The sequence below is a fragment of the Sphingobacteriales bacterium genome (assembly GCA_016700115.1).
Classification (GTDB): Bacteria; Bacteroidota; Bacteroidia; order Chitinophagales; family UBA2359; genus UBA2359.
In genome coordinates this window covers 1,211,098-1,441,783 of sequence record CP064999.1, presented here as the reverse complement: position 1 = coordinate 1,441,783, position 230,686 = coordinate 1,211,098, and the positions used below count along the sequence as shown (strand labels likewise).

General features: G+C 41.6%; 171 protein-coding genes and 4 pseudogenes (2 of these 175 running past the window's edge). 86 read left to right on the top strand and 89 right to left on the bottom strand.

From position 1 onward, the window contains the following. From IPM47_04990 to IPM47_04955, 8 genes are all read left to right on the top strand, one after another. Positions 1-46 carry the 3' end of a transposase gene (locus tag IPM47_04990; protein ID QQS30307.1) on the top strand. The gene continues 458 nt to the left of window position 1, outside the view, so the window shows 46 of its 504 coding nt (coding positions 459-504); the start codon falls outside the window, past its left edge; the stop codon is at positions 44-46. Between the two features lie 2 nt (positions 47-48). Then, complete coding sequence (locus tag IPM47_04985) at positions 49-591, top strand: hypothetical protein (GenBank protein ID QQS30306.1); 543 nt, start codon at positions 49-51, stop codon at positions 589-591. An 83-nt stretch (positions 592-674) separates the two neighbouring features. Further along, positions 675-1,097 (top strand): nuclear transport factor 2 family protein, encoded by a 423-nt coding sequence (locus IPM47_04980; protein QQS30305.1) that lies wholly within the window; start codon positions 675-677, stop codon positions 1,095-1,097. Between the two features lie 105 nt (positions 1,098-1,202). Beyond that, positions 1,203-1,604, top strand: a complete 402-nt coding sequence (locus IPM47_04975; GenBank protein QQS30304.1) for a nuclear transport factor 2 family protein — start codon at positions 1,203-1,205, stop codon at positions 1,602-1,604. 169 nt (positions 1,605-1,773) lie between these two features. Then, positions 1,774-3,861, top strand: coding sequence for a VWA domain-containing protein (locus tag IPM47_04970; protein QQS30303.1), 2,088 nt, complete (start codon positions 1,774-1,776; stop codon positions 3,859-3,861). A gap of 605 nt (positions 3,862-4,466) precedes the next feature. Further along, positions 4,467-7,463: a T9SS type A sorting domain-containing protein gene (locus IPM47_04965; GenBank protein ID QQS30302.1), complete on the top strand. Its 2,997-nt coding sequence runs from the start codon at positions 4,467-4,469 to the stop codon at positions 7,461-7,463. A gap of 92 nt (positions 7,464-7,555) precedes the next feature. Further along, the gene (locus IPM47_04960; protein ID QQS30301.1) at positions 7,556-8,842 is read left to right on the top strand and encodes a hypothetical protein; all 1,287 of its coding nucleotides are present in this window, start codon (positions 7,556-7,558) and stop codon (positions 8,840-8,842) included. Further along, the gene (locus tag IPM47_04955) at positions 8,754-9,131 is read left to right on the top strand and encodes a T9SS type A sorting domain-containing protein (GenBank protein ID QQS30300.1); all 378 of its coding nucleotides are present in this window, start codon (positions 8,754-8,756) and stop codon (positions 9,129-9,131) included. Before IPM47_04960 ends, IPM47_04955 begins: the two co-directional genes overlap by 89 nt. A 55-nt stretch (positions 9,132-9,186) precedes the next feature. Here the strand turns inward: IPM47_04955 and IPM47_04950 are convergent, their stop codons facing one another. Both IPM47_04950 and IPM47_04945 read right to left on the bottom strand, forming a co-directional pair. Further along, the gene (locus tag IPM47_04950) at positions 9,187-10,080 is read right to left on the bottom strand and encodes an IS3 family transposase (GenBank protein QQS30299.1); all 894 of its coding nucleotides are present in this window, start codon (positions 10,078-10,080) and stop codon (positions 9,187-9,189) included. After that, complete coding sequence (locus tag IPM47_04945; GenBank protein QQS30298.1) at positions 10,077-10,511, bottom strand: transposase; 435 nt, start codon at positions 10,509-10,511, stop codon at positions 10,077-10,079. The genes IPM47_04950 and IPM47_04945 overlap by 4 nt, the downstream gene beginning before the upstream one ends. A gap of 606 nt (positions 10,512-11,117) precedes the next feature. On the opposite strand from IPM47_04945, the gene IPM47_04940 reads away from it, so the two are divergent. The 4 genes from IPM47_04940 (at position 11,118) to IPM47_04925 (ending at position 15,793) form a co-directional block, all read left to right on the top strand. Next, positions 11,118-11,603: a hypothetical protein gene (locus tag IPM47_04940; protein QQS30297.1), complete on the top strand. Its 486-nt coding sequence runs from the start codon at positions 11,118-11,120 to the stop codon at positions 11,601-11,603. After that, a complete protein-coding gene (locus IPM47_04935; protein QQS30296.1) occupies positions 11,534-12,154 on the top strand; it encodes a hypothetical protein in 621 nt (206 codons plus the stop codon). Before IPM47_04940 ends, IPM47_04935 begins: the two co-directional genes overlap by 70 nt. Continuing rightward, positions 12,111-14,114 carry a T9SS type A sorting domain-containing protein gene (locus IPM47_04930; protein QQS30295.1) on the top strand — a complete coding sequence of 668 codons (2,004 nt, stop codon included), beginning with the start codon at positions 12,111-12,113 and terminating at the stop codon, positions 14,112-14,114. The genes IPM47_04935 and IPM47_04930 overlap by 44 nt, the downstream gene beginning before the upstream one ends. A 92-nt stretch (positions 14,115-14,206) precedes the next feature. Next, positions 14,207-15,793: a T9SS type A sorting domain-containing protein gene (locus IPM47_04925; GenBank protein ID QQS30294.1), complete on the top strand. Its 1,587-nt coding sequence runs from the start codon at positions 14,207-14,209 to the stop codon at positions 15,791-15,793. Between the two features lie 205 nt (positions 15,794-15,998). Here IPM47_04925 and IPM47_04920 read toward each other — a convergent pair whose 3' ends face one another. Next, positions 15,999-22,235 (bottom strand): lamin tail domain-containing protein, encoded by a 6,237-nt coding sequence (locus IPM47_04920; protein QQS30293.1) that lies wholly within the window; start codon positions 22,233-22,235, stop codon positions 15,999-16,001. Positions 22,236-22,587: 352 nt separating this feature from the next. Here IPM47_04920 and gldF point away from each other — a divergent pair, with 352 nt between their 5' ends. The 4 genes from gldF (at position 22,588) to IPM47_04900 (ending at position 27,962) form a co-directional block, all read left to right on the top strand. Next, a complete protein-coding gene (gene gldF / locus IPM47_04915; protein QQS30292.1) occupies positions 22,588-23,319 on the top strand; it encodes a gliding motility-associated ABC transporter permease subunit GldF in 732 nt (243 codons plus the stop codon). Between the two features lie 42 nt (positions 23,320-23,361). Next, positions 23,362-25,077 carry a gliding motility-associated ABC transporter substrate-binding protein GldG gene (gldG, locus tag IPM47_04910; protein ID QQS30291.1) on the top strand — a complete coding sequence of 572 codons (1,716 nt, stop codon included), beginning with the start codon at positions 23,362-23,364 and terminating at the stop codon, positions 25,075-25,077. 300 nt (positions 25,078-25,377) lie between these two features. Next, the gene (locus tag IPM47_04905; GenBank protein ID QQS30290.1) at positions 25,378-26,799 is read left to right on the top strand and encodes an AAA family ATPase; all 1,422 of its coding nucleotides are present in this window, start codon (positions 25,378-25,380) and stop codon (positions 26,797-26,799) included. Positions 26,800-26,966: 167 nt separating this feature from the next. Beyond that, positions 26,967-27,962 (top strand): NAD-dependent epimerase/dehydratase family protein, encoded by a 996-nt coding sequence (locus IPM47_04900; GenBank protein QQS30289.1) that lies wholly within the window; start codon positions 26,967-26,969, stop codon positions 27,960-27,962. A 73-nt stretch (positions 27,963-28,035) separates the two neighbouring features. On the opposite strand, the gene IPM47_04895 is transcribed toward IPM47_04900, so the two are convergent. Together IPM47_04895 and IPM47_04890 are read right to left on the bottom strand one after the other, a co-directional pair. Then, on the bottom strand, positions 28,036-29,583 hold the full coding sequence (locus tag IPM47_04895) for a T9SS type A sorting domain-containing protein (protein QQS30288.1): 1,548 nt from the start codon (positions 29,581-29,583) through the stop codon (positions 28,036-28,038). A 92-nt stretch (positions 29,584-29,675) separates the two neighbouring features. After that, positions 29,676-32,843: a T9SS type A sorting domain-containing protein gene (locus IPM47_04890; GenBank protein ID QQS30287.1), complete on the bottom strand. Its 3,168-nt coding sequence runs from the start codon at positions 32,841-32,843 to the stop codon at positions 29,676-29,678. A 262-nt stretch (positions 32,844-33,105) separates the two neighbouring features. Here IPM47_04890 and IPM47_04885 point away from each other — a divergent pair, with 262 nt between their 5' ends. Beyond that, positions 33,106-34,992 carry a hypothetical protein gene (locus tag IPM47_04885; protein QQS30286.1) on the top strand — a complete coding sequence of 629 codons (1,887 nt, stop codon included), beginning with the start codon at positions 33,106-33,108 and terminating at the stop codon, positions 34,990-34,992. A 51-nt stretch (positions 34,993-35,043) separates the two neighbouring features. Here the strand turns inward: IPM47_04885 and IPM47_04880 are convergent, their stop codons facing one another. Continuing rightward, on the bottom strand, positions 35,044-35,547 hold the full coding sequence (locus IPM47_04880) for a cytidine deaminase (protein ID QQS30285.1): 504 nt from the start codon (positions 35,545-35,547) through the stop codon (positions 35,044-35,046). A 128-nt stretch (positions 35,548-35,675) separates the two neighbouring features. Continuing rightward, complete coding sequence (locus IPM47_04875; GenBank protein ID QQS30284.1) at positions 35,676-36,077, bottom strand: heavy-metal-associated domain-containing protein; 402 nt, start codon at positions 36,075-36,077, stop codon at positions 35,676-35,678. A gap of 24 nt (positions 36,078-36,101) precedes the next feature. Here IPM47_04875 and IPM47_04870 point away from each other — a divergent pair, with 24 nt between their 5' ends. Further along, positions 36,102-36,893, top strand: a complete 792-nt coding sequence (locus tag IPM47_04870; protein ID QQS30283.1) for a TIGR00159 family protein — start codon at positions 36,102-36,104, stop codon at positions 36,891-36,893. 26 nt (positions 36,894-36,919) lie between these two features. On the opposite strand, the gene IPM47_04865 is transcribed toward IPM47_04870, so the two are convergent. Both IPM47_04865 and IPM47_04860 read right to left on the bottom strand, forming a co-directional pair. After that, positions 36,920-37,807, bottom strand: coding sequence for a R2-like ligand-binding oxidase (locus IPM47_04865; GenBank protein ID QQS30282.1), 888 nt, complete (start codon positions 37,805-37,807; stop codon positions 36,920-36,922). A 68-nt stretch (positions 37,808-37,875) separates the two neighbouring features. Further along, entirely contained in the window at positions 37,876-38,502 is a 627-nt protein-coding gene (locus IPM47_04860; protein ID QQS30281.1) for an START domain-containing protein, read from the bottom strand. A gap of 191 nt (positions 38,503-38,693) precedes the next feature. Here IPM47_04860 and IPM47_04855 point away from each other — a divergent pair, with 191 nt between their 5' ends. Beyond that, entirely contained in the window at positions 38,694-40,877 is a 2,184-nt protein-coding gene (locus tag IPM47_04855) for a hypothetical protein (GenBank protein ID QQS30280.1), read from the top strand. 150 nt (positions 40,878-41,027) lie between these two features. After that, positions 41,028-41,885: an Rpn family recombination-promoting nuclease/putative transposase gene (locus IPM47_04850; GenBank protein ID QQS30279.1), complete on the top strand. Its 858-nt coding sequence runs from the start codon at positions 41,028-41,030 to the stop codon at positions 41,883-41,885. 53 nt (positions 41,886-41,938) lie between these two features. Here the strand turns inward: IPM47_04850 and IPM47_04845 are convergent, their stop codons facing one another. The 3 genes from IPM47_04845 to IPM47_04835 form a co-directional block, all read right to left on the bottom strand. Then, on the bottom strand, positions 41,939-42,274 hold the full coding sequence (locus IPM47_04845; protein ID QQS30278.1) for a VOC family protein: 336 nt from the start codon (positions 42,272-42,274) through the stop codon (positions 41,939-41,941). A gap of 314 nt (positions 42,275-42,588) precedes the next feature. Beyond that, a complete protein-coding gene (locus IPM47_04840) occupies positions 42,589-43,173 on the bottom strand; it encodes a transposase (GenBank protein QQS30277.1) in 585 nt (194 codons plus the stop codon). Continuing rightward, positions 43,174-43,710, bottom strand: a complete 537-nt coding sequence (locus tag IPM47_04835; GenBank protein QQS30276.1) for a transposase — start codon at positions 43,708-43,710, stop codon at positions 43,174-43,176. A gap of 703 nt (positions 43,711-44,413) precedes the next feature. Here IPM47_04835 and IPM47_04830 point away from each other — a divergent pair. Further along, positions 44,414-44,590 carry a hypothetical protein gene (locus tag IPM47_04830; GenBank protein ID QQS30275.1) on the top strand — a complete coding sequence of 59 codons (177 nt, stop codon included), beginning with the start codon at positions 44,414-44,416 and terminating at the stop codon, positions 44,588-44,590. Here IPM47_04830 and IPM47_04825 read toward each other — a convergent pair. Both IPM47_04825 and IPM47_04820 read right to left on the bottom strand, forming a co-directional pair. Next, on the bottom strand, positions 44,587-45,183 hold the full coding sequence (locus IPM47_04825; GenBank protein ID QQS30274.1) for a mobile mystery protein B: 597 nt from the start codon (positions 45,181-45,183) through the stop codon (positions 44,587-44,589). The genes IPM47_04830 and IPM47_04825 overlap by 4 nt on opposite strands. Continuing rightward, a complete protein-coding gene (locus IPM47_04820; protein QQS30273.1) occupies positions 45,174-45,632 on the bottom strand; it encodes a mobile mystery protein A in 459 nt (152 codons plus the stop codon). The genes IPM47_04825 and IPM47_04820 overlap by 10 nt, the downstream gene beginning before the upstream one ends. Before the next feature lie 440 nt (positions 45,633-46,072). On the opposite strand from IPM47_04820, the gene IPM47_04815 reads away from it, so the two are divergent. After that, positions 46,073-47,275: an acetyl-CoA C-acyltransferase gene (locus tag IPM47_04815; protein ID QQS31385.1), complete on the top strand. Its 1,203-nt coding sequence runs from the start codon at positions 46,073-46,075 to the stop codon at positions 47,273-47,275. A gap of 63 nt (positions 47,276-47,338) precedes the next feature. On the opposite strand, the pseudogene IPM47_04810 reads toward IPM47_04815, so the two are convergent. Continuing rightward, positions 47,339-47,407: pseudogene (locus IPM47_04810) on the bottom strand (hypothetical protein). 69 nt (positions 47,408-47,476) lie between these two features. Between IPM47_04810 and IPM47_04805 the strand changes: the two are divergent. The 5 genes from IPM47_04805 (at position 47,477) to IPM47_04785 (ending at position 57,076) form a co-directional block, all read left to right on the top strand. After that, positions 47,477-49,009: a hypothetical protein gene (locus tag IPM47_04805; protein QQS30272.1), complete on the top strand. Its 1,533-nt coding sequence runs from the start codon at positions 47,477-47,479 to the stop codon at positions 49,007-49,009. A gap of 71 nt (positions 49,010-49,080) precedes the next feature. Then, positions 49,081-49,248: a hypothetical protein gene (locus IPM47_04800; GenBank protein ID QQS30271.1), complete on the top strand. Its 168-nt coding sequence runs from the start codon at positions 49,081-49,083 to the stop codon at positions 49,246-49,248. Positions 49,249-50,008: 760 nt separating this feature from the next. Next, the gene (locus IPM47_04795) at positions 50,009-51,307 is read left to right on the top strand and encodes a hypothetical protein (protein ID QQS30270.1); all 1,299 of its coding nucleotides are present in this window, start codon (positions 50,009-50,011) and stop codon (positions 51,305-51,307) included. An 18-nt stretch (positions 51,308-51,325) separates the two neighbouring features. Beyond that, positions 51,326-51,994, top strand: a complete 669-nt coding sequence (locus IPM47_04790) for an OmpA family protein (protein ID QQS30269.1) — start codon at positions 51,326-51,328, stop codon at positions 51,992-51,994. A 24-nt stretch (positions 51,995-52,018) separates the two neighbouring features. After that, complete coding sequence (locus IPM47_04785; GenBank protein ID QQS30268.1) at positions 52,019-57,076, top strand: hypothetical protein; 5,058 nt, start codon at positions 52,019-52,021, stop codon at positions 57,074-57,076. Between the two features lie 402 nt (positions 57,077-57,478). On the opposite strand, the gene recG is transcribed toward IPM47_04785, so the two are convergent. The 4 genes from recG to IPM47_04765 form a co-directional block, all read right to left on the bottom strand. Continuing rightward, positions 57,479-59,602 carry an ATP-dependent DNA helicase RecG gene (gene recG, locus IPM47_04780; GenBank protein ID QQS31384.1) on the bottom strand — a complete coding sequence of 708 codons (2,124 nt, stop codon included), beginning with the start codon at positions 59,600-59,602 and terminating at the stop codon, positions 57,479-57,481. Between the two features lie 123 nt (positions 59,603-59,725). Next, positions 59,726-61,828, bottom strand: a complete 2,103-nt coding sequence (gene metG / locus IPM47_04775) for a methionine--tRNA ligase (protein QQS30267.1) — start codon at positions 61,826-61,828, stop codon at positions 59,726-59,728. 390 nt (positions 61,829-62,218) lie between these two features. Then, the gene (locus IPM47_04770; protein QQS30266.1) at positions 62,219-63,619 is read right to left on the bottom strand and encodes a flotillin family protein; all 1,401 of its coding nucleotides are present in this window, start codon (positions 63,617-63,619) and stop codon (positions 62,219-62,221) included. A gap of 27 nt (positions 63,620-63,646) precedes the next feature. Then, a complete protein-coding gene (locus IPM47_04765; GenBank protein QQS30265.1) occupies positions 63,647-64,222 on the bottom strand; it encodes an NfeD family protein in 576 nt (191 codons plus the stop codon). 259 nt (positions 64,223-64,481) lie between these two features. Between IPM47_04765 and IPM47_04760 the strand changes: the two genes are divergently transcribed. From IPM47_04760 to IPM47_04750, 3 genes are all read left to right on the top strand, one after another. Beyond that, positions 64,482-66,521 carry a caspase family protein gene (locus IPM47_04760; GenBank protein ID QQS30264.1) on the top strand — a complete coding sequence of 680 codons (2,040 nt, stop codon included), beginning with the start codon at positions 64,482-64,484 and terminating at the stop codon, positions 66,519-66,521. 331 nt (positions 66,522-66,852) lie between these two features. Beyond that, on the top strand, positions 66,853-70,335 hold the full coding sequence (locus tag IPM47_04755; protein ID QQS30263.1) for a T9SS type A sorting domain-containing protein: 3,483 nt from the start codon (positions 66,853-66,855) through the stop codon (positions 70,333-70,335). A 76-nt stretch (positions 70,336-70,411) separates the two neighbouring features. Further along, positions 70,412-72,145, top strand: coding sequence for a PKD domain-containing protein (locus tag IPM47_04750; protein ID QQS30262.1), 1,734 nt, complete (start codon positions 70,412-70,414; stop codon positions 72,143-72,145). Between the two features lie 440 nt (positions 72,146-72,585). Here the strand turns inward: IPM47_04750 and IPM47_04745 are convergent, their stop codons facing one another. The 3 genes and pseudogenes from IPM47_04745 to IPM47_04735 all read right to left on the bottom strand — a co-directional run bounded on the left by IPM47_04745 (position 72,586) and on the right by IPM47_04735 (position 74,269). Continuing rightward, positions 72,586-73,203, bottom strand: coding sequence for an IS1634 family transposase (locus IPM47_04745; protein QQS30261.1), 618 nt, complete (start codon positions 73,201-73,203; stop codon positions 72,586-72,588). Next, positions 73,185-73,685: pseudogene (locus IPM47_04740) on the bottom strand (IS1634 family transposase). The gene IPM47_04745 and the pseudogene IPM47_04740 overlap by 19 nt, the downstream one beginning before the upstream one ends. Beyond that, complete coding sequence (locus IPM47_04735; protein QQS30260.1) at positions 73,664-74,269, bottom strand: hypothetical protein; 606 nt, start codon at positions 74,267-74,269, stop codon at positions 73,664-73,666. Before IPM47_04735 ends, IPM47_04740 begins: the two are co-directional and overlap by 22 nt. A 222-nt stretch (positions 74,270-74,491) precedes the next feature. Here IPM47_04735 and IPM47_04730 point away from each other — a divergent pair, with 222 nt between their 5' ends. Together IPM47_04730 and IPM47_04725 are read left to right on the top strand one after the other, a co-directional pair. Next, a complete protein-coding gene (locus IPM47_04730) occupies positions 74,492-75,184 on the top strand; it encodes a T9SS type A sorting domain-containing protein (GenBank protein ID QQS30259.1) in 693 nt (230 codons plus the stop codon). A gap of 140 nt (positions 75,185-75,324) precedes the next feature. Further along, entirely contained in the window at positions 75,325-77,085 is a 1,761-nt protein-coding gene (locus tag IPM47_04725) for a T9SS type A sorting domain-containing protein (GenBank protein ID QQS30258.1), read from the top strand. A 494-nt stretch (positions 77,086-77,579) separates the two neighbouring features. Here IPM47_04725 and IPM47_04720 read toward each other — a convergent pair whose 3' ends face one another. Continuing rightward, positions 77,580-78,746, bottom strand: a complete 1,167-nt coding sequence (locus IPM47_04720; GenBank protein QQS30257.1) for a YcaQ family DNA glycosylase — start codon at positions 78,744-78,746, stop codon at positions 77,580-77,582. Between the two features lie 93 nt (positions 78,747-78,839). Further along, positions 78,840-79,469: an MOSC domain-containing protein gene (locus IPM47_04715; GenBank protein QQS30256.1), complete on the bottom strand. Its 630-nt coding sequence runs from the start codon at positions 79,467-79,469 to the stop codon at positions 78,840-78,842. A 148-nt stretch (positions 79,470-79,617) separates the two neighbouring features. Between IPM47_04715 and IPM47_04710 the strand changes: the two genes are divergently transcribed. Next, positions 79,618-80,904, top strand: a complete 1,287-nt coding sequence (locus IPM47_04710) for an insulinase family protein (protein QQS30255.1) — start codon at positions 79,618-79,620, stop codon at positions 80,902-80,904. A 114-nt stretch (positions 80,905-81,018) separates the two neighbouring features. Here IPM47_04710 and IPM47_04705 read toward each other — a convergent pair whose 3' ends face one another. From IPM47_04705 to IPM47_04695, 3 genes are all read right to left on the bottom strand, one after another. After that, on the bottom strand, positions 81,019-81,552 hold the full coding sequence (locus IPM47_04705) for a hypothetical protein (GenBank protein QQS30254.1): 534 nt from the start codon (positions 81,550-81,552) through the stop codon (positions 81,019-81,021). Between the two features lie 679 nt (positions 81,553-82,231). Beyond that, positions 82,232-82,765, bottom strand: coding sequence for a hypothetical protein (locus tag IPM47_04700; protein QQS30253.1), 534 nt, complete (start codon positions 82,763-82,765; stop codon positions 82,232-82,234). Positions 82,766-83,429: 664 nt separating this feature from the next. Next, positions 83,430-83,654: a hypothetical protein gene (locus tag IPM47_04695; protein ID QQS30252.1), complete on the bottom strand. Its 225-nt coding sequence runs from the start codon at positions 83,652-83,654 to the stop codon at positions 83,430-83,432. 307 nt (positions 83,655-83,961) lie between these two features. On the opposite strand from IPM47_04695, the gene IPM47_04690 reads away from it, so the two are divergent. From IPM47_04690 to IPM47_04675, 4 genes are all read left to right on the top strand, one after another. Then, positions 83,962-88,803 (top strand): T9SS type A sorting domain-containing protein, encoded by a 4,842-nt coding sequence (locus tag IPM47_04690; GenBank protein QQS30251.1) that lies wholly within the window; start codon positions 83,962-83,964, stop codon positions 88,801-88,803. 124 nt (positions 88,804-88,927) lie between these two features. Further along, on the top strand, positions 88,928-90,991 hold the full coding sequence (locus IPM47_04685; protein ID QQS30250.1) for a PKD domain-containing protein: 2,064 nt from the start codon (positions 88,928-88,930) through the stop codon (positions 90,989-90,991). A 90-nt stretch (positions 90,992-91,081) separates the two neighbouring features. Then, positions 91,082-91,534, top strand: a complete 453-nt coding sequence (locus IPM47_04680; GenBank protein QQS30249.1) for a T9SS type A sorting domain-containing protein — start codon at positions 91,082-91,084, stop codon at positions 91,532-91,534. A gap of 72 nt (positions 91,535-91,606) precedes the next feature. Then, positions 91,607-93,742: a PKD domain-containing protein gene (locus IPM47_04675; protein ID QQS30248.1), complete on the top strand. Its 2,136-nt coding sequence runs from the start codon at positions 91,607-91,609 to the stop codon at positions 93,740-93,742. Positions 93,743-93,844: 102 nt separating this feature from the next. On the opposite strand, the gene IPM47_04670 is transcribed toward IPM47_04675, so the two are convergent. The 4 genes from IPM47_04670 to IPM47_04655 form a co-directional block, all read right to left on the bottom strand. Beyond that, positions 93,845-94,378 (bottom strand): hypothetical protein, encoded by a 534-nt coding sequence (locus IPM47_04670; GenBank protein ID QQS30247.1) that lies wholly within the window; start codon positions 94,376-94,378, stop codon positions 93,845-93,847. Between the two features lie 243 nt (positions 94,379-94,621). Next, on the bottom strand, positions 94,622-95,674 hold the full coding sequence (locus IPM47_04665; GenBank protein ID QQS30246.1) for a nucleotidyltransferase family protein: 1,053 nt from the start codon (positions 95,672-95,674) through the stop codon (positions 94,622-94,624). Positions 95,675-95,751: 77 nt separating this feature from the next. Then, positions 95,752-97,254: a glycerol kinase GlpK gene (glpK, locus tag IPM47_04660; GenBank protein ID QQS30245.1), complete on the bottom strand. Its 1,503-nt coding sequence runs from the start codon at positions 97,252-97,254 to the stop codon at positions 95,752-95,754. A 60-nt stretch (positions 97,255-97,314) separates the two neighbouring features. Continuing rightward, positions 97,315-98,499: a formimidoylglutamase gene (locus tag IPM47_04655; GenBank protein ID QQS30244.1), complete on the bottom strand. Its 1,185-nt coding sequence runs from the start codon at positions 98,497-98,499 to the stop codon at positions 97,315-97,317. 351 nt (positions 98,500-98,850) lie between these two features. Here IPM47_04655 and IPM47_04650 point away from each other — a divergent pair, with 351 nt between their 5' ends. Beyond that, positions 98,851-99,267, top strand: coding sequence for a hypothetical protein (locus IPM47_04650; protein QQS30243.1), 417 nt, complete (start codon positions 98,851-98,853; stop codon positions 99,265-99,267). Positions 99,268-99,339: 72 nt separating this feature from the next. On the opposite strand, the gene IPM47_04645 is transcribed toward IPM47_04650, so the two are convergent. Continuing rightward, positions 99,340-100,383: an endonuclease/exonuclease/phosphatase family protein gene (locus IPM47_04645; protein QQS30242.1), complete on the bottom strand. Its 1,044-nt coding sequence runs from the start codon at positions 100,381-100,383 to the stop codon at positions 99,340-99,342. A gap of 199 nt (positions 100,384-100,582) precedes the next feature. On the opposite strand from IPM47_04645, the gene IPM47_04640 reads away from it, so the two are divergent. The 4 genes from IPM47_04640 to IPM47_04625 all read left to right on the top strand — a co-directional run bounded on the left by IPM47_04640 (position 100,583) and on the right by IPM47_04625 (position 106,604). Continuing rightward, on the top strand, positions 100,583-101,740 hold the full coding sequence (locus IPM47_04640; protein QQS30241.1) for a DUF547 domain-containing protein: 1,158 nt from the start codon (positions 100,583-100,585) through the stop codon (positions 101,738-101,740). Positions 101,741-101,854: 114 nt separating this feature from the next. After that, the gene (locus tag IPM47_04635; protein QQS31383.1) at positions 101,855-103,378 is read left to right on the top strand and encodes a DUF853 family protein; all 1,524 of its coding nucleotides are present in this window, start codon (positions 101,855-101,857) and stop codon (positions 103,376-103,378) included. A gap of 49 nt (positions 103,379-103,427) precedes the next feature. After that, entirely contained in the window at positions 103,428-104,711 is a 1,284-nt protein-coding gene (locus IPM47_04630) for an insulinase family protein (GenBank protein QQS30240.1), read from the top strand. A 93-nt stretch (positions 104,712-104,804) separates the two neighbouring features. Then, positions 104,805-106,604, top strand: a complete 1,800-nt coding sequence (locus IPM47_04625; protein ID QQS30239.1) for a gliding motility-associated C-terminal domain-containing protein — start codon at positions 104,805-104,807, stop codon at positions 106,602-106,604. Between the two features lie 484 nt (positions 106,605-107,088). Here the strand turns inward: IPM47_04625 and IPM47_04620 are convergent, their stop codons facing one another. From IPM47_04620 to IPM47_04570, 11 genes and pseudogenes are all read right to left on the bottom strand, one after another. Beyond that, positions 107,089-110,361, bottom strand: coding sequence for a type I restriction endonuclease subunit R (locus IPM47_04620; protein QQS30238.1), 3,273 nt, complete (start codon positions 110,359-110,361; stop codon positions 107,089-107,091). 2 nt (positions 110,362-110,363) lie between these two features. Beyond that, positions 110,364-111,332 carry a virulence protein RhuM/Fic/DOC family protein gene (locus tag IPM47_04615; GenBank protein ID QQS30237.1) on the bottom strand — a complete coding sequence of 323 codons (969 nt, stop codon included), beginning with the start codon at positions 111,330-111,332 and terminating at the stop codon, positions 110,364-110,366. After that, complete coding sequence (locus tag IPM47_04610) at positions 111,317-111,700, bottom strand: virulence RhuM family protein (GenBank protein QQS30236.1); 384 nt, start codon at positions 111,698-111,700, stop codon at positions 111,317-111,319. The genes IPM47_04615 and IPM47_04610 overlap by 16 nt, the downstream gene beginning before the upstream one ends. 32 nt (positions 111,701-111,732) lie before the next feature. After that, on the bottom strand, positions 111,733-112,944 hold the full coding sequence (locus tag IPM47_04605) for a restriction endonuclease subunit S (protein QQS30235.1): 1,212 nt from the start codon (positions 112,942-112,944) through the stop codon (positions 111,733-111,735). After that, the gene (locus tag IPM47_04600) at positions 112,944-113,138 is read right to left on the bottom strand and encodes a hypothetical protein (GenBank protein ID QQS30234.1); all 195 of its coding nucleotides are present in this window, start codon (positions 113,136-113,138) and stop codon (positions 112,944-112,946) included. Before IPM47_04600 ends, IPM47_04605 begins: the two co-directional genes overlap by 1 nt. A gap of 374 nt (positions 113,139-113,512) precedes the next feature. After that, the gene (locus tag IPM47_04595) at positions 113,513-113,767 is read right to left on the bottom strand and encodes a hypothetical protein (GenBank protein QQS30233.1); all 255 of its coding nucleotides are present in this window, start codon (positions 113,765-113,767) and stop codon (positions 113,513-113,515) included. 31 nt (positions 113,768-113,798) lie between these two features. Beyond that, on the bottom strand, positions 113,799-114,089 hold the full coding sequence (locus IPM47_04590; protein ID QQS30232.1) for a hypothetical protein: 291 nt from the start codon (positions 114,087-114,089) through the stop codon (positions 113,799-113,801). Between the two features lie 354 nt (positions 114,090-114,443). Next, positions 114,444-114,713, bottom strand: a complete 270-nt coding sequence (locus IPM47_04585) for a hypothetical protein (protein ID QQS30231.1) — start codon at positions 114,711-114,713, stop codon at positions 114,444-114,446. A gap of 478 nt (positions 114,714-115,191) precedes the next feature. Further along, positions 115,192-115,665, bottom strand: a pseudogene (gene tnpA, locus IPM47_04580) (IS200/IS605 family transposase). A gap of 4 nt (positions 115,666-115,669) precedes the next feature. After that, on the bottom strand, positions 115,670-117,517 hold the full coding sequence (locus IPM47_04575; GenBank protein QQS30230.1) for an N-6 DNA methylase: 1,848 nt from the start codon (positions 117,515-117,517) through the stop codon (positions 115,670-115,672). A 318-nt stretch (positions 117,518-117,835) separates the two neighbouring features. Continuing rightward, complete coding sequence (locus IPM47_04570; GenBank protein ID QQS30229.1) at positions 117,836-118,159, bottom strand: divalent-cation tolerance protein CutA; 324 nt, start codon at positions 118,157-118,159, stop codon at positions 117,836-117,838. 241 nt (positions 118,160-118,400) lie between these two features. On the opposite strand from IPM47_04570, the gene IPM47_04565 reads away from it, so the two are divergent. Beyond that, complete coding sequence (locus IPM47_04565) at positions 118,401-119,279, top strand: T9SS type A sorting domain-containing protein (protein QQS30228.1); 879 nt, start codon at positions 118,401-118,403, stop codon at positions 119,277-119,279. A 118-nt stretch (positions 119,280-119,397) separates the two neighbouring features. On the opposite strand, the gene IPM47_04560 is transcribed toward IPM47_04565, so the two are convergent. Further along, complete coding sequence (locus IPM47_04560) at positions 119,398-120,831, bottom strand: DASH family cryptochrome (protein ID QQS30227.1); 1,434 nt, start codon at positions 120,829-120,831, stop codon at positions 119,398-119,400. A 962-nt stretch (positions 120,832-121,793) separates the two neighbouring features. On the opposite strand from IPM47_04560, the gene IPM47_04555 reads away from it, so the two are divergent. Then, positions 121,794-122,435: a DNA alkylation repair protein gene (locus IPM47_04555; protein ID QQS30226.1), complete on the top strand. Its 642-nt coding sequence runs from the start codon at positions 121,794-121,796 to the stop codon at positions 122,433-122,435. A 176-nt stretch (positions 122,436-122,611) separates the two neighbouring features. Here IPM47_04555 and IPM47_04550 read toward each other — a convergent pair whose 3' ends face one another. After that, positions 122,612-123,127 (bottom strand): hypothetical protein, encoded by a 516-nt coding sequence (locus tag IPM47_04550; protein ID QQS30225.1) that lies wholly within the window; start codon positions 123,125-123,127, stop codon positions 122,612-122,614. Positions 123,128-123,289: 162 nt separating this feature from the next. Between IPM47_04550 and IPM47_04545 the strand changes: the two genes are divergently transcribed. From IPM47_04545 to IPM47_04515, 7 genes are all read left to right on the top strand, one after another. Beyond that, positions 123,290-126,781 (top strand): lamin tail domain-containing protein, encoded by a 3,492-nt coding sequence (locus IPM47_04545; GenBank protein ID QQS30224.1) that lies wholly within the window; start codon positions 123,290-123,292, stop codon positions 126,779-126,781. Between the two features lie 115 nt (positions 126,782-126,896). Next, the gene (locus tag IPM47_04540) at positions 126,897-128,114 is read left to right on the top strand and encodes an aspartate aminotransferase family protein (protein QQS30223.1); all 1,218 of its coding nucleotides are present in this window, start codon (positions 126,897-126,899) and stop codon (positions 128,112-128,114) included. Between the two features lie 140 nt (positions 128,115-128,254). Next, on the top strand, positions 128,255-129,622 hold the full coding sequence (locus tag IPM47_04535; protein ID QQS30222.1) for a glucosaminidase domain-containing protein: 1,368 nt from the start codon (positions 128,255-128,257) through the stop codon (positions 129,620-129,622). A 57-nt stretch (positions 129,623-129,679) separates the two neighbouring features. Further along, entirely contained in the window at positions 129,680-130,555 is an 876-nt protein-coding gene (locus tag IPM47_04530) for a glucosaminidase domain-containing protein (GenBank protein ID QQS30221.1), read from the top strand. Positions 130,556-130,693: 138 nt separating this feature from the next. Further along, positions 130,694-131,230: a hypoxanthine phosphoribosyltransferase gene (locus IPM47_04525; protein QQS30220.1), complete on the top strand. Its 537-nt coding sequence runs from the start codon at positions 130,694-130,696 to the stop codon at positions 131,228-131,230. A gap of 133 nt (positions 131,231-131,363) precedes the next feature. Then, positions 131,364-132,440 (top strand): HindVP family restriction endonuclease, encoded by a 1,077-nt coding sequence (locus IPM47_04520; GenBank protein QQS30219.1) that lies wholly within the window; start codon positions 131,364-131,366, stop codon positions 132,438-132,440. Beyond that, positions 132,440-133,384: a DNA cytosine methyltransferase gene (locus tag IPM47_04515; protein ID QQS30218.1), complete on the top strand. Its 945-nt coding sequence runs from the start codon at positions 132,440-132,442 to the stop codon at positions 133,382-133,384. Before IPM47_04520 ends, IPM47_04515 begins: the two co-directional genes overlap by 1 nt. A 34-nt stretch (positions 133,385-133,418) precedes the next feature. Here IPM47_04515 and IPM47_04510 read toward each other — a convergent pair whose 3' ends face one another. Continuing rightward, positions 133,419-135,947 carry a hypothetical protein gene (locus IPM47_04510; GenBank protein QQS30217.1) on the bottom strand — a complete coding sequence of 843 codons (2,529 nt, stop codon included), beginning with the start codon at positions 135,945-135,947 and terminating at the stop codon, positions 133,419-133,421. 554 nt (positions 135,948-136,501) lie between these two features. On the opposite strand from IPM47_04510, the gene IPM47_04505 reads away from it, so the two are divergent. Continuing rightward, entirely contained in the window at positions 136,502-136,963 is a 462-nt protein-coding gene (locus tag IPM47_04505) for an Hsp20/alpha crystallin family protein (GenBank protein QQS30216.1), read from the top strand. A gap of 273 nt (positions 136,964-137,236) precedes the next feature. Here the strand turns inward: IPM47_04505 and IPM47_04500 are convergent, their stop codons facing one another. Both IPM47_04500 and IPM47_04495 read right to left on the bottom strand, forming a co-directional pair. Next, positions 137,237-137,716, bottom strand: a complete 480-nt coding sequence (locus IPM47_04500; GenBank protein ID QQS30215.1) for a hypothetical protein — start codon at positions 137,714-137,716, stop codon at positions 137,237-137,239. A gap of 149 nt (positions 137,717-137,865) precedes the next feature. Further along, on the bottom strand, positions 137,866-139,413 hold the full coding sequence (locus IPM47_04495; GenBank protein ID QQS30214.1) for a YifB family Mg chelatase-like AAA ATPase: 1,548 nt from the start codon (positions 139,411-139,413) through the stop codon (positions 137,866-137,868). 543 nt (positions 139,414-139,956) lie between these two features. On the opposite strand from IPM47_04495, the gene IPM47_04490 reads away from it, so the two are divergent. Beyond that, complete coding sequence (locus IPM47_04490; GenBank protein QQS30213.1) at positions 139,957-140,148, top strand: hypothetical protein; 192 nt, start codon at positions 139,957-139,959, stop codon at positions 140,146-140,148. Positions 140,149-140,551: 403 nt separating this feature from the next. Here IPM47_04490 and IPM47_04485 read toward each other — a convergent pair whose 3' ends face one another. The 9 genes from IPM47_04485 to IPM47_04445 form a co-directional block, all read right to left on the bottom strand. Then, on the bottom strand, positions 140,552-140,788 hold the full coding sequence (locus IPM47_04485; GenBank protein QQS30212.1) for a hypothetical protein: 237 nt from the start codon (positions 140,786-140,788) through the stop codon (positions 140,552-140,554). A 172-nt stretch (positions 140,789-140,960) separates the two neighbouring features. Further along, on the bottom strand, positions 140,961-141,896 hold the full coding sequence (gene rsgA / locus IPM47_04480) for a ribosome small subunit-dependent GTPase A (GenBank protein QQS31382.1): 936 nt from the start codon (positions 141,894-141,896) through the stop codon (positions 140,961-140,963). A gap of 164 nt (positions 141,897-142,060) precedes the next feature. Further along, entirely contained in the window at positions 142,061-142,255 is a 195-nt protein-coding gene (locus IPM47_04475; GenBank protein ID QQS31381.1) for a YHS domain-containing protein, read from the bottom strand. Positions 142,256-142,630: 375 nt separating this feature from the next. Further along, entirely contained in the window at positions 142,631-143,029 is a 399-nt protein-coding gene (locus IPM47_04470) for a hypothetical protein (protein ID QQS30211.1), read from the bottom strand. Positions 143,030-143,362: 333 nt separating this feature from the next. Continuing rightward, positions 143,363-144,268 carry a class I SAM-dependent methyltransferase gene (locus tag IPM47_04465; GenBank protein QQS30210.1) on the bottom strand — a complete coding sequence of 302 codons (906 nt, stop codon included), beginning with the start codon at positions 144,266-144,268 and terminating at the stop codon, positions 143,363-143,365. Positions 144,269-144,482: 214 nt separating this feature from the next. Continuing rightward, a complete protein-coding gene (locus IPM47_04460) occupies positions 144,483-144,782 on the bottom strand; it encodes a DUF1905 domain-containing protein (GenBank protein ID QQS30209.1) in 300 nt (99 codons plus the stop codon). Positions 144,783-144,840: 58 nt separating this feature from the next. After that, positions 144,841-145,287, bottom strand: coding sequence for an NAD(+)--rifampin ADP-ribosyltransferase (arr, locus tag IPM47_04455; protein QQS30208.1), 447 nt, complete (start codon positions 145,285-145,287; stop codon positions 144,841-144,843). Positions 145,288-146,392: 1,105 nt separating this feature from the next. Continuing rightward, positions 146,393-146,821 (bottom strand): IS110 family transposase, encoded by a 429-nt coding sequence (locus tag IPM47_04450; protein ID QQS30207.1) that lies wholly within the window; start codon positions 146,819-146,821, stop codon positions 146,393-146,395. A 252-nt stretch (positions 146,822-147,073) separates the two neighbouring features. Next, a complete protein-coding gene (locus IPM47_04445) occupies positions 147,074-147,493 on the bottom strand; it encodes a transposase (protein ID QQS30206.1) in 420 nt (139 codons plus the stop codon). A gap of 669 nt (positions 147,494-148,162) precedes the next feature. Here IPM47_04445 and IPM47_04440 point away from each other — a divergent pair. The 6 genes from IPM47_04440 to ligA all read left to right on the top strand — a co-directional run bounded on the left by IPM47_04440 (position 148,163) and on the right by ligA (position 155,184). Then, positions 148,163-148,924 carry a hypothetical protein gene (locus IPM47_04440; protein QQS30205.1) on the top strand — a complete coding sequence of 254 codons (762 nt, stop codon included), beginning with the start codon at positions 148,163-148,165 and terminating at the stop codon, positions 148,922-148,924. Beyond that, positions 148,924-149,274: a type II toxin-antitoxin system PemK/MazF family toxin gene (locus IPM47_04435; protein ID QQS30204.1), complete on the top strand. Its 351-nt coding sequence runs from the start codon at positions 148,924-148,926 to the stop codon at positions 149,272-149,274. The genes IPM47_04440 and IPM47_04435 overlap by 1 nt, the downstream gene beginning before the upstream one ends. Before the next feature lie 382 nt (positions 149,275-149,656). After that, positions 149,657-150,442 carry a DUF4625 domain-containing protein gene (locus IPM47_04430; GenBank protein QQS30203.1) on the top strand — a complete coding sequence of 262 codons (786 nt, stop codon included), beginning with the start codon at positions 149,657-149,659 and terminating at the stop codon, positions 150,440-150,442. Positions 150,443-150,636: 194 nt separating this feature from the next. Beyond that, positions 150,637-151,188 carry a hypothetical protein gene (locus tag IPM47_04425; protein QQS30202.1) on the top strand — a complete coding sequence of 184 codons (552 nt, stop codon included), beginning with the start codon at positions 150,637-150,639 and terminating at the stop codon, positions 151,186-151,188. A 114-nt stretch (positions 151,189-151,302) separates the two neighbouring features. Continuing rightward, positions 151,303-152,865, top strand: a complete 1,563-nt coding sequence (locus tag IPM47_04420; GenBank protein ID QQS30201.1) for a methylmalonyl-CoA mutase — start codon at positions 151,303-151,305, stop codon at positions 152,863-152,865. 180 nt (positions 152,866-153,045) lie between these two features. Next, positions 153,046-155,184 carry an NAD-dependent DNA ligase LigA gene (gene ligA / locus IPM47_04415; protein ID QQS30200.1) on the top strand — a complete coding sequence of 713 codons (2,139 nt, stop codon included), beginning with the start codon at positions 153,046-153,048 and terminating at the stop codon, positions 155,182-155,184. Positions 155,185-155,201: 17 nt separating this feature from the next. Here ligA and IPM47_04410 read toward each other — a convergent pair whose 3' ends face one another. From IPM47_04410 to IPM47_04390, 5 genes are all read right to left on the bottom strand, one after another. Further along, positions 155,202-155,639 carry an SRPBCC family protein gene (locus tag IPM47_04410; GenBank protein ID QQS30199.1) on the bottom strand — a complete coding sequence of 146 codons (438 nt, stop codon included), beginning with the start codon at positions 155,637-155,639 and terminating at the stop codon, positions 155,202-155,204. A gap of 297 nt (positions 155,640-155,936) precedes the next feature. After that, entirely contained in the window at positions 155,937-156,569 is a 633-nt protein-coding gene (locus IPM47_04405; protein ID QQS30198.1) for a class I SAM-dependent methyltransferase, read from the bottom strand. A gap of 340 nt (positions 156,570-156,909) precedes the next feature. Further along, the gene (locus tag IPM47_04400; GenBank protein QQS30197.1) at positions 156,910-160,995 is read right to left on the bottom strand and encodes a T9SS type A sorting domain-containing protein; all 4,086 of its coding nucleotides are present in this window, start codon (positions 160,993-160,995) and stop codon (positions 156,910-156,912) included. A 1,494-nt stretch (positions 160,996-162,489) separates the two neighbouring features. Then, a complete protein-coding gene (locus IPM47_04395) occupies positions 162,490-164,706 on the bottom strand; it encodes a fibronectin type III domain-containing protein (protein ID QQS30196.1) in 2,217 nt (738 codons plus the stop codon). A gap of 240 nt (positions 164,707-164,946) precedes the next feature. After that, the gene (locus tag IPM47_04390; GenBank protein QQS30195.1) at positions 164,947-165,567 is read right to left on the bottom strand and encodes a protein-L-isoaspartate(D-aspartate) O-methyltransferase; all 621 of its coding nucleotides are present in this window, start codon (positions 165,565-165,567) and stop codon (positions 164,947-164,949) included. 607 nt (positions 165,568-166,174) lie between these two features. Here IPM47_04390 and IPM47_04385 point away from each other — a divergent pair. Then, the gene (locus tag IPM47_04385; GenBank protein ID QQS30194.1) at positions 166,175-167,797 is read left to right on the top strand and encodes a redoxin domain-containing protein; all 1,623 of its coding nucleotides are present in this window, start codon (positions 166,175-166,177) and stop codon (positions 167,795-167,797) included. Between the two features lie 154 nt (positions 167,798-167,951). Here IPM47_04385 and IPM47_04380 read toward each other — a convergent pair whose 3' ends face one another. Beyond that, positions 167,952-169,040: a DUF4837 family protein gene (locus IPM47_04380; GenBank protein QQS30193.1), complete on the bottom strand. Its 1,089-nt coding sequence runs from the start codon at positions 169,038-169,040 to the stop codon at positions 167,952-167,954. Between the two features lie 213 nt (positions 169,041-169,253). Here IPM47_04380 and ypdA point away from each other — a divergent pair, with 213 nt between their 5' ends. The 4 genes from ypdA to IPM47_04360 all read left to right on the top strand — a co-directional run bounded on the left by ypdA (position 169,254) and on the right by IPM47_04360 (position 174,282). Beyond that, positions 169,254-170,237 carry a YpdA family putative bacillithiol disulfide reductase gene (ypdA, locus tag IPM47_04375; protein ID QQS30192.1) on the top strand — a complete coding sequence of 328 codons (984 nt, stop codon included), beginning with the start codon at positions 169,254-169,256 and terminating at the stop codon, positions 170,235-170,237. A gap of 114 nt (positions 170,238-170,351) precedes the next feature. Continuing rightward, complete coding sequence (locus IPM47_04370) at positions 170,352-171,329, top strand: c-type cytochrome (GenBank protein ID QQS31380.1); 978 nt, start codon at positions 170,352-170,354, stop codon at positions 171,327-171,329. A 138-nt stretch (positions 171,330-171,467) separates the two neighbouring features. Beyond that, on the top strand, positions 171,468-172,943 hold the full coding sequence (locus IPM47_04365; protein QQS30191.1) for a polysaccharide biosynthesis protein: 1,476 nt from the start codon (positions 171,468-171,470) through the stop codon (positions 172,941-172,943). A 121-nt stretch (positions 172,944-173,064) separates the two neighbouring features. Further along, positions 173,065-174,282, top strand: a complete 1,218-nt coding sequence (locus IPM47_04360; GenBank protein ID QQS30190.1) for a porin — start codon at positions 173,065-173,067, stop codon at positions 174,280-174,282. Positions 174,283-174,329: 47 nt separating this feature from the next. Here the strand turns inward: IPM47_04360 and IPM47_04355 are convergent, their stop codons facing one another. The 7 genes from IPM47_04355 to IPM47_04325 all read right to left on the bottom strand — a co-directional run bounded on the left by IPM47_04355 (position 174,330) and on the right by IPM47_04325 (position 183,159). Next, a complete protein-coding gene (locus IPM47_04355) occupies positions 174,330-175,085 on the bottom strand; it encodes an ABC transporter permease (protein QQS31379.1) in 756 nt (251 codons plus the stop codon). A 29-nt stretch (positions 175,086-175,114) separates the two neighbouring features. Then, on the bottom strand, positions 175,115-176,023 hold the full coding sequence (locus IPM47_04350; GenBank protein ID QQS30189.1) for an ABC transporter ATP-binding protein: 909 nt from the start codon (positions 176,021-176,023) through the stop codon (positions 175,115-175,117). Between the two features lie 262 nt (positions 176,024-176,285). After that, positions 176,286-179,237 (bottom strand): T9SS type A sorting domain-containing protein, encoded by a 2,952-nt coding sequence (locus tag IPM47_04345; GenBank protein ID QQS30188.1) that lies wholly within the window; start codon positions 179,235-179,237, stop codon positions 176,286-176,288. Positions 179,238-179,464: 227 nt separating this feature from the next. Further along, entirely contained in the window at positions 179,465-180,406 is a 942-nt protein-coding gene (locus IPM47_04340; GenBank protein QQS30187.1) for a hypothetical protein, read from the bottom strand. Between the two features lie 34 nt (positions 180,407-180,440). Further along, positions 180,441-181,550 carry a tetratricopeptide repeat protein gene (locus IPM47_04335; protein ID QQS30186.1) on the bottom strand — a complete coding sequence of 370 codons (1,110 nt, stop codon included), beginning with the start codon at positions 181,548-181,550 and terminating at the stop codon, positions 180,441-180,443. Between the two features lie 59 nt (positions 181,551-181,609). Then, positions 181,610-181,906, bottom strand: coding sequence for a DUF721 domain-containing protein (locus IPM47_04330; GenBank protein QQS30185.1), 297 nt, complete (start codon positions 181,904-181,906; stop codon positions 181,610-181,612). 128 nt (positions 181,907-182,034) lie between these two features. Beyond that, a complete protein-coding gene (locus IPM47_04325) occupies positions 182,035-183,159 on the bottom strand; it encodes a DNA replication/repair protein RecF (protein ID QQS30184.1) in 1,125 nt (374 codons plus the stop codon). 133 nt (positions 183,160-183,292) lie between these two features. On the opposite strand from IPM47_04325, the gene IPM47_04320 reads away from it, so the two are divergent. Beyond that, complete coding sequence (locus IPM47_04320) at positions 183,293-185,650, top strand: TonB-dependent receptor (GenBank protein QQS30183.1); 2,358 nt, start codon at positions 183,293-183,295, stop codon at positions 185,648-185,650. A gap of 159 nt (positions 185,651-185,809) precedes the next feature. Here IPM47_04320 and IPM47_04315 read toward each other — a convergent pair whose 3' ends face one another. From IPM47_04315 to IPM47_04260, 12 genes are all read right to left on the bottom strand, one after another. After that, positions 185,810-186,499: a TrkA family potassium uptake protein gene (locus tag IPM47_04315; GenBank protein QQS30182.1), complete on the bottom strand. Its 690-nt coding sequence runs from the start codon at positions 186,497-186,499 to the stop codon at positions 185,810-185,812. A gap of 15 nt (positions 186,500-186,514) precedes the next feature. Further along, on the bottom strand, positions 186,515-188,410 hold the full coding sequence (locus tag IPM47_04310) for an ATPase (protein QQS30181.1): 1,896 nt from the start codon (positions 188,408-188,410) through the stop codon (positions 186,515-186,517). Between the two features lie 191 nt (positions 188,411-188,601). Further along, on the bottom strand, positions 188,602-189,078 hold the full coding sequence (locus IPM47_04305) for a DUF5606 domain-containing protein (protein ID QQS30180.1): 477 nt from the start codon (positions 189,076-189,078) through the stop codon (positions 188,602-188,604). A gap of 624 nt (positions 189,079-189,702) precedes the next feature. Further along, positions 189,703-191,274 (bottom strand): T9SS type A sorting domain-containing protein, encoded by a 1,572-nt coding sequence (locus IPM47_04300; GenBank protein QQS30179.1) that lies wholly within the window; start codon positions 191,272-191,274, stop codon positions 189,703-189,705. A gap of 79 nt (positions 191,275-191,353) precedes the next feature. Further along, entirely contained in the window at positions 191,354-192,178 is an 825-nt protein-coding gene (locus tag IPM47_04295; protein QQS30178.1) for a T9SS type A sorting domain-containing protein, read from the bottom strand. A 176-nt stretch (positions 192,179-192,354) separates the two neighbouring features. Then, positions 192,355-193,902 carry a T9SS type A sorting domain-containing protein gene (locus tag IPM47_04290; GenBank protein QQS30177.1) on the bottom strand — a complete coding sequence of 516 codons (1,548 nt, stop codon included), beginning with the start codon at positions 193,900-193,902 and terminating at the stop codon, positions 192,355-192,357. Positions 193,903-193,969: 67 nt separating this feature from the next. Continuing rightward, on the bottom strand, positions 193,970-194,566 hold the full coding sequence (locus tag IPM47_04285; GenBank protein ID QQS30176.1) for a T9SS type A sorting domain-containing protein: 597 nt from the start codon (positions 194,564-194,566) through the stop codon (positions 193,970-193,972). A 129-nt stretch (positions 194,567-194,695) separates the two neighbouring features. Then, positions 194,696-196,228, bottom strand: coding sequence for a T9SS type A sorting domain-containing protein (locus IPM47_04280; protein ID QQS30175.1), 1,533 nt, complete (start codon positions 196,226-196,228; stop codon positions 194,696-194,698). A gap of 72 nt (positions 196,229-196,300) precedes the next feature. Beyond that, positions 196,301-197,809, bottom strand: a complete 1,509-nt coding sequence (locus tag IPM47_04275) for a T9SS type A sorting domain-containing protein (GenBank protein QQS30174.1) — start codon at positions 197,807-197,809, stop codon at positions 196,301-196,303. 150 nt (positions 197,810-197,959) lie between these two features. Then, complete coding sequence (locus IPM47_04270) at positions 197,960-198,127, bottom strand: T9SS type A sorting domain-containing protein (GenBank protein QQS30173.1); 168 nt, start codon at positions 198,125-198,127, stop codon at positions 197,960-197,962. Then, a complete protein-coding gene (locus IPM47_04265; GenBank protein ID QQS30172.1) occupies positions 198,115-199,491 on the bottom strand; it encodes a hypothetical protein in 1,377 nt (458 codons plus the stop codon). The genes IPM47_04270 and IPM47_04265 overlap by 13 nt, the downstream gene beginning before the upstream one ends. A gap of 68 nt (positions 199,492-199,559) precedes the next feature. Then, a complete protein-coding gene (locus IPM47_04260; GenBank protein QQS30171.1) occupies positions 199,560-204,650 on the bottom strand; it encodes a T9SS type A sorting domain-containing protein in 5,091 nt (1,696 codons plus the stop codon). Positions 204,651-204,944: 294 nt separating this feature from the next. Between IPM47_04260 and sulP the strand changes: the two genes are divergently transcribed. Continuing rightward, positions 204,945-206,615 carry a sulfate permease gene (gene sulP, locus IPM47_04255; GenBank protein ID QQS30170.1) on the top strand — a complete coding sequence of 557 codons (1,671 nt, stop codon included), beginning with the start codon at positions 204,945-204,947 and terminating at the stop codon, positions 206,613-206,615. Here sulP and IPM47_04250 read toward each other — a convergent pair. Beyond that, a complete protein-coding gene (locus IPM47_04250) occupies positions 206,596-207,789 on the bottom strand; it encodes a sulfotransferase (protein ID QQS30169.1) in 1,194 nt (397 codons plus the stop codon). The genes sulP and IPM47_04250 overlap by 20 nt on opposite strands. A 205-nt stretch (positions 207,790-207,994) precedes the next feature. On the opposite strand from IPM47_04250, the gene recQ reads away from it, so the two are divergent. Continuing rightward, positions 207,995-209,851 carry a DNA helicase RecQ gene (gene recQ, locus IPM47_04245; GenBank protein QQS30168.1) on the top strand — a complete coding sequence of 619 codons (1,857 nt, stop codon included), beginning with the start codon at positions 207,995-207,997 and terminating at the stop codon, positions 209,849-209,851. 129 nt (positions 209,852-209,980) lie between these two features. Next, positions 209,981-210,763, top strand: coding sequence for an enoyl-CoA hydratase/isomerase family protein (locus IPM47_04240; GenBank protein ID QQS30167.1), 783 nt, complete (start codon positions 209,981-209,983; stop codon positions 210,761-210,763). A gap of 840 nt (positions 210,764-211,603) precedes the next feature. On the opposite strand, the gene IPM47_04235 is transcribed toward IPM47_04240, so the two are convergent. From IPM47_04235 to IPM47_04220, 4 genes are all read right to left on the bottom strand, one after another. Beyond that, the gene (locus tag IPM47_04235; GenBank protein ID QQS30166.1) at positions 211,604-212,296 is read right to left on the bottom strand and encodes a hypothetical protein; all 693 of its coding nucleotides are present in this window, start codon (positions 212,294-212,296) and stop codon (positions 211,604-211,606) included. A 157-nt stretch (positions 212,297-212,453) separates the two neighbouring features. Beyond that, on the bottom strand, positions 212,454-213,437 hold the full coding sequence (locus IPM47_04230; GenBank protein QQS30165.1) for a class I SAM-dependent methyltransferase: 984 nt from the start codon (positions 213,435-213,437) through the stop codon (positions 212,454-212,456). A gap of 60 nt (positions 213,438-213,497) precedes the next feature. Further along, positions 213,498-213,992, bottom strand: coding sequence for a hypothetical protein (locus tag IPM47_04225; GenBank protein QQS30164.1), 495 nt, complete (start codon positions 213,990-213,992; stop codon positions 213,498-213,500). 36 nt (positions 213,993-214,028) lie between these two features. Next, positions 214,029-214,460 carry a transcriptional repressor gene (locus tag IPM47_04220; GenBank protein ID QQS30163.1) on the bottom strand — a complete coding sequence of 144 codons (432 nt, stop codon included), beginning with the start codon at positions 214,458-214,460 and terminating at the stop codon, positions 214,029-214,031. 105 nt (positions 214,461-214,565) lie between these two features. Here IPM47_04220 and IPM47_04215 point away from each other — a divergent pair, with 105 nt between their 5' ends. Both IPM47_04215 and IPM47_04210 read left to right on the top strand, forming a co-directional pair. Continuing rightward, on the top strand, positions 214,566-214,949 hold the full coding sequence (locus IPM47_04215) for a MerC domain-containing protein (GenBank protein ID QQS30162.1): 384 nt from the start codon (positions 214,566-214,568) through the stop codon (positions 214,947-214,949). Between the two features lie 68 nt (positions 214,950-215,017). Further along, positions 215,018-215,788 (top strand): SDR family oxidoreductase, encoded by a 771-nt coding sequence (locus IPM47_04210; GenBank protein ID QQS30161.1) that lies wholly within the window; start codon positions 215,018-215,020, stop codon positions 215,786-215,788. A 210-nt stretch (positions 215,789-215,998) separates the two neighbouring features. Here IPM47_04210 and IPM47_04205 read toward each other — a convergent pair whose 3' ends face one another. Both IPM47_04205 and IPM47_04200 read right to left on the bottom strand, forming a co-directional pair. Then, positions 215,999-216,226 (bottom strand): ISAs1 family transposase, encoded by a 228-nt coding sequence (locus tag IPM47_04205; protein ID QQS30160.1) that lies wholly within the window; start codon positions 216,224-216,226, stop codon positions 215,999-216,001. A gap of 53 nt (positions 216,227-216,279) precedes the next feature. Further along, on the bottom strand, positions 216,280-217,059 hold the full coding sequence (locus tag IPM47_04200) for an ISAs1 family transposase (GenBank protein QQS30159.1): 780 nt from the start codon (positions 217,057-217,059) through the stop codon (positions 216,280-216,282). Positions 217,060-217,325: 266 nt separating this feature from the next. Here IPM47_04200 and IPM47_04195 point away from each other — a divergent pair. The 16 genes and pseudogenes from IPM47_04195 to tatA all read left to right on the top strand — a co-directional run. Then, positions 217,326-217,460, top strand: a pseudogene (locus IPM47_04195) (restriction endonuclease subunit S). A gap of 30 nt (positions 217,461-217,490) precedes the next feature. Beyond that, positions 217,491-217,877, top strand: a complete 387-nt coding sequence (locus IPM47_04190) for a restriction endonuclease subunit S (GenBank protein QQS30158.1) — start codon at positions 217,491-217,493, stop codon at positions 217,875-217,877. After that, positions 217,874-218,089, top strand: coding sequence for a hypothetical protein (locus IPM47_04185; GenBank protein ID QQS30157.1), 216 nt, complete (start codon positions 217,874-217,876; stop codon positions 218,087-218,089). The genes IPM47_04190 and IPM47_04185 overlap by 4 nt, the downstream gene beginning before the upstream one ends. Before the next feature lie 58 nt (positions 218,090-218,147). After that, on the top strand, positions 218,148-218,723 hold the full coding sequence (locus tag IPM47_04180; GenBank protein QQS30156.1) for a four helix bundle protein: 576 nt from the start codon (positions 218,148-218,150) through the stop codon (positions 218,721-218,723). A gap of 74 nt (positions 218,724-218,797) precedes the next feature. Continuing rightward, entirely contained in the window at positions 218,798-221,284 is a 2,487-nt protein-coding gene (locus IPM47_04175; GenBank protein ID QQS30155.1) for a DEAD/DEAH box helicase family protein, read from the top strand. Between the two features lie 236 nt (positions 221,285-221,520). After that, the gene (locus tag IPM47_04170) at positions 221,521-222,312 is read left to right on the top strand and encodes a PhzF family phenazine biosynthesis protein (GenBank protein QQS30154.1); all 792 of its coding nucleotides are present in this window, start codon (positions 221,521-221,523) and stop codon (positions 222,310-222,312) included. A gap of 836 nt (positions 222,313-223,148) precedes the next feature. Continuing rightward, the gene (locus tag IPM47_04165; protein QQS30153.1) at positions 223,149-224,015 is read left to right on the top strand and encodes an NmrA/HSCARG family protein; all 867 of its coding nucleotides are present in this window, start codon (positions 223,149-223,151) and stop codon (positions 224,013-224,015) included. Between the two features lie 330 nt (positions 224,016-224,345). Next, the gene (locus IPM47_04160) at positions 224,346-224,639 is read left to right on the top strand and encodes a hypothetical protein (GenBank protein QQS30152.1); all 294 of its coding nucleotides are present in this window, start codon (positions 224,346-224,348) and stop codon (positions 224,637-224,639) included. A 728-nt stretch (positions 224,640-225,367) separates the two neighbouring features. Then, positions 225,368-225,994, top strand: coding sequence for a fibronectin type III domain-containing protein (locus tag IPM47_04155; GenBank protein QQS30151.1), 627 nt, complete (start codon positions 225,368-225,370; stop codon positions 225,992-225,994). A 107-nt stretch (positions 225,995-226,101) separates the two neighbouring features. Next, complete coding sequence (locus IPM47_04150; protein QQS30150.1) at positions 226,102-226,395, top strand: hypothetical protein; 294 nt, start codon at positions 226,102-226,104, stop codon at positions 226,393-226,395. Between the two features lie 257 nt (positions 226,396-226,652). Beyond that, entirely contained in the window at positions 226,653-227,468 is an 816-nt protein-coding gene (locus IPM47_04145) for an alpha/beta hydrolase (GenBank protein QQS30149.1), read from the top strand. A gap of 249 nt (positions 227,469-227,717) precedes the next feature. Continuing rightward, a complete protein-coding gene (locus IPM47_04140) occupies positions 227,718-228,221 on the top strand; it encodes a hypothetical protein (protein ID QQS30148.1) in 504 nt (167 codons plus the stop codon). 169 nt (positions 228,222-228,390) lie between these two features. Further along, on the top strand, positions 228,391-228,948 hold the full coding sequence (locus IPM47_04135) for a dihydrofolate reductase (GenBank protein QQS30147.1): 558 nt from the start codon (positions 228,391-228,393) through the stop codon (positions 228,946-228,948). A gap of 143 nt (positions 228,949-229,091) precedes the next feature. After that, positions 229,092-229,592 (top strand): DUF1648 domain-containing protein, encoded by a 501-nt coding sequence (locus tag IPM47_04130; protein ID QQS30146.1) that lies wholly within the window; start codon positions 229,092-229,094, stop codon positions 229,590-229,592. Positions 229,593-229,700: 108 nt separating this feature from the next. After that, positions 229,701-230,342, top strand: a complete 642-nt coding sequence (locus IPM47_04125; GenBank protein QQS30145.1) for an MBL fold metallo-hydrolase — start codon at positions 229,701-229,703, stop codon at positions 230,340-230,342. Positions 230,343-230,510: 168 nt separating this feature from the next. After that, positions 230,511-230,686 carry the 5' portion of a twin-arginine translocase TatA/TatE family subunit gene (tatA, locus tag IPM47_04120; GenBank protein ID QQS30144.1) on the top strand. 67 nt of this gene lie beyond the right edge of the window, so 176 of the gene's 243 nt are visible here — the first part of the coding sequence; the start codon lies at positions 230,511-230,513; its stop codon lies beyond the right edge, outside the window.

Below are 230,686 nucleotides of genomic sequence, written 5' to 3'. Positions count from 1 at the left end.
AGCCCCAAAACATCGGGGAAGACCCAAAAATACGGAGAAAAAGTAGATTTGAACAACCTTGATAACCAAGAACTGAAAGACACCAAAACCGAAAATGGTCTCCTTACTCAGATATGGCAACTGCCCTGTTACAACAAATCCTTAAGCAAAAACCTGTTAAATGTGGGGATAGTAAAAATAACCAATTTGAAAACCCAAAAAGTAGCCTTCTCTAAATTTTGCACCACCGACCCTAACCTCGACTGGCAAACTATGATAGATTATTATAGTTTGCGTTTTCAGATTGAGTTTGACTTTCGGGATGCCAAACAATTTTTCGGACTATCCGATTTCAAAAACTACACCTCGAAAAATCTGACCAATTTTGTTAATCTATGCTTTACCGCTACCTTGACGGCTAAAATTTTGCAGGCACAATATCAGGTTAAATACAATAACCCTAACTTTAGCATTTTAGACCTCAAAATACTCTGTAATACGCGTTTTACGGTCAAAACAGTTATTAAATTGGTACGAAAATCGCCCGATTCAATTTTTAATACTCAATTCGCAGACGGGTTTATGCCAACAGATTTGGTCAATGTCGCTTAAATATCTATAATATAGAAGAAAAAACACGACCGTCTTATCTTATATTTGTGGCAGCCTTGTTGAATTTTCAAAAACATAATTTTATGAATAATTCAATTGAACAACTGGTTTACGACATTCACGAATCATTTTCTAACAACGACTTTGAAAAAACGGTTTCTATGGTTGCCGATGATGCGGTAATAGAAGTATATTCTTTGGGTGCCACTTTTAGAGGCAAAAATGAATTTATACAGTTTATGCAGGGTTTTAAAGGGGCATTTCCCGACATGCGTATTCATCACAAGAATGTATTTTCAAATGGCAATAATGTTGTTGTGGAATTTAACGCTACGGCTACACATACCGGCAATTTGCATACTCCGAACGGCATTATTCCGTCTACGGGAAAATCTATAAATCTGACAGTTTGCGAAGTGCAAGTTTGGGAAAATGGCAAAGTCAAATCTATTCACAATTATCAGGACTCAGGATCGCTTATGCTTCAATTGGGAGTAATGGGTTAGTCTATGGTAATTTATAGGCAAAATCAATCAGCGACAAATGAGTTCCGATTGTAAAATCAGCAGTTCTACTTTTTAATTTTAAATACCTTCTAAATCAAATTAGCGATGTCCGACAACCTTAAAACCGTACAAGAAATTTATGCTTGTTTTATGCAAGGCGATGTACCCGGTATTCTTGAAAAATTAGCAGACGATGTTACATTTTATAATGGTGCTGACCCTAAAGTAGCTCCATTTGGAGGCACTTTTCATGGTAAGGATGGCGTTGTTCAATTCTTTCAGGGACTTGGAGCTACCAGCCAGACTACATTTTTCGAGGCGAGCAATTACAGAGAAGAAAACGGTAAAGTTTTGAATGCTGTTCAACACGACGGAATTATTACCTCAACCGGCAAACCCTTTAGTGTAAAGGCTCTTTTTACATGGTCATTTAATGAAAAAGGGGAAGCAATTGACTGGAAGGGTACAGGCGATTTTTCGAGCATTAACAATGCTTTTTTGAATTAGTTTTTAACAAGTAAAGTAAAAGAGGCTGTCCAAAATCTTTGGGCGGCCTTTTTTATTTATATTTTTTGCTATTTACCCAATATCAGGCAACCGCTTTGGAAACAGATACGTTAAGAGAATTATAAAGATAATTTGAAAAATCTGTTAATTACTCTTAAATGTCAAAAACATGAAAAAGCTATCTTTAATTATTGCCATGTTAATCAACAACATGGCCCTTTGGGCAAATGGTGTTTGTGTAGTTGATGCCGATTCTGCAAAATATTTGCATTTGATAAGTTCAAATGTACAGGTTGAAGTGTATAACCAAATTGCCATTACAGTGGCAACACAGGAGTTCAGAAATGAATTTTTAAACGACGAAAATTTCGTATTTGCATTTCCGGTTCCCGAAAACGCAAGTGCTACAGGATTGCGTTGGTTTAGCAATGGAGAATGGAACGAAGCCAATTTTAGTGCCGAACCCCAGGACACTATTTTGCCGGGATCGGGAGGCGGAAGCACTAATACCAATCTAAACAATTATCTCGGTATTCAACCGCTTTACTTCCATATAAACAATGCAATTGAACCCGATTCTACCATCATTATTGAATTAACCTATGTAGAGTTGCTGCCATATAAATTCGGGATTGTTAAGTATTTTTATCCGAACGATTACCTGCTTATTCAAAATACTCCGTTAGTGGAGCAAAGTTTCAATTTAACGCTCAGTTCCGGAAGGGTTATCGAAAACCTCATCACCACTTCTCATGAAGCAGAAGCCAATGTGGCATTTACCGACTACACCGGAACGGTAACGGTGATGCTCTACGAACAACCCGCCGACCGGGATTATGAACAGCAATACACGCTTAGTGCCACCGATTTGGGAGTGGTGGGTTTTAGCAATTATTTTCCAGAAACGTTAGGTTGCGACGCTTATGGGCTAGGGTACTGTGCCTTTATTGCAGAACCCGATGGGTCTGCCGTTTCACCCATTATCAACAAAGTATTTACACTCATTATTGACCGGTCGGGGAGTATGAACGGTACAAAAATGGAACAGGCAAAAAATGCGGCTTCGTTTATTGTCCAAAACCTGAATGAAGGCGACCGGTTTAATGTGATAGATTTTGACAATCAAATTACCAGCCTTTTTACCACACACCAATATTTTAATCCCGGCACCATGGCAAGTGCCCTAAACTATATTGCCAACTTATATGCAGATGGTTCAACCAATATTTCCGGTGCTTTTGAAACTGCCATACCGCAATTTGGCGCTGCAACTGCCGATACCTACAATGTGATTATATTTCTTACCGATGGCGAAGCAACCGCAGGCATTACCAATACACCGGGGATTTTAAATGCCGTAAACGACCTGATAAGCATCACCGAAACCGATATAAGTATTTTTTCATTCGGTATCGGAGGTTACGTGAATGAACAATTGCTTACCCTGCTTGCCAATCAAAACAACGGGATAGCTACATTTCTCAAGAATGATGAACTGGAAGAGGTGATTACCAATTTTTACCTCACCATACAAAATCCGGTGCTGCTTAATACCAACATGACCATTAGCCCCGATTTGGTAAGTGAAACATATCCAATACCACTGCCCAACCTGTTTAAAGGCATACAAATGCTGGTAGTCGGGCGTTACAATACTCCGGGAACGGTCAATGTAAATCTGAGCGGAAATGCTTTTGGAACACCTGTAAGCTACGATTACCCGCTAACCCTATCCGAAAACAATACTCTGCAAATGCAGTTTTTGCCCAAATTATGGGCAAAACAAAAAATTGCCTACCTGATGCAACAGTATTACAGCTCAACAGGAGCCATCGCTGAACTAATCCACGACCAAATTGTGGAATTGAGTACCTGCTATGGTGTAATTTCACCTTTCACCAGTTTTTCAGATAATACAGGGGGTACCACAGATATCGCTCAGGAATGGCTGACTGAGAACCAGACAAGCAATACTGTAAACATAAACGGCATTTACCCCAACCCGGCTACCGACAAAGTACAGATAAAAATCATCTGCAAACAACTACTCATAGAAAAAGCCACCCTTACTATCTACAATGTGCTGGGACAAGTCGTTGCGACCTATACTATTTTCCTTAATGGTAAAGGCGAATATTTAGTTGATTGGAACTTACAAAATAATGAAGGTCAAAGAGTGCTGAACGGATATTACTTTGCCGTAATCAATACAAGCAGTGGCAGCGCTTCCGGAAAATTTACTGTTTTGGGTCAATAGTAATTTGATACACCAAATCTTTCGGGGCTTTTGACAAACAGACATTTTTTGTCTTGTTTGAGATACTTTTACCGGATTAGAGAATTTCAGCGGTACAAGTATCGCTGCTGCCGCGTGCATGAATAGCCCGGGAAGTGAAGTTGACTGAACTGCAAAAATAAACCCTCACCCCTTTTTTGTCTTTGCAAAAAAAGAAAAGTGTCATAGTTTTCAATGCAACCGGATTTGAAAGAGTTTTATCCGGTCGAACAAACCAAAGCCCATCTGTTAGACGGTTGTTTACTGAATGAAATTTGAGGAGTAAGTTCTCTGCGCATTTTCAGAAAGCTTTTTTTTTCCCGTTTCAAAAAGAAGAACTATGCAAACTTATTTTTAAAAAAATTACCATAAAAGATACAAGGGTATTCATAAAAAGTTAGCTTTGTACATGTATATATGAAAAGCGACTATAAATAGGGGACAATGAACAGAAAAGTATTTATTAAATTCTAAGCCACCATATAACAATTACCTATTTTTTACAAACTATAAATCAACGAAACTATGAAAAAGAAAGAGTTTTACTTAGATTCCTGCCCCCCCGCAAACGGGCAATCAGATTATTTATGTTTATTTTAACCATGCTGTTTCAAATGCCGGTACAATCGCAAATGCATAAGGAGTGTGGGGGAGTAATAAATGATTTGCCTGAACCTTTGAGTACCTGTGTTTCATCAAATTTAGAGTATTGGCTTGAAAACCATGTAACTAAAGAAATAGCTATGAGGTTTATAATTGTCAGACGTTCTGACGGGTCAGGGAATTTTCAGGAAGATGATGAATTACATCAGGAATACCTGAACGGGCTGGAAGCAGGGATAAACAGTTATTATTCAGATTTTAAACCTAAAGATGCTTCTACCGGTTGTAATGTGTACAATGATGGTGAAAGTTATATTCGGTTCAAACTTTCGGGAATTACTTATTTGGACGAAGACGCAGCATATAATTTATTTGCTCCGCCACCTGCGACAAACTCCTCTGTGCTATTCTACTCATTATTTCAAAACTATGGTGTCAATAAGACTAAAGAAATCAATATATTTTTTGTAGAAGCACTATACAGCAGCAATGCAGGCGCAATAGCAAACACACCAGGTTTTGGCAGTAGTAGCGGTGGTGGACAACTGCCTTTTGTATTTATGTTTAGGACTTTTACTAAAATTGAGTTAGAATTTAAACCTAATAATTATCCAATTGAATGGATGATTAATGAATGGACTTTGTCGCACGAATTAGGACATTGTTTAAACTTGCCAGATTTAGAAGAAAATTTGGGTTCTCCTACAAATGGCACCTGCGACAGATTTATGGTTACGCAATGGGGCAACCCAGCTACAGCCCACAATACCATAACTATAAATGAGTTAGGTCACTGCCACAAGTCATTAACCGAAAGAACTGTTAGCAGCTATGTGCGAAATTGTCCATATTCAATTGATTACCCGATAGAGGTTACAAGTAATGAAACATGGAACTGCTATATGAGAGTGTATAGTGATATTATGGTTATGCCGGGTGCAAGTCTTACCCTCAAGAACCTTTTATTAATGCCTAAAGATGCCCGGATATCGGTAATGCCCGGCGCAAAACTGATAGTTGACGGTGGCACGGTAAGCAACGGTTGTGATAATGAGCGATGGCAAGGCATTCAAATACTTGGCAATCCCGACGAACCACACCCCGCCGAACCGTTCAACCCACTGACCGATTTTGCACCCGCACATGGAATAGCATACCTATATAACAATGCCAAAATAGAAAACGCCAGAATAGGTGTGGCAACCGCTATGCTGAACAATCAGGACGGGATTATTGCCAACACTGGTGGTATTATTTGGGCAGAAGGCAATACCTTATTTAAAAACAATCAGGTCGGAGTGCTGATTGCAAACCCAAACAATGCCCTTTTGCGCATTAGCCACATACAAAATTGCCGCTTTGAAATCACAGACGACTATATAGCAGGTACCGGCATATACGGACAACCGGTAGGTATAGCAAGCAGAAGCGGTAAGCTGTACTCGCCCATAAAAAATAATGTCTTTATCAATTTGCAAAGTATAGTTGAAACAAAACAGCGGGGCATCGGAATTTTTAATACCGGAACAGGTATGCGGGTAGGCGAAACCGGTTCCGGCAATCGATTTGAAAATCTGTATAAAGGAATAGACTATTATGCCGGACCCTCGTTAACCTCTGTAATCAGTGTACAGAACAATGATTTTTTAGCCACCAATAAAGCACTTACTTTAAATGGCGGTATTTTTGCCCAAATAGAGAACAACCATTTTGATGTAACCCACTTTGGCAATAACATAGATGGAGGTTATGGCATTTTTACAGAACGTGCCAGCGGTTATTATATCGGCAATAATTCGTTTACCTGCTCCGATGCTTCTCCAAATCTAAACGTTGCCCTTGAACTGCGCAGAGATATTGACTATGCTGCCGGCACTGTAACAGAAAACTCCTTTAGCGGTACATTTGCCGTAGCCAATATTTTTTCGGGAAAAAACCCTAATCTCATCATTGATTGCAACCAATACAACTACCCGATAAATATGGATTGGTTAATTATTAAGTTTAACCCAACAGATTACCTGAACGACCAAGGAATTTGCGAGGAATTTGAACCTAAATTAGCCCGCCGGAACAGTTTTAAGCCCAACCCAAATGGTATTGATTACCTTAACATATACAATGCTACCAATGCCGACTTTACATACAGAGCACAAAGTGCAGTATTTGCCCCTACTGTAAATGTTGAAATACCGGGTGGCGTAGATGTGTTTGAGTGTTTTGAAAATGAACAACAGAGTCATTGTGCTTTTGACGACCCCTGTAACCCTGATTGTTGGCAGGAGTTGCTCAGTCAGACCAACGACCCTGAGGAGCAAAAGCACCTCTATACCGGCTTAATACAAGAACGCCTTTACCTCCAACAAACCGCACAAGCCAAAACCGACCTGGAAGAACTGCAACGCGCAGAAACCGATAAAATATTGGTTGCCACCTACACCGATGAAGCCGACAGCATTAACGCCATGCTAAAACTTGCCGATATACCCTTAGACAATATCGAAAACATAGAATTTGTAAACCTTTATTTGCAAATACTAAACGGCATTCAACCGCCGGCAGGACCGGGTAAGACCATGAGCGAACAGGAAACCCTGTTGCGCAGCCTGGCAAATAACGAGCGCAGCACACAAAATACACTGGCACAGAGCCTTATTGCGGCCCACTATGCCGAAACTTTTGATAAAACGCCACTCGCGCCTCCCAAAGCTAAAAACAGCCCAAAAGCCGAAGAAACAAGCATGTACGTGTACCCCAACCCTGCCAATACCCAAGTTCAGATATACATCACGCTGCCCGAAATATTTAGTAGTGCAAAATTATATGTACTGGATTTACAGGGCAGAATAATAGACCAACTGCCGGTTGTCCAGCCAAATATTACCTTGCAAATCGCAGATTATCCCAATGGTTTTTACTTACTACACCTTAAAACTACAAGCGGCGCACTATATACTCAAAAATTAGCCGTTATACGGTAAACCAACCAACCATCCCTTGTTTGCCTGAATTGAATACTATTCAGGCAAACAAGGCTTTTTGTATTTGCTGCAACCCTCAAAAACAAATTGTAATGAAAAAAATAATTGTTTCACTAATAGCCTTTCTTTGTTATTACTCCACATTGCTTACCCAAACTATTTATTTCAACCAAACTTATTATGAAGATAGTATCAGTATGGGGTCCGTTGCCGTTAAACCGATATCAGATGGATATTTAGTTGTTGGCGATTTTAACGCTTCCGGTGGGTACTCCGCCACTTATTTACGCAAAATCAATTTATATGGAGAAACCGAATGGACACAGATTTTAGATGGGTCAGTGCAGTATAGTGCTATACTGTTTGGTAACTCTATGATAAGAACAGGTAAAAATGAAAATATAGTAGTATTTACAAAAGGAGAAAGTGCTGCTAACAGAGATTTTGCCTTAGTAAAGTTTGACGATATGGGTATGATACTACAATCCCATTTTTATAGTCGCCCCGATTATTTAGAGGGTAATGCTCAAATAATAGCCTCTCAGGATGGAGGTTATTTAATTGCGGGATGGACATCTAATCAGGTAACGGGTACCGGAAGTAAGTTTTTTATGATGAAACTCGATGCCGATTTTAATTGGGTTTGGGATGTTGCTTATGGCACATGGGCAACTTTTCTGTATGCCGAACAAACGCAAGACGGGGGCTATGTTTTATCGGGCTACCGCTATAGCAACAGCACGGGCTATGATATGTATGTGGTCAAAACAGACAGCATCGGCACGCTGCAATGGCAAAAAACCTTTGGCACCAATGACGATGATGGCGGATGCAAGGTATTTCAACTGGCAAACAGCAACCTCATGTTAATGGGGTTAATAAAAAGCACCCTCCCTGATAAAAAAGGGCTGTACCTTGCCAATCTTTCTGCCGCTGACGGTGCAATCATTGGGCAACCTAAAACACACTTGAAAAACAACTCTTATAGTCCGTCATCTGCCCATTATTACTATCCTGAAACGGGATTAATAATTGCCGTACCTATTGCTTATGGCCCTCCGCCAATATGGGAGGTAGCCATCACAGCTATTTCTGAGGAGGGCGATATACTTTGGGAAGCACCTATTTCGTCTGACACAAATATCGATGATGATTACATCCGTGATATAGAACCCACTCCCGATGGTGGTTTTGTTTTGGCAGGTTTCAATTCTAATTCTCCCACTAAGAGCTGGGTATTAAAAGTGGACAGTCTTGGCAACACCTGCGGTACAGCACCATGCAGCAGACGTGGAATATCCAATAGGTATAAACCCCATTCAGACCGGTGTACGGCAGTATGTGCAGGCACAGGTATTTCCAAACCCTGTACCCAATAACGGTACCGCCCAAATTACCTATTCCCTCCCCCCGCAGTTGTCCTTTGGCGTGGTAGAATTGTATGATTTACAAGGGCAAAAGGTGCGGTATCAGGTATTACCTGCCGGTGGCTCGTCCCTAACCCCTTCACCCCAAACCCAATCACCCCTAAATCCCCTGAAGGGGACTTTTACGCAGATCCTCGATTTATCGGGGTTGCCTTCGGGGATGTACGTGTGGCGGTTGGCATTTCCGGGCGGATATGAGCGGCATGAGAGTACAGGGAAGATTTTGGTAAGTGAAAAGTGAAAAACTAAAAGTGAAAAGTTGTGCCTTCCTAAAATAGGTTGACCTTTTTAGTAAATTATAAAGCAAATGTTAGAGATAATTGATTTGTTATTTGTTCGTTTTTCTTAGTTGTGTAAATACTTAGGTTTGGTCTTTGGCTGCTTGGCTCTGTTAATAAATAGGTTTCAAATTGATTGGGAGTCATTCTATTTGGCAGGCTTTGGTGCTTTCGGTTCTGGTTGTAAATATGGACTGCTTTTTTTACCCCTTCGGTTAGTTCTTTGAACGTTTTGATGTTGTAGTGTTTTAAGTAATCATTTTTAATCGTCCCGTTCATCCTTTCAATGTGGGCGTTTTCATACACATTCAGACACATGCTAATGGAAATATTGTGATTAGACAGTAATTCTGTGTAAGCATCACTGGCATATTGTGAACCTTTGTCGGAGTGGTGAATGAGTTGGTTTCGGTAGTTGTCTATGCCTCTGTGGGTGAGTGCCATTCGCAAAGCAAGAATATTGTTTTCTGCCCTCATGTTGTCGGCAATGTTGTATCCGATGATTTTTCGGGAGTAAACATCCATAATAAACACCAGGTAGAAAAACTGTTCTGCTAAGCTGTAATAAGTGATATCGGACGACCAAAGCTGGTTGACATCTGTAAACTCCTTGCCTGCCAATAGGTTCTTAAAACGATGACATTTTACGCTGTAAGTGGTTCTAATGGGGTTAGAACGCTCTTCAAGCATATACCCGTACCGCTTTCCCATATCTATAAAAGCATCTCTGCCTATCCCATCAGGCTGATAGGTTTCATAAATATTGCGTAAACCGATGGACGGATGTAACTCTCGTAACTCTTCAATAAGACCCAGGTAAAAGGGTATTTTACCGGCTTGCCGACGCTCATAAGCTAAAGCTTGTGCGTGCGCTTGTTTACTGATACCATTCAGAGTGTATAGGTCTGTCATTTGGTGGTTGTGTGTTTGGGGGTGCTTGCGGAACCATTCAATGACTGATGTTCGCACTTTTTTTTTAAATCTATGCTATAATCCTTGTTAGCAAAGTCTATTACCTTATTCAGATAATCTATTTCCAACTGTTTTTGACCAACTACACGCTCTAATTCTGCTACGCGCTGGTTTAAAAAAATGTTCTTGGATGCTTCACTTTCCATTTGTATCACTACTTTTGTTTGCTTTTCATAATGTACTGAGTAAAGATAACGCCATTTGTAAATAGAAGTACGGCTAACGCCATAAAGCGTAATAATTTGTCCAATAGTAATGACTTTCTTATCTAATTCTTCAATTAGCTTTCGTTTTAAGGCTTCGCTAAATGTGCGGTTAATGGCTGATACTTCTAAGCCTGAATTTTCCTGATTCGTTTTTTTCGTGTCCATGTATAGTTGATTTTGAGGTCAACCTATTTCAGGCAAGCACAAGTGGCTACTTTGGTGGTTCTGATACTTTTACCGGATTAGAGAATTTCAGCGGTACAATTATCGCTGCTGCCGCGCGCATGAATAGCCCGGGAAATGAAGTTGACTGAACTGCAAAAATAAACCCTCCCCCCTTTTTTGTCTTTGCAAAAAAAGAAAAGTGTCATAGTTTTCAATGCAACTGGATTTGAAAGAGTTTTATCCGGTCGAACAAACCAAAGCCCATCTGTTAGACGGTTGTTTACTGAATGAAATTTGAGGAGTAAGTTCTCTGCGCATTTTCAGAAAGCTTTTTTTTTCCCGTTTCAAAAAGAAGAACTATGCAAACTTATTTTTAAAAAAATTACCATAAAAGATACAAGGGTATTCATAAAAAGTTAGCTTTGTACATGTATATATGAAAAGCGACTATAAATAGGGGACAATGAACAGAAAAGTATTTATTAAATTCTAAGCCACCATATAACAATTACCTATTTTTTACAAACTATAAATCAACGAAACTATGAAAAAGAAAGAGTTTTACTTAGATTCCTGCCCCCCCGCAAACGGGCAATCAGATTATTTATGTTTATTTTAACCATGCTGTTTCAAATGCCGGTACAATCGCAAATGCATGAGGATTGTGGGGGAGTAATAAATGATTTGCCTGAACCTTTGAGTACCTGTGTTTCATCAAATTTAGAGTATTGGCTTGAAAACCATGTAACTAAAGAAATAGCTATGAGGTTTATAATTGTCAGACGTTCTGACGGGTCAGGGAATTTTCAGGAAGATGATGAATTACATCAGGAATACCTGAACGGGCTGGAAGCAGGGATAAACAGTTATTATTCAGATTTTAAACCTAAAGATGCTTCTACCGGTTGTAATGTGTACAATGATGGTGAAAGTTATATTCGGTTCAAACTTTCGGGAATTACTTATTTGGACGAAGACGCACATATAATTTATTTGCTCCGCCACCTGCGACAAACTCCTCTGTGCTATTCTACTCATTATTTCAAAACTATGGTGTCAATAAGACTAAAGAAATCAATATATTTTTTGTAGAAGCACTATACAGCAGCAATGCAGGCGCAATAGCAAACACACCAGGTTTTGGCAGTAGTAGCGGTGGTGGACAACTGCCTTTTGTATTTATGTTTAGGACTTTTACTAAAATTGAGTTAGAATTTAAACCTAATAATTATCCAATTGAATGGATGATTAATGAATGGACTTTGTCGCACGAATTAGGGCATTGTTTAAACTTGCCAGATTTAGAAGAAAATTTGGGTTCTCCTACAAATGGCACCTGCGACAGATTTATGGTTACGCAATGGGGCAACCCAGCTACAGCCCACAATACCATAACTATAAATGAGTTAGGTCACTGCCACAAGTCATTAACCGAAAGAACTGTTAGCAGCTATGTGCGAAATTGTCCATATTCAATTGATTACCCGATAGAGGTTACAAGTAATGAAACATGGAACTGCTATATGAGAGTGTATAGTGATATTATGGTTATGCCGGGTGCAAGCCTTACCCTCAAGAACCTTTTATTAATGCCTAAAGATGCCCTGGATATCGGTAATGCCCGGCGCAAAACTGATAGTTGACGGTGGCACGGTAAGCAACGGTTGTGATAATGAGCGATGGCAAGGCATTCAAATACTTGGCAATCCCGACGAACCACACCCCGCCGAACCGTTCAACCCACTGACCGATTTTGCACCCGCACATGGAATAGCATACCTATATAACAATGCCAAAATAGAAAACGCCAGAATAGGTGTGGCAACCGCTATGCTGAACAATCAGGACGGGATTATTGCCAACACTGGTGGTATTATTTGGGCAGAAGGCAATACCTTATTTAAAAACAATCAGGTCGGAGTGCTGATTGCAAACCCAAACAATGCCCTTTTGCGCATTAGCCACATACAAAATTGCCGCTTTGAAATCACAGACGACTATATAGCAGGTACCGGCATATACGGACAACCGGTAGGTATAGCAAGCAGAAGCGGTAAGCTGTACTCGCCCATAAAAAATAATGTCTTTATCAATTTGCAAAGTATAGTTGAAACAAAACAGCGGGGCATCGGAATTTTTAATACCGGAACAGGTATGCGGGTAGGCGAAACCGGTTCCGGCAATCGATTTGAAAATCTGTATAAAGGAATAGACTATTATGCCGGACCCTCGTTAACCTCTGTAATCAGTGTACAGAACAATGATTTTTTAGCCACCAATAAAGCACTTACTTTAAATGGCGGTATTTTTGCCCAAATAGAGAACAACCATTTTGATGTAACCCACTTTGGCAATAACATAGATGGAGGTTATGGCATTTTTACAGAACGTGCCAGCGGTTATTATATCGGCAATAATTCGTTTACCTGCTCCGATGCTTCTCCAAATCTAAACGTTGCCCTTGAACTGCGCAGAGATATTGACTATGCTGCCGGCACTGTAACAGAAAACTCCTTTAGCGGTACATTTGCCGTAGCCAATATTTTTTCGGGAAAAAACCCTAATCTCATCATTGATTGCAACCAATACAACTACCCGATAAATATGGATTGGTTGATTATTAAATTTAACCCAACAGATTACCTGAACGACCAAGGAATTTGCGAGGAATTTGAACCTAAATTAGCCCGCCGGAACAGCTTTAAGCCCAACCCAAATGGTATTGATTACCTTAACATATACAATGCTACCAATGCCGACTTTACATACAGAGCACAAAGTGCAGTATTTGCCCCTACTTTAAATGTTGAAATACCGGGTGGCGTAGATGTGTTTGAGTGTTTCCCATCAATTCAACAAAGTCATTGTGCTTTTGACGACCCCTGTAACCCGGAATGTTGGCAGCAGTTACTCAGTCAGACCAACGACCCTGAAGAGCAAATGCGCCTCTATACCGGCTTAATACAAGAACGCCTTCACCTCCAACAAACCGCCCAAGCCAAAACCGACCTGGAAGAACTGCAACGCATCGAAACCGATAAAATGTTGGTCGCCACTTATACAGATGAAGCCGATAGCATTAACGCCATGCTAAAACTTGCCGATATACCCTTAGACAATACCGAAAACATAGAATTTGTAAACCTTTATTTGCAAATACTAAACGGCATTCAACCGCCGGCAGGACCGGGTAAGACCATGAGCGAACAGGAAACCCTGTTGCGCAGCCTGGCAAATAACGAGATCAGCGCACAAAATACACTGGCACAGAGCCTTATTGCGGCCCACTATGCCGAAACTTTTGATAAAACGCCACTCGCGCCTCCCAAAGCTAAAAACAGCCCAAAAGCCGAAGAAACAAGCATGTACTTGTACCCCAACCCTGCCAACACCCAAGTTCAGATATACATCACGCTGCCCGAAATATTTAGGAATGCAAAATTATATGTACTGGATTTACAGGGCAGAATAATAGACCAACTGCCGGTTGTCCAGCCAAATATTACCTTGCAAATCGCAGATTATCCCAATGGTTTTTACTTACTACACCTTAAAACTACAAGCGGCGCACTATATACTCAAAAATTAGCCGTTATACGGTAAACCAACCAACCATCCCTTGTTTGCCTGAATTGAATACTATTCAGGCAAACAAGGCTTTTTGTATTTGCTGCAACCCTCAAAAACAAATTGTAATGAAAAAAATAATTGTTTCACTAATAGCCTTTCTTTGTTATTACTCCGCATTGCATACCCAAACTGTTTATTTCAACCAAACTTATTATGAAGATAGTATCAGTATGGGGTCCGTTGCCGTTAAACCGATATCAGATGGATATTTAGTTGTTGGCGATTTTAATGCTTCCGGTGGATACTCCGCCACTTATTTACGCAAAATCAATTTGATTGGAGATTCGGAATGGACAGAGATATTGGACGGGGATGTTCAATATAGCGCAATCTTCTTTGGCAACAGCTTTGTCGCCACATTCGACGGCAATTACTTTGTGGGTGCAGAAAGGAGTAACCCGAGTGCGTTATCAGATTTTTTATTAATAAAAATAACCGCCGAGGGCGATATTTTATGGAAAAAACAATATGAAACGCCAACATCAGTTGAAACAGGAACGCATTTGTTAATACATCAAAACAACGGGTGTTTAATTGCGGGAATCAGACAACAATATTTCAATGACAATACGACCTATGGCCCGAGTCAATTTTACATTCTCAAAGTTGATTCAACAGGAAATCAGTTGTGGGACGCTACTTACGGCATGTGGGCGACCTTACTGTATGCTGAACAAACGCAAGACGGGGGCTATGTTTTATCGGGCTACCGCTATAGCAACAGCACGGGCTATGATATGTATGTGGTCAAAACAGACAGCATCGGCACGCTGCAATGGCAAAAAACCTTTGGCACCAATGACGATGATGGCGGATGCAAGGTATTTCAACTGGCAAACGGCAACCTCATGTTAATGGGGTTAATAAAAAGTACCCTCCCTGATAAAAAAGGGCTGTACCTTGCCAATCTTTCTGCCGCTAATGGCACAATCATAGGGCAACCTAAAACACACTTGAAAAACAACTCTTATAGTCCGTCATCTGCCCATTATTACTATCCTGAAACGGGATTAATAATTGCCGTACCTATTGCTTATGGCCCTCCGCCAATATGGGAGGTAGCCATCACAGCTATTTCTGAGGAGGGCGATATACTTTGGGAAGCACCTATTTCGTCTGACACAAATACCGATGATGATTACATCCGTGATATAGAACCCACTCCCGATGGTGGTTTTGTTTTGGCAGGTTTCAATTCTAATTCTCCCACTAAGAGCTGGGTATTAAAAGTGGACAGTCTTGGCAACACCTGCGGTACAGCACCATGCAGCAGCGTGGAATATCCAATAGGTATAAACCCCATTCAGACCGGTGTACGGCAGTATGTGCAGGCACAGGTATTTCCAAACCCTGTACCCAATAACGGTACCGCCCAAATTACCTATTCCCTCCCCCCGCAGTTGTCCTTTGGCGTGGTAGAATTGTATGATTTACAAGGGCAAAAGGTGCGGTATCAGGTATTACCTGCCGGTGGCTCGTCCCTAACCCCTTCACCCCAAACCCAATCACCCCTAAATCCCCTGAAGGGGACTTTTACGCAGATCCTCGATTTATCGGGGTTGCCTTCGGGGATGTACGTGTGGCGGTTGGCTTTGCCGGGCGGATATGAGCGGCATGAGAGTACAGGGAAGATTTTGGTAAGTGAAAAGTGAAAAGTGGCTACTTTGGTGGTTCTGATACTTTTACCGGATTAGAGAATTTCAGCGGTACAAGTATCGCTGCTGCCGCGCGCATGAATAGCCCGGGAAATGAAGTTGACTGAACTGCAAAAATAAACCCGCACCCCTTTTTTGTCTTAGCAAAAAAAGAGTGCGGGTTTATAAAGGTAAAAGGTTCTGTGGTCTTTTACCTATCCGGCTATTTACTTACCATGACACGGGCATGTTGAACGTCTCCTGAATCGCCAACAAGTTGAATTATATAGATGCCGGCAGGAAGCGTAGAAGCATTAAACACCGTAGTAATCGGAGTATTTGCTTCGACATAGCTGTCAAAAAGATTTGCTACCTGCATACCGGCAATATTATACACATTAACCGACACCTTGCCCGATTTGGGGGTCATAAACGCCACTGTGGTTTGGGTGGTAAAGGGGTTGGGATAGGCTTCCAAAACAGAGGTTGATTCAGTTTTACCGCGTCCACGGGTTTGGTTGGGCACCCAATACCAGCCAATTGTCTGATTGCCCGCAGCATCGGTTACCGTAACGATATACCAACCGGAGGGAACGCCCAATAGGTCTTGCGTGGTTGCCCCGTTGCTCCATAAATATCCATAAGGGGTTACTCCTCCGCCTACTGAAATATCAATAGCTCCGTTACTTGTTCCATTGTCGGGGGTGATGCTGTAATTAATGATGGCCAGCACATTCACATCGGGATTGGGATTGATAGTACTGATGTCTATTACTGCCGCACAACCTTCACCATCGGTAACAGTAACTGCCCAGGTTGCGTTATCTGCGGCAACCACAGTAATTGTATTGTTCAGGATACTGTATTGCACATACCCGCCGGTTGACCATTGATAACTGTAAACCGGTATGCCGTCGAGTGTAATGGTATATACATCGAAGAAAGTCGGGTTTATACCACCGCCCTGATTATTGCTTTCAACAGTATATGACAAGTTGCATTCGGCATAAAAACAGAGGTTGTTATTGCTGACAATATTGGCTCCGGGTGCCACATAGTTCACTGCTGCGGGGTCGGTACAGGCTTCAAACAAACAACTTCCGTCATCGGTAGCTGCAAAGGGGTTATAGTTGATGGCAAGCGCGTTGGTACAACCGCTCACCCCGCAACCACCCTGATTGCAATTAAAGGGTACTGCTATCGAAGTCTGACAGTTTGCCGGTGCGCCGGGTAAATTTGCGGTAAAGGTAACACTGCCTGCCGTACAGTTAAGGGCGGTATAGGACGAAGAAGTGCCTGAATTGGTAATAACCGCGCCTGTTGACGGATTTGTATAAGTTATCGTGGAATTACAAGAAGTCGAAACCGTTGCTGTGCAACCCCCTGATTGGGTCATATTGATGGAAATATTCGGATAGACGCTAACGATAAATGTGGCAGAGGAGGCGCTGCATCCGGGAACACCGTCTAACCGTGCTTTTAGAAAATAGGTCATCGGCAAACAGGAAATGTTTACAGGCAGCGTTCCGTTAAATGGGGTTGTTCCTGCTCCATAAGGATCAAAAACGGCAACGGTATGATATACCCAAGTGACAAAACCACCGGTATAATCGTTGTCAATCACTCCTCCAGCATTGTATTCCAACTGCTGTCCCGAACAAACGGCATTGGTACTTACGCTTTGCGTTCCGTCTAAGGCTGAACAGATCAGAATACAAGTTGGCACTGTATAGGTATAGGTGGCAGTACAGGTGCCATCCGAACCATCGGTTACAGTGATGTTTCCTGTACCGCCGGTAAGCCCCTGAATTACGGCAGTTTGGCCAACCCCGGGCATATAAGCGAACGAATAATTGGAGCCGTTTACATGAACCACATAATTCACGCCTACCGGATTGTTTGCACTAAACTGCACCGTCAAGTCGTAGATGCCGTTGCCGGTACATTCAGTAGAAGCGCTGACATCGGTAATGGTGCATGGTTGGGTGCAGTCGGGAATGGTATAGGTGGCCACCTCGCTGCATTGGCTGTACACGGCATCGGTAATGGTTACCGAAGTGGTGGTTATTCCGTTGCCTTCGGGCAATCCGGTGATGGTAAAGGTTTGGTTGCTGCTGCCGCTGTAAAAACGGGTATGATCTGTTCCGTTTACGGTTACGATATAGGTTTCACCAACCGGGTCAATGACCGTAAAGGTTACAATCAGGTCGTAGAAAAACTGGTTGGTACAGTTAGTAGAAATCTGAATATTGCTGATGGCGCAGGTAATGTCCTGCCAGGTATTGAGCACATTGGAAGTATTGCTGGGGTAGCAGTCGTATAAGACATCCACCGAAGAACTGAAGCTTGTAATGCCATCAAAAGTCTGATAGGGGCATAACAATCCGAGGTTCTTCTTCACCAAAGTTTGGTCTGCAGTTCCTCCGGTACAAACAGCCCCGGCCCATTCTGTACCCGGGTCGGTGCCTATAGTTCCGATAACATCGGTATTTTGTCCGGAAACCTCATTATAGAGCACAATGGCATCATCGCCGTTAAAATTAAGATTGGCAGAGGTTTGGTTGGGTATCAACCCGTCTAACAAGGCATCTACATGGCAAATCAGGAAATAGCTGTTGTTGGCTAAGGTGCCCGAAAGAGCGATAATGGTCGGGTTAACCGCACTTCCGTTAAAATATTGTCTGATTTCGTAATTGCTTAAATCAACGGTTGCGCCTGTGCCGTTATAAATTTCCACACATTTATTAAAACTTGAGCCTTCGACGTAGGCAGAGAACACTAAATCGGGGCAAGGTTGCTCCCCATCATCGTCATCATTGATGGTCACTGTGATGGAGGGGATAGCACCTATGCCGGCACTGTTTCCTCCCGAAGGATTTTGCAGGGTGAAAATCAGGGTTTCGGGATTTTCAACATCCAAATCGTTGGTAATAGTAAGGGTTACACATTGGTTATTGCTGCTTCCTGCCGGGAAGATAACGGTTTGAGTAGAATAAGTAGTGATATCGGTTCCGTTTCCGGCATCTCCTCCTGTAAGGGCTATATCAACAGAGGTACTGTTTAGGGCATCGGGCTGAACAATGCCGACACAGAGGCTATAAGTGCCCGCTGCTTCGCTGACTGCCGAGCCATTTTGTAAAAAGCTCACCAAAGTAGGCGGTTGAGTATAGCTGTAGAGGTTCGATGCGTTGTTATTTGGATAACAGTCATACAATGCATCAATAGCCGGGCCAAAGGGGGTAGCACCGTTAAAGGTGCCGTAAGTACAAGGCCCTCCGATATTTTTCTTCACCAAGGTTTGGTCGGCAGTTCCGCCTGTACAGATGGTTCCGTTCCATTCTGTACCCGGATCGGTGCCAATTGTTCCCAGTACATCTACATTGGTGCCGAGATAGTTCAGGGCTACGGCATCATCTCCGTTGAAGTTGATCAGGGTAGAAGTTGCATCCGGGGTTAACCCAGCCAACGCTCCGGCAATATCCGCATCGGGATGACAAACTAAATAGTAATCGCCGGCTGCCAGTGTGCCTGTCAATCCGTAAATGTTGCCGGCAACAGACGCGCCGTTGATATAGGTATTGATGCTGTAATCTGCTAAATTTACGGCTGCTCCTGTTCCATTGTAAATTTCGACGCATTTGTTAAAGCCCGACCCTTCTATATAGCCGGACAATACCAAATTGGGGCAGGTGCCGGGCAAACAGCTCGGAACTGTATAGCCTGAAGTTGCAACACAAGTTCCGCTTCCGTTGTCGGTTACTGCAACATTTCCTGTTCCGCCCGAAAGGTTGGGTATAGTCAGGGTTTGTGCGCTTCCTCCGGCATAAACTCCTGGATAATCGGTTCCACTTACATTAACAATAAACCCTGTGCCTACGGGGTTGGCAACATTAAAGTTGACAGTTAGCTGGTAAACATCATTGCCCGTACAGGCAGGTGTGGCAATAACTTCAGTTATACTACATGTAGGTGTACAGTTGGGAATGAGGTAAGAAGTTGTAAAGGTACAGGCAGGATTGGAGGCATCGGTTATTTGTAGAGCAATAGGGGTGATTCCGTTCCCATCAGGCAGATTTTGCAAAACAACACTTTGGGCAGTGCCTCCTGAATAAAGATTGCCGTTAAAAGGGGTTGCACCTACCAAAATATTATAGGCAAATCCGGAAGGGTTGGTTACATTAAAGTTGATGGTGAGGTCGTACTGACCTATTCCGTCACAAACAGGTGTGGCTATTATGTTTGAAATGGTGCAGGAAACCACACAGGTAGGTAAAACCACCGGCACAGAGGAAGCCCCGGCACAGGCAGTGTTGGCGGCATCTACTACATTGATATTGATGGTGCTGCCCAAACTGTTGGGAATGGTTACCGCTATCGGAGAAGAGCTGCCCGAAGCCAGAATACTGTTATCGGCAGTATTAATGACATTGAAGTTGCCACTGCTGTTGGCAGGGGTAAAAGTAACATTAAAAGTTGCGTCATTACCACTGCAAACAGGGGAAGATGCAGCCACATTGGTGATTTCACAAGGAGGACTGAGAACTATATTGTCCAATCCCATTTCATCGCGGGCACCGGAGCCACCAACATCATTACCTGTCCATCGCAGATACAGCACGTTGTTGTTCGGAAGACTCAGACCGGTCAAAATAGTTGTTCGGGGAACTGTTGCTACAGCAGGAGTGCCATCGGGTGCTTCGGTGGTGGTATAATTCAAAGCGGCAACTGGGGTAAAGATTATTCCATCGGTAGAATAAGAGAAGTTGAACGAACTGGAGCGCGGAGAATCGTTGAGCACAACGATATCATAAGCCACGTTGACTGAATTGAGCGTGTTGCCGGTAAAATTACAAACCGCCAAAGTAATGCGTCCGTTTGAGTTAAAATCTGACCCCGTTGGTTGTATCCAAAGTGCCTGATTAGTGCCGCCTCCATAATTCAGAGCATAAATTCCACCACTTGTTACGCCTCCGGTAGTTACACCACGGGCATAGTCTCCGGTAGTGTTTACCCCGCCAAAGTTGTAGGCATCGCTAAATCCGCTAAAGTTCCAGATAGCCGAGCCAAGTTGACCGGCAATGGGAACATTGGTAAATCCTGTTCCGGCAAATCCGGTAAAGTTGATGGTTAAAGGTGTTCCGGTATAGTCTTCACAGGGGTCGGCAGGTGTGCAGTCGGGATAATTGACCACCACCGGAGTTCCTGAACAAGATGAATTACCGGCATCTTCCACATTAACGGTAACGCTGCCGCCCAAGGAATTGGGAATGGTTACAGCAATGGGAGAGGAGCTGCCCGAAGCGAGAATACTGTTGTTGGCAGTATTGATTACATTAAACACTCCGCTGCTTCCGTCAGCCGTAAAGCTGACGTTAAAGGTTGCATTAGCTCCGCTGCAAATGGCTGTGGTAGCCGATACGCCGCTGATGGTGCAAACTGCGGCCGGAACGGATAGGCTGATATTATCCAATCCATATTCGTCTCTCGCTCCCGAACCGCTCACATCCTGACCTCTCCAACGCAGAAAAAACATGGCTCCGTTCGGAATATTTAATCCGGTTAAAAGGGTGCTTCGCGGAACTGTTACAACAGAAGGTGAGGCATCAGCATCGAGAGGCGTTGTATAATCCAATGCACTGACTTGGGTAAACGTGCTTCCATCGGTCGAATACCAAAAATTAAAACTGTTCGATCGCGGTGCATCGTTTCTGACAACGATATCGTAACTCAAATTTAGATCGGTTATCGCACTTCCGCTGTTGTTGCAAACCTGCAGATTGATATTGGCATTTACCCCGTTGAACACAGTTCCTGTGGGCTGTATCCAAAGGGCTTGGTTGGTGCCTCCGCCATAATTCAGCGCATATATTCCACCTGTAGTAACGCCGCCGTTGGTCGCGCCTCTTGCGTAGTTGCCGGTGGTGTTGGCATTGCCGGGTTTGTAAAAATCAACAAACCCGCTAAAAGTCCAAACTTTAGAATTGAGTTGAGCGGCTGTGGGCGGATTGTTGAAACCTGCACCCGTAAAACCGGTGAATTGAACACTTAAAGGAGTTCCGGTAAAAGATTCGCAATACGTATTATCTCCCAAAGCACCTCCTCTTATCCATGCACGGATTAAGGCAATATCGGCAGCACTGACCGAGCAGGGATTGGAAGCAGGCATATTGCTGCTTCCGCAGGTTAACGGCATAGTGCAGTCTATTTTGATAACATAAGGGCTTCCGTTTTCATCAAATGGGCGTACGGCAGGGGGGCATTGAGACCCGCCGGTTAGAACGCCTAAATAACTGGTTTGGCTAAAATCGCTCGAAGGAAAAGAAGCAGTATGGCAACCATCACAACCGTATGTGGTGATGAACGATTGTACATTAGGATTGAAAAAATAGGGCTGTGCTTCTGTTCTGACTGAAACGAATAAAATGAAAACAAAGAGAAAAATGCGTAGTTTGATTTTCATATCAAGTGGGTTTATATTAAATATCCGGGATAATAATTTCAGATGTCTGATTGTAATTTAGTTCGGCAAAATTAACACCTTATCATCAATCAGAACAATTTAAACGTTATCAAATGGTTAAAACAGAAGACAATGGCAGATTTTGGCAACTAATTATCAGGTAGCGATTTAAAGTTTGCTAACCATTGCCTTATGTCAAGTCAATTTGAACAGCGAATAGTTGGATTAAGAAACCAAAGCCTAAAGGTCGTTTTGACAGAGTTCGACAAATGGTAAAGATAGTTTCTTTATCTTTATCCCCGAATAAACCAAATAAATTTATTTTATAAAAACCCTCATATAGCACGCTGCTATGCTCACCTTGTTTGTCAAAGAAATCAATACTTTTTTCAGTTCCCTTATTGGCTATCTGGCATTGGTGGTATTTTTGCTCACTACCGGATTGTTTTTATGGGTTTTCCCCGATTCAAACCTTCCGGATTATGGATATGCCACACTCGAACCTTTGTTTTTTACCGCACCCTGGATTTTTATGTTTTTAATACCCGCCATCACCATGCGGTCGTTTTCTGAAGAGTTTAAAAGCGGTACTTATGAAATTTTGGCGACCCGTCCGGTTACCGATATGCAGATTATTCTGGGTAAATATCTGGCAGCTTTGTTTTTGGTCTTGTTTGCCTTGTTGCCTACTTTAGTTTACTATTACACCATTTACCGGCTTGGGTTGCCTCCCGGCAATATTGATTCAGGTGCTACCTGGGGGTCTTATATCGGTCTGTTGCTTTTGGGTGCGGCTTTTGCAGCAATCGGAGTTTTTGCATCTTCTCTCAGCAGCAATCAGATAGTTGCATTTTTGTTAGCGGTATTCCTGTGTTTTTTGTTCTACCAAAGTTTTGATTATTTGAGCAAACTCAATGTGTTTTATGCCAAAATTGACGATATAGTAGAACAAATCGGAATCAATGCACACTATCAGTCGCTTAGCCGGGGAGTCATTGATTTTCGCGATGTTGTCTATTTTGGTTCGTTTATCACCTTGTTCTTAATTCTGACCCGGTTGGTGGTCGAAAGCCGGAAATGGTAATCCCCCAACAGCAGATCCATTCACCTTGCCTCAACGACAGATATGTCTAAAAATAAAAAATTTCAATCCTTTATTCAGTTCGGTGTTTTAGCGGCAATTCTGCTGCTGCTCAATATTGTTGCCGCCTATTTTTATTTCCGGGTTGATTTGACCACCGAAAAACGGTTTACATTGACTCCTGCTACCAAAAAAATGTTGCGAAACATTGATGATGTGGTCTATGTAAAAGTTTTTTTGCAGGGAGAGTTTCCTTCAGGATTCAAACGATTGAGAAATGCCACTTTGGACATGCTTCAGGAGTTCAGATCGTATTCCGGCAATATGGTGGAATTTGATTTTGTTGACCCATTTGAAGGCATAACCGATGTAAAACAGCGGGAAGAAATTTTCAACCAGTTATCTGAAAAAGGCCTTGAACCGCGCAGGCTTATTGAAAACAAAGACGAATATTCTGAAAAAATCATTTTCCCGGGGGCGATGTTGTTTTACAAAGGTCGCGAATTGCCCGCCAACCTGTTGCAGCAGCAACTCAACACCGGCGCAGAAGAAACCCTGAACAATTCCATTGCTCTGTTAGAATATAACTTGGCCAATACCATTCAAAAACTGCAACGCAACACCAAACCAAGTATCGCTTTTTTGGAAGGGCATGGCGAATTGCCGCTTGACGAGGTTCGGGACGTGATGGTTTCTTTGTCGAACTACTATCAGTTGCAGCGTTTGGACATTACCAAAAACCTCTACATTCCTCCAAAATTCTGGGCAGTAGTGATTGCCAAGCCAACCAAAAAGTTTGAAGAGGTACATAAGTTTAAAATTGACCAGTACATCATGAACGGAGGTAAAGTATTGTGGTTGGTCGAAAACCTGAACACCTCCTTAGATAGCCTGCAAACCAACAACGGCTCGTTTATAGCCCTCGATTATGGACTGAACTTAGAAGACCAGTTGTTCAAATATGGAGTGCGGGTCAACTTCGACTTAGTTCAAGACCTGCAATGTTCCAAAATACCGCTTGCCGTTGGCAGGGATGCTTTTGGCAATGCCTCTCAGTTGGAACTATTTCCATGGACGTATTTTCCGGTTATTACCGAAACCAACAACCTGCATCCGGTTACTAAAAATATGAGTGCCGTCATGATGCAATTTGCCGGCACCATTGACACCATTGATACCCGTAAAAGCGAACTGACAAAAACGGTTTTAATGAGTACCTCGCCTTATAGCCGTGCCAATGTTACGCCGGTTCAGGTGGATGTGAATACGGTGCGAACCAAGCCCAACCCTGAAGAATTTAATGCCGGCAACAAACCCGTAGCCGTGGCCATCGAGGGCAAGTTCCCTTCGTTGTTTAAAAACAGGCTCGACCCGGCTACTCTTGCTATGATTGATACCCTGCCCGATGTTTCGTACCGCGAAGAAAGCGACTACAACAAAATGATTGTAATTTCTGACGGAGATATTATCCGAAACGACTTTGATGAAAAACGAGGGCAAACAAGTCCTTTGGGCTATTATAAATACACCGGAGAAACCTTTGCCAACAAAGACCTGATTATCAATGCCATAGAATGGCTGAACGATGAAAACGGCATTATCAGCGCACGAAACAAAGATATTAAACTCCGTTTACTCGACAAACCGCGGGTTAAAGAAAGCAAATTGCAATGGCAAGTATTGAATTTAGTGTTACCCTTGCTCATCGTCGTCTTATTTGGATTGGGATATAGCCTTTTGCGTAAATGGAAGTATGAGTAGTAGGCTTGAAATATATTTTTCGGAATTTTGATTCGCCTTACCTTGAATAAATTATTACTATTTTTGTAACCTAAAATATATATGACAACCCTATAATCTAGTAATTGGGTTGTTATTCTTAAATGTTTTATTTGCTTAAATGAGTTGAAAAAGGTTTTGAAGGATGCATTAAACAGAAAACCAATTGATTGAATTCAAAATGCAGTTTATTTAAAGCACTCCAAATCTTTATATGGTAATTTTATATTTAACTAATAAGGAATATTCAATCTGAACTTTAAACAAAAAATATCATCAAAAATGGAAACAGAAGTTAAAATTGGAAGGGCGAAAATTATAGTTGAAGTTCCCGAAGGCACAAAAAGTGCTACTTATGAATGTATAGGAATACATCAAGACGGCGACTATGAAACGTTAGATGATTTTGATTATTATTTAGATGAAACTTCAGAGTTTGCTGAAGATTTTGCATTTGCATTAGTTGCTATTGGTTTAGACAATAGAAACAGAACAACTGTGCAAAAGATTTTTTTTGTTAATATTTTGGAATCCAAAACACTAGAATTAAATGAAAAGCTAACAGCGAATGAAATTGGAAATTGGAAGATAAAACTTCCAAACGCTTGGTATGAATATGATGAATATGATGAAGATGATGAAGATGCAGGTTTTATTAATTATACTGTTGAGAATTTAGATTTTGAAGATGAAGATGAAGACATTAAGATTTATGATTCTAAAAGCGCTTTTAGACATTGGCATAAATATACTAAGGAAAATAATCTTGTTCGCAGAATTTACGAAGCTTATAAATTCTGCAAAAGGGCTAAAGATTTTAAAAGATGGAGGGAAATTGAAGAACAAGTTATACCAGGAACAGTAACTTTTATTGCAGATACAATAGTACCAAAAATTCAATCTTCAGCATTTGATGAGTTAATCAAATTGATTGGAATAAATTCTGTTAAAGAAGAAATTAAATCGCTAATAAATTTTGTTAAATTTAGGAAAGCTCGTTTAGATGCTGGACATTTAGTAAGCCCATCTACATTACACTTAGTTTTTACAGGAAATCCTGGTACGGGCAAAACAACGGTTGCCAGACTTATTAGTAGAATATATAAAGATATTGGATTGCTCACCAAAGGACATTTGATAGAGGTAACAAGGGGCGATTTAGTTGGCCAATTTGTAGGACAAACTGCTCCTCAAACTAAGAAAAAATTTGAAGAAGCGTTAGGAGGTGTTCTGTTTATTGACGAAGCATACTCTCTTTATTATCCTGGAGTAGAACAGGATTTTGGTCTTGAAGTTATAAATACTTTAGTTGCATTAATGGAAAATTATAGGGAGCAGATTGTAGTAATTGTAGCAGGTTATCCGGATAAGATGAAAGTATTTTTGGAATCTAATCCCGGTTTAGAATCTCGGTTACCCACAAAAATTCATTTTGTAGATTATACGAAAGAAGAACTACATAAGGTTTTTTTAAAGATGTGTACAGATAAAGGATACCAAATTAGTAGCGGTGCTGCATCTAAACTACTATTTTACATTGAAAAACAAGATTATTCGAATAACAATGCAAGAGGGATAAGAAATCTTTTTGATATAGTTGAAAAAAATTTAGGAAATCGAGTTATGAATGATCCTAAGTCAAAGCCAACAAGAGAAGAACTTAATACAATCACTGAAATTGATATTCCAGATCCTGAAAGTTAGTGTTTTGAATTAGAAAAGTATTTTTTTTCATAGTTTGAATTACTGAAAAAACTATATTTCGAGATTAAAAAGTCAAGAAAAATAACGCGTTTCATCAATTACTTTAAATAATCAAGCTTTTTATTGAGGTGTAGAAGTATTGCAATTAAACTTGTCTCTAACAACTTATGAACCACTCACCCACCATTCTTGTAACCGGAGGCACCGGTTTTGTCGGCAGTCATTTATTGAAATTGCTTGTTCACCGGGGTTTTGCTGTTCGTGCCACGAAAAGGGCAGACAACAACCTGTATTGGGTGAGTGATATTGCCGGAAAAATTGACTGGGTAGATTGTGATATTTTAGATGCACAAGGGCTTTACGATGCCATGTCGGGAGTTAAATCAGTCTATCATTGTGCGGCAATCGTAACTTTTAGCCCTTCCAAAAGGGAAGAACTTCGCAAGGTGAATGTGGAAGGAACCGCCAATGTGGTGAATATGGCTTTGGAACGGGGTGTTGAAAAACTGTTGCATGTCAGTTCTATTGCTGCACTGGGGCGCAAACTGAACCAACCGCATGTGGATGAAACAACACAATGGGAAGAAAGCCCCATCAACACGCAATATGCCATCAGCAAATATTATGCAGAGCGCGAAGTGTGGCGGGGTATTGCAGAAGGGCTTAACGCAGTGATTGTCAATCCTTCGGTTATCATAGGGGAGGGGGAATGGTCAACCGGATCCTGTCGTTTGTTTACTCAGGTTTGGGAAGGGCTGAAGTTTTACCCCAAAGGCGGAACAGGATTTGTGGATGTAACAGATTTGGTGAATCTGATGGTTGAACTGATGAACAGCCCCGTTCATGGGGAGCGGTTTATTGTAAATGCTGACAACCTCAGCTATCTCGACTTTTTTGCGATGGTTGCCCGTTATCTCAATAAACCCGAACCAACCCGCCCGATTACTCCCCTGATGGCCGAAATCGGATGGCGATTAGAAGCCTTGAAAGGGTTTTTCACCCAAACTTCTCCCCTTGTAACTAAAGAAACAGCCCGGATGTCGCAACACCGATACTATTACCAAAACGGCAAACTTTTAGCAGCCATTCCTTATTCATACACTCCCGTAGAAGAATCTGTATCAAGAATATGTAAGGAATTTTTGGCCATTCATAGTTCATAAAAGGGCAAGTCTCTAAAACCAACCTTTTATGTTGGACAGAAACAACGTTACCGAAGGCACAGACCATTCACCACTAATCATTAACAATTATCTTCCCGCTTGCCTCGTACCGCTCATACCCTCCGGGAAACGACAACCGCCATACGTACATGCCCGAAGGCAACCCCGATAAATCGAGGGTCTGCGTAAAAGTCCCCTTCAGGGGATTTAGGGGTAGGGACGAACTACCCGCCGGCAACACCTGATAACGCACTTTTTGCCCCTGCAAATCGTACAACTCCACTACCCCGAAAGGCAACTGCGGGGGAAGGGAGTAGTATATGGTGGTACTGCCACGGGCAGGGTTGGGGTGTAGCGTGACGCTGGATGTTGTTGGAGTATTTGGAGGCGAAGTGCTAACAGTATATACAACGCTATCACAAGGTGCCGCTCCACAACTCTGACCAAGACTATCTGTTTTTAGCACCCAACTGCTTGCGGGAGAAGCATAGTTGAAACCTGTCAAAACATACCCCCCATCGGATGTGGGTTCTATATCTCTGATGTAATCTTCTGTGGGTGATAAACCACTGCTGATAGGGGTTTCCCATAGTATATCGCCGTCAGTTGAAATGGCGGTAATGGCTACCTCCCATAAGGGAAGCGGGTAAAAGCCGGTGGTAACAACTCTTATAATACCTGTTTCGGGAGAATAGTTAAACATGTGTGGAGTATAATAATTATTTTTCAGGTGCGTTTTGGCTTGCCCAACGATTGCTCCGTTAGTAGCATTTAGTTTGGCTATATAGAATCCATTTTTATCGGGAATGTTGCTTTTTATCAATCCCATTAATATTAAGTTACTATCCGCTAATTGAAATACATAACACCCACCGTCATTTTCGTTAGTACCATAAGTTCTTTGCCATTGCATTGTGCCAAAGCTGTCTGTTTTAACAACATACATATCGTAGCCTGTACTATTGCTGTACCTGTAGCCTGATAAAACATATCCCCCGTCTTGCGTTTGTTCGGCATACAGGAGAACTGCATTAGTACCGTATGATGAATCCCACAACAAATTGCCAATTGAATCTACTTTCACTATATAAAATTGACTTGGTCCGAAAGTTGTATTGTTATTGTAGTACTCTTGTTTACCGCCCACAATCAAACAAGTATTATCACTTTGCACCAATACTTGTGTGCCGGTTTCTACTGAAGTGGGAGTTCCATACTGCTTTTTCCAATAAACATTGCCATATTGGTCCAACTTCATTAACACAAAATCGGACAACGTATCTGTTGTTCCTCTTTCTGCTCCTATGAAATAATTACCATCATTAGAAACGACAAAGCTATTCCCAAAAAAGATAGCACTGTTCTGCACTGCTCCATTCAATATTTCTAACCACTCAGTTTCTCCATATAAATTGATTTTGCGTAGATAAGTGGCGGAGTAATTATTAGGAGCATTAAATCCTCCCACAACCAAATAACCATCTGCAACAGGCTTTACTGCCACAGATAGCATACTGGTGGTATCGGTATAAAAGACCCTGTTAAAATAAACCTGTTGAGCGTTTATATCAAGGTAAAAACAACAAACGGTGAGTATTAATGATGTAATTATATTTTTCATTAGTATTTCGCTTTTGAGAGTGTTACGAAAACATAAAAGACCTGTTTACCAAAACAAACATAATGTTTAGGCAAACAAGTCTTAAGCAAACTTTAGTGGATGACCGCTAATTTCTGGGTATAAACTTTGCCACTTGTTGTTTTAACGTATAGCAAGTAAAAACCGTTAGGGTAGTTTGTTGTTTGGAGCGTAAATATTGTGTGGTTTACTGTCAATTGGTCTATTAGTCTGCCCTGCATATCAGAAACATATAGTTTTGTGCCACTAAGCATTTCGGGAATGTATAGGGCAACCTGTACTTCGTTTTTGGCGGGGTTAGGATATAACTGTATGCCGTAAGCCGCGGTATTGGTATTTAATTTTGTTTGCGGTGGCTCTGATGGTTTTTTATCAAAAGGTTCAGCGTAATAGAATGCCTGCAGGTTCTGTGCCAAAACATTCTGTGTGCAGTTGGAATTATTTGCCATACTACGAATTAGGCTTTCTTGCGGCTCCATGGTTTTGCCCGGGCCGGCCGGAGGTTGTATTCCGCTTAGTATTTCCAAATACAGCGTTACAAACTCAATATTTTCGGTTGTTGTTAGTGGAATTTCGGCAAGCTTGAGCATTGAATTTATACTGTCGGCTTCATCAACATAGGTTGCTGCAAGCATTTTGGTAGCCTCAATCTTAAGGAGGTTTTCCAAATCGCTTTTTGCCTCGGCAATTTGTTGTAAACTCAATTGTTCCTGCATTAAAGCTGTAAAATAGCGCATTTGCTCATCGGTATCAGTGGTTTGGTTGAGTAGTTGCCGCAAACAGTCTGGGTTGCAGGGATTATCATAAGCACAATGAGTGGGTTGTAGAGACGGGAAACACTCATCTGCATCTACTTCACCGGGGAGTTCTATATTGGTACCTGGTACAAATAGCGGGCTTTGTGCTCTGTAAGTAAAGTTGGTGTTGCCGGCATTGTATATATTAACGTATATTGTACCGTTTGCATCAGGTTTAAAGCTGTTGCGGCGGGCTAATTCGGGAGCAATTTCGTTGCAAATTCCCTGATTGTTGAGATAGTCGTCGGAGATAATGGGAATGATAAGCCAATCATAATTTATGGGGTAGTTATATTGGTTGCAATCTATAGTGAGATTGGGGTTTTTGCCCGAAAATATATTTGCTGCGGCAAATGTGCCCTCAAAATTGTTATCAGAAACCTTGCCTGCGGCAAAATTAATATCTCTGCGCAGTTCAAGGGCAATGTTTAGATTTGGAGAATCATCGGAGCAGGTAAACAAATTATTGCCGATATAAAAACCGCTTGCACGCTCTGTAAAAATGCCATAACCTGCATCAATGTTATTGCCAAAGTGGGTTACATCAAAATGGTTGTTCTCTATTTGGGCAAAAATGCCTCCGTTTAAAGTAACCTCTTTGTTTGTATGTATAAATTCATTGCTATTTATGCTAATGACAGAAATCAATGAAGGTCCGGCGTAATAGTCAATTCCTTTATACAGATTTTCAAAACGATTGCCGGCACCGGGTTCTCCTATCCGCATACCTGTACTGGCATTATATATACCAATACCTCGTTCTTTTGTTTCAATCGTGCTTTGTAAATTGATAAAAACATTGTTTTTTATGACCGCAGAAAGTTTGCCGCCTCTGCTTACTATGCCTACCGGTCGTCCGTTTCCGTATATGCCGATACTACCTTCTATATAGTCGTCTGTAGTTTCAAAACGGCAATTTTGCATGCGGCTGATGCGCAAAAGGGCATTGTTCGGGTTTGCAATCAGGGTTCCCACTTGGTTGTTTTTAAACAAGGTATTGCCCTCTGCCCATACGATACCGCCTGTATTGGCAATTATCTTGTCCTCATTGTCCAACATAGCAGTTGCTACGCCTATTCTGGCGTTTTCTATTTTGGTGTTGTTGTATAGGTATGCAATCCCATGCGATAGTGCTGTACCAGTCTGCGGGTTGAATGGCTCGGCGGGGTGCGGTTCGTCGGGGTTGCCCAAGACTTGAATGCCTTTCCAGTGAGTGTTTAAGCAAATGTCATTTGATAAAGTAGAATTTGAAACTAATAGTTTCCCTCCAGGCATGACAAGAAGGCCGGCATCATCACCCTCAAATACAACGTTTGTGTTCTGTATAGTTAATGTGCTTCCTGCGAGAATATTAATTGTTTCAAACACTCTCGTAGGGGTGTTCCAAACTATATCCCAATTATCATCAACAAGCAGGTTTTGCTGCGGGGAGTTCGTTAATCTTGCCTGTAAGTCAGGATTATACAAAATGTGCATCTTCATCCGTATTTCTTGCCCTAATGTAAAACCTTCATAACAAGAGATAGGGGAATAAGCCATTATGTTTGTAGTTGAAGGACTATAATAGTTGCCCTCTGCATCTTGAATTGGTACTGTGCTACCATCGCAAAAAGTTACAGGCTCGAGCCAATTACAGGTTACAAGATCTACATTAAACCCTAAGAATGGATCTGCCGGTGTGTCGCAAACATAATCTCCACAGTCACAACAGTTTGGCTCAACAACATCGGGTTGACAATATAAGGAAGAAATAGGTTGGTTAACTAATTCCGGACATCCATAAGGTTCAGCTATAGAGCCATGAAAAGTATGAAACAAACCCAAACAATGCCCCATTTCATGAGAGAGCGCACTCGATAAGCCTACATCAACATTGTCCATAGAAGTTGTTCCTCCAACAACAAAAGCTGTCCCAGGAACACCATTTGCCAATCCGCCCTTAAAATTGCTGCTTTCTGGCAATAAATATATGTCCAGCCCGTCAGTATGAGTATTTTGTAAGAAAATCGGATACAGTCCAAGTACAAGTATCCAAACATTAGATTCATCGCAAGGCAACAATTCCGGAATATTGAAAAATATGTTGTTATCCAGATATTCTATGCAGGACAAATCGAATTGAATATTGTGAGGGCTAAAGTCTTCGTTCAGCTTTTCTACTGCGCTTTTTACATCTTTAACAGACCTCCCTCCCGTGCCGTCGTTATTTCTTATAATATGAACATAAATACGAAAAGTATAGGCAGATTGCTGGATGCTCGCAGGTGGTGTAGAAGTACTTATTGTTTCCAAATAATTGGATAATGATGGTGTAGTATAACAATATCCACTCTCTTGCGCTCTTATAAATAAATTGGGCAAAATCAATAACAAAATGAGGAATCGGATTGAATTAAAACAATTTCGTCGGCAGGTCGGACTCATTAAAGTTAGTGTCTTTTTCATAATAAAGCAATGTTTGTGGTAAAAAATAAAAATATTTTACACCTTACAAAACTACTTCAACATTTTGAGAAAAACTATACCTGCACAAAAAAGCATTGTCGTTTATATGGCCGCATGTTTCTTTTTACACTTTATTTGCGATTTCATAACATGGCCAATTCTTACCGGCCTTCAAATGCAAGTTTAAAAATGGGAAAGGTGTCGGTAAGGTTAAAATCCACTGAGGCCAACCTATCTTTGTGCCGGAAGTAAACAAGAAACTATGTACGTATATTACCTTGCGCGAAAAGTCAGCCTTAATGAGTGGCAAGCTTTAGGTTTGAGCCTTCAACCTGACTGGGTGATATACGAAGACGAAACTTTTATCCCCGAAGGGCTTCAGCCTTTGAAAAGCTCCCTCTCTCCTGCCCTGACTAACCAATCTGCCGCTATCCATCAACAATGCCTTAAGGACGTTGCTGCATTAGCTTATACGATCACCAACAACGGGCAAACCTTGATCGAAAATTTGTCTTTTGAACAAACCGAACATTGGTTTTACCTCCGCATGTCGTTGTTTTACCGCTACCAAAGTGTGGTTGTAGCAGCCGAAAGGGTGAAAAATGCGCTCTTTAAGGTGATACCCGAACAAATACAAGTCGAAAACTTGCATGTTTTTCATGTTCACACTTCCCTGCCTTCACTGCTTCCCGGTTTACCGGTTCAAAACCATTTACCGGCAAAACCTGCTACCCAAAAGACTTCTTCAGGGCAAATATTGCATTACCTGATCCTGTTTTTAATTCGTGCAATTTTGGGTTTTTGGCAATTAAGGCTCTTGATTTCCCGAACACCCAAAAACATATTGGTAACAGACCCCGAACTGCTTCAGGAGATGGCTTCCATTAATTCGCCCGATTCAACCATCCTAACCGATACTTATTTTAGCTACCTGTTGGAAACCGTTAAAAACCGTTCCGATTTTTTAATCCTCTCTGAAATTCAACCGCCAAGGTTAGAAAATGCACGTCTGCGCCAATTTTCCCGAAAACTAATCTTTCCTGCATACCGCGGTAAAACGTTGAACTTTGATGTATTTACCTTTCTAACATTGCTAAATCCACTGACCTATATTCAACTCTACCGGGTTTATCGAAAGCTGAAAGCAATACAACCTCACCTCGGTTTAAGTCCGGCAAACCAATGTTTGTACCGGTTATTACCGGGTGCTTATCCGCTAATATTGCAGGGGGTTTTCCGGCACAGAGCAGCCCGTTTGTTTGCCCGTCTTGCAAAGGTTAGTGCGATTTGCTCACCAAACGAACATGCCGTTAACAACAAACCCATTATGAACGAGGTAAAAAAAAACGGTGCAACAACTATTGGCATACAACACGGCACGCTTTCGGTTTTTTACCAATGCCATCATCCGTCCGACAGGGGCTATCAACATCTTCCGCATCATACCATTTTTTGGGGTGAAGAATATCTTCGACAAGTCAGGAATATCAACCCGGACTATCATTCCGAAAACTCCGTATGCCTTGGTCAATTGAGAACCGATGCCATTGCTTCGCTTGCGCAAACAGCAAAAAAAAGCAGGATACATCCTCAATTAGAGGATGACCGCCCTTTAATTCTTTACCTTTCCCAACCTTTGGTAGGCACTGAACAGCCTTTGCGCCAAACACTTGCCACCGATTTTTTACTCCTCAAACAACATTATCCCGATTTTCAGTTTGCCATCAAACCCCACCCTTTGGAAACCGATCATCGCTTTTTTTATCAGATTGCCCAACAAACCGGACACCAACCCTTGTTGCTGCTCACACAGGAACTTTATCTGCTTTTGGCTGTGGCCGATATTGTCATTACCTATCACAGCACGGCAGGTGCCGAAGCGGTTTATTTCAAAAAACCGCTTTTAGTGGCCGACTATCATCACAACGATGCTGCCGGATATATCAAAGAAGGAGTGGGCTTGGGGTTTCATAATGGCGGGGAGCTGACCGCGCTTTTGGGTGATGTAATACATCAGCGCCGTAAAATAGATCCTGAAAAACAGGAGCAGTTTATCGCCAATCGCGCCTATAAAATAGACGGGAAAACCGCAGAAAGATATTTGAGTTTTATTCTTTCGGTACAGCCTGTGGAAAACGGAAAGGTTTAAATAAAACAAACCGGTCAAAGCCGGTTGATTGGATTTTGGTAAAGGGGGCAATTATTCTAATGTGCCGAATTTGCTCAGCACATCTCCGCTGAACAACAAGGGGAGGAGGGTTTTTACGGAAGGAATAACCAACACTTTTTCGTGTTTACCCAACAGGTAAACCTTGATGTTTTGCCCTGTTTTTTGCTCATATTCAGCAGCTACCTGCCGGCAGGCTCCGCAAGGTGCAACCACCTGATCAAAATCGGTATGGGAATAATTTACCGTAACTGCAAGGGCTTTAACCGGCACTTCGGGATGGGTTGCCGAAGCATAAAACAAAGCCACCCGCTCGGCGCATAAACCGCTGGGATAGGCTGCATTTTCCTGATTATTGCCCGAAATCATCACCCCGTTCTCCAGCAAAACGGCAGCGCCTACCTGAAATTTTGAGTAGGGAGCATAGGCCTGAAAACAGGCTTGTTGTGCTAATCTGAACAGGGTTATCTCTTCCTGATCAAATGCGCTGTATTGTTCGTGTAGTACATATACCGCATTAAAGGTGATTTTTTTCATGTTAAAGAAGTAGGAGTGTTCTAATCTTGTGGAGTTATTCTTGAGTATATTCCGGATTTTGCGAAAACCGACCTTAAAAACCGATAGAAGATTTGGGATTTAATAGTCAGACAAAAACTATGGACAAATCATACCAGTTCCACCGCTTTGTAATGCGTTTCATTAATGGCACTGATGATGGATTCTTTACTGACAATATCGGCATCAAACTCTACCGTAGCGGTACTTGAAGGGATATCGGTTTCGGTTTTTAGGATTCCGTTTAACGTATTTATGCTATTGCTGACATAGTTGGTACAGTGCTTGCAGGTCATTGTATCAACTTTAATTATTACTTTTTGAGGACTCATATTGCGGGATGTGGTAAAATAATGAATAGGATGGCTCAAAATTAGTATTTTAGCGGCGGTTTGCCAAACGGCGGCTAATTGTTTAGAGAGTTGGTTTTGCGCTGTTTTTTTAGCTGAACAGGAATGATGTGGTTTTTTTCTTTGTGTTTTATACAACATTGTTACCTTATCAAGGTTCATTTATTCATCTAAAGTTGATTTTGCTTGCAAACTAATCCGGGCATCGGTTTTTTGGAATTCCATATCTGGGATTTGATTGACATTGTGTTGGTGGGCTTGCTCATCTTCCGGCTGTACAAACTGCTCAGGGGCACTTTGGCATTCAATATTCTGATTGGGGTCTTATTGATTTACCTGATGTCGGCAATCGTAGGTTTGCTGGAAATGAAAATGCTGACCAATATTTTGGGGCAGTTTGTCGAAGCCGGTTTTATTTTGTTGGTCATTTTGTTTCAACAGGAAATCCGCCGGTTCTTGTTTTACCTTGGTCGGGGCAGTGGAATCGGAAAAAACAAAGTTTGGCTATGGTTTTTAAACCGTGATGCCCCAACTCAAAAACAAGAGCTAAAAGAAGAGGTGATGCGGGCAATCAACAATATGTCGAACACCAAAACAGGGGGGCTGTTGGTATTTACCGATGCTTCAGAGAAAAATTTCTTTTCCGACACCGGGGTAACCATTAACGGGGAAATCAGCAGTAAACTGATTGAAAGCATATTTGACAAAGGCAGCCCCCTTCACGATGGGGCGATGGTGATTGCCGAAAACAGAATTTTGGCCGCCGGATGTGTGTTGCCGGTTTCTGAAAATCCCGATTTGCCCACACGAGTCGGTATGAGACATCGCGCCGCTACGGGCATTACCGAAAAAATTGACGCTTTTGTGGTGGTTATTTCTGAACAAACCGGACGTATTTCGGCGGCTCAAAAAGGAAAACTGACAATGAACATCACCCAAAACGCACTGTCTGAAATTTTGGAACAGGCATTGATATAATAGCTCCTGTATGGGAGAATGTTGACCTAAAGTTCCGAAATGGAGATGTTACAAATCTCTTCCAGCGTTTGTGATTTTGCTTTTTCGATCCGATCCATTCGTTTTTGGAACTGATCCATGGCATAGTCTAAAAACATTTCCAATTTTAAGCCAAAAGGCAATACTTCATAAACGCCGATGCCTTCCATAATTACTCCAATGGCCGGTTCGAGCAGTTCGTTCATGCGGTCTTCGATGGCTTTCCATACCGTTTCGCCATGTTCGGCCGTCAGTCTTGAAAGCAGAAAAACCCCGTAGGCAATATGACGGGATTCATCTTGTTTCAGTTTTCCGACAAAATCGAGCATCCCCGGAAAAATATTCATGTTTTTCAATACCGAATAGTAGGCATGGTAACCTGTTTCGGCTAAAACCCCTTCGACAATCATGTTGTAGGTAACAGAAGCCCTGGCCTGAGCAATGGGGGAGCTGTCATATTGCAAAGCACTCATCACCTGCGGCAATTCCTGCGAAAAAATGGTATGATAACTCGGTGTATAATAACGGCTTAAATCTCCGGCATCGGGACAAACTTTGGAAAAAAAGCGGTTAAACCCATCTACATGTTTGGCTTCTTCCCACAAAAACGAGGTCAGAAACATTTCCTCTTCCAACCTTCCTTCTTTTGCAATGACCATGATAAGGGGTAACAAATCGAGCGTAACAGCTTCTTCACCTGCCTGAAACAGGGTTGTCAACCTCAACACCACATCTTTTTCAAGGTCATCCAAATGTTTCCAGTCTTCTGCGTCCTGATCAAAAACGAGGTCGTTGGGATTCCATATCCCGTAGCGTTTTGCTTTTTGCCATAACCGCATGGCAGGAAGACGGTGGTTTAATCTTTTTTCGCCGGTTGTAATAAAAGATGTTCGCATAATATTTGATTTTGTATGTCAGATTTGTTCTAACCGGTTCGTTTTCAACAATCACGGCAGACGGGCTTTTAATTTTTTCCGTTTAAAAGCGATTTCATTTTAGCCAGGGTGTTAAACGGAACGTCAATGACCGAAGAATTGGCCAACCATGCGGGAATACTTCCTCCGGCACTGGGTTTGCCTTCGTAAACTATTTGGGTGCTTTTGGCATCTTTGGGGGTCAGTTTCCAATAACCCTTAAAACTTGGAACCCGTACCCTTCCGCTTTTAGCCGGTATATAGTCGGGAGCTGCGGCTAATTCTATCAAAATGACCCCCGTTGTTTGTTTGGTAATTTTTGTTTTAATCACACTGTCCCTGTCATTTACCGGCCAAGGGGCATCAGTAACGTTGTACTGGTATAATTCGGTGTCTGAAATGCGTTTGAGCACTTTGTTTTCAATACAACTCGGCATCCAGGAAGCGTAGTTTTCAAAATTGCTGAGCAGGGTAAACACATCATTTACAGAGGCTGAAATGGTGGTTTCTCCTCTGTATTCTTTCATTTCGCCGCTGTTTTTTCGGGTAAACACTTTTATCCCGTTTTGTTCTTTGGCAATTTCCCAGTCGTTTTGGGGCAAAACTGTAAATGCAAGGGCAAAACTGCTGACGATTAACAATAAAACAAGGGAGCGAAACGAAACAGATGGATTCATGAGAAAATACAAAAGGTTTAGGATGAGAGAAGTGATAAAGACAAGGTAAGTAGATAGTATTTTTTGGATAATAGTTTAATCCGGTACGTAAAAGTAAAGCGATTTGTTAAAACAGACAAATATAATTGTTTAGTATTTCGGATAATTGGCTTAAAATTGTTCCGGAATTTTAGTATTAAAACGAACTCATTATGAAAAAGTTATCCATACTGCTTGTTTTGTTATCGGGATTTCAGGTTTTTGCTCAAATCATACCCATCAACAGGCAGGTGGACTGGACCATATCAGGGCTTGATTTTATGTTGCCCAATCCGCAAACCATAGTCAATGTGATTGAACTCGGCGCAACCGGAAACGGAACAACCAACGATTCTCCTGCCATTGCCGCTGCCATCGCTTCTTTGTCCGGTGCGCCGGGGGTGGTTTATTTTCCGGCAGGAAATTACCGTTTATTGTCAACCATTTCTTTGCCCTCCGGTGTGGTGTTGCGGGGTGAAAGTGCGCAAACTTCGAGGCTTTTATTTGACCAGTCCAGTTCAGGGGTCAATGGAATCAACATTGGCGGTTCGGCTTCCGGCAGTTTTGTGGCCATTTCTTCGGGCTATACCAAAGGCTCTGTTGCAATTACTGTCGAAAACGCGGCTTCTTTTACTGTTGGAGGCTATGCCGAACTGGTTCAGGACAACAATCCGGCATGGGATACAGCACCGGCATCATGGGCGGACAACTCAAAAGGTCAAATCGTCAGAATTTCGGGAATAGAAGGGAATGTATTGAATTTGGCGTATGCGCTGAGGATAGATTATGATGCCGGATTTGCTCCCCGAATCAGACCGATCACTCCTGCTTCCAATATCGGGATTGAATGTTTGTACTTAGAGCGGGTTGCCGACAGCGGAACCGGTGCCGGATACAATATCAGTTTTAATTTTTCGGCAAATTGCTGGGTAAAAGGGGTACATAGCAACAAAAGTGTAGGCGCTCATATTTCTATCACCGCAAGTACCGATATCGAAGTATCGGGGTCTTATTTTCACCATGCCTTTACCTACGACGGCAGCGGAACCCGGGGTTATGGGGTGATGCTCAACCATCATAGCGGGCAATGTCTGATTGAAAACAACGTGTTTGAACATTTGCGCCATGCCATGTCCATCAAACAGGGGGCAAACGGAAATGTGTTAGCCTACAACTATGCCTTTGACGGGTACAGAAGCGAGTTCCCCAACAATTTTGCCGCCGATATTTCTTTGCATGGCCATTATGCTTTTGCCAATTTGTTTGAAGGTAATATTTGTGAACTGTTTTGGATTGACGATTATTGGGGTCCATCCGGCCCATACAATACCATGTTTAGAAACCGGTTTACCACCTATGGGATTTATATGTCCTCATCAGGCTCGAATATGCAGCATTTTGTGGGCAACGAAGTAACAAGCACCGCCCTTCTTCAGGGTTTTTATACCATCACCGGCAGCAATCATATTCAACACGGCAACAACATCAAAGGAACGGCAACCCCTTCGGGCACCGGAACGGTGAATGATATTTCTTATTACCTGACTCAGGCTCCTGAATATTGGAACATTGCCGGTACCTGGCCTACAATTGGGTATCCCAACGCCCTCAACAGTGGAACCAATCCGGCAAAAACCCGTTTTTTGGCCGGTGAACTGACCGTTTGCCCTGTCCATATTCCTCCTGTCAGGGTGCAGGCTCAGGTGTTGCTTCAGGGAGCCTATATTACCGAAGGCCAAATGCACAACACCCTTCGCACCAACAATCTGTTGCCTTTGCAACAACCTTTTAACCGCCCGCCCTGGAACTATGCCGGCGAAGAGAGTGTCATTTCTGCAAGCGAAATCCCCGCCAACACCACCGATTGGGTTTTGCTGGAAGTGCGGAATCCTTCCAACCCCTATCAGGTCATAGAGCGCCGCGCCGCATGGCTGCTCCAAAACGGAACGATCGCCGATTTGGACAACGAACCCGATGGAGTCGTATTTTATACCCTGACCCAAAACGCCCCTTATTATATTTCTGTCCGAACCCGCAATCATCTGCCGGTTATGAGTGCCAATCCGGTCAACCTGCCCAATCTTGTGCCCCACGATTTCACCAACCCCGCACAGGTAAAAATGGGCAGTTCCCAACTTGTTTTTATGGGCAATTCCGATTATGCTTTATTTGCAGCCGATATCAATGCCAACGCCATCATCAACGTTCACGACTACGACCAGTATGCGGTTCAGGTCAGTACAACCCCTCCTGTTTATGACCCGGCCGATTGTAATTTAGATGGGAACATCAATCTTCAGGATTTTACCCTGTTCCGTCAAAATGCAGGCATCATAGGCGTTTCGGAAATGCGGTAAGGTGAATATTGAATTGGCATAGCTTTAAGAAAAGACTCCTTATGGACTACATGCTTCTGCCAACTTGCACCCCAAAAAAAACAAATGAAAAAATCAGACAACAATCAAAGGAAAAACTCAGCAAATTTGGGTTCAAACTAAAAATGCAGGATGAAATTTGTAGATGTCAAAAATGATATAGCCTTCAGAAAGATGTTCGGCAACGAGAAAAAGACCAACATTCTGATTTCGTTTCTAAATGCCGTTCTGAAATTGGAAGGCGACCAAAGAATAGAAGAGGTAACGATCATCAACCCGTATCTTTTGCCGAGGGTAGCAGGAGAAAATGCATCCGTCATAGCTATAAGGGCAAAAGATAAAAAAGTGAGACAGTTTGTGATTGAGATGCAAATGGCTGATGTTGACGGGTTCGACAAAAGGGTACAATACTACGCATCCAAAGACTATTCGACGCAAATTGACCGAGGTGAACAATATCCACTGTTGAAACCGACCTATTTTATAGGGATATTGGACTTTGATTTTTTTGAAAGTGCCGAATATTTGTCCAACCATTTAATTTTGAACGAAAAGACCTATGAACACAAATTGAAAGATATTCAGTTCACGTTTATCGAGTTGAGGAAATTTGATAAAAAGGCAGATGAAATGGAAACACTGACAGATAAGTGGATATTTTTTATCAAGAATGCAGAGAAACTGGAGGTTATTCCGGAGAATACAGATGACGAAGGTCTGGTAGAAGCGTATAAAGATGCGGATAAACATAGTTGGAAGAAAGAGGAACTGATAGCGTATGACAACGCTTCGATTGCCGAACAGGATGAACGGGGGAGATTGATAGCAGCAGAAAAGAAGGGCAAGACAGAGGGTAAGTTAGAAGAAAAGGAAGGAGTGGTAGAAAGATGTCTTGAAGAAAACATGTCGCCCGAATTTATATCAAAGATTGTAAATCTGCCGGTTTCGGAGGTCAAACAAATGATAGAGAAAATTAAGAAAAGAAAGTGAGCAATGAACCAATTACAGAACAGCATGATGCTGAACAAAAATACAGGCAATGTTTACCCTTGATTTCTAATCTGCCAAATATTAAACCTCAACCCAAAAGGGTCTTCCACATAACAATCCCTGCCAATCCCTTCCCAACGTATGATTTTACAGCCATTATTCAGCAAATATTCCTTTGCTTGTTCCAAATCTTCCACAAACAACTCCATGACCAAACCCGAAACCTGTTCGTCTTTTTGGATAAACATCCGCAAAGAGTTTGCATCTATTCCGAAAAAATCCGGCTCGTCTGTTCTGTTTTTAAAACCAAGTACATTGGTATAAAACTCAACCGCTTCGTTTGGTTGGGTTGTCTGAACTGCAATATTGGTACTCATGATAAATTTCATATCCTTGAAATTTTACGTTTCCGGTTTTACCTGTTCCTTTTATTCGCTCTGCAAGTTTTTAACCCGAACCCACCTCCAAATAGTAGGTTTTATCGCAATAAACTGGGAATGTTCGAAAAAGTGTGTCAAAAGCGATTATTTTTGAAAATCAAGAGTGGATTTAACATGTTAAATTTAAGAGTACTTTAGTTATATAGTTTTCCACATTTCAATAGCCTACTACTCAAACCCTTCTTTTTTTTGAGTAGTAAAGGCTGTTGGAATGTGGGAAACAACGCTGTTTTCAATTCCTTTACTTCCTACTCATCGGTTAGTTAAACATCCACATGCTTTGTAAAACGGTCTTCGAAGCGGGTACGCAATTCGTGTGATACTGAGGTCCAATTTGTAACTTTAGTTTTCCACCCGCCTCTCCCATATATCAGGATGAGATAAATTTGTTTGACTAAAGCCTTGTCGTTTACCCATGAACCTTTGCTTTTCGTTACTTTGCGTATTTGCCGGTGCAAACCTTCCACAGGATTAGTCGTATAAATCATTCGGCGGATATTTGCTCCGAAATCCATAAACACCATTAAATTTGCCCATTCTTGTTCCCAAGCCCTTGCGATACCGGGATATTTCTTTCCCCAGGTTTGCTCAAAACCTGCTAAGGCTGCTCTCGCTTCGGGTTCGCCGGCAGCATTGTATATCTTTTTAAGGTCTGCACTGACTTGCTTAATATCTTTTCTGGCAACAAATTTAGTGCTGCTGCGGAGCATATGGACAATACAGCGTTGGACGAAGGATTGAGGAAAAACCGAAAGTATGGCCTCATCTAAACCGCTAAGCCCGTCTATACAAAAGAATAGCACATCTTCAACACCTCGTTTTTTAAGTCTTCCAGAATCAGACCCCACTCAGAAGCCCCCTCTGTATTGCGAACGTAAATGCCCAATACATCGATTTCCCTCTGCGTCTATTCCATAGACCGAATAAACAGCTCTCTTAGCTGACCGACCACTTTCCCGACTTGTGTAATAAATGCCGTCTAAATAGACCACCACATAAAAGGGTAATAAGGCGCGCTGCTGCCACGATGACACCTCCACATGTACCTGGTCTGTTATCTCTGTTATCCACGATACCCCAAACTCTACACCGTATAGCTCCATAAGTTGCAGCTGAATATCCCGATAACTGTTCCCATAAGCATACATCATCAGAACCTGTTGCTCTAAGCCTGTACCCAACTCACGCTCCCATTTCCCTACAATAATCGGACTGAACTCGCCACGCCTGTCCCGAGGAGGCGAAATCTGCACTGCCCCTAACTCCGTGTTTAAGGTCTTCGAAGTATAGCCGTTCCTGCGATTGCTAACACCCTGCGAACGGTCGGTCTTGATGTGGTTGTCTATCTCGCCTGATAAAGCTGCATTCACCAAACGCTGTACCATACCCGTTAATACGCCTTCTTTGCCTAATAACCGATCCCCAGACGTGAGGCGTTTTATCGCTTCTTTTCAAATGACGGATAATCAAAGTCTTCCAATGGGGAAGCTGATCTACTTTCTCTCTTGTCCTTTTTCATAATTAAAATTTTTATTTCTGTAATTTGTGTTGACACACTTTTTTGAACATTCCCCCAAGGTTTTTTGCAAATGACCATTGACAATGGCTATTCATATTCAACCCTTCAGGTTTTTCACTTTTCACATATTCCCGTAGGTTTCACATACGGCTAATCAAATTTAACCCCTTCAGGGTTTTTTGCAAATGACAATTGACAATTAACCATTGACAATTAACAATGGCTATTCATATTCAACCCTTCAGGTTTTTCACTTTTCACTTTTCACATATTCCCGTAGGTTTCACATACGGCTAATCAAATTTAACCCCTTCAGGGTTTTTTGCAAATGACAATTGACAATTAACCATTGACAGTTAACAATGGCTATTCATATTCAACCCTTCAGGTTTTTCACTTTTCACTTTTAGTTTTTCACTTTTCATTTACCAAAATCTTCCCTGTACTCTCATACCGATCAAACCCGCCCGGAAATGCCAACCGCCATAGATACCTGTATGCCGGGAGGTAACCCATTCATCCAAGCATAAAGTAGCGTGAAAAAAGAGGAATATCAAACAAAACTTTTTATGGAAAATCAAATACAGAGGTTATGTTGGCGGATGTTAACCGGGGTAGAAAAGGAGAGCCTATTAAAAAAAGAAGACAAAAACATGGACAAAAAAACAACTTCAGCCAAGGCATTGATCGAAAATGTGATACTGCGTTCCTTAGAGCTAAACCCGATGGAATTGAATTTTAGTTAAGACCTTGCAAAATTTATCAATGGTTTAATGTCTCCGCTGTCGGCTGCTTTAATGGCACTGAGGTAATTGCTGCGTTGGTCGCCCTGCTTAACCAAATTGCCGGCACCCCATGTATAATGCGGCTGTTTGTAAATCTTCTCAATCACAATATCAGCCATCAGGCGGCTATGCCTGCCGTTGCCGTTAGGAAAACAATGTATGCTTACCAAACGGTGCTTAAAGCGTATGGTAATTTCATCGGGACTGTAAATTCCGTTGGCATACCAAAACTTTACATCATCAAGCAATGTCCATAGCGCAGCAGGAATTTGCCATTTGTCAACTCCAATATTTTTATTCGTTTTGCGAAACTCGCCTGCCCATGCCCATAAGTTGCCAAACATACGCTTATGCACTGCTTCCAAAAATTCTTCGGTGAACACATTTTCTGCTTTGAAAGAACGATTGAGTGACCACAATACTGCTTGTTCAATATTTTGCTGTTCAAACTCGTCCAACTCGCCGCGTGTAGCAATGGTGGGGATTAGCAACCCTTCTTTTTCGTCTTCATCCAACGGTGTTTGCCCGTATATGTACTCTAAATCTAATCCCATAAAGTTTTAGGCATTTCGTTTTTAAGGGTTGTTGCCATTTCCCGAATTGCTTTTTCAATGCGTTGCTTTGTATTTTCCTGGTCTTCCAGTTTCATAGTGTTGCTGGTACGCAAAACAATTTGTATTGCCAGTTCTTTTGCCTTGCGGTCTATCAGTTCTTCCAAACTGCCATCAACCGGAACAAAACCATATACCAACTGCATATCCAAAGCCTTAGCCGCTTCCCGAAGGGATTTGATGGTAATGGAGCCGTTTTTTTCTCTGCGTTCAACATCCTGCACACTTTGTTTGGTAATGGAAAGGCGGTTGCCCAACTGCTGCATACTCATTCCAAGTGCAGTACGGATAGCTTTTATCCACCCTGTAGGCGGTGGGGCTACCTTTTGCAGGCTTGCATAAGCCCGCATTTTACTGTTAAGTTGCTGTATCTGTAATGACTTTTTGCCCATGATAGTAAAGTTATGCTTTGACTAAACGAGGGCAAATGTACGGATATAATCTGACAAACAATAATAAAAAGTAAGCCTTTGGACTGACTTTATTTTTCTTTCCCACCCCTGTTCCAACTTATCACATTTTAGAATTTCAACAATAAAGAGTGATGGTTTTTACTTATACAGGCCATTCATATTGAGCAAGCATGTTTTTTCAGTCTATATGGCAGTGTTCAAATCCTTGTAAAAAGTGCAAAAATCCGATGTATGGCAGACTTGCAGGTTGTTGTTGCCAGACTAAAAACGGTTTGTTATCTTGAAGTTTTGCCTTCAGTTCTTTCTCAAAACAGCTAAAAACAGAATGACATTTTGCCGCCATCTGTAAACTTCATATCCCCTGAATGCCTAAAACAGTGTATCTTGGCCACATATTTCCATCAAACCGGACTTTTACCATGTTCGATGCCTATGTGATTGATGCAGTGCGCACTCCGATTGGAAGTTATGGAGGAGTACTCAGCAGTGTTCGCCCTGACGATTTGGCGGCAACTGTGATAAAAGCTCTGTTGCAGCGAAACCCCGCTATACGACCGGCAGATATTGAAGATGTGATTTTGGGTGCGGCCAATCAGGCGGGCGAAGATAACCGCAATGTGGCCAGAATGGCGCTGCTTTTGGCCGGTTTGCCCATAGAAACCGGCGGTGTTACGGTCAACCGTCTTTGCGCTTCGGGATTGCAGGCAATTATGGATGCAACAAGAGCAGCCAAATTGGGAGAAGGGTTGGCCTTTATTGCAGGAGGCTCGGAAAGCATGAGCCGCGCGCCTTTTGTGATGCCAAAGTCCGATACTCCTTTTAGCAGGCAAGCCCATATTTACGACACCACGATGGGATGGAGGTTTATAAACCCCGAACTTTCGAGATTGTACCATCCTTATACAATGGGCGAAACCGCCGAAAATGTGGCCAAGGCATGGAACATCAGCAGATTGGAACAAGACGAATTTGCCTTAGCTTCTCAGGAAAAATACTGGAAAGCTTTTGCCGAAGGGAAGTTTACCTCCGAAATAGTGCCCGTGGAAGTACAGCTAAACAAGAAAGTTCCCCCTTCATATATCGCCACCGATGAACATCCCCGCCAAACATCTGCCGAAAAGCTGGCAAAACTCCCTCCTGCTTTTATCAAAGACGGAACGGTAACGGCAGGCAACTCATCGGGCATTAACGACGGTGCTGCTGCGTTGCTCATTGTGAATGAAGCGATGGTCAAACAACATCAATTGACCCCCTTAGCAAGGGTTGTCAGCATGGCTGTGGCAGGAGTACATCCCCAATATATGGGCATAGGGCCGGTTCCGGCAACCAACAAAGCCCTTCAACGAGCCGGGCTAACCATATCTGATATTGACCTGATAGAACTGAACGAGGCATTCGCAGCGCAAGCCATTGCCTGTATGCGCGACCTGAATCTGAACCCCGGCCTTGTCAATGTGAATGGCGGAGCAATCGCCCTGGGGCATCCCCTCGGATGTTCGGGAGCCAGGATTAGTGCAACCCTATTGCATGAACTTCAAAGGCGGCCAAATGCCCGATATGGTTTGGCGACTATGTGTATCGGGGTGGGCCAGGGTGCCGCCGTTATCTACGAAAAATGCTAAAACCCCATTTTACAGGCTGTTTTGTAACTCGGTTCAACAATTATCTGCTATCTTTGCAAACCTTTAAGGGGTAAGTTTTTTCAACAAACATGCACAAATCTTACAACCTGCCGGATTAACCTTGAAACCATGCGATCAGTTTTTTAAATTTATAGTCTGAATATCCGGCAAAAACGATTTTACAGACCTAACTTTTTTCAAATGATTAAGGATAAAATAGCCTTTTGGGGCGCAAACGAAAATGATGCAGAATGTTTGGTGATTGTCCGTCTTCGGCTTGCCGATGATATTATAGATGTATGGACACTTCCCAAAGAAACCATCACAGACGAGTTTGAGAAAAAGGCATTGGAAAACACGGATCAGATTGATTTGACACAACTGCCCGAAAACCACACCTATATCGAACGCTCGGTGATGGAAGAAAACCTGCTGCCGGACGAGGTTAAAACCCGGAACACCGATTTGGTCAAACTTGCCGAAACCCAATGGCGGGTAAGGGTTTTGTCGAACAAATTATCCCAGAAACTGACCAAGGAAATTGACGGGCTTGTAGAACAGGTAAAATCTCTGACCGAATACGACAACGAAATGTGGCAACTCACCAAAGCCTTTTGGGACAAGGTGAACAACTATTTTCAGGAAAAAGACCTGACCCGCGAACATACAGGGTGGTTGCGCGACAAGATAAACGAGGCGTTTGATATATTGAAATCCCTGCGCAAAGAAGCCAACCACGAGGCCAGACAAGCCGTCGAAACCATACAAGCCCGGATTCAGAAAATCATGGAATCTGTTTCACCGAACCAAAACCTGAATGTCATTTTTGATAAACTAAAGGGATTGCAGGATGAATCCAACCGGCTAAGACTTGCCGGAGCTTTACGCGAACAACTGAGGGTGCTGTTTAATGATGCCTTTACCTTAGTGAAAGAAGAAAGGCAAAAAGGCAACCTCCGCCGGATTGAACACCGGATTAGAGGGGTGAAAGATATTATTGCGAGAAGCGAAAAAACAATCAGAGACGACAGAAACGACCTACAGTTTCAGCATAACCGCCTCAAAACTACCGATGGCAAATTAGAAGCGCAACTTCGGGAAGCCAAAATTAAAATGATTACCACCCAATTAGAGGCGAATGAAGCTAAACTGAAAGAAATGCAGGAGGTGTTGAACGACCTGAACAGACAATTGCAGCAGGAACAGAAAAAATTGGAGAAAGTCCAACCAAAAGAAAAAGAAAAGCCGGAACCGGTAAAACAACCCGAAGGCAACAAACATCACCAAAAAAACAAAAAGCCGGTAAAGCAAAACAAAGACGAGAGCAAAGAAGCCGTTTCTTCGTCAGAAAATCCGGTTGTGCCGGTGCTTGAAGACTTTGAAAATGAGGAAAACGCGAACAGCATGCCTGCCCCTGACATAGCAACAACTCAGGAATCGGGCAACGAAGAAACCATTGCCGGAGATAATGCCGAACAGGTATCTGAAGAAACAACTACCGTTGAAGACAAAACAGAAACTCAGGATATTTCCGAAAATTCCGAATCGGAAACACCCCCTTCTGACGGAACCCCTGCCCATCACAGCGTTTCCGATAACCATCATCATTTTTACAGCCCTATCGAGGAAAGTGATATGGAGTTGTTTGAGGAACAAAAAGAGGTTACTCCCAAAAACTCCGAAGAATTTTCGGACGGTGAAGGTTTGTACAATTTTGATAAAGAAGGGGAATAGTTTTAAATTAACGGGTGGGAAATATCCCCTGTACCCACACTCATCGCAAAAAAACAAACGGCAGGATTACAATGCCGGATAAATTTTTTGAAACTGCCGGTTTTGTAAAATTACCCGGCGGTTTACTTTTTCTGCTGCTATCAGGCAAGAAGGCGAGCTATTCAGGTCAGGTTTTAAGAACAAACAGACTGTTGGTTGTCGGCAATATGAAGCCAATGACCGACCTGCCATATATCTGAATTGGAAGTGTTGTTATTTCCAAAAAGTATTTATCCGGGTATTTTGTGTTGTTTAGGGTTAGGTATAACAGGGTAATTTGCATTAACCGGATTTTTGGTTACCGTCTGTTTGCCCGCCTTTAACTTGCGAACGTGATGAACAAAAAGTTGCCTGATTACCCCATTTAAACGCTGTTCGGGGCAAAAAACAAGGGGTGCAATGGTTTATTGCAGGGGTACATTGGTTCATTGCAGAGGTGCAATCAGTCAATGCAGAGGCGCAATAGTTCTTTGCAGGGGCGATATGGTTCAATGCAAGGGCACAACGTCTCTAAACATAGTCGCAATGGTTCAATGCCGAGGCACAACGGTTCATTGCAGGGATGCAATGGTTCATTGCAGGGATGCAACGGTTCAATTCAGGGGCGATTTGGTTCAATGCAAGGGTGCGATGGTTCATTGCAGAGGTTAGATGGTTTGATGCAGAGGAACAATAGTTCAATGTCAGTAGGTGATTTTAACACTTCCTAAGGAAAATCTAAAAATCACTTCAATTTACAATAAAAACAAAACACTAATACCATTTTACACTTAATCATAATTCAGGTTAATTTAATCAAAAATTGCTTTATGTTTAGTTTTTCTAAATTGTGCATACTTAAGTATTGAGGCTTGTGCCATTTTATTTTTATAGTAACAAAATAAAGTTAAGTACTTTTTGTTATCTTGTGAGATTTTTTTAACTTAAAGTTGATAGATACAACTAAATTAAATTTTTGGCATGGATTTAATCACTTTGTTTTTGTCTCCTATTGTTATAATTATATGTTTTGCTGTACCTTATTATTTAGTCTTCAAAAGGCATTCGATAAGGAGTACTCTTGTTAGTTATATTCCCACTTTTTGTACTTCAACAGGCGTGTTCTTTTCATTCGGGGTCTTATGGTGGGTACTGAAAGATTTTAAACTCGGCGGAGATCTATCGGAAATTGTACGTCAATTGTCAAACAAATTTTTATTTTCTCTTATAGGCATTTTGGCGAGTATTATTTGGAGTTCCATAATTAAATACCGGATTACTTTGGAAGAGCAGATAGAATTGAATGAAGAGTATATGAAAAAAAATCCACAACAACTTTTGTGGGATATGGTAGAATTACAAGAAAATAATAATGAGCTAATACATGATGTCAAAGAAAGATTAATTTCCGACAATGGATTATTACGCAACTTTAGTCATGATGTAAATGAAGCGTTAATGTCTGTTCGTCATACAATAAAGGAAACAACTTTCGAACAACTGCAAAAATTAAAAGACCTATTAGGGGTAATGACTACTGCCGGAGAATATATGCGGGAGCAATTGGGAGAAATGATTAATGATTTGAAAGTAAGTCTTGAAGCATATATTAAAATTATGGGTGATCAAACTCTAAGTCTAACCAAAGAGCAAGCTAAGACAATAAATGATGAGTTTGTAAAGCTAACAACTACTTTGAGAGTGTATATGACAGAAGAATTAACAAAATCTAAAGAACTGGTAGAAGCAGTTGTCAAAACATTTGGAGACAGCATTAAAGATAATACTATTGCAGCACTGGAACTCCAAGAAAAGATAGCTACAGAATTTAAAACTACTTCTGAAAACCAAATAAACAATTTAAAAAATAGCTACACCAATTTAGAAAATACATTAGGCATTATAGATGCTAATATTCAGGAAAAAATAGGGGAAATCCTGAAAAACAATACAGAAAATCTGAGTAAAACATTTGAAAAAATAGCGGAATTACAACAACGTGCCCAAACAGCATTAGAAGAAAGCAGTCAAAAATTTAAAGATGCTGTTGACCAATATAGCAATGCTAGTCATAGCAATTCAGCAATAACAGAACAGCTACAAAAGCAATTTACCTTATTAGAAGAATTGCTTGAAAATACCCGTCAGTTGTATGATAATTGGAGATTGCAGGAAGATGAAATGAAGCAAATGCAAGACCGCACAAATGCCATTGCCAATATGACCGATAAAATAGACCGTCTGTTACACACCCTTCAACAATCTGCCAACCACCAATGATAAAAACCCTACTACAACATGTTTACCCGCAACCAACCCGATGAACACAATGTTTGGATAAGTTTTGCCGATTTGTTTTCGGGGTTTATGGTCATATTCATTGTCGTGTCTTTAGCCCTGTTTCAGCGAGACACGGAATTGGAACAAGCGAAATATCACGAATTGGCAACTGTATTTAAAAACAAGTTAGAATCATCAAGCATTCGAAGTATGGTCAGCGTAGCCGACAATGCTACCATACGTTTTGCCACTGATAATGTAAAAAGTGCTTTGTTTTTAGACGGTGATGCCAATCCCCAACCCAAAATATTAAAAGCTATAGATGTGTTTATTCCAATCTTTTATGGCGAGTTACAAAAATTTTATAAAGAAAGCAAACAAAAAGATGCTAAATTTGAAATCAGCGAAGTACGAATAGAGGGTCATACAAACCAAGTTGGTAGTTATCTTTTTAACCTAAATCTATCTAGTAATCGAGCTTTGGAGGTGCAGAAATATATAATAAATAAGTTAGAAAATGATGGTAATTTTAGTAAAAGTTTTGTGCAATTTATTAAGATGAATTCTATATCCTGTGGATATTCTTTTTCACGTATGTTAGACAGTAAAGGTAACTTAACACAATCAAAGCCAGATACAGTCAAATCGAAGCGAGTAGAGTTTCGAATCCTTCTGCGCAAAAAGTAATTATTCTAATAAATATACTTTTTTATGAAAGTACGCAATATTGAACAATATCTGAAATCTTATATCTCATATCTACCGGATAAATTAGGATCTGCGGAAGATAAGTGGTTAAAAGAGCTATACGGAGTAGAGGCTAATGTCGATCAATTAGTGGGCACAATTTCTAATTTTGCAATAAAAACCAATGCACAGATTTTCTTTGAATTTTTGCAAAATGCTGATGATTCAGAAGCCGATAGAATATATTTTGTTTTTGATAAAGACCAAATGGCAGTTATCAACAATGGCAGGCCTTTTTATACCGATACCTTTGGTAGCAAAGAACGCAAAGGGCAGCTGCTAAATTTTCTTGCCAAAAACAAAAGCGAAAAATACGAGGACCCTGAAAGTATAGGCAAGTATGGCCAAGGTTCAAAACTGATGTATGACCTTTTAATACCCTTGGAAAAAATACAAAAAGAGGAAATAAAGACAACTGAAAAAGAGTTACAAATTGCCATTATTGACGAAAACAAAGCGCCCATTTTATTTTCATGGTCCGATTTAAACAAATGGGAAGTATTTAAAAATTGGGGAGGCGAAAAAATAAGCTTTACCGAAGATTGCAATAGCAATGCTCCCTTATTAACCAAAACTATTTTCACTTACTATCCGGCAACTTTGGAAGAAAGTAGAAGTACTATTGCTGGCAACAATATTGTGTTGTTTTCAAAGAAAGAACTACAAAACTGTGTAACTTTTTTGAATGAACGAGGGAAACATTTTAACGGCTTTAGTTTTCAGAACGGCACTTTATTATATCTACCTTTAGGTCAAGGCCATGCCAAATCACTTAATCAACTCTTAGAAGAGGGCAACCTACAAATCGGTATTGCTTCTTCTTTGGCGTTTTTGAAAAATTTAAAACGAGTTTTTATTAATGGCAAACAGATTGAAAAGCCAGATTTTTTAGAAGCAAACGGGCTGCCCTTTGTAAAAAGAGATGGACGAGATTGCCTCACCCGCCTTTTATACCTCAACAACCCACTTAACAACCAACAACAACTTTACAACTTTTACCAATTCTTCCCTATTACAAAAACTAATTTCGGGCTAAAGTTTATTATCCATTCGGCTGCCTACGAAATTGATTCTGCACGTCAAGATATTCAGTTAGACCGTCCTCAAAGCAAAAAAGCACTACTAGAAATCAGCAAAGGTATTCAAGAATACATTGTAAATCTTCGCAAAAACAACCAAAGAGATGAACTACTTTCCTTTACCAAATGCTTATTGGCAACAGTTACGTCTAATTTGCCGAAAGGTAACGAAATACGCATACTCTTTTTTGAAAACCTGATACAAACACTTAACTGCAACTTACTCACGAGTAAAGGATATGCTGACAAATCTGACGACACGCGTATAAATGATACTCCTTTTACAGTATCACCCAAAAAATTAGGAATTACCGATTGGGATTGGTTAGACCCCTCATTGGAAGATTACTATGATTTAGTTGAAGAGCATTTGAAAGTTAAACGCATTTCTATACTAAAATTACTCAACAAAGCCGAACGCAATAGATTAGAAAAATGGTTACTTTCCCTGTCTGATAAGGAATATGTTAGTTTGTTAAAGGAAATACAAAAAAAAGCTAAAGAATATCCCAAGATTCAAAACCTTCCCTTTATTCGTTGTACTGATAATAGTATATTAACACCTGATGAAATTTTAAATCACGAAACTATCGTTTTTCTGTACCCGCCTTTTGTAAAGCTGGCTTTAGTATTAGACCAAGCTGGCATTGTGCATGGCGGTGCTGAGCTATTCCACGCCACTCATTTACACCAACTTTTTCAATTACTTGATAAATACTATGAATGGTTTTTGGGCGATATTCTTTCTTTACCCGACAAAAATTTTACCCGAAATAGCAAGCACCAAATCCTCAAAACTTTATTGTACATACAGGAAGCCAAGCCTCATTTGCGCACAAAATTAGTGTTGTTTGAAAATTGTTCCGAACAGAAAAGACCTTTATCCAAACTAATCAAAAACAGTGCCGGTATTGCCCCAAGCGGTATTCTGGAAAATTACAGCCTCAAAGCCTCCGAAGATATACCCGAGTTAGACAGCCTTCTAATGCAACCCCACGAAATATGGCAGAACCTGTTGCAAGACTGGAACGTGCAGGTGTTGCCTCGTTTCACCCAATGTTATGAAAAAGTTATAACCGATTTGAACAAACTGCATCAAACTGCAAAAGCACGAAATGCCAATGAAACCTCTATACCCAATGATTACTCATGGATTCGTTGCCAAGACAGGCAAATCCATCCGATGGGGGAGGTATATTTTAATCCGTTAATGTCTCGGCTTACAGAATCTGAATTTGCTGATTTGAGCGATTTTATTCAGATCTGTACCGATTTACAGGTTTGCCAATTTACTGATATAACCCTGCTTGCCGGCATCGGGTTTGCCGAATTGCTACACATAAAAAATGCTGACATAATTGACCATTGGACGGTAAACAGTTTTACTGTTTCACTCACTCAACTCAAGATATTGGACAAAATCCAATCTGGCAGTAGCTTCCTAAGTGCTTTCATTTTACAGCCCAATCCCGATGAAGAATATACCATCAGCTCGCGAGGAAAAAACAAACAATACCACTCACAAAATCAGCCGTTGAACAGCTATCTCCACAAACAATTAGGTGGAAACATTACTCCCAAATACTACCTGTTGCCAAAAGAATTACTTCCAATTTATGAGCACGATGACCAACTGCTTCGTGAAGATGACAATTTTGCCAGAGACCTAATCAATACTTATGGAGCGCCTCATGATTTTATTGAAGTAATTATAAAAAGGAGCCATGATATTCAGGAATTATACCTGAGCAGGTTAGAAAACATAGAAATATCCTCATCCCAAACCACCATACCTGTACTCACTGCAAAAGTTATTTCCCATTTCTCGCAGGATAATTGGGTAGAGCAGTTCAGAGAAAAAATACGTATTGATGGGAAACCCTTATCGCACTATATCTATAATAACAATGTGTACGTAGAACATGCTCAAGGACAAAGCGCACAGTTTAAACTTTCGCTTTTGTTGCCGGAATATCAGGAGGAGGGTGAAACTGTGGAAAAAGTTAAAAAAATGTTGAGTACTGCTGGAGTAGGCTACGATCGTTACAATAAGCTATTCGAAACCAGAAAATTTCCGATAAACCAAATAGCTAACCAACTTAAAACTGTTATAACCTATACAAACAGCGAACAAGTTTGTTTTATTTGGGCTTACACACAGAGCTTAAGTGGACAGCTAAGCCAAGATGCATATAAACCCTCCATCGAAAAATTTTCTCATCTCAATGAAATAATGGTATTGAGCAATGTTTTTGAGAAAAAACTGTCATTTTATCCAGATTATCCATTGCCTAATACATGGTTCAATCCCCGCCTTTGCATTGAAACTCCAGATACAGCACTATTGTTAGAAATCGAAAAAGTACCTGATAATATAAGAACATGGCTTAAAGAAGGAAAAATTGACGATAAAAGCAACTTTTTAATACAAGCAGGTTTGCATACTGCTTCATCTGTTATACTAACCATACGCCGACATTTGCGCGATAATGACCACACTGATGAAACTCATTTAAATCAACTTAAAGCAATCTCCTATTTTGCCGATAATACCCTGCTTTGGTCAAGCCGACAAGATTGGCACAACAACATAGAGCGAAACAGCTATCGTTATTACACCCTACAAAAACTTCTTGCCGACTATATTACAAGGAAGGGAAATGATTACCAATTGGCTATGTATCTCGATAAGCCAGATAGTCTTTCAATACTTACAATCTACCTCCGAAATACAAGCAAAAACCCTGCTTATATAGACGAAAAACTTGTTGACCACCCCGAAAAGATATGGATAGAAGCCCTTGACAAGGCCCGAAAGCAATATGCTATAATTGATGCCACCTACTACAGTTATACCAACAACATAAAAGTCCATTTAGGCACTAAGCTTACTCTAAACACCAGTTTTGCCGAAAAGGAAGCAGAAAAAAATGAGTGGGAAAACCACCATTACCAAAAGTGGAAAGAAGAAGATGCCAAAGACTACCATATATACATTAGCACCAACGAAATACCATTTACCTACATCTTGCAAGCTGGCAGTTCCATTTTATACGAGCAGGTACACAACAAAGGGAATGCCCAACGATTAAACGGTAAAGACCTGTACAATATTTATATCTATCCACATCAAGAAGATGTTGTGAAATTTTTAATGGACAAAGAAACCGATTTATTCCCCAATGATGGAAATGTATTGGTTAAATTAGTACGCAGGTTTTACAAACCCCAAGATGAAACTAACTCCCCTAATCCTGTTATTGTTACAGGTAGCGGTGAAACTTCTACTATACCTAGTATAGGTATTGGCACCAATATAGGAAAAGGAGATATTGATGTTCCACCAAACATGGATAAAAAAACTGCACAAAGCTTATTGGAAAATATCAAATCCGATGAAATGCTGAAAAAAATATATGAAAACCTGGATGAAATCATGAAATACTTAGAAAAAGAAGACCGTTCAACCCCTAATGGTTTAATTGGGTATATTGGAGAAATGTTGGTATATACCTATTTAAAAAATCAATATCCAGGGGCTAAGGTAGAATATACAGCAAAAAGTACTCCTGAATATGATATTTTATTCGACTATACTGAGCGAACATTCTATTTTGATGTTAAAACCACTATTAAATCTATAAAAGAAGGAGCAGATACCGTTCCGTTTTATGTAAAAACGTCTCAACTCAACTACATTAATAATAACCCCAATATCCATTACTACATTATTCGCATCAGTCTGTTAGATTTGGGTTTGAAGCATTGGTATGATGAATGGAAACCTACCTGGAAAGAAAAACTGATCATGTTAGAAACAGAAATTGAGGAAAAAGCCATTAAGCATTTTACAGAGGTGAGTAATGCAAAAAAGTTTAGGCAACACAAGCTTTCATTCAGACTCCTACCTTCCGTTGTAGAAACCTTACTTGATAAATTTTGAATAATTGCTTTAATTATAGGCACTTTTTTAATATGAAAATTTTAGAAATTCTTATAGTACCAATTAATAATAATAATAAAGCTCGGAAATAATGTTGTTGGAAATTGACCACCCTACTGAATGCAGCTAATACGGATTTTCAGTTTTTAATGGCTATGTCAAAAATAAAATGAATGACGGCAAAGGTCTGCTGAAAGTGCTTGAACTGTCTTGGCACTTTGACATAGACTTATAACATTCTGAAAATTCTTTCCAACCCATTGTTGACAAGGTGGTTAGATAAGAAAGGATGCTGGTTACGTATATGCCGGTTCAGGATTCCCGTACCCGCCAAACACGCTTAAACAAAGGAAAATCAGGTACTGAGGAATTTGGTTACCCTGTCATTCAAACCGGTACTTTTTAAGAAATTTTACTCCACCGGCTTCGTGTATTTTTGCTTTGCGCTTCTAAATACTGTTTTAGAGGTCTGTGTTCCGGGAAGTTCAGGTTGGGGTCTTTTTGAATGAGTTGTGTGGCAGCATCTCTTGCAGCCTGAAGAATTTTAGAGTCACGAACAATATCGGCTAATTTCAGATTGAGAATACCGCTTTGCTGAGTACCTTCTATGTCGCCGGGGCCGCGAAGTTTTAAATCCACTTCAGCAATTTTAAACCCGTCCGATGTTTCGACCATGGTATTCATACGCACTTTACCTTCCTTGGTCATTTTATGTCCGGTTACCAAAATGCAATAAGATTGGCTTCCGCCCCTTCCTACCCGTCCGCGCAACTGGTGGAGCTGAGAAAGCCCGAATCTTTCGGCACTTTCGATGATCATGACCGAGGCATTGGGAATATCAACCCCGACTTCGATAACAGTGGTGGCAACCATGATATGGGTAATTCCCTGTTTGAAGCGCTGCATCTCGTATTCTTTGTCTTGCGCACTCATTTTTCCGTGAACAATGCTCAGTTGATAGTCCGGCATCGGGAAAGCGCGGCTGATGCTTTCATATCCGTCCATAAGGTCTTTGTAATCGAGGGCTTCCGATTCGTGAATGAGGGGATAGACAACATACACCTGCCTTCCTTCGGCAATTTGTTTGCGCATAAACTCAAAGATTTCCAGCCGGTGTTTGTCTGTGGCATGACGGGTAATGATGGGTTTGCGGCCGGGCGGCAGTTCGTCTATGACGGAAACATCGAGGTCGCCATAAACGGTCATTGCCAGTGTTCGGGGAATCGGGGTAGCGGTCATGACCAAGATATGCGGATATTTGTCTTGTGCTTTTTCCCAAAGGCTTGCTCGCTGAGCGACTCCAAACCGGTGTTGTTCGTCAATGATGACCAAACCGAGATTTTGAAAAACTACGGTGTTTTCAATCAGGGCATGAGTACCGATTAGAATATGTATCCTCCCAAGTTCAAGGTTTTCGAGCAGGGTGCGGCGTTGTTTCCCTTTTACCGAGCCGGTCAGCAATTCAATGTTAACGTCTGTGTCTTTTAACAAAGCGGTCATGTTGTTAAAGTGCTGCTGTGCCAAAATTTCGGTGGGGGCCATCATGCAGGCCTGAAACCCGTTGTCCATGGCAATTAAAGCGGTCAGAAGAGCTACCACCGTTTTACCGCTGCCCACATCTCCCTGTACCAACCGGTTCATCTGATGACCGGTAAGGGTGTCTTTCCGGATTTCCTTGACCACCCGTTTTTGAGCGCCGGTTAATTCAAAGGGCAGGTATTGGTGGTAAAATGTGTTGAAATAATGCCCGATTTCGGAAAAAACAAACCCCTGGGACACTGTTTTGCGGTTGTTTTTACGCTGAAGCAGCCTTGATTGAATAAAAAAGAACTCGTCGAAAATCAAACGGAGGCGCGCCTGAGCAACCTGATTGGTTTCAGATGGCAGATGTATGTTTTTCAGCGCATCGAATCGGCCGGCGAGCCGGTATTGATCAAGGATAAAAGGCGGTAAAATTTCGGGCACATCGAAAAGGTGGAGTTTTTCAAACAGCACCTGCATTAGTTTATAAATCCCCCGGCTGGTCAGTCCGTTTTTTTTCATTTTTTCGGAACTGTTATACACCGGTTCCAGGCGGCTGTCAAAGTCTGCCTCTTCATCAGCAGCCTGCATTTCAGGATGCACGATGCTGATTCTGCCATACTTAAACACAGGTTTTCCAAAAACCAAATAGGCTTTCTCTTCTTTTAGAGCAGCGCGTTGGTAAGAGACGTTTTGAAACCATACCAGTTCGATGCTGCCGGTTCCGTCATTAAACAAGGCGGTTAGTCGCTTGGCACGTTGGTCGCCGGTAGTTTGAAGGTTGGTCAGTACCCCTCTCAACTGAACGGTGGTTTGTTCGGGGGTGATATTGGCTATGGTATGTAGCTCGGTTTTGTCAATATAGCGGAAGGGATAATATTCCAGCAGGTCGCCAAAGGTAAATATTTCCGCCTCTTTGCGCAACACATCTCCCCGTTTAGGGCCAACGCCTTTCAGGTACTCAATTGGGGTGTCCAATATATGATGTTGCCGGTTGTCGCTCATGGTGTCTGATACAGGTTGGTAATCATTTACCTGATTTTTGGAATTAGTTTTCAATGACTAATCGCCTACTTTCACTTTATGGTTATACACATTTATTTACCAATCCACCCCAATAACGTTTTGCTAATTTACCGTACTTCCGTTTATGGCAGTTTCCGCCGGTGAAACAAAAATCAGTTTTCCCCCACTATCAGCCATCAAAATCATGCCGTTGCTTTCAATTCCGCGCAGTTTTCGGGGGGCGAGGTTTGCCAATAAGAGAATTTGCCGCCCTACTACTTCATCAGGTTGATAATGTTCGGCAATTCCTGATACTACTGTTCGCTCTTCAAATCCGAGGTCGAGGGTTAGTTTCAGCAGTTTATCGGCTTTGGGCACTTTTTCTGCAGACTTCACCGTCGCAATTCGAAAATCTAATCTGGCAAAGTCATCGTATTGAATCAGGTCTTTCAAAGGCACCACATTTCCCGTTTCTGTTTCTCCGGCAGTGGTTGTTTCCTGATGCTCTGTGCCGGAACCTTGTTGAACCCCGTTCTTAGCACGGGCTAACCGGTCTGTCTGGGTTTGAATGGCGGCATCTTCTATTTTTTCAAACAACAGTTCGGGCGGGTTTACTGTTTTTCCGGCCGACACGCGGTAAGTGCCCTGCAAAACAGCCTGTTTGTCTGCCTCATTCAGGTTTATCAGGCGGCAGATTTTGGCGGCGGTAAATGGTAAAAATGGCTCGCAAAACACTCCCAGCCAGGCAATTAAAGTCAGGCAGGTTTCCAAAACGGCAGCCGTTTGTTCAGGATGTATTTTGTATAGTTTCCAGGGTTCGGTGTCGGTTAAAAACTTGTTTCCGGTGCGGGCCATATCCAACACCACGTTGAGGGCGTTGCGGAACTCATATTGGTGAATATAGGTGTGCAGTTGTCCGGGGGCATGTTGCAAAACCTGATACACCTCTGCGGACTGAGCATGTATGGCCTGTTTGGCTTCCTGAGAAATCTGGGGTAAAATACCGTTGTAATATTTATGAATCAGTACCAGAACACGGTTGACTAAATTTCCGAGTATTGCTACCAGTTCATTGTTATTTCTTGCCTGAAAATCTGACCAGCTAAAATCGCTGTCTTTTTGCTCGGGCATGTTGGCGGTCAGCACAAAACGCAGCACATCTTCCTTATCCGGAAAATCGTGGAGATATTCGTGAAGCCAAACGGCATAGTTGCGCGAGGTGGACATTTTTTCACCTTCCAGATTCATAAACTGATTGGCCGGTATGTTCAGAGGAAGGGTATAATTGCCTAAGGCATGTAAAATAATCGGAAAGATGATGCAGTGAAACACAATATTATCTTTCCCGATAAAATGGACTAATTTGGTTTGGTCGTCCTGCCAGTAAGTTTGCCACTTTTCGGGCAACAGGGCTTTGGTGGCAGAAATATAACCGATAGGGGCATCTAACCAAACATACAGCACCTTGCCGTCTGCATCCGGCAGAGGAACAGGCACACCCCAATCCAGATCGCGGGTCATGGCGCGCTCCTGAAGTCCTTGCTCAATCCATGAGCGGCATTGGCCTATAACGTGTTTTTTCCAGGGTTCTTTAAGTTGGATGTCTTCGATCCAGTTTTTTACCCAGGTTTCATACCGGTTCATGGGCAGGTTCCAATGAGTGGTTGGTTTCAGAACCGGAGGTTTGCCGCTAAGGGTCGAACGGGGTTCAATCAGCTCGGTAGGGCTGAGGCTGCTGCCGCATTTTTCGCATTGGTCGCCATAGGCATTGGGGTTATAGCATTTAGGACAAGTTCCAACGATATAACGGTCGGCTAAAAACTGCTGAAATTCTTCGTCGAAATATTGTTCGGCACTGACTTCGGTAAACACCCCCTGGTCGAACAGTTGTTTAAAAACTGCCTGCGAGGTTTGGTGATGCAGCGGGTCGGAGGTGCGGTGGTAAATGTCAAAAGAGATGCCGATTTGCTCAAAAGCCTTTTTGTTGATTTCGTGATATTTGTCAATAATCTGGCGCGGGGTAATTCCTTCCTGTTTGGCGCGGATGGTAATTGCTGCGCCATGCTCGTCCGAGCCGCAAACAAACACAATATCTTCACCGGTCAGCCGGAGGTATCGAACATAAATATCGGCAGGAATATAGGCACCTGTAAGATGTCCGATATGAAGAGGCCCGTTGGCATAGGGCAGGGCAGCAGTAACTAAGTAGCGTTTTGTGGCAGTCATGGAGTCTTTTTTAGGGGCAGTTGGTAACAGGGGCTTCAGGTTAAAAGCATCAGTTTCAGACTTAACAGTTTAACACACCAATGGCGAACACAGTTACTGTCTGCTAAATATGAAAGCACAAATATACATCCTTTGAGGTGAGTTTAGGTATTAAGGTTTAAGTTTAGGGATTACAGGAGGGGGGAGAGCAATGCTTCTGTTAACAGCAATATTCCCAATGTTGCCGTACTTTGTCAAAATCTGTTAGCCCTTCCTTAAATGTTGAAGCTGGTTAAATAACTGACTGCAAAGTAAAAACACAGCATTGACCAACATCGGGCAGTGCTGTGTTTTATGTTTGACAATAACAGTAGAAACTACAACTCTTGTTAAAACTGAAAAGACGATGGCTTACTTTTCCGTTTCCTTTTTGCCGGTTTCCGCACTTTCACCGAGATAAGTAGGCAGGTTCATGCCGGCCATTTTGAACAAATCTTGTAAAGGGGGGATGGATTTATAAAGTCCCGACACAAATTTGGAAGTCGCATTGCCGTCAGATTCTCCGCCGCCGTTATCCCAAACGGTAACTTTGTCTATCTTAATGTTTTTAATGGCCTCCACCTGAGTTTTGACCAGTTCGGGCAGTTTGTCGGTAATCATCATCAGCACGGCATCCTGTGAATTGTTTCCTGCTGCTTCAATTATTTTGGCAAACCCCTCGGCTTGTTTGCTCAAAATTTCATACAAACCTAAAGCTTCGGCGCGTCTTTTTGCCAGAATACCATCGGCTTCACCCTGTGCAAGACGGCGGATTTGTTCGGCATGAGCTTCTGCTTCTATTTGAATTTTTTGTTTGTCAATATCCGCCTGAACCAATTCGTTGGCGCTCAAAGTGGTTTTTTCTAATTCGATACGGGCTAACTCTGCTTTTTGTTGGGCAATATAGGTCGCTTCAAGGGCTTCTGCCGCCTGCACATTCTCGGCAATACTGGCTCTGCGCTGAGCTTCCGCTTCCCTTTCCCGCCTCTCGGCCTCCGAGTTGGCAATGGCAATTTTTGTCAGGTTTTGCCCTTTAATCATTTCTGCATTGGCTTCTGCCTCCCCCACCTTAGCCTTTGATTCGGCATCTGCCACTTTTACCCGTTCATCCTGTTTGGCGTTGGCTTCCCCAATAGCGCCATCCCTGTTTTTTTCTGCCACTATTTTTTTGGCTTCATTAATGGCCTGAGCGGCAGCTTCACGCCCCAGGGCCGTGATATAACCCGATTCGTCTTTAATGTCGGTAACATTAACATTGATCAGGTCGAGCCCTATTTTTTTCAACTCTATCCCCACGTTGGAAAAAACGTAAGAAACAAATTTGTCGCGGTCGGCATTGATTTCTTCAATCTGCATGGTAGCAATCACCAAACGCATTTGCCCGACAATAATATCATGAGCCAAAGACCTGACAGTATCCATGTTCAGATGCAGCAGGCGGTCGGCGGCGTTTTCCATCACTCCGGTTTCTTTAGAGACCCCCACCGTAAAACGGGAAGGCACATCTACCCGTATGTTTTGCTTGCTCAGGGCACTTTTCAAGTCAACATCTATGGAAAGGGGGGTAAGGTCTAAAAAGGCATAATCCTGAAAAACCGGAATGATAAATGCCGCCCCTCCATGGATACAACGGGATGCATGGTTGCCTCCGGTTTTTCCGTAAATCACCAGAATTTTGTCGGATGGACAGCGTTTGTAGCGTGAAATCAGAAAACTCAAAACGCCAAACAGTAGTAGGGCGGTGATACCAAAAATTGAAAAAAGTGCTTCCATAATGTGGATATTTGATGTATAAATAGATTATTCTTCGAGAGACAGCAGCGGCTCAACCACCACCACATTGTCCGATTTAATGTCAATAATCCTGATTTTTTGGCCGGTTGCAATGGGATGGAGTTCCGCGCTTACTGCATCCAACTCTTTAAAACTCCCTTCGATAGTGATATGGATTTTACCCATTCCCTTCATATCGGCCGGAATTGTGAGGTAAACATCGGCCACTTGCCCCAAGGTGGCGTAGGGGTCGAATACACTGCCCTTATGCTGCATTTTCAAAAACAGAAAAAAAAGATAGGCTACCGAAAACATGGCTACCCCGCCGGCAATAAGTGAGGAAAGTATGACCACCGGAAGCGAATAACCCTCGTTGAGCAGGACAATGCCCGTCCAACCGAATAATGTGGCAAAGGCCAGCAGGCTGCGCAAAGAAAAAATACCAAATTCGGCGGTCAGTTCAAAGTCTGTGGTGATATCATCAGCGCCAAAATCGTGTCCAAGAAAATTAAGTGCCAGTTGAATCACAAACAAGACAGTACCAATTATTGATACAGTCCAGAAAAACTGCATCTGAAAATCTAAGGCATTCCACCATTCCATGGGTTACGGGTTTGGTTAAAAATATTGATCAGCCAATTTAGTTGTTCTTCTTTTTTTGTAACTCATTATCGGGATAAAAAATTCATTTTTTTTAAAAAGAAAGACAAATTACGCCGGTTTTATACTGAATTTACCTTTTATATTTTTTTGGCAATTTAATACCCGTATCAATTGAACAATAAAATGCTAACTTTACCCATTACCGAAAGCCCCCGTTTCTATCTTTCACGGCTTTGTCTTTTCTTAATTAATTACAGCTATGGCTAAAACCATCTATGCCTTATTGGTCGGCATCAATCAGTATCAAACATCTTCTGCGCTGTCCGGTTGTGTGAATGATGCCAACAATATAAAAACTTTTCTTGAAGAAGCATCTGCCCGCACAAGGGCAACGCTGAAAGTAAAAATGCTGACAGATTCACAGGCTACAAAAAATGCAATTGTCAACGCCTTTTTACAACATTTAGGGCAGGCAGGGGAAGGCGATGTCGCCCTGTTTTATTTTTCAGGACATGGTACTCTGGAAGGAGCTCATGCTGCTTTTAAGCAAACAGAAACAGATGAGGCCATCGAAACATTAGTTTGCCATGACTTTTTTAACGTGAATGGTTTGGCCGATAAAGAGTTGCGGTATCTGATTAAGAAGATTTCGGGACAAAAACCGCATGTAGTAGTGATTACCGATTGTTGTCATTCGGGTGATATTACCCGTGGAAACCGCGCAATGGTGAAGCAATTGCCGAACCAATCGAAATCGGGTCAACGTTTTGGTCAGCGAAAATGGCATGAGTATATCTTTGCCAATGAAATAACCGAAGCACAGGCACTTGCTGCGTCATCATTAGATAAGGTGTTGCCACAGGGCGATCATATTCATTTTGCTGCTTGTGAAGCCAATCAGTTGGCTTTTGCCTTTGAAGAAGGCAGTGTTTTTACCGGCAAACTGATCGAGGTGCTGCAACAATCTTCCGGCAATATCACCTATCAGGATTTGTATAACCGGCTGATGTCTGTTTCAGATGTTTGGTATCAGGATGCCGACGGAAATTCTGTACGGCAAATTCCGCAAATTTATGCGGTGGAACAGAACAAGCAAACCCCGTTGAACCAGTCTCCTGCTGTTTTGTATCAGCGTTTTTTGGGCGGATTGGTAGAAGGAGAACCTGTTCAGGGCAGTGTCAATTATCACCCTTACAAGACTGTTTGGCAATTAGGGCTTGGGGCTATTCACGGAATCCTGACCTTTGGCCTCGATAAGGTAAAAGTGGATATTCTCGATGCAGAAAGTAAAACAGTGCTCGCATCGGCACAAATTTCTGAAGTATTTGCCAGTCATTCCAACCTTAAATTTGAAAGCAGCTCCGGATTGGATAAATCCAAAACCTACCCGGCCGTTGTCAGAAACCTGTTTTCCGTACCTTTGCTTTTTACCATGTCCGGTGAAAATTCGGGAGTGCAACAACTTGCCCAATACTATAACAAGCATAAACAAGGACTGCATCACGCCAACGTTTTTGCAACCAACCGCGGAAATATCCTGAATGCTTACCGGATTATTGCTAAAAACAACCAATATGAGTTGGTTTACAATGCCCATAAACTACCCGTTGCCCGGCAGGTTGAAGGTTTTAACGAGGCATCGGCACATGCGGTTTTCAGCTATTTAAAGCATATTGCCCGATGGAATTATATCAAGGGTTTTCAAAACGACGCTCCCTCAGCGTTTATTTCTCCTAAAGACATCACCCTCAAAGTTTATTTCAAAACCTCTTCGGGAAACGAACAGCCGGTTGTTTTCGATCCCAAAAACAGGGGTGTCGTTAACTACGCCCAGGTGCCTCCCAAAGAAAGCCTGACCAAACTGCCTTCGGGTGCCTTAAAAATTGCCCTGACCAATCCTTCGTCTTTTAAGGTGTTTTTTTGTTCTTTGGTTTATCTGGGGCAACTGTTCGATGTGTTTACCGATACTTTGTCGGAAACCTCCGTTACGTTATTTCCGGGAGCTACGGTTTATGCTTCCGTACCCCTGCCCGGTGGCGGACGTACAGAATGGATAAACTTTGTGCAGGATGCCTTTATCAAGCACTATAATTACCCAAATGCCATGCTCGGATTTTTATTGGTGGTGAGTGATAAGTCCGTTTCACTCAAAAGTTTCGATCAGGATGCTCTTCCGCCACCTGTAACCGAAACAAGAGAATCTGCCCTGTTGCCTGTACAAGAAAGAGAAGCTCCCCAACCGCCAAAGTGGGCAAGTGCTTTTTATGAAATAAAAATCCCCAACCCATATTCCGTCTGAGACCGTTGACAAGCATTATTGGGGGGTACAATATATCCCCGACAGATCCGGTTTCAGGCAACCCAGGTAAATTATTTTTCGTTAACAAAAACAGGCATTTGATGTTAAAAAAAACTTTTTTCAAAAAAAATGAAAAAAAGTGCGATTTTAAGCTGATTTTTTTCTGTGAAAAGGAATAATATAAGTAAGGCACCAGATAAACTCTTTCCTGAGAGAAAGATAAACTTAAGATGATGCAGAATTTTAAACCAAAACTTTTATTTTTGTATGAAAACAAACCAAAACCCGTTTTTCCGCTTTGTAGCGATTGTTTGCATTAGTTTAATTTTTAATGGGGGGGGGGGTAAACCACCTCTTAGCCCAAGGCACATGGCCGGATGACTATTGTACTCCGGCAGCTAATTGTATGTTGCTTTGCAATCCGGAGTTAGTTATTCCGCCTTCATGTATTGTTGCAGCCAGTATAAATGATTATGATTGTTTGTCTTGGGAGCAAATGAAATTTGCAACTACCCCCCCTACTACTTGTTACAACTTTCCGGGATGGAGAAATATTTATGGTTCTCCCGATTTTAGTGATGTGAATGATACTCCAACGGACGATACACAGATAAGAATGTGGGCAACCGATAACGAAGTGGACGAACCGGCAGAATGTTGCCAACGGGGTGAAGGCATTATGGCAGAGGTAGATTTACAGAGCGGAACGCCATATATAATGAGCTATTTAAGGAGAATATTGTTGTATTGTGATCCGGGAGGTGGTGATTTTGTTGGTGACGGATCTGAGTTTTTAATGCCACCGGGAGAATGTGTAGGAACTTATGCCGGATATTCAGGACCCTTTACCAACGAATTGGATAATATGTACATCAAACTTACTAATTGGGACGAAATTACGTGGAACACCGATCATTACTTACAGCCAGACCCTGCGAACTTTGAAAACGTGCTACATGAAACCAGTATAACCATCACCAACTGGCAAAAAGTATTCCAATGCTTCACTCCCGAAAAAACTTGGAACACACTATACATTTACCCGCAACAAGACGACTGCCACGAATTGATTTTTGCTTATATTGACCAAGTTCACCTGATAGAAGATGACTTTATGGATATAAATACAGAAATAAATGCTTCCTGCGAACAGGCTGAAAACGGAATTGCTATAGGGTGGCATTGCGACCTTATGACCGATTTGCAGTTTACTTGGGAATATTCGACCAATTACGGCTTTACATGGCTACCAATGTCTGAAACTCAACCCGAAATAACCGTTTACCCAGTTCAACCAACCTGGTACAGGCTTATCCGTTCATTGGCAAACAACCCCAACTATGCCGTTTTTGAACACGAAACCAGCAGTAATTGTATTGATGATTTTGTTATAATTAAAATAAATGCTCCAGCAGATTGTTGCCCCGAACCACCGGAGCCGCCGCTTGAAATCACGGAAATATTGTCTCAAGAAGATTTTCAATGCTGTTTGCATGAAACCGCGTTTCGCATAGACCAGAATTCATCGGGGCTATCACTCGTTTATGACAATATGGCCTATACCGTAACCGTTTCGGGCACATGGACAGATGCAAGCAATGAATTGAAAACAGTTTTTGGTGGTACTGCCGTTCCATTTTTGGTCAATACCGATATCATTATTCCGAGAGGCATCCATATTGTTATGGGATTTACCGGCTCAAGCGGTACCGGATTAAATATAAACTTCGGCCCTCGCGGAAGAATAATCGTAGAGCAAGGTGCTGTTTTGACCTTCAATAAAGGGGTTGAGTTGAAACCTGTTTGCAGCATGTGGCAGGGCATCAGGGTTTTGGGACCCGGAAAGACTGTTTTACGGGCGATTATGCCCGATGCGTTGCCCAATTACGGTAAATTGGAAGGGTATATTTGTGATGACCTGAAATTGCAAAGTGCCCTGATCGGCATTGCCGGCATGTTTGTGCCCATGATAGATATTGCCAATATAGCCGATGAACTACAAACCCATCCTTATCTGTTATGCGACGATCCTTTTGATACAAACTGCCCAACGCTTACGCCGTTATTGTTGAAACCAAGCACCAATTCCGCATCGGCTGTCAATACTGCCGGAGGGGTTATTCAGTTAGACGAGGGTTATATATTCGAATGTTTTCAGGGTGTTAATTTGAGTTGGTATGTAAACACAAACACCCCCATTCCCTCAGCCGTTACCTACATAAATACGGTTAAGTTTTGGGGAGCACCTTTAGTTTTATATCCCTTCAATGTTCTCTCGGGTACAACATTTTTCGATTCCGAAGCAGGTATTTATGGCGAAGACTACCATCGCTTAGTCTTGAACGGAAACAATTTTACCACTTCCAAGTTTGGCGCAAGGGGTTTTGAAATATCAAGTTGGGTTTTTAACAACAATGATTTTTCCGACTGTGCGGTCGGCATGTCGTCTGCCGGCACCTTTACTTTTACCCTGTTGTCCACTTTCTTAAATTCAAATACGTTTACCAATTGTGTCTTTGCCGCCCAAACACTCGGCAACCGTCTTGTAACCAGTCAAAACACCATCACGGGCTTTGGATACAGCTCGCCTTCCTATGGCATAGCCTCCGTGCAGTCACGCTTCAATATCTATAACGACGACATCAGTCATGTAACGGCAGGTTTGGTCATTATGAACAGTGACCACGAAACAAATATCGCCCACGAAAACATTTTTACCGACAATTTTCTCGGCGCCTGGATGATTGGCGACAACGATGGCACTTATATCTATTGCAACCAATTTTATGAACAATATGTTGCCATATATCTGATTGATGATAGCACTACCCCGGTTGCAGGTGAACTAGACGATCAGGGGGAGTGTTATTTTTTGCCACCATTAGTTGATGAACCCGCTGACAACCTCTTTATCAACTCTACTTTGGTAGATATCCGCTCGGTGATAAACGACAATTTCGATTATGTACACCGGCCAATATCCCCACTAACTCCCAGTGTCAGCAATGCCGCAGGCGGGGTGGTAACTTTGGTGCCGTGTTGGAGTGCCGGTGAAACCGTAGATTGTGAAACCTGGCAGGAAATACCCAAAGAAGAGATAGCCGAAATGACAGACGAAAAACAGGCAGACCGTTTGTTGGTACAAAAATTCTGGCATTATATGGCCGAAACCTCCGATACTGCTGAAGCCATGTCGCTGTTGGAAAGTGTTAACACTCAAACTGCAAAACGCATGAAAATTGCACTGTCTATGCAGCAAGGGCAGTATAGCAAAGCAGACAGTATATGTAACACTCTGCCACAGACGGGATTGGACAATCAATATTTCCGTGAGTTATTGTCTTTGCAGATAGCGTTGGCACAAACCAACCGAAGCTACACCCAATTCAGCCCTGAAGAAGATGCCCTGTTAAGTCAGATTGCTCAAAGTCAGACTACCTCGGCAATGAGTGCCAAAGTACTACGCTATTTAGCTTACGGCGAAGACATATTGGTAGAACTGCCCCCGCTGCCCGAAGACCTGACGGAAGGAATGCCCATACAGTTTAAAACCAGAGAGGCAAATTCCAGTTTAATTAGCATTGCACCTAATCCCGCCGCCACACAATTACAGATACAGTATCGTCTGCCAGACAAAACATTGGCAGATTTAGAAATATACAACACAACGGGCAAACGTGTCTATCGCCAAGCAGTATCTCAAACCGGCAACCTGCAACTCAGTATTGAGGACTGGACAAACGGCATCTACTTCTACCGCTTAGTGCAAAACGGACACCTGCTTTCTACCGGTAAAATATTAGTATCCAAGTAATATTTGTTAATCCTCCATCGTATTGGCGGCTAATATTAATATTAGCCGCCAATACGATGGTAAAATCTACTGTAAAATGAAACAATTAATCATAATAATATGTCTATGTCTGTATGGATGTATTAGGCTGACAGCACAGGAAAAGTATTTCGAAAAATCTATCGGTTGGGGTTATGGACAGAGTTCAAACAAAGTATATTATATTAATGATACGCTATTGGTTTTAGGTTGTGGCGGAGCATTGACGACTACATCATTAGAAAAAACATTTTTACTCTTTACCGATCAATATGCCGAAAACCAAACACTGTTGACTTATGGCGAAGATTTTGGCACTTTTGGGGTGTTAGATTTGATTACTACGCCATTTGGTTATGCCTTTTGCGGGTGGATGAACAACGAACCTTATGAAACGCTTCCTTGGGATATATACAGCTACCCATACATTATAGAGGTTAATCATGCCGGCGAGGTAATAAATCACTTTCAGTTGCCCGATCCTCCTTATGAGGGAAATGGCTACACTTTGTTATATTACCCCGAAACCAATACCTATTATTTGGGTGGTAATGCCTTTACAACAGCAGCCGAACCTTACCGATTGGTCATTACCAAAATAACAGATGGTGAAATAGTTTGGCGCAGATATTACGACAACTTTTCCAATCGAAATTATATATTGGACTTGCTTCCCACTGCCGACGGTGGGTGTTATGCGACAGGTTGTGTAAATTTGATACCCAATACTTTGAATGCGGATATGTTGTTTATGTGTATTGACCCTGAAGGGAATATCGTTAATCTCAACACATATTTTGCAGGTCAAAAAGCTGGTGCCGGTACATTTACATTTACAAATGATTCTTGCATTATGCTTGCCGGTGTAACCGGCAAGTATGCAAGGCTTTTAAAAATAAGTAAAGCAGGAGAAAACTTATGGACAAGGCAGTATTTCCCTGATTATCAACAAAGTGTATTTGACAAAATATATCAATTGGGAGAAAATTATATCATGATAGGAAGTGCTAAAAGACAAACGAGTGATAAAATAGAAGCCTTACTTATGAAGGTAAGAGGTTCGGATGGCGAACCGTTATGGGTGCGCTATTTTGACGCAGAACCCAATAACGATTTTTTTTACGATTTTAACCCTGCTCCCGATGGAGGTTTTCTGTGCGTGGGCCGCACCGAGCCGGTCGGTGCTGCCAATGTGTTGGTTGTCAAAACCAACTGTATGGGGCTGCTCAGTCTTCCGCAGGCAGATTTTACATTCGTGCAAGATACCACCCCGCCGGCATTGTTCACCTTCTTCAATCAAAGCCAATACGTTTATCCCGACAGCATAGACGGCGGGCATTTTATCTGGGAATTTGGCGACGGGGCTGTCAGCAACTCAACCCACCCCACTCACATCTATCCCGAAGAAGGCCACTACCTCGTTACCCTCACCGCCATAGTTTGTTCCGATACCAGTGTTACCCAACAGCTTGTATATGCACGTTCGGGGAGTGGTATTGCGGTGGGGCTGCCGCCCAACCCCCTGAAGGGTGAGAACTTCATCCAAGTTTACCCCAACCCCGCACAAAACACGCTGACCTTTGCCCTACCCGAAGGGTCAAAGTCCCCTTCAGGGGATTTAGGGGTAAAACTCCTCTCCCTCACCGGTCAAACCGTGCTTCAAACTACTCTCGGTGCTGGGGAAACGCATAAAACCATTTCAATAGCCCATTTGCAAGAGGGGGTGTATTTGTATTCCGTTGAGCAATTGGGGAGCGTGTTGGCGCGGGGGAAGGTGGCGGTGGTTAGGTAGTGAAAAGTGAAAAACTAAAAGTGAAAAGTGAAAAACCCTGAAAGGTGGTAGTGTTTAAAATCCTTATAGGTTTGGCAAACCTATAAGGATTGACAAATACAGGCAATCAGCAAAAACATAGGATGATTCAGAAACATCCTATGTTTAAAGAGTTTCAGGCAACCCAGGTAAATTATTTTTCGTTAAGAAAAGCAGGCATCTGATGCTCAAAAAAACTTTTTTTCAAAAAAAATGAAAAAAAGTGCGATTTTAAGCTGATTTTTTTCTGTGAAAAGGAATAAAATAAGTAAAGCAACCCAAAACCCTGTCTTAGCCGATTGATAAAACTAAGAAGATGCGATTATTTTTCCTGACTTTGACAGTTAAATTTCACAAACCATTGATAATCAGCGAGTTAAGTTTTCTCAAAATGGCATAGTTGCCACTACAAAACGGGTTATTTAGTTCGCTGGAGTTAAGTCTTTGAACGGAGGGATACGAAATGCCGAAAGGATTTTGTTGGTTAATGCTGTGTCAGCACCTTTCAGCAAGTACTTTTTATCATCAATTGTTAGTTCAGACAATTGCATTTGATTGAGTTCTTCTTTAATACTGCATGGACTTAAGTTGATGTTTGCAAACTTTAGGGTTAGTTCCACCGTCCGTTCGAGCATGAATGCTAAAAAACAGGTCATGAAATGTCCTTTTATCCTTTTGGGTGTCCAATGAAAAATTGGTCGAGTGGATAGGGTGGTCTTCAATACCCGGAAACTTTCTTCTATTTTCCATAATTGATGGTAGTTTGCCAAGACTTCTTCGTTCGTCATATCCGTTTTACTATACTGTATGCCGTAGTAACCATCCCATTTTGCATCTTCATCTATTCGTTCTTGGTCTATTTCAGCAGCTTTTGTATTGGTACTCTCCGCCATTTTCAGGAATCGGTTAGCCCCCTTTTTGTTTTGCAAGTCCGCTCCGTTGTCTAATTTGACTTTTGCTTTTTGTATTTGTCTTTCCCTGTCTCTTGCGTCTTTGGCTGCCCTTTTGGCACTCCAAGTAATTAGGAGTTTATCTTGCAATTTTGTTTCTTTTTATTGGCATCGCTGTAGGTTGTTTCGTAATCCAACACTTTCCAGCTAAATGTTACTTCACCCGTATCCTCGCACACAGTCTTTGTCTCCATATCATTAGTTGCCAAAATCTTTTGTACCAACTTTTGGGGCATCGATTTTAAGCGGGCACTAACAATGTAGTCATAGCCCGCTTGACGTATTAAATTAAAATTTTCTTTCGAGTTGAGACCTTTGTCGGCTACTACAATGACTTTTCTTATATTAAACTGCTTTTCTAACATTTTCAGCGCATCTACCATCGTCTGACCATCAAAAGTATTACCCGGAAAAAGATCGTAGCCTATCGGTCTGCCTGTGCTATCTATAAATAAGCCCATCACCACTTGTACTTCATTAAACTTTCCAGCTTTGCTAAACCCAAATTCGCGTAAAGCATCTGCTCTGTTTGTCTCAAAGTGATAATTCGTTACATCATAAAAGCAACTTCGATGGGCTTAGCATAAACGCCTTTTTTATGGTAAAACAGTTGTGTCTCAATTGCCTGCTTTTTATCACACAAAAAATCTAAACTTCGGTAAATTTCTTGCAACCCAATTATGTTTCCTAGCCCATAAAACAATTTCTGATCTTTAAATGCTTGATGTTTTGATTTGCTTTTCAACAGACGATGAATCACACAATAGAAAATCACCTCTTCTATATCGAACTTTATCCTTGTTCCCTTAGCACATTTTTTGATAATTTCTCCGATGCCAAGTTGCTCCCATACTTTTTTATAGACCAAATGACCATAACAGAAGCGTGCAGTTTCCTGCAAATTCTCTGCCCCAATGCAAGGCGTGTTATTCAATGACAGCAATTTCTGCCCAACTGATAGTAGGAATCCTGAATCACGCAACTGGTCAAGGCGACCAAAGTTGGCAATTACCTTGTGCTTGGTAGTCTTTCCTTCACGAAAAGATTCCACTAACTGAATATACGTATGGTTTTTAGATTTAGTGGCTTTTACAAACATACCGCAAATGTAAGCATATTGTCTTAAAAACAATAGCCTAAGAAAAAAAGTTGCCACTACAATTGCGGTTTCTTATTTCTTATTATCATTGATTATTAACGGGTTATCTCATTTAACTGTCAAAGTCAGGAGAAAAGCAGGCATCTGATGCTCAAAAAAACTTTTTTTCAAAAAAAATGAAAAAAAGTGCGATTTTAAGCTGATTTTTTTCTGTGAAAAGGAATAAAATAAGTAAAGCAACCCAAAACCCTGTCTTAGCCGATTGATAAAACTAAGAAGATGCGATTATTTTTTACCACCACCCAAACTTTATTTTACATGACCGAAACCTCCGATACTGCTGAAGCCATGTCGCTGTTGGAAAGTGTTAACACTCAAACTGCAAAACGCATGAAAATTGCACTGTCTATGCAGCAAGGGCAGTATAGCAAAGCAGACAGTATATGTAACACCCTGCCGCAGACGGGATTGGACAATCAACATTTCCGCCAATTGTTGACTTTGCAGATAGAAATGTCACAAAACAACCGCAGCTACACACAATTCAGCCCCGAAGAAGATGCCCTCTTGAGCCAGATTGCCCAAAGTCAGACCACCTCAGCAATGAGTGCCAAAGTGCTGCGCTATTTAGCTTATGGCGAAGAGATAATAGTTGAACTGCCCCCGTTGCCCGAAGACCTGACGGAAGGGATGCCGATTCAGTTTAAAACCGGTGTTTTTGATGCTCCAAACATCAGCATTACGCCCAATCCGGCATCAGAGTATCTACAAATTAACGCTAACCTGCCTTCAAGAACGACCGCCGACATTAACATATATGATGCCTTGGGCAAATTAACATTCAGCCTTTCAGTTACAGAAAGCGGTAAAACATTCGTACCCATGAGCGATTGGCCAAACGGGCTATATTTTTGTCGGGTTACCAGTAACGGAGCAATAATAAGCAGCAGTAAAATTTTGGTCGTAAAGTAATATTATTGTATCTAACCTGCCATGTTTAAATTCGAGCTTGGCAGGTTAGATAATTCTATTTTCTTATTCTTCTTTTTTCTTAAAGAAGTAGGTCAAAAATCATTCTCAAACTTTAGTGTTCATCAAAAACTAATACAATCATGTTTCGTATAATAATTATATTTTTGTTCGCACAAATTGTACACGCACAGGAAAAGTATTTCATCAAATCGTTAGGTATTGATGCCTTTAATTCTTCTGCATTAAAAACATATTACACGACAGACAGCACGTTAATTATCGGGGGAGCCACTCAATTAACTACCGAATCCCATATTAAGTCATTTCTGTTTTTTTCAGATAGCGAAGTAAGCAGTTTTGATAAACTAAATTACGGTTTAGAATTTGGAATATTTATCTTACAAGGATTAGTAATTACACCATTTGGCTATGCATTTAGCGGTCAAATAAATAATGATCCTTATGGCACTTATCCTCCTACCGGTTATCCCTTTTTAATGGAAGTCAACCACGCAGGAGAGGTGTTAAACCTCTACCAATTTCCCGATCCTCCAATTTTGTCAAATGGCAGAGCACTTTTATATTATCCAGAATCGAACACTTACTATTTTGGTGGCGAGTCAGCAACCACCGCCTCCGACCCCTACCGTTTAATGATGACCAAAATAACCGATGGTGAAATGGTTTGGCGCAGGTATTATGACAATTTTACCAACAAAAATAAGATTACGGACTTACAGCCAGCCTCAGACGGAGGATGTTTTCTAGTTGGAATGGTAAATCATGGAAATATAATGAGTTCTGAAGGAGATGTGCTGTTTATGCGTATAAACAACGATGGCGATATTCTTCACAGCACAATTAATGATTGGGGAGGGAAAAAAGCACTAGCCAATCGTTTTAACAGCTTCAACGAAAATAATTTTATAATAGCCGGTACAAGTTATATGGATTATTATAGTGGTCGAGTACTTTTGTTAAGAGTTGACACGCTTGGAAATACTATTTGGGACAGACATTATCAACTTGGCAATGGTTTTAATGAAGCTTCTGCTGTTTTTCAAGTGGGTGAAAATATTGTATGTTCAGGAAGCAGCAAACGTGACGGAGCAAAAATTGAAGCCTTTCTGATGAAAGTGCGCGGCTCGGACGGCGAGCCGTTATGGGTGCGCTATTTTGACGCAGAACCCAATAACGATTATTTTTACAATTTCACCCCTGCCCCCGATGGAGGCTTTCTGTGCGTGGGCCGCACCGAGCCGGTCGGTTCCGCCAATATGTTGGTCGTTAAAACCAACTGTATGGGGCTGCTCAGTCTTCCGCAGGCAGATTTTACATTCGTGCAAGATACCACCCCGCCGGCATTGTTCACCTTCTTCAATCAAAGCCAATATGTTTATCCCGACAGCATAGACGGCGGGCATTATATCTGGGAATTTGGCGACGGGGCTGTCAGCAACTCAACCCACCCCACTCACATCTATCCCGAAGAAGGCCACTACCTCGTTACCCTCACCGCCATAGTTTGTTCCGATACCAGTGTTACCCAACAGCTTGTATATGCACGTTCGGGGAGCGGTATTGCGGTAGGCATCCCCGATAGCTCTTGGGAGGGGTCAGGGGGTTCTTCCATCCTCGTCTATCCCAATCCCGCACAAAACACCCTTACCTTTGCCCTACCCGAAGGCTTAACTCCCCCTTCAGGGGGCTGGGGGGTAGAGGGGGATTTAGGGGTAAGCATCTACAACCTCACCGGTCAAATGGTATTGCAAACCACCCTTGCGGCGGGTGAAACAAACAAAACCATTTCGGTAGCACACCTTCCGGTTGGGATGTATCTCTATGTGGCCGAGCAGGCGGGCAGTGTGTTGGCGCGGGGGAAGGTGGCGGTGGTTAGATAGTGAAAAGTGAAAAACTAAAAGTGAAAAGCAAAAAAGTGAAAAACTAAAAGTGAAAAGTGAAAAACCTGAAAGAGTTAATATGAATAGCCATTGTTAATTGTTAATTGTTAATTGTTAATTGTTAATTGTTAATTGTTAATTGTTAATTGTTAATTGTTAATTGTTAATTGTTAATTGTTAATTGTTAATTGTTAATTGTTAATTGTTAATTGTTAATTGTTAATTGTTAATTGTTAATTGTTAATTGTTAATTGTTAATTGTTAATTGTTAATTGTTAATTGTTAATTGTTAATTGTTAATTGTTAATTGTTAATTGTTAATTGTTAATTGTTAATTGTTAATTGTTAATTGTTAATTGTTAATTGTTAATTGTTAATTGTTAATTGTTAATTGCAAGAAACATGAATAGCCGTATGTGAAACCTGCGGAAATGAGTGAAAAACCTATTTTGAAGTTGAGGGTCGGACTTAAATCTAAACAAACTCTGAGGTATTTATTCAAATATGACTTCTTTGCAAGCATTAAATCGGGCGAACTCGTGGAGTTTTACTTTTAGTCGGGGCATCCATTCTGTTTCAGATGGTGCGCCGGATTCGGTAAACCATTTTTTGACAAACAGCGTACCAGACTTCCTGTCAGCTTTTGAGTCGAGTCTTCCTATAAATGAATCTCCCCAAAGTACAGGAAGGACAAAATAACCAAACTTTCGTTTCGGCTCCGGCACATAGCACTCAATCTGATAGTCGAACCCAAACCAACGCAGGAGGCGTTTGCGCTGAATTACTAAATTGTCAAATGGTGAAAGCAGGTGTAATTGCGGAAATGATGGCACAGGTGCCGGATTGTTCAACACGCTTTCCAATACCTCCGGAACTGCATAAAAACGTTCTTTTTCAAAACCGGTTACGGCAACTTCTTTGATTTTGCCGGATTCTACAGCTTGCTGCAGCACTTGTTGAACTGTTTTTTTCCATTTCGGACGCAGATAGTATATTTCCGCCTCGGTGCATATTCCATGTGCCTTTAAAGCGGTTTGGACAAGATACTGTCCATATTCAAGGGGTGAGGGGCGACTTGTGTTGATTCCGGCAGGCAAAACCCGCTCACTAAGGTCATATACTTTTTGAAACCCTTGCCTCCGGCTAACCATTAACCGTCCTTCCATAAACAATTGCTCAAGGGCGCGTTTGGCAGATTTCCACTCATACCAGGTTTGGCCGTTTCGGCCTTCATCCCCTTCAAAGTCTTTACTTTGCAGTTCGCCCTCTGCCGTAATACGGTCTAACACAAACCGATTCATGCGCTTGTCCTGTTCAAACCAATGCGATTGCCCGCTTGCATAATGTTCTTTGATTAACAACGAAAACCGGAAATCGCGCATAGGCAGGTAAGATGCCGCATGACTCCAATATTCAAAAATGGTCTTGTCTGTTGCCTGCAATTCATGTAAATGCTCTTCTGAATAACAGCCGGGAAGCCTTGACCAAAGTGTATGATGATGTGCTCTCGCAACCACCGAAATAGTGTCAATCTGCACATAGCCCAATTGTTCTATAACGCTTAAAACGGCTGATTTACCCAATCCGTCCAAAGATTGGTACAGCAGTTGGGACACTAACACTAACTTCCTCGCTTCATCCGGCAATAAACTGACTGCCATATTTCTAAAAAATTATTACGGAACTTAATAATCAACTCCCAGATGCATGAAGTCCCCTCTATTTTATGAAAAAAGTAAAGGCTGAAAAAAAATTTAGAACCGGCCAAACACATCCTTCAGTGTGTCCGGTATTACCGGATTTTCCAAAATCAGACTTAATTTCTGGCGGTCTTCCCCCTTTGAGGTTAAACATTCTACCACATCTGTGATGGTGATTGCAGAGTCTGGTGCTTTAATCAGTTCAATGGCATTGCCCGGTGCAATAGCTCCTTCTTGCAGTACCTTAAAATATACTCCATGCCTTTTGTGTTCAAAAAATTTCGTTACCATGTCGGGCACTCCAAATCGGATACTGAGTTTAAAACATGGAATACGCGGCTGAACAGCTTGTAAAATAGCACTTCCGATTTGATAGACACTTCCAATAAAAACATCGCTGTCATACAATCCTTGTGTGGTCAGGTTTTCACCAAACAAACCCGCCTCCCACTCATGTCGTTGTAGGTGTTGCTGCCAATGGGAGTAATAATCCAGGTCATAAGAGTAAACGGCTTTATCGGCACCGCCGTGGTGTTTCAGATCGGCTTGTTCATCATTTTTAAAACCATTGAAAGTAACCATCTGAGCCCCGCTTACCGGAGTTTTAAAGATCCCGGTTCGCACTGCTTTCCCTTCCCATATTGTTGATTGAGTCCGACCTATATTAACAGAAATCACTTTCATCCAAACAATCCTGCAATTTTTAGGGTTACAAACAAGCCCGAAATGTAAGTAAAAAACCGGTGGACTTTATCTGTACCGAGCTTTACCCCTCATATTAAGTCAATCTTCTTATATTTGCGGTTCTTTTTTTTAATACAGGGATGTCAATATGATTAGTTTTCAGAGGTTTACACTATCCAACGGTTTGCGCGTACTGATTCATGAAGACCCGACCACTCCTTTGGCAGTCGTCAATATTTTGTATGATGTGGGGTCAAGAGATGAAACACCCGACAAAACGGGATTTGCCCACCTGTTTGAGCATCTGATGTTTGGCGGTTCGGCCAATGTGCCGCATTACGACAAAGTAATTCACCATGCGGGAGGCGAGTGCAATGCATTTACCAGCCCCGATATGACAAATTACTACGTACAGTTGCCAGCTGCAAATATCGAAACTGCCTTTTGGATCGAATCTGACCGCATGATGCAGCTCAATTTCAGTCAGGCTTCGTTAGATGTTCAGAAAAGTGTGGTAGTCGAAGAATTTAAAGAAACGAGCCTCAACCAACCTTATGGTGATGTATGGCATAAGCTCCGCGCCTTGAGTTACAAAAGGCATCCTTACCAATGGCCGGTCATAGGTTTGATTCCCGAACATATTGAACAGGCTGAATTAGCCGATGTCGAAGCATTCTTCTACCGGTATTACCGCCCCAACAATGCCATTTTGTGTATAGCAGGAGGCATTGAGGCCCAAACTATCCTGCCTTTAATAGAAAAATGGTTTGGTGATATTCCCGCCGGTGTTCCCAACAACCGGAATCTGCCCAAAGAACTTCCCCAAACCGAAAAACGAACCCTTCATGTCAATGCGGATGTTCCGTTAGATGCTTTGTATATGAGTTTTCATGTCTGCAACCGCACTCATCCCGATTTTCCTGCTACAGATGTTGTCAATGACCTGCTTTCAACCGGCTCATCTGCAAGATTATACCGCGCTTTGGTCAAAGAACAACAACTTTGCAACTCTATAAGCACTCATTGTTACGGAGAGTTTGACGAAGGTGCTTTGATTATAGAAGCCAAATTGAACAAAGGAATCAAGCTTGAACAAACAGAAGCTGCCATTTGGATTGAATTGGAAACGCTGATTAACCAACCTGTTCCGTCTGAAGAACTACAAAAAGTAGTAAACCGCGTGGAATCTTCCATCATTTTCTCAGAAACCAACCTGTGGATGAAGGCATTTACCTTGGCCTTTTATGAGGTTTTGGGAGATGCTAATGGAATCAACCAGGAAATTGAAAAGTACGATAAAATAACTGCAGGTGAAGTTCAGCGGCTGTCGCGTCAGATTTTTACACCGCAAAACTGCTCGGTTTTATATTATCATGCCCTTCAACAGCAGGAAGCAGATACCGAACCCTCCTCACTACATTCTGAATTAGTTTGAGTGGCGCTTTGTCTGCCTGAACTAAATTGTTTTACCGGAATAACGCTAACACAAAAACAGCCCCCGACAAAAACTGTCGGAGGCTGTTAGTAAAAAGGTTTGTTGAGAGTTTGATTATCCTACGGGGATGAAGTTCCACAAACTGATGGTGATGAAGCTTTTACCGTTTCCGTAAGTGCCATAGAGCAGGTAAGTGTCTTTTCCGCCAACGCCGGGTGCGCCTTTAATTACGCCCATAATGTTGATGTTAAACACGGTAGCACCTCTTTTCAACGTAGCCTCGCCGGCACAGCCTGTACCTTTAAGGGTCAGTTCTACCTGATCTTGTTGGTCGAACAAATCATCGGCGTAGTCGGCTTGCGTGTGGTAGCGGTTCGTTGCTGCGCTTTTGAGCGATTTGCAAGCGGCGTTGGTTTTTGCCATGCTGCCTGTTGCCCAGGTGCTTACCGGCATAATTTTGTTGTCGGCTGTTTCATTGGAGGCGATGGTAAAGTGAACAACGGTGTAGTTTTGAACCACATAGTTTACCACTTGTTCGGGAGTAAGGCTCGGAGAAGCAAGGATGGTTTGTGCGTTAGCGTGGTTGGTTGCAAAAAAACTGCCGATAACGGCGATAGCGACTGCTGCGAAATTCATTAACTTTTTCATGGTGTTTTGGTTTGGTTTTTTGTTTTTAAAAAATTTTATGTTTTGATTTTGTTTTTGGTTTGGTTTTTTCTTGGCTTTCTTTCGGTTTTCGTAGGTTGGTACATCCGGGGGGAATTTTACGATTTACGATTTATGATTGGTTGTTGAGCTTGTCGAAACAACGATTTACGATTGGCTTTTTCGGTTTTCGTAGGTTGGTACATCGGGGCGGAATTTCGTAACCGTGGGTTGGAAGTTTTTTTGAAAAAAGATTTTGAACGGTGGTTTTTGAGGGGTAATAGATATCACTTTACGCCCCCCTCTTTTATGCTTTCATAAATTCAAATTTCCGTAGTCGTTCCTTTAGAAAAGAGTGGCTAAATCTGTTTTATACCGGTAGCAACGGAACTTGTTCCGTTATTAACATCAGACGGAACAAGTTCCGTCACTACCTGTTTTTCAAACCACATTCAAGGGTTAAATTGAACTCTTACAGAAAACATTGAAAATTTAGTCTTTAACTCTTTTAGTTAATTTTCTAATCTATAAATTCTGCAAACTGAAGTTAAGGATGCACATCGTAGGATAGATTGTGGAAATCCTCGGTAGAAAGTGTTTCGATGGAACCTCTCCAAACCAAAAACAGCCCCCGACAAAAACTGTCGGAGGCTGTTAGTAAAAAGGTTTGTTGAGAGTTTGATTATCCTACGGGGATGAAGTTCCACAAACTGATGGTGATGAAGCTTTTACCGTTTCCGTAAGTGCCATAGAGCAGGTAAGTGTCTTTTCCGCCAACGCCGGGTGCGCCTTTAATTACGCCCATAATGTTGATGTTGAACACGGTGGCACCTCTTTTCAACGTAGCCTCGCCGGCACAGCCTGTACCTTTAAGGGTCAGTTCTACCTGATCTTGTTGGTCGAACAAATCATCGGTGTAGTCGGCTTGCGTGTGGTAGCGGTTGGTGGGTGCGCTTTTCAAAGATTTACAAGCGGCGTTGGTTTTGGTCATGCTTCCGGTTGCCCAAGTGCTGACGGGCATGATTTTGGCATCGGCGGTTTCGTTGGTGGCGATTGAAAACGACACGTTGTTGTAGTTTTGAACCACATAGTTCACCACTTGTTCGGGAGATAGGCTCGGAGTGGCAAGGATAGTTTGTGCCTGAGCGTTAGACGTTGCAAAAAAACTGCTCAAAAGAGCGATTGCGACTGCTGCGAAATTCATTAACTTTTTCATGGTGTTTGTTTTGTTTTTTGGTTTTTGTTAAATTTTATGTTTTGATTTAGTTTTTGGTTTTTGTTTGCTTTCGGTTTTCGTAGGTTGGTACATCGGGGGGAATTTTACGATTTACGATTTACGATTGGTTGTTGAGCTTGTCGAAACAACGATTTACGATTTGTTTTTTCGGTTTTCGTAGGTTGGTACATTGGGGCGGAATTTCGTAACCGTGGGTTGGAAGTTTTTTTGAAAAAAGATTTTGAACGGTGGTTTTTGAGGGGTAATAGATATCACTTTACGCCCCCCTCTTTTATGCTTTTATAAATTCAAATTTCCGTAGTCGTTCCTTTAGAAAAGAGTGGCTAAATCTGTTTTATACCGGTAGCAAGGGAACTTGTTCCGTTATTAACATCAGACGGAACAAGTTCCGTCACTACCTGTTTTTCAAACCACATTCAAGGGTTAAATTGAACTCTTACAGAAAACATTGAAAATTTAGTCTTTAACTCTTTTAGTCAATTTTCTAATCTATAAATTCTGCAAACTGAAGTTAAGGATGCACATCGTAGGATAGATTGTGGAAATCCTCGGTAGAAAGTGTTTCGATGGAACCTCTCCATAACAAAACAGCCCCCGACAAAAACTGTCGAAGGCTGTTGGTAATTTGGTTAGCAGGGGGAGATTATCCTACGGGGATGAAGTTCCACAAACTGATGGTGATGAAGCTTTTACCATTTCCGTAAGTGCCGTAGAGCAGGTAAGTGTCTTTTCCGCCAACGCCGGGTGCACCTTTAATTACGCCCATAATATTGATGTTAAACACGGTAGCGCCTCTTTTCAACGTAGCCTCGCCGGCACAGCCTGTTCCTTTAAGGGTCAGTTCTACCTGATCTTGTTGGTCGAACAAATCATCGGTGTAGTCGGCTTGGGTGTGGTAGGAAATTTTTTTTGTTCGTAACCCTCTCTCCTCAATAGACAGGGAGATAATGTAACTCCCTGAAAATCAATACATTTTCACACCAAACCCGCTAAAAAACAACTGAAAATCGCTGAAATTTTCAAGAAACCCGGTTTTATTTCTATTTTTTTCATTACAAGTAATAAAGCTGTTTTGTATATTGCCAACACAAGGGATACAACAACTATGGGACACTTTTTTCATCATCTAAAAGCTAACTGATTTTTAATTTAAAATTCAAAAAAAATGAAAAAAAATGTTCAATTTCAGAACAGCTTTCTTTGCAAAACTATGGTCTTGTTTGTTTTGCTTTCCCTATATATATGGGGGGGGGGGTAATGTGTTAATGGGGCAAACACCGATTGAATTTTGCGGGGTGATTGTAAAGCCGCCTTTAGAAAATGGACAAGTAGCCCGATTTTACGACCGGTTCGGTAATGAATATACTGAATATGGTTTCCCATATCCGGGAGATGGTTCGGGTGCGTACAAACTAACGTGCATAGATAGTTATTTTAACCTAGTCTTTATAGGCACTTGGACACCTAACGAGGAAGCAACTATCTGTCGGGTATTTTTTGATTTGTCGGCAGCGATAGACAACCCTTCAGGGGAATCTATAAATCTGTTGATAGAAAAAACACCTTTAAATAATGGTATATTGGGTACAGGATCTCCAGTATGGGAAGCAGAATGTGGAATTGCTGACAGCAGGATAATAGAACGACTCAACAATATTTTTGTGGATGAATATCCTGAAGGGTATTTGGGATTGATGCAGATACATGAACCCGACCAATGGCAATGGCATACATATCCAGAGGATGATACGGGAGACCCTAATTTAGGTATTAATCCCAACAATTACGATTTGTATTCAGTTGCCCTGCACGAAGCCTTACATATTTTGGGCTTTGGTTCGCGTATTAGTACAACCGGTGCAGCCATGAATGGATTTTACTCGCAATGGGACAGATTTCTTTATTCCGTAGTCGAGGATTCTCGACTTATCTACCATGCACCAATAACCGAATGTTGCAACGCTTATGAGTTTAATGATATTGACTTTGACTATATGCCCAATGATTTTGCTTATGGGTGTCCATTAGAACTTGCCTTTCGCAATGACGATCAGGTTATTTTAGCGCCAGTGAATGTGGCTAATTATTCCAATTTTTCGGGAGGTTCAGGCGAAAATATTTTCCTTAATAAGTTGTCTCACTTGGATAATTCTTGTGCAGATGAAATTGGTATAACCGGCACAATGAACTATGTTATGCACCCTGCAATCAGTGCTGGAGAAATAAGAAGAACACTTACCGATGCAGAACTCCACATCCTTTGTGCATTGGGCTACCATATTATAGACCTACCTGGTGTAGAAAACTGCGATCAACCCTGTGAGGTTTTCACCAACCCTGATACCTACCAAATCTATTTAGAAGGCGAAGATGCCAACAATCCTCTTGTTATACCTATATCCAGCTTACTTGCCAACGATGTCGTACCTGTAGGCGCTCCTTTTAGCTTTGACTTTGATTGTATGTATATTGGCAGCCTTGACATTGATGTTTCAAACTTTCCGATCTCTATAGAAATTGAAGCATTCGAACCCGGCATCTATAAGTTTTGCTATACAGTTGAAAATTGCAACGGAATCTGTCAGATAGAAGAAGTGACTGTGTTGGTTAATAATAGTCCGGTAGAAATTCAATGTTACGATCCATACTGCAATATTATTTGCTTTGGCGATTTTGAGGACTTTGAAACTTTTCCTGATAATGATGATAACTCTTCAAACTATTATCCTGGACTTGGTGTTGACAATTTTGTTTTTTCTGATTTATTTAGTGGTAATACCCCAGATGTTAAAATTGCCAACACTGATAATAATGTCTTAGGTATAGGCTGGATTGACTGTACAGGTTGTCATAAAGAATCTGCAAGCATTCCACTTTCTGACCCTATACCTGATCAGTGCACAGTAACGGTCAGTTTTAATGCATTTGCATTTCAGCAAACCATCTCTGCTTCTGGTCTTACTGCTGCCCCAACATTATTAATTACTGCCCTTACAGATTATCCATGCCCTGCTTTCCCTTATGAAAGTATAAATTGTATAACGCCGACATCATCAATTTGTACGCCACCTGTTTATCATTTCAATATGACCACAGAACCTTGTGGTATAGAACTTCAAGATCCCATTGTAACAAGTTCTCCACTTAGTTCTATAATCAACCCAACGCTCAGTACACTAGATTTCACCCAAACGCCATTTTATACTTTTACATGGACAAATAATACCGGTTTTGATATTACAACTTTACTGCTTACCGGAAACAATTCTGTTGGTAATTTTGTAGATGGAAACATTCAGACTCAATACCTTGTTATTGACAACCTCGAAGCCTATTTAGAATGTAAGGGTAAAGTGAACATTGCTGCTGACGATCCCGATGAAATTTGCCGAGGCACTTCGGTGAGTATTCCATATACCCTCTGCTTCGAAAATTCCGACATTGGGAGTGTCGTCAATACCACAATTCAAACCAATGTGTCCGCAATTCCCGGAATATCTGTCATACCGGGCGGCTTATTCACCGAAACAGGAACAGCAGAAGTTACCCTTTCTTATGACGATCCATGCATTACGATTGACCTCAACCTATTAGTGGGTATAGCTTTTACCGACGGACAACAGGTTACTATTACTGCGGAACTTACCAATGTTGATGCTTCCACCAATCAACTTTACTGTACTTTTCCAAACAGCGAGGGATTGGAGGTTGTTCTAACCATTATAGACTGCGGCCCCATAGATCCTCCTTATGATTGCCTTGATATGACCAACTTCTTCACCGTAAACACCGGTAATCCCGAAGTATATACCCTGAGCGAGTATGGTGAAGATAGAATCAGTTATGCACCTTCCTCTTCTCAAACATGGGAACCCGGTTCACACCCCTTTGTCAGTATTACCGGCTCTTTGCCTGTTATTTCCTTTAATGTGGACTTGGTAATTCCGCAAGGAATAGACCTGACAATTGACGGTATGCAACTCTTATTTGCCCCGGATAAACGAATTTTAGTACAACCCGGTGCCACTTTAGCTCTCAAGAATACCATTATTGACGGAGTGTGTGAAGTGATGTGGACAGGAATACAGGTAGAAGGACCAGGCATGGACATTCAACCCAATTCTAACAATGCGGGTAAATTATCTATGGAACAGTCTCACGTGAAAAATGCCGTATTAGGTGTTGTCAATATGAACTTAGCCCCGCTCAACAATGCCGAAATGGCCGATATTTCGCCACCCAATAACCCTTATTTTAACATTTCTTCGCTGGTATTGCCTTCATTATTTGAAGATGTTCCCGCCAAATCTACATCAGGTGGCTTGCTCAACATAATTTCCTCCAGCTTTACCGGTTGTTTCCAAGGCATCAATGTCAGTTGGAACAATTTGTTGCCTTATACTTTTCAGGATAATGAGTTTCTCTACCCATCCTCAACGCTTTGGTTCCCTTTTAATGCCATCACCACACAACCCGAAGCAGGTATCTATGCCCATTGGTGCGACAGGGTGGGCATCATCAATTGTTTTTTCGAAAAACAGAAGTATGGAGTAAGGGCTAATTTTATAAACAGTTTGGTAGTCTCCGGAAGCAAATTTGAAAACGATGTAGTGGGTATTTCTTCCAGACACTATAAGGACTTAATGTCCCAGTACAGCACTATTTCAGACAACGAGTTTACCGACTGCCAACTCTCAGTACAAGTGGATGGTAATGAGTTTTGCAGAATAACGGACAACATCGTAAACGAAACCGGCAACAGCATCCTCGCTTTTGCAGATCTTACCGCCGGATTTTACTTCCGAGGATCTAATGTATATTGTGTAAACAACTTTTTGCACCGCACCCATTTTGGCATTATTCTCAACCAAAGCGATGTTACTGGCACACTAATAGCCGGTAATTTGGTAAACAACACCATGGAAGCTATCATTACAGAGGGTGACAACTCACAGGCACAACTATGGTGCAACCACCTTTTAGATTACCTCCTGCACGGATTAGATCATCGGGCATTCTCCTCTTCCAATGGCATCTTGCCACAACAAGGATTGTGTGATGATTTTGACCAAATCCCAGCCGCCAACACCTTTATGGCTGCCGCAGGCATGGGCGTTTCGGATGTAAGACTTGGTCCCGAACTTTTCGGTGGGTTTGGTGTAGAAACCCTCATATATTACGATGTAGATGCTACTACGCTCTCAGTAACAGACCTCTCCTCTTTAGGTGGTTTTTCAGCGTTTGATTGTAACCCCATTGACTTAAATCCTTATTGTTCAAACCAAGGATATACTCCCTTTGAAGATGTAAGCGAATATGTAGGATTGGAAATTATGGACGACCGCGACCTTGCGCAAGAAATTTTGCGCCTATTGGCAGATAGCAGCTATACCGAAGCCATAGATTTGTTGCGCCGGCATAATACAAGTCTTATAGCCCAACGCCGCCTTATCCCTTATTATATAGGCGTTGATAGCCTTGTCATAGCTCAGAACCTGCTTGACCAGATTAGTGCTGATAAAGAGGAAGACATCCGATTTACTGAGCTAAACCAACTGCTTTTAGACCTGCGTGCCGATAACAGAACTATTTTTGAAATCTCTCAGGCAGAAGAAGACCTACTTTTAGACATAGCCGAAAGCGGGACAAAGACAAGCTATAAGGCACAAGCAATTTTATATGCTGCTCGAGGTACAGATTTTCCGGTGGTGCTTCCTGCCTTGGCAAGCGGGGGCGATAACTGGTATAGTTCCTTTAAAAGTGTAAATAGCAAAATATCGCCACTTTATCCCAACCCATCAAACTATACTGCAACCATTAGTTATGAATTGCAAACAGGAGAAGAGGCAATATTTTCTTTTTATAGTCCTTTAGGGCAGATTTTGGAAACTACTGTATTTACTCATAGTGGTAATTATCTGTTGGATATTCATAAATACACCTCAGGCTTGTATTTTTATACGGTTAGTATTAATGGAAAACCGGTTGTTAATAACAAGTTTATAGTCATTAAATAACATCTTTAAATTAATGCCACGCAATTAAAAATTGCGTGGCATTTCATAAACTAAAATGCAAATTTTAATTTTTCTTGTTTTATGCTTATTGAATGTTTTCATAGCAAATTCACAGCCCTATTTTATGCAAAATTATTCATGGGTAGATGTGCAACAAGCTAAAAAAATATTACAAAGAGACTCTGTTTATGTTTTAGGCGGTTCATTCAGAAGCCTATCTACAGAATTAGTAGTTTCTTTCACTGCTAATGTTAATATTGACGGAACGAACTGGAATAGAACAGACTATATAGGATCCTTTTTTGAAAGCAATGTGCAGGATTTAATAGCCTATAACAACAACAACAATTACTTTTTGGTAAATGCTGCAAAAAATCTAAATACCGAAACCGGATTTAGTTTGTTTTTCCTGTTAAATGAAAATTTGGAGATTAGTAATAGCATCTCGAATGAGGAATGGCAATTACAACAGAATCAAACCTATTGTGCATCAGTAACTTACGATAGTTTGATATTAGTAGGTGGCTGGATTGAAAAGCTAGATTCAGACGGCTTTAACTTATATTTTAATAAAATTAGTTTAGCAACAGGCATGCCTCTAATTGACACCATCTATACCTACTTCAACACTCAATACACCTTAAACTGGATACAAGATATAGCAACAACCCTCGATGGAGGTGCTTACTTACTGGCTACTGTAAATTATAATGTCAGTGGTACTGGTGATATTGCCCTCATAAAAATAGATTCGCTTGGTAACTGGCAGTGGCATCAGGTGTATAACCTCAACATCTCTTCATTGCTTTCTCGTGATGTGGCAGGTAGTATAATCACTACTCAAGATGGAGGATTAGTCTTTTCGGGAAAACAATCAAGTAACTCACAGGCTTTTGGTGAAATATTTAAACTTACACCACAATTTACGACACAGTGGCATAATCAAGTTAATTTTCATAAAGGAGAGCCTATTGGACTAGTAGAAATAACAGACCAAAGCATTGTAATTGGAGGTTGGAGTATGAATCCGAATAACCAAAAGGCACAAGGAGAGATTACAAAATTAGACGAAGACGGAAATACACTCTGGCGGCGGGTATATGGCGGCAATAAAAACAACTATTTTTACGACCTCATCGTCCAAAACCACGATTACAGCGGCAAAAGTGGCTATGTCTTATGTGGCAGAACCGAGAGCGATTTACCCCCCGGCAGAGCAGATGCATGGTTGGTACGCTTAAACTGCATGGGTTTGCTAACAGAGCCAAAGGCTGATTTTTTGGCGCTGCCATACCCGTCCATGCCCCATGTCATAGCCTTTGCCAATCAAAGCCAGTATGTCTATCCAGACAGTATAGACGGGGGGCATTATATCTTGGATTGGGGCGACGGCAGCCCGCCCCTGCTTTGCGGGCAGGGCTACGAACCTTGCAGCGGCAGCCTGCCCACTCATACTTATCAGTCCGCCGGGCTGTTCCCCGTTACCCTCCAAGCCGTTGTTTGCAACGATACTTCAACTCTCACCCGTGCCGCGTGCATAGATTTCGAGCCAAATCCGCAGGCGGCTTTCGGTCACGAAATATTAAATTACACCGTGTTGTTCACCAATCTGAGCCAAAACACTTACTTCTCCCAAGGAGGCTACTGCATCTGGGATTTCGGAGACGGCAGCCCGCCGGTTTCCGAAGAACACCCAGTTCACACCTACCCCGACAACGGCAACTTTACCGTTACCTTAACAGTTGTCGTGTGTCAGGACACTTCGGTTTATACCGAAACCATTGCCATAGCAAAACCGGTGGGCATCCCTGAAAATTCCCCTCCTTCGGAGGGGCAAGGGGTGGTAGTATATCCCAACCCCGCCACAAACACCATAACCTTCGCCCTACCCGAAGGGTCAAAGTTCCCTTCAGGGGATTTAGGGGTCTTAGAGATATCTCTCTTCTCCCCAACCGGTCAACAAGTTTTACACACAACCATTCCGGCAGGACAGACAAGTCATAGCCTTTCGGTTGCTCATTTGCCGGTGGGGGTGTATTTTTATGTTGTGAGTGGTGCGGATGGTGTCGTCAGTGGGGACACTGACAACGGCAATAACGGCGACAATGGCAATAACGGGGGCACTGACAAGGGCGGATATGGCGGCGGTGCAGTGTTGGCGCGGGGGAAGGTGGCGGTGGTGCGGTAGTTTTGATTTGGAGTTTAAACCTTATAGTTTTGGCAAATACAGGCAATTATCAAAACAATTATCTTTGTCCAAACCATATTGCAGAAAATTATGGACTCTCAAAGAAACCGCACCATATTTGCAATAACAAATTCCGAAGAAGAACAATTGTTGGAAATAGCCGGAAGCGGGACAAAGACAAGTTATAAGGCACAAGCAATTTTATATGCCGCACGGGGAACAGATTTTCCGGTAGTGTTGCCTGCCCTTGCAAGCGGAGGCGATAACTGGTATAGCTCGTTTAAAGGCGGACAGGACAGGATATCTGCCCTTTATCCAAATCCAACTCAAAACAATGTAAGTTTTAGTCATCATTTGCAAACAGGAGAAACAGGAACACTTCAAATCTTTTCTTTAATGGGCAAAGAAATGGGTAACTATGTTTTTATAGGCGAATCCAGTCAAAATGTTGATATAAGCAATTTTCAAACCGGCTTATATTTCTGTGTTTTTAGCGTAAATGGTACGGTTTTCCGCAACAGCAAACTATCTGTGATTAAGTAGTTAGTATTGTATAACATTTATAGCCGGAGTTATTTTAGCTCCGGCTTTAAAATTAATTTCACTAAAATGAGAATGTCATTGTTAATATGGTTAATTGTTCTTCCATTATTTTCCTACGCACAGCCCGCTAAGTATTTTAGCAAAGGCGTAAGTTGGTTGGATATTCATAATGCGTGGAGCATTAAACAAAAAGAAGATGGTGGATATGCGTTTTCATGTGAAGTAAGAAATAATACGACTAATAAATGGAAACCATATTTATTAGAAACAGATTCCGAAGGCAATCTTGTTTCTATATTAAGTGTAGCGCCGGACAGTTTACAGGGGAAATTTACAGATTTAGAAATTTTCCAAGGCAGTTATATTGCTATTGGTTCTTTAGCTGTTGATGAATACACGCCTTGGCATTTAAACATATCAATAATTCAGAGCAATAGTAATTTTGAAAATATTATGTTTGGAGGTGGAGGGAGTAGCAATAATGGTATAACATCTGCCTTAAGTACGAATGGCATATTATATGTTGGGGGATATCACAACGAAATTAGCTCACCAGGAAAGCGATTACAATTAGTTAAACTATACCCCACCACAGCCGAAGTCATGTTAGATACAGTTTACTATTACTTTAACACTACTAATAAATCTAACTGGATACAAGATATAGCCGCCACACCCGACGGATGTGCCTATCTTCTTGCCACTATCAACTATGCTGGTGACACTGGCGATATTGCCCTTATCAAAATAGACTCTCTTGGCAACTGGCAATGGCATCAGGTATATAATCCCACTACTTCTTCATGGATGTCTCGTGATGTGGCAGGAAATATCATTTCCACTTCCGATGGCGGCATCATGTTTAGCTATGTGGCAGACAAACCCGATATTTCCACGCGCATAAGCTACACGCACAAACTCAACGCCCAGTTTCAAACCGAATGGATAAAAGATCAATACTTTAGAGGTGGGATAGGTCCTTCCTTAATTCAATTGTCTGACAGCAGCTTTTTTTTGGCTAATGGTTTCTATTTGAACAATGGTTTATACAATTTAGATGCCGAAATAGTTAAGTTAGATAAAGAGGGCAATTTACTATGGCGACGGCAATTTGGCGGAAATGGCGATGATTATGTTTATGATGCCATAGTCCAAAACCACGACCAAAGTGGTAAAAGCGGTTATGTGCTTTGTGGAAGAACAGAAAGTAGCGCACCTTCAGGGGGGGCAGACGCCTGGTTGGTGCGCTTAAACTGCATGGGTTTGCTTACAGAGCCAAAGGCTGATTTTTTAGCGTTACCTTATCTATCTATGCCCCATGTCATAGCCTTTGCCAATCAAAGTCAATATGTTTATCCAGACAGTATAGACGGGGGGCATTATATTTTAGATTGGGGAGACGGCAGCCCACCCTTGCTTTGTGGTCAGGGCTACGAACCTTGCAGCGGCAGCCTGCCCACTCATACTTATCAGTCCGCCGGGCTATTCCCGGTTACCCTACAAGCCATAGTTTGCAACGATACTTCAACTCTCACCCGTGCCGCGTGCATAGATTTCGAGCCAAATCCGCAGGCAGCTTTCGGTCACGAAATATTAAATTACACCGTGTTGTTCACCAACCTGAGCCAAAACACATACTTCTCCCAAGGAGGCTACTGCATCTGGGATTTCGGAGACGGCAGCCCGCCGGTTTCCGAAGAACACCCAGTTCACACCTACCCCGACAACGGCAACTTTACCGTTACCTTAACAGTTATCGTGTGTCAGGACACTTCGGTTTATACCGAAACAATAGCGATAGCAAAACCGGTGGGCATCCCTGAAAATTCCCCTCCTTCGGAGGGGCAAGGGGTGGTAGTATATCCCAACCCCGCCACAAACACCATAACCTTTGCCCTACCCGAAGGGTCAAAGTTCCCTTCAGGGGATTTAGGGGTCTTAGAGATATCTCTCTTCTCCCCAACCGGTCAACAAGTTTTACACACAACCATTCCGGCAGGACAGACAAGTCATAGCCTTTCGGTTGCTCATTTGCCGGTGGGGGTGTATTTTTATGTTGTGAGTGGTGCGGATGGTGTCGTCAGTGGGGACACTGACAACGGCGACAACGGCAATAACGGCGGCAATGGCAATAACGGGGGCACTGACAAGGGCGGATATGGCGGCGGTGCAGTTTTGGCGCGGGGGAAGGTGGCGGTGGTGCGGTAGAGAGAAATGCTTATTGTTACCATCAACACCTCACCCCAAATCAAAAACAGCCCCCGACAAAAACTGTCGGGGGCTGTTGGTATTTTGGTTAGCGGGGGGAGATTATCCTACCGGAACATAGTTCCACAAACTGATGGTGATGAAGCTTCTGCCGTTTCCGTAAGTACCATAGAGCAGGTAAGTGTCTTTTCCGTTTGCTCCGGGAGTGCCTTTAATTACGCCCATTATGGTGATGTTGAACACAGTGGCTCCTCTTTTCAACGTAGCCTCGCCGGCACAGCCTGTTCCTTTAAGGGTCAGTTCTACCTGATCTTGTTGGTCGAACAAATCATCGGTGTAGTCGGCTTGCGTGTGGTAGCGGTTGGTGGGTGCGCTTTTCAATGATTTACAAGCGGCGTTGGTTTTGGTCATGCTTCCGGTTGCCCAAGTGCTGACGGGGATAATTTTGGCATCGGCGGTTTCGTTGGTGGCGATTGAAAACGACACGTTGTTGTAGTTTTGAACCACATAGTTCACCACTTGTTCGGGAGTAAGGCTCGGAGTGGCAAGGATAGTTTGTGCCTGAGCGTTAGACGTTGCAAAGAAACTGCTCAAAAGAGCGATAGCGACTGCTGCGAAATTCATTAACTTTCTCATGGTGATTGTTTTGTTTTTTGGTTTTGTTAAATTTAAAGAGTTGATATTGTTTTTGGTTTTTGTTTGCTTTCGGTTTTCGTAGGTTGGTACATTGGGGCGGAATTTCGTAACCGTGGTTTGGAGGTTTTTTTCAACTTTTTTTTAAAACCCCTGTGATTTTGCCGGGAAATACCCCTTTCCAAAAAGCAAAACAGCCCCCGAAAAACAATCAGAGGCTGTTGGAATATAAGAAAAGAATTTAAGCTAAAACCGGATATGTTTTATATCCTCCTGAGCTTTTTTGTAATCGGCGGGATTTCCAATATCTAACCAATATCCCAAAATCGGATAATACCCCACTTGTTTTCCTTCCAGAATTAAAGTTTCGATCAGGTCGGTGGCGTTGTAATATTGGTTATGAGGAATATAAGCCAACATACTTTGTTTAAGGAGGTAAATTCCTGCGTTGGATTGGTAGGTGTAAACAGGTTTTTCTTTAAAAGAAAGGATTCTGTTTTGGGTTGGGTCTGTTTCTAAAACGGCATAAGGGATACTCACTTCATACGGAATAGAAGCAACCAGCATATCGGCATCTAAGCGGACAAATTCGGCGAAAAAATCTTCCAGATCAATATTGGTCAGCAGGTCGGAATTCATAATTAAAAGATAAGGATTTTCAAACCGGTTGACTAAACCGGCTGCTCCTAAAGTGCCGAGTGGTTTCATTTCCTCTACATACCGGATATTCATACCGAAGCTGATGCCGTTTCCAAAATAGCTGCTGATTTGTTCTCCAAGATAATTGAGGGTGAGATGAACGTTATGAATACCGTACAAACTGAGCCGTTTAATATTGTATTCCAGAATTGGTTTGCCATTGACCGGGAGCATTGGTTTGGGAATTAAATCGGTCAAAGGGCTTAAACGCTGCCCCCGTCCTCCTGCCATGATGACGGCATCAATTGGCAAAACCGAGCGTTTCCTGTTCAGGTCATATACCCGGACGATATGGTCTTGATCGTCTAACATCGGAACGAGTTGGATTCGTTTTTCTTTGAACTCGCGGATGGTTTGCAGAGTAAAACTGTTTTGGCGCAAAAACCGGAATTGCCTGAACATAAAATCGGAAACAGGGTTGCTGATAGACATATCCTTCAACAACCCCCGCCGGATATCTCCATCTGTCAAAGTGCCAACCATTTGCTGATGTTCATTGACAACAAACAGAGTCAGACAGTCGGGCAGTCGGTTCAATTGTTCGAGTGCCTGTTTAATGGATTGGTGGCTATAGATAAGGTTGTCTGAAAATTCTGTCACAGGTAAGGTTTTTTTGAAAAGAACACTAAAAAAAGGGGTTGAATATTCTTCAGAATTACAAAAAGTAACCGCGTCCTTTATTCCTCATTTTCCCAGTTTTTGCAACGTGAAACGGCTTTTTGCCAGCCTTTATAGAGTTTTTGCCGCGTTTCCGGAGCCATATTTGGATGAAAACGCGCATTGCTTTGCCATTGAAGTGAGATTTGAGGGATGGTGAATAAACCGATACTAAGCCCTGCAAGATAGGCAACTCCCAGAGCTGTGGTTTCGATGATTGCGGGGCGTTCAACGGGGACATTGAGTATATCGGACTGAAACTGCATGAGCAGTTGATTGGCCGAAGCGCCGCCGTCCACTCTGAGCGTTTTCAAAAGCAATCCGGAATCTGCTTCCATAGCTTGTAAGACATCGGCGGTCTGATAGGCCATCGATTCCAAGGTTGCCCTGATAAGGTGTGCCTTTTTAACACCTCTGGTTAATCCGAAAATTGCACCGCGGGCATACATATCCCAATACGGAGCACCTAATCCGGCAAATGCCGGAACTACGTAAACACCACCATTATCATTTACTTTGCGGGCAAAATATTCTGAGTCAGCGGCATCCTCTATCAGTTTTAGCCCGTCCCGCAACCATTGAATAGCTGCACCGGCAATAAATACACTCCCTTCCAAGGCATAGGTAACTTCATCGTTCAATCCCCAGGCAATGGTGGTCAGCAAACCGGATTTTGATTTTATTCGTTGGGTTCCGGTATTCATCAGCATAAAGCACCCGGTTCCGTAAGTGTTTTTGGCCATACCGGTCTGAAAACAAGCTTGTCCAAATAAGGCAGCTTGCTGGTCGCCGGCAACACCGCAAACCGGGATAGATACTCCGTTAAAGAATTCGGGAAGGGTTGAACCGAAACTTCCACTTGAATTTCTAACTTCCGGCAACATTCCGGCAGGGATATTGAGTTCAGAACAAAGTTGCTGATCCCATTTTAATGTATTAATGTTAAACAGCATTGTTCTGGAAGCATTGCTAAAATCGGTGGCGTGAACCGTTCCTCCGGTGAGTTTGTAAATCAGCCAGGTATCAATGGTTCCGAAAAGCAGATGCCCTTCTTCGGCCAGCTCGCGGGCGTTGGGAACATTGTCCAAAATCCACTTGATTTTAGTGCCGGAAAAATAGGCATCAATCACCAGTCCTGTGCTTTGTTCAACATAACCGGAAAGCCCTTTTTGTTTAAGTTCGTCGCAGATACCGGCTGTCCGTCTGTCCTGCCAAACTATTGCATGATATAAGGGCTGCCCATTCCGGCGATCCCAAACTATCGTAGTTTCCCGTTGATTGGTGATGCCTATTGCGGCAACCTGACGCGGGTGAATACTGCTTTTGTTCAGCACTTGCTGTGCTACGGAAAGTTGGTCGTTCCAAATTTCGAGTGGATGATGTTCGACCCAACCTGCACGGGGATAGATTTGGGTGAGTTCTTTTTGAGATACTGCCACAACTTGCCCCTGATCGTTAAAAAGTATGGCTCTTGAACTGGTTGTGCCTTGGTCTAATGCGAGGATGTATTTACTATCTGCCATGATAGGTTGGTTTGAATGATATACATAGTACAATTAGTTCAAAAAGGTTTTGTAACTTTCTTATTCATTTAACCGCAAAAACGCCCTCATCCATCGGTCGGGGATCTGGTCATTACAAGCGGTTTCATAGTCTGTATAAGAGCAAGGCGTTAAATGATAACGAGGTCGGCCGTCTTCAAATGATGGGGCAGGCACTTTCATCCACCACCGTCCGCTTTTTTTACTTTTGTAAAAAGTGATTTCATGGTCGCTGTCCCTAAAGTTGACAATGTATTTCAGATACCCTTTTTTGTCGGAAAGCGGCTGTTCAAATTTGCGGTTCATTACCCCTTCGGTAAAATACCAGATTAAATGAGCTATCAGTTGAGCCGTTTGTTTGTTAGAGTCATAAGTGGGGTCATACTGGTAAATTCCGAAAGAAGTAACATGATCGCTCAATCCGGCATATCTGGCAATCCGGCAGGCCTCTTCGCCAAACAAACCGTTGGAAGAAAGGGCAACAGCCCCCGGAGCATCTGATTGTCTGATGGCAGAAAGGTCTAAAGAAATCATTTGGGCATGTCGGACCAAAGGCTCTACTTCTTCAATATTTTCTCTGATTTCACCAAGGCTGTAACATTCAAAATGCAGCTTTTCAAGTGTGTTGACCATTTCCGGGTCAGTCAGATAGCGTTGGTACCCTACGAGGATAAAATCGGATAAATTGAGTTTCTGTGTCAGTAGTGGATATAGAAAGTTATGGGGAGCCGGAAGTTCCTCTATGCTTTCGAGGGGGGAAAAGAGATCAATTTTCTCGTCAAATATTACGACTGAAGTTTCAGATTCTGTTTCGGCTTCGGTATGTCCCCAAAACTGAGCAAGGCTAATATCGTGAGTTCCTCCAATCAACACCGGAATAATTCCTTCCTGCAACAACTGAGCGACAACTTTGCGAACTGCAAAATAGGTGTCAGAAAGGGTATAACCGGCAGCGATATTGCCCAAATCAGCAACGGCAAAAGAAGGCTCCCAATTATAAAGTTGATATAGTTCCTGCCGGATGACGTTGGGGGCTAAATTGCAATGATTCAGCCCGTTGCTTCGGTCTTCTTCAACCCCGAAGATGGCGATTTTGACCTCACTAAGGTCGGGAAATCCGTTGTTTTTTGTATAAATCTGAAGTTTTTTACCCCATTGGTTGGCAGTGAGGTGCGATTGAACAATTGTTTCATATCCCTTAACCGGACTAAGGTAATCTTGTAACATAAATGGTAATCCGTAATGCTTAAATTGATTTTACTGAAAAATTTGCCCGAATGGTCTGCTTAATCAACTGCGCAAGATACAACATAAGCGGTAAAAGCAAACAAAACTGACAAAATGAACCCAATCAAATAGGTTTTAAAATATTTGTACCTGTTTTTCATTTGTCAAGATTATCTACAAGGCTTAATGTGCAAGGGTTTCAAACATTTTTATCTATTCAAGACTATGTAAAATGCCTTCGTCAAGTTAATTTCCTTTTTGTGCGCATTTCGTATTCTTAACATATCCTTGTGCAAGAAATTCAAAGTTCACCGAGCACCAAATTTGTTGAAAATCTTTAAACAAATAAATATGTTCCACTTCAAGCCATTATGCATGATTTTGTTGCTGACTGCTTTTATGGTATTCTTATTGCCTGCAAATAGTCATGGCAATATGAACTACGAAGTTAAACCCGAATCAACAAAATCTTTATGCAATGAAGACTTCAGCCTGATTTTGATTGGGGTTGTTTTTGACGAAACTTATAGGTGGCCTGTTTCCAATTTAACGATTCAATTGGTGGATGTTTTTGAAGAACGGTCAGAAACCTGCACAAGTAAGCTGAACGGGCAGTTTCATTTCTATTTGCATCCGGACAGGGTTTATAAGATAAATATTTTGGATTCTAACAACAGCGTCATCAGCTCAACAGACTTTTCGACTATCAATCGTCTTGAACCGGAATTGATGAGGGTATTTCTTACTTTGCCTTCAGGTAAACAGTAGAAAGTAAATTCCGTTAGGATGTAGAAAGCTTATTGGAAATTTATCTCTTTTTTAAGCAGCAAAAAATTCAAATTACTTTAACTGTACCCGCATATAAACCGGATGATGATCTGAAAATTCAAATTTTTGGCCGATAGTGCTTGCAGCAATCAGTTCGATATTGGGTGAAATCAAAAAGAAATCCAGGAGTTGGGTAGCAGTTTGACCTTCTTTGTAAGGCATATTCATTTTCCTGTTGGTTGGATTGGAATCGTCAAATATCCATTGCCATCCGGAGGGTAAAAAATCATCGGGCACATTGATTGCCGGATCTTTCAACAAAGTATCCTGATTGGAATAGCCCGGTGGGCCTTGATTCCAATCTCCTCCTACTACTACGTAATTTCCTTTTTCGTATTCTTTAAGAATGATTTTTTTCAATTCCTGCATTTGATGTTTCTTTACCTTTCCATCCGTATCATAGGCCGATTTATGGGTATTGATAACCACCAGCTCTTTGTTTTCGTTTACCCCGAAACGTTGAATTAAAAAGCAACGCTTCACAAAAAACATGGAAACCGGCCATGGATATTCTGAAGGCAGTGCAAACCGGCTGCTTTCCTTTGGCATATAGCGGCTGAAAGTGGTCAATCCGCTCAAAACTTTACCATAATGTTTGGTAAATGGATAAGGAATATAGGCTGCATTGTAATTGGTTGCAAAAGTGTAATTATAATCTTTGAGGCCTTCTGCAAAATATTCCACCTGATTTTTGTAATAACTTCGTCTCGATTTCTGATCAACTTCCTGAAGCAAAAAGAAATCTACATGTTGCATTTTTATCAACAGGTTTTTTATTCCTTCCAGATTTTTTTCGACCGATGTTTTTGGAGCAACTACCGTTTTTCCGCCATCGTGAAACAAGTCGGATTCTTTCCCCAAACCTGCATACCCGATATTCCAGATAAGAAAAGAAAAAATTTGCCCGTTGTTGTTTGTCGGCGAACCGCTAACTCCCTGTGGATTGACCGGCTCTATTCCGGCAGGACGATAATCGGACAAGGCGGCACCAACTAAAATTGCACCGATAATTGATGCCAGAATTGCCACAATTGCAATAATCAGCTGAAATGCCATGATTAGCAAGGATTTGGGAAAATGCGCCAATTTCTTCACCATAATTCTTTTTTAAAAACCAAAAAACGGTAAAATGCGAAGTAAAACATTTTATCGTTTTTGACTTAATTGCGCCTTTTAATTCAGTCAGCGCTTTTTTGTGTTACTTTTGAGATCCCCTTGCCTTGATTATATGGATTTTTAGCCTTCAATACAATACATGAATACAAAAGTAATGCTTTTTCTCATATACTATACTGTTTCACTAACTGTTTTTCATTCGTGCAAACCCAATAGCCCGCGTAGCAGCGATGTTAATTCCATTTTTCAAACCAATAATGAAAATAGTAGCGGAAAAAAATCAAACGATTTTATAGATTCTCTGTTAAGCATTGATACCTTAGACATTGCAATTCCACAGCCAGACAGCCAAAGAAATTCTGATACTAACGGGGGTGAAAAAAAAGAATTTAATCCTTTGTCAAAACACTCAAAAAAAGAATCTTCCGGTTCGGGAATACCACAAACACATCAAGCTCAAAACAAAAAGGGTATGCCCGTTTCCGATAGTCCACAAGATAAACTCAAAAATAATGCCACTGATTCCGGCAATCAACATGGAAAAGGCTCAACAGAAACCACTTTGCCAACTGCAGAAAAAACATCTGCACCGGACAGACCCATGTACCCGCATACGCCCAAACCTCCGACCAACTCTGAGCAGTTTAATCTTTTTTTCATTTCTGCTTCTAATTTTCTGCAACGGTATGTCAACAATGGGTTGGTGAACTACCGGAAAATTAAAAACGACAAAACAGAACTAAATGCCCTGGTCAGAAAAATTTCATTCACTGATTTGAGCGATAAAACCGATACAGAGCAACAAGCTTTTTACATCAATGCGTATAATATTCTGGTTATTAAATCGGTTGTGGACCATAATATTCCATCTTCTGCACATGAAGTATCCGGTTTTTTTGATGAATTCAGACATCAGGTGGCACATAAAAGTCTGACCTTAAATCAATTGGAAAAAAAGGAATTGTTTGGTCTGAAAAAGGATCCACGAATTCATTTTGCTTTGGTCAGAGGAGACAGAGGCGGTCCGCTTTTGCCCGGGTTTGCATTTACCCCTCAGCAGTTAAATGCACAACTGACTCAACAAACCCGCGATATGGTGAACGATTATCGGTTTGTAAAAGTAAATACAACGTCCAAAACAGCAACATTGTCGGAAATTTTTAGGGAGTTTCAAGATTCCTTTACTACCAATAGCAAAACTATAACCGGATTTATTAACCAATACCGGAACGCTCCCATTCCCGATGGATTCCGGATAGAATATGTCAATTACGACCGAAGTTTGAACCACCAATGAGTTTCTATAACTCTTGAAACTGCTATACTATCTATTTGATTCGTTCAACTTCATGATTTTTATGTTATTTTTGTGCCTGTTTATCAATTGCTCACCCTCTTTTCCTGTAACGACATGACAAACGACAGAACATCATTTAAACAACAAATAGAAACGGGCTATAGCTTTAAGTCCGATTCCATTATACTCGGAACTGCAATTTTGGACGAAATCCCGTTAGAGCAAACGCATATTAAAGTACCCCTCCGTTCACTCAACCGTCATGGGTTGATTGCCGGTGCTACCGGAACAGGAAAAACCAAGACTATTCAAGGACTTACCGAAAGTCTTTCGGATAAAGGTGTTTCTGTTTTGGTGATGGACGTAAAAGGCGACCTGAGCGGATTGGCTGCTCCGGGCGTTTCAAATGCCAAAGTCGAAGACCGGCACCAAAAGATAGGCATTCCGTTTCAACCAAAAGCGTTTCCGGTCGAGTTGCTCAGTATTTCCGGTGAAAAAGGGGTTCGTTTGCGGGCTACTGTTTCAGAATTTGGCCCGGTTTTATTTTCTAAAATTCTGGAATTGAATGACACTCAACAAGGGATTGTTGCGGTGTTGTTTAAGTTTTGTGATGATAACCAACTGCCGTTGCTTGACCTGAAAGATTTTAAAAAAGCACTAAATTATGCACTCAACGAAGGCAAATCTATCATTGAAGAACATTATGGGCTGATGAGCATTACCTCTGCCGGGGCAATATTGCGAAAGGTGGTTGAGTTGGAAGAGCAAGGGGCAGATCTGTTTTTTGGTGAGCCGTCATTTGATGTGGAAGATTTGGTGAGGGTAGATCAAAACGGACGCGGTGTAATCTCTGTATTGCGGGTAGTTGACCTTCAAAGCAAACCCAAGTTGTTTTCTACTTTTATGCTTTGCTTGTTGGCAGAAATTTATGCAGTGTTTCCCGAAGAAGGCGATCCGGAACAACCTAAGTTAGTGTTGTTTATAGACGAGGCACACCTGATTTTTAACGAGGCATCAAAAGCCCTGCTCAATCAGATTGAAACCATCATCAAGCTCATCCGTTCAAAGGGAATAGGTGTATTTTTTTGTACTCAAAATCCGACCGATATTCCCGATGTGGTACTCAGCCAATTGGGGATGAAAGTGCAACATGCCTTGCGTGCTTTTACCGCAAAAGACCGGAAAATGATTAAGCTAACTGCCGAAAACTATCCCCTTTCCGACTTTTATAAAACAGATGAACTGCTCACTTCGCTTGGGATTGGAGAAGCTGCTATCACGGTTTTGGACGAAAAGGGCCGCCCCACTCCTTTGTCGGCCACCCTTTTGCTTGCGCCACGATCTCGAATGGACATTCTTTCGCCGCAGGAAATAGATCAACTGATCGCCCGGTCTTACCTGATTAAGAAATACAACCAGACCGTTGATCGCGAAAGTGCGTATGAAATTCTAACGGAAAAACTTCAGGCGGCCGCTAAAACACAAACCACGAAAACCACAACGACCACCCGGAACCGCGAAAAAGGGTTACTTGAAACCATTACTTCTAATCCAATGGCCAAGCAAGTTTCAAACACATTGGTACGCGAAATTACCCGTGGTTTGCTCGGAGTTTTAGGTATTAAAACCAGAAGATAACCTGTTTGCCTGTGGATTTTCTAAAATTTATAATTACACAACACGATACATGTATTCCGTTAACCGAAGCATTCCCCCTGCCCTGCAGCCAATTACAGAATTATACCTGCATCAGCCCGAACCCCTACATTTAGACAATCAAATACCGGCTTTTTTGTTTAACACCGAAATACAGGATGTTGCCTACATCAAATTAGTATTTGAAGCCGGTAAATGGCAGGAACCCCAACAATTGGTTGCCAAGTTTACCAACGACATGCTCGAAGAAGGGACGGAAAACCATACCTCCAGACAGTTGGCTGAAAAAATAGAGTTTTACGGGGCGAACCTTTCTTTTCAAACCGGCTATAATCATGCCGAAGTCAACCTCTCCTGTCTTACCAAACACCTGCCCGGATTATTGCCTTTGTTGCAGGAAATTCTAACCGTAGCCAATTTTCCACAGGAAGAATTAGATACAGAAATCCGAAAAGCCAAACAACGCCTGGAAATTAACCGCCAAAAAAACGAATATCTGGCCGATGAACGCTTAAAGACCGTCCTGTTCGGGCCGGAGCATCCTTACGGCTATCCTTCTTCCGAAGCAGCCATAGATGCCATACATCCGGAAATTCTAAGCCGCTTTTACCGAACTCACTACACGCCTGAAAACTGTAAAGCATATATCGGAGGTAAATTTTCAGAAGAGCATCTTCATCTCATCAACCAGTATATTGGAAGCCGGCATTGGAAAAACGAAGCCGCTCAAACTGCCAAAGTTGTTTCGTTGCCTGAGTATCAACCGGTTGTTCAATATATCAGCAAGCCTAATTCCATGCAGGCAGCCATTCGGATCGGCAAACACTTAGTCAATAAAAACCATCCCGATTATCAGCAACTGCTGTTGGTCAACACCCTGTTTGGCGGCTATTTCGGATCAAGACTGATGAGCAATATCCGGGAAGACAAAGGATATACCTATGGAATTTACTCGGCCTTGATTTCAATGCCCAATGCCGGTGTTCTGACTATTGGAACTGAGGTGAACCAAAACGTTTGGGAACAAGCTGTACAGGAAATATTTTACGAAATTGACCGTTTAAAAAACGAACCCGTTTCAGAACAGGAACTTTTTACCGTAAAAAACTACATGTTAGGACAACTATTGTCGCAAATCAGCGGCACTTATAGCCAGCTATCTACTATTCAGGGACTTTTTATGTATGGACTCGGCACTGACTATTACAAACAATTGGTACAGACCATACAATCCATGACCCCATCAGACATTATGCAGATTGCCGGAAAATATTATCAGACCGGTGATTTTTCGCAGGTTGTGGTTGGCGATTAAAAAATAAGATGTCTTTTATCCTACATTTCATACCATACGAAATGATTTTACGCCATTTCAGATATAACTTTCAGCAGATAACCCCCCAAACCGATGAATCAAATTAAAGCCGCCTCTATTCTATTTTGGTGTATATTGGCAATGTATCTGTCAATCCCTGCTTACTTACAAGCACAACCCACCCCAACGCTGAATTGTGTCAATGTTCAATTGAGCGGTAATATATTGTTGACCTGGACACCCGGAACAGTCGGAGTTAACTGTGGAGCTACGTTTAGTTCGTACAATATCTATGTATCTAATTCGGCTTCGGGACCTTTTACTTTGCTCGATTCAGTAAACGACCCACTTCAAACTACTTATACCGATGTGGCATCCAATCCGGTTACGACTCTGTTTTACTATATAGAAACCCAATGCGGGGTTGCGGTATCTTCTCCTTCACAAATTGTGGACACTCAACCCCCGATTGCTCCTTTCATCACGGTTGTCAGTGTATTGGACGGCAATACTGCTCAACTGAACTGGCTTCCAAGCGTTTCGCCCGAAACGGTTGGCTATATAATTTACCGTGCCGATGTCAATGGCAACTTTATTCCGATTGACACTATTTTTAACCCGGCTGCCTCTTTTTATCAGGATGTGATCGCCCAAACCGACAGCCAACCCGAATCGTATAAGATTGCAGCATTCGATGCCTGTTCTAACGTTACCCCAGGTGCAGATAACGGCATCCCTCACACAACTGTTCACCTGACTGCATCCGGAACTCCATGCACCAATGAAGTAACCATTAACTGGACCAAATACGAAGGATGGGGCAATGAGTTGACCGGTTATTCCATTATTCTGGTAGATGAAAACAATGTCGCTATTTCAACTATTGCCGAAGTTGATACGGTAACTACCTCGTTTGACTATGTATTTCCCAACAACGAAACCGATGCTTGTTTTAGAATAGTCGCACATCACAGCAACAATATTGACATTTCTAATTCAAACTTTATCTGTACCAATATTGAGATTCCCCAATCAGCCGATTTTATTTGTTTGGTCAATGCAACGGTTGGACCTAATGACTCAATTTTGATGACCTGGAACATTGATACATCAATACCCCTAAACCAAATCAAAATCAGACGCACACTTGGTGACAGTACGGCCTTAAGTTTCTATAACGACTACCCTTTGCCGGATCCGGTAACAAGCGTTATGACTTATGCCGATGCAAATACAGAACCCCACCGGTTTTCCTATACCTATCAGATTGAGCAGGTCAATAATTGCAACCAAAGCGTTTATTCGGGTATCGTTAAAACCATCCGGTTGCGCGGACGCGATCAGTTTAACCTGAGCAACGGGTTAGACTGGACCCCTTTTTACCTCACCAATGCCACCTTGCTCAATTACAATATTTATCGCAGCATCATCGGTCAAAACGACTTCTCGCTGCTGGCAACCGTTAATCCCGATGTGCTGGAACACGAAGACCCATTGACCAACGCCGAAGACATTCCGGGATTTTGTTATTATATAGAAGCGGTTTACCAAATTGCTTGTCCTGACGGATTTGCCGATGTGTTGAGCAGTTTGTCAAATGTTATCTGTATCAACCAAACTCCCCGTATTTTTGTGCCCAATGCCTTTGCGCCCAATGGCATCAACAATATCTTTAAGCCTGTTATTCTTTACCCCAACGAAGACGATTATCTGATGCAGATTATGAACCGCTGGGGTGAAATTATGTTTACCACCACCAACACCGAAGAGGGCTGGGACGGTTATTTCAAAGGGCAGTTAGCCCCTCAAGGCATTTACACCTATTATATCCGGATGAAAACCCCGATTGGCCTCACTCTGGAACGAAAGGGAACCTTGATGTTGGTCAGGTAGTGGGTATGCATTTCTCAGTCAGTTCTTCTGTATGTGGAAATTCTTATGATGAAGCCAATACGGATTGTAATATAAAAATAGTCTATTCAAGAAAAGGTTGTTAATGTTTTTAGAACTGAAACAGCCTTGTTATCCTTATCCTGTAAGGACTATATATAGGCAGTAGTAGGTACAAAACGCAACTCGCTGCCATCATTCTGTAGAAATGTAACTTAGAGCTGTAAAGGAATTAGCTCTGCCTATATTTCATACCTACGGTGTTGCGCTAATCATAAAACGCCTGATATTAGGGTTCTACAGCACAATTTGATTGCATTAATTTGAATTTGCAATCCGTAAAACTCCTACTAATCCAATGAGAATAATTCTTTTCGGTGGAAACCACTCCGTATTTCTTTAGAAATATAAACTCCCCTCTTGAATTCTTGCAAACATTCAAAAGGAAGATCAAAATGATGGAAATTCAAATCTTGTTTCGCATGATTTATGCTACAAATGCTCTTTGATCCCCACTCGCTGCCAGAATGTAAAAATGCTCAAATACTGCATCGCATTTGGTGGCGTAAATAGCACGATCGTAGGTTTCGGGTAGATGAATGTCTAATATATTCTTAATAGCTACCTGCACTTGCAATTTCGTCTGTGTGTCTTTATGCCAGTCGTTGATTAATACTTTTGGTCTTTCTTCTTTTAAACGGTGCAAGAGGTTTTTGGCAGCCAATTTTACTTTCTGTTCTTCGTCTTTGGTGAGTTTTTCTTTTTTCAGCAAGTCAAACAGTTCCAGTTCTTCTTCAGTCAGTCCTTCTCGGGTGGCTCGTAATTCTTCTTCTTTCATCTTCTCCACAAAAGCCATCAAGTCGTCAAAGTAGTTTTCGTTGGTGGAGTTACCCGAATTGTAGCGGTCAATGATTTCTTGCAATTTCTCTGCAAAGCTTCTGCGGGTTACGTTTCTGTCCATCATCATTTGCAATTTGTCCTGAATGAAAGCCCGCAAGTCGGCAATTTCAATGTTTTTGTAAGGAGCTTGTTTGTATTCTTCTTTCAGTTTGTCAACATCTAATTTGCTCAGGTCAATTTGCTTCCACGCTTTGATAAAGAATTCCTTTTTCTCAGCTGCTGTATTAAGTTCACTAACTTCTTTATTGATTTCTTCTTCCTGTGCAATGATACTTTCATCAAGTAGTTGACTTATTCTTCGTTTGGCACTGTCTAAGTTACCACGGTCGGCTTTGCCGTCAATGACCTGTCGTAAGTAGTGAACAATTGCTGCCAACGGAAACTCGCTTCTTCGTCCTACAATCTCAGGTTTGCAGGCTTCGTATAGAGCATCAATGGTGTTGTCGTAAACGATAAATTGCTTTTTTTGTTCATCGGTTGCAAGAATGCGGTCGGCATATTCTTCAAACAAACTCAGTTTGCTGAATGTCTCTTTCGACCGGGTGATTTTATGCAAATCAACGTTGATGGTTTTACAATATTCTTCACATTCTGCAATGGCATCTTTTAGCAATACAAAAAGTTGTTCAATATCTCTTGCCGGTGAGATTTCGTCTTGGTCTTTGCCTGTACCTATGCTACCGCCACCATACGAAGCAAATGCTTTTTTCAGATTGCGGAACACATTGTAGTAATCCACCACCAACCCGTTTTTCTTTGACTTATCGTTAATGGTAAAATCAGTTACACGGTTTGCCCTGGCTATGGTTTGCATCAGGGTGTGGTCTTTCATTGGTTTGTCTAAATACAAGGTGGAAACCGTTGGAGCATCAAAACCCGTTAGCCACATACTGCACACAAAAACCAACTGCAAAGGGTCTTTCGGATTTTTGAATTTGTCTTCCATTTCCTGACCGTTCTCGTCCACTTGCTTCATTCGCTTGCGGTGCGGTCGTATGTCTAACTCTTCTTTTTCAAACTTTTCTTCTTCGCCTGCTTCTTCACTTACTATCACCCCCATATCTGTTTTCCGCATCCAGTCTAAAATGCGTTTCAGTTCGGCTTTTTCTTCCTGGTCTTTGGCTTCGTTGATTTGCTTTTGCAGTTCCCTTTTTTCTTCTTCCCACAGGTGTTTCACCTTGTTATACATTTTCACGGCTGTGAATTTGTCAATGGTGATGACCATTCCTTTGCCCAAATAACCCCTGCGTGGAAAATGATACACAATGTCTTTGGCGATGATTTCCAAACGGCTGTCCCGCTTCAGCACACTCATTTCCTGTGCAAACTCTCTTTCTAATTTGACCTGATTTTCTGCCGACAGATTTTCGTCTGAAACGATTTCAGCCAAGTCATCGTCTATATCATCATTTTGCAAAAGCACCTGCGGCACACGCTTGTGATAGAAAAGCGGAACAGTGGCTTCGTCTTCAATACTTTGTTTGAAGTTGTATTCCGAAACGGTATCGCCAAACCAGTTTTTGGTGAGTTCTCGGCTGCCCAAAAGTGGTGTTCCTGTAAATGCGATGTATTGGGCATTTGGCAAACCAGTCCGCATATTCTCCGCTAAATCTTTGTATTGGGTGCGGTGTGCTTCGTCCACAATCACGATAATGTCGTTGCGGTCGGATAGCAAAGGATATTGTTTGCCTTTGTCGTAACGGAATTTTTGAATGAGGGTAAAAATGTATCGGGTGTTGGTTTGCAGCATATTCCGCAAATCTTCGCTGTTGCTTGGCCGGCACTTGGTGTCTTTGCTGAAAGCACCTGCACCTAAAAAGTTGCGATAAATCTGTCCGTCTAAATCTTCCCGGTCGGTTACGATTAAGAAAGTGTAATTGCCTGTAAACTGGCGGAAGATTTTACGGGTAAAGAAAATCATACTAAAACTCTTACCGCTGCCTTGTGTGTGCCAGAAAACACCCAGTTTGCCTTTATTCTCTTTATCCGTTCCTGCTGCATCGTGTTGTAAACGCAAACCGAAATTTTCAATAGCGTTGTTTACTCCCAGAAACTGGTGGTTCTTGGCGGCAATTTTTACGGTATCGTTATAGTAGAAAATGAAATTCTCCATGTAATCCAGCAGGCGTTTCTTTTCGCACAAGCCCAACACAGCATAATCCAAACTCACCCCGTATTGCCTTATCCGTTGTTTGTCGGGAACTTGTTTTTCGCTTTCGTATCTCAACCAATTAAAGAAAAACTCATAGCCCGAATTAAATGCTCCTATTTTGGTTTCAATGCCGTTGCTAAGCATACACAGGGCATTGTAGCGAAACAGCAACGGAATTTGCTTTTTGTATCGGGTCAGGTTGTCGTCATACGCATTGCGAACGGGCACATTGCTGTTTTTCAGTTCTATGAATAACAATGGCAAGCCGTTGATGAACACAATCAAATCGGGGCGAAGACGCAAATCGCCTTTTATCCAAAGCTGTGAAGTAACCAGATAATCGTTTTTGCTTTCGTCTTTAAAGTCAATCACCTTAACTCGTTCGGGTTCTGTTCTACCTGTGGCAGTGGTGATGTTTACTTCCACACCCTCTTTCAGTAAGGCGTAAATCTCCCGGTTGGCATGGGTGTCGCTTTTATCAAAACGGGTATTGCAAAGGTCTTTAAAAGCTTCTTCAATAATTTCTTCACTCAGGTGCGGGTTCAGTTCTTTCAGTTTGCGTTTGAGCAAAGGTTTTATTACCACATCGGTTTCGCTTTCACGCCCGGTTGTGTCCATATCAAAGCAGTTCAGATGTCTGTACCCCAAGTTGTTTACAAACACACTGATAATTGCTTTTTCTATTTGGTCTTCGGTGATAATGGCCATACTTAATTGATGAGGTTTATAATCAGCTTTACCATCAGTTCTTTCTCTTCCGGTTTGCTTTGAGCTACCAACAGGGCGATTGCCGTAAGCCCGTTGTCATTGATTTTCAGCTCGCCCGTTTTTTTGAAACGGTGCTTGTTTTTCTCTAAAAACCAGACAAACAAAAATGCTCCGATGCGTTTATTACCATCACTGAAAGAGTGGTTTTTGATGACAAAATACAGCAAGTGTGCTGCCTGTTCTTCAATACTGGCATACAGGTATTGCCCACCAAAGGTTTGCACAATACTTTGCAGCGAGCTTTTAAAACCATCGTCTTTTTCATTGCCAAACAGTTCGGAGGCTTCATTTTTGGCGATCAGTTGCTTTTTCAGTTCGGCAATGGCTGCCTTGGCTTCGTCATACTGTAGTTCGTAAGTGATGTTTTCATTGAGTTTGCCGGTTTGCAGGTTGTGGCTGTCGTATTGGTTAAGCAAGACAAAACTTTTGGTGTAATGGCTCAGAATTTCCAGCAGCCCTTTAGCTTCCTGCAATTGCAGGTTTTCGGCTTTGCCCGATTGCTCAATTAACTCCACCATCTTACCCAACTCTTCCAACCGCTTTTGGTTGAGGGCATAGCCCTGCACCAAATAATCTTTCAACCGTTGGGTAGCCCATTGGCGGAATTGGGTGCCTCGCTTGGAGTTCACCCTATACCCTACGGACAGAATGGCATCGAGGTTGTAAACCATTTGCTTACGCTTTATGAGCCGTTTCCCTTCTTTTTGAACTTGTAAATATTCCTTACAAGTTGCCTCTTCGCTAATCTCACCTTCTGAAAATATTTTTTTTAAGTGAAGGGTAATGTTCTGCGGAGTAGTTTGAAACAGTTCTGCCATTTGCCTTTGCGTTGCCCAAACAGTTTCACTATCCAGCAGTATGCTAACTTCTATTCCTTCAGCAGAGGTGTATATTGCTATTTGATTTTCCATAATGCTGATTTTGAATAAGTTAGCGAATAATTACAAAACCTGCCATTAGCCCACTGGCGGAATTGAGTGCCACGTTTGGAGTTCACCCGATAGCCAACAGACAATAGGGCATCTAAATTATAATGCAGCACCTCACGGGTTACCTTTCTTTTTCCTTCTTGCCGAACTTGTGCAAATTTTGCACAAGTTGAAGTTTCCGACAACTCACCCGTTGAATAAATATTTTGCAGATGCTTCAAAATGGAAGATCGGTCTGTTTGAAACAATTCTGCCAGTTGGTATTGATTCAGCCAAAAAGTTTCCCCTTCAAACTGCACTTCTACCTGTGTTTGATTATCTGGGGTTTGGTATATGATGATTTCGTTCATTTCTAATCCGGTTAATCATTTAATCACAAAAATCATAGTTCAGACACCTCCAACTTCCCACTTATCAACCTCGGCAACAACCTATCTCTGATTTGGCGGAGTTGGGTGTTTTGTTGAATGAGAACTAATAATTGTTTGTCAATCGGCTCAACAATATCATTGAATTTTTTAGCCAAATCTCCAACATCAAAAATTTTGAACTTTTTCAATTCATCCTTGCCAACTGAATTGAAGATTGAACCGTTTCCGATTAAATCTTCTTTTGAAAATTCATTTTGCAAAAGATAGAATAAATAACTGTTCAAGCCCTTTTTATGTCTTAATGCTGCTAAACCACGACCGATGATTAATTTTCTGTCTGCAATGTTCAATCTTCCTACTGGTGCTCTAACACTAAACAAAACATCACCTTCATTAGCAATTCTTCCATTTACTGAACAAAAGATTTTGTGCTCAGGAAAACGCAATCCGTAATTTCCTACACCTTGATGAAACGGCAATCCATTACCATCTTCATTATAAAATTCAGATTTTGGAGATTGCCCCATTTTAAAATCCACCATATCTGATATTGCAATTGTCTTCCAATTCTCCGGCACTCCCTTCTTAAACTTCGCCTGCTTATACCCCGGGAAACGCATTCTTACAAACCATTCTTTGTAAAGTTCACGGGCGGTTTGCTCCAATAGTTTGATGCGTTGGTTGTTTACTTCTATCAAATCATCATAAGCCGAAAGGATGGACGCTATGCGTTGTTGGGTGGGGAGTGGGGGGAGTGGGATTTTGCATTTATAAATTCGTTCAGGTGCTGTATGTTTTACTGTGGTGCCTGATGCAGAGCCTCTTACTTGTCCTCTAAAAAACTCAAAATTGAAACAGTAGTAAAGAAACTTTTTATCCAGTTCATCAATGTCTATTATCTCGATTTTCCCCAAACGCTGATTATGAAGAAATTTATTTGATAAAGGAACGATAAATGCACCACCAAGAATTATTGCCTCTTGTGTTAAGTCAGTCATTACAGTAACTAAATCTCCTTTTTCAAAAAGAAATGATTTCGGGAACTCACCGTTATAATATTTTTCTTTTGGCTCATCAAGTTTAAAACCTCCATCTGGATAAATATTACCAGGTGTTAGAAGTATGTAATCACCACTTGACGCAAAATATTCTCCTTTAAAAGCAAACCCGTGCTTAATTTTAATCTTTCCCTCTAAACTTGAAAAATTGAATAGTTTGTTCATTATTCTATCGCCAATAAGTTTTGGTTAATCAATACTTCCAACTCCTTTGCCTTGCTATTCCAGCCCGTTAGAGCTTGAATATGGGTAGAAAAAATAGGCGATGAATAATTTTGTCCCGTATGGGACAAAACCGAAACGCAACCATCATTTCCTACCGATATGTTGTGCCTAACGGTACTATAACGTATTTTCATTTTTTACAACATATTGATTTTTTAATCGCTGTTTAACCCGTTAGGGTTTCAATATTGGTAGAACCGAAAACGTGTTCCATATTTTGTCCCGGACGGGACAACATAAAACGTTGCTTTTTTTCTACCGATATGTTGTGCCTAACGGCACGATTACGCATTTTCATTTTTATAACCCATTGCTTTTTTAATCGCAGTTTAACCCGTTAGGGTTTCAATATTGGTAGAACCGAAAACGTGTTCCATATTTTGTCCCGGACGGGACAACATAAAACGTTGCTTTTTTTCTACCGATATGTTGTGCCTAACGGCACTATTACGCATTTTCATTTTTATAACCCATTGCTTTTTTAATCGCAGTTTAACCCGTTAGGGTTTCAATATTGGTAGAACCGAAAACGTGTTCCATATTTTGTCCCGGACGGGACAACACAAAACGTTGCCTTTTTTTCTACCGATATGTTGTGCCTAACGGCACGATTTACGATGTTGCCATTCCAGCCCGTTAGAGCTTGAATATGGGTAGAAATAATGAGGGATGAAATATTTTGTCCCGTATGGAACAAAACCGAAACACAACCATCATTTCCTACCGATATGTTGTGCCTAACGGCACTATAACGTATTTTCATTTTTACAACATATTGCTTTTTTAATCGCTGTTTAACCCGTTAGGGTTTCAATATTGGTAGAACCGAAAACATATTCCATATTTTGTCCCGGACGGGACAACATAAAACGTTGCTTTTTTTCTACCGATATGTTGTGCCTAACGGCACGATTTACGATGTTGCCAATCCGGTTTACCTTGTTGCTAATCCAGCCCGTTAGGGCTTTAATATGGGTAGAAAAAATAGGCGATGAATAATTTTGTTCCGTATGGAACAAAACCGAAACACAAACAACATTATCTACCGATATTTTATGCCTAACGGCACTATAACGTATTTTCATTTTTACAACATATTGCTTTTTTATTCGCTGTTTAACCCGTTAGGGTTTCAATATTGGTAGAACTGAAAACATATTCCATATTTTGTCCCGTCCAGGACAACACAAAACGTTGCCTTTTTTTCTACCGATATGTTGTGCCTAACGGCACGATTTACGATGTTGCCAATCCGGTTTACCTTGTTGCTAATCCAGCAAGTTAGGGCTAGAATATGGGTAGAAAAAATAGGCGATGAATAATTTTGTTCCGTATGGAACAAAACCGAAACACAACCATCATTTCCTACCGATATGTTGTGCCTAACGGCACTATAACGTATTTTCATTTTTACAACATATTGCTTTTTTAATCGCTGTTTAACCCGTTAGGGTTTCAATATTGGTAGAACCGAAAACATATTCCATATTTTGTCCCGGACGGGACAACATAAAACGTTGCTTTTTTTCTACCGATATGTTGTGCCTAACGGCATGGTTTACCATGTTGCCATTCCAGCCCGTTAGGGCTTGAATATGGGTTGAAAAAATAGGCGATGAATAATTTTGTCCCGTATGGGACAAAACCGAAACACAAACAACATTATCTACCGATATGTTGTGCCTAACGGCACTATAACGTATTTTCATTTTTACAACATATTGATTTTTTATTCGCTGTTTAACCCGTCAGGGTTTCAATATTGGTAGAACTGAAAACGTGTTCCATATTTTGTCCCGTATGGGACCAAACCGAAACGCAAACAACATTATCTACCGATATGTTGTGCCTAACGGCACTATAACGTATTTTCATTTTTACAACATATTGATTTTTTATTCGCTGTTTAACCCGTCAGGGTTTCAATATTGGTAGAACCGAAAACGTGTTCCATATTTTGTCCCGGACGGGACAACATAAAACGTTGCTTTTTTTCTACCGATATGTTGTGCCTAACGGCACTATAACGTATTTTCATTTTTACAACATATTGATTTTTTATTCGCTGTTTAACCCGTTAGGGTTTCAATATTGGTAGAACCGAAAACATATTCCATATTTTGTCCCGGACGGGACAACATAAAACGTTGCTTTTTTTCTACCGATATTTTATGCCTAACGGCATAACTATTTTATATCATAATCAACAGGTTTAAAAATATACGCCTCGTTAAAATCAACTTCAAATTTTCGCAGCATATCCAAATATTCATCTGTAAACGATTTTTTCTTATGATGTTCCTCTTGGTTATGTATATATTCCTTTACCCGATCAACTTGCGATTTGCTATAAGAAAATGCGCCATAACCTTACTGCCATAAAAATTTACCTTTTACAAACCCTTTGGTATTTATCCATCGTGAGGAATCGCCTTTTATATCCTGCATCAAATCAGATAATGATTGTGTTGGTCTGAAACCAAAAAGTATATGAACGTGATCGGGCATGCCATTAATAGCTAAGAGTTTGTGATTGTGGTTTTGAATGATACCAGTAATGTAACTGTATAATTCATCTTTCCATTCTTTACCTATTATACAATTTCTGTTTTGTACTGCAAAAACAGATTGAATATGGATTTGTGTGTAGGTATTAGCCATTCCCTTATAGTGACTTTAAATTTTGGTTAATCAAATCTTCCAACTCCTTTGCCTTGCTGTTTAATCCATTCAAGACAACGTGCCTTTCTTTCATTTCGGCTAAAAACTCTTCTTCGGTTAGCCCGTCTTCTTCAATCACTACACCCACATATCTGCCCGGGTTTAGGCTGTAGTCCTGCTCTTCAATTTCTTTAAGGGTAGCGGCTTTGCATAATCCCGTTACATCTTCATACACCCCATTGGGGAAGCGTTCGTTCAGCCAGTTTATTTGTGCTAAGTAATATTGCTGTTTGTCGTGTAGTGCTTTGTATTGTTTTTCGGCTTCTTCTAATTGTTTTTCCCAACGCTTCAATTCTTTTTCTTCGGTGGGCTTTGCCGTTTGTATTTTATCAACTTCCTGCTGTTGTGCTTTGGCTTGTTTCTCAAAATCATTGGCTTGCTGTTGGTATTTTGCCAATAGCTGTTTCAGGCGTTTGGTTTCGCCACGGTAAAGCCGCACAATGGTGGCAATGTTTTGTATGTGTTCATCGGTAAACTCCCGTAGCGAACGTGTTACCTGCTTAAATATGTTACGGGCATCAATAAATAATATTTTACCTGCCTTCCCCTCTCCTGAAGGAGAGGGGGCAGGGGGTGAGGTCTTATTTTTGTCAAAAAACCACAAAGTAGCAGGCAGCGTAACGGTGTAAAACATATTCTTGGGCAAAGTAAGCATACAGTCAATCACACCGCTTTTAATCAAAGTTTGGCGTATTTCGGCTTCACTGTTGCGGGCATCGCTGGCACTGTTTGCCATTACCAAAGCGGCTCTGCCGGTGTCTTTCAGCGAAGTAGCAAACAGGTTTATCCAAAGGTAGTTGGCATTGGGCACGCTGTTTACGGCTGCTTGTTTTTTGGCGTTGGGTTTTGTTTTGTTTTTCGGTATGCCGTATTCGTTAAAACGTTGGTCGTCTTTCACACGGTCATAGTTCACATCGTCCACGTTAAAGGGCGGATTAGCCATCACGTAGTCAAACTTGCCGTAGCTGTCAAACGGATTTTCGTAATAGGCATTGGCTTGCACCACCTGCCCGCGCAGTCCGTTTACGGCTAAGTTCATTCGTGCCAGTTTTACAGTTTCACTGTCTTTCTCGCTGCCATACACCATCAGGTCTTTGGTATCGTCATCGTGCAGTTCGGCTCTGCGTTTGTCCACAAATTCGCTGCTCTGCACAAACATACCGCCACTGCCGCAGGCAGGGTCGTATATGGTTCCCTTGTAAGGTTCAATCACTTCTACCATCAGCTTCACCACACTGGTAGGCGTGTAGAAAGCCCCACCGCCTTGTCCTTCGGCAAGGGCAAACTCACCCAAAAAGTATTCATACACTTTGCCGAACACATCGCCTGTGGCATCTTCGGGAATGTCTTTAAATGTTTTCAGTAAACTCTTGGGCAGGCTGCGGTCGTCTTTGGTGTATAGTTTAAAGTATTCGTCTTTGGGCAGGCTGTCTTTCAGTTCGGGTTTATGATACTCAATCAGTTCCATTGCCTTTTTAATGGCTTTGGCAATGTCGTCTTTCTCTGGAAGGTTCAGCAAATAGTCATACTCTGCTTCGGGGGGCAAATAAAAACCACATTTCAGGATGGCAATTTCCTGTTCCTGCATTTGATTACGGCTGTCTTTTTGTGCTTCTAATTCGGCTTTTATTTCCGCTTTCACTTTGTTGTACCGGATAGAAGCAAAACGAAGAAAAATCAGTCCCAAAATAGGCGTTGAATATTCACTGGCTTTCAGTCCGCTGTCTGCACGGAGCTTGTCGGCCGCTTTCCACAAATTATCTTCAAGTTCTTTAAGTTGTTCTGCTGTCATTTATAAATTAAGTATTCGGTTCGTATAATTGGTTTTTTAAATGCCGCTTTGTTCAAATTGTTGGCAAAAGTGCTGTTTATCCTTGGGTGTTGGTGCAAAATATCAACTCTGACATGCCGGTTGCAGGTTATCAGTTTACCCTGACTTTTAATATCGGTTTGTATAAGATTAAACGTAATAACAAAGGTGCTTACAAAGGTAGCATAAAAAGATTTAGTTTTTTTAATAAGTGCTAAGACAATAACACAGAGGCTTGTTATTGGTTAATCAGAACTCGATTTAGAGGGGTGGTAGAATTTATAATTCACCACAGTTAACTCATAACCCTCCGTCAATCTGCGTTTCTTTATAAATCCAACGCTCATATTCGGGGTTGGCTTCTACCTCAAACTTCATGATACAGGGCGTTTGATAGCTGTGAGTTTTCAATACCTCTTCCTTCACGATTTCCCAAAATTCGGAGCGGGTTTTTACCAAAGCCACAAACTCGGCATCTTCCACAAGTGCCCCCTGCCAATGATATGTGCTTTGAACGGGAAAAATATTGGCACAGGCAATCAGCCGTTTTTCCAATAACCTGCCGGCGATATTTTTAGCTTCCTGTTCACCGGCAGCGGTGATATAAACAACGATAAATGACATGAGATCAAAGTTGAAAAAAACACATTGTATTTATTTTTTAAAAAATGGCATAAAAAGTGTGGTACTTTTCAAAATAAAGGCACTTTTTTATTGCAACAGCGTACAAAATAACATAACTAAATGTTAACGACAATTTTAAAAATTATTTTTTGGACTTTAAGGCCTTTGAATTAATCAAAAAACCCTACTTTTGTTTGCTAATTTTTAAATTTCTTAAATCATCTAAATAAAACAGCACAAAATGAAGAAACTGTTACTTACACTCACCGTTTCCGCTTTTATGGGTATGAGCATCTATGCTCAAACTCCTAATTGCGCTGCAGAAATCATTGGCGGAGCGCCCAATCCTGAACAACCTACCATTTGCGTTCTTCAGAACGGAAGCCAAACCGATTGTTTACTCATTACCAACTGGAACGATCCGGGAACATTTGCAAACCGGAAAATAGTGGTTACTTTTCCTACCTTAGTAGATGGAGTTTTAGTTGATATTATTCAAGGTGTCAGCGATGACGGAACTTATGATTTTGGTGATGATGGCACCGGAAACCCATATCCCGCAGGAACCTACAAATTTACCGCCTTTGCATTTAATCAGTCTGAACTTGATGCACTTGCAGCAACTATTAATCCTTTATTGCCCATTTTGACGTATCCTACTATCCCCACTCCTGCCGACCTGGCAGTAGTTTTTGATGTATTGAGCGGAGTTTTGGGTCCTATTTCTATCGAAGATGTTGAGAGCGCGATTTGCGACTTTTTACCCAGCATCCTTCCTACGGCTACTTTGCCTTATTCAGTGTCTGATTCTCCTTATGACATTGCTGTAGTAGCTTCAGGTTGTGTTTGTGGCGTAGGTATCGAAAATCCTGTTTATGACAACAGTTTCAGTGTAAGCGTTTCACCCGTTCCGGCTAACAACTTTGTGGAATTGAGCGTGCAAACCATTACGCCCCAAACCGAAGTTTCAGTTTATGATGTAACCGGTAAATTGGTAACCAACTTTACCACTTCCGACAAAAATATTCCTTTGGACATCACCGCATACAGAGCAGGTATGTACATTGTTTCTGTTTCTAACGGAACAACCACCCAAAACACCAAATTTGTAAAACAGTAATTTGTTCGTTGCCGTTTAAAAAAAGGAACAGCATTTTAGTTGTTAATTGCAAATTGGAAAAGCGGAATAAACACCCCTTTGATGCGGGTAGTTTATTCCGCTTTTTTTATAACAGATTTTAGCGTTGATCCCATTTTCCGGTATCAATACAAGGTGCGGGATAGTTTTTACCAATTATAACGCCAACATAACGTTGTTCTGCTTCATTCAACAGATACGGCTCGTGAATACGGGTTGAAGGCAGTTTTTTCAGTTCCGGACACCAACGTTTGACATACAAACCCTGTGGGTCGTATCTTTTTGCCTGAGACAAGATATTGAAATACCGGTTTTCGCGGGGGTCGTTTCCAATTCCAGCCACATAGTTCCAATTGCCGTAATTGCTGCATACATCATAATCAATGAGACGAGACTCAAAATAGGCGGCCCCCATTTGCCAGTTGATGTTCATATCCCGAACTAAAAAACTAGCAGTGTTTTGCCTTCCGCGGTTGCTCATAAATCCTGTAGCGTTCAACTCCCGCATATTGGCATCAATAAACGGAATTCCGGTCTTACCCTGTGCCCAAAGATTAAACCGATCCCAATCCCTGTTTCCGGTTGCTGTTTTTTGTCTGATACCGGTAGTTTTAAAAAGGAGGTTGCCATATTTCATGGCGATAAACCGGAAATAGTCCCTCCACATCAGTTCAAAAATCAGCCAATAGGTGGATTTGTTTTTAACTATATCCTGCTCATATCGTTTTACTTCCTCGAAAATCAGTCTGGGAGAAAGGCAACCTAAGGCTAACCAAGGGGAGAGTTTGGTCGAGTAGTCGCCTCCTATGAGTTCATTTCTGGATTCTTCGTAAGTTTTTAACAAGTCTTTTTCCCAAAGGTAATATTTGAGCCGGAGCAGCGCTTGTGTTTCTCCGCCTGCAAAAGACAGAACCGCCCTTGAATCAGCAACTGGTTCTGAAAGGAGAAAGTCTTTCAGTTCAGGAATTTCTCCGGCAGAAAGATTCGGAGGCAGCTCAATTTGACCGGGAGTATTAAACAAAGGGCGCACCGTCAGGTTGGTTTCGGCAAACTGACGGAATTGGGTGAACACATCGGGAAGTCTGTCTAACGATTGGGTAGCTGTCAAATCATCGAAATGAAACAACGTACTGCCCCAAAAAAACTCCAACGGCACATTAATAGTAGCAAGATGATGATCGAGGGCATCTTCAACACGGCTTTCTTCGTCGGTAACTTCCTGATTGCAATAAACCGCCTTGACCCGGTGATATTTAGCCAAAGCAAAAAGAATCTCTTCGGGTTTGCCCCAACGCACCAACAAATCTGCACCGGCATCCCTCAACAAATGTCGAAGGTCTTTCAGGCTTTCCAGTAAAAATTTTATCCGGTGAACTCCGGTTTTTGCAAATCCATATTTGGTGGTTTCAAAATGACGGGGGTCTAAACAATAGACCGGAATGATTTGATCGGCATCCTGAACAGCCTGAAACAGCACTTCGTTGTCATGTAACCGCAAATCATTTCTAAACCAAACAATAATGATTTGTTTCATGCCTGAATAACAAGCAGCCATTGCAAAGTGTTGTTGGCTATCAGTTTTAATGATTGATGCCCGAAATTTTAGTAGGGTTCATCCGATTTCCATAGGGTTCACATACGGCTTACTTTTCACTTATATCCGTAGGTTTCACATACGGTTATTCACATTCAACCCCTTCGGGGTTGTCGTACTTTTCACTTTTAGTTTTTCACTTTTCACTTATTTTCACATACGGTTATTCACATTCTACCCCTTCGGGGTTGTCGTACTTTTCACTTTTAGTTTTTCACTTTTCACTTATTTTCACATACGGTTATTCACATTCAATCCCTTCGGGGTTGTCGTACTTTTCACTTTTAGTTTTTCACTTTTCACTTATTTTCACATACGGTTATTCACATTCAATCCCTTCGGGGTTGTCGTACTTTTCACTTTTAGTTTTTCACATTTCACTTATTTTCACATACGATTATTCATTTTCAACCCCTTCGGGGTTGTCGTACTTTTCACTTTTAGTTTTTCACTTTTCACTTATTTTCACATACGGTTATTCAATTTCAACCCCTTTGGGGTTGTGGTACTTTTCACTTTTAGTTTTTCACTTTTCACTTATTTTCACATACGGTTATTCACATTCAACGCCTTCGGGATTAGGGCCTGTTGGTCACAGATTTAAATCCTTTTTCTGTTAGTTCGTAAAGTTATAAAATCAAAGGGTTTTGACAAAAAAACCGACAGTGTAGAATATGAATAACCCTGTATGAAATGCCGGCGATTTCAAATAAATACATATCCTCTTTACTGGGGTTTAAAATGCATGTTACATTTACCCAATTTGCTATTTTTGTAAAAAAGAGCAACAATTAGACGACCCGCAGTAATCAACAATCTTAAAGCTATCTAACAATAAGGCAGTTGAAGGGTTATTTAAAGTAAAGGGTTTTTATTTCGCATCAACAAACCAAAAGAGGTACATGAAACTATCTTCAAAAGCAGAAACTATTTTAGATCAGATCAATCATAAAACCAAACTTGGCGACTTGCGGAAAATCGCTAAAGAAATCAAAAAAGATCACGCTCTGGCTATGGAACTTTGGTCAACAGGGAGGTTTTTGTCCATGCAATTGGCAATATTGATAATGGATCTTAAACTACTTTCACCGGAAGTAATTGATCATCTGGTTAAGGATATGCAAGTACATCTGTTTGAGGAACGAAATCAGCTAATGGACTGGTTAATGGCCAACCAACTTACCAAAGACAAGAAAACAATTGCACTGATTGAATCATGGAAAAACAGTCCTTATGCGCTTCAAAGAAGGACGTTTTGGTATTACCAGGGGCGTTTGAGATGGGTAGGTCAACCCCCACCTCCTAATACCGTAGAATTACTGACTACAATAGAAGTATCCATTGCCAATGAAGAAGCAGAAGTTCAGTGGGCAATGAATTTCACCGCAGGATGGATTGGAGTTTTTGACAAACAATATCGAAAGCGGTGTATCGCTATTGGGGAAAAAACAGGACTTTATAAAGGCGAAATGGTATCAAAAGGGTGTACTCCCAATTATTTGCCGGAGTTCATTGAGATAGAAAGCAATAAAAGAAATCTGTAATTTGGGTTTTTGAAAAGAATAATTTTACCCGGGTATGATTAAATGCCGATTAAACAGCCCTCATGATGCCCTGCCTTTAACAACAGATGCTATTACCTGTGGCAACACAAACCTAAGGGTGATACTGGGAAATCCCTACCCTGACATCAACACTTGCCAAATTTGAGGAGGTAAAATCAGGAAACCAAAGCAGTTTGATGTTTTTGTAACTCTTCGGCTAAACTGAAGTCATCGGGGGTAATGATGATTGGAGATCCGCTTGTAAGTTTTACCATGATTACATTTTTCCGCTGCGTGGCATACCACCACATCTTTCCGGTTTTGGACACCCAGAACAAACCAAAGTAGCCCAGAAAACCGCCCGAACCAAACAGGCGGACAGCATAGTTAAACCGTTCTAAGGGAGGTGTTGATACTTCAGAGATTTGTTGAAGCGGAATAACCACCGGAGCCAACAAACGGTCAATGGTGAGGGAATCATTGTCTAACAAATAAGCCCGTGGAGCTAAGGTATAAGTGATTCCAAAAATAAGGATCAACAAGCCTACAATCAGCAGGGTTCCCCAGGATTCTGAGCTTTCCGAATTCATGATATAAACTAAAGAACTCAAAAAGGCGAAGCCGGAAACAACTAAAATGGCTATTGTTACAATTTTGACTAAGCTATCCATCGAGGCTTTGTAAGTTTTCATCTCTTTTTTATTTTGGTAGGTTGTTAAATATTTGTGAGTGTCTTTTTGTTTGATCTTTATATGTATAACAACTTGTTTGGGCTTTTAAACTCCCTGCAATAACGGAAATTTACTTACCTTGCTTGCAAAAATCTGCACATTTTACAAAGGTTTGTCAAAAATATGGGCCAGTTGTACCGCATCCTGTTTGTTTGTTTGTTGTGGGTGAATTTTTTTGTCCTGTATGCTCAATCGGTTTCAGACTGTAGTTTACTGACTTCCGGTACTTATCAGCTTTGCGACAACTTTGCCGATGGCGATTTTTCAGAAAACCCACCATGGAATGGCGACCTGGCAGATTTTACCATAGATGCCCAACAGTTGCGAACCAATGCCTCAACCCCTTCTCCTGTTCAACTTACTTCTCCGATGGCCCTCAATATGTCAGAAAGCGAGGTACAATGGGAGTTTTATGCCCGGCTTCGTTTCAATACTTCTTCAAACAATTATGCCGATATTTATCTGAGTTCAAATACCGATGACCTGAAATCAGGTGCTAACGGTTATTTTGTCCGTATCGGTGGAACACCGGACGAAGTGAGCCTTTGGCGAAAAGATGGCACTGCTCCCGCAGTATTGCTCATTGATGGCATTGATGGACTGACCGTTACTACCAACAATCTTTTGCGGATTAAAGTTACCCGTGCTGTTTCGGGGCTATGGACTCTGCAACGCGATTTCGGGCTTACCGGACTCTATCTGACCGAAGGAACCGCTACCGACCTAACCTATACCTTCGGCACGCAATTCGGGTTTTTGGTCAATTATACCGCCTCGAATAGCGCCAACTTTTATTTTGACGATATTTATATCGGAAACCCGATTATTGATAACACCCCCCCGGCCATCAATGAGGTTTTTGCAGCGTCAGATACTACGGTAACCCTCGTTTTTTCAGAAAATGTGCTGCCGGCTTCTGCCCAAAATCTGAACAATTATTTGCTCAACGGAAGCAGCAATCCGGCTTCGGCAACTCTTGTTTCGGGTTATTTGGTCGTACTTACCTTTGCCAATCCTTTTGTTTCGGGGCAAAACAATGTGCTTCAGGTTACAGGGATTCAGGATTTTTCCGGCAATACGCTGCTTAGTGCAGAGGCAGCTTTTATTTACTACGGGATTCAACCCGGAGATGTGCTGATCAATGAAATTTTTGCCGACCCAACACCTCAGGTAGGATTACCGGATGCTGAGTTTGTAGAACTTTTCAACAATACGGATTTCGACATCAACCTGACCGGATGGGGATTTACCAAAACCTTTCCTTCCATCGAATTTGTTTTCCCTTCTGTAACCCTGCCTGCAAATGGCTATTTGATTGTTTGTTCAGGTTCAAATTCGACTCTTTACTCCCCTTTTGGCCTGACAACCGGATTGTTCAGCAGCAGCACGTACCTGACCAACTCCGGCAGCAACCTCAGCCTGATTAGTCCGCAAGGAATTTTGATTGATCAGGTCAGCTATTCAGATGCCTGGTATGGCAACACCCTTAAAAAAGAAGGAGGGTGGTCTTTAGAGCGGATAGATCCGGCAAACCCCTGTAACGGCAGCAACAACTGGACAGCATCCCTGCATCCTTCGGGAGGAACCCCCGGAGTACTCAACAGTGTTACAGGCGTTTTAACCGATACCTCCCCTCCTCAAATAACCTCGTATGCTTTAGTCAACAACAGTGCAATAGAACTCGTTTTTTCTGAACCCCTGACAGGCGATGAATGGTCAAACCCTGTAAACTATTCGCTTGGCGGCGGCATCAATATAGTTACTGTGTTGGAAGATATTCAGTCTGTTACCTTACTGTTCAGTACCGGTATAGTGGAAGGACTGTTATATACCTTGACAATTGGTCAGATTCAGGATTGTTCGGGAAATATTGCTCAAAACCTGCAAATTCAGTTCGGACTTGGACAGGAGGCTTTTCCTTTTGACGTGCTGATCAATGAAATTTATGCCGATACAGATCCTCCCTTGCAATATCAAAATCCCAGCCTGACCCTGCCAAAAGTGCGTTTTGTAGAGCTGTTTAACCGGAGCGACAAAGTTATAGATCTGGCTCAATGGCAGTTTAGCGATGCCACTGCTTCGGCAACCTTAACTCCTTATTTGCTGCTGCCCGGAGCTTTTGTAGTGCTATGTTCTTCTACCCAAACAGCCGAACTGCTGGCCATGGGAGTGCCTGTGTTGGGAGTAAGCAGTTTTCCTACCCTCAATGTTACGGGCGACAACCTGTTATTGACCAACAACAACGGGGTTACTATTCATGGAGTCAATTATTTGAAAAGCTGGTATCGCGATGCGGTCAAAGCTGAGGGAGGTTATACGCTCGAACTCATTGACCCCGGAAATCCGTGTGAAGAAGCTGCCAACTGGAAAGCCTCCGATGCAATTTCGGGAGGAACACCCGGAGCTGAAAACTCGGTTTTTGGAAATAACCCCGACACGTCAATGCCCGATTTGTTGCGAGCCGAAGCAATATCCCCTACGGTGGTGTTGCTCTATTTTAACGAAACCCTTGACATTCAAAGCGCTGCCGATGTATTGCAATATACCGTCAATAACGGAATAGGAAATCCGGTTTCGGCGGTTGTGCCGCTCAACGATTTTAAATCGGTTGCAATTACCCTTCCCTCCCCCTTGCAGGAAAACATCCTTTATACCATAAGCATTGGTACGGGGTTAACCGATTGTGCCGGCAACGGCATTGCAGCGCTTTTTAATCAGGCGGATTTTGGTCTTGCGAGAACCGCAAACCCCGGCGATATCGTGATCAATGAAATCTTGTTTAATCCGGTTACCGGTGGTTCTGATTACGTAGAACTGTATAATCCCACCAACGACATCATCAGCCTCAACAACTTGTATATTGCCAATACACAGACCGGTGTGCCCGATACACTTACCGGTCATGAATTGATCAGCACAGAATCCTATTCTCTTTTGCCCGGTGGATTTGTGGCATTGACTCCCGATATAGAAAACATTTTTCAGGTCTATGGAAACTGTGGCAACCCGCTTCATGTTTCAAAATTCATACAAATACCCCTGCCTGCAATGCCCGACAACGAAGGAACGGTTGCCATCACCGATTTGCTTTCAACAGTTGTGATTGATCGTGTAGATTATCTGGATGACTGGCACAACGAAATTATAGATAAGAAAGACGGAGTGGCCTTAGAAAGGGTGAGCTACAATGCCCCTTCAAACGGTCCTGACAACTGGCAATCGGCTGCTGCTTCCTTTTGTTACGGAACGCCTTCTTATGTCAATTCTCAGACCGCCAACCCCGACTATAACGACCTGTCCTTTACAATCTCTCCGCCCTCTTTTTCGCCAGACGATGACGGTAACGATGATTTTACCCTCATCACCTATCAATTGTCCGACCCCGGTTATACGGCAAATATCACCATTTTTAATGAGCGCGGCCAGGAAATCCGCCGGTTGGCTAAAAACGAGATTTTGGGCATTCAGGGTTTTTACAAATGGAACGGCATGACCGAAAACGCCGAAAAAGCCCCCCTGGGAATTTATGTCATATTTATAGAGCTTTTTAATCTGGATGGAGACGTTCAGAAAATTAAAAAAACCTGTGTTGTTGGAGGCAGGTTGAAAAATTAAACCCTTTTGTACATCTTGCAAAACAAAAGGAGGGCAATTACTTCTGTATTGAACCCGCTGATTGATTTCCCGCACCCAACCCGAATGTTTTTCTCAACTTTGCCTGAAACGTAAAATGGCGCTCACACAAAGACAATTGTTTTTACAACATATCGCCCAAACAAGCGATGCACCCCTGATGCTCGAAATTTGCCGTGCAGAAGGTATATACCTTTACAGCCCTTCGGGCAAACAGTATGCTGACCTGATTGCAGGAATTAGTGTGAGCAATCTGGGACATTGTCATCCCGAAGTGGTCGCCGCTGTTCAGCTACAAGCAGCAACCTATATGCACCTGATGGTTTATGGTGAATATATCACTGCGCCCCAAACCGAACTTGCTTCGTTACTGACCAAACACCTGCCTTCTGAACTTGGCAGTGTTTATTTTGTCAATTCAGGTGCCGAAGCCACCGAAGGCGCTTTGAAGTTGGCCAAACGCTATACCGGACGAACCGGATTGGTCGCCTTTAAAAATTCCTACCACGGCAGCACCCATGGTGCTTTGAGCATAATTGGCAGCGAATATTTTAAACAAAACTACCGCCCTCTTTTGCCCGATGTTTGTCATTTGGATTATAACAACTTTGAACAACTGGCTCAAATCAACCATCATACTGCCTGTGTGGTTGCAGAACCGGTTCAGGCGGAAGCAGGAGTGATTGTTCCTAAAACCGGTTTTCTGAAAGCACTAAGAGACCGTTGTTCTCAGGTTGGAGCATTGCTGGTGTTTGACGAAATTCAAACCGGCTACGGACGAACCGGAACGCTGTTCGCTTTTGAACAATCGGAAGTAGTGCCCGATATTTTGCTGTTGGCCAAAGGAATGGGCGGAGGAATGCCGCTTGGTGCTTTTATAGCTTCACATAATATCATGTCCGTACTGACCAATAACCCCGTTTTAGGACATATCACCACCTTTGGGGGACATCCTGTTTCCTGTGCCGCAAGTTTGGCCACCCTTCGGGTTTTGCTGCGCGAGAACTATATACAGGAAGTCAAACAAAAGGAGCAGTTGTTCCGTCAACAATTGATACATCCCGCCATCAAATCGGTGCGAAGTGCCGGATTGCTGATTGCTGTTGAGTTTGTGGATTTTAGTTTTACCAAACAAGTCATAGACCGGTGTATTCAAAAAGGAGTCATCACCGATTGGTTTTTGTTTGCCGATAACTGCCTTCGCATTGCCCCCCCTTTGACCATAACCCCTCAACAAATAGCAGATGCCTGCCGGATAATCTGTGAATGCGCCGAAGAAGTGGGAAACAACGGGGTTCCTTTTGCAGGAAAATAACGCTTCGTGCATTGCCGCATCTTCGAAGCTAATAGCTGAGTTTCATAGTCAAGGGTTAAAAATTACGCTCAATTAAAAAATATTGGGAACAGTTTTTGCGTGCTTGCAAAGTGCCGGACAAGTCAATCTAAAACACCACTATGAGCAGACACTTTACCATTTTTATCGCCCTTTTATTTTTAACGACTGCCTGTTTAGAAGCCTTTGAGCTTACAGATGCCGCTAACCATACCAGAGCGTTAAACTATCTGGATGAGTTTAAAGATTTAGCTGTTGAAGAAATGCACCGAACCGGAATTCCGGCAAGCATTAAACTGGCGCAGGGCATGTTTGAGTCCGGTTTTGGGCAAAGTATTCTGGCAAGGGAAGCCAACAACCATTTTGGAATCAAATGTAAAACCGAATGGACAGGAGATACTATTTTATATACAGACGACTCGCCGAATGAGTGTTTCAGAAAATATCCCAACGCTTCCGAATCTTATAAAGACCATTCCGAGTTTTTACTGACCCGCGACCGCTATGCCTTTTTATTTTTATTGCCTGCCGGAGATTATTTGGGATGGGCAGAGGGGTTAAAAAAAGCAGGGTATGCCACCGACCCTAAGTATAAGGAAAAAATAGTGCGGTTAATCAAGACCTATAAGTTGTTTGCTTTCGATGTTCTGATGCCCGAACCGGTTATTACCGAAAAAACGGCGGACCTGCAAATCATTACCACTCCCGAATTTTCCTCATCAGAAGGAAACCAAAAGGAAAAAGCAGAAACAAACCTGTCGGACAGGAAAAACAGCAAACAACAACCTTCCAAACAGGTCTGTGAACTAAGGTTTCTAACAGACAATCATCAAAATAAACTATATTCGGATGGAGTAGGAAGGCAGTTGAATCCCTCGTTTAATCCTGAGTTATATGCCGCTCAAAACAGAAAACAGATGGTTACGGATTATACCGGAATTGCATCAACTCCGGCTACCTCTGCGGCAGCATCAACACAGACTAATCTTGTTGACCCTTTAGGGCATGGAACCGTTAAGGTATCCGAAAATGAGATGGGGCAGCATTCCCAAACCGGATTAACAGAACAGAACATTCAACCCGTGGTTGCAAAAGCTAACCGTCCGGTTTCCAAACAAAAGGAGTTTATCAAAAACGGAATCAAGGCTGTTTGCTTTCCATATTCTGTCTTTCCCGACCAAATTGCACAAACCTATCATTACCCAATTTCAGCCATTCTCGACTTTAACGATTTAGAGAAGAACACTTTAATTCCTGCTAAAACCAATATCTTTTTGGCATCGAAACACGAACAAAGCCGGAAAAAGACGAAATACCATATTGTCGCAGATAAACAAACGATGTGGGAAATTGCACAACTATACGGGATAAAATTAGCGGCACTATACCAAATCAACAAAATGCCGGAAACCATGCAGCCCGAAGCCGGCCGGAAAATTTACCTGAGAACATCTCCGGTCAGAATAGCCCCCAAAACCTTTAAAAAATAGCCCGGTGTTAAACGCAATCGGCGGCAGCTATAAGAAATGAACCCACAAAAAACAACAATGAAACGAGGGCTAATTGCCTGTTGTTTGATTGCGCTGGTACTCGCAACCGGCTATTCCATCAAAGTACGACAGTCTGAGACCGGAAAAACCGAAGCAATGTTGGCAGTTCAATACATCGAACGATACAAAGATATTGCAATGTCAGAAATGAGGAGAACCAAGATACCTGCAAGCATCATTCTTGCACAGGGAATCATCGAATCCAAATCGGGTAAAAGCTATCTTGCGGTAAAAGCCCAAAACCATTTCGGAATAAAATGCCATAAAGGATGGACAGGCAGGCAGGTCTTTGCAAGCGACGACGAAGAACGGGACTGTTTCAGAAAATACAATAGCGTGAAAGATTCTTTTACCGACCACTCTGATTTTTTGATAAATCATAGGAGATATGACGATTTGTTCAGGTTAAACAGTACGGACTATGTGCTTTGGTCAAAAGGGTTGCAGGAGGCAGGATATGCCACCGAGCCGACTTATGCCCGTCAATTGATTCATACGATAGAAACCCATCATTTAGACAGGTTCGACCGGCAGGCAAATTTACCGGAAGGCGATTGTGCCGAAAATTTTGTCCTGACCCCGATGAGTTTTAACGGAATGAAAACGGTTTTCTTCAATTGTAAAATAACTCCCGAACAAATTGCGCAGATTTGTGGGGCAGAACTGGAAAAAATCATCAGGCTGAACGGATTTAACAAGAAAGATACCATTCCGCCCCGAACCATAGTCTATCTCCCGTCAGACCAATACCCAAGCTCCGGAATCAAGAAACAGGAAGCCGGTAAAAAAGAGGAAATAAACTTTCTCCACACGGTAGCTCGAATGTATGGGTTGGCTTTTGAGCACCGGAATCCCGCAAACGAATCGGAATAGCCCCCTGTTTCAGATTAACTGCGGTTACAGGTTAACTCCGGTATCCTTTTTAGACAAAGCAGACCGGTTGCCTTTGTACGGTTGCTCTAAAGATGACATCTTTTGTTTAACTTTGCCGTAAATAAAACGGCTAATTGCATGATCACCATCCACGACAAAAACTTTGAACTGTTTATTTCGAGGCAACAAATTCAGGATGCCGTTAATTCGGTTGCCCGGGCAATTGACCGCGATTTTGAAGGGCAGACCCCTTTACTGATCCCCATGTTAAACGGCGCTTTTATTTTTGCTGCCGATTTAATGCGCGCCCTGACAATAGATAGCGAGGTGGCTTTTATCAAGGCAAGTTCTTATCAGGGCACCAATTCGAGCGGCAATGTACTGTTCGATTTTCCGATAAACAGCAATGGTCTGCACAATCGTTCCATAATTATTGTCGAAGACATCATTGACACCGGACATACTATTGCGCAACTGCTGCCGCAATTGGCGAAGTACCGGCCAGTTTCTGTCAAAGTGGCCTGCTTGCTACACAAACCCGAAGCCTTGCTGCATCCTGACCTGCCGATTGATTATTGCGGAATAAACATCGAAAACAAGTTCGTGGTTGGTTATGGTTTGGACTACGATGGTTTAGGGAGAAACTATCCCGATATTTACCAGCTCGCGCAATAGAAATAGTGTCTGCAGGTTTTGGTTGCAAGGATATAAACCGACACAACCGACTGAAAATCGTTTACAAATTTGACTTATTTACAGACAACCCAACAAACTATTTTGTCCTATTTGAATTCTATAGGTTAACAGAATGACAAAGCAAAAACCCGGACTTTTCGGAGTAAAATATTCAAACAGGGACTTTACCCAAGCCGAAACTTGGGGGAAAAACCAGTTTAACTCATCATTTCCTGTGGGTTTGACAAATTTCCTTGCCTCAAGGAATTTAGAAAATGTATATTTCTATCTTGATAAGGAATTAAAAGTTAAGCACAAAAAAATCTCTGCAAAAGAACTCTATGGAATAGAACCAAGTTCAGACGATTTATTTTTCTCATTTGAAAGCCCTTACACTCCATATCAACAATTAGTTATTGGCTCGTTACCAAGAGTTGATTTAGTTACTCAACTAAGAAGTAACGGACAATGTTTACGACCGATTGAAGTGAAATTAACCGCACTTCCTGACAATTCAACTTGTGTACTTAGTGAAGAATACTACGGTTGTGAAATTGTTATAAGACCAGACACAATTGTTTACTTAGCTTGTAGTATCGCTGCAAACTTTAAAGACAACAAAAAGCAGCTTTCCACGCTTATTGGCAGTCAGTTTGACGAAATCACTGATTGGACTGATGGGGTTTCTGTATGGTCTTATATTTCAGAAATGATTGCTGTTATTGACCGAATTGTATTATCGGTTTTAGAAAAGCAAGAACCATTAATAATGCAACCAATATGGAAAACTAATGGAAAATCCCCAAAACTTGCCGACAACTGTTTAGATGTTTTCATGTGGTCTAACTTTGCATTCACTCAACTATTTGTTGATGTTGCAAGGGGTGAACTATCCGAAGGAGTAAACAGAATCACCCGACATGTAAGAACTATTATTTGGCTTTTCAAAATGCTTTATGACTTTTCCAAACAGGGTCAAATCAATCACCATAAAATCATAGACGAACTTTCTTACAATACGAAGAACGATAAGGCCTTTGCAGTTAGTGGAAGAATTACACATAGGTATATGACTTGTGCCGAACTGACAAAACCGAGAATAGAAAAGAAGGAAATCAGGAAAATAATTCTTGGTGGTGGGCAGAACTTATTAAGTCCTGAAAGAAGATTTGATGCGATTATTTACAACTCACCAGAACTATTCACCTAATGGAAACAGTAGATTTATTTTCGGGTTGTGGCGGTTTGTCGCTTGGTTTTCAAAATGCAGGTTTTGAAATCTTGGCGGCTTTTGACAAATGGGAGCCGGCAGTAAAAGTATATAGAGATAATTTCAATCACCCAATTTACGATATTGATTTAGGGAGCATAGAAGGACTTGAATTTGTAAAAAGCCTTAATCCAAAAATGATTATTGGCGGACCTCCTTGCCAGGATTTTTCAAGTGCAGGAAAACGAGATGAAACTTTGGGGAGGGCAGACTTAACAATATCTTACGCTAATATTGTAGTGGCTGCAAAACCTGAATGGTTTGTTATGGAGAATGTTGAACGAATTATCAAAAGCCGTATTCTAAAAGAAGCGATACAAATTTTCAAGAAAGCAGGATACGGAATTTCATATCAAGTTTTGGATGCAAGTTTTTGTGGAGTTCCGCAATCAAGAAAGCGTTTCTTCTTGGTTGGGCACAAACATTCTCCTGACAATTTTCTAACTCCATACTTCAACAAAAATTTGTCAAACAAACAAATGACTTTGTTTGACTTTTTTGGTAATTCATTAGGCATTGAATATTACTACCGACACCCAAGAAGCTATGTAAGACGTGGTATTTTCAGTATTTACGAACCAAGCCCGACTATTCGTGGAGTTAATAGACCAATTCCAAAAGGTTACTCAAAACACGAAGGCGACCCTGTTGAAATTTCAGACAAAGTAAGACCGTTAACTACCAAAGAGAGAAGTTTAATTCAAACATTTCCGGAATACTTCATTCTTAACGGCAGTAAGACAGACCTTGAACAAATTATAGGAAATGCAGTCCCTGTAAAACTTGGCGAATATGTTGCCAACTGTATTAAGGAGTATATTAACGACAGACAAGAGAACAAACAAATTAAGGTTGGACAGCTTGAACTATCTTATGAAGAATGAAAGAAGCCTGACACACAACAGCAGTTTCCCGGACTTAAAACTCTCCAATTCCCGGACATGTGCGGGAGATGTACCGGTAAAAAGCGGTATTCTGATACTTGTCGCTCAGCAATTTAAGATGGGTTTTGTCTTTAAAATCTCCTTCGTGAAGGGTTGATAGCGGTTCTTGTTTGGACAAGGCCGACAAGTAAGCGGATTGTGCCGCCAATTCCTGATTTTTGGTCATCTTCATCACCTTTTCGTAATAACTGATGGCAACCTCTCTGGTTCCGTATTCGGCGATAAACTGTTTTTCGGCTTCATAAATTTTTTCGGCAATTCCCGGAATATTGACCGGATAATATCCGGGCGTATAGTCGAAATAATAATTAAGAGTAGATACTAAAGAACCCTCCCAAATAGCACCGTTATATCCCCAAAATGGGGTGTTGAAAAAACCACCTGCTATTTCATAGTAATACAAATCGGCAGACTGAGGCGCTTCAACAGCTTTTCTTTCCAATTGAACGATTCTGTCTGCAAATTCCATTTTATTGCACGAAAAGATGGTGTCTGCTTCGTTTTGCAACTCACTTTCTTCCATTTCGTGGTTTTCATTTGACCAATCGTAGATACGGTTTAAGATAGAGCTGCTGTCCGTTTTTAAATCGCAGAAAAAGTGGTTATAGTTTTCATAATAATAATCGTCCTCGTCCGGTTTTTTCTCCCAATATGTTTTTGGGATTTCTTTATAAATTTTCAGTGCTTCTTCAAAATGCAATTTTCGCATTAACTTAGTAGCTTTCACATCCTTTAAAAAAGGAACTGAAAATCGGCTGTTGTTAAGCAAAAAGGATTCAAACGGAGTTTTTTGTGGTTGATTTACCAAACTCAAAAGAGAATCCAAACCGGCATCGGTCGAATAAAAATCGAGTACGGCATTGGCTGTGGATGTTTCTTTGGCTTTATCAAAACAAAGAACGGCAAGGGCAGTATTTCCGTTTTGCAAATAAGTCGTGGCAAGTTTGGTGAGTACTCTCGAAAAAATACCGTAATTATCGTATTCGTATTCAGGTTGCGGCAACCCCTGAAGTGCATAGACAAACAGACTTTCCAGTTCCGGATCAAGGGTACCGGATTCTTCCAAACGGGCAAGCGCATAAACCAGGTTTGCCTGCTGCTGAATTTTTTTATTTGCACCGGTTACTTTGTCTAACAACTGATAACATTGCCGGTAGTTTTTTTGGAGATAAGACATATAGGCGGCAACGGTATGCCATAAATCAGAATTGGGAACTTGATGTTTTTTTAAAAAAGTCAGTGCAAATTCTTTCAATTCTTCGGAATAACCGGAAGCTGCCGAATCGTCTTCTGAATTTGTTTTTTCGGAAATCCCGAACATCGCTCTGATGGATTGCCAAATTTTTTTAAAAAAGGATTTTACCTTTTGCCAAAAAGAAACCGAAGTTTCGGATTCGGAAAAATCTGTTTCAAAAAGCTCTTCTCCAAACGGCATGGGTTCTGTCAATTTTGGAGTGAGCCAATATCTTTCAATCAAATTAACCTGTCTGATTAATTCTATTTCTGCCAAAACAGAATTTGGAGCAATAGCGCAAATTTCTTTTAACGGGTCTAAATCAAAAGTGGTGTTTTGTAAAGCACGCAGCAGCCATAAATTGGCTTTTTCGTCCGGGGTTTTTCCCAAATCCAGCATTTGCTGCCAAATATCTTCATTTCCGTAGGTAAAATTGCGGATAGCTAACTCGCGACTCTGTGGAAAAAGCTCAAAAACTTTCGAAAATTGATACATCGCATCGGCAGCATATCCCGTATGTAGCAAAGCTCCTGCTTTCAGGGCTAATGCCCATCCGGCAATCAGGCTGTTTGAAACCGAATTATCTTGTTTGGAAGTCTGTAAAGGGGTAATCTGCCGGTCATAATGCTCAATACAATCCGTGTATTTGCCGCTATAATGCAGAAGCCGGACTATCTGAAAGGCATAACGCAGCTTTAAAAAAGAAGAATAGGTCGAATCGTATGCTTTTAACCCTTTTTTAACGAGATTTTCCATTTGAGCGGCATCTCTTTCGGGTTCGCTCCAATATCCAAGACCGGATTGTACCTGCGGTTCGCAGCGTTTGGCAAATATCAGATACTGAAGTGTTTCGAGGTCTTTGCGTTGATAGAGCAACGACAGAAACTTGTTTTTTGTGATTTCGCGGTTTGGGGGTAAATTTTTCACAAATACCGGCAACACCTCATTTTCAAGGGTTTCCGCTTTGGTATTGTAAATAACTTCCGTTAAAGCGGCAATGTCCGCTTCTCCGTTAAAATAACGCTGCCATTCCAACAAATTAACCTTGTACCGGATTTCTGACGGGGCATAATACTCGTCAGGCATATAATAAGAAGCGTCTAAATAACAAGCTCTATAGGTAGAATCTGTAAATAGATCAGGATTGAAAAAAGTGATGCTCGTTCTGTTTGGTTCCGGTGTATATGCGCAGGGATAAATTTGTTGGGTTGAGTAGGTTATGAAAAAAGTTAAAAGAAATATAAGGTATGTTAAGTGCCTAAAATTCATAATTTGTGGGAGTTTAATAACGAAGGAAACCCTTCTGTCAAAGAACAGACTGTCATTCTACTGCACAGACTTTGCTAAAGTCTATCCGTATTGCTCCAAATAATGCGTTCTTATGTTCTTTTCAAACTCTCGCTTTGTTCAAAGAACTTACAGTTTACCAAAGCGTTCAAATCAACCACAAAAGTAAGCAAAAAAGGCAGTCTTTAATATTTTTCATCCGTAAGGCAATTTTTTTTTTAAACTTTTTAAACTAACCCGAAACTTTTTGGTCTGAGCATCATTGTTACCCTAAAAAACCATAGCCTTCCTTCCGTATTTAGCCATGTTTTAAACAACAAACAAACCAAATAATAGCCCGACTTTTCAAGTCGGGCTTTTTTTTATTGCCAAATATTACAAAAAACCAGACATTTTGTCGGCAGCCAATCCCGAATATTGTAAAAATGTCAGCCAATCAGGTCAATCTTGACTGAAAAAATGGGGAAAAAGGCAGTGGCATTGATTTTGAAAGGAATAGAGTAACACCGTTATTTAACCATTAAAATTAAATCACCATGACAGTAGTAAAATGGAACCCTTTTGGAAAATCATCAATCCCTACTTTGTTCGACAAATTGACGGATGATTTTTTTAACTTAGACAATTTGTTTGATTCCCGTATGACTTCCTTGTCCGGCAACACAGGAAGTGTAAATGTCGCAGAAACTGCCAATGCTTTTGAAATTGAAGTAGCCGTACCGGGTACCGATAAAAGTAACTTTAAAGTAAAGGTAGAAGGAAATCAACTGACCATCATTGCCGAAAAGAAAACGGAATCTAAAACTGAAGATCCAGAAAGAAAATATTTGCGCAGGGAATTTGGTTACAGTTCTTTTCAGCGAACTTTTACCTTGCCCGAAAATATTGATGTCAACAATATCGCAGCAACCCACAACAATGGAATTTTAGTGGTAACCCTTCCAAAAGTTAAAGCAGAGCAAGTTAATTCCAATGTTAAATCAATTGATATTTCATAATTTCCCTTTTTTATTGTATCTTTCAAACAGCCGGTAAGCCTTTTAAATAAGCAATATCCGGTGTTTTTAAACGGAATTTAATTGATTGAAAATTAAAAATGCGCTTGTAAAAAAACAAGCGCATTTTTTTTGCTACCAACCTTCTATTTTAAAAGTATGTTCAAAAAACCGGTTTAGACTAAACTTGTGAGCTGAAATTTAATTTCTTTTTCTTTAAGTAAAAGCAAAAAACTGCCGGTTAATATTTCTTTTTAAAATCCTTTTTAAAAACTCTTAATTGACCGTAACAGAGACCGATCTGACAGCAACAGGAGTACTGTCACCATCACTACAGGGACGTGATTCTATACGGGCAATAATAAAATAATTTCCATCCGAAACACCAAAAGGAATTTCTATTTGATCATAGGATACTGTAGTTTGATTTCCACTGACCGACAAACCGTTGGAGGCAACAAAAGCAGTGAGCTCCGTATCGCCGCTGCTAAAGGTATTGTCTGACGAGAGGTAAAAACTGGTCAGACTTTTGATGGTAAAATCGTCCAGATTCAACCCCTCTGTAATGGCTACGGTGCCTGTTAAAGTAGCTCCTGCAGCAAATGTTTTTGGGGTAACATTAAAACTGTTCATCGTCAGCGTACAACTATCATCCGGAGTGGTTGTTTCTTCGCAGCCGTTAAAAGTAAGGAGGAAGGCAAAAAACAGTGCAACAGAACCGATTTTGAAGAATGTGTGGAAAGGATTGCTTTTCATTGATAGTAAATTAAAATTTTTTTAAGAATAAGGGCTAAGACCCATCGAAACGAAACAGGTTTAGCTGAGGGCACAAACTTAGCGCAAAAGAAAAGATATTAGGTAGGTCTGCCGGATAATTGTCGGGATTTTGCGCGGCAAACGCGGAATTATCCCGCCCAGTTTTCGCGGTCTAAGCTTCTGAACTGAATGGCTTCGGCGAGATGCTCAATTTTTATATCTTCGCTGCCGGCGAGGTCGGCAATGGTTCTGGCTACTTTTAAAATCCGGTCATAAGCTCTGGCTGAAAGATTGAGCCGTTCCATGGCTGTTTTGAGCAGTTTTTGACCCGGACTGCCAATTGCGCAAACTTCTCTGACCATGCGCGAGCTCATCTGCGCATTGCAAAAAATATCGGTTTCGCCCTCAAACCTTTTTTTCTGAATTTCCCGCGCAGCAATCACCCGCTCCCTGATTAACTCGCTGGATTCGTCGGTTGTCATACTGCTCAACTCATCAAAAGGCACCGGGGTAACTTCTACATGCAGGTCTATGCGGTCCAAAAGAGGACCTGAAATTTTATTGAGATATTTTTGAACCAATCCGGGCGCACAAACACATTCTTTTTCGGGATGGTTAAAATATCCGCAGGGGCAGGGATTCATGGAAGCTACCAACATAAAACTTGCCGGATATTCTACGGTAAATTTTGCCCGCGAAACGGTAACCCTCCGCTCTTCCATGGGTTGACGCATTACCTCTAAAACAGACCTTTTAAATTCGGGCAATTCATCTAAAAACAACACGCCGTTATGGGCTAAAGAAATCTGTCCGGGTTGAGGAATGGTTCCTCCTCCAACCAACGCCACATCGCTGATAGAGTGGTGGGGAGACTGAAAAGGGCGAACATTAATCAGGGAGGCATTGCTTTTCAGTTTTCCGGCAACTGAATGTATTTTGGTGGTTTCGAGTGCTTCGCGCAGGGTAAGCGGAGGAAGTATTCCGGGCAGGCGCTTTGCCAACATGGTTTTACCGGCTCCCGGAGGTCCGATTAAAATAACATTATGACCGCCCGAAGCTGCTATTTCGAGGGCGCGTTTAATATTCTTTTGCCCCTTGACATCCGAAAAATCCAACTGCGAATGGGTTTGGTTGCTGTAAAACTCTTCCCGGGTGTTGATTACCGTAGGGGTCAATTCTCTTTGCCCTCTTAAAAACTCCACCACTTCTGTAATATTGGCTACTCCGTAAACGTTCAGATTTTTTACAATGGCTGCTTCGCGTGCATTTTCTTTTGGCAAAATAAAGCCTTTAAATTGCTGGTTCATCGCTTCGATGGCAATGGGCAACACCCCTTTGATAGGGCGCAGACTACCATCGAGCGACAATTCGCCCATTATGATATAGTCTTCTATGTTTTTGGTTTCTAAAAGTGCCCCGCTTGCCGACAAAATGCCAATGGCCAAAGTCAGGTCATAGGCAGACCCTTCTTTGCGAATATCTGCCGGTGCCATGTTGATGACCACTTTTTGGCGGGGCATCGGGTAATCGTTGTTTTTAAGGGCTGCTTCAATTCGAAACTGCCCTTCTTTGACGGCTGCGTCCGGTAAGCCTACCAAAAAATAGCTGATTTGCCCCCCTCCAACGTTTACCTCTACCTCTATGATTGTGGCATCAACTCCAAGTACCGCACCGCCATGCGCTTTGGCTAAACCCATAACTGTTTAATTATTGGCAAGCACCTGTCCGGTTTTTGACGGACTTAGTTTTGATGCCTTGTTTCCTTAAATGTTTTGGCAAATTTACAAATTGCCTTCAAAACAACAAATAGCTATTCTAAGGACTTATAATTTGTTAAAGATCGCCTGAAGGAGATACCTAAATTTCTGAAAAACATGGCAAGTTTCCCTTCAACATCAACCTTTATGTAGCGGGTAAATTCGCGGTCATTAAAAAAAATAAGGGGTTACTTCTGTTGCAAAATCAAACTGCCTTACTCAATCCATTTTAAAGCACAAACCACTCAATTATGGCAGTTTTTTTTAACAAACAAAATAGATGAATTTAAGCATTTTCGGAATACTTAACCGCTTTGCTTTGAGTGGTACTTTAGCTTAAATCAGGGGGCAATTAAAAAACAACCCTTTCATCCAAAATTGCCTACCCTTGCTTCAAAAATAAGGAGGTGTAGTCGTAAAACTGCGACCGTAGTCTTGTTTTTTGCCACCTAAATCACTTTTTGTCAAAAACATTCCCTGAAATTGGGTAAAATTATTTCAATTTCAAACAATAAAAAAGCGGTTTTAAACTATAAAATGATGATTTTAAAGGTGAAAATCTCAATTGTAATCCCTAAAATTATAATTTTAACTTTGAAAATTATAGTTGAAAAGGACGGAAATTCAATTTTAAAGAAAAAAATTGCAATTGAAAAAATTAAAACTGCAATTTAAATCAAAAAGAAAACAAGAAATGCCCCAATTCTTACTTCAATAATGTTTTCTAAATCAATTAAATTGTTTGCAATTACAATAAATATGTTTCCAATTGCAATAAAATTCACACTTTATTTCACTATTTTAAGATATAAACGAGTTTCCGGCAGTTTTAATAATTCTTTTTTTGAGCAAATTCTTGCACAATAGTTGGTTAAATCGAAAGGGGAATGTAAAAAAGTGTTAGGGGCGGTGGGGAAGCTAAAAAAACTCCGGACGTTCTAAAATTGAGGAGTGCTTCAAGAAACCGGATTACAAAACGAGCTAATTAAATACCGGATATGTTCACATCAGCGATGTTTTAGTGCGGTTAACCCATGAAAAAACAGGGTTTATTCGCAAAAAGGCACCCATCTTAAAATTACCAATGAAGTTTGTAGTTGTGCCCGCAGTTTTGGCAGGTTTCATCATTGCCAACATATTCCTGACAATTGCACCACTTAACCGAACAAGCACCCCAACCGTTTTGAGGCGTGTTTATGTGCAGTTCAATTCCATTCAGGTTGATTGCTTTTTTTGCATTCAGTTTCTTCCTTCCGGCATTCAGGGCTTTTGCTGAAGGCTGTGTTTTTTGAGGGGTAACTTTAGTTTTCAACATGGTTGTTTCTTTTGCGTTAAATGTAAAAATCAGTCATACAAATATACTGCAAATCTTAATCTTAATGTTTGAAAAAAGCTAAATTTTACCTTGAATTTTTCCGGCAGAGTTTGGCGATAATCATTGCGATATTTGGCAGATAAAAAATATGAAGAACCTGGCTGCTTTTGGGTCAATCGCGTTCCCAATAGTTTATAGATTCTATGTCGGCTAAAATACGCAGATAGCTGTTGTAGCGGGTTTCGGAAATTTCACCATTGTCGAAAGCTTGTTTTACAGCACAGTTTCGCTCGTTGCGGTGAAGACAGTTGGCAAATTTACAGTCGGTCATTAACTCGCGCATTTCGCGGTAATAATGCCCTACTTCATTGGGTTCGAGATGAACCACGCCAAATTCTTTGATTCCGGGCGTATCAATGATGAACCCGCCAAAGGGCAGTTTGTGCATGGTTGCAAATGTGGTGGTGTGCATTCCTTTGCCGGAAAAGGAAGAAATTTCTTGAGTACTCAAATCTAAATGAGGAGCAATCGCATTGATTAATGTGGATTTGCCAACTCCTGAATGTCCGGCAATCAGACTTTTTTTGTCCTTCATCAACAAGGTTACTTCATCTATTCCATATCCGGTAACAGCAGAGACGGTATGACAAGGATAACCCAAAGGAACATAAGTTTCCATGGCTTCAGCGCATAAGTCCAAATCTTTGTCAGTATAGGTGTCGAATTTGTTGAACAGCAATACCGTTGGAATCTCGTACATTTCGGCGGTTATTAAAAACCGGTCAATAAACCCGAACGAGGTGCGCGGTTCGGAAAAAGTAACCATCAGCAACGCCTGATCAATATTGGCGGCGATGATGTGTTTTTGCCATTTTTTTCGCGGCGATTGCCGGATAATATAGTTGTTGCGCGGCAGTATTTCGGTGATGATTCCAGTTTTCAATCCTTCTTCATGCTCAACGTCCACAATATCCCCAACCGCAACCGGATTGGTGCTGCCTATATCGTCCTGCCTGAATTTTCCCTTAATCCTGCACTCCAATTCTTCCCGGTCGGCGAGCAGCACTTTGTACCAACTTCCTGTTGATTGTAAAACTATTCCCTGCATAAATCGTTTTTGCGTGATGTGAAAGTTATCCAAAATTGATAAAATTTTGATAACAATGCCTCTTTTAAGTTTTTCATGCCTTTAAAAGTTCCAACGGGCATAAAAAAAAGCGCAGACTACCTGCTTTGGCAGTCTGCGCTTTGACAAAATTCAAATAAAAATTTTTAGTTGATGACATATTTTTCGGGATGCGCCTTGAACTCCTCTTTACATTCTTTTGCGCAAAAAGGGTAAACTTTTCCGTTGACCATTGCGGTATCGGCAATTGTTTTTAACGACATGCCACAAACAACATCTTTGGCTACTGCCAGCAATTCTTTGGGAACATCTATGCCTTTGTCGTTTTCACCTCCGCCCATATTTCCGGAAGTTCCCTGACCGTTACCACTACACGAAACAAAAAACCATCCTGCTATGCTTACGATTAACAATACTTTTTTCATGGTTGTGATTTTTACAATAAAAATAATGTTCCTGCAAAGGTATGGATTTTTTCCTACAAACGGTGACGAGGTGAGATGGAAGCTGCTTCATTGTTATATTGTCATAAAACTTCGACTGAAAAATTCCGTGAAACATTCTTGTTTCATTCGTTTGTAACAAAAGTAGGAGTAGGGTCACTGTGCCAAATTCTATATTTATATAGAATGGGAAATCATGCGTTCAACCTGAAATCAATTATAAAGTAAGTTTAAGTTTTTCGACAGTTTTATAGGAGATCGGAGCTTTGCTGTTTAAGCCCTGAAAAATGGAAACAGCGTTTTCCACCCCTTTTTATATTTTACCAATCCTCTTAAATAAAAAGAGGTAACATCTGCCATAAACTTTTGGTCGTTGTTGATAAGGGATTGGTAAATCAACTCCCGGGTTGCCCATTTTGTGAGAAACTCGTTGAGCGGCACCTTTATTGGCTCGTTTTCTGACACTTTCAAATTCAGCTTTTGTAGGGCAGCTACCTGTTCCATCATTTTTTCGGATGCCGGTAAAGGTTCTGTTTTGTTTAGCGATAGCTGCCAGTCAATATCTTTAATTTTATCAAAATGTCGCCCTATTTTATCAATCACTCTTGCGTTGGAATTGCTGAAACAATTGCCCTGAAAATTTAAAAAACCGAAAATAGTTAGTGTCATCATCAAAAAACAGGGTTTGGACATCAGCCGGAACTTGTCCGTAAATAAACCGCCTGAAACAAAACCGACACATAATATCATGGAGATAGTCATGACTCAAATCTCTTTTTTGCCGGGCGGGTAGCAATTAACTTCACAGGCAGCCGGGTTAAATATTGACAAATATAGTCAAACAATTGAAACTTTAGTGTTGAACTAACTTATTGCGATAAAAACAGTATAACTTCGGTTTGTTTTAGGCACTTAAAAAACCACTCTCAATATCACTCCTAAGACAGGAAAAAATCAAAAAAATTATGCACGTAATCAATCCGGTTTTGGTGAAAAAAACGGCAATTACCGTTTTCTGATATAAACGGTCAGTTGCATTCCTTTGTCGGTAGCTGCCATATAGCTTCTTAATATGCCGTGAAAAATTTTTGGGAAAAAAAAGATAGTCGCCACATCGTAGCGGTGTTTTTCAATGGTGAAGTTCTGTTTTTCAGCAAGTTGATGGAAGGATTTAAGGCTGAATTCGTGTAAATGAAAAGGGGGGTGCATCGGACTGAGGTTGGTTACATAATTGGTTCCGATAAGCCTGAAATAAAGGTTGATAAACTTGGGCAACAGCCAGTCTGAAGAAGGGACTTCAATATGGATGATTCCATTAGGTTTTAACCAGCCAAACGCTTTGTTTAAACAGGCCGAAGGTTCGTATAGATGTTCAAACACCGCACCGAATGTGATGAAATCAAAAAACTCGGGTTCGTAGTCTAATTCTTCGATAGCACCCGATTTTAACTTTTCGGGAGGAATGCCCATTTTAGAAATTGCCCGTTCAAAAAAAGGAACAGAAGGCTCTAACCCATACACATCAAACCCCTTGTTTTGCATGGAAAGCATCGCTTTACCCAATCCTGCGCCAACATCGAGCGCTTTCATGCCGGGTTTAAAATCTAAAAGTGCGGATGCTTCGTCTATCTGGGTTTTGAAGTATTCGGGTTGCCATTCAAAATATTTTTCTTTCCAGTATGCTTCCGGAGGTTTGCCATAATGATCCTGAAGGTCAAAAGGAATAGGTTGGGGATTGGAATAAATTAGCCTGCAGTTAGTACATTTTTGAATACTTACGGTGATTCCGGTTTTGTTTTTAGGATGTAAACCCTGTGATTTATTCAGACGCTGACCTAAAATTCTGTGCTTTTCAGTCTTATCACCGCACATTTCACATACCAAAATGTCTTTAAAAAAGTATCTTTTCATGGTTGATGTTAAAGTCTTAATTGGAAGTTGAGCGTTCCTTTTAAGGAGGGGTATTCGTAAAGGAGCAAATTTGGGCAATATTTTTCTACAATCTGACCATCCCTTCGTGAATTTTTTGATTCAAATTCATAGGTACCCTTCACCTGATTTTTTGATTATCCGTCCGGTTCATCGTTAATCCCCAATCAATAAAAAAAGGAAACCCCGTAATCATTTATACCTTCACAATGATGTTCAGCATATTTCCGGCTTCAATATGTTCTCTTTTTCTGATTTCCGCTTTTAAAGGAAGCAAGTACGTATTCTTTTTGGTGTCGAACCAAATGGAGGTCTTCCATGCTGTATTTCCGGTTTTTGCCGTTGCCTTTAACCGTCCCCATCCTTCTTCCTGCCATTTCAGGTTGTTCCTGATTTCTGCGGAAATACTTTCCGGAAAAGACACAAAAAACCATCCACCAATGCCAAGGTATTGCCAAACTTCGGCCGAAAACGCAAATTCAATTTTACTTTCCATCCACTAAATTTTGGAAACAGACCAACTCATTCACAAGGCAATATTAACTCCAAATCTTTCAATCTTCAATGGCTTCAATGCCTTGTTCCTTGAGCTTGGTTAAATGCTCTTTCATTGCCCTCACTTGTTCGGGGGGATGTCGTTGCCAAATGGCAACCTCTCCAACCACCTTAAACGGATGTTTTGAACGGTAGGACATTGTGGGGTTGCCCTTGAATTTTTTGTCGGTTAAATTTGGGTCGTCCTCAACAGGCCCTGTAGGCTCAACCAGATAAATTCTTTCCTTCCCTTCGCCCAAAGCAAGTTCCGCCCCCCAGATTGCGGCATCTAAGGTTGCAGTCAGATAAACATATCCGGCCTTTTTATTTTGACCGTAATTTGAGCTAAGTCCGGGTTCAATAAAATCACCAATCTTTAAATCTGACTTTGTACCGTGAAAAAAGGTTTGCGCAAAAGGGCTTTGGGCAGGCGTTTCAGGTAAAAACTCGTGTTGATTTTTTTTCATAGTTGTTGGTAGTTGGACTTTGGACAGAAAATGCGAATAGGTTTAAAAAGCAGAATGTCGTGGTTTATTTGAGTTTGAAAAGCATAAACACAGAGCAGTTCTGCCTAAATCTTTTGGTGTTGGGGAAAAACCGATGACCAATTTGGTGATGTCCTTAAACTCCTCTGTTCGTAAGCACTATCCTGATGAACTGAGCGAGAGTCCATTTTTTCACTATCACTATAGTAGCTTTACAAAGGTATCAAATTATTGAGAGGTGATTGATGGTGAACTATTGGAAATTTTAAAGAGTATGTTTACCTCTGCCTGCCATCTTTCAAATGGGGTGTTCTATTATGCTATTATGCATGATTTCACGAAGTCATCAAAACCACATTTGCCTTGCTTGCCCAATCGGGGATATCTTCTTAAAGACAACGCTGTGGGCAACTGGCTCTGCTTTACGGGAGGGTATCATTTGTCGGCATTGTAACTTGGAGTTGGAGGGCAGAGCAATTGATGTCCGTCGCTTTTTTTATCGCGCATGGTGTTGGATGAGGGCAAACTAAGCATTGATGTTAGGCAGATTAAGAAGGTCATCCAAGATAAGCCTCGGGTATTTGCTTCGACCCCCGCCCATTTAGATAAATGGATCAAGATAGTACAACGCTCCACCTGGCTGATCTTTTCATCCACCGACCGAGGCGAAGTTTAAAGAATGGAGTAAATAACTGCCTCAAAACAAAAACGGATCATACAAAACCCTCCATCTATCTAAAGCTATCTATTGCACAAACCCAAAGGAGCATCAATACCCTTTTTTCTACTTTTGACACCACTCCTTTTATTTCCCAAAAGCCTAAATAAGATACTATGTTAGTTTCAAAGGGAATTGATAAATTTTTTTAGGATTTTTTAAAAAAGTTTTAATTTTGCTGTTGGAAGTTGTGACTATTCGTTTAGGACATAGCTATCCTGTGTAGCAAGAGTTAATTCTCTTGCTACTTTTGTTTTGTATGAACACTTACAATATATACGCTAAATCTGTTTACCCGTTGGTAATTTTAGATAGCGTTATTATTATGCAAACGTATTTGCATTTTTAGAACTTGCACTGTTTTCTTTTTTACAGGCAATGTGCAAGCTTATTCGATTTGGCAGTAGTAGCTTCTACCCGTTTTTGATGGTAATGACTATCAAAATCTTTTTTGTTTTTTTCCATGGAACACATTAAACAGAGCAGTTTCCTGCTTGCAGCCGTGATGCCTTTCATTTTTATGCCACTCTTGTCAGTTATTCGGTCAAACAAGTCTTTGATCGGCATATTATACCTTACTGCTGATAGTGCCGGCATATAGAGTCTTGCTCTCAAAAAACTATTTCCGTGCTTTGAGATGCGTTGTTTGCCTTTAAAAGTGCCGGACTCTCTTTGTACTATATCAAGTCCTGTGTACTTGGTAACTTGCTTGGCATTGTTAAAATTCTTAAACAAATTAGTTTCAGCCAGCACAATCGTAGCCGTGATGCGCCCAATACCCTGGAATGCTGACGGCACGCTTAACTGCCTCTAACAATGGCTTGTGTTTACTAACCAATAGTGCCATTTCTTTTTCTACCGCCTCTATCTGTTTTTGTAGGAGATTGACAGACTCTTGATTTCGTCCAAGCGTTGATTTAGAGGGCATGGAAGACCTTAGCATGGCATGTGTACGATTTTTCACGACTGTTTTATCCGCTATTAACCGACCATGTTCTCTGCAAAGTTGTTTGAGTTCGTACACCTCTGCTGATGGCGGCTCCCAACGGGCTAAGGTCTTCTCAAGCCCATTTTAACAAGTAAGCGGGCATCTATACCATCGGTTTTTGACAATACATTTTCCGATTTTTTGTATGCCATCGCTCTACTGGGCAATACAACAGTTACAAAAGCTCCTGACTTGTCCAAATAATAAGCCAGATCCTCATGGTAAATGCCCGTAGCTTCCATCACAAAAACACGGTTAGTACAGTCTGGGTGGGTGAATTTAGTAACATACGCTAACAAGGCTTCATGACCCTGATCATCATTGGCAAAGGTCTTTTCCTCTCCAATATGTACCGTTTCCTCTATAGGCAGTTTGTATCCAATACGAACCGAATGGCTCTTAGAAGATACATCTATGCCAATAACTTCTTTTTGTGGCACTATTCTTTTAGCACCCAAGTTCTCAGTTCCTTTTTTCTTCATCTTATGCAAGATTTAAAGTGAAAAAAAATGGGTTAAACTACCTAATACCTCACTCCAACCATCCTCGCATTTCTATCCGAGATTATGCTTTTTCATCCTTTAGATGATCGATATCTCAAAATACTATTCGGTCTTCTGAACAGGTATAAAAAGAAAGAGGGGGGAATTCTTATTTGCGATATATCTTTGTGTTTGATTATCAAGGTAATAATGCCTCTCCTCTTTCCGAGCTTAACCCACACATAATAGCACTTCTATCTTAAAAAGCACTACTTTGCATCTATCGGGCAAACATACGAGGTAATGGCAGAATTGAAGGAAGCCAAAATGTCAAAAAAATAATGGCGGAAAGTGCTCAGAATAGCAGAATTAATAGCAAAAAATATGGCTGCAGGTTAAAATATGCTCGCCAATAGTAATACATAATAATCAAATCCTTAACGACAGATAACTGTTTCAGGAGATGTCTGTCTAAAGTCTAATTATTATAAATGCGCAACATTTTTTGAACAAGGATCGTTCTTCTTGTAAAGAACTCATAACTTTGTAGCAAGCCCTCGACTACAAACTAAGTGAAGCAAAATCCTGCCCCTTGAGATATATAGATATTTTTAGGCTAAATGTTATGCCAGATAGAATCAACGACAAATATCCTTAACCAATTGACAAGTGATAGCGGCTGCCAAAAATTATGATATAATCTGTTATCAGTTGAGGAACAACCTTTATCCTCAACTGGAAAGTTCCTTAAAAGAGGAATTGAACAGGCTTTCAAACGATATAAAAACGCTTATTACTTCAGGTAAAAAAGTGCAGGGACGATTTGTTCCTATGTTAAGTCAAGTTTTCAATCTAAGGATAAAAGCAATTAAATGGTTAGCCACCGGTACAAACTTTAATTATTTGGAAATATTGAAAGATATTGTCCCTCAAATTGAAGATTTGAAGACCAATAAAAAAATGGAAGTTCTGACCGAGAATTTATTGTTCGCTTTGCGTTGCAATCAACGAGTTGCTGAAGCAGTTATTAGAACTAACGAAACCACTAACGACACACTAACACAACTCCCGGAAATAACTTATGAGCAATTTATTGCTTCGCTGTCCATTGCAATTCCTGACGATGAAACTGTGCAAAAATTTGTCCATTTAACAAACACTTCATTACACATAGAGTTTGTCATGCTTGCGGCAGACATTATTGGTGATGACAACCTGAAGGTTTCGGATAAGACAATAAACGAGTTAGCATTTTTGGTTGCTGATGCTGCACAAGAATATATTGCCATAGCAACAGAGTTGGGAATTTTAAAGTCCCGTTCCTCAATACCATCTTTTTCAACAGAATCTTTTGACAATAGCTTTATCAAAGAACAAAAACAGTTAGCTGATTTGGGCTTGGACGATTTCGCTTCCAATTTTTTAGACTGATGAAGCAGAATTTTTTTAAAGGCGAAATTGTAAATGTAAACCTTGGGGAACCACCCAAAGAAATTAAAGGACACGAACAAGGTTGGGAAAGACCTTGTATAATCATAAAATCATTCAACAATCTTGGCTTGGCAGTAGTTGTTCCGATGACAACTAAAAAACCAAAATATAGTTTATACACGATTGTGAAATTCGACAAAGGAACTGCGGGACTTACTGCCGACAGTTATGCTTTATGTCATCAAATCAGAGCAATTTCCTTTGACAGAATTCTAAGCAAACGAGCAAAGCTGGATAACAAAAACATGTTGAAAATACTTTCTGTTCTTTTGGACACTTTGGAGCTTTGATTTTACCTAATTCCCCTTTCATCACCGTCATCATCTTCAACAGCTCGCTCATTTTGCCGTAGTTTGTGTCCCCCAAACCAACCACCAATTGACAAATATCCATTATCGTTATAAAACGTGCAACTATTTTGCACAAGGAACTTTCTTTTGGTCTTTGGACAGAATATATAAATATATATTAAAAAGTAGAATGTAGCAAAATATTAGGAGGTGAGTGATGGCGAGTTATTGGATATTTTCAAGAGAATGTTTCCTACTGCCTTTCATCTTTCAAATAGGGTGTTCTGAAATTAGCCTCAAAAATTTTTTTTGCAACAAAGTTGCACTTTTAAATGCAGGCATTTATTTTTGCAACATTATTGCAAATAAATCTTGTTTCATCATGAAAAAAATGTTTTCTTTTTTGGTTTTATTGGGCATATTAAGCATCGTAGCAGTTTCCTGTACCAAAGATCAGGATACGGAAGCGCCTGAAATTTCCGGTTCTAAGATTAACGGGTTGGATGAAAATATAGAAATAGGTGCAGGAACCGAAATGGTAATTACTGCAACTTTTACCGACAATGAAGGGCTTCAGCAGTTCAAGATAGACATACATGATGCCTTTGACGGACATGCTCACGGTAAAACTGAAGACTACACCATGTTTTCATATCAACAGGTCTATTCTATATCCGGAACGATGGCTCAGGAAACACAAAGCATTGCTGTACCTGAAAATGCGACGGCAGGACCCTATCATTGTGTGCTTACGGCTATTGATGCAAAAGGCAATGAAAGCGATTTTGTAGAATTGGATCTTATTCTGACCAATACGGGTCAGGCGATGATTGAAGTTGTTTCTCCCGATTTCAGTCAGGAGATGGAAGCGGTAAAAGGGGAGGTATTAACATTAACCGGCACAATAACAGACAATGACGATTTGGTCAGTGTCAAAATCGAGTTGGGAGAAGAAGAAGAGCATGGCCATGGAAAAACGACAGAATCGGAACCGATTTACGAAATGACCTTCGAACTTCCCGGAAATAACGATACCACCTGGGATATGAACAATGCACAAATCTTGATTCCTTCAAATGCGGCTTCCGGTCATTATATTTTAACGATGTCTGCGATTGACTCGGACGGCAATATGAGTTTTAAAAAGGGAGAAGTCCATATTGACTAATTTTATGCAAGAAAAATCCGGATAATAAATTCGCGACTTTTGTTCCTTTAAAGCCTTTCGGTTATAGTAAAGCCGGTTAGATGAATAAAAACATACGGTAAGGAATGCCCTTATAAAATACGGAAATTTTACCTATTTTTGAGGGCATTTTTTGATTCTGTCAATTTGCCTTATCCAACAAACCCCGAAACGGAATGATTGAATTTATTTTAGAACTGTTAAAGTTTTCGATACCTGCGGTTATCGTACTCATAACATCCTGGTTGCTTCTGTCAAATATGCTGGACAATACCTTGAAAGTTAAGCAGTTGGATGTTGCTGCACAGCGGATGCAACTCAATACCAAAAGGGCTCAGGAAATGTTGCCACTGCGGTTTCAGGCGTATGAGCGGATTGCTTTGTTTTTAGAACGGATGCACCCTCAAGCCCTGATTATGCGGACAAGAGAAGACAATATGGCTGCTCCCGAAATGCAAATGGCACTCATAACTACCATTCGTGCCGAATTTGAACACAACCTGACCCAACAGATTTATGTGTCTTCCGAACTTTGGACAATGGTCAGGGCATCAGTTGAAGAACTGATCAGCATCATCAATCAGATTGCTTCCAAATTACCCACCGAAGCATCGGGCAACGACCTCAGCCTTGCATTTCTTCGCTATTTTCTTTCCGAAGGACAGCTGCCTTCCCAAAAAGCGCTTGACCAACTCAATGATGAGGTCAAATTGTTGTTTAACGTATAAAAATATAGATGGAGGACTTTTGAATTGTTGGTTGCCCGCAGCAATCAAATTTGGGCTTACTCACTCCACACTCTCTATGAACGATTAACTATTATCCCACATCCTTGAAACGATATGGAACGAAAACAAAAGTTTGAGACAGATTCCGGCATCCCTATCCAACGGGTTTATCAGTCGTTGCCCGAAGGATTTACAACCGAAAATCCGGGCGAGTTTCCTTTTACCCGCGGCGTTCACGAGGGTATGTACCGGAGCAGGCTCTGGACAATGCGGCAATATGCCGGTTTTTCGACAGCCGAGGAATCCAACCGGCGATATCGCTATCTTTTATCACAGGGAACCACCGGATTGTCGGTTGCTTTTGACCTGCCGACGCAAATAGGGTATGATTCAGACCACCCCTTTGCAGAAGGTGAAGTTGGAAAAGTTGGGGTAGCTATCGATTCTATCAGAGATATAGAAGCCTTGTTTGACGGAATCAAGTTGCAGGACATTTCAACCTCTATGACCATCAATGCCACTGCGTATATTTTGCTGGCGCTTTATATTACCCTTGCCAAAAAACAAGGGGCTGATTTGACTCAACTTAACGGAACCATTCAAAACGACATCCTGAAAGAATATGCGGCAAGAGGCACCTATATTTACCCGCCCCGGCAGAGTATGCGCATCATTACCGATATTTTTGCCTATTGCAGCAAAGAGTTGCCAAAATGGAACACCATTTCCATTTCGGGCTACCATATTCGCGAAGCAGGATCAACCGCAGCTCAGGAATTAGCCTTTACCCTTGCCAACGGAAAAGCCTATCTGAAAGCGGCCCTGGATGTAGGGTTGAATATTGATGTGTTTTCAAAACGGTTGTCGTTCTTTTTTAATGCACATAACAATTTTTTTGAGGAAATCGCCAAATTCAGAGCAGCCCGGAGAATGTGGGCACAGATTACCAAACAACTCGGTGCAACTTCACCACAGGCACAAATGATGCGGTTTCATACTCAAACGGGGGGATCTACCTTAACAGCCCAACAACCTTTGGTTAATATCAGCCGCGTAACTTTACAGGCGTTGGCCTCGGTTTTGGGCGGCACGCAGTCGTTACATACCAACGGATATGACGAGGCCTTGTCATTGCCCACCGAAGAAGCTGCCCGGATAGCACTTAGAACACAACAAGTCATCGCCTATGAAAGCGGGGTTACCGATACGGTTGACCCAATGGCCGGTTCTTTTTTTATCGAACACCTGACCAATCAGATAGAAGCGGCCGCATGGAAATACATCGAAAAAATTGATGTCATGGGCGGCTCGGTGGTGGCCATCGAACAGGGCTATATGCAGGAGGAAATTGCAAAAGCGGCTTATCAATATCAAAAAGACATAGAAAGCCACGAAAAAATTATCGTAGGGGTCAATCAGTTTACAATGGAAGAACCACACCAAAATCAACTGTTTAAGGTGGATGATTCCATACGAACCATTCAGACCGAACGTTTAAGGGAGCTTAAATCAAACAGAAACGCAGATGAAGTGAAGCTGGCTTTAGACGAAGTTGTGCGGTGTGGAAAGGAAAATATCAACCTGATGCCGGCAGTAATTGCTGCTGTTGAATGTCATGCCACCCTTGGTGAAATCGCCGATTCGTTGCGCACTGTTTTTGGAGAATATAAAGGGTAATGCGGTTTCAGGCAAAACCTGAACTCGATTTTGCATAAACGATTTAACAATTTAGGTCAGTTAAGGGCAAGGTTTCTGTCCCTTTTTGAGGGTTAAACATTAATTTTCAAACGATATACCCTTGTATTGCCTGAACGGTTTTATTAATCACCAAAATATATTCCAACAAAAACCATAGTCATGTACACACAGGAACAATCCGAAAATATCAAACAACTGACCGGCCAATTGCTGAGCATCAGGCGCAGCAACCTGTTTGAACTAAAAGAAAAGGAAGCTGCCGAACTTTCAGGGCAATTAAAAACGGCTATTAACTATTACGACTGGCAATATTACGTTCAGTCGGCACAGGTCATTCCGGATGTGGACTACGATTTTTTGTTCGATTTGCTCAAAACTCTCGAACAACAGTTCCCCGCTCTTCAAACGCCGGATTCTCCCACACAGAGAGTGGCAAGGGGTTTAAGTGACGAATTTCAGACGGTTACTCATTTAGTGCCAATGCTTTCGTTAGATAAAGCTTATGCCCCTGCAGATTTAATCAATTGGGATATTGCGGTAAAAAAACTCACCGAAAGACCTGATATTGTCTATTCGGTTGAGCCGAAGTTTGACGGTTCGAGCATTACCCTGATTTATGAAAACGATTTTTTGGTGCGCGGCGCAACAAGGGGAAACGGGGTGGAAGGAGAAGAAATTACCAACAATGTAAAAACCATACCGACAATTCCGCTCAAAGCAGCCTTTTCAGCTTTTGGAATCGCCCGGGCAGAGGTCAGGGGAGAAGTAGTGATTGACAAAAACAAATTTGAACAAATCAATGCGCTCCGTCTTGAAAAAGGGGAAACGCTGCTTTCAAGTCCTCGCAATTCGGCGGCAGGAGCGTTGAGGCTAAAGGATGCCTCCAAAATAGGGGAACGCAAACTGGAAGCCTTTGTGTTTCAGTTGGGGGTTGCTTATGATGCTCATGGAAATGACATTACCATCCGAACCCTGCAAACACATACCGAAAGTATGAGCATCATGTATGACCTCGGCTTTAAAACACCCTTGAAAACCCGCGATGAAAGCGTGCATATCTGCAAAAACATTGACGAAGTGATTGCCTACTGTCAAAACTGGATGCAGCACCGCAAAGAGTTCCCCTATGAAATAGACGGGTTGGTGGTTAAGGTCAACGACCTTCAATTACAGGATGTTTGCGGAGCAACCTCACACCACCCCCGTTGGGCTATAGCTTTTAAGTTTGACGCAAGACAGGCAACCACGATTCTTGAACGGGTCGAGTTTCAGGTTGGAAGAACCGGCGCAATTACCCCTGTTGCCAAACTGCAAACGGTCAATCTTTCGGGTGCTAATATTTCGAATGCTTCGCTTCACAATCAGGATTTTATAGTAGAAAAAGACATCCGTATCGGCGACAAAGTTTTGATTGAACGTGCAGGTGATGTTATTCCCTATATTGTCGAGGCTTTGGTCAATGAACGCACCGGTCAGGAGCAGCCTATTGTTTTTCCTGACAACTGCCCTTCTTGTGGAAGTGTTTTGGTAAAATCGAACGACGAAAGTGTTTGGCGATGTGTTAATGCCGACTGTCCGGCACAGGTAGAAGAGCGCATCATTCATTTTGTTTCAAAAGATGCGATGGACATCAGAGGGTTGGGCGATAAAATTGTACGTTTGTTTTTTAACCTCGGCTATATCCAGTCTATAGAAGACATTTACCGGCTTCCTTATGATAAAATCGGGCTGATGGAGGGTTGGGGACAAAAATCGGTAGAAAACCTGATGATCAGTGTTGAAGCATCAAAAAGCCGTCCCTTGGCACAACTGATTGTAGGTTTGGGTATTCGCGAAGTGGGAAACACGACCGCCCAAACCTTGGTAAAATCCATCCAATCACTCACCGACCTGCAACATTATACCGTTGAACAGCTTTTACAATTGCCCGATATCGGCCCGAAAGTGGCGCAAAATGTGGTCAGTTTTTTCAGCGAACCCAAAAACCGGAAGATGATTGCATCTTTGGAAGAATTAGGAGTGAACATCCGAAAAAGCGAAGAAGACATGCCTGTTCAGGGAGGGATTTTTAGCGGTAAAACCTTTTTGTTTACCGGCTCACTGCAACGGTATAAAAGAAGTCAGGCCGAAAAATTGGTCGAGCAATACGGAGGCACGATTTTAGGATCGGTCAGCAAAAACCTGAACTATCTGGTAGTGGGCAGCGATCCGGGTTCGAAACTCGACAAAGCCCGAAAAATCAATACCATTACCGTTTTGACGGAAGATGATTTTTTTGAGATGGTTACAAACGGGTAACTACAAGTATTTAAAAACTACCTGCTTTCCAAAATAGTCCGGATGCGTTTCAGGTCATTGCGGTTGGCTTTTTGCATCATTATTTCCATAAACGGGGCAAAAAATTTCGAAAACCCGGTGGGATTTCCCCGATTGCGAAGGGTCATCCGGGTAGAATTTTGATCTATTCCCGTCCATGTATAAGTTGTTTCCATCGGAAAAGGACCGGTTGCTGTGCGCATCACTAATTTTTCATTTTCAGCAAACTCGGTAACTACATAGGTATAGATGAGTTTTCGTCCAAGAAAATGGGTTATAAATTCCACCATTGTTCCGCTTGTCAAGGGTTTAGGTGTTTTCCATTCCACCCCTTTAATGTTCACATACCATTCAGGGGCATTGTCGGGATTGGCTGCATAAGCCGCTACAATTTCAACTGGTTTGTTAATGATGATTTCAGTTAGTATGTCCACCATAGAAAATACATTGAAGTGGTAAGAAATTACATTTTTACGGAAGCGGTTTTATTTATATTCAATTCATACTTGCTTGCTCTATCTGATTCATATAATCTGAAATTATTCCGAAATTGTCTTCTTCTGCAAGTGTATGGAGGCTTCCGGGATAATCCATGCCAAGATAGGAGGACGTTTTAGAAAAAGCAAGCCGGAAAAAATCGCTTAAGTAATTACCCCCCTGAATGCGAGCTTACCGAAATGAGTATTGTCTTAATGGTATCTTGAAATACAGAAAATGGCAAAAAGAAACAGAACTCAAACTGCCGGGGTTCTTTTTTTGAAACAGCAAAAGATAAAATTCTGAATGGTCTGAAAAGGGGTTTGATGGTCAACCATGATACAGTCAACCTTTTCAAAAAAAGGATTCAGTGTTTCGGACATTGAGGCTTCTGAATATTGTTTGATTTCGATACCGCTGCATTTTTTGGGACCTTGTTCCGAAAAAGTGCCGATGATTACAAAGCCTGAAGGGTTTAAACTTTGTTGAACGATGTTTAGGTAGGTCAGTACTTCTTCTTCGCGGGTTAAAAAGTGAAAGGCTGCTCGGTCGTGCCAAACATCATAAAGTTCGGTGGGTTTAAAATTAACCACATCGGCAACAATCCATTTAACCTTTGAAGCATGCTGTCCAAGCCGTTGTTTTGCCTTTTCAAGTGCTGTTTCAGAAATGTCAAGGACGGTAATATCTTCAAACCCCTGATTAAGTAAAAAATCAACCAACAAACTATCACCTCCTCCGATGTCTATGATTTTTGCGGTTGGTTGAATATCAAGCTGCCTGAATAACCCGAGAGATGTTTCCGGAACAGGCTGAAACCAACTCACTTCTCCCGGAGATTTGGTTTGGTAAATAGTTTCCCAATGTTTTTTTCGGTTAAAATCTTCCATAATTGAATATTAATCACAATTGACATTCAGCCCTTTGGAATCAAAGATTAATCCTGTTTTGAATTATTTTGAACGGAAAAAGTACAAGTTTAGGGATTTGGGAGTTCTTTGTCAGAACAGACATAATATATTCCACAAAATACCACTAAATTTTCAAATCTGTTCAGATAATTGTGTTTATCTGTTTCAAGTGGGGTAAGTTATACTTTTTACACTTAGCGTTAATTAAGGCAGTGGTATCTAAAACAAAAAGGGCTGCTTCCCGCAATAGTTTGGGAAACAGCCCTTTTTTCTAAGAAAAGCGGGGTTTGCTTTTCCTGTTTACAGAAACAGATTTGTTTTACCTGATTACCGTAAATTTAGCCCGCTCATGTTGTTTGCCATTTGAAAGGGATACGAAATAGTATCCGGCATTCCAACGACTTACATCAAAGTTCACCTCATTGATTCCGGCAGAGGCTTCGATTTGTTGTTGGTCAACCTGTCTTCCGGCAATGTCAAAAATCTGAACATCGCATACTTGTTGATCGGCAGAAACAAAGCGCACGGTCAGACCGGTGGAAGCGGGAACCGGAAGGATGGTTAAACCTGAAATGGCTTGTTCCAGTTCACCTTCACCGGTTTTGCCGGAGCAAGAGTTGCGTTTTAATACAGAGTTTGAATAAATGTAATCGGTACATCCGGCCCTTCTGACTCCACGACTAAAGAAGGTGGTTTCTGTGATGACAGGAGGATCATAACTTGGGCCGTTTGCTCCGGCAATCGTAATCCAGGTCCAGTTGTCGGTACTGTATAACCAGACATATTCCAAAGTGCCGTTGCCACCACTTGGAGGAGTTGTTTCAATTATCATTTCCGGATCATAAGGAGCGCATTTGGATTCATAGTAGCCGATTTCTCCTCCGTAGGTAACATTATCGCAGGTGCCTCCGCAGGTTGTCGTTTCAACAAAAATCCACGGGGTTTCGCCATAATATACTGTACAGGTAGATGAATTAGGTGCAGCACAACGACGGAACCAGGTTTTTGTGGTAACGCTTCCGGCAGGAGCATCATAAGTATCTGAATTAGCACCGGCAATTACGGTAGCCAAAGACATATCTGCCGGCGGATTAGCGCCTTCATATCTGAGCCAAACATATTTAACACCTCCGGCAAAAGAAGTTGTTGCAGGGGTAACAGATACAAATGCCATTGGGTCGCCACTTGTACAAATTGTTTGACTGTAACCAATAGTGCCGCCGGTGATGTCGTTACAGTTGGGCGGTGTTGGATTGGATACGGTTTTAGTTACTTCGTTGGAATACAGCCATTCAATACAGTTGGCACGACGAACACCTCTTCGGTAAATGGTGGTTTCAGTAATTACTCCCGGGTCATAGGTTGAACCGTTAGCACCTGTAATGACAATCCAGGTACCGTCTGTGTTGTATTTCCATTGGTATTCGATTGCACCGCTTCCGCCATTGGGAGCCGTAGTTTCAACAATAGTTGATGGGTCAAAAGGAGAAGTACCGCTTTCGTCATATCCGATATTGCCACCGGAGGTAAAATTATCGCAAACATTGGTGCCGCCACAGGGGCCGGTAACTTCTTTTAATACGGCATTCGAATATCTCCAAGAGGTACAATTTACCCTTCGTACACCCCGGCGGATGTAAATCGAACTGCTAATGACATCGGGCTGATAGCTGGCTCCTGTTGCTCCTACAATGGTTACCCATAGCCAGTTGTCTGCACTGGATTGCCAGATATATTCTGAAGCACCGCTTCCTCCGGCCGGGGCTTCGAGTTCTATGATTTCGTTGGGAGTATAAGGACCACACTGGCTTTGGTAATACCCGACACTGCCCCCATTGTAGTAGTTATCGCAAACAGTTTCACAGGTTGTAATAGTAATGGTTACCATTGCCCCGTTGCTGTAACAGTTGGCTGTTGATTTTTCAAAGAGATAGTAAGTGCCGTTGCCGACAGAAGTTGGATTGTCAACTAATGGCGATGAAGCATCGTTACCGGTATGCCATTCAAACACTCCACCGGGAGTACTGGGAGCGGCCGGTTGTAGTGATATCAGATTGACTGAAGTTGCCGGACAAACATTGCTTGCGCTGTTGGTTGTTGGAGTCGGTGTGTCTGGATTTGGAGCTACATCTACATACACCCAGGCAGTTTCACCGTTATAGGTAGTACACTCATCGCTGTTAGGCGCTGCACAGCGACGGAACCATGTTTTGGAAGTAATGCTGCCGGCAGGCGGATCATAAGAAGCTGAAGTAGCTCCGGGAATTATAGTTGCTGAGGACATAGAAGACGGGGGAGTAGCACCAACATACAAAAGCCATAGATATTTTACCCCACCACTATACGATGTAGTTGCATCGGTGATGCTGTAAATATTTGATGGGTCTCCACCACCGCAAATTGTTTGATCATTTCCGATAGAACCTCCGGTAATATCGCCACAATTTGGCGGAGTTCCGCAGGTACTTACCGTCACCACAATAGTGGCAGAAGTCGTACATCCATTTTTTGTAACCACAATTGTATAACTTCCGGCATGAGCTGCTGTTACATTGTTAGATATTAAAGGGTACTGATTTGTTGAGCTGAAGCCATTTGGACCAGTCCATGAAAAAGAAGACCCGTCGGAAAGAACCCCTAAATACAAAGAGTTGCCGACACAAACCGTAACTGCACAATTTGACAGAACATTCCAGGTGCCGTTGACTTTCGCTTTACAGGTCAAAGTCGGGGGTGTAGTAACACTGACATATTTCCAGTTAGACAGTCCACTATAAGTTGTACAAGACTCGCTGTTTGGTGCAGCCGCGCGTACAAACCATGTTTTTGAAGTTACACTTCCGGCAGGCGGGTCGTAAGAAGAAGACGTAGCACCCGGTATTAAAGTTGCCGAAGAAAGGGAACTTGGTGCAGTACTTCCCACATATTTATACCATTGGTATTTTACCCCTCCGCTATAAGATGTTGATGCTGAAGTTGAATTGGTGATGGGTGCAGGATCTCCTCCGGAACAAATCGTCTGGTTTGGAGTGATATACCCGCCGGTTACATCATTACAATTTACCGGTGGGGTACAGTTATTAACGGTTACAGTGATGGTAGCCGTGCTGGAACATCCATTGTCTGTCAGAACCGCCGTATAAGTACCTGCATGAGAGGTTGTTACACTGCTCGAAATAGAGGCATCATTTCCAGTAGCATTATAGCCATTTGGGCCAGTCCAAACTACGGTACTGATATTGGGGTTCACACTTAACCACAATGAATTGCCGGTACATACAGTAACCGCGCAATTATTTAAGGTGGACCAGGTGCCATTTACTTTTGCCTCGCAAACCAAAGTTGGCGGGGTAGTAACATTGACATAAACCCAGGATGTTTCGCCGTTGTAGGTTGTACAGGAAGCGCTGTTAGGTGCTGCACACCGGCGATACCATGTTTTGGCAGTAACGCTGCCGGCGGGCGGGTCATAAGAAGCTGAAGTTGCTCCAGAAATCAAGGTGGCAGAAGACATGGATGAAGGAGCTGAAGATCCTACGTATTTAAACCAAAGATATTTAACCCCACCGCTGAAAGATGTAGTTGCAGAGGAAGTGTTGTTGATAATGGCAGGATCGCCGCCGGAACAAATAGTTTGATTAGGCCCGATAGAACCACCCGTAATATCGTTGCAGTTTACGGGAGTGGAGCAACATCCTTCGATAGTTATATTGTCCAAATCCCATACATTAATGGTGCAACCGTTATTGACAGGTTTATAGGCTACTAATTCAAACTTGAAAGTTTTGGTACTGGAAAACTGAAAATCAGAATCACCGGAAAGGTCAATGGTTTTCAATTGCCATGAGGTCGAAAGACTTAAGTTTGAAGCCTCATATACTAAACTTGAGCCTTTGTAAATTCTGATACCGTACTTTTGTAGATAGTTGTTGGTGGTGGAAGAACCGGCTAAGGTAGTTGAAACAGTAGGGCTTTTTGCATAAAATTTTAAAGCCGTTATTTGTCTGGGAGTTGAAGTGGTTATGGTAGCTTCAAACTTGACCTTTGTGGCTGATGACGAAGGATACGTGCTGTTGGTAGCACCGGATACACTCATGGCAGCCCCTGTATTTCCTTGTCCTAAGACACAGGCATGTTTATAGGTCGAGGGGTTGCTGCGGTAAACATTCGAGGCACTTACTCCCGAACAACTGCTTGTCGGATAAGTTGCCGTAAATTCGGTATAACTGGAATAGCTTGACGCACATGCATTCATATCCCAGCTAACGAGGGTGGAAGGAGTACAGGTCGCTTGTGCATGAATTTGATTCTGAAAACTTAACGCTGTAATCCAAAACAAGGAAACTGCAAACAATAAACTGTTCACGCGTCCTTGAAAAAACGTGTAGCTTTTTGTTGAGAACATAAGACTAAGTTGTTTGGTAAAATAAGGGGTAATGTGAAATTGATTAAAATAAATTGGCGGTTGAAAAGCGATAACTTATTAGGATTGGCTTAAAAGAAAGGGTTGCACAAAGCATCGTTTATTGTACAGTGGTTTCTTTTTTTCCGAAAAAAATCAATGTGCCTGTATTTGATTGCACAAAATCAACTATCGCTTTCTGAATTTGCAAAGGTAAAACATCACATTTTAAACGCAAATTTTAATCACCCGGCTAAAGATTTTGTTAAAAATCTTGACTAAGACGAGGTCTTGAATTGTTAACAGATAACAAATGAACATATTTAATTCTATGGACAAACGATTTTTTCAAAAAATATACAATAAATAAAAAAAATTTCATAACCGCCTGATTATCAATAAATACCGTAGTAGTATTAATGAAAATTATGGTTTCAAGTATTTTTCATTTACTATTCAAAAAACGATCAAAAAACTGCTACGTATTTTTTTCAATTAAGTTTCGTTTAGTTAAAACTTTGACTATCTTGCATTTTAGATTTGACAGACTAAAATATCGCTTCTTTTGTTTAGCAGGTTTAATGGTTCTTTTTTTGCGGGATAAATCTGTTTACAACCATCCAATAGACTATTCAGGTTTCATGCCTGACGACAATAGAGCAGGTGTCAAAATAAAGGGTATGGTTAAATCAATCACTGGGAGCTCAGCCAAAATTTCCGGCATTTGAAATACAAGGACCACCTGTTTAACAGGACAAAGATTGACCGTTATAAAAATTGAATTGGAATATTTAACAGGCTGACAACACCATAAAGGCGGATTAGCGTTTTTTACAGTCATTCTCTAAAGTGCCCAACTTATGCTCCAAACAGAGACAGAACTCAACAATGACCTGCGGTTTTAACCAAAACTGCTGACCTAATTCAAAAAAGGCATCTGCTTTAGAACAAAAAACACCTGCCCTACTTCAAATAACAGCCCATATCTCTAAACACCACAAAACAAAAAAACAAGATTTGAAGCGAAAAACACAGTCAGCTTTAGGTTATTGCAGGTTGACTTTAGGTGAATGCAGGGGTACTTTGAGTTATTGCAGGGGTGCAATAGAGTGAATCGGAGGTGATTACAAGTTTTGCAGGGGTGCAATAAACTGTAAAGCAGGCAAAATGAAGTTATGCAGGGGTGCAATAAGCCATTGCAGGGGTACTTTGAGTTATTGCAGAGGTGCAATAAAGTGAAACTGAGGTGATTCTAAGTTTTGCAGGGGCGCATTATGTTAATGCAGCGGTGCAATGAACCAATGCAAGGAGACGATGATTCTTTGCAGGGGTGCAAAAAAAAGAGTCATTATTTGATAGACCCGGAGGAATATAGACCGAATACAGGTTAATTCGGCAATTCACAGATAGCGTAATGAAAAAGCCCCTTGAAGTTAAATTTCAAGGGGCTTAATTCAGTGTTATCGTTTAAAGGAAAACAAGACAACTCTAATTGGGTTAGTGTTGAATAATAATTTTCTTAGATACTGCTTCCTGACCGGTTTCGATACGGATGATATAGATGCCGTCAGAAAGGTTAGTACAATCCAATGCAAAATCACCTGCTTCTTTGGTGTTATTTGCGGTTTGGGAAATCACCAAACGACCGGTTAAATCAAATACCGAAATATTGACCGGCTCATCATTGGTACCCTGAACAAGGCGTATGTTTGCAATTCCAGAAACAGGATTGGGGTACACGTTGAAGGTTACCGGAGTCTGTTCTAAAGCCAATTCGGCAGCATCTGAGCTGAGTTTAAACGCAGTTGCACTTGTTTCTACCAAAAGGTTATAGCATTGTGTGGTGCTGAAAGCACCGTTATATCCATACACTCTTATATAATAAGTGCCACTGGTAGATGTGTTGTTGCGAATAATCACTTCATTCGCAGTTCCGCCGTTTTGGGATGTAGCTAATAGTGTATTATTTCTGTACAGCCTAAGATCGTAATCGAAAGGAAGATTGGATAAAGTTACTCTGATGTTTTTCTCTGTAGAAGTAAGCGTAAATTTAAACCAATCAGAATCAGTCGAACTTCCGATTAAAGCACTGATGGTGGTGTTTTTGGGAATTGTTTTAGCGGCTGATTGGGAATTGTTGGACTCATAGGTATCGGTACAAGTCGTTGAACAAGCCGAAGAAGTGAAGTTAGCTGAGCCACTGTAAGTGCCTGTTGTTGTTCCGCAAACTGCCTGAACCTGAAACTCGTAGTTGGTGTTGCAGGTCAGTCCTGTAAAATTCACAGAGGTAGAGGTTACTGTTCCGGTTGACCAGGTTGTAGTGCCAACTTGTCTTGCGCGAACATTATAACTTGTTGCTCCCGAAACCGCAGCCCAGTTTAAGGTAGCACTGGTTTGAGTAATACCGGTTGCATTTAACCCGCCGGGCGTGCCGCAGGAGGTGCCGCCACATGCAGATGTGGTGAAAGTTGCCGAGCCGCTGTAAGAACCGGTGGTGGTTCCGCAAACTGCCCGAACCTGAAACTCATATCCTGTATTGCAGGTAAGTCCTGATACAGCAGCAGATGTAGATGTTGAAGTGGTGTTTGACCAAGTAGAAGTACCTGTTTGACGATATTGTACATTATAACTTGTAGCGCCCGATACTGTACCCCAGTTTAGTGTTGCGCCCGTTTGAGACACACCTGAAGCGCTTAAGCTTCCGGGGGTTCCACATGAAGTGCCTGATGGAGGTGTACATCCGTTAGAAGTAGCTAAAGAAGCTCGCGAACCTCCGGCAGCAAGCACAGCCTGCATACGGCTTTTTTGACCTGTGGTGTACATATACATACAAGCATCGTCCGTATAATCCATATAGTTCATGGTCATTTCTACCGGCGAGCCGCTACAAGTGCTGTAATGAGGATAGGAAGGACAGCCATAATTGGCAGTATTGTGAACGGGAGTGTCGCTCACCTGATCGTTGCCACAAGTAGCATCTCCCCAGATATGGCGAAGGTTAAGCCAGTGACCGACTTCGTGCGTAGCAGTTCGGCCTTTACCATAAACGCCGCCGGCAGGGTTAGGATTGGCTACCGAGCCTACCGAACTATGAAGGCAAACTACGCCATCGGTGCTGGCGCTACCGCCCGGAAACTGAGCATAACCCAAAATACCACCGCTCAGGTTGGCTGTCCAGATATTTAGGTACTTTGATCTGTCCCAAATAGTAGCAGGTTTAACGGTGTTGTTCATATAAGAGGTAGTAGGCGCAGACTGATTGTAATACACGCGGTTAATACCCGTGGTGGCTGCTCCTGCAGGAGTGCGTTGTGCCAGACAAAACTGAATTTCAGCATCGGCAGCTACTCCGGCAAATAAACTGGGCACTAAAGAAGCATCCGAATTTAATTTGCGAAAATCGAGATTTAGCTGGTTTAATTGCGCCATAATCAAGGCATCGCTGATGTTTTCGTTAGAACCTACAGCATCGCCATTGTGAATGATGTGAAACACAACAGGAATAGTAACAACCACACGGTCGTGCAAATGAGCACCGGATTCGATAAAATCTTCATAATGACGCTCAATGGCCTCCATCTTTCCCTGGAGGGAGGGGTCATTTGCCAGTTGCTCTGAAAGTACATCCATAGCGGCACAGGTGCGCTCAGATTGTGCTTGTGTTCCCAATGTAAAGACAAAGGTCAAAGCAATAAATAATAGAAGTCTGCGCATACGTTTTTCGCTTTTAATGGTAATAAAAAAAGTTGTTTTCTAAAATTTTAAGTAAAGGTAACGAAGTCAACACTATTTTAGTATTGATCAGTGAATTTTCAATGTAAAAGAAATGTAAAAAACTCTCTGTTGCTGATACGTAATTACTGCTGTTTTGTTTCTTTTGTTACCTGTTAGTTTTAATTATCCCTCTAATTCAGGAAAGTAAGGCAGTAAAACAGGTATTTCAGGAATGTCAATTTAACCGATCAGCCCTTTCAGCAAAGGAACAAATTTGAATAATTGCCCCTTTTCTTCGAGAAATTCATTTTCTGAAATTTTGGAAATCTTCAACATGACCTGAGTATGATCGCTTCCAACCGGGATGACCAAAATCCCCCCTGTTTTTAATTGAGCCTGCAATTTTTGAGGGATTTCGGGAGCTGCTGCGGTTACCAAAATTTTATCAAACGGGGCATATATTGGAGCGCCCTCATATCCATCTCCAAAAATAAGGGTGATAGAAGAATAGCCCAATAGCCGGACCATATCCCTGGCTTTTTCGTGAAGTTTCCGGTTGCGCTCTATGGTGATAACCCGCGCCCCCATTTCGGCTAATATACAGGCCTGATAGCCGGAACCGGTTCCGACTTCCAAAATTTTATCCCCTTTGGTTACCTCCAACAATTGGGTTTGATAGGCTACGGTATAAGGCTGCGAAATAGTTTGCCCCTCACCTATTGGAAAAGCAACATTTTCGTAGGCTTTTTCTAAAAAGGCTTTTTCAAAAAATACATGCCGCGGTACAGCGAACATAGCCTTCAAAACCTGCTCGTTGGTAATGCCTTGTTGTTCTATTTCACTCAACAACTTGCGGCGCATGCCTATTTGTTTGTAATTGTCTTCCACCTATCTGTTTGCTATGTATATTTAATCCTGCGTTTCTGATAATTTAGCAGGATGTTTAAGGTATGGCAGGATTTAGCCGGCTTTTTGTGAAATCACTGAATTTTCACCGCTAAGGTAATACAAACTTTGTTTTTTTGATACTAAAATTATTGTGGTGTACCTTGCATAGTACCAGAAAAAGTTAAAATCATCATTCAAATAAGGAACAAACTCGTACCGTATTTTTCTATCTTTGAAAAAACATGCAATTGTTTCAAAATTTGCTTTACCTTTATCCCAATTATGTGTGAGTGAAAATTGGTGGTTTTTGGTTAATAATTAGGCGAAAAATTTAAAAACATTTGTTGATACGTGAAAAATCCATGCACTTTTTAAACATTCTGCTCTTTTTACTTTTTTTTAAATAAAAGCCAGATTATTGTTTAATGATAATTGTGCATCTGTTTATACTAAATAAACCCGGATAGTTTTGCGTTCTTATATCCCTAACGCAGGCAACATAAATCTTAATTTGATAAAAATTTTACCTTTCTTAGTTAGTAACTTATATCCTTTTGTTTCACTTTTTAACATGTCAGCCATGAAATACAGAATCCTTTTACTTTTTATTGTGCTTTGTTCATTCATGTTTATATTTACCGAACCCGTACAGGCTCAACTTCGGGTAGGTGAACAAGCGCCTGATATAAATTTGCCCGACCCTGCTAATGTAAATCGTTCTTTAAGCAGTTTGAACGGAAATATTGTGCTGGTTTATTTTTGGGCTTCATGGGATCCAAGTTCAAGGGCTAATTCGCCGAATGTGTATGCCCTGTACCACAAATATGAGAAACTTTCTTTTCCAAATGCACAAGGATTTAAACTGTTTACGGTTTCTTTAGACAGTGATAGAACGAACTGGATCAATACCCTGAACGCCGATAAACTCCCCGGAACATATCATGTCTATGATTTTTATTCAGGTACTGCCGATTCATACAAAGTTCAACAGTTGCCTTATACTTACCTGATTGATGCCAAAGGGATAATTTATGCAGTTAATCCCACCTTTAATGAAATAGACAAAATACTTGCTGTGGATATGAAAGCCACTCAAACAATGGCGTTTCATTCAAACACCAATCCCGATTTGGTTGCTGAAACCAAGGGAAACGCAGCGGTCAACCGTTCGGTGGAACCGATTGTAACCCATAATTATCTGCCGGCCTCTCTGGCGGAAACCAAAACAGAAGGGATTACTTACAAAGTTCAGGTGGGAGCGTTTAAAAAATTAAATTTAAAGGATTTTGACCGTGTCGCCCAGTTTGGCAAAGTTGAAGCCGAAGTTGCCGCCAACCAAATTAACCGTGTAATGATTGGTAGCTATGATACAAGAGCTGCGGCATCTGATGCGCTTGCCAAAATTCAACAAAACGGGTTTCCCGATGCTTTTTTGGTAGAATATAAAAATAATGTACGGGGAAGGGTTATCGGCAAAAGTGAATGGAATATGCCGCTATCGGCTACCGGCGCTCAGCCGACAGTCCCTGTTACAACTGCTAACGTTACTTCCACCCCTACTATAAACACTAATCCGGCCCTGCCGGCAGGAAATCCGGCAACTGTGTCTAAACCCGAAGACAATACCGCAACTTACCGAAGCACCGATGTTGCTCAGCCTTCAAATATCTACGCTGTACCTCATTCAACTCCGGGTGTTATTTCGACTACTATGCCTGAACCTTATATCTCTGCTCCTTATACATTACCTGTCACCACCAATACAACCACAAACACAAATACCACGGTTTATAATTCTGAAAAAACACCCGCAAAAAATCCTTCGGTCAATACCACAACCGCCAACCCCAATACCACAACCGCCATCCAACCTTATAAACCCGGTGAAACCCGGTTCAACAACACAACGGCGACAACTACTCAGCCAACAACTACAACAACACCATCGCAGCCCAAACAACCGGTAACTACACCTCCGCCTACTACCCAACCGGCTAATAAAACAGTGGTTACACAACCGGCAAACAATACTCCTCCGCCAACGACCACAACTCCGGACCCAAAAAACAACAAACAAGCCGAGCAGGAAATGTTAGACAAAAAAATTGACAGCTATATCAATAGTTATGATTTTTCAAATGCAACCAACACTAAATCTAACCGGTTGAAAAACAAGTTAAAAAGAGATAAGAAAAAACGGTAACCATAAACAGATTTCAAGGCAGGGCAGTAGTAACTCAATCTGTTTTGCCTTGATTTTTTTTAACAACTAAGCCTTTTAGAAGAATTTAGGCTTTAATAAAGGGTTTCTCTTATAAAAGCACAAAAGCAGATAAATAAAAGACTAATGAACTCAGCTATTTTCCCGATGAGATTTTAGTCGTTTTCAATATCATCTCTATCCGTCTCATAATACGGCGTTTATCTACTTTTGGAGCATAAGCAAAACCATCGGTCAAAACAATCTGTCTGTTTGCGGTATCGTTAAAGCAATAGGATATAAACGGCCCGCCCATAAAATCTCCATACATCCGCCACAATCCCCTTACCTCCAAAACTTCTATTCCGGATGGAAGCAGGGATGATTTACTGACAAATCCAAGGGTAGTGTCTGCCGCCATATAGCTGCCTTCAATCTGTGTGGATACAAATTTACCTGCTTTATTCCTGATAGAGACGGCTAATGCTTCAGTTATCTGGGGAGGGGTATTACCGGAGTAGGGCTCCGTATAGATCAGGATATTTTGGACTTCTTCGGTTGCCTGATTGTCGAAACGAAGCCATGCAAAATTGTCGGTTTGTGTTGCACTTTCAAACAGATGAGGCACTTTAACCGAAACCTTGTATTTTTTTTCCAGGTTTGCCGTCAATCCTTCGTTTTCTTTAGTTGAATAGGCGTTGTTGTAGGCTTTCTGATCTCCAATTTCATAAAGCTGTTTAACAATTCCGTTAGCATGGGCGTTGATGCTTTTGCTTAATTCGGCGATATCTTTGCCATAAATATAGATCACCCGTTGAGGGGTTGCCCATACATCGCGCCTCGCAAAAAACGGGGGAACTTCCTTACCTTCATTGGTAAATCGCTGCAATTGTTCTGTAACGGACTGTGTAATGTCGTTATCTTTATCGCTCAAATCGGCAACTATCAACACGACAGCACTTCGCTGCAACATGCTTCCGAATGCTTTCATGCTGCCAAGCGGACGCAAGTCGAACATGGGTTCGCTTTGAGGCAACATCACATAATCCTGTTGTAAATGAAAGCGAAGGTTTTCACCGGGTTCGCCTTTTAACAACTTATCATCTATGAGCAAAACCACTTCGTCTATATCACCGGTTGATGTAGGTTGGGTCCCTCCTCCTAATGCATCTTTAACTTGTGAATCGGAACAACCTGTGAATGTAGCAGCAACTATCAGTAAAATCCATACAACTAATCGATTCATAGTTTTGTTTTTTGGTACAAACATGCGAAAAACGTTCACAAAGTAACTATCCTGTATTAAACACCCAACTACTTTGGCGTAATTGTTCCCTTTTTATGAGCAGATGTACTTTTTTTCTGAATATCCGTTTGTTATTAAAAACATCTGTTCACGAACAAAGAAGCATAAACAGTTACCTTTGGGATGATTAAAAGGGGATAAATTAAGCCATATATGCCAGATTTAAAATCAACAGATTACGAGGTTGTCATTATAGGAGCAGGGCCTATTGGTTTGGCATGTGGTATTGCCGCAAAACAAACCCGGCTCCGTTACCTCATCCTCGAAAAAGGATGTCTGACACAATCAGTCTATGACTATCCCGCTAATATGACTTTTTTTTCTACCTCCGACAATATCGAACTGGGCAATATCCCGTTTGTTTCACATGGCGACCGTCCAACAAGACGCGAAGCGCTGGAGTATTTTCGAAAAGTGGCGGAGTCTTTTAAGCTCAATATTCGATTGTATGAAAAAGTAAACAACTTACTCCCTCAGACGGGAGGTTATCTTGTCGAAACTTCCAAAAATAGTTATACTACCCGTTGTGTAGTCATCGCTACCGGGTTTTTTACCAAACCCAACCTGCTGGGGGTAGCAGGAGAAGACCTTCCAAAGGTCAGACACTATTTCGACGACCCGCATCTCTATAGTAACCAAAATGTATTGGTGGTAGGTGGCGGTAATTCCGCCGTTGATGCAGCCCTTGAAACCTATCGGAAAGGAGCGAAGGTTACGTTGATGGTCAGAAAGTCAACCCTTAAGGAAGGAGTAAAATATTGGGTTAAACCAGATATTGAAAATCGAATAAAAGAAGGGTCTGTTTCTGCTTTTTTCAATAGCCAAATCAGTCATATAAAAGAAAATGAGGTAGAAATTATTACCCCTGAAGGCAAGATAATTTTGCCTAATGATTTTGTATTGGCTATGACCGGCTATCATCCCGATTTTTCATGGTTGAACAAATTGGGTGTGAAGATACTCGTAAACGAAGAAGGTTATACTTTGCCGGATTACAACCCGGGGACTTATGAATCTAATTTGCCGGGTGTGTTTATGGCCGGTACGATTTGTGGGGGTACGCATACTAATATCTGGTATATTGAAAACTCGCGCTTTCATGCAGAAGAAGTAATGCGCCAAATAGCAGGTTTATGATTATCTGCACCGGAGTTTAACAGGGTCAAACTTTGAGATACAGAACTTTGTCTTTAAAGCATAACCGGATAAGCCATGATAAGGATTTTGTTCCTATTCATCCTGTTTTCAGGTATGTTTACGCTCTTCTCCTGTAGGGAAGACGATAACTTGATTCCGGATATGGACGAAACGCCCTATCAATTGGTTATACCCGTTGGTTTCCCCCCTATGCCCATCCCTGACGATAATTTGATGACCAAAGCCAGGGTAAACCTCGGGCGAAAACTGTTTTATGATCCTGTTTTATCGGTCGATTCGACCATTTCCTGTGCTTCCTGCCATCAGCAACATCTCGCTTTTTCTGATGATCGGCCTTTGAGCAAAGGCGTTGCCGGACGTTTGGGTTTTAGAAACTCACCAACCCTGACCAATGTGGGATATCTTCCTTTTTTACTTAAAGAAGGAGGGGTAGAAACGCTCGAAATTCAGGCACTCACGCCTATTACCGAACATGCCGAAATGGATTTTACCATTGGCGAAGCAGCAAAACGACTGCAATCAAATCCCAAATATGTGCAGTTGAGCTATTTAGCCTATGGACAATCCCCTTCCCCATTTACCATTACAAGAGCCCTGGCTGCTTTTCAGCGAACATTAATCAGCGGAAACGCTTCGGCAGACAACCCTCAATTTTTGAGTCCTGAAGCTGCCGCCGGAAAACAGATATTTTTTGGCGAAAAGGCCAAATGTGGTCATTGTCATAGCGGGTTTAACTTTACCAGCAACGGGTTTGAAAATAACGGGCTATATGAGAGCTATGCAGACGAAGGACGATTTAGGCTAACCCTTGACCCCAATGATATCGGGGTTTTCAAAATTCCAACATTGAGAAACATCGCCTTGACAGCTCCTTATATGCACGATGGAAGCTTACTTACCCTGTCTGAAGTGATTGACCATTACCAAAGCGGCGGTACATCTCATCCCAATAAAAGTCCGTTGATACAGCCTTTTGAATTGAATGAAAAGGAACGGCTCGACCTCCTTGCTTTTCTTGAATCATTGACAGATTCGGTTTTTATCGCCAATCCAAAGTTTAAACCTGATTGATAATTCCGAAAATTACCCGAAGACCTGCAATCAAACCCTGACTTTTCCGGTCGTTTTGCAAAAAAGACGGTTGAAAGATTGGGTTGATGGATAGGTTGTAAAAATATATACCTTTGCCCTGTTCAAACAAATTGATCATTGACCAATCGCAACGTACTTAGTAAATTAGCGGGACAAACTGCAATTTATGGGTTGAGCAGCATTGTCGGAAGGTTGCTGAACTATCTGCTTACTCCATTGCTGACCCGCGTTTATTCCGAAGGCGAATACGGAGTTATCACCGAATGGTACAGCTATTCCGGGTTTTTGCTGGTGCTGTTTGTCTATGGCATGGAAACCGCCTTTTTTCGTTACATCCGGCAGGCGCAAGACATGGAACGGGTATATAGCACGGTCATGCTCTCCTTGTTGGCAAGTACGGCCTTGTTTGTAGGTATATTGACCGGTTTTTCCGGACATTTATCAGACTTGATAAACTATCCGCAACACCCCGAATATCTTATCTGGTTTGCGTTCATTATCGGGTTAGATACTCTTAGTGCCATTCCGTTTGCGCGGTTGCGGTATCAGGAAAAGGCCTTCCGCTTTGCAGGAATCAAATTGGTCAATATCGGAGTCAATATTGGCCTTACCTTGTTTTTCCTGTTGCTTTGTCCGGTTTGGGCCGAAAAATATGCCTTTATCGGAGTCTGGTATCAACCCGAGATTGGGGTGGGGTATGTGTTTTTAGCCAACCTCATTGCAGGAATAGTTACCCTGTTGTTGCTAATGCCCGAATGGTTGAAAATACGTTTCAGGTTCGATTACCAATTGTGGAAAAGTATGATGGTGTATGCCTTGCCTTTAGTGGTTGTTGGTTTTGCCGGAATTGTCAACGAAATGCTCGACAGGGTGATTTTAAAATACCTGCTCCCCTACGACCCAGACACTAACCAAAGCATGTTGGGTATTTACGGCGCATGTTACAAACTGAGTATTTTAATGAGCCTGTTTACCCAAGCCTACCGTTTTGCTGCCGAGCCTTTGTTTTTTGCACAAGCTGCCCGGGAAGATGCACCCAAACTTTACGCCGCTTCAATGAAATATTTCGTCATTGCCGGAACGCTTATTTTTATAGGGGTGATGTTGTTTATGGATATTTTTGAACGATTTATCGGTGAGCCTTTCAGGGTTGGTTTGGCAGTGGTTCCTTTTTTACTGATGGCAAACCTGATGTTAGGCATTTACTACAACCTATCTATCTGGTACAAGCTGAGCAACAAAACTCAAATTGGGGCTTATATCTCTTTGTTGGGTGCAGCCATTACCATCCTCCTCAATATGCTGCTGATTCCCTATTTTGGTTACATGGGTGCCGCCTGGGCAACCCTTGCCTGTTATACCATCATGGTAATTGTATCTTTTATAGCCGGAAAAAAATATTACCCCATTCCCTACGAATCCCTGAAACTGACTGGCTATATCTGGTTAGGAATTTTGGCAGTTCTTACAAACGCTTTTTGGGTCAACGATTTACCAGTGATACCCGCTTATGCCTTTCGAATCGCATTGATTTTAGCATACTTGCTCTGTATTTACAGGATAGAAAAACTGGGTCGGGTGTTTTCCAAATAAACTTGAAACACCGGACTGAGAAAAAAACAGAACTGCTTTTTTTAAAACTCCCGAGCCATACCATGCAAGTACTTCAATTTTATTGAAATCCTTGTATTTTTGCGATGTATTATGACAGCGCATGAATAAATTAATCTTTCTAACCCTATTGGTTATTCCGGTTTGGGGTTATTCGCAAGTTGATTCTTTACACCTAAAGAAGTCACAACAGGAAACCATTCAGCCCAAAAAATGGTACGAAAACATTTCTATCAGAGGGTATGCTCAGGTGCGATATAACAGGTTGCTCGAAACCAACGAAAACCTGAGGTGTGAGCAATGCGATAAATCATGGGGCAAAGGAGGTGGATTTTTTATCAGACGGATGCGGATAATTTTTTTCGGGCAAATCAGCAAACAAGTTTATTTTTATGTCCAACCCGATTTTGCAAGCAGCGCAAGTAGCGACCGCCTGCATTTCGCTCAACTCAGAGATGCCTATTTTGATGTGGGGGTTGATAAAAACAACGAATTTAGATTCCGAATAGGACAGAGCAAAGTGCCGTTTGGATTTGAAAACCTGCAGTCCAGCCAAAACAGGATTCCATTGGACAGAAACGATGCCCTGAACAGTGCGGTCAGTAACGAACGCGATTTGGGAATCTTCTTTTACTGGGCACCAAAAGAAAAAAGAAAACTTTTGTCGCGTTTAGTCAGTGAAGGGCTGAAGGGCAGTGGCGACTACGGACTTTTTGGACTTGGTGTTTTCAACGGACAAACTGCCAACCTGAATGAACTCAACGACGAACCGCATTTTGTTGCCCGATTTACTTATCCTGTTGAATTAAAAACACAAATCATTGAAGCCGGAATTCAGGGTTATACCGGAAAATATGTTATTCAGCCCTCTAATTTAAGCGACGGAGTGAAATACAAGCCAGACTTAAATTATACCGATCAACGGATTGCCGCTTCGTTTGTATTATACCCCAAACCCTTTGGAATTCAGGCAGAATATAATATCGGAAAAGGTCCTGAATTTAATACCCTAACCGATTCAATTGAAGTGAGGTCTTTATATGGGGGCTATATAACAACAAGCTATTTGGTCAGCATAAACAAACGGGTGATAATTCCCTTTGCCCGGTTTCATGCTTATAAAGGTGGGAAAAAACACGAAAAAGACGCAAGAAGCTACCGCTTAAATGAATGGGAGTTTGGGGTAGAATGGCAGGCATCCAAATATTTTGAATTGGTAATGAATTATACTATATCCAAGAGAAGATTTGAAGACTTTCTGAATCAAAACAATTACCAAACCGGAAACCTGTTGAGAATACAGGCGCAGGTGAATTTTTAGTTAAGCGGTAAAGACAGGGATTGGAAAAACTTAAAAGCACTCCTCTTTCATTTTGTCTGATCGGCTCTTTTCCAGTAAATGGTAGTTGTCAGGTAGCCTGCAGCTCCTGTAAGTACTAAAATGGTATAACTGTAATGATTCAGCAACAATCGGTATTCACCACCCGCCCCACTGTAAAGTCCGGGAATAGACCAAGGGAAATATGAGCCATATCCGATAGCTGCAATTACTTGTGCAAAAACTAAAGTCAATGCCACAAAGCCAAGGGGTGCCAGATATCCTTTACCATATAAGGCAAAGAATGCAATAGGAATACCAACAATGACTGTCAGAGCGGTGGTTACCGCATAGCTGGTTAGTTTTGGGATTAACAAAGCTATATCCGTTGCCGGCAATTGGAGCAAAGTACCAATTATCAGTCCGGCAAGCAAGTTGGAGACGGCTAAAGCAAAACACCAAATAACATACACCATAAATTTTGCATTTAGGATTGTTATTCTTGAAGTTGGCAGCACAAGCAAATCTTTTGCGGTACCGTCTGAATATTCCCGTCCAAAAACCCAACTGATGACAAACCCAAAAACCATCACCCCGCCAACACCAACAGCTTGTATGAGTATGTCAAAATAAGAAACCCAGTTTGCTTCAAAGTTCATGGCATTTGCTTTGATGGCAAGTGCTCCTGCTTTTGCTAAAGCCTCACTGTCCTGAAGTATAAGCATAAAGACCCCTCCCATCACAGGAGCTAACGCAAAAGCAACGAATGTTGCCCAAAGTATGGGTGAGGATTTGATTTTAATCATTTCGGCTTCTAAAGCCCTGAATTGCGCTTTCATGATGTAAAGGCTTTAATAGTTCTCAGGAAATACATTTCAAGGTCTTCGGTGAAACGGTAAATCTGTATGGGTGGAAATCCGTTTTCTGTCAACAGTTTTGATACGTATTCGGGGTGTTCCAATGCTTCAGTATTGGAGATTTCAAGTTCATGCTCTCCACCATGTACTACGGTATAGCCTTTGTTTATCAGGCATTGTATCGCTTTATTGTTGTCGGTGGTCTTCACCAATATTTTTTTAATGATGTGGCCGGACAATTCAGCGGTAGTTAATTCTTTGATAAGTTTACCTTCGTGAATAATGCCTATACGATGGGTAAGTTTGGAAATTTCGCTTAGTATATGGCTTGAAATAAAAATGGTAGTTCCATGGTTGGCAAGAGCAGTCAGGAGTTCCCGCACTTCTACGATACCTTCCGGATCTAAACCATTTACCGGTTCATCTAAAATTAAAAGTTTAGGTTGGTGGATGAGAGCTTTGGCAAGTCCCAATCGTTGTTGGTTGCCATAAGACAAAGCGCTTGCTTTGATGTTTTTGTATTTAGTGAGTTTTAGTTTTTCAATGATACGGTCTATGGCAGATGGATTGCTTAATTGACGCAATTTGCAAAATACTTTCAAGTTGTCGTAAACCGACAAGTTGGGGTAGGAATAAGGTGTTTCTACTAAGTATCCTATCTTGTTCCACTGATCGAAATTGGAGGTCAGAATTTTTCCGAACAGGCTCACACTTCCAGAATCAGGTCTTACCATACCCAGCAAAAGTCGGATCAGAGTAGTTTTTCCCGCGCCGTTAAGCCCTAAAAACCCATAAATTTCTCCTTCATTAATCTGAACCGAAATTTTATTTACTGCTACGGTATTTCCAAATCGTTTGACCAGTCCTGTTGTGCTGATAATATTCATTTTTTGTTTTTTACACTCGATTAATATGAAGGGTATTTTCAAAAAGTCAAATCTAATTGCATTACACATTCCAAACTTTGTCCTTCTAAGAGATTATTATGCAGCGCAGACTAATTAACCTTTCGTCAAACATTAGTCAGAAGGATTGATTGTTGTCGAAGCAAAAAAAAAACAGGCAGTGCAATAGAAAACTGCCTTGCCTGTTTTATTAACTGCTATATGGGACAATCAGAGGATTTAGATTGCCTCCACTCAAATCTGGTTATTTGTTGCCAATCAGCACTTTTCTGACATGAGTGTCTTTTCCTTCGTTTACTTTAAGCAGATAAACTCCGTTTGACAAAGAAGAAGTGTTAATGCGCAAAGGTTGTCCGGAAAGGTCGGAATGGGTAAATACAACCTGCCCGATGGTGTTATAAAGTGTAACAATGGCTTTTTCTGAATTGGTGGTTGCAAGTTGAACCAATAAGAAGTCTTTTGCCGGATTGGGATAAACCAAGAGTGCAGATTCGTTTGCCGGATTAATTCCTACGGTCGCCTCATCTGCTTGTTCGTACAGAACAAGATCATCAATAGCGGCTTCAACCAGACTTCCTCCATCAGAAGGAGCTCCCGCAATTACATTGTCCGAAGCAATAAACCGAAGACGCACATCGGAACTAAGAGGCAGATAGTCCTGTACTCTGAGAGCCGCCAAACGCCAGCTATGGTCTGCAACATTGGTGTTTTCAACGGGAACCCAGGTTGATCCCCCGTTATTGGAAATATAGACTTCCCAGAAGTCATTGCCGGGATTAGCACCCTGGTCATTGGTGTACCAGCGATAATAGGAAAAAGCAGGATTGGTAAACTGCATGAGGTTATATGCTTTCGAGGTCAGGGTAGTGCGTCCATCATCTACATCGTTGTTACCAACTGAAGCAGTGGTGTTGGCATTGCCTGTAAAAGCACAATAGTTGTTATTATCAGGGGTGTTGTCGGTGTCGGTTTGTACCATGATGTCGTCATCAACAAAAGAAGCATTCGGCGAACCAATCGTCCATAATCCGGTACCTGCATCATCACCGGGAGCGTTTAAGGACCATTGTGCAGCAGTTCCGAACAGGTTATCTGCTTCTAATGTTTCGTACCCTACCAATAGTTGGAAAGGAAGGTTTGGATTGGAAGTGCGGTTTGCAAGGTATGGATTTGAAAACGGAACGCCGCCCACATTGTCGCTGAGTTCGAGGTAATAATCTACTACAGTTCCGGCAGTGAGAAAGGGAATAAACCCGGTATAATTATTACCACCGGACAACGCTACAGCATTTGTATAGGTATAGGGTTGTGTGCGATCGGTTCTGTACCAAAGTCCGACTTCCTCCACAAAGGGCAGGTAGTTAAAATCAATTGAAAGGGTAAAGTTAATTTGTGCCAGTTCGGTGGGTTCAATAAGCGGGTATTCTGTATGGTTCATTTCACCACTGATTTGTAGGAAGATGCCATGCAGGGCAAAATTGTCAATAATGGCAATGCTGTTTGGGGTTCCGTCTGCGATGTTTCCGTTGTCGTCATCAGCAATGAGGGCTTCAAACAAAATATCGCTGTACAGAGTGCCTTCTTGTCCGTCGGGACGCATGGGAACGCCGTCGTGCGAATTGATGAAGATGTTGAACATTTCCTGAACGCCGATTTGTACGCCCAAATCCCACCAAGCACCGGCAATAATTTCTCCATTGTCGTGAACCTGTCCGGTCAAATCCTGCGGATATACTTTGGGGTTGATGTCGTAGCGGCGGATGGATGAGTTGACATTGCCCATATTAAATCCTTTTGCCAAAATCGGGTATTCGGTATGCCCCAAACCCCAAACATCGGCATATCCTTCGCCCAATGAGCCGTTGTTAAAATCGCCCCCTTTAAAATCGTAGAAATAGTAGTTGATACCGTGACCGTATTCGTGAAAAATGATGTCGTTGAACAAAGCCGAAGCGTAACATCCACCTCCCTGGGCATAGAAATTGACAGACCCGTCGTAAAAGGCATTGCAGCTTCCATCTGTAATATCAACGCGGGTAACCATCGGGAAATCCATGATTGTCATGGCGGGTATCCACGATTTCATAAAATTGTGCTGCTGCGTGACATGATAGAAAGCAGAAAATTGTGTGATGGATGCCGCACCGGCCGGCACTGTAATTTCGGAAGATCCGGGCACAATGCTTACCGGGAAAGATGGAACGGTGTTGCCCGTTTCGCCGATATACACACGGCTGTATTGTCCTTCAAGATATGCGGTGGCATTAACGGTAACGGGAATACCGGGAGGAAAGGTATAATCCAAATTTCCATTCTCATCGGTATAAAAATTGGTTGCTCCGATTTGGATACGCATATTGGGAAAACTAACCGCCACGGGGTCGAAAGTCGGGTTATAGGTTGCTTCTCCGTTAACAGGAAACAGCGAAGCGGCTTCTTCAACATCTATACTGCATACGATGTTGCGGCGGTAGTAAATAGTACCGTCATTGGCATCGGTCCAAACCCGGAAAAACACAGGTTCACCGAGGTTGGTTTTGCCTTTAATGGTAAAGTCATACACTAATTTGTAGTCATAGCCTGACGGGGTTGGGATAGGCAATACTTTCAGTACCGGAGTTGTATGGTTGGTATATTGACCCGGAACATCGGCAACTGCCTGTTGCAGGGCTGTCTGAGGTGTAATGCTTGTTTGCAGAGAAAGGTTGATATTGTTGTAGAGGTCAGTAGTAAAAGCGACCACCTGATTTTGCTGATTAAACCGGACACTTAAACCATTACCCAAAACTTCAAGGCCTTGATAAAACTGGCTGAACAATACATACCTTAAATGATTTGAATGGTTGGTACGGATGTACTGCAAAGAGGAAGCAGGAAACTTAAATTCTTTCAGCGCAGTATTTACAAAATGAATGGCTAACTGCTCTTCGGTTCCCGAAATATTGAGCGATATGGGTGTTCCGGCAGCCCGAATAGGCAAACCATTTAAGGTGTTAAACTCGACATACCAATGACCAAACTGACGGTTAAATTTTTTCCAGATAGCCTGTTGTCGCAGGTCTTGTTGCTTTGAGGGTTCGTCAATTCTGATTTGGTGGTTGAAAACCGAAATATTGTATTTTTGGTCATTGTGTGCCTGAACGAGGGTTGAGGCGAAAAGGGAAATAATGACAAGTAGTAATGTTACTCGTTTCATTCGTACTTTTGATTTATGTGGAGAATGGGGAAAATGTTGTTTAGATTGGTTGTTAGCGAAAGGTGGTTAAGTTACACAAGGACGGTAGCGCTATAATTATTTGCTTAAGCATACGAAAGTACAACAAACTCAACAAATTGTTTTAAATAACTTTTAAAATGTTGAAAAAATGACAAGAATATGAGCGCCAATATAAAAGAATGGAGATAAGGTCAGAAAATTTGCGGTTAAAGGCTTTTCCTGAGCAATTGCTCGAGTTTTTCAGGGAGTTTCATGTATGATTTACCATCCTCTGTCTGATGCAACGGAAAAGCTTCAAAGCGGTCTTCAAAAAACCAGTAAAAATGGGTGTTGATGCTCCCTTCGTGTTCTGTATAATATTGAACAACCAAAGGCATTATGGCTTTAATGACATTAAAAATTCCGATATCGTTGACAGGGTGAGCCAACCCACACCCTTTGGTTGGAATGGCAATCAATGCTCCGAGGTTTCCGATGGTAAACGGAGCGTTCCTGTATAAATCTATCAAAAAAGGGGCAGCAAAATTTGGCTCTATAAACAAGTATAGTTGATTGTCATTTTCTTTATCGCTATGAATTATTTCTACTTGTTCTTTAGATATGTTGAACAGGGCGGTTGCAAACAGCTCTTCTTCGTTTGTATCCCATTCTTTGATGTCATCACGCATCAAAAACCGGAACTGGTCTTCAAAATCTAGGATGAGCAGGGTATAAGTTTCAGGAAAATCAACGCGGCAAACCAACTTTTCCCACAATTCGGGTTTCATAAAATGCCGGTCTTTAATCACCACCTTTAAGAATTGTGCCGCGTATTCAAAATCTTTAAACAAATAGTTGTAGGCCGGCTGATGATTTTGGCGTAATTTATCAAAGTGTTCAAAAATTGCACGTTCCCAAAGTTTCTTTTTTATTCTGACTATTTTTTTAATCAGGTTGTCCAACCCGAAATGGACGGCTTCGCCCTTGTCATTGCCGGTATTAGCTTTGATAACTCCGTCTTCAATGCTAAAAACGGATATGTTGTTTTGGTCAAAATAATTCAATGAGATTTTTATAAGCAGTGCAAAATCAGCCTTTGAAATAAGTTGATTAAACAGTTCGGGGCGTTCATAAAAACCCGATGTCCGGTCATTGGTAAAAGAGTCCATAAAAAGCCGTAAAAATCTATAAAATAAAATCGTATTACCGGCAAAACTCTTTGATATCGAAATAGGCTTGTTTTACATTCAATTGGTAGGCTTTGTCAAAGTCTGTACAACCCTTAAATGGTTGATTGAGGCTGATATAAGCCAATCCGCGATAGTAATATGCCATTCCGTCAGAGGGCTGCAACTCAATGACTGAAGAAAAATCACCGACAGCATCATCATATCTTTTGAGCAGACCTTTTGCGACCCCCCTTCCTTTAAGGGCTGAAAGAAACAGAGGGTTATGGTCTAAGACTAAGCTGTAATCTTCTATTGCCCCTTTATAGTCGCCGTTCAGGGTTTTGGCGGATGCGCGCCCTTGCAGTGCATACACATAATCGGGCTTATAGGTAATTGCCTTATTAAATGTTTCAACGGCATCGTCAAACTTACCCATTTTGATAAGCGTGCTGGCTTTGTTATAGTGTAATATCGGATCTTTATCATCTATTTTCAGCGCTTTGTTATAGTCACTGATTGCTTGCTTATATTTTTGAAGTTCGGCTAAACAATTCGCGCGCATTTGGAGCGCATCTTTGTTGTTGGGGTCTCGGGCTATACATTTATTGAGCAACTCTAAAGCATCTGCATAGTTGCTGTTGTTGATTTTAAGCACTGCCTGATTGTAGTAATACTTAACATCTTCTTTCGCCTTAAAACTCACCTCCGGCATTTTTTTGCGTTTGTCCTGCACAATGACAGTATCGGTCAAATTAACCTGATACAGCGTGCCTAAATCAAGGCTGATGACTTCTGAACTTTCATTCTTGTTTCCTTTTCTTCTTTTTTGAGACTTAGCGGCTGTATTTTTTTCATTGGCCTGTTCTTCTACCGGTGTGGGCTGCAGTACTTCATCATTAGATGCAGGAATATTGAAATCCAACTCAGGAGGACTGTCTGCGCCATACATTTCAAAGCCCCCCGGATTTTGTAAAATATCTTTGTCTTCGTTTGCTTTTTTCTTTTTGCGTTGCTTTTTCTCCTTAACCGGTTCAGGCAACAAAGTTGTATCAGTATTCCAATAATAGTCCTGTGCTAAAACCGGAGTATATAAGCCCCAAGTACTTAAAAACAAAAGGATAAGTAAGCTATAAATTCTGTTCATATCTGGTGCAGATTTTTTAGGGTATTTAATGTGATAACAGGAAAATATGTTGAACCGGATCAGGTAAATACGATTTCTTTTAAAAAAGGTTCTCCCAATCTTGTGTTGATTCGTTCTATAATAATCTCGCGTCTGAAAAACAACTCCTGCTTAAGTGGAGCTGAACTAATTTTCAAGTATAAAACCCCTTTTTTTGCTACCAATTTATCCGTATGTTTTGCAATGGTTTTTCCCATCATTTCTTCCCAAAGGGTTTTAATCCGCGCTTCGTTCAATCCGGTGTTGAGCTTATAAACCGTAAAAAAGTCTTTCAAGATCTCTTTCAGTGTTTGTTCGTTTGGTTTTCGGGGTCTCATTGTTCCGGTTTTTGGGATTTATTCGATTTGGGTTTGCAAATCAGAAATATTATTTAATGTTAAACACCTTTAACGGGAAACGTGCTTTTAGGTTGGTAAATTGTCGGTAACAGCCGGTATTTCCTGCGCTAAGGTTTACTTGCTGTCGCTTCAATATTTCCATTGTTGATTTTAAAAACAAGATAGGGTACTGCAAATTTATCAAAAATAGCCTGCATCCGGTGCTCAATTGTATCTGAAATAAAAACTTGCCCAAAATCTTCGCCCGAAACGATACTGACCAACTGTGCAGTTCGTTGTTCGTCCAATTTGTCAAAGACATCATCAAGCAACAAAATCGGGGTTTTACCGGTGGTTTTCGTCAAGAGTTTAAAAATCGCCAGTTTTAACGCTATCAGGAAGGATTTTTGTTGTCCTTGTGAGCCGTATTTTTTTATAGGGTAGCCCTTATTGATGGTAAATTCAAGGTCATCGCGGTGAACACCTTCAGTTGTTCGCTGTAATTGCCTGTCGGCAGTTAAATTTTGTTGAAGCAGGTCTGCAAAATCTTTTCCATCTAAAGGTGAGAGATAATCGCAGGCAACAGTTTCGTTTCCGGAGCTCAGGTTTTGGTAAAACTGTTGGATAACCGGCGATAATTGCTGCGTAATTTCTTTCCGTTTTTGATAAATAAAGTTTGCAGGAGGTGTTAATTGTTCGTTATAGGTTTCGAGCAGTTGTTTGTTGAAATAATGGCGCTCGGCAAAAGATTTGAGCAGGGTGTTCCGTTGCTGCAACACGCGGTTATAGACAATCAATGCTTCCAAGTAGGTCTTATCAAACTGAGAAATACTGGTATCGAGCAATTTGCGGCGCTCTTCGCTTCCGCCTTTTACCAATTCAATATCGTCCGGTGCAATCATCACCAAGGGCAGCAGACCGATATGCTCTGACAGGCGTTCATAAACCGTTCCGTTGCGGTTAAACTCCTTTTTTCGGTTAACTCCAAACTTTACCGCTATGCTTTCCGGTTGATTCGCCAGGTCAAAGCACCCTTCTACCCTAAAAAAATCCTGACCATGGCAGATGTTTTGCGCATCCGTAGTGCTGAAATAACTTTTGCAGAAACACAAATAATAGACCGCATCGAGCAAATTGGTTTTCCCTGCACCATTTTTCCCAACCAGAAAATTGAGCCGGGGCGAAAACTGTGCGCGGCTGCCGTTTCCGTTGTAGTTTTTATAATTGGAGATATTTATTTGCTGTAAATACACTGTGTAAGATTAACTTTGAGCCGTAGGGGTTTTGCGTTTTTTTACTTGTCTGATGCAATAAATTGAAATTGGTTTGACGCTAATAATACAAGGAACTGCAAATTTACAAATCAAATTACTAAAATCGGCATAAATGCACGTATCTATGCGGGTTAATCTGAAATTTCTGTTTGATAATGAGGGTATTCTAAAGCTGTTTTTCATATTTTGGGCAGTATGGGTTGTCCATTTGGTCGCCTTACCTCAAAAGGCTCAGGGACAAACGGTAGAAGGCAGCGTTCGGCACGCACAAACATTTGAACCTTTGACCGGAGCCAATGTGGTTTCTATCCCTTCAGGCACCGGAACTGTTACAGATTCGGAAGGCAGATTTTCAGTTGCCTCCTTACCCGGCGATGTTTCATTACGCATTTCTTTTACGGGATTTGTTGCACAGGAAGTTCTCCTGCCGGCAAAAGGGGAAAACATCAGCGTTCGGATATTATTGTTACCCAACACCGAACAGCTTGGGGAGGTTACCGTTACCGCTTTTCAACCCGGGCAAAAACTGATTGAAACGCCTGCTGCCGTAGCGAGGATATCTGCAAAAAGCCTGCAACAAGGGGATGGGGTTTCTTTTGTTCAGGCGTTTAACAATGTGCCGGGGGTAAAAATGGAGCAACGCTCGATGGGCAGTTACCGTATTTCGATGCGGGGCAGCTTATTGCGTTCACCATTCGGAATGCGCAATATTAAAATGTACCTCAATGGTATTCCCATCACCGATGCTGTTGGTGAAAACCCCATCAACAATATTGACCTCGCCCTTTTGGAAGGGGTTGAAGTGATAAAAGGCCCGGCAAGCAGTCTTTATGGTGCAGGGACAGGGGGGGTGTTGTTGTTTAATAGTGCGAATGTTGTGCCCTTCCAAACTCAGGCTCAAACTAATATCCTGCTTGGCAATTGTAAACTGCGGCAATATTCGGCAATTGTAAAAACTGCCGGAGAAAACGCAGAGTTAGTGGCCGGATATACCCATCGCAGTTGGGATGGATACAGAGAACACGAAAATCACCTGTTTAATGGCATCAACCTGATCGCACGGTGGTATCCCGACGAAAAAAGAAGTCTTACCCTGATGGCGCTCTATGCCGATGTAAACTTTCAGATTTCTGGAAATATTGACAGTACTTCCCTGTCAGACAACCCGCGTCAATATGGAGGAATGTCTAAAGACCTCGATGCAAAAGTTGATAAGCAAAGGTTGATTGCCGGAGTTTCGCAACAATACCGTTTTAACAACCGATGGAATAACCTCAGCTCAGCATCGGTTTATTACGAAGTAAAAGACAATCCATACGGAACAAACGCCTTCAACAGCGGCATTAAGCGCGAAGGAGGAAGTGGCTTTAACCTTCGAACGGAAACCCATTATCAATCCCCTGATAAAGGGCAGGTGAATGTGAAACTGACCGCAGGTGCCGAATGGCTGCATAGTTTTCTGGCATCAAAAGACTATGTGAATCTACAGGGAATACCCGGGATGATGCGCGAAGACAACGAATTGTTTTTATCGCAAATTTCTATGTTTGCTCAGGCTTATCTCCAACTTCCGGCAAAATTTTATGCGACACTTGGTGGCAGTTACAATCTAAACTTCTATCGTATTGACCAACTGCTGCCCACCCGTCCGGATTCGCTTAATTTTTCGATTCAAAACAACCTTACCCCTGTGTTTTCGCCACGGGTAGGGTTGGTAAAAAAAATAGGTCGCCACCTTTCGGCACATAGCAGCATCAGTTGGGGGTTTGCCCCACCCGCCGCCGAAGAAACCCTTTTGCCCAACGGCGACTTTAACCGCGACCTGAAAGCCGAAAGCGGGTTGAATTACGAAGTTGGCCTTCGTGTTTCTGTTTTTAAAAACCGGTTGTCTGCCGATATTTCTGCCTATCACCTACAACTCAGCAACGAAATTCTGGGACAAGGGCAGCCCGCCATTTATTACAATGCCGGTAAAACGCTGCACCGTGGTATCGAAGCCACCCTTCAGGCCATGATTATCAATCATCCCGACCGGAAATTTAATTTACTGCAATTTGGTGCAAGCGCAGCGCTTCAGAATTTTTATTTTAAACGATACACCAATGAATTGCCCGAGTCCTTTAATGGCAATGATATTCCGGGCGTTGTTCCACAAACGGTTACCCTGAACGGAAATGCCGCCTTTCGAATGGGGTTGTATCTAAACACTACGTACAACTTTTTTGCAAAAATGCCGCTCAACAATGCCAATACGGACTTTGCTTCTGCATACCACCTGCTCAATGCACAAATAGGTTATCAACACAAATTATTTAAACATTGGTGGATAGACCTTTATATCGGGGTGAACAACGCCCTCCATCAACAATACAGCGCATTCCACAACCTGAATGCCCCCGGCAGACGCTACTACAACCCTTCGCCTGAACGAAATTTCTATACCGGTTTAAAAATCAGGTTTGTGAGTTAAAAGTGAAAAACCCTTATACTTCGATTATAAAAAGTTGTAGGTAAAACCTGTCTTCACGCGAAGAATAACCGGGCAATGAGGAGTTTGCCGGTTATCGTTTACAGTTAGGGTAGTGAGTTGACAGATACTTACACGGGTTGCCCAATTTTGGGGGTAAGGTCAGTTATCTTCTGCAAGAATTCGCTGAATATCTTTGATATTGCCGAACAAGACCAGCACGTCGTCCTGTTCAAACCGCATATCAGGGGCAGCAACTCCTATGACCTCACTGACCTGATGCACCACTCCGAGCAGGTTTTTCTGTTCTGTTTTTCGGATGATGGTCAAAATTACCACGTTGTATTTATTTCTGAAATTGACCTCGCCAATGGTTTGCCCGACATAACGGTTAGGCACGGTAGCTTCGATGATATTATAGCGGTCGGTCAGGTTGAAGGAGTCAATGATGCCTTTGATGTCTAATTTTTTGGCCAACCGCTCTGCTGTTTCGGCTTCCGGGTGAACTACATCAGTAATGCCCATTGCACCCAATACCGTTTCATGCAGGGGGGATATTGCCCTTCCGATGACCCGTTTTACTTTTAGTTGTTTTAAGACGGCTGTAGCCATTATGGAAGCGCCGACATCTTCGCCAATAGCTACAATAGCCACATCGGTTTCCCGCAAGGGAAGGGTGCCAACAGCCTGAGCATCAGTTGAATCCAGGCAAACGGTATGGGTAATGGAATCTCTAAGCAGGGATACTTTTTCCATGGAATTATCCACTCCTATGACTTCGTGTCCCATTTCGGTCAGTTTGAGTGCCAGCGATGCGCCAAAGTTTCCTAATCCAACTATGATGAATTTCATGATCGTCTTTGTTTTCTAAGATATAAAAATTTCCTCTTTGGGATATTGATACAAATTGCTTTTAGATGGGGTTGTTATTAAGAGATTTACCAGCCCGATGAGTAAAGTCAATGTTCCTACCCTGCCAACAAACATAGTGATAATCAGCACAATTTTGCTTGCTGCGGTCAGTTTAGCGGTAATGCCCAAGCTCAACCCTACGGTACTAAAGGCAGAGAAACATTCGAAAGCAATATTCACCAAGGTTTCGTTGTTGTTTACAGTCAAAATGTTTTGGTTATGTTCTTCAAAATAAGTAACGAAAAAAACTGAAAATCCGATGGCAATCAGGGACAGGGCGATGATGGCAAATGAGCGCCGGACGGCTTCGCCCGGAACTTCCTTCCAGCCAATTTCAATTTGTTTTTTACCTCTTGCCACACTGATAAAATTCAGGGTTCCTATGGCTAAAGTCGTTGTTTTGATTCCTCCTCCTGTTGAACCGGGGGAAGCACCAATCCACATCAACAACAGGTATATCATGATAGTTGGGGCTGCAAGTAAGGACATATTCACTGAATTAAATCCGGCAGTCCGGGGAGTTACCGACCCGAAAAAAGAAGTAACCAACTTGCCCCACCAACCCGGATGTTCGGAGAGAGTGTGGTTGTATTCGAAAAAAGCATACAGCAATGTTCCCACTACGAGCAGTATCAATGTAGTATAAACGACAATTTTGGTATTGAGCGAAACCACAGGGCGGTTGTAATAATATCGCTCAGATTTGACTAAGCGGTAAAACTTATCTTTAAGGATGTTTTTGAGATAGGTGTAATAGTCAAACAGTATGACAAAACCAATTCCACCTAAAATGATGAGCATGGCGACTATCAAATGGATATTGTAATTGTAACGGATAGGCTCCTCATATAGTCCGGATGAAAAAGTCGAAAAACCTGCATTGCAAAAGGCGGAAACTGCGTGAAATACAGAAAAAAACAAACGCTCATTCAGAGAAGGCATGACATTGGCATCCAAACTGAAAAAAATAAGAGCAGCGCCAAGCAACTCGATGCTGAAAGTAACGACAATGATTTTTATCAGGGTTTTAAATACCTGTCCAATCTGTTCTGCGTTGATCAGGTCTTTGACTAAAAGCTGGTTTTGAAATGAGGAGGCTCCTTTGAAAAAATAGGCGAAGAAATTGGTAAAAGTCATAATCCCTAACCCGCCAATTTGAATCAAAAACATGATAATTACCTGTCCTAATTGGGTAAAATCTTTGGAGGTATCAACCACCACCAACCCGGTTACGCAAACAGCGCTTGTTGCGGTAAAAAAAGCATCTACAAAGGTGAGGCGGTTTCCGGTGGTACTCATAATACCGGTAGAAGCATTGGGAAGCATGAGCAACAAAGCGCCGATAAATATGATCAGCGCAAAACTGATAGAGAAGATAACGGCCGGATTGCCGGCCAAAATTTGAATATTTGCACTGCGGTTTGACACTTCTTCGATAAATACCAGCATAATGATGATATAGATCAAAGCATTGGTCAGCATGGCATCTACATCTTTGTGGTAGGATTTAAATAAGTCGGGCCAAAACAGAACTCCCATCAGAAACAGAAAACTGAGCAACAACAGACCCAACTGCCCCCAGTTGTCTTTAAAAACAAAGGATTTTCCGACAAAAGCCACCAAATTCCGAAACAGGAAAGCAACGAAAAAGATAGCAATAAAAACGATATAAGCAGTAAAAATCTGTGCTTTGGTTTCAGGAAGTTTGGTAAACCCGATGTCGTAAATTGTCAGCAACAAAGCCGTCAGGCTAATCCAAAACAAGGTGGCATCTACCAGAAGAGTAATGAGCTTTCTGAATTGAGCGATAAGTTTTTTGGCTTTTTCGGGAAAAGCAGACCACTCCGGCATGGAACAGGGAGATTGGTGAAGTTGAAAGCAAAATAAGATTGCAAAGGTATATAGACCTAATTGAAATTTGTTTTTTTTAGAACAAATAAATAGCAAAACCGCTACTTGGGTGATGCGAAGAACGGCAGTTGTTTATTTGTAAAATCTAAAAACGGGTAAGTATGGAAACACTTTTTTGGAGTTCCTGAAATTTATTCTTCAGCAACTTCTTCCCGATTGGTTGTTTCAGGGTTGGTTTCGGAATTTTCAGGAATGGCAGAGTTAGACTCTTCTTCAAAGGTCAGTTCAATCGTTTTTAACAATTCGTACCATCGGATTAGTTTTTGGATATCGCTGACATAAATCCTGGAATGGTCGGCATTGGGCAAAACGGTGGTTAAGAAATTTCGAATTACATCGGGGTTGTCTTTGTGAGAGGGCAAAACAGCACCGGCATTTGCAGCTTCGTATTCTTGTATCTTTTTAATGACCACTTCCAGCAATTCGCTGTCGGTGTCGGTGGTATAAACAGATATTTTATCCAGCGGTGAAAAATTGTGCATCCGGCTTGAAACAAACTGGGTTTTACCATCCTGAAGCGAGCGCACAATTGCCCCATTGGTTTTGGCAGTAATCATTTCATACAACCCGGGCAATTTGCTGATGGCTATGATGTCTTTAAATTTCATAATTTCAACTTGAAGTTTTTAGGTAATAATAGTACCGGCAATACTCTTAAATATACCGCAAAGCTACAAATTTTTTGTTCAATTTTCTGGGGCACTGTGTTGATATGTTTCTGAACAAAGTGAGGTTGGGAATTTAACCCATATTTTGCAAGGCTTAAGTGATGTTTCGCAATAAATTGGATGGTATTAGATTAATTATGTTCAATGGGGATAAAATCAGATGGTAATTATATAAGAATTTACATTAAGTTTATATAAACCGGAAAACTTACCGTTGTTTGTTTACTCAAAATCAACACCTACTACAATCCCGAAAAAGAATTCCAACTTCTCGTTACAAACGGATTTTAATCAACGACTTGCGGACACTTAACTGACCTGAGTGGCAATGTTTTTTTACCGCAAAGGGCACAAAGTAAGCCGCAGAGTTTCAGTGAGTTTTTAACACGAACAATTGGTGTAATATGGTAGCAGTTATACTTCTTTTGCTCCTACTGTTTCTTTTTCCGATACAAGTATCAGAACTTCCTGATAGGAAACCCTGTTGACGTTTGCAACACCAACAGGTTTGAAAACAAGGCAGTTTCTATCGGTTAAAGCCAGCCACTTTTCACTTTTAGTTTTTCACTTTTCACTTACCAAAATCTTCCCTGTACTCTCATACCGTTCATACCCGCCCGGCAACGACAGCCGCCACACGTACATGCCCGGAGGCAGCCCCGATAAATCGAGGGTCTGCGTAAAAGTCCCCTTCAGGGGATTTAGGGGTGATTGGGTTTGGGGAGAAGGGGTTAGGGACGAGCCGCCGGCCGGCAACACCTGATACCACACCTTTTGCCCTTGTAAATTATACAGCTCCACCACGCCAAAGGGCAACTGCGGGGGGAGGGAATAGGTGATTGTTGTACTGCCTTTGACGGGGTTGGGATACACCTGCGCCTGAACAACCGGCTTGCTGCCCTGCCCTCCTGCCACAGGAGGTAATACACTGTTTACAAACAAGCTATCTAAACAAGGGGCAACCCCGCAGTACTCGCCATTGGGTCCTAATTTTACTACCCAACTGCTTTGCGGCACGGTATAATTAAACCCTGCTAATATAAACCCGCCATCGGGAGCAAGTTCGAGGTCGCGGATGTAATCCTCGCCGGGTAAGCCGCTGCTGATGGGGGTTTCTTGAACTATGTATCCCGAATTGTCGAAAATGGTAAAAGCGACTTCCCATGTAGGCGGAGGACCGTAACTTAACGTCACCAACGCCAATCTGTCGTCAGAAAGCAGTAAGGGTGAACTGCCGGGACTGTACTTGTCGTACTTTTGGTGTGTTATGCTGTACAGTACATCGCCGTTTGCGGGATTTAAAATCGCATAATACAATTTACTAGTGGTAACCTCACCCCGTATAACCCCGGTTAAAATAATTAATCCGTCAGAACGTTGAACAGCCCTGCTGCCTCCGTCATTTTGAGGAGTGCCGTAGGTTTTTTCCCATTCTACCTCACCGTTGGCGTTGGTTTTAACCACATACATATCGTAGCCGGTAGCGGCATTGTACTGATAGCCCGATATGATGAACCCGCCGTCAAGGGTTTGCTCGGAGTATAAAGGGGTAGCATTAGGGCTTATGTGCTGATGCCATATAGGTTCTCCGATAGAATCAGTTTTTAATAGGTTTATATAGGTTGGGTCTTGGCTTCCAAACTCGGTTTCAGATATATACACAAGCAAATATTCATTATTCAACAGAGGCATTACTTGCAAGTATGAGTTCCAACCAGTATCTTCATAAGTTCTAGTCCAGACAGGAAAGCCATTATTGGAAAATTTAATCAATATTATTTGTGTTTCATAAGAATTGATTCCTTTTTCTCCAACAACTATTAATTGGTTATCTGTTGTTTTACTCATTGAATTTCCCAAGTGAATAGCTCTGTGAAAGGTTCCTTCTTCTAATATGTGTGTCCATAATACCTGCCCCGTTTCATTAATACTCCTAACAAAAAAGGCAGAATATTGATTAACACTATTTAATACTCCAACTGATATATATATGCTTTCTACACACTTAATATTTGTTGAAACCTGATTACAAGTATCTTCTTGCTCAATTATATTAAATATAAATGAAGATGTTTGGGCTTTAACTGCTAAAAAGCAAAAATGTAGCACAAGATATGCTGCGTGTAGTATTCTCATTTTTGTAGTTGTTTTTAATAACCCAAGACAAGGATACGGCAGCGCATCCTTGTCTTGGGTTGGTTTGTGAGAAAATGATTTACGGCAATATCACCAATTTTTGGCTGCCTATGTATTGGCTGCCTATATGCAACACACAAATATAGATACCTGTTGGCAGGTCGGCTACCGAAATGGTTTCGTTGTTTTTTAAGCCCTTAACTTGCCGCAACAAGGCACCATTAAAATTGTATATGCTAACATCTGCTCTGTGCTGCCCTGCCAAAAGACCCTGTTTAATGCTAAGTGTTACCTGTTGGTGTTTGGTAGGATTTGGCAGTAAACTCCATAAGACGGCAGGCTGCTGTGCCGGAGTGCCTTTTAGCAAAACACCGTCCGCGTTTTTATTAAAAAGGCTGTTGTAGTAAGCGTTCATCACCACTTCTGCCATTGCTGCCACAGTTTTGTTGGCTTTGTTGGCGGTAGTACGTATCATTTGCTCTTGTTCACTCATGGTTTTACCACTGCCGGCAGGGGGCTGTATGCCTTCCAGAATCTCTAAATATAGGTTGAAAAAAGCAATGTTGTCGTCGCTATCCAAAGGTAGTTCGTACAGCTTAATCCATGCACTGTCGGCATTGCCTTCTTTGGTATAGGTGGCAATAAGGGCTTTTAGTGCTGCCTCGCGCTGTTCGGCATCTAAATCTTGTTTGGCGGCTTCAAACTGTTCTAACTCGATGCGTTTTTGCAATAATCCGGTATAGGCTTCTATCAATTCCCTTTCATTATTTGCTCCCTGTATCATTCCGGCAAAACAGTTGGGGTCGCAGCCTTCGGGGTACATGCGGCGGTCTATATAGGTGCCTACCAATAATTTATATGCCCAGTCTTCGGCTATGCTCTGGAGAAATAACGTCCGAAACATGATTTACGGGATTTTGAAGATGAACTCGGTTTATCTGTTTTTCCAACCGAAAGATAGGTAATGTTTTTCAATTAAATATCTTCCTTGCAAACCCTGTTGACGTTTGCAACACCAACAGGGTTGAAAACAAGGCAGTTTCTATCGGTTAAAGCCAGCCACTTTTCACTTTTAGTTTTTCACTTTTCACTTACCAAAATCTTCCCGCTCGCCACCGCCTGACCCGATGTTGGAAGCACAACCCGATAATAGTAGATACCCACCGGCAGATGTGCTACCGAAACTTCTGCTACCCCTTCGTTGCCCTGCAATGTTTCCTCTACAACCTGCCTGCCGAGAGAATCGTACAAACGCCACATTGAGCCACCGGAGGGTAAAATACCGGCAGGTATTTGGTAGCGGATAAAGAGATGGGTTGATGCCGGAACGGGATAGACCAATGCCTCTACTGCCAAGGTTGAATTGGAAGGGATGCCGGGCAGCACTTCCACCACTACTGTGCTGTCGCATCCTATATAGCTGCATGTGTTGCCCAGGCTGTCTATTTTTAATACCCATGCAGTTTGTGGGCTGCTGTACTGATAGCCTGCCAGAACATAGCCGCCATTAGTAGTGGGTTGGAGGTCTTTTAGGTAGCAGGATTTGTCGGGATTGAGAGTATAGTTTTTTTGCCAAGCTATGGTACCATTCGAGTCGAATTTTAAAACTTTAGTGCTTGGAGTGTAGCCATTTGTTAAATAAAATCCCGTGCCGATGAAACTTTTATCAGGTGCAATAATAGGAGGTGTTTGCAACAACAGCCATTTTGCAAGAGATGTATAGTTGTGCTCCCAAATAATATCACCCATTTCATTGATTTTGGCTATATATAGATAATCCACATGTCCAAACAAGGGGTCCGGCTCGGTGCTTTCCCAACAGCCAGTAAGTAAATACTCTATTGGAACACCATTTAAGTATTCCTGATAAGTGGTTAAGGGCACAACGTAACCGGCGCAATCATTTTTACTGCTACCATACCTTTTCGTCCAAAGAGTATCACCATTAGCAGTGGTTTTAACCACAAACATATCGTAGCCTGTGGTAGCGGAGTAGCCCATGCCGCCAAAGATGAAACCGCCATCCCAAGGGGTGTGTTGAACGGTGAAAAAACGGGCATCGTTGCCCATCAGGTAGCGTTTGTCCCATTCAAAGTTGCCCTCGCTGTCTATTTTGAGGGCGTAGGCTTTTACGGTGTCGACGGTTGAGTTTTGCTCCATTCCTGCAATTATAAAACCATTGTCGGGTGTAGAAATTATTTGTTTTCCCAGTTGCCAACCCGATTGAATATATTTTTTATGCAAAATAGTATCACCATCTAAGTTAAATTTTGTGAAGCAGATATTTTTGGCTCGCTCATAGACTGCTATTAATGAGTTATTTACGATTCGCACTTGTCCTCCCCATTCAATAATTCCTAAATCAGCCAAGTTTTCTATGATTTCGAAGGGTTTTATCCAATCCGTCTCACCCGTCAAATTTAGCTTTCGTATGTATAAGACATAGTTTTCGGAAGTAGCATAGCCACCCAAAGTCAAATATCCGTCTTCTATTGGTTGTATCGCCTGTGCCAATATATTCATGGTGTCACTGGATAACACCTTGTTAAAATAAATAAACTGGGCAACTTGAGCTTTTGCATGAAAGACACATAGAATCAATATGATGAAAAAGAACTGTTTTTTCATAATGAGGGGTTTAAAAAAAACTAAAGGCGCAGATGAAAACATCCATCTGCGCCTTTAAGAAAAAATGCTACCGGACAATGACTAATTTTACAACGTCTGCTTCCTCAGACAAACGACAGAAATATATACCGGTTTGCAACTTGGCAACATTTACAAGGGTGTTTTGTGCAATATCTTTTTGTATCAGAACCAATCTACCTTGCAAATCAAATATTTTCATTGTTTGGTTGGGTTTGACATATCTGGTAAACATAACAGTAACTTGGTCTTGCGCCGGATTGGGGAGCAGATTAAATGCTGATACCTGTAAACGACCACTGTTTGGAAGGTTTATAGGTGCGCCATGCCTTATATAATCAGCACCATTATATATTGCCAAAACGCTTTGGGCTAATGTTTTGTGTGTTGAAACAGCATTATCTGCTATTGTATTTACCGTAACAATAGCTGCCGATGATTTACCGCTACCTTCCAAACCTCCCTCAATAATGGCTTGATACAGGGCTATGAACTCAGCATTTTCTGGCGTGTTCGGCAAGTTTTGAAGTTCCTCCAAGGCTTGTTCATAAAGGTGTTCATCTACATAAGTGCCTACTAAGAGGCGAATTGCCCATTCGGTATCTATACAGTGCAATAGGGCGAGCAGGCAAAATATCTGAACCATGATTTTAAAGGAGGAACTTGATTAATACACTTTCCCAGCCACAAGATACTTAATATCTGATAATACGGTGGCTTATTTGCAAACTCTGTCAGCGTTTGCAACGCTGACAGAGTTGAAACAAACAGGCGGCTACTCACTAACCATTACCTTCCCGCTTGCCAATGTTTGCCCCGATGCAGGGAACACCACCCGGTAATAGTAGATACCCGCCAACAGGTGTTCTACCGGTACTTGTTCTGTCCCTGTGCTGCCTTGTAATGTTTCTTCTGCTACCTGTCTGCCGAGAGCATCGTACAAACGCCATACTGCACCACCTGAGGGTGAAATGCCGACAGGTATTTGGTAGCGTATAAAGAGGTGGGTAGAAGCCGGAACGGGATAGACCATTGCCGAAACCTTTGTGTTTGTATTGGAGGGAATACCAGGTAGCACTTCTACCACCACCGTGCTGTCGCAACCTATAAAGCTGCAGGTATTGCCGAGGCTGTCTATCTTTAATACCCATGCGGTTTGAGGGCTGCTGTATTGATAGCCTGCCAATATATAACCGCCATCGGGGGTGGGTTGTAGGTCTCTTAGGTAAACCTGCTTTTCGGGATTGACGGTGGGGGTTACTACCCAATTTAAATTTCCATCAGCGTGAAAAGCAGCTACATAAGGTTGGGGAATGAAGCCATTATGTAAATAATAACCACTTCCGATGAAGCCTTTATCGGGTTTGATAATGGGAAGTGCTTGAAAACTACTTATATCAGGTAGAAATCCATGTTTTTTTTCCCATTTTATTATTCCGTTTCCATCTATTACTGCGAGGTAGAGTTTTTTTGTAATTCCTTCTTTAAAACACCCTGTCATTAAATAGTCGGGTTCTTGTCCTGCCAACCAATCTTCATAAGATGTCAAATTGATTACCTGTGCTGCACAGTCATTTAATTCATTACCATATCTTTTCGTCCAGAGGGTATCGCCGTTTGCGGCGGTTTTTACCACAAACATATCGTAGCCGGTGATGGTAGAGTAGCCCATGCCGCCAAAGATGTAGCCACCATCCCAAGGTGTGTGCTGAACGGTAAAAAAACGGGCATCATTACCCATCAGGTAGCGTTTGTCCCATTCAAAGTTACCTTCGCTGTCTATTTTGAGGGCGTAGGCTTTTACGGTGTCGGCGGTTGTGTTTTGTTCTAATCCGCCAATTAAAAACCCTTCATCAATTGTATTAATAATCATATGCCCGGCTTGCCAAGTAATAACTTCAAATTGACTTTGCCATATAACATTGCCCCCAAAATCAAGTTTTAATACATAAATGTTCTTTTGTTTCCCGTACATCAGGATTATATTGTCTTGAACTCTTATAACTTGTGTACCCACTGAAATTCCCATTTGTTGAAAGGTTGGCGTTTCATCTAATTTTTTAATCCATTGAAAATTCCCCAAAGCATCTGTTTTCATACAATATAGCCCATAGGGAATGGTATTGGTTCCATAATTACCAAAAACTAAAACTCCATCCTCTACCTGCTGCACTGCCTGCGCCAGTATATTTATGGTGTCATTGCCACCATAAGTTTTGTTATAATATACAAATGAGGTTTGTGCTTGTAAAACAAAAGTAGAAAATAGCATCACTATGCCTAATGTTAAACCAGTATTTGCATTCATTATTCTGTGTTTCAAATTGGTAAAAGGAAAGCAGTAATGGCTTAAAATCAGCCATTACTGCTGTTAAGAATGCTACTTAATAACAACTAATTTTGAGGTAGTAGTACCTGTACTTAAACGGCAGAAATAAATACCTGTAGCCAAATTTTCAATATTCAGGTGCAGGGCTGTGCTATTTGCAGAGACTTCTACATTTTTGACGAATCGACCATTTAAATGACAGATTTGTAAATGACATTTTTCGGTTATTGGGTTTCTAAATAAGATTTTTACCATATTGCTTGCAGGATTTGGCGCTAAGTCAAAATCAGGCAGAATAGTATTGTACTTTAAGTTGGTTCGAATTGGCATTCCATGTCTTACATAATCGGCACTTTTATAAACTGCCAATACACTTTGAGCTAACGATTGGTGTGTTGATAATACATCATCAGCTAATTGACTTACTTTAGCAGCAGACTCTGATGTTTTACCATTACCTTCCAAACCGCCTTCAATAATGGCCTGATACAACGCTATAAACTCTGCATTTTCTGGTGTGTTGGGCAAGTTTTGCAGTTCGTCTAATGCATGTTCATAAAGACCTTCATCTACATAAGTGCCTACCAACAAACGGATTGCCCACTCCGTATCAATACAGTGTAGTAGAGCGAGGAGACTATCGCGTTGGTTGTAGCGCAAAAAGTTGTAAATACGTTGTTCTATATCGTTTTCGTTATTACAATCTGCCATTCCTGCACCTTCAATAGGAATTGGTACTGTACAGGACATATTTTGGAAAAAAGGATCAAGTGGATCACATTGTTGCACATTAACGTTCCCTGTCACATAAGGCAGAGGAGTGCCCCCATATATAGGATCCGACTGTACGCTATTATCAATGTTTAGGTTGAGTGTGAAGGCTAAATTATCGTTGATGATGTGATAGTTGTTGTAGCCAATGGTAGAACCAATTTCGTTTACATAATGCCAGTGGGTCCGGAGAGCGAGATCGGCATCTGCTGGGTCACATATTCCCTGATCAGGCAAAATAGCATCGGTTGCAAGGTGCCAGTCAAGATCGCAATCGTCATAGGCGTTGCAGTTGGTGTAGAGGCGGTTGTTGCTGCCTATAAACTGGGTGGCGGGGTTTAGCCGGCTGTCGAAAAAGTTGTTTCTTACATGCGATACAAAACTACCATATTCGGTGTTGTCAAAAATTGCGCCGAAAGTGAAGGGGTTGTATTGGGCTTCCTGTGCCTGAAATTGATTGTCTTCAACTGTAAGCCCTATGCTGCCGTAGGTTAGCAGCCCGTAGGTATCTTCTGCCAGCGAAATGCCGGGAGGTACTGAAAACGTGTTGTTGGTAACCTTGCTGCCAACCGTTCCGTTTAGGGTAATTCCTTTTTGGGTTGATTGGAAGTTTTGATTGGTAATGTTTACCTCTTTCATCACGGTCAGGGTGTTATAGACATCTATACCCTTGCTCAGTCCGCTAAACTCAAAGATTTCCGGATTGTCGGGGTCGGTAATGATATGGGTTTCGGTCAGCATGTCGTTTTGAAAGAGGCATAAGAGGAACAAACCTATTATCTGAACCATAACATGCAGGGTTTAATGATGAACAACAGGATAAAAGTAACGTTTTTTGTAAAACGAAAACAACGAAATCTGATTTAGTTAAACGGTAAAATTGTTTGGTGCCATGCCTATCGGCATTATCCGGTAGAGACAAGGCATGCCTTGTCTCTACTACCTGCCCACCACCACCTTCCCACTCGCCACCACCTGTCCCGATAAGGGCAACAACACCTGATAGTAGTAAATACCAGCCGGCAAATGTTCTACCGAAATCTCCTCAATGCAGTTGTTGCCGGTTAAGGTGGTTTCGGCTACCTGCCTGCCGGTTATGTCGTACAAATACCATCCGGCATTGCCCGAAGGAAGGATGCCGGATGGTATTTGCAGCGGATGTTGAGATAGGTAGAAGCAGGAACGGGATAGACCATTGCCGATATTTCAGGGCTTGAATTGGAGGTGATGCCGGGCAGCACTTCTACCACTACGGTGCTGTCGCAACCCACATAACTGCATGTATTGCCAAGGCTGTCTATTTTTAACACCCATGCGGTTTGGGGGTCGTTGTATTGATAACCTGCTAAAACGTAGCCGCCATCAGGAGTGGGTTGGAGATCTTTGATATATACATGTTTAGTCGGATTTAATGTAGGGGTTACTACCCAATCTAAATTTCCATTGTGATGAAAAGATGCAATGAATGGACGAGGTGTAATATTATCAGGTAAATAATAACCACTTCCAATAAAACTCTTGTTAGATTTGATTAATGGTAACACTTGAAAGCTGCTTATTTCAGGTAAAAAATTATGCTTCTTTTCCCATATGATAACTCCATTTTCATCAATAACTGAAAGATAAAGTTTTTTAACTATCCCTTCTTTGATGCAACCGGTCGTTAGATAGTTAGGCTCTTCTCCTGATAACCATTCTTCATAAGTTGTTAAATTAACTACTTTTGCAGCACAATCATTTAATTCATTGCCATAGTGTTTAGTCCAAAGGGTATCACCATTAGCGAGAGTTTTAACAACAAACATATCGTAGCCGTTTGTCGTGGAGTAGCCCCATCCTCCTAAAATGTATCCTCCATCCCAAGGAGTTTGTTGAATACTAAAAGCTCTTGAATCATGTTCTAACATATAAGTTTTTGACCACTCGTAATTACCATAAGCATCTGTTTTTATCAAAACAAAACGAGCAGTATCTTGTACATATCTATATCCAACCATTGCAAATCCATTATCATAGGTTTGAATTATTGATCGTGTAAACTGTGAATATTCATTGGGGTATGACTGATGCCAGATGGTATCACCACTTGAATTAAACTTGAATAAATGAGGTATAAGTTTTAGAGTAGGATTGTAAGAAATTTCTGCTAAAGTACAAACAAAATTTCCATCTGAAGTAGGTTTAACAAAACTGCCATCTTCTACTACACCCCACTCAGTACCGACTGCCAAATTCTTAAATGTTAATTCATTGCCTTGCTCATCAATATTCATTACAAATATTGAATGTTCAATGTTTTGAGTACCATAACTACCAATAACTAAATAGCCACCAGAAACGGGTTGAACAACTTGTGCAAGCATATTAGAAGTATCGCCTCCAAATACTTTATTGAAATAAGTAAATTGGGTTTGAGTTATCGCCTCAATTGAGCATAAACATACAAGCAGTACTATTAAAATAATTTTCATAATAAAGTGGTGAAATATAAAAATTGGGTTTGTCTTTTGGAATTAGACAAACCCAATTTAATAATTTACTATTTAACAACAACTAATTTTTGGACAGAACCGCTACCTTCCAAACGACAAAAGTAAATGCCATTATTTAACAGGTCTATGTTAACATTTGTCTGCAAACTTGCAATAGGAACAAAAACACTTATCGCTATTTTTCCACTACAATCATAAATAAATAAGCGACAATTCTGATCTAATGGTTCTACAAACTTGCAAACTATAGAAGAAGCAGCTGGATTAGGTATAATTTGGAAATAACTTTTATCTTTTGGGGTTATTAATAATTTTAAATTAACGGGTTGCCCATGTCGGATATACTCTTTATTTCTGTAATTAGCTAATACACTTTCAGCTAGTATATAAAATGGTGAATTGCTATTCTCAGCAATTGAGTTCATTGTACTTATAGCTACATCAGATTTACCACTTCCTTCTATACCACCTTGTATTATAGCTTGGTACAAAGCTATAAATTCAGCATTTTCCGGTGTTTCCGGCAAGTTTTGCAGTTCGTGTAATGCTTGTTCAAAAAGACCCTCATCAACATAAGTACCAACCAACAAGCGTATTGCCCATTCAGTGTCTAAACAGTGTAACAACGCAAGCAAGCTATCCTGTTGATTGTTGCGCAAAAAAATGTAAATACGCCCTTCTATATTTTCTTCGTCATCACAGACCGCCATTCCTATACCTTCAATAGGAATTGTTACTGTGCAAGATGTATTATAAACAGGAGATGTTGGAGTTCCACAAAATTGTACATTAACAACCCCAGCAACATACATAGAGGATGGATTGCCTTCGAAAGGGTCAGACTGAGGGCTGTTGTCTATATTCAGGTAGAGGGTTGAAGAACTTTCGTTGATGATGTGGTAGTCATCGTAATCTATCGTAGAAAAGGGTTCCTCTACAAAATGCCAATGGGTGCGGTGGGCTTTGCCTGCATCGTCAATGTCGCATATTCCTTGTGGTGGCAGGGTGGCGTATTCGGCGAGGTGCCAGTCAATATCGCAGTCGTCGTAGGCGTTGCAGTTGGTGAGCAGGCGTCCGTTGTAGCCTATAAACTGAGTGGCGGGGTTTAGGCGGCTGTCGAAAAAGTTGTTTCTTACATGAGTTACAAAGCTGCCATATTCGGTGTTGTCAAAAATAGCACCGAAAGTGTAGGGGTTGTATTCGGCTTCTTCTGCCCGAAACAGATTGTTTTCAATGACTAGCCCTATGCTACCATAGGTTAGCAGCCCGTAGGTATCGTCTGCTTGCGAACTGCCGGGAGGAACGGTAAAAGTGTTTCCGGTAATGATGCTGCCGACTGTTCCGTTCAGGGTTACTTGTTTTTTGGTGGTTTGGAAGTTTTGGTCGGAGATGTTCACGTTTTTCATGACGGTCAGGGTGTTATAGACATCTATGCCCTTGCTCAGTCCGCTAAACTCAAAGATTTCCGGATTGTCGGGGTCGGTTTCGGGGTCTGCGGTTATCAAAGTAGCCACATTGTTCAACCTCATTCCGATACCGCTTTTGGTTTCCGTCATGGTGCTATGAAACCGGTTGTTGTACAACGGATTTATCAGTTTCATGGCAGTAGCCCATAAACCTATGGGTTGATTTGCATTTGAATCCCACCAGAATTCAGGAGCGTTTTCAGGGGGATTGTTTTGGGTAAAGGTTACCGTACAATTTTGTATATCGTGAACCTGATGATTGGAAGGTGCAAATTTCTCCAATTTAATAGCAATCCCGTTGTCTTTAAACTCGGTGTTGTTCAAACGAATTAAGCCTCCTGCTGCGGTGATGGAATTGTCTGTAAGCAATCCGTTACAAGAACCGATACGGGCGTTTTCTATTTTTGAATTTGTAGCCACTAAAACTCCGTAATTGCCGGTGGCGGCTTCGGTTTCGAAACCGGTATCGTTGCCATAGGGTATCTCTGAACCCATTACACTGATGCCTTTCCAAAATTTGTCATTACAATTATCTGCTTTCAGTGTAGCTTGATTTATTTCAAGTCGTCCGCCGGGTTCTATGATGATTTCTGAATTTTCACCACCTCTCATTTCTATGACACTTTCATCTATTATGAGTGTTTGTTCGGCAGGTACGATAATTTTGCCTGCAAATTTCAGAACCAAACCCGTCCATGTTTCAGTATTATTTCCGATGTCATAGTTGCTAAACGGTTCTCCTGTGGTAGTGCCAACCCGATAAACACCTTCATTATTGTCGGGTGGGGAGAGCAGGTCTTGGGGTTGAACGTTGTATTGCGCTTGTGCAATGCAGTCGTTGGCATCGGTAACGTTGATATAGTATATGCCGGGGATATTTACCGTAATTTCGGTTGTAGTTTCTAAGTTAGGCGACCATTGGTAAGAATAACCAGGTGTACCTTCTGAAGCGGTTGCTGTTAGTATGGCAGTACAGTACTCGCTTCCTGTGCCTGTTTCAATATCAACTTGCGGGTTGTCGAAAACGGTTACGGTGGTTGTGGCAGAGGCGGTGCAGCCGTTGGTGTCGGTTACGGTTACGTAATAGGTGGTAGTGCCTATTTCGTTCGCAATGCCCGTTACTTCATTGGTCGTTGAAACAGTATTCGTCCAATCATAACTGACATAGCTTTCTTCAATAGTTAATGTAGCCGGGTCATTTAAACAGTATACACCATTTTCAGTCGGTTGTATAAAAGTAATAGTAGGGGTAGCTATTACAGTGACGGTGATTTCGTCTGCTATTGGCATTCCTTCACACATTCCCCAAATTGAATAAGTGCCCGAAACGGGGTCGGTTACGGTCAGGCTTCCGTCTGTATTCGGGGTCAGCACATTGCCGGCAGGATCTTTCCACACTAAGCCGGTAACGCTCGAATGGTAAGAATGGGTGAGGGTTAAGGGTGCGTTATAGCATAAATATAGGGGGTTATCCTGGTTAATAATAAGAGGCTTGACTTCAATTTGTACCGGCTTTTCTAAAGAACAAATAATTGACGTTTCATCATCGGTGTAGTAATCAACTTGGGCTTTAAAATTAAATGTTCCGTTTTCTAAGCCTTCAAATACATACTCTGCTACATCGGGTGCGCCTGACGAAGGATTGTACACCGATTCGTCTGGTTTTATCCATTTAACATCGCCATAAATACTGGAAGCATGAAGAGTATAGCTATTACCAAGACATATTTTAACATTGGGATTGTAATTTGCAACCACAAAGTCAGCTTCTCCTACGTGTACAGTTGACCACGCATTGAGTATTTGTGCCTTTACAAAGTTGCTTTCGTTAATAAAACTTTCGTTTATACTCCCTCCTGCAATTATTATATCATCTATTGCAGCTATAGTATGATTACGCAATTTTAAGTGGTCTCCGCTTTCAGATAAAACATCTTCTGATATAATATTTTCAGAATCAACATCATTTTTTATTCGATGAAGAGCCTCAAAAACTACCCTCGCAGCTCTTTGATCTCCTATGCCACAAATAAAAACAGGCAATAATGCGGATCCTTGAGTTACTTCTGTTGGGCCTTCTTCCAATAAATAAAACCAATGAGTTACAGCCCTTAGACGAAAATATTTATCAGACGAATTCAAAAAATCAGTATTTAGTATGCCTAAGAAGTTTTTTGCATCTCTAAAGGATACGTAGTTCGGGTCAAATGTTTTCTGAGATTGATGGCTAGGATATTCACTTACATCGTAACCATTTTGATCTAAAATAAATTTTTCTATACAAGTCCCAAATATATCACAAAAGGCTTCATCGAATTCTTCATTTACATTACTCACTAATCGGTGAGTAACTTCATGACCAATTATTGTTAAGGTTGCACCTCTATTGACAATTTGTGTAGGACCTGAACCTCCAAAATTTCCGCTTAGAGGGGAATATCTCATAAAAGGATAAGTTATCCAGTTATAGTCTAAATTATGTTTTTGATAGAAGTAATCCAGCGAGCCGGTAAATCCCACATGAGTGGTAATAGCATTAATATTATTTTGATAATCCGGATCAGAAGAGTTACTAGATGTCCAAGGAAATAAAGTTTCAGTGATACCAGAATAATAATCTACCCAAGGAAGTAACTGTTCTGTAAACAATCCTGTGCAAGAAGAATTAAAGGTTAAAAATGGAGAGGGTTGTCTGAAATAAGTTACGCCATTATTTGAGTAAGTTAGTGATGGTGTTTTTTCATTCACATATCTTGGTACTGTATTAAAGGAGATATTTGTACCTGTGGGTGTATATGACAGAATGTTGTACGAACAATTTGATAAGTTTGAATTTACTGTTCCTAAACTAGGAGTTGCAGTATAAAGCCAGCCAAGATCAGTTAAACTAAAACTACAAGGAAATGTAGCTTCAGCTAATTGCGTATCGGTTCCAACCGGTGATACCAAAAAATCAAAGGCGGGACCATCAGAAGCTAAAGCCAATACATCAAAATTTGAAGAAGTGCCATTGATTTTAGGCAGCGATACAAAATTCAATAGTTGATTACTTAAACCGTTGTGATAAACTAAAGCAATGGCAAAGCGCAAAAAGAACATATCATCACTACATTCACTAATAACTGTAGTGGTAACATTGCTTAAAGCTGCAATGGTGCTAAAATCAACAAGATGTGTCTCGCCTGAATTAATATTGCCGCTTAACTCAAAACTATATCTTTCAGATATCAAGATTGCACCTTCTGTATTGCAACCTGCATAAAAAACTAATGAGTAATTGCTTAAGTCAACCGGATCGGCATCTTCAGATAACGTTAATTCAATTGAATATCCCCAGCGATTTTCATAGGGAATATCTTCAGGAAGGGCTTCTTCGGGCGGAGCTAATTCATAGCCAACTTCAGTGATATATAGTCCACGGTCAATGGGCTCATAATAAACATTTGCTAATATTGGCGTATTACTACTAGCCAAGGTACTGGGATTGATAAGTAAATCTGCTTGTTGAGTTTGTGCTATAATAGGAATTGCATACCCAATAAATAAAGATACTTGTAGCAAAAACAAAAGCATTTTAAAAATAATAGCATTTACACCAAACTTCTTCACCCTTCTAGTGAAATAACTTGCGGGGGGGGGGCAGGAATCTAAATAAAACTCTTTCTTTTTCATAGTTTCGTTGATTTATAGTTTTTAAAAAATAGGTAGTTGTTATGTTGTGGTCATAAACTTTGGTCTCATCTTTTAGCAAACATCCTTTATTGCGAATACTTGTATAACAAAAGCTAGAACGAAGCTAACTTTTTATATAATAACTTGTATCTCATATAGGAAGATTATTTCCAAATAAGCAGGATGCGCCTGACAACTATTCCCCTGCTACGGGTTTAGATTAAGGGTAATACAGTCCGACTGAAATTTATAATTTACCGTAACTTTGCCCTTCGAAAACCTGAATATAGGGCTATGTTACAACCTAAGATTCTGACCACGCTTAAAAACTACAACCGGCAACAGTTTGTCTCCGACCTGATAGCCGGTATTATTGTCGGAATTGTTGCTTTGCCTTTGGCCATTGCGTTTGGAATTGCATCGGGTGTTTCGCCACAAAACGGGTTGATTACCGCCATTGTTGCCGGGTTTATTATTTCGTTATTAGGCGGCAGCCGCGTGCAGATAGGCGGCCCGACCGGGGCATTCATTGTTGTAGTGTATGGTGTTGTTGACAAGTTCGGATTAGATGGGTTGTTGATTGCAACCTTTATGGCGGGGGTGATGCTGGTGTTGATGGGTTTGTTCAGGTTAGGCACGGTGATTAAATTTATGCCCTATCCGGTCGTTGTCGGGTTTACGAGCGGCATTGCGGTGGTCATTTTTTCGTCTCAGATAAAAGATTTTCTGGGATTGCCTATTGACAAAGTACCTGCCGATTTTTTTGAAAAATGGGTAATATACTTGCAATATATCGGCAACATCAATTGGTTTGCTTTTGGCATGGCACTCACCTCGGTTCTGCTGATTGTTTATTTTCCCCGCATCAGCCGCACCATACCCGGATCGTTGGCAGCCATTGTACTGACCACTGCTGCAACCCTGATCTGGAACATTCCGGTAGAAACCATCGGCAGCCGGTTCGGGCAAATAGCAAGTGTGCTTCCAACCTTGCAAATTCCTGAGATAGAGAGTTTTGAAGTTTTAAAATCGCTGATTCAGCCGGCCTTTACCATTGCCATGCTTGGTGCCGTAGAATCTTTACTTTCTGCTATGGTAGCCGATGGCATTATCGGCGGCAACCACCGTTCAAATATGGAATTAGTGGCACAGGGGGCTGCCAATATGATTGTTCCTTTGGTGGGAGGTATTCCGGCCACCGGTGCGATTGCCCGCACCATGACCAACATCAAAAACGGCGGACGAACCCCCGTTGCCGGCATTGTTCATGCCCTTACTTTGCTCGTCATCATGTTGTTTTTAGGCAAATGGGCACAGCTTATCCCGATGCCTTGTTTGGCCGGTATTTTGGTGATGGTGGCTTACAACATGAGCGAGTGGCGTTCGTTCAGAGACCTGCTTTCTCATCCAAAGAGCGATGTAGCGGTATTGTTGACCACGTTTTTTTTGACGGTCGTTTTGGATTTAACCATCGCCATTCAGATTGGAGTGATAATGGCTTTGGTGCTGTTTGTCAAACGAACGGCGGAAACGTCAGAGATACAGGTGATTAAAAATCAGTTCAATGCCGAAACATCGGACGAGTTGACCGACTCGGGCGATAACCTCAGCCTTGCCCTCCCTCCCGACACCGAAGTTTATGAAATAAACGGCCCGTTTTTCTTTGGCGCTGCCAACAAATTTGATGAAGCCCTGCGAAGGGTGGGCAGTCGTCGCCCTAAGGTGCGGATTATCCGGATGTCGAAAGCGCCGTTTATCGACTCAACGGGATTAAACAACCTGCGAAGTTTGTGCAAAAAATCGAAAACCGAGCAAATACAAGTGATATTGGCAGAGGTAAACGAACAGCCCCTGTCGGTCATCTTAAAAGCCGGGATTGATCAACTTCTGGGAGAAAACAATATCTGCCCCTCTATCGAAACGGCATTGGAGCGGGCGCGTCAGCTTACCGGTTCGAGTGGCTGAGTGTTTCCGGCAGTGTGTCAGTTTCCTGTTTTACCTCTATATGTGCAGGCACCTGATATCCCCATTCATTCATGGCAAACCCCCATTCGTCCAAAATACGGTTCAGGATGTTGGAGTCTATTAAAAAACGGTTTTTCTGGTAGCTTTTTTCCTTGGTAGCATATTTTGCAAATTTAGGGGCTGCCTGTTCAAACCCCGGCAAGCTAAGCTCGGTATATATGCGATGAAGTTCTTCGGTGGGATTTTGTTCAAACGTTTCAAAACAAACTTCCGAAAGTTGACCTTTGGGAATTAGGGAGCGCGTATTCAGATATTTGGTCATTATTTTTTTGTACACCTCAAAAATATTGTCGGTAATCAGTTGGTCGTTCATGGTTTCCAACTGAAGGCTGGGCATCATGCTGGTAATAAACTTTTTGGTGGACAAAAACACCTCTACCGGGTTGCGGTAAATGTGAATGAACCGCGCATTGGGAAACATTTCAAGCAGCAGTTTGATTCTGCCGGTATTGGGCGGGTTTTTTGAAACAAATTGCTCGCCTTTGGTATTGAGCAGTGCTTTTTTGATCAGTCGGCCATATTCTGTTTTCCAGATGTTCAACTCTGATGGACGAATGCCCTCAAAATCAATATAGCGCTTGTAATAGTCGAGCGTTCTCGAAGGGAAATACCAGAAATTGTAATAACATAAAGCGTGGATATTGCCCAAAGCAAATTCTTCTTCCTGCGGAAAGTCTGCATTCATCACCACATTGTCGCCTTGCCGCTTTTTGGGAAGGGCAAACCGCATGAAACTTTCAAAAATGAATCTTGCAGGTTGAACAAACAGCATTTCGGGAAACACGGAATGATAGGTGGACACATACCCCATTCTGGGATCTTTGCCGATAAAATTGTGCAGATGCGTGGTGCCGCTTCGCCAGTGACCGATTATAAATACCGGCGGTTGGTTTAAGGGCTTGCTATCCAATGTTTGGTTAAAGCGCATTCGCTCAATTATCCGGAACGGCTCTGTCAGGGCGCTCATAAAAAACGAGGCAATCACCCGTCCATAGTATTGGGTTGAAACTTTCCCCTGACGAATGGTTTTAAACAAGGCTTTGATGTTTCCTCCGCTGATGGCGGGCAAGGCTATCTGACTTTTGTAGTTGGCTATTGCCTTTAACATACTCATAAGATTAAGTTGAGCGCTGTATTTTTTAAAATAACTAATACCGGGTTCTTAGTGATCTGTCTTTTATATTGTGTCTGCCCATAATGCCGGAATTGCCCCTTTCCGGTTGCCGGTGTAAAGCTAAGAAGTTAAGCGGTTAGCGCATTTCCCGAGCGCAAAAATGACAATCAGGTTTGTTATTTATGGCTTTTAATGTACTTTTGGCGTGAAGAAAACAATTATTGTAACTCCTGCTGATCCATTGACCCCTTTACAGACGTTAAAAGAATATTTTGGTTACTCGACATTCAGACCGATGCAGGCCGACATTATTGATTCGGTGTTGAGTGGCAACGATACTTTGGTGCTGATGCCGACCGGTGGCGGCAAATCGGTTTGTTATCAGCTTCCTGCCATGATGATGCAGGGAATTGGCATTGTTGTTTCGCCGCTCATTGCCCTGATGAAAGATCAGGTAGAAGCACTCAGACTTAACGGAATTCCGGCGGCATATATCAACAGTTCACAGGAACTCGACTCTCTGATCAGAACAGAACAGGAATGTCTTTCCGGCAAAATTAAGTTGTTGTATGTATCGCCCGAAAAAGTACAAACCGATGGTTTTCAGAATTTTTTATCTCGACTTCAGATTAACCTGTTTGCCATTGACGAAGCGCACTGCATCTCGTTTTGGGGACACGATTTCAGACCCGAATACGGACAGTTGCGGGTTCTCAGAAAGCAGTTTCCGCAAATTCCGTTTATCGCTCTGACTGCCACTGCCGACAAGGTAACCCGAACCGATATTGTGCAGCAATTGGGATTAACAAACGCAAAGACATTTATCACTTCTTTCGACCGGCCAAACCTCAGCTTAGCTGTACTCCCCGCTATTGACCGGATAAAACATATCGTCCGGTTTTTGGATGAACACCCCCGACAGGCAGGCATTATCTACTGCATCAGCAGAGGCGGAACAGAAAGTCTGGCCGAAAAACTGCGGCAGCGGGGGTTTAATGCCGCTGCTTATCATGCCGGATTGTCTGCTGACGAACGCAACCGGGTACAGGAAGCGTTTTTGAGGGATGATATTACCATTGTTTGTGCAACGGTTGCATTTGGGATGGGCATAGACAAGTCGAATGTGCGGTTTGTTCTGCACTATAACCTGCCTGCCAATATAGAAAGCTATTATCAGGAAATCGGCAGGGCAGGTCGGGACGGTTTGCCCGGCAAAGCAATTATGTTCTATACTATTTCGGATGTGATGCAGCGCCGGAAATTTATTGAAGATGACGGGGGAGCAGTCAAAGAACTCAAATTAGCAAAACTGCAACTCTTACAGCGTTTTGCAGAAGCGCAACTCTGCCGCCGCCGCATATTGCTCAACTACTTCGGCCAACATTCCGGCAGCGACTGCGGAAACTGTGATATTTGCCGGCATCCGAAACACCCTTTTGACGGTACTGAGTTGGCGCAGAAAGCACTTTCGGCCGTTGCACGTTTAAAAGAAGCTGCTCCGATGAGTACGGTTGTTGATGTGTTGAGAGGGGTGAGAACTTCGGGGGTGGTAAAAAACCGGTATGACCAAATCAAAACCTTCGGTGCAGGAAAAGACCTCAAACCTTCTGAATGGTCGGACTATATTATTCAGCTCATACAGTTAGGGCTGTTAGAAATAGCCTATCAGCAACACTACGCCCTCACCCTGACCCCTGAAAGCAAGGCTGTGCTGTTTGAAGGGAAAAGGGTGAATTTGGTGAAAAATGCTCCTCCTGTCGCTTCTGAACCTCAAAAACATCCAAAAACTGGGAAACAGCCTATTTCAAAAACAAACCAGCAAGTCAATGATTTATTTGAGCGTTTAAGGCAAGTTCGTAAAAAACTGGCAGATGAGCAAAAGGTTCCTGCTTTTGTGGTTTTTTCTGATGCTGTTTTGTATGAAATGGTCAGATACCTGCCCCAAACAACGGACGATATGTTAAAGATTAACGGCATTGGCTTTAGAAAAATGACCGATTACGGAGACATTTTCCTAAAGGAAATTAAAGACTATCTGAACGAAAATAATCAGCATATTTAGACAATCGGGTCTTGATACTTTTTAATACACATTAATACAATGCTCAAAAATTGGGCAGATTTTCCAATAAACACAAATTCCGGTTAATTTTGAACCAAAAATTACTTTATCCCATATCCCGATTTTTTTATGACACCAACACAATTACATACTCAAACAGACGAAACCGGCATTTTAACCATCACCATTAACCGCGAAGAAAAACTAAACGCACTCAACACCACCCTACTCAGCGAATTGGTTCAGGTACTGCAAAACCATCGCGACAGTGATACCGTAAAAGGGGTTATCCTGACCGGAGCAGGTTCAAAAGCATTTGCGGCAGGTGCAGATATTTCTGAATTTGCCGGGTTTAACGCTAAGGAAGGGAAAGAAATGGTTGAGCGGGGATACCGGATTTTTAAAACAGTGGAGCAATACCCCAAACCCATCATTGCAGCCGTCAACGGATTTGCCTTAGGCGGTGGTTGTGAGTTGGCCATGGCCTGTCATCTGAGGGTAGCTTCGCCAAATGCCAAATTCGGACAGCCCGAGGTCAATCTCGGCATTATACCCGGCTACGGGGGCACGCAAAGACTCATCCAATTGGTAGGGAAAGGCAAAGCCCTTGAGCTACTGATGACTGCCGACATCATTGCAGCAGACGAGGCACTGCGCCTGGGCTTGGTAAATTATGTAGTACCGCAGGAAGAACTGATGACTAAATGCCGGGAAATTTTGGGTAAAATAACTGCTAAAGCACCCCTCGCGATTAAAAAGGTTATCGCTTGTGTGGACTCATACTTCACCGCCGGTGAAAATGGCTATGAAACCGAAATGGAATTATTTGCTTCCTGTTTTGGAACCCACGATTTTAAGGAAGGCACCGAGGCTTTTATGACGAAAAGAAAAGCCAATTTTACCGGAAGCTAAAAGGATAGCGGTTCCGGCAATTCACAAAAGCCGGCTTTTAAAGTTGTTGTTCAAAGAGATAGAAGTACAAGCCTTGTCAACTCAGGGTTTAGGTGCGGGGTTTGCTTAATTTAGATATAGCAACGGCGATGCCGATAATAGCAGGAATGGCAAGTGTTAACAGGTAGATCAACATGGCTTAAAAAATTTTGAATTTTACAAAACAACAATTAAGTCGGGCAAAGTTAAGAACAATTGCCTGAAATAGGACATTCAGACAGGCAAAAAAGTTGAACGGGTTTTTCGGCAAATAGGCTGTTGCAGTTTTTATTAGGGCAGGCGAAGGGCAGAGGTAAAAAAAGAATCCTCCAATTTGGCTCGCAATAACGGGTATTACTTTGATAAATTGCAATTTCAGACCAAATAAGCCCGCAAACACCCTCCGCAATGCTTCAAAGCCACTTTACATAAAGTTAGAATCCCCCTGCATTGGGTTAATGCACCCCTGCAATGGCTTTATGTACCTCTGCATTGAGTTAATGCACCCCTGCAATGACTTAAATCGCCTTTGCAATGACTTAATGCACCTCTGCATGGACTCATTGCACCCCTGTTTTAACTTAATTCACCCCTGCAATAACTCATTGCACCCTTGCATTAGCTTAATTCACCCCTGCATTGACTTAGAGTCCCCCTGCAATGGCTTAATGCACCCCTGCAATAACCCGTTGTCAACCGAATTTTTGCAAGGGTTGATGGTGCTTGGGCGGCTGTTTTTCTGAGTAAGGCAGGTGCTTTTTGCCTTTTGGCGGCTGTTTTTTGAGGACAGGTCGCTGTTTTTTTGAGGCAAGAGTTATCAACTCAATCCGATTCCCCCAAAATCCAATCTATTCGGACATCCTGTGATTGCATAAATATTTTTGACCCTATAGAATCCATGGTAACTGCCCTTGCTATGTTTTCTTCATTACCGGTATATTCAAACCCGACCAACCATTTTTTTTGGTCGTATTGTCGCGCACCTGTTGCCTTTGGTTTCAACATATTAAACCGCCCTTTGAGAACTCCGGCAGAATCGGAGGCGTATTCGTTTTTTTCAAACTGCAGGGCAACTTTGGACAAATCGGGTTGTTTGCCCGTATAACCTTGTGCAGCGACAAAAGCTTCGGCAAGGGCAATGGCTTCTTGTTCACTCATAGCCGATATTCGTTCTGTTACCGGCAGCCCGGTCGGGGTTCGCACTTTGAACTCTGAAACAGAAACCGGGGAGTCATTTTGTTTACAGGCCATAACTGACAGTACTCCCCAAAAAAGCAACCCCAAAATTTTTTGCCGTATCAGATGGGACATGAGCAGGATGATTCTTTTAGCGAATAGCGGTTTAACCCCTAAAGGTAACCGCATTTGTTTTATATCGGGTAGGGGAGTAATGATGAGCAAGGTTTTTTTGTTTGGATTGGGGCAGGCTATTACTTTAATGCCATGAAAAATACCTGTTGTTTCCTGACTCATTTTACGAACAAAAATATCACCCCTTCGGAGTTTGATAAACATTGGAAATGCACGGTAATACAATTATTACAGGCCTTCGGGATTACAATAATGGGTTGCGATTGGTAAATGTCTAACTACAAACGGCTATAAAAGAAAACTGTTTGACAGTAGGTTTTACAAGCCTGTCAATACAATAAATCCCGAAGGGATGACAGGATTATAAATTGCTGTCTTGTTTTCTGAAAACCATTTCAACGGTTGCGCCTTTTTTGAAAGCCGATTCCAAGGCATCAGACAGTATAAAAAGCGGGAAAGTAGCTTTGAAAAACAGGGACTGAAGCATCAGTGCGGCAGTCGAAAAATTACCCACATATTGTCTGTTGCCCTTTAAATGTTCGAACAACAGTTCTCTTTTAGGTGACACCATATTGAGCAAACTTTGCTGCATCCCAAAAGGGTTGTATTCGGGGTTAAAATATCGTTCTTTTTCCAATTGAAAGCCCAATTGTTGCATTTCGTGTTGTAAATGTCGGGGGGACAAAAAGAAAACATGGCGCGGGGGGTCTAAATGCAACCATTTTCCTTTAAAAAGGCGGCTTTGCCAGCTATCAATATTGGGCATGGAGATATAGGCAATTCCTCCGGGCTTCACAATTTGCCCGATGATTTGGAGGGTTTGACGGGGTTGGTCGAGATGCTCTATAACGTGGAACATGGTAACCGCATCTAAAGAAGAATCCTGAAAATCACCGGGTTCTAATTTACCCTGTTTCAAAATCAAACCTTCCACTTTTGAGGCTCTTTCTGCCGCTTTTCCGGGCAATTCAATGCCGTATGCTTCGTAATTGCCCTTTTTCAAAAGATGGTATAAAAACCTGCCGTTGCCACATCCAATATCCAAAACCTTTGCCGTTGAAGGAATATAACCGCTGATTATTCCGGCGCGCTGTTTCCGGAAAAAATCAACGACCCGCTCCACCAAAGTATTGAATTTCTGTTCCTGCTCTCCGTAGTAAGATTCGGAATAAGCCTGTTCCAACTGTTCGGGGGTAGGGTTGGGCGAAAGAAACACGGTGTTACAGTTATTGCATTGATTGACCTGAAAGGTATGGTCATACATATCCAGGGTTTCATACAACTTGCGGCTGTTGTCGGCAAAGCAGTAAGGACAATGCCGGCCGGTATCGGTGGAAGCGCTCATAAAGTTTCTGGCAGATTGGGGATAAACCTTGCAAATATAGCAATCGGGCGAGGTGAAGTGTTACTCTGTTTCTGCCTTTGACCTCATGCGTAGAATCTGGTTAAAAAATCCAAGTCCGTTTTCGTTCAGGGGCATTTCGTACTTTTTGCCTTCGACCGGAACAGACACGCGGTTGCAACCGTTCAGAATATTGAGTTCCATCCCCAATTTGATATCTCCGTTGTTGTCTTTAAACACCACACTTCCGTCATATTTGCCGGGTTTGCAGTTGGTAACATTAGCAGGTTGATCCATGATATAGCTAAAAAACCGCATCACCTCTTCGTTGCTTTCGGTTTCAAACGAAATGCCCATATCGTACAACAAATATTCAACTTTTACACAGTTTGCAAGAATTTGTTGCACCTTAGGAAGGGGCGAATCCCAGGAAGCAGCCGCAGAAGTTGACGGATTGGTTTTGGTATTTGTTTTCTGATCGGGGTCTGATTTTTGGTTACAGGCAGATATAGCCATCAACAGGCACAAAACTACAATAACAACGGGTTGGGATTTCATAAAACAAAAAGGAGATTTATAGGTGAAAATACCGGTTTAGTTGGTCCGCTGAACTTGACATTTCTTGCATATCCCGCGCACTAAAAAATTGGAATCTATATACGTAAACCCTTCGGGTAAGGTGATGACCGGAACACTGAGTGCATCTATACAGATGGTATTATCGCATTTAATACATTTAAAATGGACATGCTCGTCTTCATGACGATGTTCATTACATTCGCCCGCACAAAGCGCATATTTAGTCAAGCCCGAATCGTCCAAAACTCTGTGGATAATGCCTTTGTTTAAAAAAGTGCTGAGCGTTCTGTACAGCGTAACGCGGTCGTAACGATCGAGTTGATGCTCCAACTCAGGTTGGCTGACTGCATGATGTCTGGAAAAAAAAATTTCGATGACTTCTTTCCGGCAATCGGTCAATCTCAAATTGTTGTGCTTCAACAGGCTTATAGCTTCTAAATCGGGCATAAAACGGAAAATTTTGATAAAGGTACATTTTTTTATTAAAAAATCATTGAACAAGTTTGCAACTTTGTTGCAAAAGACCTACTTTTGTTGTCCAATTATTTCTTTATGTTTAAAGAAGCACGCATGTATCTATTAGAAAAAGGATTACCCTCTGCAGGTACATTCCTGACTCTGCTTTGTGCAGTTCACTGTATGGCGGTTCCTTTGTTTTTGTTGTCAGGTTCGGTGTTTGCGGTGTCGCTGCTCACAAATCCCTGGGTCGAATTGATGTTGCTCCCTCCTGCCTTTGCATTAGTAGGATACACTCTCTATAAACACTATCGCCACCACCGCCGAAGGTTGCCCATCCACCTCTTTATTGCCGGTGCTCTTGCCGGAACATTCGGGCTTTTATTTCATATTCATATCCTCATCGGAATCAGTGCGGTTTTGATTTTGATTGCTCAGTTTTTTAACCACAAACTACACAAGGTTTACTGCGCTCATTAAGGTTTGCAAAATTGTGTTTTTTAACCTTACTTTGCTCCGGCATCGTTCACCCTTAATGATTATCAGCTTTGTTCGCTCCTCATATTTTTGATGATAAAATAGTCGTAGTTACCGGCGGCGGTAGTGGTATCGGTATGGCCATTGCCGGTCAATTTTTAAAATACGGCGCAAAAGTATATATCGCTTCACGCAAGGAAGAGCGATTGCAGGAATCCCTGAAAACTTTGCAACCTTTGGGCAATTGCGATGCCTTTGCCTTAGACATCCGAAACCCCGAACAGGCAGAGCAGTTTGCCAACTACATCAAGGAAAAAGACGGGAGATTAGATATTCTGATCAACAATGCCGGAGGGCAGTTTCCTTCGGCTGCCGAAATGATTTCGACCAACGGTTGGAACGCCGTCATTAACACCAATCTGAACGGCACATTTTACCTCACCCGTCAGATGTTCCTCTCCTTTTTTATGAACCAACAACACGGAACGGTGGTCAATATTATTGCCAATATTTATCGCGGTTTCCCCGGAATGGCACATACCGGCGCTGCCCGTGCCGGAGTGGACAACCTGACCAAAACGCTTGCGGTGGAATGGTCGCCCTACAATGTGCGCATCAATGCCATTGCCCCCGGCATCATCAAATCTTCCGGTTTAGACCAATATCCTCCCGATATGCTCAAGGGTATTACCGATAAAATCCCCCTGAAACGGTTGGGCGAAACCTCGGAAGTGGCCTACCTCACCCTGTTTCTCAGCAGCCCTATGGCAGGTTTTATTACCGGAGAAACCGTATATATTGACGGAGGCCAACGGCTTTGGGGCGATATGTGGGAAATGTGAGGGAATGTTTATCTCTGATGTTAAAAACGTTTGTAAATAGAACTTAACCGGCGTTTTATTTTTTTAAAAGAACCCACCCCTCGCCCCCAGGGAAAACGCATCAGGAAATCTTTAATGTGCTTTCGAGATATGCATCACTAAACAGGCATTTTCTGAATTTTCGTTTTGTGTTGACTTTTAGGTCATCGTGATTTTTAATGATGTTGAGAGCTATTTTTGTAGAACAGAAAAATTGGCACCGGTATTTCCGGCACGTTTTTTACTCTTATCCTCTCCCATAACGGCATCTAAAACCCAATGCAGTTTGTTTTCTATCCCCCAATGTTCTCGTGTTATCCTGCATGCCCGCTCGGGAATCATCTCTATACTTGCTATGTAATAACGCTTTTCCGAAGTGCTTTTGCCGGTTGCTTTTACTTTTCTGAAGCTGCATATCATGATTAAACACATCAACCCTTCCCATTTATCCAATACCGCCTTGTGCGGCTCAATTAGGGATTGGTCATTTTTGATAAATTGACCACTTTGCAGGTTCGCTGCTCCAAACGACCATGACTGTCTTCTTCTTTCCCTGCATAAGTTTCGGTATTACTGTCTTGTGAAAGAAGTTGCTCTGCTGCTGCAAGCAATTTTGGTTGATTCTTTTTTACTCCCATCACATAGTCGGCTTGTGCTTCAATAATCTCCTTGGCTACATCAGTGTAGCAATAGCCCGCATCTAAAGTTAAAATGCAATTGCTTAAATCCAACACTTCCAATATCTCCGTTATTGCGTTCTTCTCTCCTGCCTTACCCGATACCTCGATACTCGCCAAACAGGCTTTAACGGCATCACAATAGACATTTACCATCACGACAGCATGACGACCGCCCTCCGTATTCTTGGTTTGCTGCTCCTTTATCGTTGCACTTCCCGACAACCTTTTACCGTCTATATTCACTATCGAGCCATTTGTCAGATGAATAGAATATTGACATATACCGGATAACACTTTTTCTAATTGCTTGGTATTCAAGATGCTCAACAAACGATTGATCGTGTCGTGACTGGGAATACCTTTCTTGTATGGTAAGTGTTTGCGGAGCCAATCCAACTTAAGCTGACCAAAGTCGGATATCTCTTCAAAAGAACTGCAACCGCAAAGTAAAGAACAAAATACCAAAAAAAGCACCTCCGAAAGTTCATAATAAACCTTAAAAGGTTTGCGGTTATCGGGAAACTTCTTGAAACCGGTAATGATTACGGAGGTTAACGGGACTTTCTCTGTCATTGCTTCCATGATAAATAAAAAAGTAGTCGTAAAATGAAAATTGTCCGAAAAATTATCCGGTTTTCATGTTCCTTAACTCAACCCGGGAGATAAATACACTATGCCTGATTGGCGTTTTATCATAGCTGTTGATGCATTTGAAAACTCGAAAATCCAAAATCGTCTTGATTGGCTGTAAAACAAAGTTTTAAGTCCAAAATACTTAAATTACAACTATTTAACAATAAATTTTTCCAGATGCGTTTTCCCTGCCCCTTCCCCCTCTCCCCGAACAACAACGCATAGTTTCCATATTAGATGCCGCAGGTGCCGCCATAGCCAAGGCAAAAGCCAATGCCGAACAAAACCTCAAAAACGCCAAAGAACTTTTTGAAAGCTATTTGCAGGGAGTGTTTGAGAATGGGAATTGGGATTATGTAAAGCTGTCAGAAATGGCAACCGATATTTCTGATGGCGACCATATGCCACCACCTAAATCTGAATTTGGGTTGCCTTTCATAACCATTTCAAATATCAATAAACAAACACATAAAATTGATTTCTCCTACACATTCAAAGTTCCGCAGAAATACTATGATGATTTAAAACCAAATAAAAAGCCGATTAAAGGAGATGTTCTATATACGGTTACAGGTTCTTACGGAATACCAGTTTTAATAGACGATAATTTTCAGTTTTGCTTTCAACGACACATTGGCTTAATAAGACCAAGCAAAAACCTTGATAGTAAATTGCTCTACTATTGGATTTTATCACCACAAGCAATTTCTCAAGCGAATGAAACAGCAACAGGAACAGCACAAAAACAGTTTCATTGAAATCATTAAGGAATTTCTCTTTCCCGAATATTCCACTCAAAGAACAACAAGCCATCGTCCGCCAATTAGATGCCCTGCGAGCCGAAACACAAAAGTTAGAAGCCGTGTATCAAAAGAAAATTGATGATTTGGAAGAACTGAAAAAATCCATCTTGCAAAAGGCGTTTGCGGGGGAATTGAAAACTGAAAAAGCAGAAATGATAAAAACCTAAACTCGTATCGGTGGCTTGTGCGTCCCGCCTGTCCCACAAGTCCCCCAAAAAGCAACCAATGAAAGAAGAAGAAAACACCCAAGGCTTTATCCCCACCCACGGTGGTTACCGCAACCTGCTCAGTTATCAGAAAGCGGAAATCATCTTTGATGGCACCCACTATTTTACCAAACGCTTTTTTAAGAAATACGACCGCACCATCGACCAAATGGTACAGGCCGCCCGCAGCGGCAAACAAAACATTGCAGAGGCCAGCATAGCAAGCGCCACCTCAAAAGAAACAGAAATAAAACTGACCAATGTAGCCCGCGCCAGTTTAGAAGAACTGCAAATAGATTATGAAGATTTTTTAAGAACACAGAAGCTGCCCCTTTGGGACAAAGAACACAAGTTAGTAGCCCGCCTGCGCGAGCTTAACAAAAGCACAGACTGTGCTACTTATGAAACCTTTAAAAAAGCTATTGAGCACGAAAGCCCGGAGATATGTGCCAATACGATGATTACTTTGATTAAAATTTGCACCTATCTGCTGAAACAGCAGATAAAGCAATTGGAAGCTGCTTTTATCAAAGAAGGTGGTTTAAGAGAACGAATGACCAAGGCAAGAATAGAAGAGAGAAAGAAAAAGAAGTAACAACCTTTGGTGGGACTCGGGTGACAGCATCCCACGAAGTCCCACAAGTCCCACAAACAGAACAACAGCAAAAAATGAATGAAGCAGAAACCAGAGCAGAACTCATAGATCCTAAACTAAGGGCAGCCGGTTGGGGCGTTGTGGAAGGGTCTAAAGTCCTTCGTGAATACAACATTACGGCAGGTAAAATTCAAACAGGCGGGGGAAGAGGTAAACGGGAAATTGCCGATTATGTGTTGGTTTACAAAGGCATTAAGTTGGCGGCAATCGAAGCCAAGGGCGATGAATTAGAAGTTGGAGAAGGGGTGATGCAAGCTAAAAAGTATGCAAACAAACTAAAAGTTGAAACCACTTACAGCACCAACGGAAAGGCCATTTACCAAATCTGTATGAAAACAGGTGAAGAAGGTTTGGTAACCGATTTTCTTAGCCCGGATGAACTTTGGAAAAAAACATTTCCAATTGAAAATGGGCAATTGGCAATTGAAAATGAATGGAGAGAAAAATTTGCCAATGTTCCATTTGAAGACAAAAGCGGAAGTTGGCAGTTAAGATACTATCAGGAAATAGCAGTGCAACGCACCGTTGAAGCCATTGCACAAAACAAGAACAGAATTTTACTGACCCTTGCCACAGGAACAGGAAAAACAGCCATTGCTTTTCAAATTGCGTGGAAACTGTTTCAAACCCGTTGGAACCTTTCGGTAATGAACAATGGAAAATTGACATTGGACAATGAAAATGTTTCTGAAAATAATTCTCCATTATCAACTATCAATTATCCATTAAATAGAAGACCACGGATTTTATTTTTAGCCGACCGAAACATTTTAGCCGACCAAGCCTACAATTCATTTTCGGCATTTCCCGAAGATGCGTTGGTGCGGATAAAACCCAATGAGATAAAGAAAAGCGGAAAAGTGCCCACCAACGGCAGCATTTTCTTTACCATTTTTCAAACATTTATGACTTCTCTAATGGATAATGGAGAATTGACAATGTACAATGAAAACACACCTGCAAACATTGCAGCCAAACTTACTCCGAATTATCCATTATCAACTGTCAATTATCAATTATACCCGGCCGACTATTTTGATTTTATCATCATTGACGAGTGCCACCGTGGCGGAGCCAATGACGAAAGCAATTGGCGGGGCATTTTAGAATATTTCAGTCCGGCAGTGCAATTGGGTTTAACCGCCACACCCAAGCGAAAAGACAATGTGGATACCTACAAATATTTTGGCGAGCCTGTTTACATCTATTCGCTGAAAGAAGGCATCAATGACGGTTTCCTAACACCTTTTAAAGTAAAACGCATCAAAACTACGTTGGACGATTACCGCTACACTTCGGACGACACGATTGTGGAAGGAGAAATTGAAGAAGGCAAACTCTATGAAGAAAAAGACTTTAACCGCACCATTGAAATTGTAGAACGGGAAGCCAAGCGGGTAAACATCTTTTTAGATGAAGCCAACCAAAAAGAAAAGGCAATTATTTTTTGTGCCAATCAAGCACATGCAGCATTGATACGGGATTTGGTAAACCAAAATGCCAAAAGCAAAGACCCTTTTTATTGTGTTCGGGTTACTGCCAATGACGGTGAAGAAGGCGAAAGATTGTTACGGGAATTTCAGGACAATGAAAAAACAATCCCGACCATTCTGACCACTTCGCAAAAACTTTCCACGGGAGTTGATGCAAGAAACATTCGCAATATCGTTTTGCTTCGTCCGGTTAATTCAATGATTGAGTTTAAACAAATCGTTGGTCGCGGCACAAGATTGTTTGACGGCAAAGATTTTTTTACCATTTACGACTTTGTTGACGCTTATAAACATTTTAACGACCCTGAATGGGACGGTGAGCCCATTGCAGAAGAACAATCTGGCGAAAACACCGTCCCGCCTGTCCCACAAATCCCCCTTGAAACCAAAGAACCCACAGAACCTTATGAGCCAAAAAGAAAAATTAAAGTTAAACTGGCTCATGGTAAAGAAAGAGAAATAAAGCACATGGTATCCACTTCGTTTTGGAGTGCAGACGGTAAACCTATTTCTGCAGAAGAATTTTTGAACGACTTATTTGGTGAGTTACCCAAACTTTTCAAGGACGAGGAAGAATTGCGGAAACTATGGAGCAATCCGGTTACTCGAAAGACATTATTAGAAAAATTAGAAGAAGCAGGTTTTCCAAAAGACGATTTACTGACTTTACAAAAATTGGTAGATATGGAAAAAAGCGACTTGTATGATGTGTTAGAATATGTTTTCAATGGCGACTATATCGCCATGACAAGAGAAGCACGAGCCAAAGCAGCCGAAGCGACAATATTTGCTTTGCTTAACGACAAACAGAAAGAGTTTATCATGTTCGTGTTGAGTAAATACATTGAAACCGGTGTGGACGAACTCGATCAGGAAAAACTTCCAATTTTGCTGACAAACAAGTATCAATCATTGGAAGATGCCAGAATAGCATTAGGAGATCTTAGTAACATCAAAAAACTGTTTATAGAGTTTCAGGAGCATCTCTACAAGCAGAATGTAGCATAATGACAAGGCAAACAAATCCTGAAATTCAATAACCCACACATCAGGTTTTCGGCATTGATGCTGTTCTCCAAACAGAATATTTGCATCTGCCAACGAGGTATTCTTAACAGGTATGGCATCGCTCAAAATACTATTGTATTTTTGTAACCGGTATTTTCAAAGGCCGACATTGTTGGTGGCTTATTTGAAATGACCGTGCTACCCCAAAAATTCACAAGACCTGTTAAACCATCAAAATGAAGCAAAAAATATATCAGATAGACGCATTTACCGACAAGGTTTTCTCAGGAAATTCCGCAGCCGTTTGTCCGCTTGACCATTGGTTGAGTGATGAGATTTTACAAAAAATAGCAATGGAAAACAATCTTGCCGAAACTGTCTTTTATGTAAAACAAGACGACAAACAATATCAGATACGATGGTTTACACCGACCGTTGAAGTGGACCTTTGCGGACATGCAACTTTGGCAGCCGCTTATGTTTTGTTCAATCACGAACATCACAAGGAAAATATCATTCACTTTTATTCTTCAAGAAGCGGAGCATTAACCGTAACTAAACAAGACAAATTGCTGATACTGAATTTTCCCACGGACAACATTGAACAAATAGAAGTATCTGACGAGATAACCCGATGTTTTGACCTTAAACCTCAATTGGCTTTTAAAGGTAAAACAGACTATTTGCTTGTGTTTGACAATGAAGAGGAGATAAGAAAAGTTACTCCCGTATTTGACTTAATTTCGAAATTAAATGTGCGTGGGGTTATCATCACAGCAAAAGGCGATACAGTTGATTTCGTATCGAGATTTTTTGCTCCGCAAACGGGAATTAACGAAGACCCGGTAACAGGTTCGGCACATACTACATTAACCCCATATTGGGCAAAACAGCTTGGTAAAACCGAACTGACAGCAATGCAACTATCAGAGCGCAAAGGATATTTACAATGCACCTATTTAAACGACCGGGTTGAAATTAGCGGACAAGGGAAGTTATATTTAATCGGAGAAATATACCTGGAATAGAAAAACTACCGACAACAAGGGTATTTACCGCACAACTACTCAAAACACACTGAAATTCTCTTGCTCCTAACCCTTTTTACCCGATGCCGGAAATACACTTGCAAAATGTAGGTAAGTGATATAAAGCCCCTCGAAGGGCGCGCTTGTTTGTTTTTCCGAAAAGTCAACATATTTAAGACTGTATTTTCCCCCAATTGGAGCATGCAATTTTCTCCCCTTTCAAAGCACAATTGATATAAACGTTGCCTAAATCGCTTATATTTGGCTTTAATTTGAGCCTTTCTATGGCATTCCAGAAGTTTGATAGATGGAATTATACCATTACATTGTCAAAAATAATCCACCCAATTTAAAGACTTTAACTAATCATGTGTGGTGCAAAATCAAATCATAATTGGTATTAAATGTCTGTGGATGACTTAAATAGTTGACTTAGCCTGTTCAGAATAATGGAAAAAGGCTGCACTCTTTTAGGTGACAAGCCGAGTAGTTTGTTTTTATCACCACCTTATTACCTTAGTAACCAACTAAATACACAACCAAAAAAACCTTATTACCTTATAGTCCGAAGTGCATACATTCCTTTTTTATACTTTCATTTAAATTAGGTAATAAGGTTTGTGAGTTTACTTGTTACATATTTTACTAAGGTAATAAGGATATACCATTACATTGTCAAAAATAACCCACCCCAATTTAAAGACATTAACCAATCATGTGTGGTTCAAAATTAAATCATAGTTGGAATTACGTTGCAGGCAACCTATGATGGCCCCGAGCAAACTTTAAACCGGCAGAAAAAAATTAACTGACAATAAATTTAAAAAACAAATAAAATGTCAACATTACAAGACAAAATTATACTCGTAACAGGAGCCACAGGTAAACAAGGTGGAGCTGCTGTCAGACACCTGCTGACTTCGGGGGTTAAAGTGAGGGCACTCACAAGAAAACCTGACAGTCCCCGTGCTGAAGCATTGCGCAAACAGGGAGTTGAGGTGATTAAAGGCAACCTCAACGATATGAACTCTCTTGAACAGGCAGTAAAAGGTGTTTACGGAATTTTTGCCGTAACAAATTTTTGGGAGTTTGGGACCGGAAAAAAGGAGATTTTACAAAACAAAAACCTGACAGACCTTGCTAAAAAACACGGCGTGCAGCATTATGTGTTTGCTTCAATTGCGCGGTGTGATGACAACCCTAACCTTGCTCACTTCATGACAAAATACGAGTGTGAGAAGTATATCGCGTCATCAGGACTTCCATACACTTTTCTCCGTGCTGTTTACTTCATGGACAACTTGAATCCAAGCGATCAGGGAGCGGCTTTTCATTGGGAAATTCTACCATCAACGCTTGGCGACAAAACAACTCTTCAAATGATTTCAACAGAGGACATTGGTTGGTTTGCCGCAAATGCATTCTTGTACCCGGAACAATATTTAAACAAGACGATAGATATTGCCGGTGATGAGGTAACATATTCTCAACTTTATGCGGCATACAAGAAAGTATTTAATGCCGAACCGAAAAGATCTGCTTTTTGGAAATTTATAATGATGATTATGATGCCGGAAGTAAAAAAAATGTTTATTTGGTATCGTAACCCTGTATTTAAGGCGGACATCAAACAGCTAAGGACTATGTATCCCGGCTTAAAAACTATTGAAGATTATTTCAGACAAATTAAAAATGAACCATAAACTTCCATACAAAACAAAAGGATGAACTACCAACTGCGGAAACTGTAGCACAACCACTCAAAAAACCGCAATGACCAAATTTTAATAAGCCCTTTCATAAAAAGCCTTTGCTGATTGGTGGGCTGTCAGCTATTGATGTTGCTTGCAGTTTCCTGTGTTTTGCTGTTTAAAAGATGCAAATTTTTATTTGCTCCTCCTGATTTTTAAAAAAAATTTTACCGGCTTGTGCATATAGATGCTTTGGATTATCTTTGAGTTGTGCAACACGAGAATGAGTAACGTTTGCTTCAACCGGTAAATATCTATTTTTAACCATTAAAAATTACCGACATGATTATTGTTCAAGAAACTTTTATCTGCAAACCAGGAAATGCTTCGAAGCTTGCTAATCTCTTCAAAGAAGTGATGGGTGAAATACCGGAATTCTTAAATGTTATGACCGACGTAACCGGAGAGTTTAATCGTGTCATATTACAAACAAAATATGATAGCCTTACCGCCTATGAAGGGCGATTTAAAATGTATAGGGAAGATACCGAAGAAATGAAGAAGATGAAAGAGAAAATGCAAGGTTATCATGAATTGTATTTATCGGGATCCAGGGAAATTTACCATGTTTGGTAATGAGTGGATTATAATGTTTAATTTCCCGTTTACTTACTACGCTAATTTTGGCAGCAACTAACGAGGGTAATTGTTGCAAAACTGCTTTAAAACCGCCAAGTACCAATTCAGCACCAAAAAAGTCTTCAATGAATGGCTTTTGGTTTTTTGTGGTCTTTCCGATTTTGTAAAAGCAGCTTGTAATAGAAATAGCTGTGAAAGGGTCGTTTATTCACAGCTTAGGATTGGCATAAACAGTCAAAAAAACAAGTTTTATTAGCATGGTATGCCGGTATTTTGACCGGTGTTTGTAATGTTTGGGTGAGGATATTGGGAGTTTGTGCATATACTTCTGGTAATTTTAAGGTTGTTAGTTAAAACTGCCATCAGGACAGATGTATTGAGCTTGTTGAATGAATGTTCCATTCTCTTGGTATCACCCGTTTCATGAATGATAGTAGATCATTTTGCTCAATACGGAGTCTTTCGTAGCACATCAGCTATTGACCGGAGTTTCCGGCTTCCTCACATACGTACAAAAGCACCAAAAAAATCGTTAATCAAATATTTTAGCATTACGCTAAATTATTTCAAAGTTTTTTTGCAAAATTTTAAACCTTATGCAACTTTTTGGCTCTTATTGTCGTTTTAAGTAGCAAACAGACAAAATGATTAGTTTTTAGGTTCGGCCGACCAAAAAATCCATTTTTTTATTTTTTCACTTTTTTAACCCCCTAAATTATTTTTCTATGAACCTTTTAAGAATTTCTGTTGCCTTTGTGTATTACGCCGATTCGCTGCTCATTACCTTCGTTCAGGCATTGTTGGCAGCTTTGACGGGAAATCCAAATTTTGCTACGCCAAGTCCCACTTTGGCGGCCATTACTACCTTGTTGAACAATTTTGAAACGGCTTATGCCAATGCTGCCGGTGGAGGTAAAACATTGACTGCCATTAAAAATCAGGAAAGGGCTTCGTTGATTGAAGGATTGCGTTTGCTCGCAAGTTATGTAGAAGACAATTCTGCTAACAATGAAGCAATCATGCTCAGCTCCGGTTTTGATATTTATGGCGGCCCGTTAAATCCCCGCCCGCTGCCCGAAATTCCACAAAACCTCAGACTTTCCGATGGACCACTTAGCGGTAGTGTTATTGCTAAAGTAAACAAAGTTGAGTTTGCCGTTGTGTATGAACTTCGCTACACAGAAGATGATTTTGGTCCCGATGCCCGTTGGGTTCAACTATCAGCAAGTACTTCTACCAATATGTTAATCAGTGGTCTTACCCCTTCCAAAAACATCTGGGTACAGGTGAGAAGCGTTAACAGCAAAGGATATAGCGAATGGAGTGATCCTGCTACGATTATGGTCAGATAGGCAAGTAGTTTTGTTTTTGTTCATGTGTTTCAAGCCGTTGCGAATTGCAACGGCTTTTTTTTGTGGGCAATTGCCCATCTTGTTCAATTATTTTAATTTTGCTGTTCATGGAAAATAAAATCAAAATTTCGTTGGCGGCACTTTTTTTTCTCTGTTTGGCAGATATGCCTTATGGATATTATCAGTTAGTGCGGTTGGCCGGCATGATTGGATTTGTCGTGCTTGCATTTCGGGCAAACGAAAATAAAAGACCGGCCGAAATGATAATTTACGTCGCTTTGGCACTGTTGTTTCAGCCCTTTTTTAAAATAGCGCTTGGGCGTGAGCTTTGGAATATTGTGGATGTGGTTGTAGGTATTGCTTTATTGATTTCAGTTTTTTACAAATCAGGTTCGAAGTAGTTTGTTGATTGGGTGTTTTTTTATCCTTTAGTTGTCTTAGAAAACCATCATAACGGCTCCGTTTTAAAACTATGAGAGTTTCCCCTTTGTGTCAAGCCAATCCATCAACTTGCCAATCTCGTTGTGGGGATCATTTTAATCCTTTTATGTGCAGAAGTAACAAAATAATTAAGCAGTTCCTGATAATTACGGTTATTGTTTGTACAAATCTTGTTTTACAGGCCTGTTTCTCTCTTAAAACCAATACCGGTAAAAATATGGCAGATCAACCAATCCCTGATATGGTTCCGTTTAAAAAAGACTATTCGGAAGTGAACGACATTCAAATGTATTATGAAATTTACGGACAAGGGAAACCAATGGTTCTCATTCACGGAGGCGGATCTACTATAGAAACCTCTTTTGGCCGAATTTTGCCTTTGTTAAGTAAAAATCATCAGGTGATTGGTGTTGAGTTGCAGGCACACGGAAGAACGGACGACAGAAATACCGGCATTTCGTTTGAACAAGATGCAGACGATATTGCAATGCTACTTAACAACCTCGGCATTGATAAGGCCGATTTTCTGGGTTTTAGCAACGGTGGAAATACTGCCTTGAAAATTGCCATCAAATACCCCCATTTATGCCGCAAAGTAATTGCATGTTCTGTATTGTTAAAACGGGAAGGGACATTCCCTCAGTTTTGGGAGTTTATGAAAAACGGAACCTTTGAGCAAATGCCCCAACTCTATAAAGATGCCTTTTTAAAAGTAAATCCGGATAGTTCAAAACTGATGAACATGTATCAAAAATGTGCGGACAGGATGATAAATTTCGAAGATTTTACCGACCATGAACTAAGGTCAATATCAATCCCTGTGTTGTTAATAAATGGCGATTCGGATGTAGCCACTTCAGAGCATATTGTGGCCATGTCAAAACTGATTTCCGGCAGCAGGTTGGCCATATTTCCCGGCGGTCATGGAGAATATATTGGTGAAATTACTACCCTGCGGCCAAATTTTAATCCTGATGAATTTTGCATCCCTATCATTGAAAAATTCCTGAACGAACCTGATGCCTCAAAATAAACTTGTCGTTGAAGGCGGGAAAGTTTTTGTTTTAAAACTTATTTACATCTAATCTGTTTAATTTTACAGCTTAACTTTATTAAACCACTTTGTTTACTTATACCAACTATGCTTTAATTTAGAACCATCAATTACTGGCAAAAGTCTTTAAATTCCCCTCCTTTCCCCAATTGAGGGGAGCAGGGGGGTGTCAGGTTAGGGGTGGGTTCTTTTAGAAAGTGAAGTGGTATTAACTTTTTTATACGGGCAATGCAAACAAGTACCGAAATCACCACAGTTTTTGACACCACTTTAGAGCGGGCTTTTAAAACTCCCATGCTTTGCGATATTACTCAAATACATACCGGTTACGGCGTTACTCCCCGAGTTACGCATTGTACCGAAGATGAAACCTGGGGAAAACCCGGAGGTAGCCGCAAAGTTTTTATGGCAAAAACCCCGACTTTCAAAGGCGGTGAGTCTTCGTTCGATAAAGTATTGGAAAGAAAAGAAAACGAATACTGGAAGATTGAAATTTCAGATTTCAAAACATGGTCAATGGGCTTTACCAAATTTCAGGGTGAGTGGTTTACTTCTCAACTCGAAGACGGAAAAGTGCTGGTCAAATACAAATATACTATGTTTTCAAACAGCCTTGTTTTTTATCCCTTTCATTGGTTGTTTACCAAAACCATCTGGAGAAACTATATGAAACATGTTTTGGGAAACATCAGAAAACTGGTTGCTAACCAAGCCCCTTATCTGCACGATTAGCCCGAAATTCAGAACAGGAATGGCCTTTTATATCAACTATGATTTAATTTTGCACTAAGCATGAATGTTTGAAGTCTTTAAATTCTCCTCCTCGGAGGGGTTGGGTGGGTTATTATTGACTATGTAATGGTATTAAAAATGAATCTTAACCCATAAAAAATAACAATTAATGAATACCGAACCATTTACCATTACCGTCCACATGGTGGCGAGTCTTGACGGTTATATCGCCAAAAAAGATAACAGCGTATCGTGGTTTGAAACGACCGATCATTACGAATACGGGGTTGAGGACGATTCAACGGAAGATTTTTTAAAGTCCGCCGATTGTTTTGTGATGGGGTCAAACACCTACGAACATGCGCTCGAGTTATCAGTAGATTATGGTTGGGTTTATGGAGAAGTACCGACCATTGTTGTAACCCATAGAAATCTGCCGGTCGAAAGAAAGAGTGTGGAATTGTTTGCGGGTGATTTGCAACAGTTGGTCAACGAACGCTTAAAACCCCATTATCGGAATGTTTGGGTAGTAGGAGGAGCAAAACTCGTTAGTGAATTTATCCGGTCAGGATTGGCAGACGAAATCAGGTATTATGTTTTACCGGTTATTTTGGGAGACGGCGTGCCGTTTTTTGAAAATTTCGAACGAGAATATCCATTACATCTAAAAGGGATAAAAGCCTTTAAAAGCGGATTGTTGGAACTAAGGTATGAAATCAGAAAATAACCATTGATGAAGCAGAGATACAAACGGCTATTATGGAACTCTTTTAACTGCCGGGCAATTATTTATTATGGAAAAACTGTCCCATTATTAGTTATGTATATGGGGTCGCTTCAAATGATAAACCAAAACCTGAACTACATAAGATGACCGAACGACCAAAATTAAATATTCCGCTTTCGACATTCGATTTTATAGTAAACTCCCTCAGTTTTTTGGCTTTAACCGCAATTTGGATTGCTGTTATCCTGAATTACTCCTCATTGCCTGACCTAATTCCTGTTCATTTTAATGCTGCCGGACAACCTGATAGTTTCGGTCAAAAATATCATATACTTGTTTTGCCGGTAATTGCATCTTTGCTAAGTATCGGGTTAACCCTGTTATGCAGATCTCCACACCTTTTAAATTATCCGGTCAACATAACAAACGAAAACGCCCTTTACCAATACACCATTGCGATCAAAACCATCAGATATTTAAGACTGATTATTATTCTGATTTTTGGATATTTAGCTTTTAAAATAATTCAGCAGGCAAACGGACAATCAGATGGCCTCGGAGTTTGGTTTTTACCTGTAATTTTAGGGTTGATCTTTATTCCGTCGGGTTATTTTTTAGTTCAACTGACAAAGACTAAATCATAGTTAGTCCGGTTAAACCTCCTTCTTTCCAAAATATGGTTTTACCAAATATCCCCTTAGAAGGTAAACTTTTCAAAGTATCTTTGCAGGACAAAAACATCAAATTGTTCCATGATTCAGGTAGAGAGTTTTACGTTTAACCCTTTTTCAGAAAACACATACCTCCTTTACGACCAAACCGGTGAATGTTTGATAATTGACCCCGGTTGTCATAACGAAGCCGAGCGCAAACGTTTGGTTGCCTTTATTGAAAAGAAAAAATTAACCCCCGTTTTGCTCATCAACACCCATTGTCATGTTGATCATGTTGCAGGCAACCGGTTTGTTGCCGACAAATACAATATCCCTTTAGCTATTCATGAAGGGGAAGTGCCGGTTTTAGCTTTTGCCTTACAGTCCGGGATGTTGTGGGGTTTTAGAATTGACGAGTCCCCAAAGGCATCCGTATATTTGGTTCCCGGGGAAACCTTGCGGTTTGGAGAATCAGAATTGGAGATTTTATTTACCCCCGGACATTCGCCTGCAAGTATCTGTTTGTATAGCAAGCAAGATTCATTTGTTATTGGTGGAGATGTTTTGTTTAGAGGCAGCATTGGCCGGACCGATTTGCCCGGAGGGAGCTATCGCACACTGATTAAAAGTATAGAAGAACAGCTTTTACCATTAGGAGATGAGGTTGTTGTTTATTCAGGCCATGGTCCGGCTACTACCATAGGTTATGAGCGATTGAACAACCCGTTTTTGAACGAGTAGTAATTGTTGCAAAAACAGGGAAAGAAAATTGATGTTTTTGAATTGCTGCATCGCACAAAATAACCCTGTTGATGCGTTATTAAACCAAACTAAAGAAAAAGGCACATTTTTAGGCAATTTGTTTTTAAAAGATGTACCTTTACTATTACACAAGTAAAAAATAAAGTTATGAATACGCTGTTGTTGTTTTCTTTTCCGGGAGGAGGTGAAATGATTTTGATTTTATTGATTGTTTTGCTTTTGTTTGGCGGCAAAAAAATTCCCGAACTTGCGCGTGGGTTGGGACGTGGTATCAGAGAGTTTAACCAAGCCAAATCTACCATCCAAAACGAACTAGAAGAAGG

Excerpts from the sequence above, each read along its gene's own strand:
- IPM47_04570 (QQS30229.1), bottom strand. The coding sequence starts at position 118,159 with ATGTCATTTATCGTTGTTTATATCACCGCTGCCGGTGAACAGGAAGCT.
- IPM47_04575 (QQS30230.1), bottom strand. The coding sequence starts at position 117,517 with ATGACAGCAGAACAACTTAAAGAACTTGAAGATAATTTGTGGAAAGCG.
- IPM47_04940 (QQS30297.1), top strand. The coding sequence starts at position 11,118 with ATGTTTATTTTAACCATGCTGTTTCAAATGCCGGTACAATCGCAAATG.
- IPM47_04825 (QQS30274.1), bottom strand. The coding sequence starts at position 45,183 with ATGGGATTAGATTTAGAGTACATATACGGGCAAACACCGTTGGATGAA.
- IPM47_04845 (QQS30278.1), bottom strand. The coding sequence starts at position 42,274 with ATGAAATTTATCATGAGTACCAATATTGCAGTTCAGACAACCCAACCA.
- IPM47_04760 (QQS30264.1), top strand. The coding sequence starts at position 64,482 with ATGGCTAAAACCATCTATGCCTTATTGGTCGGCATCAATCAGTATCAA.
- IPM47_04475 (QQS31381.1), bottom strand. The coding sequence starts at position 142,255 with ATGGGCGGAGGTGAAAACGACAAAGGCATAGATGTTCCCAAAGAATTG.
- rsgA (QQS31382.1), bottom strand. The coding sequence starts at position 141,896 with ATGCAGGGAATAGTTTTACAATCAACAGGAAGTTGGTACAAAGTGCTG.
- IPM47_04250 (QQS30169.1), bottom strand. The coding sequence starts at position 207,789 with ATGAGTATGTTAAAGGCAATAGCCAACTACAAAAGTCAGATAGCCTTG.
- IPM47_04555 (QQS30226.1), top strand. The coding sequence starts at position 121,794 with ATGAAACTATCTTCAAAAGCAGAAACTATTTTAGATCAGATCAATCAT.
- IPM47_04340 (QQS30187.1), bottom strand. The coding sequence starts at position 180,406 with ATGGACTCTTTTACCAATGACCGGACATCGGGTTTTTATGAACGCCCC.
- IPM47_04175 (QQS30155.1), top strand. The coding sequence starts at position 218,798 with ATGAATGAAGCAGAAACCAGAGCAGAACTCATAGATCCTAAACTAAGG.
- IPM47_04150 (QQS30150.1), top strand. The coding sequence starts at position 226,102 with ATGGAAAATAAAATCAAAATTTCGTTGGCGGCACTTTTTTTTCTCTGT.
- IPM47_04945 (QQS30298.1), bottom strand. The coding sequence starts at position 10,511 with ATGGACACGAAAAAAACGAATCAGGAAAATTCAGGCTTAGAAGTATCA.
- IPM47_04225 (QQS30164.1), bottom strand. The coding sequence starts at position 213,992 with ATGAAATCCCAACCCGTTGTTATTGTAGTTTTGTGCCTGTTGATGGCT.
- IPM47_04390 (QQS30195.1), bottom strand. The coding sequence starts at position 165,567 with ATGCGCCGCAAGTTGTTGAGTGAAATAGAACAACAAGGCATTACCAAC.
- IPM47_04290 (QQS30177.1), bottom strand. The coding sequence starts at position 193,902 with ATGAAAAAACAGTTCTTTTTCATCATATTGATTCTATGTGTCTTTCAT.
- IPM47_04400 (QQS30197.1), bottom strand. The coding sequence starts at position 160,995 with ATGTTCTCAACAAAAAGCTACACGTTTTTTCAAGGACGCGTGAACAGT.
- IPM47_04345 (QQS30188.1), bottom strand. The coding sequence starts at position 179,237 with ATGAAACGAGTAACATTACTACTTGTCATTATTTCCCTTTTCGCCTCA.
- IPM47_04630 (QQS30240.1), top strand. The coding sequence starts at position 103,428 with ATGTATTCCGTTAACCGAAGCATTCCCCCTGCCCTGCAGCCAATTACA.
- IPM47_04850 (QQS30279.1), top strand. The coding sequence starts at position 41,028 with ATGAAATTTGTAGATGTCAAAAATGATATAGCCTTCAGAAAGATGTTC.
- IPM47_04615 (QQS30237.1), bottom strand. The coding sequence starts at position 111,332 with ATGGAAAATCAAATAGCAATATACACCTCTGCTGAAGGAATAGAAGTT.
- IPM47_04550 (QQS30225.1), bottom strand. The coding sequence starts at position 123,127 with ATGAAAACTTACAAAGCCTCGATGGATAGCTTAGTCAAAATTGTAACA.
- IPM47_04355 (QQS31379.1), bottom strand. The coding sequence starts at position 175,085 with ATGATTAAAATCAAATCCTCACCCATACTTTGGGCAACATTCGTTGCT.
- IPM47_04360 (QQS30190.1), top strand. The coding sequence starts at position 173,065 with ATGAATAAATTAATCTTTCTAACCCTATTGGTTATTCCGGTTTGGGGT.
- IPM47_04820 (QQS30273.1), bottom strand. The coding sequence starts at position 45,632 with ATGGGCAAAAAGTCATTACAGATACAGCAACTTAACAGTAAAATGCGG.
- IPM47_04330 (QQS30185.1), bottom strand. The coding sequence starts at position 181,906 with ATGAGACCCCGAAAACCAAACGAACAAACACTGAAAGAGATCTTGAAA.
- IPM47_04965 (QQS30302.1), top strand. The coding sequence starts at position 4,467 with ATGTTTATTTTAACCATGCTGTTTCAAATGCCGGTACAATCGCAAATG.
- IPM47_04505 (QQS30216.1), top strand. The coding sequence starts at position 136,502 with ATGACAGTAGTAAAATGGAACCCTTTTGGAAAATCATCAATCCCTACT.
- IPM47_04260 (QQS30171.1), bottom strand. The coding sequence starts at position 204,650 with ATGAAAAAGAAAGAGTTTTATTTAGATTCCTGCCCCCCCCCCGCAAGT.
- IPM47_04625 (QQS30239.1), top strand. The coding sequence starts at position 104,805 with ATGAATCAAATTAAAGCCGCCTCTATTCTATTTTGGTGTATATTGGCA.
- IPM47_04885 (QQS30286.1), top strand. The coding sequence starts at position 33,106 with ATGTACGTATATTACCTTGCGCGAAAAGTCAGCCTTAATGAGTGGCAA.
- IPM47_04155 (QQS30151.1), top strand. The coding sequence starts at position 225,368 with ATGAACCTTTTAAGAATTTCTGTTGCCTTTGTGTATTACGCCGATTCG.
- IPM47_04520 (QQS30219.1), top strand. The coding sequence starts at position 131,364 with ATGACAAAGCAAAAACCCGGACTTTTCGGAGTAAAATATTCAAACAGG.
- IPM47_04370 (QQS31380.1), top strand. The coding sequence starts at position 170,352 with ATGTTTACGCTCTTCTCCTGTAGGGAAGACGATAACTTGATTCCGGAT.
- IPM47_04690 (QQS30251.1), top strand. The coding sequence starts at position 83,962 with ATGTTCAATTTCAGAACAGCTTTCTTTGCAAAACTATGGTCTTGTTTG.
- IPM47_04495 (QQS30214.1), bottom strand. The coding sequence starts at position 139,413 with ATGGGTTTAGCCAAAGCGCATGGCGGTGCGGTACTTGGAGTTGATGCC.
- IPM47_04950 (QQS30299.1), bottom strand. The coding sequence starts at position 10,080 with ATGACAGACCTATACACTCTGAATGGTATCAGTAAACAAGCGCACGCA.
- IPM47_04590 (QQS30232.1), bottom strand. The coding sequence starts at position 114,089 with ATGAAAATACGTTATAGTGCCGTTAGGCATAAAATATCGGTAGATAAT.
- IPM47_04705 (QQS30254.1), bottom strand. The coding sequence starts at position 81,552 with ATGAAAAAGTTAATGAATTTCGCAGCAGTCGCTATCGCCGTTATCGGC.
- IPM47_04620 (QQS30238.1), bottom strand. The coding sequence starts at position 110,361 with ATGGCCATTATCACCGAAGACCAAATAGAAAAAGCAATTATCAGTGTG.
- IPM47_04530 (QQS30221.1), top strand. The coding sequence starts at position 129,680 with ATGAAACGAGGGCTAATTGCCTGTTGTTTGATTGCGCTGGTACTCGCA.
- IPM47_04430 (QQS30203.1), top strand. The coding sequence starts at position 149,657 with ATGAAAAAAATGTTTTCTTTTTTGGTTTTATTGGGCATATTAAGCATC.
- ligA (QQS30200.1), top strand. The coding sequence starts at position 153,046 with ATGTACACACAGGAACAATCCGAAAATATCAAACAACTGACCGGCCAA.
- IPM47_04685 (QQS30250.1), top strand. The coding sequence starts at position 88,928 with ATGCAAAATTATTCATGGGTAGATGTGCAACAAGCTAAAAAAATATTA.
- IPM47_04350 (QQS30189.1), bottom strand. The coding sequence starts at position 176,023 with ATGAATATTATCAGCACAACAGGACTGGTCAAACGATTTGGAAATACC.
- IPM47_04385 (QQS30194.1), top strand. The coding sequence starts at position 166,175 with ATGAAATACAGAATCCTTTTACTTTTTATTGTGCTTTGTTCATTCATG.
- IPM47_04425 (QQS30202.1), top strand. The coding sequence starts at position 150,637 with ATGATTGAATTTATTTTAGAACTGTTAAAGTTTTCGATACCTGCGGTT.
- IPM47_04610 (QQS30236.1), bottom strand. The coding sequence starts at position 111,700 with ATGAACGAAATCATCATATACCAAACCCCAGATAATCAAACACAGGTA.
- IPM47_04900 (QQS30289.1), top strand. The coding sequence starts at position 26,967 with ATGAACCACTCACCCACCATTCTTGTAACCGGAGGCACCGGTTTTGTC.
- IPM47_04265 (QQS30172.1), bottom strand. The coding sequence starts at position 199,491 with ATGAAAATTATTTTAATAGTACTGCTTGTATGTTTATGCTCAATTGAG.
- IPM47_04730 (QQS30259.1), top strand. The coding sequence starts at position 74,492 with ATGCGATTATTTTTTACCACCACCCAAACTTTATTTTACATGACCGAA.
- IPM47_04460 (QQS30209.1), bottom strand. The coding sequence starts at position 144,782 with ATGGAAAGTAAAATTGAATTTGCGTTTTCGGCCGAAGTTTGGCAATAC.
- IPM47_04525 (QQS30220.1), top strand. The coding sequence starts at position 130,694 with ATGATCACCATCCACGACAAAAACTTTGAACTGTTTATTTCGAGGCAA.
- IPM47_04560 (QQS30227.1), bottom strand. The coding sequence starts at position 120,831 with ATGAAACAAATCATTATTGTTTGGTTTAGAAATGATTTGCGGTTACAT.
- IPM47_04875 (QQS30284.1), bottom strand. The coding sequence starts at position 36,077 with ATGAACCTTGATAAGGTAACAATGTTGTATAAAACACAAAGAAAAAAA.
- IPM47_04925 (QQS30294.1), top strand. The coding sequence starts at position 14,207 with ATGAAAAAAATAATTGTTTCACTAATAGCCTTTCTTTGTTATTACTCC.
- IPM47_04795 (QQS30270.1), top strand. The coding sequence starts at position 50,009 with ATGGATTTAATCACTTTGTTTTTGTCTCCTATTGTTATAATTATATGT.
- IPM47_04140 (QQS30148.1), top strand. The coding sequence starts at position 227,718 with ATGCAAACAAGTACCGAAATCACCACAGTTTTTGACACCACTTTAGAG.
- IPM47_04470 (QQS30211.1), bottom strand. The coding sequence starts at position 143,029 with ATGATGACACTAACTATTTTCGGTTTTTTAAATTTTCAGGGCAATTGT.
- IPM47_04680 (QQS30249.1), top strand. The coding sequence starts at position 91,082 with ATGGACTCTCAAAGAAACCGCACCATATTTGCAATAACAAATTCCGAA.
- IPM47_04790 (QQS30269.1), top strand. The coding sequence starts at position 51,326 with ATGTTTACCCGCAACCAACCCGATGAACACAATGTTTGGATAAGTTTT.
- IPM47_04865 (QQS30282.1), bottom strand. The coding sequence starts at position 37,807 with ATGCGAACATCTTTTATTACAACCGGCGAAAAAAGATTAAACCACCGT.
- IPM47_04645 (QQS30242.1), bottom strand. The coding sequence starts at position 100,383 with ATGGCATTTCAGCTGATTATTGCAATTGTGGCAATTCTGGCATCAATT.
- IPM47_04220 (QQS30163.1), bottom strand. The coding sequence starts at position 214,460 with ATGCCCGATTTAGAAGCTATAAGCCTGTTGAAGCACAACAATTTGAGA.
- IPM47_04930 (QQS30295.1), top strand. The coding sequence starts at position 12,111 with ATGCCCTGGATATCGGTAATGCCCGGCGCAAAACTGATAGTTGACGGT.
- IPM47_04785 (QQS30268.1), top strand. The coding sequence starts at position 52,019 with ATGAAAGTACGCAATATTGAACAATATCTGAAATCTTATATCTCATAT.
- IPM47_04235 (QQS30166.1), bottom strand. The coding sequence starts at position 212,296 with ATGTTTATCAAACTCCGAAGGGGTGATATTTTTGTTCGTAAAATGAGT.
- glpK (QQS30245.1), bottom strand. The coding sequence starts at position 97,254 with ATGGCAGATAGTAAATACATCCTCGCATTAGACCAAGGCACAACCAGT.
- IPM47_04890 (QQS30287.1), bottom strand. The coding sequence starts at position 32,843 with ATGAAAAAGACACTAACTTTAATGAGTCCGACCTGCCGACGAAATTGT.
- IPM47_04725 (QQS30258.1), top strand. The coding sequence starts at position 75,325 with ATGTTTCGTATAATAATTATATTTTTGTTCGCACAAATTGTACACGCA.
- IPM47_04755 (QQS30263.1), top strand. The coding sequence starts at position 66,853 with ATGGGGGGGGGGGTAAACCACCTCTTAGCCCAAGGCACATGGCCGGAT.
- IPM47_04805 (QQS30272.1), top strand. The coding sequence starts at position 47,477 with ATGATTAAGGATAAAATAGCCTTTTGGGGCGCAAACGAAAATGATGCA.
- IPM47_04565 (QQS30228.1), top strand. The coding sequence starts at position 118,401 with ATGAAGAAACTGTTACTTACACTCACCGTTTCCGCTTTTATGGGTATG.
- IPM47_04515 (QQS30218.1), top strand. The coding sequence starts at position 132,440 with ATGGAAACAGTAGATTTATTTTCGGGTTGTGGCGGTTTGTCGCTTGGT.
- IPM47_04125 (QQS30145.1), top strand. The coding sequence starts at position 229,701 with ATGATTCAGGTAGAGAGTTTTACGTTTAACCCTTTTTCAGAAAACACA.
- IPM47_04720 (QQS30257.1), bottom strand. The coding sequence starts at position 78,746 with ATGGCAGTCAGTTTATTGCCGGATGAAGCGAGGAAGTTAGTGTTAGTG.
- IPM47_04170 (QQS30154.1), top strand. The coding sequence starts at position 221,521 with ATGAAGCAAAAAATATATCAGATAGACGCATTTACCGACAAGGTTTTC.
- IPM47_04700 (QQS30253.1), bottom strand. The coding sequence starts at position 82,765 with ATGAAAAAGTTAATGAATTTCGCAGCAGTCGCAATCGCTCTTTTGAGC.
- IPM47_04435 (QQS30204.1), top strand. The coding sequence starts at position 148,924 with ATGAAGCAGAATTTTTTTAAAGGCGAAATTGTAAATGTAAACCTTGGG.
- IPM47_04765 (QQS30265.1), bottom strand. The coding sequence starts at position 64,222 with ATGGAATGGTGGAATGCCTTAGATTTTCAGATGCAGTTTTTCTGGACT.
- IPM47_04410 (QQS30199.1), bottom strand. The coding sequence starts at position 155,639 with ATGGTGGACATACTAACTGAAATCATCATTAACAAACCAGTTGAAATT.
- IPM47_04315 (QQS30182.1), bottom strand. The coding sequence starts at position 186,499 with ATGAAATTCATCATAGTTGGATTAGGAAACTTTGGCGCATCGCTGGCA.
- IPM47_04770 (QQS30266.1), bottom strand. The coding sequence starts at position 63,619 with ATGGAAGCACTTTTTTCAATTTTTGGTATCACCGCCCTACTACTGTTT.
- IPM47_04905 (QQS30290.1), top strand. The coding sequence starts at position 25,378 with ATGGAAACAGAAGTTAAAATTGGAAGGGCGAAAATTATAGTTGAAGTT.
- IPM47_04970 (QQS30303.1), top strand. The coding sequence starts at position 1,774 with ATGAAAAAGCTATCTTTAATTATTGCCATGTTAATCAACAACATGGCC.
- IPM47_04675 (QQS30248.1), top strand. The coding sequence starts at position 91,607 with ATGTCATTGTTAATATGGTTAATTGTTCTTCCATTATTTTCCTACGCA.
- IPM47_04975 (QQS30304.1), top strand. The coding sequence starts at position 1,203 with ATGTCCGACAACCTTAAAACCGTACAAGAAATTTATGCTTGTTTTATG.
- recG (QQS31384.1), bottom strand. The coding sequence starts at position 59,602 with ATGAGCGACAACCGGCAACATCATATATTGGACACCCCAATTGAGTAC.
- IPM47_04545 (QQS30224.1), top strand. The coding sequence starts at position 123,290 with ATGGGCCAGTTGTACCGCATCCTGTTTGTTTGTTTGTTGTGGGTGAAT.
- IPM47_04585 (QQS30231.1), bottom strand. The coding sequence starts at position 114,713 with ATGAAAATACGTTATAGTGCCGTTAGGCACAACATATCGGTAGATAAT.
- IPM47_04135 (QQS30147.1), top strand. The coding sequence starts at position 228,391 with ATGAATACCGAACCATTTACCATTACCGTCCACATGGTGGCGAGTCTT.
- IPM47_04750 (QQS30262.1), top strand. The coding sequence starts at position 70,412 with ATGAAACAATTAATCATAATAATATGTCTATGTCTGTATGGATGTATT.
- IPM47_04160 (QQS30152.1), top strand. The coding sequence starts at position 224,346 with ATGATTATTGTTCAAGAAACTTTTATCTGCAAACCAGGAAATGCTTCG.
- IPM47_04280 (QQS30175.1), bottom strand. The coding sequence starts at position 196,228 with ATGAATGCAAATACTGGTTTAACATTAGGCATAGTGATGCTATTTTCT.
- IPM47_04295 (QQS30178.1), bottom strand. The coding sequence starts at position 192,178 with ATGTTTCGGACGTTATTTCTCCAGAGCATAGCCGAAGACTGGGCATAT.
- IPM47_04380 (QQS30193.1), bottom strand. The coding sequence starts at position 169,040 with ATGAATCGATTAGTTGTATGGATTTTACTGATAGTTGCTGCTACATTC.
- IPM47_04920 (QQS30293.1), bottom strand. The coding sequence starts at position 22,235 with ATGAAAATCAAACTACGCATTTTTCTCTTTGTTTTCATTTTATTCGTT.
- IPM47_04130 (QQS30146.1), top strand. The coding sequence starts at position 229,092 with ATGACCGAACGACCAAAATTAAATATTCCGCTTTCGACATTCGATTTT.
- IPM47_04465 (QQS30210.1), bottom strand. The coding sequence starts at position 144,268 with ATGAAAAGATACTTTTTTAAAGACATTTTGGTATGTGAAATGTGCGGT.
- IPM47_04180 (QQS30156.1), top strand. The coding sequence starts at position 218,148 with ATGAAAGAAGAAGAAAACACCCAAGGCTTTATCCCCACCCACGGTGGT.
- IPM47_04980 (QQS30305.1), top strand. The coding sequence starts at position 675 with ATGAATAATTCAATTGAACAACTGGTTTACGACATTCACGAATCATTT.
- IPM47_04860 (QQS30281.1), bottom strand. The coding sequence starts at position 38,502 with ATGAATCCATCTGTTTCGTTTCGCTCCCTTGTTTTATTGTTAATCGTC.
- IPM47_04960 (QQS30301.1), top strand. The coding sequence starts at position 7,556 with ATGAAAAAAATAATTGTTTCACTAATAGCCTTTCTTTGTTATTACTCC.
- IPM47_04640 (QQS30241.1), top strand. The coding sequence starts at position 100,583 with ATGAATACAAAAGTAATGCTTTTTCTCATATACTATACTGTTTCACTA.
- IPM47_04535 (QQS30222.1), top strand. The coding sequence starts at position 128,255 with ATGAGCAGACACTTTACCATTTTTATCGCCCTTTTATTTTTAACGACT.
- IPM47_04215 (QQS30162.1), top strand. The coding sequence starts at position 214,566 with ATGTTTAAAGAAGCACGCATGTATCTATTAGAAAAAGGATTACCCTCT.
- metG (QQS30267.1), bottom strand. The coding sequence starts at position 61,828 with ATGACTGCCACAAAACGCTACTTAGTTACTGCTGCCCTGCCCTATGCC.
- IPM47_04600 (QQS30234.1), bottom strand. The coding sequence starts at position 113,138 with ATGAAAATACGTTATAGTACCGTTAGGCACAACATATCGGTAGGAAAT.
- sulP (QQS30170.1), top strand. The coding sequence starts at position 204,945 with ATGTTACAACCTAAGATTCTGACCACGCTTAAAAACTACAACCGGCAA.
- arr (QQS30208.1), bottom strand. The coding sequence starts at position 145,287 with ATGAAAAAAAATCAACACGAGTTTTTACCTGAAACGCCTGCCCAAAGC.
- IPM47_04200 (QQS30159.1), bottom strand. The coding sequence starts at position 217,059 with ATGACAGAGAAAGTCCCGTTAACCTCCGTAATCATTACCGGTTTCAAG.
- IPM47_04305 (QQS30180.1), bottom strand. The coding sequence starts at position 189,078 with ATGAAATTTAAAGACATCATAGCCATCAGCAAATTGCCCGGGTTGTAT.
- IPM47_04650 (QQS30243.1), top strand. The coding sequence starts at position 98,851 with ATGTTCCACTTCAAGCCATTATGCATGATTTTGTTGCTGACTGCTTTT.
- IPM47_04670 (QQS30247.1), bottom strand. The coding sequence starts at position 94,378 with ATGAGAAAGTTAATGAATTTCGCAGCAGTCGCTATCGCTCTTTTGAGC.
- IPM47_04320 (QQS30183.1), top strand. The coding sequence starts at position 183,293 with ATGCACGTATCTATGCGGGTTAATCTGAAATTTCTGTTTGATAATGAG.
- IPM47_04830 (QQS30275.1), top strand. The coding sequence starts at position 44,414 with ATGGAAAATCAAATACAGAGGTTATGTTGGCGGATGTTAACCGGGGTA.
- IPM47_04230 (QQS30165.1), bottom strand. The coding sequence starts at position 213,437 with ATGAGCGCTTCCACCGATACCGGCCGGCATTGTCCTTACTGCTTTGCC.
- IPM47_04800 (QQS30271.1), top strand. The coding sequence starts at position 49,081 with ATGCCGGATAAATTTTTTGAAACTGCCGGTTTTGTAAAATTACCCGGC.
- gldF (QQS30292.1), top strand. The coding sequence starts at position 22,588 with ATGCTCACCTTGTTTGTCAAAGAAATCAATACTTTTTTCAGTTCCCTT.
- IPM47_04500 (QQS30215.1), bottom strand. The coding sequence starts at position 137,716 with ATGAAAAGCAATCCTTTCCACACATTCTTCAAAATCGGTTCTGTTGCA.
- IPM47_04445 (QQS30206.1), bottom strand. The coding sequence starts at position 147,493 with ATGAAGAAAAAAGGAACTGAGAACTTGGGTGCTAAAAGAATAGTGCCA.
- IPM47_04240 (QQS30167.1), top strand. The coding sequence starts at position 209,981 with ATGACACCAACACAATTACATACTCAAACAGACGAAACCGGCATTTTA.
- IPM47_04300 (QQS30179.1), bottom strand. The coding sequence starts at position 191,274 with ATGAGAATACTACACGCAGCATATCTTGTGCTACATTTTTGCTTTTTA.
- gldG (QQS30291.1), top strand. The coding sequence starts at position 23,362 with ATGTCTAAAAATAAAAAATTTCAATCCTTTATTCAGTTCGGTGTTTTA.
- IPM47_04190 (QQS30158.1), top strand. The coding sequence starts at position 217,491 with ATGGCAACCGATATTTCTGATGGCGACCATATGCCACCACCTAAATCT.
- IPM47_04420 (QQS30201.1), top strand. The coding sequence starts at position 151,303 with ATGGAACGAAAACAAAAGTTTGAGACAGATTCCGGCATCCCTATCCAA.
- IPM47_04540 (QQS30223.1), top strand. The coding sequence starts at position 126,897 with ATGGCGCTCACACAAAGACAATTGTTTTTACAACATATCGCCCAAACA.
- IPM47_04605 (QQS30235.1), bottom strand. The coding sequence starts at position 112,944 with ATGAACAAACTATTCAATTTTTCAAGTTTAGAGGGAAAGATTAAAATT.
- IPM47_04710 (QQS30255.1), top strand. The coding sequence starts at position 79,618 with ATGATTAGTTTTCAGAGGTTTACACTATCCAACGGTTTGCGCGTACTG.
- IPM47_04595 (QQS30233.1), bottom strand. The coding sequence starts at position 113,767 with ATGAAAATACGTTATAGTGCCGTTAGGCACAACATATCGGTAGGAAAT.
- IPM47_04165 (QQS30153.1), top strand. The coding sequence starts at position 223,149 with ATGTCAACATTACAAGACAAAATTATACTCGTAACAGGAGCCACAGGT.
- IPM47_04855 (QQS30280.1), top strand. The coding sequence starts at position 38,694 with ATGAAAAAGTTATCCATACTGCTTGTTTTGTTATCGGGATTTCAGGTT.
- IPM47_04485 (QQS30212.1), bottom strand. The coding sequence starts at position 140,788 with ATGTTGAAAACTAAAGTTACCCCTCAAAAAACACAGCCTTCAGCAAAA.
- IPM47_04895 (QQS30288.1), bottom strand. The coding sequence starts at position 29,583 with ATGAAAAATATAATTACATCATTAATACTCACCGTTTGTTGTTTTTAC.
- IPM47_04510 (QQS30217.1), bottom strand. The coding sequence starts at position 135,947 with ATGAATTTTAGGCACTTAACATACCTTATATTTCTTTTAACTTTTTTC.
- IPM47_04655 (QQS30244.1), bottom strand. The coding sequence starts at position 98,499 with ATGTTACAAGATTACCTTAGTCCGGTTAAGGGATATGAAACAATTGTT.
- IPM47_04635 (QQS31383.1), top strand. The coding sequence starts at position 101,855 with ATGACAAACGACAGAACATCATTTAAACAACAAATAGAAACGGGCTAT.
- IPM47_04815 (QQS31385.1), top strand. The coding sequence starts at position 46,073 with ATGTTCGATGCCTATGTGATTGATGCAGTGCGCACTCCGATTGGAAGT.
- IPM47_04285 (QQS30176.1), bottom strand. The coding sequence starts at position 194,566 with ATGGTTCAGATATTTTGCCTGCTCGCCCTATTGCACTGTATAGATACC.
- IPM47_04715 (QQS30256.1), bottom strand. The coding sequence starts at position 79,469 with ATGAAAGTGATTTCTGTTAATATAGGTCGGACTCAATCAACAATATGG.
- IPM47_04205 (QQS30160.1), bottom strand. The coding sequence starts at position 216,226 with ATGATATGCAGCTTCAGAAAAGTAAAAGCAACCGGCAAAAGCACTTCG.
- IPM47_04275 (QQS30174.1), bottom strand. The coding sequence starts at position 197,809 with ATGGTTCAGATAATAGGTTTGTTCCTCTTATGCCTCTTTCAAAACGAC.
- IPM47_04880 (QQS30285.1), bottom strand. The coding sequence starts at position 35,547 with ATGAAAAAAATCACCTTTAATGCGGTATATGTACTACACGAACAATAC.
- IPM47_04835 (QQS30276.1), bottom strand. The coding sequence starts at position 43,710 with ATGGTACAGCGTTTGGTGAATGCAGCTTTATCAGGCGAGATAGACAAC.
- IPM47_04405 (QQS30198.1), bottom strand. The coding sequence starts at position 156,569 with ATGGAAGATTTTAACCGAAAAAAACATTGGGAAACTATTTACCAAACC.
- IPM47_04335 (QQS30186.1), bottom strand. The coding sequence starts at position 181,550 with ATGAACAGAATTTATAGCTTACTTATCCTTTTGTTTTTAAGTACTTGG.
- IPM47_04310 (QQS30181.1), bottom strand. The coding sequence starts at position 188,410 with ATGCCGGAGTGGTCTGCTTTTCCCGAAAAAGCCAAAAAACTTATCGCT.
- ypdA (QQS30192.1), top strand. The coding sequence starts at position 169,254 with ATGCCAGATTTAAAATCAACAGATTACGAGGTTGTCATTATAGGAGCA.
- IPM47_04395 (QQS30196.1), bottom strand. The coding sequence starts at position 164,706 with ATGCGCAGACTTCTATTATTTATTGCTTTGACCTTTGTCTTTACATTG.
- IPM47_04145 (QQS30149.1), top strand. The coding sequence starts at position 226,653 with ATGGCAGATCAACCAATCCCTGATATGGTTCCGTTTAAAAAAGACTAT.